General features: G+C 68.9%; 177 protein-coding genes, 2 tRNA genes and 1 pseudogene (1 of these 180 cut by a window edge). 88 read left to right on the top strand and 92 right to left on the bottom strand.

Features of this window, described 5'->3' with window-relative positions; translation table 11 throughout:
• Positions 1-305: 305 nt before the first annotated feature.
• The 6 genes from IEW34_RS03155 to hemC all read right to left on the bottom strand — a co-directional run bounded on the left by IEW34_RS03155 (position 306) and on the right by hemC (position 7,387).
• On the bottom strand, positions 306-1,439 hold the full coding sequence (locus IEW34_RS03155; RefSeq protein WP_188607643.1) for a DKNYY domain-containing protein: 1,134 nt from the start codon (positions 1,437-1,439) through the stop codon (positions 306-308).
• Between the two features lie 170 nt (positions 1,440-1,609).
• Positions 1,610-1,685: transfer RNA gene (locus tag IEW34_RS03150), tRNA-Thr, on the bottom strand.
• Positions 1,686-1,895: 210 nt separating this feature from the next.
• Positions 1,896-3,593: a heme biosynthesis protein HemY gene (locus IEW34_RS03145; RefSeq protein ID WP_188607642.1), complete on the bottom strand. Its 1,698-nt coding sequence runs from the start codon at positions 3,591-3,593 to the stop codon at positions 1,896-1,898.
• Complete coding sequence (locus IEW34_RS03140; RefSeq protein WP_188607641.1) at positions 3,590-5,224, bottom strand: hypothetical protein; 1,635 nt, start codon at positions 5,222-5,224, stop codon at positions 3,590-3,592. Before IEW34_RS03140 ends, IEW34_RS03145 begins: the two co-directional genes overlap by 4 nt.
• Positions 5,225-5,719: 495 nt before the next feature.
• Positions 5,720-6,415 (bottom strand): uroporphyrinogen-III synthase, encoded by a 696-nt coding sequence (locus IEW34_RS03135; RefSeq protein WP_188607640.1) that lies wholly within the window; start codon positions 6,413-6,415, stop codon positions 5,720-5,722.
• Positions 6,416-6,451: 36 nt separating this feature from the next.
• Positions 6,452-7,387, bottom strand: coding sequence for a hydroxymethylbilane synthase (gene hemC / locus IEW34_RS03130; protein WP_188607639.1), 936 nt, complete (start codon positions 7,385-7,387; stop codon positions 6,452-6,454).
• Positions 7,388-7,642: 255 nt separating this feature from the next.
• Between hemC and tsaD the strand changes: the two genes are divergently transcribed.
• Positions 7,643-8,701, top strand: coding sequence for a tRNA (adenosine(37)-N6)-threonylcarbamoyltransferase complex transferase subunit TsaD (gene tsaD / locus IEW34_RS03125; protein WP_188607963.1), 1,059 nt, complete (start codon positions 7,643-7,645; stop codon positions 8,699-8,701).
• Entirely contained in the window at positions 8,698-9,690 is a 993-nt protein-coding gene (locus IEW34_RS03120) for an NAD(P)H-dependent glycerol-3-phosphate dehydrogenase (RefSeq protein ID WP_188607638.1), read from the top strand. The genes tsaD and IEW34_RS03120 overlap by 4 nt, the downstream gene beginning before the upstream one ends.
• 46 nt (positions 9,691-9,736) lie before the next feature.
• On the opposite strand, the gene IEW34_RS31035 is transcribed toward IEW34_RS03120, so the two are convergent.
• Positions 9,737-10,429 (bottom strand): type II toxin-antitoxin system HigB family toxin, encoded by a 693-nt coding sequence (locus IEW34_RS31035; protein WP_308424356.1) that lies wholly within the window; start codon positions 10,427-10,429, stop codon positions 9,737-9,739.
• Positions 10,430-10,501: 72 nt separating this feature from the next.
• On the opposite strand from IEW34_RS31035, the gene IEW34_RS03105 reads away from it, so the two are divergent.
• The 3 genes from IEW34_RS03105 (at position 10,502) to IEW34_RS03095 (ending at position 13,520) form a co-directional block, all read left to right on the top strand.
• A complete protein-coding gene (locus IEW34_RS03105; RefSeq protein WP_188607637.1) occupies positions 10,502-10,921 on the top strand; it encodes an EVE domain-containing protein in 420 nt (139 codons plus the stop codon).
• Between the two features lie 245 nt (positions 10,922-11,166).
• Complete coding sequence (acs, locus tag IEW34_RS03100; protein WP_188607636.1) at positions 11,167-13,119, top strand: acetate--CoA ligase; 1,953 nt, start codon at positions 11,167-11,169, stop codon at positions 13,117-13,119.
• 86 nt (positions 13,120-13,205) lie between these two features.
• Positions 13,206-13,520 carry a DUF4156 domain-containing protein gene (locus IEW34_RS03095; RefSeq protein ID WP_188607635.1) on the top strand — a complete coding sequence of 105 codons (315 nt, stop codon included), beginning with the start codon at positions 13,206-13,208 and terminating at the stop codon, positions 13,518-13,520.
• 107 nt (positions 13,521-13,627) lie between these two features.
• Here IEW34_RS03095 and ftsY read toward each other — a convergent pair whose 3' ends face one another.
• Positions 13,628-14,764: a signal recognition particle-docking protein FtsY gene (gene ftsY, locus IEW34_RS03090; protein WP_188607634.1), complete on the bottom strand. Its 1,137-nt coding sequence runs from the start codon at positions 14,762-14,764 to the stop codon at positions 13,628-13,630.
• Between the two features lie 66 nt (positions 14,765-14,830).
• Here ftsY and IEW34_RS03085 point away from each other — a divergent pair, with 66 nt between their 5' ends.
• The 7 genes from IEW34_RS03085 (at position 14,831) to IEW34_RS03055 (ending at position 20,422) form a co-directional block, all read left to right on the top strand.
• Positions 14,831-15,547: an RluA family pseudouridine synthase gene (locus IEW34_RS03085; protein WP_188607633.1), complete on the top strand. Its 717-nt coding sequence runs from the start codon at positions 14,831-14,833 to the stop codon at positions 15,545-15,547.
• A gap of 205 nt (positions 15,548-15,752) precedes the next feature.
• Positions 15,753-16,043 carry a YggT family protein gene (locus IEW34_RS03080; protein WP_188607632.1) on the top strand — a complete coding sequence of 97 codons (291 nt, stop codon included), beginning with the start codon at positions 15,753-15,755 and terminating at the stop codon, positions 16,041-16,043.
• Positions 16,044-16,053: 10 nt separating this feature from the next.
• On the top strand, positions 16,054-16,380 hold the full coding sequence (locus tag IEW34_RS03075; RefSeq protein ID WP_188607961.1) for a DUF167 family protein: 327 nt from the start codon (positions 16,054-16,056) through the stop codon (positions 16,378-16,380).
• Complete coding sequence (gene folD / locus IEW34_RS03070) at positions 16,377-17,267, top strand: bifunctional methylenetetrahydrofolate dehydrogenase/methenyltetrahydrofolate cyclohydrolase FolD (RefSeq protein ID WP_188607631.1); 891 nt, start codon at positions 16,377-16,379, stop codon at positions 17,265-17,267. The genes IEW34_RS03075 and folD overlap by 4 nt, the downstream gene beginning before the upstream one ends.
• A 309-nt stretch (positions 17,268-17,576) precedes the next feature.
• Positions 17,577-18,392: a phytanoyl-CoA dioxygenase family protein gene (locus tag IEW34_RS03065; protein WP_188607630.1), complete on the top strand. Its 816-nt coding sequence runs from the start codon at positions 17,577-17,579 to the stop codon at positions 18,390-18,392.
• Between the two features lie 194 nt (positions 18,393-18,586).
• Complete coding sequence (gene rlmN / locus IEW34_RS03060) at positions 18,587-19,915, top strand: dual-specificity RNA methyltransferase RlmN (RefSeq protein ID WP_188607629.1); 1,329 nt, start codon at positions 18,587-18,589, stop codon at positions 19,913-19,915.
• 3 nt (positions 19,916-19,918) lie between these two features.
• The gene (locus tag IEW34_RS03055) at positions 19,919-20,422 is read left to right on the top strand and encodes a hypothetical protein (RefSeq protein ID WP_188607628.1); all 504 of its coding nucleotides are present in this window, start codon (positions 19,919-19,921) and stop codon (positions 20,420-20,422) included.
• Here the strand turns inward: IEW34_RS03055 and IEW34_RS03050 are convergent.
• Positions 20,394-21,035: a LysE family translocator gene (locus IEW34_RS03050; RefSeq protein WP_188607627.1), complete on the bottom strand. Its 642-nt coding sequence runs from the start codon at positions 21,033-21,035 to the stop codon at positions 20,394-20,396. The two genes, IEW34_RS03055 and IEW34_RS03050, sit on opposite strands and share 29 nt — an antisense overlap.
• 383 nt (positions 21,036-21,418) lie before the next feature.
• Here IEW34_RS03050 and IEW34_RS03045 point away from each other — a divergent pair, with 383 nt between their 5' ends.
• The 4 genes from IEW34_RS03045 to ggt all read left to right on the top strand — a co-directional run bounded on the left by IEW34_RS03045 (position 21,419) and on the right by ggt (position 25,557).
• Complete coding sequence (locus IEW34_RS03045; protein WP_188607960.1) at positions 21,419-21,976, top strand: LemA family protein; 558 nt, start codon at positions 21,419-21,421, stop codon at positions 21,974-21,976.
• Positions 21,977-22,195: 219 nt separating this feature from the next.
• Complete coding sequence (locus IEW34_RS03040; protein WP_188607626.1) at positions 22,196-23,065, top strand: TPM domain-containing protein; 870 nt, start codon at positions 22,196-22,198, stop codon at positions 23,063-23,065.
• 9 nt (positions 23,066-23,074) lie between these two features.
• Entirely contained in the window at positions 23,075-23,683 is a 609-nt protein-coding gene (locus tag IEW34_RS03035) for a TPM domain-containing protein (protein WP_188607625.1), read from the top strand.
• Positions 23,684-23,751: 68 nt separating this feature from the next.
• Entirely contained in the window at positions 23,752-25,557 is a 1,806-nt protein-coding gene (gene ggt / locus IEW34_RS03030) for a gamma-glutamyltransferase (RefSeq protein ID WP_188607624.1), read from the top strand.
• A 45-nt stretch (positions 25,558-25,602) separates the two neighbouring features.
• Here the strand turns inward: ggt and IEW34_RS03025 are convergent, their stop codons facing one another.
• The 4 genes from IEW34_RS03025 to dapF form a co-directional block, all read right to left on the bottom strand.
• On the bottom strand, positions 25,603-25,959 hold the full coding sequence (locus IEW34_RS03025) for a DUF6481 family protein (protein WP_188607623.1): 357 nt from the start codon (positions 25,957-25,959) through the stop codon (positions 25,603-25,605).
• A 143-nt stretch (positions 25,960-26,102) separates the two neighbouring features.
• Positions 26,103-26,178, bottom strand: a tRNA-Ala gene (locus IEW34_RS03020).
• Between the two features lie 142 nt (positions 26,179-26,320).
• Positions 26,321-27,580 (bottom strand): tRNA (N(6)-L-threonylcarbamoyladenosine(37)-C(2))-methylthiotransferase MtaB, encoded by a 1,260-nt coding sequence (gene mtaB / locus IEW34_RS03015; protein WP_188607622.1) that lies wholly within the window; start codon positions 27,578-27,580, stop codon positions 26,321-26,323.
• Positions 27,577-28,452: a diaminopimelate epimerase gene (dapF, locus tag IEW34_RS03010; RefSeq protein WP_188607621.1), complete on the bottom strand. Its 876-nt coding sequence runs from the start codon at positions 28,450-28,452 to the stop codon at positions 27,577-27,579. The genes mtaB and dapF overlap by 4 nt, the downstream gene beginning before the upstream one ends.
• Positions 28,453-28,661: 209 nt before the next feature.
• Here dapF and IEW34_RS03005 point away from each other — a divergent pair, with 209 nt between their 5' ends.
• Positions 28,662-29,405: a GyrI-like domain-containing protein gene (locus IEW34_RS03005; protein ID WP_188607620.1), complete on the top strand. Its 744-nt coding sequence runs from the start codon at positions 28,662-28,664 to the stop codon at positions 29,403-29,405.
• Positions 29,406-29,499: 94 nt separating this feature from the next.
• Here IEW34_RS03005 and IEW34_RS03000 read toward each other — a convergent pair whose 3' ends face one another.
• Positions 29,500-30,573 carry an MBL fold metallo-hydrolase gene (locus IEW34_RS03000; RefSeq protein WP_244641713.1) on the bottom strand — a complete coding sequence of 358 codons (1,074 nt, stop codon included), beginning with the start codon at positions 30,571-30,573 and terminating at the stop codon, positions 29,500-29,502.
• Positions 30,574-30,721: 148 nt separating this feature from the next.
• Here IEW34_RS03000 and IEW34_RS02995 point away from each other — a divergent pair, with 148 nt between their 5' ends.
• From IEW34_RS02995 to rimM, 7 genes are all read left to right on the top strand, one after another.
• Positions 30,722-31,099, top strand: a complete 378-nt coding sequence (locus IEW34_RS02995) for a DUF488 domain-containing protein (RefSeq protein ID WP_188607619.1) — start codon at positions 30,722-30,724, stop codon at positions 31,097-31,099.
• 38 nt (positions 31,100-31,137) lie between these two features.
• Positions 31,138-31,914, top strand: a complete 777-nt coding sequence (locus tag IEW34_RS02990) for a VOC family protein (RefSeq protein WP_188607618.1) — start codon at positions 31,138-31,140, stop codon at positions 31,912-31,914.
• Positions 31,915-31,923: 9 nt separating this feature from the next.
• Positions 31,924-32,739, top strand: a complete 816-nt coding sequence (locus IEW34_RS02985) for an aminoglycoside phosphotransferase family protein (RefSeq protein WP_188607617.1) — start codon at positions 31,924-31,926, stop codon at positions 32,737-32,739.
• Positions 32,740-33,038: 299 nt separating this feature from the next.
• A complete protein-coding gene (locus tag IEW34_RS02980; protein WP_188607616.1) occupies positions 33,039-33,254 on the top strand; it encodes an eL24 family ribosomal protein in 216 nt (71 codons plus the stop codon).
• Entirely contained in the window at positions 33,254-34,813 is a 1,560-nt protein-coding gene (gene ffh / locus IEW34_RS02975) for a signal recognition particle protein (RefSeq protein ID WP_188607615.1), read from the top strand. Before IEW34_RS02980 ends, ffh begins: the two co-directional genes overlap by 1 nt.
• A gap of 84 nt (positions 34,814-34,897) precedes the next feature.
• Positions 34,898-35,251: a 30S ribosomal protein S16 gene (gene rpsP, locus IEW34_RS02970; protein ID WP_188607614.1), complete on the top strand. Its 354-nt coding sequence runs from the start codon at positions 34,898-34,900 to the stop codon at positions 35,249-35,251.
• Between the two features lie 14 nt (positions 35,252-35,265).
• Complete coding sequence (gene rimM, locus IEW34_RS02965) at positions 35,266-35,928, top strand: ribosome maturation factor RimM (protein ID WP_188607613.1); 663 nt, start codon at positions 35,266-35,268, stop codon at positions 35,926-35,928.
• A gap of 125 nt (positions 35,929-36,053) precedes the next feature.
• Here rimM and IEW34_RS02960 read toward each other — a convergent pair whose 3' ends face one another.
• Positions 36,054-36,686, bottom strand: coding sequence for a TetR/AcrR family transcriptional regulator (locus tag IEW34_RS02960; RefSeq protein ID WP_188607612.1), 633 nt, complete (start codon positions 36,684-36,686; stop codon positions 36,054-36,056).
• A gap of 66 nt (positions 36,687-36,752) precedes the next feature.
• On the opposite strand from IEW34_RS02960, the gene IEW34_RS02955 reads away from it, so the two are divergent.
• The 6 genes from IEW34_RS02955 to IEW34_RS02930 all read left to right on the top strand — a co-directional run bounded on the left by IEW34_RS02955 (position 36,753) and on the right by IEW34_RS02930 (position 43,095).
• On the top strand, positions 36,753-37,367 hold the full coding sequence (locus IEW34_RS02955) for a glutathione binding-like protein (protein ID WP_188607611.1): 615 nt from the start codon (positions 36,753-36,755) through the stop codon (positions 37,365-37,367).
• Between the two features lie 84 nt (positions 37,368-37,451).
• Complete coding sequence (trmD, locus tag IEW34_RS02950) at positions 37,452-38,219, top strand: tRNA (guanosine(37)-N1)-methyltransferase TrmD (RefSeq protein ID WP_188607610.1); 768 nt, start codon at positions 37,452-37,454, stop codon at positions 38,217-38,219.
• A 635-nt stretch (positions 38,220-38,854) separates the two neighbouring features.
• Complete coding sequence (locus tag IEW34_RS02945) at positions 38,855-39,145, top strand: hypothetical protein (RefSeq protein WP_188607609.1); 291 nt, start codon at positions 38,855-38,857, stop codon at positions 39,143-39,145.
• Positions 39,146-39,227: 82 nt separating this feature from the next.
• Positions 39,228-39,974, top strand: coding sequence for a metallophosphoesterase family protein (locus tag IEW34_RS02940; protein ID WP_188607608.1), 747 nt, complete (start codon positions 39,228-39,230; stop codon positions 39,972-39,974).
• Between the two features lie 424 nt (positions 39,975-40,398).
• Positions 40,399-41,796, top strand: a complete 1,398-nt coding sequence (locus IEW34_RS02935) for a sugar porter family MFS transporter (RefSeq protein ID WP_188607607.1) — start codon at positions 40,399-40,401, stop codon at positions 41,794-41,796.
• Positions 41,797-41,814: 18 nt separating this feature from the next.
• Positions 41,815-43,095 (top strand): carbohydrate porin, encoded by a 1,281-nt coding sequence (locus tag IEW34_RS02930; RefSeq protein WP_188607606.1) that lies wholly within the window; start codon positions 41,815-41,817, stop codon positions 43,093-43,095.
• A gap of 412 nt (positions 43,096-43,507) precedes the next feature.
• Here the strand turns inward: IEW34_RS02930 and IEW34_RS02925 are convergent, their stop codons facing one another.
• The 12 genes from IEW34_RS02925 to IEW34_RS02870 all read right to left on the bottom strand — a co-directional run bounded on the left by IEW34_RS02925 (position 43,508) and on the right by IEW34_RS02870 (position 57,884).
• Positions 43,508-45,247 carry an ABC transporter substrate-binding protein gene (locus tag IEW34_RS02925; protein WP_188607605.1) on the bottom strand — a complete coding sequence of 580 codons (1,740 nt, stop codon included), beginning with the start codon at positions 45,245-45,247 and terminating at the stop codon, positions 43,508-43,510.
• Positions 45,248-45,364: 117 nt separating this feature from the next.
• Positions 45,365-45,646, bottom strand: coding sequence for a DUF2160 domain-containing protein (locus tag IEW34_RS02920; protein WP_188607604.1), 282 nt, complete (start codon positions 45,644-45,646; stop codon positions 45,365-45,367).
• Positions 45,646-46,398, bottom strand: a complete 753-nt coding sequence (locus tag IEW34_RS02915) for a carbohydrate ABC transporter permease (RefSeq protein WP_373288182.1) — start codon at positions 46,396-46,398, stop codon at positions 45,646-45,648. The genes IEW34_RS02920 and IEW34_RS02915 overlap by 1 nt, the downstream gene beginning before the upstream one ends.
• Positions 46,399-46,531: 133 nt before the next feature.
• Positions 46,532-47,434, bottom strand: coding sequence for a carbohydrate ABC transporter permease (locus tag IEW34_RS02910; RefSeq protein WP_188607602.1), 903 nt, complete (start codon positions 47,432-47,434; stop codon positions 46,532-46,534).
• The gene (locus IEW34_RS02905) at positions 47,434-48,513 is read right to left on the bottom strand and encodes an ABC transporter ATP-binding protein (RefSeq protein ID WP_188607601.1); all 1,080 of its coding nucleotides are present in this window, start codon (positions 48,511-48,513) and stop codon (positions 47,434-47,436) included. The genes IEW34_RS02910 and IEW34_RS02905 overlap by 1 nt, the downstream gene beginning before the upstream one ends.
• Before the next feature lie 9 nt (positions 48,514-48,522).
• The gene (locus tag IEW34_RS02900; RefSeq protein ID WP_244641708.1) at positions 48,523-49,623 is read right to left on the bottom strand and encodes an ABC transporter ATP-binding protein; all 1,101 of its coding nucleotides are present in this window, start codon (positions 49,621-49,623) and stop codon (positions 48,523-48,525) included.
• A gap of 95 nt (positions 49,624-49,718) precedes the next feature.
• The gene (gene glpD / locus IEW34_RS02895; protein WP_210324432.1) at positions 49,719-51,401 is read right to left on the bottom strand and encodes a glycerol-3-phosphate dehydrogenase; all 1,683 of its coding nucleotides are present in this window, start codon (positions 51,399-51,401) and stop codon (positions 49,719-49,721) included.
• 125 nt (positions 51,402-51,526) lie between these two features.
• Positions 51,527-52,303 (bottom strand): DeoR/GlpR family DNA-binding transcription regulator, encoded by a 777-nt coding sequence (locus IEW34_RS02890; protein WP_188607599.1) that lies wholly within the window; start codon positions 52,301-52,303, stop codon positions 51,527-51,529.
• Positions 52,304-52,470: 167 nt separating this feature from the next.
• Positions 52,471-54,450 (bottom strand): response regulator, encoded by a 1,980-nt coding sequence (locus IEW34_RS02885; protein WP_244641779.1) that lies wholly within the window; start codon positions 54,448-54,450, stop codon positions 52,471-52,473.
• A 7-nt stretch (positions 54,451-54,457) separates the two neighbouring features.
• Positions 54,458-54,901, bottom strand: coding sequence for a response regulator (locus tag IEW34_RS02880; protein WP_188607597.1), 444 nt, complete (start codon positions 54,899-54,901; stop codon positions 54,458-54,460).
• Positions 54,902-54,904: 3 nt separating this feature from the next.
• Complete coding sequence (locus tag IEW34_RS02875) at positions 54,905-57,145, bottom strand: ATP-binding protein (RefSeq protein WP_188607596.1); 2,241 nt, start codon at positions 57,143-57,145, stop codon at positions 54,905-54,907.
• A 190-nt stretch (positions 57,146-57,335) separates the two neighbouring features.
• Positions 57,336-57,884, bottom strand: a complete 549-nt coding sequence (locus IEW34_RS02870) for a biliverdin-producing heme oxygenase (RefSeq protein WP_244641706.1) — start codon at positions 57,882-57,884, stop codon at positions 57,336-57,338.
• Positions 57,885-58,461: 577 nt separating this feature from the next.
• On the opposite strand from IEW34_RS02870, the gene IEW34_RS30435 reads away from it, so the two are divergent.
• Together IEW34_RS30435 and metG are read left to right on the top strand one after the other, a co-directional pair.
• Positions 58,462-59,829, top strand: a complete 1,368-nt coding sequence (locus IEW34_RS30435; RefSeq protein WP_244641705.1) for a Hint domain-containing protein — start codon at positions 58,462-58,464, stop codon at positions 59,827-59,829.
• A gap of 257 nt (positions 59,830-60,086) precedes the next feature.
• On the top strand, positions 60,087-61,769 hold the full coding sequence (gene metG, locus IEW34_RS02860) for a methionine--tRNA ligase (protein ID WP_188607594.1): 1,683 nt from the start codon (positions 60,087-60,089) through the stop codon (positions 61,767-61,769).
• Between the two features lie 70 nt (positions 61,770-61,839).
• Here the strand turns inward: metG and IEW34_RS30430 are convergent, their stop codons facing one another.
• On the bottom strand, positions 61,840-62,901 hold the full coding sequence (locus tag IEW34_RS30430; RefSeq protein WP_244641778.1) for an OmpA family protein: 1,062 nt from the start codon (positions 62,899-62,901) through the stop codon (positions 61,840-61,842).
• Between the two features lie 1,404 nt (positions 62,902-64,305).
• On the opposite strand from IEW34_RS30430, the gene IEW34_RS02850 reads away from it, so the two are divergent.
• The 8 genes from IEW34_RS02850 to IEW34_RS02815 all read left to right on the top strand — a co-directional run bounded on the left by IEW34_RS02850 (position 64,306) and on the right by IEW34_RS02815 (position 71,795).
• Positions 64,306-64,446 (top strand): hypothetical protein, encoded by a 141-nt coding sequence (locus IEW34_RS02850; RefSeq protein ID WP_188607592.1) that lies wholly within the window; start codon positions 64,306-64,308, stop codon positions 64,444-64,446.
• A gap of 204 nt (positions 64,447-64,650) precedes the next feature.
• A complete protein-coding gene (locus IEW34_RS02845) occupies positions 64,651-65,790 on the top strand; it encodes an acyl-CoA dehydrogenase family protein (protein ID WP_188607591.1) in 1,140 nt (379 codons plus the stop codon).
• A 22-nt stretch (positions 65,791-65,812) separates the two neighbouring features.
• Complete coding sequence (locus IEW34_RS02840) at positions 65,813-66,901, top strand: LLM class flavin-dependent oxidoreductase (protein ID WP_188607590.1); 1,089 nt, start codon at positions 65,813-65,815, stop codon at positions 66,899-66,901.
• On the top strand, positions 66,898-67,863 hold the full coding sequence (locus tag IEW34_RS02835) for an ABC transporter substrate-binding protein (protein WP_188607589.1): 966 nt from the start codon (positions 66,898-66,900) through the stop codon (positions 67,861-67,863). The genes IEW34_RS02840 and IEW34_RS02835 overlap by 4 nt, the downstream gene beginning before the upstream one ends.
• Complete coding sequence (locus IEW34_RS02830; RefSeq protein ID WP_188607588.1) at positions 67,860-68,387, top strand: cupin domain-containing protein; 528 nt, start codon at positions 67,860-67,862, stop codon at positions 68,385-68,387. Before IEW34_RS02835 ends, IEW34_RS02830 begins: the two co-directional genes overlap by 4 nt.
• A 260-nt stretch (positions 68,388-68,647) precedes the next feature.
• The gene (locus tag IEW34_RS02825; RefSeq protein ID WP_188607587.1) at positions 68,648-69,751 is read left to right on the top strand and encodes an ABC transporter substrate-binding protein; all 1,104 of its coding nucleotides are present in this window, start codon (positions 68,648-68,650) and stop codon (positions 69,749-69,751) included.
• Between the two features lie 254 nt (positions 69,752-70,005).
• Entirely contained in the window at positions 70,006-71,013 is a 1,008-nt protein-coding gene (locus IEW34_RS02820; RefSeq protein ID WP_373288178.1) for an ABC transporter permease, read from the top strand.
• Positions 71,007-71,795 carry an ABC transporter ATP-binding protein gene (locus IEW34_RS02815; protein WP_188607586.1) on the top strand — a complete coding sequence of 263 codons (789 nt, stop codon included), beginning with the start codon at positions 71,007-71,009 and terminating at the stop codon, positions 71,793-71,795. Before IEW34_RS02820 ends, IEW34_RS02815 begins: the two co-directional genes overlap by 7 nt.
• Positions 71,796-71,893: 98 nt before the next feature.
• Here the strand turns inward: IEW34_RS02815 and IEW34_RS02810 are convergent, their stop codons facing one another.
• Positions 71,894-72,526, bottom strand: a complete 633-nt coding sequence (locus IEW34_RS02810) for a TetR/AcrR family transcriptional regulator (protein ID WP_188607585.1) — start codon at positions 72,524-72,526, stop codon at positions 71,894-71,896.
• 176 nt (positions 72,527-72,702) lie between these two features.
• Between IEW34_RS02810 and IEW34_RS02805 the strand changes: the two genes are divergently transcribed.
• Positions 72,703-73,926, top strand: a complete 1,224-nt coding sequence (locus IEW34_RS02805) for a YbfB/YjiJ family MFS transporter (protein WP_188607584.1) — start codon at positions 72,703-72,705, stop codon at positions 73,924-73,926.
• A 124-nt stretch (positions 73,927-74,050) separates the two neighbouring features.
• Positions 74,051-74,452: a RidA family protein gene (locus IEW34_RS02800; RefSeq protein ID WP_188607583.1), complete on the top strand. Its 402-nt coding sequence runs from the start codon at positions 74,051-74,053 to the stop codon at positions 74,450-74,452.
• A 132-nt stretch (positions 74,453-74,584) separates the two neighbouring features.
• On the opposite strand, the gene IEW34_RS02795 is transcribed toward IEW34_RS02800, so the two are convergent.
• Both IEW34_RS02795 and IEW34_RS02790 read right to left on the bottom strand, forming a co-directional pair.
• Entirely contained in the window at positions 74,585-75,427 is an 843-nt protein-coding gene (locus IEW34_RS02795) for a CmcJ/NvfI family oxidoreductase (protein WP_188607582.1), read from the bottom strand.
• 366 nt (positions 75,428-75,793) lie between these two features.
• Complete coding sequence (locus tag IEW34_RS02790) at positions 75,794-76,621, bottom strand: hypothetical protein (protein WP_188607581.1); 828 nt, start codon at positions 76,619-76,621, stop codon at positions 75,794-75,796.
• A gap of 442 nt (positions 76,622-77,063) precedes the next feature.
• On the opposite strand from IEW34_RS02790, the gene IEW34_RS02785 reads away from it, so the two are divergent.
• Positions 77,064-77,276, top strand: a complete 213-nt coding sequence (locus IEW34_RS02785; RefSeq protein ID WP_188607580.1) for a hypothetical protein — start codon at positions 77,064-77,066, stop codon at positions 77,274-77,276.
• Between the two features lie 74 nt (positions 77,277-77,350).
• Here IEW34_RS02785 and IEW34_RS02780 read toward each other — a convergent pair whose 3' ends face one another.
• From IEW34_RS02780 to IEW34_RS02760, 5 genes are all read right to left on the bottom strand, one after another.
• A complete protein-coding gene (locus tag IEW34_RS02780) occupies positions 77,351-77,743 on the bottom strand; it encodes a Zn-ribbon domain-containing OB-fold protein (protein WP_188607579.1) in 393 nt (130 codons plus the stop codon).
• A gap of 4 nt (positions 77,744-77,747) precedes the next feature.
• Positions 77,748-78,917 carry a thiolase family protein gene (locus IEW34_RS02775; RefSeq protein WP_188607578.1) on the bottom strand — a complete coding sequence of 390 codons (1,170 nt, stop codon included), beginning with the start codon at positions 78,915-78,917 and terminating at the stop codon, positions 77,748-77,750.
• Between the two features lie 220 nt (positions 78,918-79,137).
• Positions 79,138-79,506 carry an endonuclease domain-containing protein gene (locus IEW34_RS02770; RefSeq protein WP_244641704.1) on the bottom strand — a complete coding sequence of 123 codons (369 nt, stop codon included), beginning with the start codon at positions 79,504-79,506 and terminating at the stop codon, positions 79,138-79,140.
• 134 nt (positions 79,507-79,640) lie between these two features.
• A complete protein-coding gene (locus IEW34_RS02765) occupies positions 79,641-81,833 on the bottom strand; it encodes an amylo-alpha-1,6-glucosidase (RefSeq protein ID WP_188607576.1) in 2,193 nt (730 codons plus the stop codon).
• 104 nt (positions 81,834-81,937) lie between these two features.
• Entirely contained in the window at positions 81,938-82,840 is a 903-nt protein-coding gene (locus tag IEW34_RS02760) for an alpha/beta hydrolase (RefSeq protein ID WP_188607575.1), read from the bottom strand.
• A gap of 216 nt (positions 82,841-83,056) precedes the next feature.
• Between IEW34_RS02760 and IEW34_RS02755 the strand changes: the two genes are divergently transcribed.
• Complete coding sequence (locus IEW34_RS02755) at positions 83,057-83,836, top strand: SDR family NAD(P)-dependent oxidoreductase (protein WP_188607574.1); 780 nt, start codon at positions 83,057-83,059, stop codon at positions 83,834-83,836.
• A 33-nt stretch (positions 83,837-83,869) separates the two neighbouring features.
• Here the strand turns inward: IEW34_RS02755 and IEW34_RS02750 are convergent, their stop codons facing one another.
• The 3 genes from IEW34_RS02750 to IEW34_RS02740 all read right to left on the bottom strand — a co-directional run bounded on the left by IEW34_RS02750 (position 83,870) and on the right by IEW34_RS02740 (position 87,602).
• Complete coding sequence (locus IEW34_RS02750; protein ID WP_188607573.1) at positions 83,870-85,969, bottom strand: mechanosensitive ion channel family protein; 2,100 nt, start codon at positions 85,967-85,969, stop codon at positions 83,870-83,872.
• Positions 85,970-86,228: 259 nt separating this feature from the next.
• Entirely contained in the window at positions 86,229-86,609 is a 381-nt protein-coding gene (locus IEW34_RS02745; RefSeq protein WP_188607572.1) for a VOC family protein, read from the bottom strand.
• A 93-nt stretch (positions 86,610-86,702) separates the two neighbouring features.
• A complete protein-coding gene (locus tag IEW34_RS02740; RefSeq protein WP_188607571.1) occupies positions 86,703-87,602 on the bottom strand; it encodes a helix-turn-helix transcriptional regulator in 900 nt (299 codons plus the stop codon).
• Positions 87,603-87,931: 329 nt separating this feature from the next.
• On the opposite strand from IEW34_RS02740, the gene IEW34_RS02735 reads away from it, so the two are divergent.
• The 6 genes from IEW34_RS02735 to boxA all read left to right on the top strand — a co-directional run bounded on the left by IEW34_RS02735 (position 87,932) and on the right by boxA (position 95,477).
• A complete protein-coding gene (locus IEW34_RS02735; RefSeq protein ID WP_188607570.1) occupies positions 87,932-89,488 on the top strand; it encodes a benzoate-CoA ligase family protein in 1,557 nt (518 codons plus the stop codon).
• A 24-nt stretch (positions 89,489-89,512) separates the two neighbouring features.
• Entirely contained in the window at positions 89,513-90,334 is an 822-nt protein-coding gene (locus IEW34_RS02730) for an alpha/beta fold hydrolase (RefSeq protein ID WP_244641701.1), read from the top strand.
• The gene (locus IEW34_RS02725) at positions 90,312-90,851 is read left to right on the top strand and encodes a DUF309 domain-containing protein (protein ID WP_210324431.1); all 540 of its coding nucleotides are present in this window, start codon (positions 90,312-90,314) and stop codon (positions 90,849-90,851) included. The genes IEW34_RS02730 and IEW34_RS02725 overlap by 23 nt, the downstream gene beginning before the upstream one ends.
• A gap of 86 nt (positions 90,852-90,937) precedes the next feature.
• Positions 90,938-92,626: a 2,3-epoxybenzoyl-CoA dihydrolase gene (boxC, locus tag IEW34_RS02720; RefSeq protein ID WP_188607569.1), complete on the top strand. Its 1,689-nt coding sequence runs from the start codon at positions 90,938-90,940 to the stop codon at positions 92,624-92,626.
• A gap of 111 nt (positions 92,627-92,737) precedes the next feature.
• Positions 92,738-94,186, top strand: coding sequence for a benzoyl-CoA 2,3-epoxidase subunit BoxB (gene boxB, locus IEW34_RS02715; protein WP_188607568.1), 1,449 nt, complete (start codon positions 92,738-92,740; stop codon positions 94,184-94,186).
• A gap of 97 nt (positions 94,187-94,283) precedes the next feature.
• Entirely contained in the window at positions 94,284-95,477 is a 1,194-nt protein-coding gene (gene boxA / locus IEW34_RS02710) for a benzoyl-CoA 2,3-epoxidase subunit BoxA (RefSeq protein WP_188607567.1), read from the top strand.
• Positions 95,478-95,599: 122 nt separating this feature from the next.
• On the opposite strand, the gene IEW34_RS02705 is transcribed toward boxA, so the two are convergent.
• The 5 genes from IEW34_RS02705 to IEW34_RS02685 all read right to left on the bottom strand — a co-directional run bounded on the left by IEW34_RS02705 (position 95,600) and on the right by IEW34_RS02685 (position 100,290).
• Complete coding sequence (locus IEW34_RS02705) at positions 95,600-96,310, bottom strand: ABC transporter ATP-binding protein (protein WP_188607566.1); 711 nt, start codon at positions 96,308-96,310, stop codon at positions 95,600-95,602.
• Positions 96,307-97,062, bottom strand: a complete 756-nt coding sequence (locus IEW34_RS02700) for an ABC transporter ATP-binding protein (RefSeq protein ID WP_188607565.1) — start codon at positions 97,060-97,062, stop codon at positions 96,307-96,309. Before IEW34_RS02700 ends, IEW34_RS02705 begins: the two co-directional genes overlap by 4 nt.
• Positions 97,055-98,092 (bottom strand): branched-chain amino acid ABC transporter permease, encoded by a 1,038-nt coding sequence (locus IEW34_RS02695; protein ID WP_188607564.1) that lies wholly within the window; start codon positions 98,090-98,092, stop codon positions 97,055-97,057. The genes IEW34_RS02700 and IEW34_RS02695 overlap by 8 nt, the downstream gene beginning before the upstream one ends.
• Positions 98,092-98,964, bottom strand: a complete 873-nt coding sequence (locus IEW34_RS02690; RefSeq protein WP_188607563.1) for a branched-chain amino acid ABC transporter permease — start codon at positions 98,962-98,964, stop codon at positions 98,092-98,094. Before IEW34_RS02690 ends, IEW34_RS02695 begins: the two co-directional genes overlap by 1 nt.
• Positions 98,965-99,075: 111 nt before the next feature.
• The gene (locus tag IEW34_RS02685) at positions 99,076-100,290 is read right to left on the bottom strand and encodes an ABC transporter substrate-binding protein (protein ID WP_188607562.1); all 1,215 of its coding nucleotides are present in this window, start codon (positions 100,288-100,290) and stop codon (positions 99,076-99,078) included.
• Positions 100,291-100,471: 181 nt separating this feature from the next.
• On the opposite strand from IEW34_RS02685, the gene IEW34_RS02680 reads away from it, so the two are divergent.
• From IEW34_RS02680 to IEW34_RS02665, 4 genes are all read left to right on the top strand, one after another.
• Positions 100,472-102,394: a feruloyl-CoA synthase gene (locus IEW34_RS02680; RefSeq protein ID WP_188607561.1), complete on the top strand. Its 1,923-nt coding sequence runs from the start codon at positions 100,472-100,474 to the stop codon at positions 102,392-102,394.
• A 687-nt stretch (positions 102,395-103,081) separates the two neighbouring features.
• A complete protein-coding gene (locus tag IEW34_RS02675) occupies positions 103,082-103,915 on the top strand; it encodes an EamA family transporter (RefSeq protein WP_188607560.1) in 834 nt (277 codons plus the stop codon).
• Between the two features lie 122 nt (positions 103,916-104,037).
• The gene (locus IEW34_RS02670) at positions 104,038-105,024 is read left to right on the top strand and encodes a helix-turn-helix transcriptional regulator (protein ID WP_188607559.1); all 987 of its coding nucleotides are present in this window, start codon (positions 104,038-104,040) and stop codon (positions 105,022-105,024) included.
• 73 nt (positions 105,025-105,097) lie between these two features.
• Complete coding sequence (locus tag IEW34_RS02665) at positions 105,098-106,522, top strand: amidase (RefSeq protein WP_188607558.1); 1,425 nt, start codon at positions 105,098-105,100, stop codon at positions 106,520-106,522.
• 120 nt (positions 106,523-106,642) lie between these two features.
• Here the strand turns inward: IEW34_RS02665 and IEW34_RS02660 are convergent, their stop codons facing one another.
• The 3 genes from IEW34_RS02660 to IEW34_RS02650 all read right to left on the bottom strand — a co-directional run bounded on the left by IEW34_RS02660 (position 106,643) and on the right by IEW34_RS02650 (position 108,906).
• Positions 106,643-107,008 (bottom strand): chaperone modulator CbpM, encoded by a 366-nt coding sequence (locus IEW34_RS02660; RefSeq protein WP_188607557.1) that lies wholly within the window; start codon positions 107,006-107,008, stop codon positions 106,643-106,645.
• Positions 107,005-107,910, bottom strand: a complete 906-nt coding sequence (locus IEW34_RS02655) for a DnaJ C-terminal domain-containing protein (RefSeq protein ID WP_188607556.1) — start codon at positions 107,908-107,910, stop codon at positions 107,005-107,007. Before IEW34_RS02655 ends, IEW34_RS02660 begins: the two co-directional genes overlap by 4 nt.
• A gap of 93 nt (positions 107,911-108,003) precedes the next feature.
• Complete coding sequence (locus IEW34_RS02650) at positions 108,004-108,906, bottom strand: LysR family transcriptional regulator (protein WP_188607555.1); 903 nt, start codon at positions 108,904-108,906, stop codon at positions 108,004-108,006.
• A 130-nt stretch (positions 108,907-109,036) separates the two neighbouring features.
• Here IEW34_RS02650 and IEW34_RS02645 point away from each other — a divergent pair, with 130 nt between their 5' ends.
• Positions 109,037-110,017 (top strand): NADPH:quinone oxidoreductase family protein, encoded by a 981-nt coding sequence (locus IEW34_RS02645; protein WP_188607554.1) that lies wholly within the window; start codon positions 109,037-109,039, stop codon positions 110,015-110,017.
• A gap of 75 nt (positions 110,018-110,092) precedes the next feature.
• Positions 110,093-111,439 (top strand): oxygenase MpaB family protein, encoded by a 1,347-nt coding sequence (locus IEW34_RS02640; protein WP_188607553.1) that lies wholly within the window; start codon positions 110,093-110,095, stop codon positions 111,437-111,439.
• A 225-nt stretch (positions 111,440-111,664) separates the two neighbouring features.
• On the opposite strand, the gene IEW34_RS02635 is transcribed toward IEW34_RS02640, so the two are convergent.
• From IEW34_RS02635 to IEW34_RS02625, 3 genes are all read right to left on the bottom strand, one after another.
• Entirely contained in the window at positions 111,665-113,161 is a 1,497-nt protein-coding gene (locus IEW34_RS02635; protein ID WP_188607552.1) for an arylsulfatase, read from the bottom strand.
• Between the two features lie 71 nt (positions 113,162-113,232).
• Complete coding sequence (locus IEW34_RS02630) at positions 113,233-113,712, bottom strand: YidH family protein (protein ID WP_188607551.1); 480 nt, start codon at positions 113,710-113,712, stop codon at positions 113,233-113,235.
• 49 nt (positions 113,713-113,761) lie between these two features.
• On the bottom strand, positions 113,762-114,265 hold the full coding sequence (locus IEW34_RS02625) for a hypothetical protein (RefSeq protein WP_188607550.1): 504 nt from the start codon (positions 114,263-114,265) through the stop codon (positions 113,762-113,764).
• Positions 114,266-114,751: 486 nt separating this feature from the next.
• On the opposite strand from IEW34_RS02625, the gene IEW34_RS02620 reads away from it, so the two are divergent.
• Positions 114,752-115,957: a threonine ammonia-lyase gene (locus tag IEW34_RS02620; protein WP_188607549.1), complete on the top strand. Its 1,206-nt coding sequence runs from the start codon at positions 114,752-114,754 to the stop codon at positions 115,955-115,957.
• Positions 115,958-116,135: 178 nt separating this feature from the next.
• Positions 116,136-117,020, top strand: a complete 885-nt coding sequence (locus IEW34_RS02615) for a cupin-like domain-containing protein (RefSeq protein ID WP_188607548.1) — start codon at positions 116,136-116,138, stop codon at positions 117,018-117,020.
• Between the two features lie 10 nt (positions 117,021-117,030).
• On the opposite strand, the gene IEW34_RS02610 is transcribed toward IEW34_RS02615, so the two are convergent.
• Positions 117,031-118,242 carry an ABC transporter substrate-binding protein gene (locus IEW34_RS02610; RefSeq protein ID WP_244641700.1) on the bottom strand — a complete coding sequence of 404 codons (1,212 nt, stop codon included), beginning with the start codon at positions 118,240-118,242 and terminating at the stop codon, positions 117,031-117,033.
• Between the two features lie 233 nt (positions 118,243-118,475).
• Here IEW34_RS02610 and IEW34_RS02605 point away from each other — a divergent pair, with 233 nt between their 5' ends.
• Positions 118,476-120,008 carry a S1 family peptidase gene (locus IEW34_RS02605; protein WP_188607546.1) on the top strand — a complete coding sequence of 511 codons (1,533 nt, stop codon included), beginning with the start codon at positions 118,476-118,478 and terminating at the stop codon, positions 120,006-120,008.
• Between the two features lie 281 nt (positions 120,009-120,289).
• On the top strand, positions 120,290-121,915 hold the full coding sequence (locus IEW34_RS02600) for a thiamine pyrophosphate-binding protein (RefSeq protein ID WP_244641699.1): 1,626 nt from the start codon (positions 120,290-120,292) through the stop codon (positions 121,913-121,915).
• A gap of 233 nt (positions 121,916-122,148) precedes the next feature.
• On the opposite strand, the gene IEW34_RS02595 is transcribed toward IEW34_RS02600, so the two are convergent.
• Positions 122,149-123,174 (bottom strand): fatty acid desaturase family protein, encoded by a 1,026-nt coding sequence (locus IEW34_RS02595; protein WP_188607544.1) that lies wholly within the window; start codon positions 123,172-123,174, stop codon positions 122,149-122,151.
• A gap of 46 nt (positions 123,175-123,220) precedes the next feature.
• Complete coding sequence (locus tag IEW34_RS02590; RefSeq protein ID WP_188607543.1) at positions 123,221-123,895, bottom strand: TetR/AcrR family transcriptional regulator; 675 nt, start codon at positions 123,893-123,895, stop codon at positions 123,221-123,223.
• Between the two features lie 229 nt (positions 123,896-124,124).
• Here IEW34_RS02590 and IEW34_RS02585 point away from each other — a divergent pair, with 229 nt between their 5' ends.
• Entirely contained in the window at positions 124,125-125,024 is a 900-nt protein-coding gene (locus IEW34_RS02585) for an NAD(P)-dependent oxidoreductase (RefSeq protein WP_188607542.1), read from the top strand.
• Positions 125,025-125,033: 9 nt separating this feature from the next.
• Here the strand turns inward: IEW34_RS02585 and IEW34_RS02580 are convergent, their stop codons facing one another.
• The 7 genes from IEW34_RS02580 to IEW34_RS02550 form a co-directional block, all read right to left on the bottom strand.
• A complete protein-coding gene (locus tag IEW34_RS02580) occupies positions 125,034-125,804 on the bottom strand; it encodes a hypothetical protein (protein ID WP_188607541.1) in 771 nt (256 codons plus the stop codon).
• 178 nt (positions 125,805-125,982) lie between these two features.
• The gene (locus IEW34_RS02575; protein ID WP_188607540.1) at positions 125,983-126,696 is read right to left on the bottom strand and encodes a cytochrome c3 family protein; all 714 of its coding nucleotides are present in this window, start codon (positions 126,694-126,696) and stop codon (positions 125,983-125,985) included.
• Positions 126,697-126,707: 11 nt separating this feature from the next.
• Positions 126,708-127,208, bottom strand: a complete 501-nt coding sequence (locus IEW34_RS02570; protein ID WP_188607539.1) for a nitrate reductase cytochrome c-type subunit — start codon at positions 127,206-127,208, stop codon at positions 126,708-126,710.
• A complete protein-coding gene (gene napA / locus IEW34_RS02565; RefSeq protein WP_188607953.1) occupies positions 127,181-129,676 on the bottom strand; it encodes a periplasmic nitrate reductase subunit alpha in 2,496 nt (831 codons plus the stop codon). Before napA ends, IEW34_RS02570 begins: the two co-directional genes overlap by 28 nt.
• Positions 129,676-130,020, bottom strand: coding sequence for a chaperone NapD (locus IEW34_RS02560; RefSeq protein ID WP_188607538.1), 345 nt, complete (start codon positions 130,018-130,020; stop codon positions 129,676-129,678). Before IEW34_RS02560 ends, napA begins: the two co-directional genes overlap by 1 nt.
• Positions 130,021-130,029: 9 nt before the next feature.
• The gene (napE, locus tag IEW34_RS02555) at positions 130,030-130,209 is read right to left on the bottom strand and encodes a periplasmic nitrate reductase, NapE protein (RefSeq protein WP_188607537.1); all 180 of its coding nucleotides are present in this window, start codon (positions 130,207-130,209) and stop codon (positions 130,030-130,032) included.
• Between the two features lie 206 nt (positions 130,210-130,415).
• Positions 130,416-131,480 carry a phenylacetaldoxime dehydratase family protein gene (locus IEW34_RS02550; RefSeq protein ID WP_188607536.1) on the bottom strand — a complete coding sequence of 355 codons (1,065 nt, stop codon included), beginning with the start codon at positions 131,478-131,480 and terminating at the stop codon, positions 130,416-130,418.
• A gap of 312 nt (positions 131,481-131,792) precedes the next feature.
• Between IEW34_RS02550 and IEW34_RS30420 the strand changes: the two genes are divergently transcribed.
• From IEW34_RS30420 to IEW34_RS02535, 3 genes are all read left to right on the top strand, one after another.
• Complete coding sequence (locus IEW34_RS30420) at positions 131,793-132,569, top strand: IclR family transcriptional regulator (RefSeq protein ID WP_188607535.1); 777 nt, start codon at positions 131,793-131,795, stop codon at positions 132,567-132,569.
• A 230-nt stretch (positions 132,570-132,799) separates the two neighbouring features.
• The gene (locus IEW34_RS02540; protein WP_188607534.1) at positions 132,800-133,852 is read left to right on the top strand and encodes an HD domain-containing protein; all 1,053 of its coding nucleotides are present in this window, start codon (positions 132,800-132,802) and stop codon (positions 133,850-133,852) included.
• 23 nt (positions 133,853-133,875) lie between these two features.
• On the top strand, positions 133,876-134,814 hold the full coding sequence (locus IEW34_RS02535; protein ID WP_188607533.1) for a nucleotidyltransferase family protein: 939 nt from the start codon (positions 133,876-133,878) through the stop codon (positions 134,812-134,814).
• A gap of 223 nt (positions 134,815-135,037) precedes the next feature.
• Here IEW34_RS02535 and IEW34_RS02530 read toward each other — a convergent pair whose 3' ends face one another.
• The 9 genes from IEW34_RS02530 to IEW34_RS02490 form a co-directional block, all read right to left on the bottom strand.
• Positions 135,038-136,567: an AlbA family DNA-binding domain-containing protein gene (locus tag IEW34_RS02530; RefSeq protein ID WP_188607532.1), complete on the bottom strand. Its 1,530-nt coding sequence runs from the start codon at positions 136,565-136,567 to the stop codon at positions 135,038-135,040.
• A gap of 284 nt (positions 136,568-136,851) precedes the next feature.
• Entirely contained in the window at positions 136,852-137,325 is a 474-nt protein-coding gene (locus IEW34_RS02525; RefSeq protein ID WP_188607952.1) for a VOC family protein, read from the bottom strand.
• A 229-nt stretch (positions 137,326-137,554) separates the two neighbouring features.
• Positions 137,555-139,030 carry an MFS transporter gene (locus IEW34_RS02520; protein WP_188607531.1) on the bottom strand — a complete coding sequence of 492 codons (1,476 nt, stop codon included), beginning with the start codon at positions 139,028-139,030 and terminating at the stop codon, positions 137,555-137,557.
• A 228-nt stretch (positions 139,031-139,258) separates the two neighbouring features.
• Positions 139,259-140,386, bottom strand: a complete 1,128-nt coding sequence (locus IEW34_RS02515) for an Rv3169 family protein (RefSeq protein ID WP_188607530.1) — start codon at positions 140,384-140,386, stop codon at positions 139,259-139,261.
• 60 nt (positions 140,387-140,446) lie between these two features.
• Positions 140,447-140,797, bottom strand: coding sequence for a hypothetical protein (locus IEW34_RS02510; RefSeq protein WP_210324430.1), 351 nt, complete (start codon positions 140,795-140,797; stop codon positions 140,447-140,449).
• Between the two features lie 98 nt (positions 140,798-140,895).
• Entirely contained in the window at positions 140,896-141,933 is a 1,038-nt protein-coding gene (locus IEW34_RS02505) for a phosphotransferase family protein (RefSeq protein WP_188607528.1), read from the bottom strand.
• A 258-nt stretch (positions 141,934-142,191) separates the two neighbouring features.
• Complete coding sequence (locus tag IEW34_RS02500; RefSeq protein WP_188607527.1) at positions 142,192-142,956, bottom strand: LuxR C-terminal-related transcriptional regulator; 765 nt, start codon at positions 142,954-142,956, stop codon at positions 142,192-142,194.
• A gap of 289 nt (positions 142,957-143,245) precedes the next feature.
• Positions 143,246-145,621 carry a penicillin acylase family protein gene (locus tag IEW34_RS02495; RefSeq protein ID WP_188607526.1) on the bottom strand — a complete coding sequence of 792 codons (2,376 nt, stop codon included), beginning with the start codon at positions 145,619-145,621 and terminating at the stop codon, positions 143,246-143,248.
• 103 nt (positions 145,622-145,724) lie between these two features.
• Positions 145,725-147,989, bottom strand: coding sequence for a heavy metal translocating P-type ATPase (locus IEW34_RS02490; RefSeq protein WP_188607525.1), 2,265 nt, complete (start codon positions 147,987-147,989; stop codon positions 145,725-145,727).
• Between the two features lie 69 nt (positions 147,990-148,058).
• Between IEW34_RS02490 and IEW34_RS02485 the strand changes: the two genes are divergently transcribed.
• The 3 genes from IEW34_RS02485 (at position 148,059) to IEW34_RS02475 (ending at position 150,941) form a co-directional block, all read left to right on the top strand.
• On the top strand, positions 148,059-148,478 hold the full coding sequence (locus IEW34_RS02485) for a MerR family transcriptional regulator (RefSeq protein ID WP_188607524.1): 420 nt from the start codon (positions 148,059-148,061) through the stop codon (positions 148,476-148,478).
• A gap of 195 nt (positions 148,479-148,673) precedes the next feature.
• Complete coding sequence (locus IEW34_RS02480; RefSeq protein ID WP_188607523.1) at positions 148,674-149,747, top strand: tartrate dehydrogenase; 1,074 nt, start codon at positions 148,674-148,676, stop codon at positions 149,745-149,747.
• Between the two features lie 123 nt (positions 149,748-149,870).
• Positions 149,871-150,941, top strand: coding sequence for a hypothetical protein (locus IEW34_RS02475; RefSeq protein ID WP_210324429.1), 1,071 nt, complete (start codon positions 149,871-149,873; stop codon positions 150,939-150,941).
• Between the two features lie 124 nt (positions 150,942-151,065).
• Here IEW34_RS02475 and IEW34_RS02470 read toward each other — a convergent pair whose 3' ends face one another.
• From IEW34_RS02470 to cyoA, 7 genes are all read right to left on the bottom strand, one after another.
• Positions 151,066-151,599 carry a response regulator transcription factor gene (locus IEW34_RS02470; RefSeq protein WP_188607521.1) on the bottom strand — a complete coding sequence of 178 codons (534 nt, stop codon included), beginning with the start codon at positions 151,597-151,599 and terminating at the stop codon, positions 151,066-151,068.
• A complete protein-coding gene (locus tag IEW34_RS02465) occupies positions 151,592-152,824 on the bottom strand; it encodes an ATP-binding protein (protein ID WP_188607951.1) in 1,233 nt (410 codons plus the stop codon). The genes IEW34_RS02470 and IEW34_RS02465 overlap by 8 nt, the downstream gene beginning before the upstream one ends.
• A gap of 196 nt (positions 152,825-153,020) precedes the next feature.
• On the bottom strand, positions 153,021-153,866 hold the full coding sequence (locus tag IEW34_RS02460) for an SURF1 family protein (protein WP_280516251.1): 846 nt from the start codon (positions 153,864-153,866) through the stop codon (positions 153,021-153,023).
• Positions 153,863-154,255, bottom strand: a complete 393-nt coding sequence (gene cyoD, locus IEW34_RS02455) for a cytochrome o ubiquinol oxidase subunit IV (protein ID WP_188607520.1) — start codon at positions 154,253-154,255, stop codon at positions 153,863-153,865. The genes IEW34_RS02460 and cyoD overlap by 4 nt, the downstream gene beginning before the upstream one ends.
• Positions 154,252-154,881 carry a cytochrome o ubiquinol oxidase subunit III gene (gene cyoC / locus IEW34_RS02450; protein WP_210324428.1) on the bottom strand — a complete coding sequence of 210 codons (630 nt, stop codon included), beginning with the start codon at positions 154,879-154,881 and terminating at the stop codon, positions 154,252-154,254. The genes cyoD and cyoC overlap by 4 nt, the downstream gene beginning before the upstream one ends.
• A gap of 2 nt (positions 154,882-154,883) precedes the next feature.
• Complete coding sequence (gene cyoB, locus IEW34_RS02445) at positions 154,884-156,887, bottom strand: cytochrome o ubiquinol oxidase subunit I (RefSeq protein WP_188607519.1); 2,004 nt, start codon at positions 156,885-156,887, stop codon at positions 154,884-154,886.
• A gap of 208 nt (positions 156,888-157,095) precedes the next feature.
• Complete coding sequence (gene cyoA / locus IEW34_RS02440; protein WP_210324427.1) at positions 157,096-158,262, bottom strand: ubiquinol oxidase subunit II; 1,167 nt, start codon at positions 158,260-158,262, stop codon at positions 157,096-157,098.
• 243 nt (positions 158,263-158,505) lie between these two features.
• Between cyoA and IEW34_RS02435 the strand changes: the two genes are divergently transcribed.
• Positions 158,506-159,813, top strand: a complete 1,308-nt coding sequence (locus IEW34_RS02435) for an MFS transporter (protein WP_188607517.1) — start codon at positions 158,506-158,508, stop codon at positions 159,811-159,813.
• Between the two features lie 129 nt (positions 159,814-159,942).
• On the opposite strand, the gene IEW34_RS02430 is transcribed toward IEW34_RS02435, so the two are convergent.
• On the bottom strand, positions 159,943-160,635 hold the full coding sequence (locus IEW34_RS02430; RefSeq protein ID WP_188607516.1) for a DUF4336 domain-containing protein: 693 nt from the start codon (positions 160,633-160,635) through the stop codon (positions 159,943-159,945).
• 89 nt (positions 160,636-160,724) lie between these two features.
• Entirely contained in the window at positions 160,725-162,476 is a 1,752-nt protein-coding gene (locus tag IEW34_RS02425; RefSeq protein ID WP_188607515.1) for an N-acyl-D-amino-acid deacylase family protein, read from the bottom strand.
• A gap of 288 nt (positions 162,477-162,764) precedes the next feature.
• Between IEW34_RS02425 and IEW34_RS02420 the strand changes: the two genes are divergently transcribed.
• Positions 162,765-163,799 carry a lysylphosphatidylglycerol synthase domain-containing protein gene (locus IEW34_RS02420; RefSeq protein WP_210324426.1) on the top strand — a complete coding sequence of 345 codons (1,035 nt, stop codon included), beginning with the start codon at positions 162,765-162,767 and terminating at the stop codon, positions 163,797-163,799.
• Position 163,800: 1 nt separating this feature from the next.
• Positions 163,801-164,928 carry a radical SAM protein gene (locus tag IEW34_RS02415; RefSeq protein ID WP_188607513.1) on the top strand — a complete coding sequence of 376 codons (1,128 nt, stop codon included), beginning with the start codon at positions 163,801-163,803 and terminating at the stop codon, positions 164,926-164,928.
• Between the two features lie 222 nt (positions 164,929-165,150).
• Here the strand turns inward: IEW34_RS02415 and IEW34_RS02410 are convergent, their stop codons facing one another.
• Both IEW34_RS02410 and IEW34_RS02405 read right to left on the bottom strand, forming a co-directional pair.
• A complete protein-coding gene (locus IEW34_RS02410) occupies positions 165,151-165,426 on the bottom strand; it encodes a hypothetical protein (RefSeq protein ID WP_188607512.1) in 276 nt (91 codons plus the stop codon).
• Positions 165,427-165,543: 117 nt separating this feature from the next.
• The gene (locus tag IEW34_RS02405) at positions 165,544-166,515 is read right to left on the bottom strand and encodes a GT-D fold domain-containing protein (protein WP_188607511.1); all 972 of its coding nucleotides are present in this window, start codon (positions 166,513-166,515) and stop codon (positions 165,544-165,546) included.
• 108 nt (positions 166,516-166,623) lie between these two features.
• Here IEW34_RS02405 and IEW34_RS02400 point away from each other — a divergent pair, with 108 nt between their 5' ends.
• The gene (locus IEW34_RS02400) at positions 166,624-167,064 is read left to right on the top strand and encodes a siderophore-interacting protein (RefSeq protein ID WP_188607510.1); all 441 of its coding nucleotides are present in this window, start codon (positions 166,624-166,626) and stop codon (positions 167,062-167,064) included.
• A gap of 103 nt (positions 167,065-167,167) precedes the next feature.
• Here the strand turns inward: IEW34_RS02400 and IEW34_RS02395 are convergent, their stop codons facing one another.
• The 4 genes from IEW34_RS02395 to IEW34_RS02380 are packed head-to-tail and all read right to left on the bottom strand — an operon-like array spanning position 167,168 to position 170,664.
• A complete protein-coding gene (locus tag IEW34_RS02395) occupies positions 167,168-168,025 on the bottom strand; it encodes a TauD/TfdA dioxygenase family protein (RefSeq protein ID WP_188607509.1) in 858 nt (285 codons plus the stop codon).
• Positions 168,026-168,065: 40 nt separating this feature from the next.
• Positions 168,066-169,007: an NAD(P)/FAD-dependent oxidoreductase gene (locus IEW34_RS02390; protein WP_188607508.1), complete on the bottom strand. Its 942-nt coding sequence runs from the start codon at positions 169,005-169,007 to the stop codon at positions 168,066-168,068.
• Positions 169,004-169,582 (bottom strand): UGSC family (seleno)protein, encoded by a 579-nt coding sequence (locus IEW34_RS02385; RefSeq protein ID WP_188607507.1) that lies wholly within the window; start codon positions 169,580-169,582, stop codon positions 169,004-169,006. Before IEW34_RS02385 ends, IEW34_RS02390 begins: the two co-directional genes overlap by 4 nt.
• Positions 169,579-170,664: a hypothetical protein gene (locus tag IEW34_RS02380; protein WP_188607506.1), complete on the bottom strand. Its 1,086-nt coding sequence runs from the start codon at positions 170,662-170,664 to the stop codon at positions 169,579-169,581. The genes IEW34_RS02385 and IEW34_RS02380 overlap by 4 nt, the downstream gene beginning before the upstream one ends.
• Before the next feature lie 904 nt (positions 170,665-171,568).
• Between IEW34_RS02380 and IEW34_RS02375 the strand changes: the two genes are divergently transcribed.
• Complete coding sequence (locus tag IEW34_RS02375) at positions 171,569-173,281, top strand: autotransporter outer membrane beta-barrel domain-containing protein (RefSeq protein WP_188607505.1); 1,713 nt, start codon at positions 171,569-171,571, stop codon at positions 173,279-173,281.
• A 157-nt stretch (positions 173,282-173,438) separates the two neighbouring features.
• Here IEW34_RS02375 and IEW34_RS02370 read toward each other — a convergent pair whose 3' ends face one another.
• Positions 173,439-173,990 carry an STAS domain-containing protein gene (locus IEW34_RS02370; protein WP_188607504.1) on the bottom strand — a complete coding sequence of 184 codons (552 nt, stop codon included), beginning with the start codon at positions 173,988-173,990 and terminating at the stop codon, positions 173,439-173,441.
• Between the two features lie 146 nt (positions 173,991-174,136).
• Between IEW34_RS02370 and IEW34_RS02365 the strand changes: the two genes are divergently transcribed.
• Positions 174,137-175,117, top strand: coding sequence for a patatin-like phospholipase family protein (locus tag IEW34_RS02365; RefSeq protein ID WP_188607503.1), 981 nt, complete (start codon positions 174,137-174,139; stop codon positions 175,115-175,117).
• On the opposite strand, the gene IEW34_RS02360 is transcribed toward IEW34_RS02365, so the two are convergent.
• Complete coding sequence (locus tag IEW34_RS02360) at positions 175,106-176,650, bottom strand: MDR family MFS transporter (RefSeq protein WP_188607502.1); 1,545 nt, start codon at positions 176,648-176,650, stop codon at positions 175,106-175,108. The genes IEW34_RS02365 and IEW34_RS02360 overlap by 12 nt on opposite strands.
• Positions 176,647-177,405: an alpha/beta fold hydrolase gene (locus IEW34_RS02355; RefSeq protein WP_188607501.1), complete on the bottom strand. Its 759-nt coding sequence runs from the start codon at positions 177,403-177,405 to the stop codon at positions 176,647-176,649. Before IEW34_RS02355 ends, IEW34_RS02360 begins: the two co-directional genes overlap by 4 nt.
• A gap of 143 nt (positions 177,406-177,548) precedes the next feature.
• On the opposite strand from IEW34_RS02355, the gene IEW34_RS02350 reads away from it, so the two are divergent.
• Genes IEW34_RS02350 through IEW34_RS02340 form a run of 3 tightly spaced genes read left to right on the top strand, consistent with a single transcriptional unit; the run spans position 177,549 to position 181,199 of the window.
• Positions 177,549-178,817, top strand: coding sequence for a glycosyltransferase (locus IEW34_RS02350; RefSeq protein WP_188607500.1), 1,269 nt, complete (start codon positions 177,549-177,551; stop codon positions 178,815-178,817).
• The gene (locus IEW34_RS02345) at positions 178,796-179,935 is read left to right on the top strand and encodes an NAD-dependent epimerase/dehydratase family protein (protein ID WP_188607499.1); all 1,140 of its coding nucleotides are present in this window, start codon (positions 178,796-178,798) and stop codon (positions 179,933-179,935) included. The genes IEW34_RS02350 and IEW34_RS02345 overlap by 22 nt, the downstream gene beginning before the upstream one ends.
• A gap of 7 nt (positions 179,936-179,942) precedes the next feature.
• Positions 179,943-181,199 carry a glycosyltransferase gene (locus IEW34_RS02340; protein ID WP_188607498.1) on the top strand — a complete coding sequence of 419 codons (1,257 nt, stop codon included), beginning with the start codon at positions 179,943-179,945 and terminating at the stop codon, positions 181,197-181,199.
• Positions 181,200-181,346: 147 nt separating this feature from the next.
• Here the strand turns inward: IEW34_RS02340 and IEW34_RS02335 are convergent, their stop codons facing one another.
• Both IEW34_RS02335 and IEW34_RS02330 read right to left on the bottom strand, forming a co-directional pair.
• Positions 181,347-183,083 (bottom strand): ABC1 kinase family protein, encoded by a 1,737-nt coding sequence (locus IEW34_RS02335; protein WP_188607497.1) that lies wholly within the window; start codon positions 183,081-183,083, stop codon positions 181,347-181,349.
• Positions 183,080-184,615, bottom strand: a complete 1,536-nt coding sequence (locus tag IEW34_RS02330; protein WP_188607496.1) for an HAL/PAL/TAL family ammonia-lyase — start codon at positions 184,613-184,615, stop codon at positions 183,080-183,082. The genes IEW34_RS02335 and IEW34_RS02330 overlap by 4 nt, the downstream gene beginning before the upstream one ends.
• A gap of 218 nt (positions 184,616-184,833) precedes the next feature.
• Between IEW34_RS02330 and IEW34_RS02325 the strand changes: the two genes are divergently transcribed.
• The 8 genes from IEW34_RS02325 (at position 184,834) to IEW34_RS02290 (ending at position 222,225) form a co-directional block, all read left to right on the top strand.
• On the top strand, positions 184,834-185,592 hold the full coding sequence (locus tag IEW34_RS02325) for a thioesterase II family protein (RefSeq protein WP_188607495.1): 759 nt from the start codon (positions 184,834-184,836) through the stop codon (positions 185,590-185,592).
• A gap of 570 nt (positions 185,593-186,162) precedes the next feature.
• On the top strand, positions 186,163-187,923 hold the full coding sequence (locus IEW34_RS02320; protein ID WP_188607494.1) for an AMP-binding protein: 1,761 nt from the start codon (positions 186,163-186,165) through the stop codon (positions 187,921-187,923).
• A 3-nt stretch (positions 187,924-187,926) separates the two neighbouring features.
• Positions 187,927-193,773 (top strand): type I polyketide synthase, encoded by a 5,847-nt coding sequence (locus IEW34_RS02315; protein ID WP_188607493.1) that lies wholly within the window; start codon positions 187,927-187,929, stop codon positions 193,771-193,773.
• An 8-nt stretch (positions 193,774-193,781) separates the two neighbouring features.
• Positions 193,782-199,214 (top strand): type I polyketide synthase, encoded by a 5,433-nt coding sequence (locus tag IEW34_RS02310; protein ID WP_188607492.1) that lies wholly within the window; start codon positions 193,782-193,784, stop codon positions 199,212-199,214.
• Between the two features lies 1 nt (position 199,215).
• Positions 199,216-207,363 (top strand): non-ribosomal peptide synthetase, encoded by an 8,148-nt coding sequence (locus IEW34_RS02305; protein ID WP_188607491.1) that lies wholly within the window; start codon positions 199,216-199,218, stop codon positions 207,361-207,363.
• Positions 207,360-215,123, top strand: a complete 7,764-nt coding sequence (locus IEW34_RS02300; protein WP_188607490.1) for a type I polyketide synthase — start codon at positions 207,360-207,362, stop codon at positions 215,121-215,123. The genes IEW34_RS02305 and IEW34_RS02300 overlap by 4 nt, the downstream gene beginning before the upstream one ends.
• A complete protein-coding gene (locus tag IEW34_RS02295) occupies positions 215,120-220,957 on the top strand; it encodes an SDR family NAD(P)-dependent oxidoreductase (protein WP_188607489.1) in 5,838 nt (1,945 codons plus the stop codon). Before IEW34_RS02300 ends, IEW34_RS02295 begins: the two co-directional genes overlap by 4 nt.
• 272 nt (positions 220,958-221,229) lie before the next feature.
• Positions 221,230-222,225: a patatin-like phospholipase family protein gene (locus tag IEW34_RS02290; protein ID WP_188607488.1), complete on the top strand. Its 996-nt coding sequence runs from the start codon at positions 221,230-221,232 to the stop codon at positions 222,223-222,225.
• An 84-nt stretch (positions 222,226-222,309) separates the two neighbouring features.
• Here IEW34_RS02290 and IEW34_RS02285 read toward each other — a convergent pair whose 3' ends face one another.
• From IEW34_RS02285 to IEW34_RS30415, 3 genes and pseudogenes are all read right to left on the bottom strand, one after another.
• Positions 222,310-225,441: an efflux RND transporter permease subunit gene (locus IEW34_RS02285; RefSeq protein WP_188607487.1), complete on the bottom strand. Its 3,132-nt coding sequence runs from the start codon at positions 225,439-225,441 to the stop codon at positions 222,310-222,312.
• Complete coding sequence (locus tag IEW34_RS02280; protein WP_188607486.1) at positions 225,438-226,658, bottom strand: efflux RND transporter periplasmic adaptor subunit; 1,221 nt, start codon at positions 226,656-226,658, stop codon at positions 225,438-225,440. Before IEW34_RS02280 ends, IEW34_RS02285 begins: the two co-directional genes overlap by 4 nt.
• Positions 226,659-226,940: 282 nt before the next feature.
• Positions 226,941-227,178 (bottom strand): annotated as a pseudogene (locus IEW34_RS30415) (helix-turn-helix domain-containing protein); the annotation flags it as partial.
• Between the two features lie 131 nt (positions 227,179-227,309).
• Between IEW34_RS30415 and IEW34_RS02270 the strand changes: the two are divergent.
• The 4 genes from IEW34_RS02270 to IEW34_RS02255 all read left to right on the top strand — a co-directional run.
• Entirely contained in the window at positions 227,310-227,963 is a 654-nt protein-coding gene (locus IEW34_RS02270) for an isochorismatase family protein (RefSeq protein WP_188607485.1), read from the top strand.
• 32 nt (positions 227,964-227,995) lie between these two features.
• On the top strand, positions 227,996-228,517 hold the full coding sequence (locus tag IEW34_RS02265; protein ID WP_188607484.1) for an alginate export family protein: 522 nt from the start codon (positions 227,996-227,998) through the stop codon (positions 228,515-228,517).
• A 73-nt stretch (positions 228,518-228,590) separates the two neighbouring features.
• Positions 228,591-229,643 (top strand): Atu2307/SP_0267 family LLM class monooxygenase, encoded by a 1,053-nt coding sequence (locus IEW34_RS02260; RefSeq protein WP_188607483.1) that lies wholly within the window; start codon positions 228,591-228,593, stop codon positions 229,641-229,643.
• Positions 229,643-230,686, top strand: partial view of a monovalent cation:proton antiporter-2 (CPA2) family protein gene (locus tag IEW34_RS02255; protein WP_188607482.1) — the 5' portion only. 726 nt of this gene lie beyond the right edge of the window; the window shows 1,044 of its 1,770 coding nt (coding positions 1-1,044); it begins with the start codon at positions 229,643-229,645; its stop codon lies off the right edge, out of view. The genes IEW34_RS02260 and IEW34_RS02255 overlap by 1 nt, the downstream gene beginning before the upstream one ends.

Raw genomic sequence — 230,686 nt, 5'->3', positions numbered from 1 at the left:
GACTAATCGCTTCGGCGAACGCTGTTGCCGGAGCCGTTGGGACCGGGGCGACTCGGCGCGTCCGGGGGCGAGCGCCCCCGCTGTCGCCCTGACCTGTGCGACTTGATCCAGGATGGCGGAAATCCAGCAGCCCCGCTCTGTCAGATCATCGGGTCGCCTCCACGAGGCGGAAGACGGCGTCCGCTGACCCAAAACCGGCATACGCGAGATAGTTCGCTCGACGGCGCTCCCTTCGCGTTGAAGACAGGAACCTCCGCAAAGCGACCAGTTTGGCGGGAACGATCTTCGACCGTTCGGACCCGATCTTAATGCGCCTTCGAAAGCTGATGCCACCACCAGCCGCTGAGATCCGGTCGTGCCGCGAAGAACGGGCGCCAGTCGTCGACCCAATCCGACGGAATGCAGGGCTTGGCGCCGACGTAGGGCCGGTGCCGGTCGGCGGCCCCGTGACCTCCGGAGCGACCGTACACATGCGGCTCGCCCGGACCCGGCACCGTGAAGGTGGCCGCATCGGCGCCTTCGATCAGCCGCTTCTGCTCCAGGAACCAGACCGCTGCGCCGTCGGTGGCATAACCGTGACCGAGATCGCGGAAGCTGTCCGGCCGGGCTCCCTTCAGGCGGGTTCCGTAGAAGTAGACCGCCTCGCGGTCGCGCGCGAGGATGCTGATGTCGCCGAGGAGATCGCAGGTGCCGTCCCGATAGTTCAGCCTCAGCTCCGGCACCACCTCGAACGCGTCCGCGCTCTTGGTGCGGATCGTCTTGCCGGTGATGTAATAGGCGCGCGCCTGGTCGCGTGCGTAACGCAGGTTCAGGGCCTCGAACGTCGCCGGATCGGCGCCGTCGACCGGGTACCAGTAGAACGTCGGCTTCGCTCCGGCCTCGCCCTGCCCATAGATGCGATGCTTGTCGCGCAGCCAGCGCCCGCCGACGGGCGCGAAGCTCTCGGCATCCACCTCGAGCCGCTCGCCCTTGCGGCCGGAGAGCGGCTTGCCGTCGAAATAGACCGTCTGTCCGTCATGCGTATAGCAGCAGAGCGTGGCCTCGGCGTGGGCGGCGATCCAGGTGATCGGCCAGCCGCAACCGGCGAAGGGGCCGATGTGGGGGGTGCGCCGCACGGCTTCGCGAATATGCCAGGTCGCGCGCAGGTCCGGCGCGTCGCTTCCCTTCAGGCTCCAGCGCGGCCCCAGGACGAGGCGGAGGATGGCGCTGTCGTCCAGCCGCCCGAAATAGGCGCGTCTCTGGCTGTCACCGAAATGAGAGGGAAACCAGCGGTAGGCTTCGCGCAGCCGCGCCCATTCGGCGGGGCTCACGCCGATCAGGGGCAGGACCTCGCGGGATGGGCGGCCGGTGGCCAGGAACAGGTTCGCGGCCTCGAAGGTATCGTAGGGGATGATCGGCACGGTGCCGTCACCCGTCGGATGATCAGATCGCTCGGTCATCGGGGGTCGCGCCCTGAGCGCCCATGGCGGATCAATAGACACCCCGGGCTGCGGACGCACGCGGCGGTCCTGCGGGTCGCCGCCGCGATGACGCGCACCGGGCGCGCCCCTCCGCCTCGGCGAGGCACGGGTCCCGAATGAACGGGCTCCGGGAAAGGGACTTTGGGAGGTGGTGCCGCGGAAGGGATTCGAACCCCCGACCTACGCATTACGAATGCGCCGCTCTACCAGCTGAGCTACCGCGGCAGGCGGCGCCTCTTTGCCCCAAACGCGCGGCTTTGGCAAGGTTGGCCGACGATTTTTGACGGGATGGCGGGTGGGGTCAAGCGGCAAGGCGGCGGCCGCCTGCCCTGCGCCTGCGCTTGCCGGAGATCGAGCGCCGGCTGCGCGGACGATCTGGAGCGCGCTCAGCCGGCCCGGTCGGGCCGGCGCGGGCGCGGGCGCCGCAAGGATCCCTCAGCCGTGCATGCGCGGCCGGGGCGGATTGTCCGCCTCCGGGCCCGGGTCGTCGGGCGGGTGCGGCACCGGGAAGATCACCGGCGTGATGGTGCCGGGCTGGGGGCCCACGGCCGCGCGGCCTGCGCCGGCCGCCGTGGCGGGGGCCGCCGTCGTGGCGCCGCTCGGTGCCGGGGCCGCGATGGGCTCGGCCGCCGGCCGGTCCACGCCGTTGCCGGCTGCTGCCGGCGCCGAGGGGGCCGGGTCTGCCGGCGCGGCTTCGGTTGGAGGCGCGGTCGTCGCCGCCGCCTCGATCGTCGATGCAGCCGGCTTCGGCTCGGGCTGGGGTGCCGGCGCCGGCAGCGGCCGCCACGCCGGCGCCTCGTTGCCGTCCGCGAGCACGTCATCGGGGTGATCGGCATCGACCGTGTGGGCGATCAGCTCGGTCGGCGTCGTCCACACGTAGGCATCGAGCCGGCCGGTGACCGGCGACACCGGCGACCAATGGTCGGAGATGACGCCGTCGGCGATCCAGGCCGGGTCGCGCGGTGCGCGCGAGGCGCGCGCCAGCCACTCGCGCACGGCGCCTTCGGCGGCGTGCTCGGCCTCCTCGAGCTCGGCCATCAGCAGGCACACGCGCACGGTCGGCCGGTCGTAGAGCAGGGGGCTCAGCACCCGCCGCGCCGTGCCGAACTCGCGCGCGTCCAGCGCCGCACGGGCGACGGCGATGCGTCCCTCCATCTGGCCCGGGACGAGTCGCAGCAGGGTCTGCGCCCGCTCCAGCCGATCGAGGGCCGAATCGCCGGCGCGCAGGTCGACATAGGCCACGGCGAGGTCCGGGTGCGGCGTCGCCTTCCAGCTCGCCTCCAGCAGCCTGGCGGCCTTGCGCAGGGCCCCCTGGCGCGCCAGCAGGCGGCCGGCCAGCGCCGCGGCGGGCACCAGGTCCGGGGCCAGCTTCACCGCCTGCTGGGCCGCATCAAGCGCCCCGTCGGTGTCCTTGTCCGCGCGGTCGAGGGCATCGGCGGTGAGCAGCACGGCCCGCTGGCGCCGCGCCTCGTCCTTGTCGACGTGCCGGAGCGAGGCCCGCCGCTCCAGGGCACCGAGCGCGCCCTGCCAGTTGTGCTCGGCGCAGAGATACTCGAGCACCGCCTCGTTGGCCCAGCCGACGGTGGGGGCGAGCTGGGCGGCCTTGGCGGCGTGGCCCCGCGCGGCCGTGTCGTCGCCCTTGCGCTTGGCCTCCACATAGAGGCCGCGCAGGCCCAGCACCCGCGTCTCGGGCGATTCGAGCATGGTGTTGAAGGCGGCCTCGGCGCCGGCGCGGTCACCGTCGATCTGGGCCGCCTGGGCTTTGAGCAGCAGCGTCAGCGGCTCGCGGCCGAGCAGTCGCTCGGCGTCTGCCGCATAGCGCCGGGCCGAGGCCGGGTCACCGGCGCCGACCGCCACCATGCCGCGCGACAGGGCGGAGAAGCCCTTGCTGCGCCGCCGGTTGCGCGAGGCGAGCGTCATGACGTCCGGCACCCGGAAGATGAAGCGTGCCAGCGTCCACAGCAGCATCAGCACCACCGCGATCGCCAGCACGGCGACGAAGGCGACGGCGACGGAGGTCTCGATGCGGTAGCCTTGCCAGACGACGGCGACGTCGCCCGGCCGGTCGACGAGCCAGGCCGCGCCGGCGGCGAGGACGGCAAGGGCGGCGAGGAAGGCGAGGACGCGGATCATTGCGAGCGGCCCTCCGTTGCGGGCTTGCCGCCGAGGGAGGCGATCGAGGCGGCGAGCACAGCCCGGGCAGCCCGCTCGGCGCCGACTCGGGCGGCGAGCCGGGTGCCGAAGGCGGACGAGAGCTGGCGGGCCCCCTCGGGCAGCGCCTGCCAGGCGGCCAGGGCCGCCGCCAGATCGCCTTGCGCCAGCGCCGTTTCCACCCGCGCCACGGAGCCGGCCGGGGCGTCGACGGGGTGGCCCTGGCTGTCGACCGGCTGGATGCGGACGATGCGCGCGGCGCTGGCGGCCAGCCGCTCCATGAAGCCATTGTCCCGGACGGCCGCGGCGGAGAGCTTGTCGGAGAGGCCGGCGAAGCTGCGCCGCAGCGCGTCCGTGGTGGCGACGCCCGTCGCCGCCGAGGCCTCGAGGGCCGCCATGTTCACCGCCGGGTCTGCCGGGCCGGCCTGGCCGAGGGCCGCGAGCTCTGCGCCATAGGGGCGCCCCTGTTCGATGGCGCCGATCAGGTCGCGGGCCACCGTGGCGCGCGCCAGCGCCGGCACCCGCGGATCGTTGGGCCGACCTTCGACCGAGCTGATGCGGCGGCCGAGGGCGTCGACCCGTGCCAGCGCCTCGCTCGCGGTCTTGCCGGCTCCCGCGTCGAGGGTCGAGACGGCCGATCGCAGTTGCTGGAGCTGCTGGCCGAGTTCCGGCATGGTGGCGATGCGCCGGTCGAGGGCATCGAGGCGCTCGCGCAGCTGCTCGACGGCCTGGGGATCGACGCCCGGCACCGGGGCGGCCGCGGGCCCGGCAGGCGCTGCCGCCGCGCCGTCCGCGGCGGGCGCCGGGGTCTGGACTTGGCCGAGGGCCTGCACGCGCTCCTGCGCGGTCTTGACGTCATTGCCCAGCCCCGAGACGGTGCCGTCGAGGTCCGCCATCCGGCCGCCGAGGCCGCCGAGCTGCTGGCGCAGCTGGTCGACGTCGCTCTTGGCCGCCGTTCCCGCCAGCCGCTGGCTCACCGTCTCGTTCAGCGCCGCCAGGCGCGCCTCGCCATCCCCCGGCGGCGACAGCGCGAACACCACCGCCAGCGCTCCGGCGACGCCGGCCAGCCCGCCGGCGATGGCCGCGAGCGCCAGCCCGATGACGCCGAGGTGGCTCGGGCGCGCGGGCGGCGGGGGGGCGTCGGTTGCGCGCGGCGGTGCGCCCGCCGCGCCAGCGGGCGGTACGGTCGTCCTCGGCGGCTCGGGCTTTGCCTGCACCGGTTTGCCCTCATCGGCTTTGGCCTGCTCCGGCTTGGCCTGCTCAGCCCTGGCCTGCTCAGCCCTGGCCTGCGGTGATTTGGCGCCCCCGGCGGGCGTCGCGGCTTTCGGGTCGACGCCGCTTGCGGCCGGTCGTGCCTCGGTCACGGTGGGCTTGGTCGGCGCGGACGCCTTCCCGCCGTCAGTCGGTTTGGCCTCGCCCGCGGCGCCCCTGGGCTGGTCTTTGACCTGGCCCGAGGTGCCCTGGGCCGCGCCGCCCGTCGCGGGAACGCCATGGGTTGCCACCGGCGCCGTTTCCTCGACGACCTCGCTGGGCGTCAGGTCGATCGTCGGCGGCTCGCGATAAGGCTTTCCGGGGCGCGGCGGTTGCCCGCCGCCTTTGGTCGTGTCGGCCATTCACCAGTCCTCGCTGAGCGCCTGCGCGCCAATGAACGCAACGGAATGATCGGGCGGCGCTCCGCAGCGGACCATCCTGAGCGCAGTCCCGTCGCACGTGGAGGTCCCACTTTCGTGGGACCCGCGGCTGAGCGCATCGCGCCGATCGAGAGGGGTCGGCCCGATCCGCAGGTGCCTGGAGCATGATCTCAAGGTCGTCATCCCAAGAGCCTTATCCCAAAAGCACCTTCCCAAAAGCACCTTCCCAAGAGCGGACACCGGTCCCTGGACGAGGCCATGCTTAAAGCAAAGACTTGGAGAGGGATGATGGTTCAACGAACGATCACCCGCTCGAGGGCTGTGTACGCCGTCAACCGTGAAGAAGGACTTTGGCCCGGCCGGGACACATCCCCAGTCGTGCTCGCGTCCGACGCACCTCCGTGTAGGCGGACATCACGATACCAGAATGGGCCCCGGTGAAGGGCGGCCCCAGGCGCTGCCGTGGAGCTCCCGGCCTCACGCCCGGGGCAACAGGGCGAGCATGGCATCCTCGCTGGGGTGGCCGGCCACCAGGATGGAGGCGGCGCCGCAAGCTCGCACCGGCTCCGCCGCATCCTCCGAAATGCACACGTGATTCAAGCTGGACAGAACCTGATCCAGGCCCTCCTCGCGCGCCAGCGCGACGCAGATGGAGGCGCTGCGCCGGGAGTAGTGCAGCACGTGGCCGGCGCTGCGATCGGCAATGGCCTGCCGCGCCGCCGCGGGCAACTGCGTCTCGGCCTCGGCCACGTAGGCCGTCCAGACGTGCGCCTCGTGGCCCGCCTCGTGCAGCAGCCTGTCGAGATCCTCCTTGCGGTCGCGGCCGGCGGCGACGAGCAGCCGCTGGTGCGGCGGCAGCGTCTCGCGGGCGAGCAGGGCCAGCGCCTCGCGGTCGCCGGAGGCCGAACGCACGTCCTGGAAGCCGGCCTCCTCCGCCGCCTCGGCCGTGCGGTCGCCGACAGCGAACACGGGCACCAGCGTCGGCGGTTCGGGGAAAGCGATGAGCGCGCTGGCGCTGGTCAGCACGATGGCATCCCATTCGCCCCGCGGCATGGGCTCGCCGCTCGGGGCGATGCGCAGCAGCGGGGCGACGAGCGGCTGGTGGCCTCGCGCGGCGAGCAGGCGCGCGGTGCGGTCGGCGAACGGCTGCGGCCGGGTGACGAGAACACGCATCGTACCGCTCCCATTCTCATGTCATCGGCCCGGTTCTCACTCCGGGGTCATCCACCGGGACAACGCGCCGGCCCGGGCCCTGATCTCGGCCGCCGCATCTTCGCCAAGGCGCGCGGCGTCGGCAACCGCGCCCTCGCGCGCCACTTCGAGCGCGGCGCTGCCATCCGCGGCCACCAGCAGGCCGCGCAAGCGCAGTCGGTCCGCCGGCCCGACCGTCGCCAGCCCCGCGATCGGCGTGCGACACGATCCGTCGAGCCCGTCGAGAAAGGCGCGCTCGGCGGCGAGCGCCGCGCCGGTCGGCGCATGGGCGACGGCCGCCACCGCGGCGCCGACGGCGGCGTCGCCTCGCCGCGCCGTCACGGCGATGGCGCCCTGGCCGACCGCGGGCAGCATGATATCGGTGTCGAGCACGGCGCTCGCCAGGTCCGCGAGGCCGAGGCGCTTGAGGCCGGCCAGCGCCAGCAGGGTGGCGTCGACCTTGCCGTCCTTGACGCGGGCGAGGCGGGTCTCGACGTTGCCGCGCAGCAGGCCGATGGCGAGGTCGGGACGCAGCCGCCTGACCTGCGCCGACCGGCGCAGCGAAGCGCTGCCGACCACGGCGCCCGCCGGCAGGTCCTCCAGGCGCGTGACGCCGCGGCTGATCAGGACATCGCGCACGTCTTCGCGTTCGAGGTAGCCGGCGATGACGAGCTCGTCCGGCAGGCGGGTCGGCAGGTCCTTGGCCGAATGCACCGCGAGATCGATGTGGCCGGCGATGAGCGCCGCATCGAGCTCCTTGGTGAACAGCCCCTTGCCGCCGGCCTGGGCGAGCGCGCGGTCCTGGATCATGTCGCCGGTGGTCTTGATGATCTCCAGGCGCACCGTCGCGGGTTCGATCGCGAGCGCGGCGGCCAGGTGGCGGCGCAGCAGGTCGGCCTGGGCGAGGGCGAGCGGGCTGCCGCGCGTGCCGACGACGAGGCGAGGGATGGTCATGGGCGTGATCCGAAGGGCATGCCTGCGTCTAATCCGTCCGGCGGCGGATGGGAACCGCACGGCCATCTCCATCAGATGGGGACGCGGGACCGGCTCGGCAGGATCCACCGTGTTTCATCGGCGGCATCGCGCCACGAGCGGCCGCGAGGCGGCCGACCGGCCGATGCTTGCGCGGCCGCTATGCCGCTCGCCCGTTGCTTCGGCGCGTGCGGTATGCTCACCCTGCGTCATGATGCAACGGCTTTTGGGACCATGATGCGCGTTCTCGGCATCGAGACGACCTGCGACGAGACGGCGGCGGCGGTGGTGGAGACCGACGAGACCGGCCGGCCCTTCATCCGCTCCAACGAGGTCCTCAGCCAGATCGCTGCGCACGCGGCCTATGGCGGCGTCGTGCCGGAGATCGCCGCCCGTGCCCACGTGGAGGTGGTCGACCGGCTGGTGGCGCGGGCGCTGGAGCAGGCCGGTCTCAAGCTCGCCGACATGGACGGCGTCGCCGCGGCGGCCGGGCCCGGCCTCATCGGCGGCGTCATGATCGGCCTCACCACCGCCAAGGCCCTGGCGCTGGTCGCCGGCAAGTCGCTGATCGCCGTCAACCACCTGGAAGGCCATGCGCTGACGCCGCGGCTGATCGAGCAGGTCAACTTCCCTTACCTGCTGCTGCTCGCCTCCGGCGGTCACACCCAGCTGATTGCCGTGCGCGGTGTCGGCGACTACGTGCGCCTCGGCACCACAGTGGACGATGCCATCGGCGAGGCCTTCGACAAGGTCGCCAAGATGCTGGGCCTGGGCTACCCCGGCGGTCCCAAGGTGGAGGCCGAAGCGGCGGGCGGCGATGCCCTGCGCTTTGCCTTGCCACGGCCGATGCTCGGCCGGCCGGTCGCCGATTTCTCCCTCTCCGGCCTCAAGACGGCGGTGCGGCTGGAGGCCGAGCGCATCGTGCCGCTGCGCCCGCGCGACGTCGCCGACCTCTGCGCCTCGTTCCAGGCAGCCGTCGTCGACGTGGTGGTCGACCGCACGCGCACGGCGCTGCGCAGCTTCCACGAGAAGGCGGGCTATCCGACCGCGCTGGTGGTGGCGGGCGGGGTGGCCGCCAACCAGGCGATCCGCCGCGGGCTGACGCGGCTCGCCGCCGAATCGGGTCTGCGCCTGGTGGCGCCGCCGCTGCCGCTGTGCACCGACAACGGCGCCATCATTGCCTGGGCCGGCCTGGAGCGGCTGCGCCTGGGGCTCGTCGACGACCTCACCGTGGCAGCCCGGCCGCGCTGGCCGCTCGACCAGAGCCGCGATACGGTAGCCGGCGCCAAGGCATGAGCGGGCCCCTCGCCGTCGTCGGCGCCGGCGCCTGGGGCACGGCGCTGGCCAATGCCGCGGCCCGCGCCGGCGGCGGCCGCGTGCTGCTGTGGGGGCGCAATCCTGACGCCATGGCGGTGCTGGCAGCGACCAGGACGAACGAGCGCGCCCTGCCGGGCGTGGAACTCGCCCCGGAGATCGAGCCGACCGCCGATGCGGCGGCCGTGGGGGCGGCCTCCGCGGTGCTGCTGGTCGTGCCGGCGCAGGCCGTGCGCGGCGCGCTCGCCGGGCTCGGCTCCGTGCTGGCTGCGCCGGATCTGCCCATCATCGTCTGCGCCAAGGGCATCGAGCGCGGCAGCGGCGCCTTTCCCTGCGACATCGTCGCCGAGCTGTGCCCCCGCGCGGTGCCCGCCGTGCTCTCGGGGCCGAGCTTTGCCGCCGACGTCGCCCGCGACCTGCCGACGGCAGTGGTGCTGGCATCCGCCAAAGCAGGTCTTGCCCGGAAGCTGGCGGCCAGGCTCTCCGGCCCGGCCCTGCGCGTCTACCACGGTACCGACGTGCGCGGCGTCGAGATCGGCGGCGCGGCCAAGAACGTGCTCGCCATCGCCTGCGGTATCGTGGCCGGCCGCGGCCTCGGCGAGAGCGCCCGGGCCGCGCTGGTGGCGCGCGGCTTCGCCGAACTGGCGCGCTTCGCCCGCGCCCACGGGGCCCGGGCGGAGACGCTGATGGGCCTGTCGGGCCTCGGCGACCTGGTGCTCACCTGCGGCTCGGCTCAGTCGCGCAACTTCGCCTTCGGCGAGGCCCTCGGGCGTGGCGAGGTGCCGGCCACTGCCGCCGCAGGCAAGCTGGTGGAGGGCGCGTTCACCGCCCCGGTGCTGGTCGACAAGGCCGCCCGCGCCGGCGTCGACATGCCGATCGCCCAGGCGGTGGCGGCGATCCTCGACGGCGCCATCACCGTCAACGAGGCGGTCGACATGCTGATGATGCGCCCGCTCAAGGCGGAGGCTTAAGGATCCGCGCCCGGTTGTGGACGACGGGCAAGGGGGCGCCGGACTTTTACGCGACCGATCTGTCCAGTTCATAGGGCTGGATCAGGAGATCTGCCGGGATCTTCCAGGCTTCGACGAGCTTGTGGACCTGGCGCAGGTTCAGCAGCCGCTTGCGAGCGAGAATCTCGGATGCGCGCGAGCGAGAGCCAATGAGCTCGGCGAAATCGGCCTGGGTGTGTCCAGCCATCTCCATATGAGCCTTGATCGTCGCAATGGGATCGAGGCGATCGAAATGGTGGTGCTCGGCCTCATATGCGTCGACGAGCGTCGCAAGGATATCCAGCGTGTCGCCCTGGGGCGAGCCTTTCGGGGCATTCCACAGCCGCTCGATCATCCGAAGTGCCTCGGCATGGTCCTCAACGCTGCGAATCGGGCGAATATCCATCTGCCAATCCTCTAGAACCACGACACGGTGAAGGCAATCGATCCGATCATACTCGGCGTGGCTGCCAATAAATTTAATGAACGCAATTTGATGCTCGAAATTGAAAGCAACGACGAGTCGATAGTTCCCGCCCGCTATCTCAAAGCGAACCCGCTCGGCATTCAACGTCTTTGCCTTTGGGAATACTGACTGAATGTCGCTACACGTTTGCCACTTGGCTGCCTTGGTCACCGCACGCCAGTGCGCCAGTGACGGCGCTGTTTCCGGATGCTGCGGGACGAACTCGATCAGGTTCTTGGCAGCGACAATCCGCATCGACTATCGTATATCACGTTCCATATTTGGGAACAAACGTATCCGTCGTCGCGGCCCTGAGGAGGGGAGGACATGGCGCACTGGCTGTTCAAATCGGAGCCGTCGACCTGGTCGTGGGAGCAGCAGGTGGCGGAGGGCGACAAGGGCACGTTCTGGAACGGCGTGCGCAACCACCAGGCCAAGGCCAACATGAAGGCGATGCAGGTGGGCGACCGCGGCTTCTTCTACCACTCGGGCGAGGGCAAGGAGGTCGTCGGCATCGTCGAGGTGATCAAGCCCTATTACCCCGACCCGAGCGATGCCTCGGGCGCCTTCGGCATGGTCGACATCAAGGCGGTCGAGCCGCTGCCCAAGCCTGTCACCCTCGTCGCGGTCAAGGCCGAGCCCCGGCTCAAGGACATGGTGCTGGGCAACAACTCGCGGCTGTCGGTGCAGCCGGTCAGCGACGGGGAATGGGCGGTGATCCGCGAGATGGGCGGGCTCAAGGGGTAACTCTGGGCAATGCCGCCTCGGACGTCAGGGCCGCCGTCCGCGAAGCGCCTGCGTCACGTTCGACCTTCCCGCCCTCCCTGATTGCGGCCCCGGCGCCGCCGACTTAAGTCGCGCTGCCAAAGTTTAGGCGCCGCCGCCTTGCCTCTGCCGGCCCCGGCTCGATAAGTTGCCGGCGACATCGGCGCCGGCCATGCGGCGGCGCCGGCGTGGGCCGCTCGCCGGCGCGTGTGTGGGAGGACGAGGACATGGATGGGAAAGTCTACGAGGTGCCGAGCGAGTGGGCCTCGCGGGCCTTTGTCGACGCCGCCGGCTACAAGCGGCTCTACCAGGCGTCCGTGGCCGACCCGGCGGCCTTCTGGGCCGAGCACGGCCGGCGCATCCACTGGTTCACGCCCTACGCCAAGGTCAAGAACACCTCGTTCGCCCCCGGCGCGGTGTCGATCCGCTGGTACGAGGACGGCACCACCAACGTCGCCTACAACTGCATCGACCGCCACCTGGACACGCGCGCCGGTCAGGTCGCCATCATCTGGGAGGGTGACGATCCCTCCGAAGCCAAGCACATCACGTATCAGGAGCTGCACGACGAGGTTTGCCGGCTTGCCAACGTGCTGCGCAATCGCGGCGTCGAGAAAGGCGACCGCGTCACCATCTACATGCCGATGATTCCCGAGGCCGCCTACGCCATGCTGGCCTGCGCGCGGCTCGGCGCCGTCCACTCGGTGGTGTTCGGCGGCTTCTCGCCCGATTCGCTGGCCGGCCGTATCGAGGACTGCGGCTCCAAGATGATCATCACCGCCGACGAGGGTCTGCGCGGCGGCCGCAAGGTGCCGCTCAAGGCCAACGTGGACGCGGCGATCGAGCGGCTGGGCGGCGGTGGCGTCGAGCACGTGGTGGTGGTGCGCCGCACCGGCGCCGAGGTCGCCATGGATCCGGTGCGCGACGTCTACTACCACGACGCCCGCGAGATGGTGACGGCCGAATGCCCGTGCGAGGAGATGAACGCGGAGGATCCGTTGTTCATCCTCTATACTTCGGGCTCGACCGGCAAGCCCAAGGGCGTGCTGCACACCACCGGCGGCTACCTCGTCTACACGGCGATGACGCACCAGTACGTCTTCGACTACCACGACGGCGACATCTACTGGTGCACCGCCGACGTCGGCTGGGTCACCGGCCACAGCTACATCCTCTACGGGCCGCTGGCCAACGGCGCCACCACGCTGATGTTCGAAGGGGTGCCGAACTATCCCACCAACTCCCGCTTCTGGGAGGTGATCGACAAGCACAAGGTCAACACCTTCTACACGGCGCCGACGGCGATCCGCGCGCTGATGCAGGCGGGTGAAGGGCCGGTGAAGGCGACGTCACGCGCCTCGCTCCGGCTGCTGGGCTCGGTCGGCGAGCCGATCAATCCGGAGGCCTGGGAGTGGTACCACCGGGTCGTCGGCGACGCCCGCTGCCCGATCGTCGACACCTGGTGGCAGACCGAGACCGGCGGCATCCTGATCACGCCGCTGCCCGGCGCCATCCCACAGAAGCCCGGCTCGGCGACGCTGCCCTTCTTCGGCATCAAGCCCGAGGTGGTCGACGCGGAGGGCAAGGTGCTCGATGGCGCCGCCGAGGGCAACCTGGTGCTCGCCGACAGCTGGCCCGGCCAGATGCGCACCGTCTACGGCGACCACCAGCGCTTCATGGACACCTATTTTTCCGCCTATCCGAACAAGTACTTCACCGGCGACGGCTGCCGCCGGGACGCGGACGGCTATTACTGGATCACCGGGCGCGTCGACGACGTCATCAACGTCTCGGGCCACCGCATGGGCACGGCAGAGGTCGAATCGGCGCTGGTGGCTCACGCCAAGGTCTCGGAAGCCGCCGTGGTCGGTTATCCGCACGACATCAAAGGCCAGGGCATCTACGCCTATGTCACGCTGATGGCCGACGAGCAGCCGTCGGAGGAGCTGCGCAAGGAGCTCGCCGCCTGGGTGCGCCGCGAGATCGGCCCGATCGCCCAGCCCGACCTGATCCAGTTCGCGCCGAGCCTGCCCAAGACGCGCTCCGGCAAGATCATGCGCCGCATCCTGCGCAAGATCGCCGAGGACGAGTTCGGCAATCTCGGCGACACCTCGACCCTGGCCGATCCCGGCGTGGTCAGCGACCTCATCGACAACCGCCAGAACAAGCAGAAGGGGTAGTCCGCGGCTCTGTCACGCTGAACGCGTGACAGAGCCGCGGCGGTCGGCTAACGGTCGCGCTCGCGCTAACGGAGGCGAGGTCGATCGTGTCTTGGAAGGTGGGAGTGGCCGGCGCCGTCGCGTTGCTGTGCGCGGGGTGCAACACGTCGTCGCAAGATGGCGGTCTGAGCGTCGTCAAGCTGACCGACGGCGGTCGGCAGGTGGTCGAGCTCAAGGCGGGGGATGGCCAGCTCGCTGCCTGCCGCAAGCTGGGTGAGGTCAAGGCGTATCCGCCCTACGTGCTGCCGGACGATGGGCGCTTCAATCTGCGCAACGCCGTCGCGCAGCAGGGCGGCAACGTTATGGTCGTCACCAACTACTTCATCGCGCCGGCGACGGCCGACGCGTATCGGTGCGGATGAGACGACGCGCCGCCCACCCGCGCGGCGGCTGTTTCGTGCCGCAGCGCTGGGGCTCACGCTCGCCCTGACGGACTTGCGCAAGTAGGGCGCCTCCCGCCCGTCCGCGCCTAATCCAGCCCGGCGATGGCCCGGGCGAAGTCGGACGCCTTGAACGGCTCCAGGTCGTCGACGCCTTCGCCGACGCCGATGAAGTGGACCGGCAGGCCGCTCTTGGCGGCAATGGCGACGAGGATGCCACCGCGGGCGGTGCCGTCGAGCTTGGTCATCACCAAGCCGGTGACGCCGGCGATCTGGCCGAAGATCTCCACCTGGCTCACCGCGTTCTGGCCGGTGGTGGCGTCGAGCACCAGCAACACCGCATGGGGGGCGGTGTCGTCGAGCTTCTTCAGCACCCGCACGATCTTGTCGAGCTCGGCCATCAGGCCGGCCTTGTTCTGCAGGCGCCCGGCGGTGTCGACCAGCAGCACGTCGGTCGCAGCCTCCCGCGCGGCCTTCAGCGCATCGAACGCCAGCCCCGCAGCGTCCGAACCTTGCGCACCGGCGACCACGGCGGAGCCGGTGCGCTCGCCCCACACCTTGAGCTGCTCGATGGCGGCAGCGCGGAAGGTATCGCCCGCCGCCAGCATCACCGAGCGGCCCTCGTGCCGGAACTTCTGGGCGAGCTTGCCGATGGTGGTGGTCTTGCCGGAGCCGTTGACCCCGACCATGAGCATGACGAACGGCTTCTTCGCCGTATCGACGACGAGCGGCACCGCGACCGGCGTCAGCGTCGCCTCCACCTCGCGCGCCAGCACCGCCTTCACCTCCTCCGGCGCGATCTCCTTGTCGTAGCGGCCGGTCCCGACCGCCTTGACGATGCGCCCGGCAGTTTCCAGGCCGAGGTCGGCCTGGATCAGGATATCCTCCAGATCGTCCAGCGCGGCCGCGTCCAGCTTGCGCTTGGTGAACAGATCGCCGATGCCGGCACCAAGCGAGGACGACGTGCGCGACAGACCGCCCTTGAGCCGCTGCCACCAGCTGGCGCGCGCCGCCGCCTTCGGCGGCTCGGGGGGCACCTCGCTCAAGGCAACTGGTGCGGTCGCGGATTCGCGGGGCTCCACAAGCTCGGCCGGCTCCGCCGGCACTTCCGGTGCGCCTTCGGCGGCGTCGGCCGCAGCCTCGCGGTCCGTCACGTCCTGCGGCTGCGGCTGCGCCTCGCCGCCGAAGAGGCGTGAGAAGAAGCCCTTCTTGTCGCTCGTGCTCATGGCGTCCTCGGGGTCACCGGCGCGGTCCCTTGCGCCGATACCTAAGCCCGGCTAGCAGCAAACGCCATGACCGAGGACGAGTTGCGCACCACCTTGCCCCAGCGGCTGCTGTACCGCGACGGGCTGATGCTCATCGTCGACAAGCCGGCCGGCATCCCGGTGCACCGCGGCCCCAAGGCCGCGGACTGGCAGAACGGGCCGGCGCTCGAGGCGGCCTTCGATGCGCTGCAGTTTGGCCTGCCGCGGCCGCCGGCGCTGGCCCATCGGCTCGACCGCGACACCTCCGGCTGCCTCGTGCTCGGCCGGCATCGCAAGGCGCTGGAGCAGCTGTTCCACCTCTTTCGGCAAGGGCGGGTCGACAAGACCTACTGGGCCGTCGTCGAGGGCATGCCTGACGGCGACGAAGGATTGATCGATCTGCCGCTCGGTCGGCGCGATCCCAGCCGCGGCTGGTGGATGAAGGTCGACGCGGCCGGGCTGCCGGCGCAGACGCGCTGGCGCGTGCGCGGCCATGCCGAGGTCGACGGGGCGCGGCGGGCCTGGCTCGAGCTGATGCCGCTCACCGGCCGCACCCACCAGCTCCGGGTGCATTGCGCGGCCATGGGCTGGCCGATCGTCGGCGACGCCGTCTACGGCACGGCCCCCCGCTTCGGCGGCCCCGGCCTGCACCTGCATGCCCGCGCCATCGCCGTGCCGCTCCAGCCGAGCAAGCCGGCGGTCGCCGTCGAGGCGCCGGCACCCGGCCACATGGCGGAGCGACTGGCGGCGTGCGGCTGGGGCTGAGCCGGGCCGCCGCGCCCCCGTGTCTACACGCATGGCGAGTTTGTCATCGACAAGACTATATTTTAGATTGTATTTATCGGCGATTATTCCGCGCGCGTGGCTTCCGCCGCGGCGATGTGGCGTCGCACGCCCTTGTGGCAGCCGGCCGGCGCAGGTAGATGAGGCTGCAATCCTCGCAGCCTTCACCTTTGCAGCAGGTCGACCGATGCGCGCTCTTCTCGACGTCCTGATGCTGGTTCTGAACCTCTACGTCTATGTGCTGATCGCCTCGGCCATCCTGAGCTGGCTGATCGCCTTCGACGTCATCAACGTTCGCAACGACTTCGTCCGCGGCATCTGGAACTTTCTCGTCCAGATCACCGAGCCGCTCCTGAGACCGATCCGCAACCTGCTGCCGAACCTCGGCGGCGTCGACGTCTCGCCGGTGATCCTGCTGCTGATCATCTTCTTCATCCAGAAGCTCATCAGCTACTACATCTATCCCGCGGTCTGGTGAGGCCGCGCCTCTGACCGGCGATCCCTGGGCCCTCGAACAGGGGCGGTTGCGGCTCCTCGTGCGCCTGACCCCGAAGAGCTCCCGCGACGGCCTTGTCGGCATCGAGCACCTGTCCGACGGGCGCCGGGTGGTGAAGGCGCGGGTGCGCGCCGTGCCCGAGGATGGCGCGGCCAACACGGCGCTGATCAAACTCGTGGCCAAGGCCGCGGGCGTTGCGCCCTCACAGGTGACAATCGCGTCCGGGCCTACCGCACGCCTGAAGACGTTGCTCATCGCGGGCGATCCGCCCGCCATACGGACGGCCCTGTCGGCCGCAGTCGGAGGGACCAGACCATGACCGCCACCATCATCGACGGCAAAGCTTTTGCTGCGGGCCTGCGCCAGCGCATCGCGACCGCGGTGACCGGCATCGGCGGTCGTGGTCTCGTTCCGGGCCTCGCGGTGGTCCTCGTCGGCAGCGATCCGGCGAGCGAGGTCTATGTCGGCAGCAAGGCCAAGATGACCGTGGAAGTCGGCATGCGCTCGTTCAAGCACGTGCTGCCGGCCGACGTGCCGCAGGCCGACCTCATCGCCCTCGTTGCCCGCCTCAATGCCGATCCGGAGGTGGACGGCATCCTGGTGCAGTTGCCCCTGCCGGCCGGGCTCGATCCGGATCCGGTGATCGCCGCGATCGATCCGGACAAGGACGTGGACGGGCTGACCAACACCAATGCCGGGCGCCTCGCCAATGGGCGTCCGGGGCTGGTGCCCTGCACGCCCCTCGGCTCGATGATGCTGATCCGCTCGGTCATCCCGGATCTGGCCGGCGCCGAGGCGGTGGTCGTGGGCCGCTCCAACCTGGTCGGCAAGCCGATCGCTCAGTTGCTGCTGGCCGCCAACGCCACCGTCACGCTCGCCCATTCCCGCACGCGCGATCTCGCCGCCGTCTGCCGCCGCGCCGACATCCTGGTTGCCGCCGTCGGCCGGCCGCAGATGATCGGCGGCGATTACGTCAAGCCCGGCGCCGTGGTCATCGACGTCGGCATCAACCGCATCCCGGCGCCCGAGCGGGGCGAAGGCAAGACGCGGCTCGTCGGCGACGTCGCCTTCGACGAGGCCGCGGCCGTGGCGTCCGCCATCACGCCGGCACCGGGCGGCGTCGGGCCGATGACCATCGCCTGCCTGCTCGCCAACACGCTGACGGCCGCCCACCTGCGCCGCGGCCTGGAGCCACCGGTCGTCTGATGGCCGCGCGTGGGGCGCGTCCCGCACGCCATGGCCGCCTTCGGCCGTCCATGGCGGGTTGACGGCCGGCGACCGATGCCGTGAGATATGCGGGTCCGACGACCGTCGCTCGCCGGTTCCCGCCCAACAGCTTGCGTGGCCATTTGGATGTTCGCTTTCCGTATCGCCTCGGCCTTCTTCCTCGCCTGACGCGCGTTGCCCGCTTCGCGCGGGCGAGAGCCGGGTGGGACCCCACCCGCGTCAGTGGCCGATCGTCAGCCGCGCGCCGGCACGCGTGCGCACGCTGACCCGATATCGAAAGTCATCATCATGCCTCATCAGGGCACAGGCACGCGCGCGCTGACCGCCGCGCAGATCGATCAATTCATCGAAGACGGGTTCGTCAGAATCGACGAGGCCTTTCCGCGCGCGCTCGCCGATGCCGCCCGTGAGATTCTCTGGCGGGACACGGGCTGCGATCCCGACGACCCGGCGACCTGGACGAAGCCGGTCATCAGGCTGTGGGACTACGCGCAGGAGCCGTTTCGGCAGGCGGCCAACACGGCCGTGCTGCACGACGCCTTCGACCAGCTCGTCGGCGCCGGCCGGTGGCTGCCGCGGGGAAGCCTCGGCTCGTTCCCCGTCCGCTTTCCCTCGCCCGACGATCCGGGCGACACCGGCTGGCACATCGACGTGAGCTTCGGGCTCGACAGTCCCGACTTCATGGAGTGGCGGGCTAACGTTAGCTCGCGGGGGCGGGCGCTGCTCATGCTGTTCCTGTTCTCGGACGTGGGCGCGCTCGATGCGCCGACGCGGATCAGGGTCGGATCGCACCGGGATATGGCGCGCCGGCTGGCGCCGGCCGGCGAGGCGGGCTGCGCGCTGCGCGAGCTGGCCGCCACCGACTTCGCCGAGTCCGCTCGTCGGCCGGAGGTGCAGGCGGTGGGCGAGGCGGGAACCGTGTATCTGTGCCATCCCCTCCTTGTCCACGCCGCGCAGCCTCACCGGGGCGTCACGCCACGGTTCATGGCACAGCCTCCGTTGCTGCCCCGGCAGCCGTTGCAGCTCGCCAGGGCGGACGGCGCCTATTCGCCCGTGGAAAGGGCTATCCGGCAGAGCCTTTCGCGATCGGATGGGGCCATCTAATCGCGTGAAATGCGCCGGGCCCTCGGATCTGGAGCGCTTCACCGCGATCGTCTCGCCCAGCCGATCGCGAAGCGCTCCAGGCGTCGAACGGAGCGCTCCGAGCCGCAAAACTGGCAAAGTGGCCACGGCTCACCACATGTCGTAGAATAGCTCATTGACGCGGCCGTTTCGGCCGCGCTTTGCTTTGGATCACCATGACTCTATCGCTCGATCAGGCCCGGCCGCCCCTGGCGGCAGGAGCCCTTCAGGCGCCGGTCCGGCCGGCGGGGCTCGCCGCGGCGCCGTCGCGCCCGTCGCTCGCCGGCATGACGCGCGACGAGATGCGCGCCGCGCTCGAGGCGATCGGCGTGCCCGTGCACGAGCTGCGCATGCGTGTGTCGCAGCTCTGGCACTGGGTCTACCTGCGCGGCGCGACCGACTTCGCCGCCATGACGACGATCGGCAAGGGCCTGCGCGCGACGCTGGCCGCGGCCTTCACGCTCGAGCGGCCGCAGGTGGTGTCCGAGCAGATCTCCAGCGACGGCACGCGCAAATGGCTGCTGCGCATGCCACCGCACGGCGCGCAGGATCGCGGCGCCGAGATCGAATGCGTCTACATCCCCGAGACCGATCGCGGCACCCTGTGCGTGTCGAGCCAGGTCGGCTGCACGCTGACCTGCTCATTCTGCCACACCGGCACGCAGAAACTGGTTCGCAACCTCTCCGCGGCCGAGATCGTCGGCCAGCTGATGGTCGCCCGCGACCGCCTCGGCGACTGGTCGGCGGCGGGGCCCAACAGGGCGGCCGCGCGGCCCGGCACGGCGGGCGACGAGGATGACGGGCCCACGGGCCGGCTCGTCACCAACATCGTGCTCATGGGCATGGGCGAGCCGCTCTACAATTTCGACAACGTCAAGGCGGCTGTCGACGTCATCGCCGACGGCGACGGCATGTCGCTGGGCAAGCGCCGCATCACCCTGTCGACGGCAGGGGTGGTGCCGCGGATCCCCGAGGCCGGCGCCGAGATCGGCACCATGCTGGCGATCTCGCTGCACGCCACGCGCGACGAGGTGCGCGACGTGCTGGTGCCGCTCAACCGGAAGTATCCGATCGCCGAGCTGCTGGCCGCCTGCCGTGCTTATCCCGGCCTCTCCAACGCCAAGCGCATCACCTTCGAATACGTCATGCTGAAGGGCGTCAACGACAGCCCGGCGGAGGCGCGCGAACTGGTGCGGTTGCTCAAGGGCATCCCGGCCAAGATCAATTTGATCCCGTTCAATCCGTGGCCCGGCAGCCGCTACGAGTGCTCGGACTGGGATACCATCGAGACCTTCTCGGAGATCGTCTTCAGGGCGGGCTATGCGAGCCCGGTGCGAACGCCGCGCGGTCGCGACATCCTGGCCGCCTGCGGGCAGCTGAAGAGCGAGACGGAGAAGCTCCGGGCGCGGGCGCGGCTGATGGTCGAGGCGGACGAACCGGCGGCGGAGCCTCGCCCCGGCGCGCCCTCCGATGCGGTGGACGCCGCCTGCCGAGAAATGCCCTAGTCCATGCGGGTGATCGGCCGCGCCTTCGTCATCCTCCTCGGCCTCTGCGTCGCCCTTGCGGCCGGCTCGATAGTCCTGATCGCGGCCATGGTGCTGGAGCCCTCGTTCGCCCGCATCATCGCCTATGTGGCCCAGAGCGGCCTGGCGGCGGCCTTCGATGCGATGTTCCAGGCGGAGACGCCGGACGAGATCATGGGCGTGCTCTTCGCGCTGTGGAGCATGATGGCGACCCTGCTGGCCGGCCCGCCGACGCTGATCGCCCTGATCGGCGAGGTGGCGCGGGTCGGATCGTTCGTCTGGTACGGCGGCGCGACGGGGCTGGCGACGGCGGCGCTGCCGTGGATCCTGCGTGGCGGGGTCGGCGCGGCCTCGCCGGCCGAGATCCGGGTGACGCTCGGCCTGTTCCTGGTGGGCGCCGCCTCGGGCCTTGCCTACTGGCTCGTGGCCGGCCGCTCGGCCGGCGCCCGCCCGGTCCCGATCAGCGGCCCTGCATCGCCAGCACCTTGATGGCGAAGGCGCCGAACAGGCCGGCGAAGAGGTAGTCCAGGGCGCGCACGATCAGCGGCCGGCGCTTGAGCGCGCCGACCACGCGGTGGGCCGCCGCGATCAGAGCGACGCCCAGCGGCAGCGTCAGTCCGACGAAATAGACCCCCAGGAAGGCGAGCTTGGTGGCGGCGTGCGGGTCGTCGGCGCTGACGAACTGCGGCAGGAAGGTCACGAAGAACAGCACGATCTTCGGGTTGGTGAGGTTGATCCCGAGGCCCGTCAGGTAGGATTGCCACAGGGTGGAGCGCCGTCCCGCGGCGTCGCGCACCGTGAGCGCCGAGCCGTGCCGAATGGCGCCGACGGCGAGCCACAGCAGGTAGATGGCGCCGACGACCTTCAGGAAGGTGAAGGCGACGGGCGAGGCGGCCAGCAGCGCCGAGACGCCGACCGCTGCGAGCAGCGTATGCAGCAGGCAGCCGGTCGACGTGCCGAGGCAGGCGGCGACGGCGGCGCGGCGGCCCTCGCCCAGGGTCTTGGCCAGGAACAGGCTCATGTCCGGCCCCGGCGTGATGAACAGCACCAGGCAGGCAAGGGTGTAGGAGGCGAGGACGGCGAAGTCGGGGACGGCGTGCATGGGTTGATCCGGGTCGGGCCCGGTTCCGGGCCGTCATCGGGACGACGGGTTCGACGCCGGGCCTGTCATTCCTACCCGATCTTCGCCCCGGGTTCGACGTCGGCATGGCGAGTCGCATGAGCGGAGCGCATACGGGGGACCTGCACTGCACATCTCCCGGCCCCGGAAAATTGACGACGCGGGTGCCCCGCTGCGCCGTTGCTCAAAAAACTGTCAGCCCAGCCTAGGTTTTCAAGCCTATTTGGGCTATGTCGGACGGGTCCGTCCATCCGGCGGCCCCGAGGTCGCCGCTAGCTGACCAATCTTCGTTCCGATCGTCAATTCGCCGCAGGAGGTAAGCCGTGTTCAAGCTGCCGCGTCTCCAGGTGGTCCTGGCCGCCGTCATGCTGTCGCTGCCGCTGGCCGGCTGCGGCGCGATCAACGCCGTGCCCACGATGGAGCAACAGGCCAAGGCGGCGTGGAGCGAGGTGCAGAACCAGTATCAGCGCCGGGCCGACCTCATCCCCAATCTGGTCGAAACCGTGAAGGGCTATGCCCAGCAGGAGCAGGAGACGCTGACCCAGGTGATCGAGGCGCGCGCCAAGGCCACCCAGGTGCAGGTCGATGCCTCCACCGTCACCGACCCGGCCAAGTTCAAGCAGTTCCAGGATGCGCAGAACAACCTGAGCGGCGCGCTGAGCCGCCTGCTGGTCTCCGTCGAGCGCTATCCCGACCTCAAGTCGAACCAGAACTTCCTGGCCCTGCAGTCGCAGCTCGAGGGCACGGAGAATCGCATTGCCGTGGCCCGGCGCGACTACATCGAGGCGGTCCGCGTCTTCAACACCGAGATCACCACGATCCCCGGCGCCTGGATCGCCAAGATCCTGTATCCCTCCTCCAAGCCGATGGAGACGTTCGCGGCGACGACCGGGTCGGACCGGCCGCCGTCGGTCAAGTTCTAGAGCGTTTCCCGACCAGATGGGTTCATCTGATCGGATAAGAAGTGATCCACCCCCCCTTGAATCTGGACCGCTCCGATCGGAAAGGCCCGATCGGCCGCGCTCCAGGGTATCGCGCGACGGTTCTCGTTCGGGGAGCAGGCTGATGCTCGACCAAGTCGCCGGCCCGGTCGTTCTGACAGCGTCAGAACGCGGGCCCCGCTGATCTCGCCCGGGCGCCCGATGCGCGCCACCCCGCCTCGCGGCCACTCCGGGTCGCCCGCGGCCGGGCTTCTGGCGGCCGCCCGCGTCCTGGTCATCGCCTGGACCGCACTGCTGCTTGCGGCCGCGGCCCAGCCGGCCTGGGCGGCCGATCCGGCTTTTCCGGCGCTGACCGGTCGCGTTGTCGATGCGGCCAACGTCCTCGATCCCGCCGCCCGGCAGAAGATCTCCGACACGCTGGCCGCCTATGAGGCCAAGACCACCGACCAAGTGGTGGTTGCAACCGTGCCGACCCTCGGCGACCTGACGATCGAGGACTATGCCAATCGCCTCTACCGGCACTGGGCGCTCGGCACCAAGGACAAGAACAACGGCGTCCTGTTCGTCGTGGCGCCCAACGAGCGCAAGGTGCGTATCGAGGTGGGCTACGGCCTGGAAGGCGCGCTGACCGACGCCCTGTCCAAGGTGATCATCACCACCGCCGTGGCGCCGCGCTTCAAGCAGGGCGATTTCGCCGGCGGCGTCGAGGCGGGCGTCGGCGCCATCGTCAACATCCTCGACGGGGATGCCGAGGAGTGGCAGCGGCGCGCACCACCGCCGCGCGAGCAGGCGCAGGCCGACGAGCAGTTCATCCATGCCCTCATCTACATCGCCGTCATGCTGGTGATCTTCTGGATCGTCTCGCGCCGCGGCGGGGGCGGCGGCCGCGGCGGCTCCGGCATGCACCGGCGCACCAACGGCAACTGGGGGCCCGTCATCCTCCCGCCCATCGGCGGGGGCTGGGGTGGCGGGGGCGGCGGCTTCGGCGGCGGCGGAGGGTTCGGCGGCGGTGGCGGGTTCTCGGGCGGCGGCGGGTCCTCCGGCGGCGGCGGCGCCTCCGGCGATTGGTGAGGGCGGAGCATGCTGGGCCAGGCTGAGCAGGATCGCATCTCGGACGCCATCGCGGCGGCCGAGCGGACGACCTCGGGCGAGATCGTCTGCGTGATCGCCCACCGGGCGAGCTCCTACCGCAGCTTCGCCGTGGCGCTGCCGGCGGCCATCGGCTTTGCCGTGCCGATCCCCCTGCTGCTGCTCACCAACATGAGCGCGGAGCGGATCTATCTCATCCAGCTCGCCGTTGCCGCGCTGGTCGCCTTCGCCTTGATGTGGATGCCGTTGCGCCTCGCCCTGGTGCCGCGGCCGCTGGGCCGGCTGAGGGCGCGGGAGGCGGCACACCGCCAGTTCGCGGCGCGCGGCCTGGCTCAGACGGAGCACCGTACGGGAGCGCTGATCTTCATCGCCGTTACGGAGCACTACGCCGAGATCATCGCCGACGACGGCATTGCCTCACGGGTCGAGGCGGAGGTCTGGCGGGAGACGCTGACCAAGCTGGTGGAGGACATCCGCTCCAGCCGTGCCGCCGACGGCATGGTGGCCGCCGTGCAGCAGGTGGGGGCCATCCTGGCCCAGCACCACCCGCCGCGCCCCGGCGACAGGAACGAGCTGCCGAACCACGTTATCGTCCTGTGAGCGTAGCGCGCGCCGGCGCGGCGCCATGGCGGGTTGGCGCCAGCGCGCCGACCTGTGAGACTGCCCCTATGCAGCTCCTCAAGAGCATGATCGCGGCGGCCGTCTCGGTCGCCCTCACCATGTCCACGGCGCTGGCGCAGGATGCGGGCCGCGCCCCGGTGCCGGGCGGCCGGGAGGCGCCCCCCGCACGGGCGGCGCAGCCGTCTCAACCGATCCTGTCCCAGGGGCCGCGCTTTCTGCCGGCGCTGGCGAGCCACGGCATGGTGGCGAGCCAGGAAAGCAAGGCGACGCGCATCGGCGTCGATGTGCTGCGTCGCGGCGGCAACGCCGTCGACGCGGCGGTGGCGGTCGCCTTCGCGCTCGCCGTCACCCTGCCGCGGGCCGGCAACCTGGGCGGCGGCGGCTTCATGCTGGTCCACCTGGCCAAGGGCGGCGCCGACGGCCGCGGCGAGACGATCGCCATCGACTACCGGGAGACGGCGCCGGCGGCCGCCACCGCCGCCATGTTCCTCGACGATCGCGGCGAGCCGGTGCCCGAGCGTTCGCGCTTCGGGGGCCTGTCGGTCGGCGTGCCCGGCACCGTCGCCGGCCTCGATCTGGCGCTCGCCCGCTACGGCTCCGGCAAGTTCAGCCGGGCCGCCCTGATCGCGCCGGCCGTTGCCCTCGCCCGCGAGGGCATCGTCGTCGACGAGGATCTCGCCGACACGCTGCCGCGCGCCTCGGCCCGGCTCGGCCGTGATCCGGCCGCGGCGGCCATCTTCCTGAAGGATGGCAAGCCGTTCGCGCGCGGCGAGCGGCTGCTGCAGAGCGATCTGGCGGCGACCTTGGCCGCGATCGCCGCGGGTGGTTCCGACGCCTTCTATAAGGGCGAGATCGCCGAGAAGATCGCGGCCGGCGTGCGGGGCGCCGGCGGGATCATGACCGCCGCCGATCTGGCCGGCTATCGGCCGGTGGTGCGCGAGCCCGTGCACGGCACGTACCGGGGTTACGACATCGTCTCGATGCCGCCGCCGAGTTCGGGCGGCGTGCATCTGATCCAGATCCTGAATGTGCTGGAGACGTTCGACCTGGGCCCGCTGGGCGCCGGCTCGGCCGCCGCGCTGCACCTGATGGCCGAGGCCATGAAGCCCGCCTACGCCGACCGCGCGGCCTGGCTCGGCGACCCGGACCGGGTCAAGGTGCCGGTGGCAGGCCTCACCTCCAAGGCCTACGCCCGGAGCCAGCGCGCCCGCATCGATCCTGCCCGCGCCCGTCCGGCGGAGGAGGTCAGCGCCGGCGATCCGCTGGCCCACGAGCATGACGAGACGACGCATTTCTCGGTGGTCGATGGCGACGGCAACGCCGTTTCCAACACCTACACGCTCAACCTGTCCTACGGCGCCGCCTTCGTCGCCCCCGGCACGGGCGTGCTGATGAACGACGAAATGGATGATTTCGCCGCCCGTCCCGGCGCCCGCAACGCCTTCGGGCTGGTCGGCGGGGTGCAGAACACGGTTGCGCCGGGTGCGCGCCCGCTGTCGTCCATGACGCCGACGATGGTGTTCAAGGACGGACACCTGGTGCTCGTGACCGGCAGCCCCGGGGGCAGCCGCATCATCACCACCGTGCTCCAGGTCATCGTCAATGTGATCGACTTCGGCATGAACATCGCCGAGGCGGTGGCCTTTCCGCGCGTCCACCACCAATGGCAACCGGATGCGTTGTTTGCGGAGACGGGGCTGTCGCCCGACACGCTCCGGCTGCTCGCCGATCGCGGCCACAGGGTGGCGGTCGGCGCGACCTCGGGCTCGGCCAACTCGATCCACATCGCCGACGGGCTGCTCTACGGCGCCGCCGATTCGCGTCAGCGCGGCACACTCGCCGAGGGCCTCTGACCTCGGCGAGCGACCACCGGTCCCCGTCGGGAACCGGCGGACCGCCTACTTGCGGCGCGCCTTGCGCGCGGCGTAGCGGGCGTCGCGGGCGGCCTTGCGCTCGGCCTCGAGCGCAGCCTCGCGCTCCAGCCGCTCCTGGTAAGCGCGTTCCTCGTCATCCTTGCGACGAGCCTCCTCCTCCGCCTCGCGGGCAGCGCGCTCGGCCGCCTCCGTGGCGGCGCGGGCTTCGCGCTCCGCCTCACGGGCGGCGCGGGCCTCGAGGATGGCTTGCCGTTCGGCTTGCCGCGCCAGTATGGCGGGGTCGTCAGCCGTCGGCCGCGCCTTGAAGCGCTCGAGCATCGCCTGCTTGGCGCGCTGGGAATCATCCCGCCTGTCGGTATGCTTGTTCTTGAAGCCGCTCATGGGTCCCGTTGAAATTGCCACGCGTGTCCACCGAAGCTCTGCCGTACGGCGCAGGCCTCAAGGTGTCAGAGCCATGCGCTGCCGCGGCTTGGACTTCGGTGCGATGTCGACACCAGACGCCGTCCTGGCGGACGGCTCAATCCTGGTGGAGCTGAGCGGAATCGAACCGCTGACCTCTGCAGTGCGATTGCAGCGCTCTCCCATCTGAGCTACAGCCCCGTCCAGGGAAGGCGCCTTTTATGCGGGGCTCGCGCCCGTGTCAATCGGGTTTCGCGCCTGAATGCATGTCCTGGCCGTATGACTTGACCGGCCCCTGGACGTCGTCCCGATGTCTTGAATCCGGGGCGCTGCGGGCGAGCCGTCAGGCCGCCGCAAGGGCGCGGCCATCGTGGCCGGCGATGGCGACGTCGATGATGCGGCCGTAGGGCTCCGGCCGGGCCAGCCGCACCGGCGTGAACGCCTCGGTACGCGCCAGCCTGCCCTCGACCAGCACCGCCCGCGTCCGCCCCACCTCGCGATCGAGGTGCCGTCCGAGTGCGTCGGCGCCCGCCTGGCGCAGCCGCTGCGCCCGCTCGCGGATCGCGGTGGACGGCACTTGCGGCATGCGCGCCGCCGGCGTGCCCGGCCGCGGCGAGAATGGGAAGACGTGCAGGTGCGTGAGGCCGCATTCTTCCACCAGCTCGAGCGAACGGCGGAACATGGCCTCCGTCTCGGTCGGGAAGCCGGCGATGACGTCGGCGCCGATCACCAGGTCGGGCCGGAGCGCCCGCAATGCGCCGCACAGGCGGATGGCGTCGGCGCGCCCGTGCCGCCGCTTCATGCGCTTGAGAATGAGATCGTCGCCCGCCTGCAGCGACAGGTGCACGTGCGGCATCAGCCGCGCCTGCGTGGCGAAGGCGTCGAGAAGATCGCCGTCCACCTCGACGGCATCGATCGACGACAGCCGCAGGCGCGGCAATTCGGGCACGTGCCTGAGGACCTGGCGGACTAGCGTGCCGAGGCGCGGCCGGCCCGGCAGGTCGTCGCCGTAGCTGGTGATGTCGACGCCGCTGAGCACGATCTCGGCAGCTCCGGCGGCCGTGAGCCTCCGGATCTCGTCGACCACGGCGCCCATCGGCACCGAACGAGACGGGCCGCGGCCGAATGGGATGATGCAGAAGGTGCAGCGGTGATCGCAGCCGTTCTGCACCTGCACGAACGCGCGCGCCTTGACGGCATGGCCGGCGGCCAGGTGACCCGCCGTCTCGCGCACGGCCATGATGTCGCCGACGATGGTGCGGCCCAGCTCGGCTCCCGCGGGCTGCGCGAGCGCCCGCCACGTCTCCGGCTCGAGCTTCTCGGCGTTGCCCACGACGCGGGCGACCTGCGGCATGGCCGCGAAGGCGTGGGGCTCGATCTGGGCGGCGCAGCCGGTCACGACGATGGTTGCCGCCGGCCGCTCGCGGGCCAGGCGCCGAATCGTCTGGCGCGCCTGCCGCGTCGCCTCGCCGGTCACCGCGCAGGTGTTGACGATCAAGAGCTCGCCGCCGCGGTCGGCCGCAGCCGTCATCGCCTGATGGCGGATCGCCTCCGATTCCGATGCGTTGAGCCGGCAACCGAAGGTGATGACCTCGACGGTCACTCCTCCACGCTCTCGCGCTGGCGCAGCAGCGAGGCCGGCAGCCGCCCCTCCCACTCCAGCTCGACCGGGCCGGTCATCAGCACGTGCCGGTCGCTCTCGCGCCAGAAGATGTCGAGGTCGCCTCCCGGCAGTGTGATCGTCGCCTCGCGCTCGGTCAGCCCACGGCGGGCGGCCGCCACGGCCGTCGCGCAGGCGGCGGTGCCGCAGGCCTTGGTGGGCCCGGCGCCGCGCTCCCACACGCGCAGGTCGACGTGCGTCGGCGACATCACCTCCGCGAACGAGACGTTGACGCGTTCGGGAAATAGGGGATGGCGCTCGAGCAGCGGCCCGAGGGTGTCGAAGTGATAGCTCATCGGGTCGCGGATGAAGAAAATCAGGTGCGGGTTGCCCATGCTGACGGCAGACGCCCGCCCCAGACCCGGCCAGCCGGGCACCTCCAGGTCGAAGAGCGAGGTATCGCCGACGTCGCGAGCCAGGGGAATCTCCCGCCAGTCGAAGCGCGGCTCGCCCATGTCGACGGTGAAGAGCTCGGGCGCGATGCGGCTCGACGCCAAGGCGCCCGAGGCCGTCTCGAGCACGAGCTCGTCCGGCGCCCCCTCGCGGGCCAGCGCCCAGGCGACGCAGCGCGTGCCGTTGCCGCAGGCGGCCGAATCGGAACCGTCGCTGTTGTAGATGCGCATGAAGGCGGCCGCCCGCGACGTCACCGGATCATGCAGGACCATGAGCTGGTCGAAGTGCGAGTCGGACCCGCCGGCTATGGCGCGCGCCTCCGCGGGGGTTACCACGTGCGCCGAGCCACGCAGATCCAGTATGACGATCTCGTTGCCGAGGCCGTTCATCTTCAGGAAGGCGTGGTCGTCGAGAGCGCTCATTGATCTGACATGCAACCGTCTTGCGGGACCTCATAACTATATATGTTCGCAACCGCAAAAAAAGCCCTGCAGGCGAGGCCGCTGCCGGTGGGCGATGGCGTCAACGGAGGCTCGCATCGGCAAGCGATGCGCCATAGATTGGTCCCATCGGCCTGCCGTCACGCCCGGCAGGAAACGGCAGCGCCCATCGATAGAACAGCGGAGTTCGCATGGTACGTCGGCGGCTTTCCAACGGGGCGATCACAGCCCTCGTCGGCTCGGCACTGCTGGTCGGTGCGCTCGCAGGCCCAGGCGGCGCCTCCGCCCAGACCATGCAGCCGGCGCCCACGGCAGGCGAGGGTGCCCCCAAGCCGGCGGACGCGGCTCCTCCCCCAGCCCCTCCGGACACCGGCCAGCCGGCGGCCCCCGCGCCGGCCCCGCCAGCGGCCGGCGGGACACAAGCCGTGGGCGGCCTGCCGACGCTGGTGCCGGGCCCGACCGATTCGGGCAATATCGACGAGGTGGTGTTGCCGGCAAAGCCAGCGGCGGTGCTCTCGGGCAAGACGACCTGGGACGAGGGCTTCAAGACCATCTTCGCCTCCTTCAAGACCATCGAGTCGGAACTCGTCAAGGCTGGCATCAAGCCCGCGGGCCGGCCTCTGACGATCTTCGTCAACACCGACGACACCGGCTTCAGCTTCGAGGCGATGGTGCCGATCGCCGCGGTGCCGGAGGGCAAGAGCGAGCTCACGCCCACCATCAAGTTCGGCCCTACGCCGGCAGGCAAGGCGCTACGCTTCACCCATCGCGCGCCCTACGACGACATCGACAACACTTACGAGGCGATTACCGCCTATCTCGACGCCAAGGACATCGCGGTGAAGGATTCCTTCATCGAGGAGTACGGGACCGATCCCAAGGACCCGAGCGACCCGGACCTCCAGATCAACATCTTCGTCCAGCCGAGCGAGTGAGGCGCTGCGGGCCGCGTCTGGTTGTCGATGGCCGGGTCAGGCCTGGTCAAGCCGGGTCATCGCGGCGCAAGCGAGCGGCACGTGCCTGGCCGCGTCAGGGCCGGGCATGCCCCGGCGATCCATCCTCCAAGGAAGCCGTCCCGTTCTCCAGCGCCGGCACCTCCATGACCTCGCCGGGCCGGAGCGCCCGGAAGCGCTCGGGCGCGATGCCGGCCGCGGGGAGCGCCCGCGCCAGCGCCTGCGGCGGCCGCTCGATGCCCTCGGCGGTCAGGCGGAAAGTGCCCCAATGGTGGCCGGCGGCCGAGGCCGCGCCGCACGCCTGGAAGATCTTGACGGCCTCCGCCGGCTCGACGTGCTGGTCGCGCATGAACCAGCGCGGCTCGTAGGCGCCGATCGGCAGATTGGCGTGGCGGATGGGGCCGAAGCGGCGGCCGACGTCGGCGAAATGGCGGCCGTCGCCGAAGCCGGTGTCGCCGATGTGGTAGATCGCGCCGTCCGGGGTTTCGATCACGAAGGCGGCCCACAGGGCCATGCGCCGGTCGCGGACGCCGCGGGCGGACCAGTGCACCGCGGGCATCAGGGTGACGGCCACGTCGTCCGACAGGGCAACGCGGTCGCCCCAGTCATAGGCCTCGGCCTCGAGCGCGGCGCCGCGCGCCATGATGGTGTCGTTACCGAGCGGCGTCACGATGCGCGGCCGATGGCGCCGGGCGATCTCGGCGAGCGTCGGCAGGTCCAGATGGTCGTAGTGGTTGTGGGTGACGAGCACGACGTCGATCGGTGGCAGCTCGTCCAGGGCGATGCCGGGCGGGTTGACCCGCCGCGGGCCGGCGAAGGGAAACGGCGAGGCGCGCTCCGACCAGACAGGATCGGTCAGGATGTTGAGCCCGCGGGTCTGCAAAAGCAGGGTGGCGTGGCCGACCAGGGCGACCCGCAGCCGTCCGCCGTCGACGCGCGCCGGCGGCCGGTCCCGGAACGGGCTCGGAAACGCCCCCGGCCAGGGTTCCCTGGGCGCCAGGACCAGAGCGCGCATCGCCTGGACGAAGGTTTTGCTCCAGGGCTGCTCGGGGTTGAAGAAGCGCTCCCCGTCGAAGTGGTCCGAGACCGCGCCCCGGTAGTAGGGTGGGACCGGCGCCGCGCGCTGTCCCGACGGATTGCTGTTCTCCAAGTTCCGCCGTCCACTTTCTGGCGTCGTGCTCCAGATACAAAGGCCTGGAGCGGCGTATGAGCGAGAGCCCGCCGGCGCCGGTCAAGCACCGGCCCGTTCCTATAAGGTATGCGGGGGCGCCTCAGGCACAAGACGGGGAGGATCGCCGGTGATCCGCGTGAAGCGTGTCTATGCTCAGGCCGTGCCGGAGGACGGCGCGCGCATCCTCGTCGACCGCTTGTGGCCACGCGGCTTCACCAAGGCATCGGCGCCCTGGGAGCGCTGGATGAAGGAGATCGCGCCCTCAAACACGTTGCGCAGGCGCGTGCATGCGCTCTCCGAAGCCGGACATCAGGAGCAGGCCTGGGCCGAGTTCGTCGCCGCCTACAGCGAGGAGCTGGACGACCTGCCCGCCGCCGTGGAGGAGTTGCGGACGATCGCCGCCGAAGGGCCCGTGACGCTGCTCTATGCGGCCAGGGACGAGGCGCACAACAATGCCGTTGCATTGGCGGCCTATATGAAGCGGAAGGGGGGAGCCAGCGGCTGACCGGCGAGGGCCGGCCCGTCGAACGAGGGAGCAAGCGCATGTCGGACAGCCAAGGCCATTTCGTCTGGTACGAACTGATGACCACCGACCGGGCCGCCGCCGAGGCCTTCTACCGCAAGGTCGTCGGCTGGGACGCGCAGCCGGCGGCCAATTCGGAGGTTCCCTATGGGCTGCTCAAGGTCGCGGACACGCCGGTTGCCGGGGTGATGGACCTGCCGGAGGAGGCCCGCGCCATGGGCACGCCACCCGGCTGGATCGCTTACGTGGGAGCCGACGACGTGGACGCGATGACCGCCAAGGTCGAGCGCTTGGGCGGAACGGTGCACGTGCAGCCGCGTGACATCCCGGGCGTCGGCCGCTTCTCCATGGTGGCCGACCCGCAGGGAGGTGTCCTGGGCCTGTTCAAATGGGCCAGCCCGATGCCGTCGCAGCCGGCTACGGTGGGCACGCCTGGCCAAATCGGCTGGCACGAGCTGATGGCGACCGATTGGCCCAAAGCCCTGGCCTTCTACGGCGAGCTGTTCGGCTGGACCAAGTCGACGCCGGTCGACATGGGGCCCATGGGCACCTACCAGCTGTTCCAGATCGCCGGGGCCGATGCCGGCGGCATGTTCAACATGCCCGAGGGCGTGCCGCGGCCGTTCTGGCTCTACTACTTCAATGTCGACGACGTCGGCGCGGCCGCCGCGCGGGTGACAGACAGCGGCGGCCAGATCGTCAACGGGCCGATGGAGGTGCCCGGGGGCGGCTGGATCCTGCAAGGCAGCGATCCCCAGGGAGCGATGTTCGCGCTGTCCGGGCCCAAGGCGAGCTGAGGCGGCCGCGTGACCGGCGAGGACGACGATGCCTGCGCCCCCTATCTGGCGCGTTGGGGGCTGCGGCCCGACGGGGCTTCGGTCGCGACGGCGAGCAGCCGGCTGCTGCCGGTCACGCGCGACGGCGAGCCGGCCATGCTCAAAGTCGCCGTGGCGGCCGAGGAGCGAGCCGGCAACGCCCTGATGACGTGGTGGAACGGCGCCGGCGCGGCCCACGTGCTCGCCGCAACGGGCGACGCGCTGCTGCTGGAGCGGGCCACCGGCGCTGGCTCGCTCGCCCGCATGGCGCGGGACGGACGGGACGACGAGGCGACGGCCATCATCTGCGCGGTGGCGGCGCAGGTGCATGCGCCGCGACCCGCGCCATGGCCGAGGCTGGTGCCGCTGACCCAATGGTTCCGGGCCCTGGAGCCCGGCGCCAGGCGCCACGGCGGCATCCTGCCACGGTGTGCCGCGGCTGCCGGCGACCTTCTGGCGGCGCCGCGCGAGGTGTGCGTGCTGCACGGCGACATTCACCACGGCAATATCCTCGACTTCGGCCGGCGCGGCTGGCTGGCGATCGATCCCAAGGGGCTCGCGGGCGAGCGCGCCTTCGATTTCGCCAACCTGTTCTGCAACCCCGACCATGCCGTCGCCACCGATCCGCGGCGCCTGCGCCGTCGCCTCGACATCGTCGCGGCCGCCGCCCGGCTCGACCCGTATCGCCTGCTGCAATGGCTGCTCGCCTGGGCGGGCTTGTCGGCGGTGTGGTCCATGGAGGACGGCCTGTCGCCGGCTACCGCTCTCGCCGTAGCCGAACTCGCGGCCGCCGAACTGGCGTGCTGATCACCCTTGAAGTGCAGGCGCTGCTTGACTTTGACAGCGGAGGCCTGCATAGAGCGCGCATATTTGCCCGAACTTGCCGTTCGCGAGCCGCCGACCGGTTTGGCCATAGGCCGACCGGAGGTCAACGTCCGACAGCGCGTTGCGCCCTCGGGCGCGATCGGTGTTTGGGCTGAGCGTGCCCCGATCGGGTGGTTCCAACCCGATCGGCAGCGCTCCATGGCACATGGTTCTCGGCCCGGGCATGCGCGGCCGGTGCCGAGGACCTATATGCCGGTGCGAGAGGTCGGCGAGGCGCCAGCATGGACACGACGTCGGAACTGCGGATCGAGGATGCCGTGAACGAGACCTGTCCGTGGTCGGGTCGCCCGATCGCGGCGGATTCACTCACGCGCTACCGCGGCGCCGTCGTCGGCTTCTGCAATCCAGGCTGCCGCGACAAGTTCGAGGCGGCCGTGCGCCATTTCGAGGACTCGCTGGCCGCGCGCCGGGCCGAGACGGCAGGGAACGCCGAATAATGTTCGAAAGCCTTTCCGAGAAACTGTCGGGCATCTTCGATACGCTGACCCGTCGGGGCGCGCTGACCGAGGACGACGTCAACGCCGCGCTGCGCGAGGTGCGCCGCGCCCTCTTGGAGGCGGACGTCGCGCTCGAGGTCGTGCGCTCGTTCACCGACCGGGTGCGCAGCCGCGCCGTAGGCGCCGAGGTGGTGCGTTCGGTGACGCCCGGGCAGATGGTCGTCAAGATCGTCCACGACGAGCTCGTCGCCATGCTGGGGGCCGACAGCGCCACCATCGACCTGGACGCCGTGCCGCCGGTGCCGATCCTGATGGTCGGCCTGCAGGGCTCGGGCAAGACGACCACCACCGGCAAGATAGCCAAGCGCCTCACCGAACGCGGCAAGCGCAAGGTGCTGCTCGCCTCGCTCGACACCCGCCGCCCGGCCGCCATGGAGCAGCTGGCGGTGCTGGGCAAGCAGGTGGGCGTCGATACCTTGCCGATCGTCGCCGGCCAGTCCGCGGTGCAGATCGCCCGGCGGGCGCTGGAGGCGGCGAAGCTCGGCGGCTACGACGTGGTGATGCTCGACACCGCCGGCCGCGTCACCCTCGACGAGGCCCTGATGGCCGAGGTGGCCGAGGTCAAGGCCGTGACCCAGCCGCACGAGGTGCTGCTGGTCGCCGATGCCCTGACCGGCCAGGACGCCGTCAACACGGCGCGGGCCTTCGAGGACCGTGTCGGCCTCACGGGTATCGTGCTGACCCGCATGGACGGCGACGGCCGCGGCGGCGCCGCACTGTCGATGCGCGCGGTGACCGGCAAGCCGATCAAGCTGGTCGGCACCGGCGAGAAGCTCGACGCGCTGGAGGAGTTCCATCCCTCGCGCGTCGCCAACCGCATCCTGGGCATGGGCGACATCGTCTCGCTCGTGGAGCGGGCGGCGGAGACGATCGACGCCGAAAAAGCCGAGCGCATGGCGCAGAAGATGCGCAAGGGCGCCTTCGACCTGGAGGACATGGCCGAGCAACTGGCGCAGATGGAGCGCGTCGGCGGCATGAAGGGCGTGCTCGGCATGCTGCCCGGCATCGGCAAGATCAAGGGGCAGCTCGACAACGCCAATCTCGACGACCGTCTGTTCAAGCGTCAGCGGGCCATCATCATGTCGATGACGCCCAAGGAGCGGCGCAATCCCGATCTGCTCAAGGCCTCGCGCAAGAAGCGCGTCGCCGCGGGCTCCGGTACCAAGGTCGAAGACGTCAACCGCCTGCTCAAGATGCACCGGCAGATGGCCGACATGATGAAGGCGATGGGCAAGGGGGGGCGCGGCGGCCTGGGCGCGGCGCTCGGCAACATGTTCGGGCTCGGTGGCGGTGGCATGCCGCAGCCGACGCCGGAGATGCTGGAGCAGGCGCAGCGGGCCATGGGCAAGGGCGGGCTCCCCGGCGGCCTGCCGGGCGGCGGCGTCCCGCCGATGCCGCCCGGGTTCGGCGGCAAGGGGCCGGGCCTTCCGGGTCTCCCCGGCCTCGGCAAGGCGGGGCTGCCGGGCCTTGGCGGCTTCCCCTTGGGCAAGAAGAAATAGGCTTTTGGGATCCGCGGCCCGCGTTGCCGCCGACCGTCCATGCAACCTCGAACGCGATTTCCAAAGACACCGAAGGAGTAACCCATGTCCCTGAAGATTCGCTTGGCCCGTGGCGGCGCCAAGAAGCGTCCCTATTACCGCATCGTCATCGCCGACGCCCGTTCGCCCCGTGACGGCCGCTTCATCGACCGCATCGGCGCCTACGATCCGCTCAAGGCCAAGGACGACGCGGCGCGTGTCGTGCTCGATGTCGAGAAGGCCAAGGACTGGCTCGCCAAGGGCGCCCAGCCGACCGACCGCGTCCTGCGCTTCCTCGACGCGGCCGGCCTGCTGAAGCGCCCGGCGCGCAACAATCCCAAGAAGGCCGAGCCCGGCGCCAAGGCCAAGGAGCGCGCCGCTGCGGCCGCCAAGGCGGCCGGCGAGGAAGCCGCGGCCTGATAGCGGCGGCGCTCGTGCGCTCCCGCCGTCCGCCGCCCGGCCCGGCCGGGCGTGCCGCCGCTGACCCGCGGCAGCGGCCGCCCGTGCCGCCGGCGGAGCGCGGCGCCGCAACGCGGCCCGCCATCGACCTCGCCGGCCACGTGGTGGTGGCCGAGTTCGGCCGCCCGCACGGGGTGCGCGGCGAGGTCAGGCTGAAGTCGCATACGGCCGACCCGGCCGCGGTCAGCGGCTACGGCCCGCTGCTCGGGCGGGACGGGCGCAGCTTCGTCCTGAGCGATTGGCGCCCGGCGCCCGGCGGCGACGGCAACATGTTCGTCGTCCGCGTCGACGGCGTCGCCGACCGCACCGCGGCAGAGGCGCTGGCGCGGCTGATGCTGCACCTGCCGCGCCAGCGGCTGCCGGCGCTGGCCGACAGCGACGAGTTCTACCTGGCCGATCTCGTGGGGCTCACGGTCGAGCACGCGGGCATCGCCCTTGGCCGGGTGCTGGCGGTGCACGATTTCGGCGCCGGCGACGTGCTCGAGATCGCCCCCGCCGATGCCGGCGCGGATGCCCGTCAGGCGAGCGTGATGGTGCCCTTCACCAGGGCCGTCGTCCCGTCCGTGGACATCGCGGCCGGCCGCCTGCTGGTGGCGGCGAACCCGTTCGCGGATGCCGAGCCGGCGGAACGCGAGTAGGCCTTTCAAGCGCTCGAGATTCACGAGAGCGTTTCCGCGTGTCTCCTAATCGCGGAAATGCCCTACTTATCTGTTTTGTCGCATTTTTTTCACGCGAACCGGCGTCCACTTCGCTCGAAAATGCTCTAAGCTGGCGCAGAAATGTGCTCGGGGCCGCAGATCAGCGCGATTCCCGTCTCGACGATGGCCTCGAGCTCGGCCCGGCTGTCGCCGGCGCGCGAGCGCACCGCGAGGGTGTGGAGGATGGCGGAGGCGATCCTGGCCAGGCTCGCCGGATCCGCCGTCGCGGCGATCTCCCCCTGTTCCCGCGCCAGCGCCAGCCGCCGCTCGAAGCCACGGTCGAGCTGCCGCAGGGCATCGCGCAGGAACGTGCGCACCTCATCGTGCTGGACCGCCTCCGTCGTCGCCGTGCCGATCATGTAGCAACCCAGAGCCGGGCTGCGGTGAAAGTAGAGGTCGAGCGCGTGCCCATAGACGCGGCGCAGGCCCTCGCGCAGCGGCCGCGCCGGCGCCAACGCGGCGCCCATTCCCACGGCCGCCTGATCACGATAGCGCTCCAGCGTCCTGAGATAGAGCGCGCCCTTGTCGCCGAAGGCGCCGTAGAGGCTCGGCCGGTTCAGCTTCGTCGCGGCGCTGAGATTGTCCAGCGAGGTGGCGCCGTAGCCGCTGCTCCAGAATGCCGCCGTGGCCTCCCCGAGGACGGTGTCGGGGTCGTAGGCCCGGGGCCGGCCGCGGCGGCCTTTCTGATTTTGTACCATATCGCATAAAATCCTTGACCAGCTATTTATGTGCGATACGGTACAAAAATGAAAGAGGAGGATCCCATGGAGCTGTTCTATTCGCCGCTCGCCTGTTCCCTGGCCAGCCGCATCGCGCTCTACGAGGCCGGCGCCCAGCCGACCTTCACTGCGGTGGATCTCGAGGCAAAGCGCACGCGGACGGGCGAGGACTACCTCGCCATCAATCCCATGGGCCAGGTTCCGGCGATCCGTACCGACAGCGGCGAGACCCTCACCGAGAACCCGGTGGTGCTGCAATACGTCGCCGACAGGCATCCGGATGCGCACCTGGCGCCGACCGACCCGGTGGGCCGGGCGCGGCTGCAACAGTGGCTGAGCTTCGTCGGCACCGAGCTGCACAAACTGGTGTTCTCGCCGCTGCTCGATCCGGCGGCGCCGGAGGACGCCAAGCGCTACGCGCGGGCCAAGGCCGGGCCGCGCTTCGCGGTGCTCGACCGGCATCTCGCCGGGCGCGACTATTTGCTCGACCGCTTCAGCGTCGCCGATGCCTATCTCGCCGCGATCCTCAACTGGGCCTCTTTCGTCAAGATCGACTTCGACGAATGGCCGGCTCTCAAGGCCTACCGCGATCGCCTCATGGCGCGCCCGGCGGTCGCCAAGGCCCTGGCCGAAGAATACGAACAGTACAAGGCAGCTTAGGGCGTCTCCCGATCCGAGTGGATGGCGCAGCCGCCGGGTGCGCCGCGGTTTGACCGCGGGCGCCCGGCGCGCCACAACGCGGGCATGAACGGCGACGACATTCCCTCTACCGGCAACGACGCACCGGGCGCGGCCGTGCCCTGGCAGGTCACTGTACTGACCCTGTTCCCCGAGATGTTTCCCGGCCCGCTCGGCCATTCGCTCGCCGGCGACGCGCTCCAGCGCGGCGTCTGGCGGCTGGACGCCCGCAACATCCGCGATCACGGGCTCGGCCGTCACCGCGCCGTCGACGACACGCCTTTCGGCGGCGGCCCCGGAATGGTACTGCGGCCGGACGTGGTGGCGGCGGCGATCGACGCAGCCTGCCCGGAGGGCGATACGCGGCCACGGCTGCTGATGACGCCCCGGGGGCGGCCGCTGACGCAGGCGCGCGTGCGCGAACTCGCCGCCGGGCGGGGCATCGCCATCGTCTGCGGCCGCTTCGAGGGTGTCGACGAGCGCGTGGTCGGCGCCCGCGCGCTCGAGGAGGTGTCGATCGGCGACTATGTGCTTTCGGGCGGCGAGGTCGCGGGGCTCGCCGTGCTCGATGCCTGCGTGCGGTTGCTCCCCGGCGTCATGGGCGCCCGTGCCTCGGGCGCCGAAGAGAGCTTCGAAGGCGGGCTGCTCGAATATCCGCACTACACGCGGCCCCGCGACTGGGACGGACATCCCGTGCCCGAGGTGCTGATGTCCGGCGATCATGGCCGCATCGAGCGCTGGCGGCGGCAGCAGGCCCTGGCGGTCACGCGCGCGCGCCGGCCGGATCTGCTCGCCGGCGAGGGAACTGGCGGGGCCTCGTTCGACGCGCCTTAGCAGGATGTTGAAATAGGTTTTCGAGCCCTGCTGAAACGGCAAACCTGGCGAAAATCCCTCGCCGGCCCTCCGCCGCCGAACTCCCAAACAAGCTCTGAGATCGACCGACCGTTGCGCCGGGAACACGCCGGGCGGGAACCTGGCAGACGGGTTGCGACTGCGCCCGATTATTTACCGATCCGACATTTCTCGGCGCTACACGCCATGGCATTGGACGGGTGCGGACGCTGCCGCGAACGTTCTCCCGAGACAGCGATCTGCCCAACAAGAGAGCGCCTCAATGGCCGTCAACGCCGCCTGCTTTGCCCTGATCACCCTCGTCACCCTCGCCCTGATCCTCGTCCCGCGCCTGCTCCCGGCTCTCGGCTGAGCTGCGCAGTCCCTTCTCTCATCCACACCCCCTCCCGACGCGGGGAAGCGTCCGCCGGTGGCCTGGCCGCCGGGGCGCTGCTCCCGCGCCGCTTAAGCAGCGGCACGCAAAAACCGGGCGCCGGCCTTGCGGTTCGGCCCCCGCACAGCAACATAAGGGCGGCCCGCGAACGCCGTCGGACTGCCTCGCCCCAGGCAGCACGCGAATTCCACCGCGGCGTTTGTTGCAGTGCGGCAATCCGCAAATCCGTGCTATCGTCTGACCCATGAAACAGAACCGCAAGAGCCCCGAAAATCTGCCGCCGATCAAAGTCCGGCACGAGCCCCCCACCATCGAGGAGGCCCTGGCCGCGGCGAGCGATCTGAGCGACGATTTCGAGCAGCGCATCGAGATCGCCGCCGGGCTCATGGGTATCTCGATGGACGATGTCCGTCCCCATGCTGCCGTGCTGAGGCGGCCCAAGGCGCCCACCGTCACCATCGCCCATCGCACCTCGGTTCGGCAGGTGGTGGTGGAGCGCAAGCCCAGCCGCTCGATCGCCTCGCGCCTGCGCTGAGCGCCTCGCGCCTGGCGCGTCCCGCCGGCCCGACCCCACCGGTGGTCTGCGCTCCCGTCCTTCCCGTTGCCAGGAGGGGCCATTGACCGGCCGGACGACAACCACGGCCACGACTGCGGCGGCGCCGCCTGGCCAGCGCATCTATGCCATCGGCGACGTGCACGGCCGCGCCGATCTGCTCGTGCAGATCCTCGGCCTGATCGAGGCCGATCTGCGCCGCGCGGGCAAGCCCGGTCTGATCATCCCGCTCGGCGACTACATCGATCGCGGCCCGGCCTCGGCCGAGGTGCTGCGCCGGGTCGTCGAGGGGGACTTTCCCGCCCCGGTCCATCCCCTGCGCGGCAACCACGAGGAGATGCTCCTCGCCTTCCTGGATGACGCCGCGGTGCTCGACCATTGGGGACGCAACGGCGGGCTCCAGACGCTCACGTCGTTCGGTGTCGACGTCGAGCGCCCATCGCGCGGCACCGGCTACGAGGCCGCCCGCCTGGCGCTGCGCGATCGCCTGGGAGCGTCCGCCATCGCGGTGCTGCAAGGGCTGCCGACGAGCCTCTGGCTCGGCGACTATTTCTTCTGCCACGCGGGCGTCCGGCCCGGGGTGCCGCTGGAGGCCCAGCAAGCGGACGACCTGGTGTGGATCCGGCATGAGTTCCTGCTGTCGACCGAGCCGTTCGGGGCCGTCGTAGTGCATGGCCATACTCCCGCGGCGCGTCCGGAGGTGAGGCCCAACCGCATCAACATCGACACCGGTGCCTTCGCCACCGGGGTCCTGACCGCGCTGGTGCTCGACGGAACGGACCGCGCCTTCCTCTCCACCGCAAATCTGTGAGCCGGCCCCGTGGGGGCACGCGCCAGGAGCGTTTTCGAGCGAAGTGGACGCCGGTTCGCGTAAAGAAAACGCAGCAAATCAAACAGATAGAGCATTCGGCGATTCGAAGAAACGCGGAAATACTCCAGACCGGGCGATCTTCCCCACCTTGAGGTGCGTCGGCGCAGGCCGGCGTCGCTCCCGCCGCCACCGGTACCGACCGGACATGCCGATGCGATGAAGCTCGCGCGTGGCGGATCCCTCCGATCGGTTTCACCCTGCGCGCCGGCGGTTGAATGCCCGCTCAAGCACGACAGATCGATCGACTTACATGCTATGCTTGTGGAGCACCGGCCCGGATGATAGGCGACGCTATACGGTAGCGCTCACGCCTGCGGCCGGCGGTGCCGCCTGGTCAGCGTGGCGAGCGTGGGGAGGGGGCGTCATGGTCTATCTCGTGGCAGCGGTCGCGGGGCTGGCAGGATTCCTGTTCGGCTTCGACGAAGGCATCATTGCCGGCGCGCTCGGACTGCTCCGCGGCCAGTTTGGTATCACGCCCTTCATGGAAGGAATGGTAACGTCGGCCGTCCCCTTCGGCGCCCTGTTCGGGGCGCTGGTGGCGGGCTCTCTCGCCGCCTCCCTCGGCCGCCGCACGTCGCTGCTCATGGCCGGCCTCATCTTCGTCGGCGGCGCCGTGCTGGCCGGCGCCGCGGGCGGCGTCTGGACACTGACCGCCGCGCGCATCATCCTCGGCTTCGCCATCGGCCTGGCGGCGATCGTCGCCCCCCTCTACATTTCCGAGAATGCGCCGGCTAAACACCGTGGCATGCTGGTCTCCATCTACCAGCTTGCCATCACGCTCGGCATTCTCGGCGCGTATCTCGTCGGCTACGCCTTTTCCGAATCTTGGCGCACCATGTTCATGCTCGGCGCCGTGCCGGGGCTGGCGCTGGCGCTCGGCATGTTCGCCATGACCGACACGCCCCGCTGGCTCGCCTCCAAGGGGCGTTTGGGCGAGGCCCGCGCCGTCATCGCCCGTATCCGCGGCAGCGATCCCCGCGACGCTGCCGTCGAGGCGGAGATGAACGCGATCACGCAGACCGTCCAGGCGTCCGCTGCGGAGGGAACGTGGGCGGACCTCTTCGCTCCCGTGGTGCGTCCGGCGCTGGTGGTCGGCATCGGCCTCTTCCTGCTCCAGCAGGTGAGCGGCATCAACGCGGTCATCTACTACGCCCCCACCATCTTTCAGGCGGCCGGCTTCACGTCGAGCTCGTCGCAGCTTCTGGCGACCGTCGGCATCGGCATCGTCAACGTGCTGATGACCTTCGTCGGCATGGCCCTGATCGACCGCGTCGGTCGCCGCCGGCTGCTGTACCTGGGCTTCGCCGGCACCGCCCTCGGGCTGGGCCTGATCGCCGTGGGGGCCCTGACCGACATGCAGGCGCTCGGCCCGCTGGCGCTCGCCGGCCTCGCCCTGTTCATCGGCTCGTTCGCCGCCAGCATCGGCCCGCTGCCCTGGGTGATGATGTCGGAGATCTTCCCGCTCAAGGTCCGCGCGCTCGGCATGAGCGTCGCGTCGCTGGCCAACTGGGGCATGAACTTCGTCATCGTCTTCTCGTTCCCGACCCTGATCGCGACGCTTGGGCTGGGCGGCGTCTTCGCCATCTACGCCGGCGCCTGCGTGCTCGGGCTGATCTTTACCCGGCTGCGGGTGCCGGAGACGAGCGGTGTCACGCTCGAGGCGATCGAAGCGCATCTGCGCTCGGGCCGGCCCTTTCGGGACCTGGGTGCCACACCGCAAGCGCATCCGCCCGGCGGCTCGGCGCTTGCGCCCAGGGCTTGAGCGGCAGAGGAGCCGACGATGCTTCGCCTGATCCTCGCCATCGCGGCTGCCAGCGCCGCGGCGCTCGCCTCCGCGTCCGCGCATGCCGAAAGCCCGACGCAGCTCCTAGGCGACTGGGGCGGCCTGCGCAGTGCCTGGGCGCAGCGCGGCGTCGAGTTCCAGATCGGTTACACGGAGGAAGGGGCCGGCAACGTGAGCGGCGGCGACCACCGCTATGTGCGCGGCGCGGGCCAGCTGGCGCTCGGCACGACGCTCGATTTCGGGCGGCTGTTCGGGATTGCGGGCGGCACGCTGCAGGTGACGTTGACCAACCGCAACGGTCGCAATCTGGCGTCCGACGCGGGCCTCGACACCCTGCAATTGGTGCAGGAGGTCTACGGCCGCGGCAACATCTGGCGCCTCACGCAGATGTGGTACGAGCAGCAGCTCCTGGGCGGCGCCGTATCGTGGAAGCTCGGCCGCATGACCATCGGCGAAGACTTCGCCGCTTTCTCATGCGACTTCCAGAACCTGACGTTTTGCGGCGCGACCCCGGGCAACCTTGTCGGCAATTATTGGTACAACTGGCCGGTCAGCCAGTGGGGAACACGCCTGCGCGTGGGTTCGGCCGAGGCCTATGTGCAGGTCGGCGCCTATCAGGTGGATCCCAAGAACATTGCCGAGGATCATGGCTTCTTCCTGGGCGGCAGCGGCACGACGGGCGCGCTGATGCCGGCGGAGATCGTCTGGCAGCCGACCTTCAACGGCCTGGCCGGCAGCTACAGCGCCACGGTCTGGTACGACAGCTCCCACGCCGACGACGTCTACTACAACCGCGTCGGGCTGCCGCTGGCATTGGCCGGCGGGCCGCCGCTGCTGCGGCAGGGCCGCTACGGCATCAGCTTCCACGTGCTTCAGCAGGTGCTGCGCACCTCGGCCGACGACCCCAAACGCGGCCTCAGCGCCTTCGTCAACTTCACCCAGACCGACCGGCGCACCTCGCAGATCGACAACCAGGTCGCCTTCGGCCTCATCTACACCGGCGTCTTCGACAGCCGGCCGCGGGACGTCATCGCCGTTGCCCTCGGCCGCACGCAGGTCAACAGCCGCTACGCCCAGACCGAGGCCTTCACCAACCTGCGCCAGCCCGGCAGCGTCCAAGTGCAGCGCGCCGAATACGTGCTGGAGGCCTACTACAACGTCGAGGTTACCGGCGGCCTGGAGCTCCGGCCCAACGTGCAGCTCATCCGCTACCCCGGCGGTGTCACCAGCGCCAAGGATGCCGTGGTGCTCGGCATCAAGGCGGTGGTCAATTTGTGAGGGCTTTCGGTCAATAGAGCATTTCCGCGTTTCTTCGATTCCGAAGCGCTCCATCTGTTTGACTTATCGCCTTTTCTTCACGCGAACCGGCGTCCACTTCGCTCGAAACGCTCCAGCAAGGTCGTCGCTGGCCGTCCGGGCCTCGGGCCGGCCGGCCTTGCACCTGGCCTGCCCTCATCTCGGCAAGGCATGTTCTGCTGGCGTTGATCCGGCGAAGCCGACCCCCACCAAGCCCTCCGCCGGCTCTGGCCAGCCTCCCACGAGGGGAAGGCCGATCGGTTGGCCCCTGCCCCAAGGCGCCACGTCTGCACGCGAGGCGCCTCCCTCCCCATGCGGTGGTGGGGAGGGACAGGGGCGGGGGCCGCGTCGTCACGCACTCAGAATGATCTCTGATGCTGAAGACCGGGAGCCGTCAGTTCTTCTTGGGCGGCGTCGCCGGCCACGACTTGATCAGGGTGTCGTAGTCGATCGTCTCGCCCTTCGGTTTCTCGTTGGCCAGCTTGGGCTGAGGCGCGACATTGCCGTCGGCCTTGGACTTGGCGAACCACGCCTCGGCCGTCTGCTTCGGGTTCAGCTTGGGCCCGCACTCGCCCTGCACGCCGGAGCGCTCCAGCCGCTCGAGCACCGAGTCCTGGGCGGCGGCGAGCGAATCCATCGCCGCTTGCGCCGTCTTGGCGCCGGAGGAGGCGTCCCCGATATTCTGCCACCAGAGCTGGGCGAGGCGCGGATAGTCCGGCACGTTGTTGCCGGTCGGCGTCCACTGCACGCGCGCCGGTGAGCGGTAGAACTCGATCAGTCCGCCGAGCTTGGAGGCCCGCTCGGTGAAGCTCTTGTCCCAGATGTCGCTCTCGCGGATGAAGGTGAGGCCCACATGGCTCTTCTTCAGGCTCACCGTCTTGGCGACGATGAACTGCATGTAGAGCCAGGCCGCCTTGCGCTTCTCGACCGGTGTCGAGTTCAGCAGGGTCAGCGAGCCCGCGTCCTGGTAGCCGAGCTTCATCCCGTCTTGCCAATAGGCGCCCTTGGGGGAGGGCGCCATCCGCCATTTCGGCGTGCCGTCGGGGTTCACCACCGGCAGGCCGGGCTTCACCATGTCGGCGGTGAAGGCGGTGTACCAGAAGATCTGCTGGGCGATGTTGCCCTGGGCCGGCACGGGGCCCGATTCCGAGAAGGTCATGCCGCGCGCCTGCGGAGGCGCGTATTTGTTGAGCCAGTCGACATATTTCTGCACGGCATAGACGGACGCGGGCCCGTTGGTGTCGCCGCCGCGCTCGACGGAGGAGCCCACCGGCCGGCAGCCCTCCATGCGGATGCCCCATTCGTCGACGGGCTTTCCGTTGGGAATGCCCTTGTCGCCGTTGCCCGCCATGGAGAGCCAGGCATCGGTGAAGCGCCAACCGAGCGACGGGTCCTTCTTGCCGTAGTCCATGTGGCCGTAGACGCGAACGCCGTCGACCTCCTTGACGTCGTTGCTGAAGAACTCAGCGATGTCTTCGTAGGCCGACCAGTTCACCGGTACGCCGAGTTCATAGCCGTATTTGGCCTTGAACCTCTCCTTCAGGTCGGGCCGCGAGAACCAGTCGTAGCGGAACCAGTAGAGATTGGCGAATTGCTGGTCGGGCAACTGGTAGAGCTTGCCGTCCGGCGCCGTGCCGAACGACTTGCCGATGAAGTCGTCGACGTCGAGCATCGGATTGGTGACGTCCTTGCCCGGACCGGCCATCCAGTCCGTCAGGTTGGTCGTCTGCTTGTAGCGGAAATGGGTGCCGATCAGGTCGGAATCGTTGATCCAGCCGTCGTAGACGTTGCGGCCGGACTGCATCTGCGTTTGCAGCTTCTCGACCACGTCGCCTTCCTGGATCAGATCGTGCTTAAGCTTGATGCCGGTGATCTCGCTGAAGGCCCGGGCCAGGGTGCGGGCCTCGTACTCATGGGTGGTGATCGTCTCGGAGACGACATTGACCTCCATGCCGGCGAAGGGCTTCGCTGCATTGACGAACCACTCCATCTCCTTGAGCTGCTCGTCTTTGGTGAGCGTCGAGGGCTGGAATTCGCCGTCGACCCAGCGCCGCGCCGCCTCCATGTCGGCGAAGGCCGGCGCGGCGCCGAGCACGAGGCACATGGCGGTGGCGGCCAACAGATGCTTCTTCATCGTTTCCTCCAAATGTGTCCAAGTGTGTCGTGTGTCCAAGTGTCATTGTTGTCCTCCAGGCCTTGGCGGCTCTTGTTGCGGAGGGCGGTCGGCTCCCGGCCGCCGTCCGAGATCCCGTCAGACGAAGCGGAAGACCGCCGCGGCGTAGAGAAGCGAGAGGGCTGTCGCCCACCAGAGCGGGCCGCCGGCGAGGCCCAGCCAGGCGAGATGGATGAAGGCCGTGCCGAGCAGGCTCAGGAACAGCCGGTCGCCGCGGGTCGTGGCGATGCCGAGCGCGCCGACGCGCTCCAGCTCGGGCCGCCGCACGGCAAGGGTCGTCATTACCAAGAGCAGGCCGATGATCGTCGCGAAGAACAGGGCTGTCTGCGGCGTCCATGCCATCCAGGTGAGATCGGGCATCATACCCTCCCCAGCGCGAAGCCTTTGGCGATGTAGTTGCGCACGAACCAGATCACGAGGGCGCCGGGGATGAGGGTCAGCACGCCCGCCGCCGCGAGCAGCCCCCAGTCCATGCCGGCGGCCGAGACCGTGCGCGTCATCGTGGCGGCGATCGGCTTGGCGTTGACCGTGGTCAAGGTGCGCGCCAGCAGGAGCTCGACCCAGGAGAACATGAAGCAGAAGAAGGCCGTGACGCCGATGCCGTTGGCGATGATCGGCGTGAAGATCTTCACGAAGAAATGCGGGAAGGAATAGCCGTCGAGATAGGCGGTCTCGTCGATCTCGCGCGGCACGCCCGACATGAAGCCCTCCAGGATCCACACCGCCAGCGGCACGTTGAACAGGCAATGCGCCAGCGCCACCGCCAGCGGCGTGTCGAACAGCCCGATCGCCGAGTAGAGATTGAAGAAGGGCAGAGCGAAGATGGCCGGCGGCGCCATCCGGTTGGAGAGCAGCCAGAAGAACAGGTGCTTGTCGCCGAGGAAACGGTGGCGCGAGAAGGCATAGGCCGCTGGCAGCGCCAGCAGGATCGAGATCGCCGTGTTCATGACCACGTAGGTCAGCGAGTTAATATAACCCGAATACCAGGACGAATCGGTGAAGATCGTCCGGTAGTTGTCGAAGGTGATCTCGCGCGGCCATAAGGTCATGCCGGCATTGATCTCGGCATTGGTCTTCAGGCTCATGATGAACAGCCAATAGATCGGCAGCATCAGGAAGATGAGGTAGAGACCGAGCGTCACGCCTGCGCCCTGGAAGCGGAAGGCGACGCGCGCCTTCCGCATCGCCCCCGTGGCGGGCAGCGGCGCGGTCGCCGGCATGCTCTCCGCGGTCATCGGCGGCTCCTCACCGGTCCGCCGGCAGGCGCCGGCGCTCGACGTCGAGATTGGTCATCACCGTGTAGAAGACCCAGCATACGGCGAGGACGATCAGGTTGTAGACGATCGACATGGCGGCGGCCTTGCCGAGGTCGAACTGGCCGAGCGCCAGCTTCACCAGCTCGATGGAGAGGAAGGTGGTCGAGTTGCCCGGCCCGCCGCCGGTGACGACGAAAGGCTCGGTGTAGATCATGAACGAGTCCATGAAGCGCAGCAGGACGGCGATGATCAACACGCGCCGCATCTTCGGCAGCTGGATGTAGCGGAACACGGCCCAGCGGCTGGCGCCGTCGATGCGTGCGGCCTGGTAGTAGGCGTCCGGGATCGACTTCAGCCCGGCGTAGCACAGCAGCGCCACCAGCGAGGTCCAGTGCCAGACGTCCATCACGATGATGGTGATCCAGGCGTCGAGCGGATCGGCGACATAGTTGTAGTCGATCCCCAGCCGGTTGATCGCATAGCCCAGCAGGCCGATATCGGCGCGGGCGAAGACCTGCCAGATCGTGCCCACCACGTTCCAGGGCACGAGCAGCGGCATCGCCATCAGCACCAGCGTCGCCGCGACCTTCCAGCCGTGGCGTGGCATGGCAAGCGCGACGGCGATGCCGAGCGGTACCTCGATCGCGAGAATGATCGCCGAGAAGGCGAGGTTGCGCCACAAGGAGTCGAAGACGCGCCCGCCCAGGTCGGTCGACGGGTCGAGCAACTCCCGGAACCAGCCGGTGCCGTTCCAGAAGAACTGGTTGTTGCCGAACGTGTCCTGCACCGAATAGTTGACGACCGTCATCAAGGGGATCACCGCCGAGAAGGCGACGATGGCGAGCACCGGCAGGACGAGAAGCCAGGCGCGGTTGTCATACGGCTTGTCCATCACGCCCTCCCCTCCAGGCGTTTGCCGTCGGCATAGACATGGACCTGAGCGCGCTCAAGGACGACGCCCGCGGCCGTGCCGATGTCCGCAAGCGCCTCGGGCACGCTCGCTGCGAAGGGGTGGCCGCCGAGCCTGAGCCGCGCCAGTCGAGCCCGGCCGAGGTCGTCGATGCGCTCGACCGTGGCCGCCAGCCCCTCGCCCGGCGGCGCCAGGCTGGCGAACTCCGGCCTGACGCCGATCTCGATGCGTCTGCCGGAGGGGACGTCGTAGCTGCGGCTGAGCTCGATCGTGCCGCCCCCCACGCGGGCGCGGCTGCCTTCGATCTCGGCCGGCAGCACGTTCATGCCGGGCGAGCCGATGAAGTAGCCGACGAAGGTGTGGTCCGGCCGCTCGAACAGCTCGTCCGGCCGTCCGGCCTGCACCACGCTGCCGTCGTACATCACCATCACCGTGTCGGCGAAGGTCAGTGCTTCGGTCTGGTCGTGGGTCACGTAGATCATCGTGACGTCGAGTGCGCGGTGCAACGCCTTGAGCTTGGAACGGAGCTCCCACTTGAGCTGCGGGTCGATCACCGTCAACGGCTCGTCGAACAGGATCGCCGCCACGTCCGGCCGCACCAGCCCGCGGCCGAGGGAAATCTTCTGCTTGGCGTCCGCGGTCAGCCCGCGCGCCTTGCGGTCGAGCTCTCCGGAGAGGTCGAGAAGTTCGGCGATCTCCCGCACGCGCCGGTCCGCCGCCTTGCCCGCCATGCCGCGGTTGCGCAAGGGGAAGGCGAGGTTCTCGCGGACCGTCATGGTGTCGTAGACGACCGGAAACTGGAAGACCTGCGCGATGTTGCGCTGCTCCGTCGGCAGGCCGGTTACGTCGCGCCCGTCGAACAGCACCTGGCCATGAGATGGTGTCAGCAAGCCGGAGATGATGTTGAGCAGCGTGGTCTTGCCGCAGCCGGAGGGGCCGAGCAGCGCGTAGGCGCCGCCCTGGCGCCAGGTCAGGTTCATCGCTTTCAGCGCGAAATCGCCCGGCTCCGACGCGCCCGGCGTGTAGGAGTGGGCCAGATTGGAGAGCTCGATGCGGGCCATGCTCTCTCCTCAGGCGGCCGTGCGGACGGCGGGCGCGTGGGCAAGCCTGTCGTCGGAGGCGAAGACGAAGACGTGAGCCGGATCGACGTGGACGGTGATCGCCGCGCCGGGCTCGAGCTCCTGCACGCCCGGCACGAGCGCCACCCAGCGCAAGCCAGCGCATTCGACGTGGACATAACTCTCCGACCCGGTGATCTCGGCCACCGTCACCGTGCCGGCGAATGCGAGGCTCGGCGCCGGGCCGGCGCGCAGCGCCAGCTGATGGGCCCGAAAGCCGAGGCGATAGTCCCCGTCGGCCAGCGCGGCCAGCGCTCCGCCCGCGGGGATGCTCGCGCCGCCGGGCAGCTGGATGACGGCTTCGCGCTTGCTCACCGGCAGCAGATTGAGCGGCGGGTCGGAGAAGATCTGTGCCGTGGTCAGGTCCGTGGGGCGGCGGTAGACCTCGGCGCTGGGGCCGTATTGCGTCACGCGGCCCTGCCAGAGCGCGGCCGTGTAGTCGCCGAGCAGCAGCGCCTCCTGCGGCTCCGTCGTGGCGTAGACCACCGTCGCCCGCGAGGCGCGCACGATCTTCGGCAGCTCTTCACGCAGCTCCTCGCGCAGCTTGTAGTCGAGATTGGCGAGCGGCTCGTCGAGCAGCACCAGGTCGGCGCCCCGGATCAGCGCGCGCGCCATGGCCGTGCGCTGCTGCTGGCCGCCCGACAGGCTGAGGGGCGGGCGCTCCAGGAAGGGCTCGAGCTGCATCAGCCGCGCCATGGCACGGACCTTGTCGTCGATCTCGGCTTTGGGCAGACGCTTCACCCGGAGCGGCGAGGCGATGTTTTCGAAGACGCTGAGGTTCGGATAGTTGATGAACTGCTGATAGACCATCGCCACGGAGCGCTCGCGCACGGCAACCCCGGTGACGTCGGTCTCCGACCGGCCGTCGGTGGTGAGGATCCGCCCCGCGGTCGGCCGGTCGAGGCCCGCCATCAGCCGCATCAGCGATGTCTTGCCGGCGAGCGTCGGGCCGAGCAGCACGGTCATCGTGCCCGGCGCAAGGCGCAGGCTGGTCTCGTGAATATACGTCTCGGCGCCGACGTCGCGCCGCACGCGGTCGAGGATCAGGCCCAAGCGAACCTCCCTTGCGCCCTCCATCCCGCCGACAGCAGCCGGATCGAGCGGCGCTCATTCGCCATCGAGCCTGCCTTGGCCCGCAGGAGCGACCGTCACTCCTGCGCGGCAGGCCCTGGCGCACGTCCACGTCGGGCGTGATCCGACGCAATCGAAACGCTCCAACGCCTTGGATCTCCGGGGCCTCTGCCGCGATTGGGCGCCTCCGTCTCCTCCCGCGGGGCTCCAGACGTCCTCGTCCCGTGCGGCCGCGATGCCGTCGCGCCGTCCACTGTCCGCATGAAATCGTCCAGCGCCTCCCGCTGCGCCACCGACAATCGCAATCCGAGCTTGCCGCGACGCCACAGGACGTCGGCCGCCCGGCGCGCGAATTCGGCGCGCATCAGGTATCGAACCTCTGCTTCGTAGAGATCGGCACCGAAGTGCCGTCCGAGCTCCGAAACCGACCGGGCACCGGCGAGCATTTCGTGGGCCTTCGTGCCATAGGCGCGTGCCAGCCGCGCTATCGTGGCGCCTCCCAGCCAGGGCTGCTCGGCGCCGATCGCCGCGGCCAGCGCATCGAGGCCGTCGACCGGGAAATCGCCCCCAGGCAGACACGCCTCCTTTGTCCAGGCCGGCCGTCCGGCCCACGCGGCGTGGGGAGCGAGCTTGTCGATCGCAGCCTCGGCCAGGCGGCGGTAGGTAGTGATCTTGCCGCCGAACACGGAGAGCAGCGGCGGCTCGCCGCCCGGCGCGTCGAGCGTGAGCACGTAGTCGCGCGTCGCCTCCTGAGCCCTCGAGGCGCCGTCGTCATAGAGCGGGCGGACCCCGGAGTAGGTCCAGACTACCTTGTCGCGGGTCACCGGCTCACGGAAATACTCGCTCGCCGCCGAGCAGAGATAGTCGACCTCCGCCGCGCTGATCGCGACCGCCGCCGGATCGTCATGGAAGTCGAGGTCCGTGGTGCCGATCAGCGTGAAGTCATGCTCGTAGGGAATGGCGAAGACGATCCGGCCGTCGGCGTTCTGGAAGATGTAGCAGCGGTCGTGTGCGAAGAGCTTGCGCACGACGATGTGGCTGCCCTTGACCATGCGGACCGACGCCTTGGCGCTCGAATGGACGATGCCGCTCAGCACGCTGCCGACCCAGGGCCCGGCCGCATTGACCAGCACCCTTGCCTCGACGCTGGCGCGCCGGCCGTCCTGCTCGGTCTCGATCCGCCACAGCCCGCCCTTCCGCGCGGCCGAGACCACTTTGGTCTGCGTTCGGATGTCGGCCCCATGCCCCGCCGCATCGGCCCCGTTCAGCACTACGAGGCGCGAATCCTCGACCCAGCAATCGGAGTATTCGAACGCCCTCGCCCGACTGTCCTTCAACGGCTCTCCGGCGGGGTCATGCGCGAGGTCGAGCGAGCGCGTCGGTGGCAGCAACTTGCGGCCCCCGAGATGGTCGTAGAGGAAGAGGCCGAGCCGTAGCAGCCAGGCCGGCCGTAGTCCCTCGTGGTGAGGCAGGACGAAGCGCAGCGGGCGGACGATGTGCGGCGCCATCCGCCACAGCACCTCCCGCTCCGTCAATGCCTCGTGCACCAGACGGAACGCGTATTGTTCGAGATAGCGCAGCCCGCCATGGATCAGCTTGGTGGAGGCGGAGGATGTGGCGCTGGCGAGATCGTCCTGCTCGAACAGGACGACCGAGGCGCCCCGCCCGGCTGCGTCGCGCGCGATGCCGCAACCGTTCACGCCGCCGCCGATGATGCCGAGGTCGAACACGTTGCCGGAATTGCGGGGGGCAGCGTCCACGACCTCTCCTCGGCGGCCCTCAAGCGGCCTGAATTTTCGTTTGATGCGTCAAGATAGAATAAACGAAATGAAACTCGAAAGCAATCGCAGGTCCGGCCAACGCCGCCGGCCTGGCGCGGTCTGGCTCAGTCCCGGCGCCCCACCTCGACGAGCTCCACGGCGTCGGTCCTGCACAGTGTGCGCAAGGCCTGAGAGCGCAGTTCGTCCGTGACGAACACGTCCACCTCGCTGAGATGACCGATGCGGATGGGCGCTGCGCGTTCAAGCTTCATCCGGTCGGCGACGAGCATCACCTTGCGGGCATTGTCGATGATGGCGCGGGACACTCTGACCTCGCGAATGTCGAAATCGAGCAACGCTCCATCCTCGTCGATGGCAGAGGCGCCGATCACGGCGTAGTCCACCTTGAACTGCTTGATGAAGTCGACCGCGCTCGAGCCGATCAGCGCTCCGTCCGACCGCCGAACCGGGCCGCCGGCCAAGACCACCTCGATCTTCGGCTGGCGGTAGAGCAGGGTGGCGACATTGAGGTTGTTGGTGATGACGAGCAGCCCCTCATGCTGAACCAGAGCGCGCGCCACTTCTTCCGTGGTCGTGCCGATGTTGATGAACAGCGAGGCATTGTCTGGTATCAGCCGGGCTGCGGCTTCACCGATGGCCCGTTTCTCCGGCTGGGCGATGAAGCGCCGCGCCTCATAGGCCACATTCTCGACGCCAGAGGCGATCACGGCGCCACCGTGGACGCGCGTCATCAGTCTGCGATCGCATAACTCGTTGAGATCCTTGCGGATCGTCTGCGGCGTGACGTCGAAGCGGGTCGCCAGCTCATCGACGTTGACCTTGCCTTGCGCTCTGGCCGTGGCGAGGATGTCCGCTTGCCGCGGTGTGCTGAAGTCATCCATGATCGCTCACCTCCCTGCGCACGCTTTCGATTTTGTATCAAATTCGGGGCAGGAGTGAATGTGAAATCAAAGCGGTGGTCCGCGCTCGCCCCGATGTAGGGCGCCGGCGGGTCGCGTGCACGCCCTGCGCCAGGGCGGCTGCCTGCGTTCCGCGGCGGCCGGACGGCTCACTCGATCACATGATCCAGGAGCGCCCGCAGCCTCTCGCTTAGCTGCGGCAGGTCGAACGGTTTGACGATCAGGTCGGTGCCGTCGCCCGCCAGATCCGGTCGGTTGGCTGTATCGCCTGCGTAGCCGGTCGCGAACAGGACCCTGAGCTCGGGGTGGAGCATACGCGCTCTCCTCGCCAGCTCGCCGCCGTTCATGCCCGGCAGGCCGACGTCGGTGAGCAGCAGGTCGACCCGCTCCTCCTCGAGCAGGGCCAGAGCGGCGATAGCCCCGTCGGTCGCAAGCACGCGATATCCGGCCTCCCTCAGGTGATCGATGATCAGCATGCGGACGGCCGGTTCGTCCTCGACAAGCAGGATCGAGCCCTTGCCGCTCGTCACGTGTGCCGGTGTCCGCGGCGCCTCATGATCGGTGACGCCGCCCGCCCGCGGCAGCAGCAGCGTGACCGTCGTTCCCTCGCCCAGTTCCGAGGTCAGGCGGATCTGGCCCTCGGTCTGCGCCATGAAGCCGTAGATCATCGACAGGCCCAGCCCGGTGCCCTGGCCGAGGGGCTTGGTCGTGAAGAACGGATCGAACACCTTTGCCTTCACGTCCGCGCTCATGCCGGCGCCGTCGTCCACCACATCGACGGCGACATACTCGCCGGGCTTCAGCCCTGGCGCCGCCTCCGACGGGCCGATCGAGAGGTTGCGCGTCGCGATGACGAGGCGCCCGCCGTCGGGCATCGCGTCGCGCGCGTTGATCGCCAGGTTGAGCAGCGCGCTCTCGAGCTGGTTGGCATCCGTCGAGGCCGGCCACAGGTCGTGGTCGAACGTGATCGTCAGCTGGATCGAGCTGCCGATCGTGCGATGCAGGAGATCCTCGAGCGAGGCCACGAGCGCGTTGATATCGCTGCCGCGCACGTTGAGCGTCTGGCGGCGTGAGAAGGCCAGCAGCCGCTGCGTCAGCCCGGCGGCCCGCTTGGCGGACATAACGACCGCATCGAGGTACCGTTCGCAATCCTCGAAGCGGCCTTCGGCTAGGCGCCGCTGGATCAGCTCCGCGCCGCCGAGAATGCCGGCCAGCATGTTGTTGAAGTCGTGGGCGATGCCGCCGGTCAGCTGGCCGATGGCCTCCATCTTCTGCGACTGCCGAAGCGCCTCGTCCTTGTCGCGCAGCTCTTCGGTCCGCTTCAGGACTTCGACCTCAAGGACGTGCTTGGTGACGCGCGCCTCGGTGATGTCGACGGCGCAGCCGGTGTAGCCGAGAAAGCGCCCGGCATCGTCGTGGCGGGGACTGCTCTGGCATTTCAGCCAGCGTACCTCGCCGCTGGCGCAGCGCACCCGCATCTCGTCGGCGAAGACCTCACGCGCCGCGATGGCGGCCCGGCGCTTTTCCGCAAATGCCGGCCAGTCATCCTCGTGCAGCAGCGCCGCCCAACCCTCCCGCAGCATGCGTGCCGACGGCACGCCGAGCTCGGTCTCGAAGCGCCGGTTGGCAAAGGTCATGGTGCCGTCCGGGCCGACCGACCAGATGAGCGCCGGTGCGCTGTCCGCCATGTTGCGAAAGCGCTCCTCGCTCTCGCGCAGCGCCTGCATGGCCCTTTGGCCCAGCCGTCGCTCGAGCGCCTCGCGCAGCGCGCGCTCGGTCACCATGGGCAGGCGGCCGAGATCGCGCTTGGTCACGTAATCGGTGGCGCCCGCCCGCAGCGCCTCCGTGGCCCGTTCCTCGCCGAGCACACCGGACACGAAGATGAAGGGCACGTCGGGCTGCGCCGCCCGCGCCACCTGGAGCGCTTCGATGCCCGCGAAGTCCGGCAGCGAATAGTCGGAGAGGATCGCATCATAGCGGCGTTGCGCGAGCCGCTGCTGAAACTCGCCGCGCACGGCGGCGCGGTCGACCTCGACGTGGCGGCCGAGCTTGGCCAGCTGATGGGCGATCAGCTCGGCATCGATGTCACTGTCCTCGAGCAGGAGCAGCCCGATGGCATCGCCCGACATGCTCACCTCAGAACCCTCCCGGCAGCGGCTCGTTGATGACGGCCCAGAACACGCCGAGATCGCGGATCGACTCGAAGAAAGCCTTGAAGTCGACGGGCTTCACGACAAAGGAGTTCACCCCGAACTCGTAGCTGCGCACCACATCGCTTTCCTCGCGCGAGGACGTCAGCATCACGATCGGAATAGTGCGGTACTTCGGATGCGCCTTGACGCGCTCCAGCACCTCGAGCCCGTCGACCTTGGGGAGCTTGAGGTCGAGCAGCACGACGGCGGGCGGCCCAGGTTCCCGATCGGCGAAGACGCCTTCCCGGAAAATATAGTCGAGCGCCTCGACGCCGTCGCGCACGACGATGACCGCGTTGGCGAGGTTGGTTTTCTTGAGCGCGGCGAGCGTCAGGTCGATGTCGGCGGGATTGTCCTCGACCAGCAGGATCGGTCTCAGCGTGGCCATGGGCTAGGCCTCGGGCCGCCGGGGAAGCGAAAAGCTGAAGGTGGCGCCCTGACCAACCGTTCCGCGGGCTTCGATCGTGCCGCCGTGGCGCTCGACGATCCGGCGCGTGAGCGCGAGGCCGATTCCCGTGCCTTCGTAATCCTCGGGCCGGTGCAGCCGCTGAAATACCTGGAACAACTTGCTGGCATAGGCCATGTCGAAGCCGATTCCATTGTCTTCCACCGCATACAACACGTCGGCGGATCGTTCGATGCCGGTGATGCGGATGCGGGTCTCCGGCTGTTTTCGGGTGTATTTGACGGCGTTCTCGGCAAGGTTGAACAGGGCTTGACGCACGAGCGACGGGTCCCCCCAGCAGTCCGGCAGGGGGCCGATGTCCCAGGAGATGGGGCGCTCCTGCGATTCCAGGTCGAGGCTTCGCCTCACCTCATCGGCCACCTTGCGCATGTCGATTCGGCTGATGCGCAGATCGGCCCGGCCGAGCTGGGAAAAATGCAGCAGATCGTCCACCAGTTGCCCGGCCGAGAGGGCGGCGTGCGAGATGCCCTTGAGATAATGCCGGGAGATGTGCTTGAGCTCAGGCTCCTCCTCGGCCAGCAATTCGGCGTAGCCGGCGATGTGTCGGAACGGGGCGCGCAGATCGTGGGAGATCGAATAGGAAAACGCCTCGAGTTCTCTGTTCGAGCGCTGGAGCTCCTCGGTCAGTTGCGCGCGCTCTTCGGCCCGCTTCAGCACGAAATCGACGGCGGCGGTGCGGAAATCGACGGCGCTGAGCCGCTCGGCTTCCCGCCACGGCCGCGAGCGGCCTCGCACTTGCTCGGTCCAGCTGGCGAACGAGGCGCGGGGGTGAAGGCGGCCCGTTTCGGCGGACACCTTGGCGGCGGGATCGCCGCCCCAGGTCACGGTCCGGATGATCTCGGGTCTGAACCACATGATGAAGCTCGCGTGGATGCGCGAGATCGGCACGGCGACGACGCCGCTCGCGACGTCAGTGAACGCCGCGCCTTCCGTCCACTGCGCCGACAGGCAGTCGGTGGCATAAAGCTGATCAAGCCGGCGCTCGTGCATCCATTCGGCAAGTCGCAAGATGGCGTCGATCGGCGGCGTCGAGCCGGCAGTCAGCGCGATGCCGTCGGTGATCACGGCGGCCCCGTCCGCGTTCACCAGACCGAGCCAGTGCGAAGCGCGCTCGACGAGGCCGGACTGAAACGTCGGCGCGCGGGCGAGATGCGTGACGAGCTCCGTTTCGACCTGCTTCAGCCGCAGGCGCTCCTTGTCCTCGGCCGCGCGCTCGCGTGCGTCGATCTGCTGGGCGACCAGGCGCCCGAGGAAGTCGCAGGCGGCGCGCAGCTGCGGATCAATATGCCTCTCAGCGGCGTGATGACAGGAGATCAGGCCCCACAACCGGTCGTCGACGACGATCGAGATCGACATCGAGGCCACGGTCCCCATGTTACGCATATATTCGAGATGGACTGGCGAGACGCTGCGCAGAGCGGCGAAGCTCATGTCGAGGGGCGCGCCGTCGACCGGGCAATGCGCGGGCACGATCGGCACCGGCTGGTAGTCCGCCGTCGGGATGAGGCGCAGCCGGTTGAGGCGATAGAGCTCGCGGGCCTGGGCGGGAATGTCGAACGCCGGGAAGCGCAGGTCGAGATAGGTCGGCAGGACGCCGTCGCCACGCTCGGCAATGACGGTGCCGTTCCAGTCCTCGTCGAACCGATACACCATGACGCGATTGAAGCCGGTCAGGCCGGCCACCTGCTCGGCGACGCGGTCGCTGAGTTCCCCGACGTCGGCCAAGCGCTCGGTCCGCTCCAGGAACCGGCGCAGCATGGGATAGAGCGCCGCAGGCGGTGGGACGCGGTCGTCCGCGGGCTCGAACTCGACGACGATGCCCTGTGGCGAGCGATGCGCCGACACGGTGAATGCCTGCTGGCCCAAGCGGTGGCTGCGCAGGTAGAGCGGCTCCGGTCCTTCGCACCACTGGGCAAGCTCGCGGCAGAATGTGTCCGAGCCCCAGCGAAGCTCGGCTATCGGGCGCCCGCAGCTCCCCTCGGCGTCGGGGCCGACGACCACGCCGAAGTTGGCGCTCGCCTGCAGCACACGCAGGTCAGGCCGGGCGAGCAGGATCAGCGCCCCGTGCGGTTGGATCGCGCCGGGAATGCGGATTGGTTCACGCTCGCATGCCGCGAGAAAATCCGCCTGGGCCGCAGCGGGCGTCGATGCCGGTGAGGCCGTCATGCTGCGCCACCTCCTTGCAAGAGATCGACCGCGAGGACCCGGGTTGGCCGGTAATGCTGGCAACGTCTGGGGAGACCGCGGGCGCGGCCGGAGAGCCGCACGCCCCATTTAACGGCACAGTCTCAGCAATGTTCCTCACCGCTGTCGAGCAGGCGGAGGCGAGAATCAGCGGCGTACCGGGGGAGGACGCTTACGCGGCAGCGAGCTCGGTCGCCGTCAGGAAGGTGCGAAAGGCCGCCTCGGCCCCCCCGATCACCTCGTCGTCGGCGATACCGGCGGACGATGCCAGCTCGAGCGCGGCCAGGAACGTCGGCCACAGCCGACGGCCGCGACCGTGACCGAGAAAATGGATCGGCAACTGGCCGCCAGCGTCGCCGATTCCGTGCTCGCGCAACAGCACCTCGGCGCCCAGGCGCGACCCCTCGAGCACATAGAGGGCCCCGAAGACGGCTCCCGCTCCTTGCAAGGACGCGACCGGCACGGGCGGTGGTGACGCCGCACCGAGAGCGGCGAGATCGGCGAGCAGCGCCCGGCTGCGACTTCGCTCGGGCCAATCGTCCACAACGTCCGCGACGCCGGCCTGTTCGAGGCGCTGCTCAAGCGGCAGCAACGCTGCGGCCTGGGCGCGTAGAAACAGGGTGTAGTCGCGGCGATTACCGAGATCGAGCGCGGAGAAACGGCCGTCGAGCTCGGCGTGCAGCGCGGAGGTGGCGTGGCGGAGGGCATGGCGAAGGTTCATGCTGGCCTTCATAGAGCACTTCGCCGTGCCGGGGAAACCGTGGTCGAAGCAACGCGCCGATCCCCCCCGCCGGTCTTATCAGCGGCGCGGTCGGCGAAGAACACGTCCGTCTTCGACCGACCGCGACGATCGCCGACCGAAGAGGATCACAGCAGCCTTCTCCCCTGTGCGGTATAGGCGGCGGCGCGGCGGATCCAGCTCAAGCGATATGGCGGGATCTGAGCTTCATCCGCAAGGCGAGCCGACGAACATTTGCTCGTCTACACAGCAGCTCGTACGTCGCGGCCCGGCGTGCGGCAGACAATCGCCTGAGCCAACTGTTTTGTGACTTGGCGAGCGGACGCCCCGGAGCCTACGCTCTTAGCGCGCAGTTTTCCGGGACGGTTCTTACCGCGCGAGTTCGATACCTTCTGAAGGCGATAGTTGGCAGGAAGCGAGCGAGAGGGTTGAGGGTGTAGCAGTTCGCGCTACCCTGCCTTCCAGCGAGATCGCCTGCCGATGTCGGCCGCGCATCGAACGGCGCGGTTCTGGCCGTGACGAGACCTTCTGCCGATCGCCATCGTAGGAGACCGACAAGATGCCCAACTACAATGCGACAAACAGCAATGGCGTCAATTACGACCTCACCGAAGTCGTCAATACAAGTCCTCTTCCCAATACATACACGCTCGTCATCACTTCTCCCAATGGGATCGAGACCATCTCCGGTATACCACTCGGGAATGTGCTGTTGACCGATGGCGGCACAATGACCGTGGCGTCCGATCCGCTCGCACCCGCCTTCTACGTCGTCCCGCCGGGCATTGAAAATGTCACGCTCAACTATCCGGCAGCGCTAACCAACGACGTGGTGCTCCACATTGGCGGCGAGGCGACTCTGAACGTCGGTGCCAGCGGAGGAAGCGGGCTGACTGCCTATGTCGACGGGGGGCAGCTCGATCTCACCAGCAGCGCTGGAGCCGGGCTCTCCGATGCGGCCGTCAACCTCAACAACGGCGGCGGCCTGCTCGTGGCTGACGCCGATGCGCTGGCCGGGGCCACGGTCGATTTCGGCGACGGCGGCGGACGGTTTTCCGCCGATGCAGCACTGGCCTTCATCGATCTCTCCTCGGTGACCTTCGAGGGCTACGACGCCAAGAAGGATGAGATCGGTTTCTTCAACTTGCCGATGGGCAACCGGCTCGACAAATACTCCATCACCACCAACCCGGACGGCTCACAGACGGTCGTGGGATACGTGAGCGGGCCGCTCAACATGTTCAGTTTCACCGTGGCCGACGGCACCTTTCCGCAGGGCGAGTTCGATCCCGGCCTGCCGCCGGGCCCCATGGGCTTCGTCGGTGGCCTCGACGGCTACTCGATCATCGTCTCAGCGTGTTTTCTCGCGGGCACGATGGTCGCCACGCCGGACGGCCCCGTCGCCATCGAGAAGCTGAAGCCCGGTGACCTCGTGTCGACCTCGGACGGCGCCGTCAAGCCCGTACGGTGGCTGGCCGTCCAGACCGTTTCCAGGCGTTTTCGGGCAGATCCGCTGAAAGTGGTGCCGATCCGTGTCTTGGCGGGCGCCCTCGGCGGCGGTCTTCCGGCGCGTGATCTCTTCGTTTCCCCGGACCATGCGCTGCTGGTCGACGGGTGCCTGGTGCAAGCCGGGGCTCTCGTCAACGGCACGAGCATCACTCGTTACGTGCAGGTACCTCAGACGTTCCTCTATTACCATGTGGAGCTCGACGACCATTCGTTGATCCTCGTCGAGGGGGTGCCGGCGGAAACCTTCGTCGACCACATCAGCCGCCGCGCGTTCGACAACTGGCAGGAGGCACCTCAAGCGCCCATCGCCGAACTGGACAGGCCGCGTGTCAAATCCTGGCGGCAGCTGCCGCAGCCCATCCGTGACCGGCTCACGCAGCGGGCGGCCGCACTCGCAGCGGGCGACAAGGCGGCCTGACCCGCCCAGGGGCGAACCCGGGGCGTGCCGCTCTTGCTTGTGGACGCGCTCCGCATTAACTCTCGGCCATGACCGTGCAGTTCGCCTCCCCTTCGCGAATGACCCGGCCCGACCGCAGGAGGTCCGGCCGGAGAGGGTGACGCGCGTCAGCGCGATCGAGGCGAGAGCGCCGAACCCAGCCCTTCCGTGCCGTGCGGGAGGGCTTTTTCTTTGCAGCGGGTTCGGCGCGCCCACCGTTCAGCACGGGACGCACCCCCATGTCACACCGCATCCTCATCACCAGCGCGCTGCCCTACGTCAACGGCGTCAAGCACCTCGGCAATCTCGTCGGCTCGCTCCTGCCCGCCGACGTGCACGCCCGCTTCCACCGTCAGATCGGCAGCGACGTGCTGTTCATCTGCGCCACGGACGAGCACGGCACGCCGACCGAAATCGCCGCCGCGGCGGCCAGCCAGTCGCCGCACGCCTTCTGCGATGTCCAGCACGCCCGCCAGGCCGACATCTACCGGCGCTTCGGCCTGAGCTTCGACCATTTCGGCCGCTCCTCGGCGCCGTCGAACCGCGCCCTGACCCAGCATCTCTACCGCCGGCTGGATGGCGCCGGCCTCATTGCCGAACGCTCCGTGCCGCAGATCTGGTCGCCGGCGGACGGGCGCTACCTGCCCGACCGCTACGTGCTGGGCACCTGTCCGCACTGCGGCGACACCGGCGCGCGCGGCGACCAGTGCGACGCCTGTGGCCATCTGCTCGATCCGCCGGATCTCATCGCGCCGCGGTCGGCCCTCTCCGGCGACACGCGGCTCGAAATCCGCGAGAGCCGGCACCTCTTCCTCCGCCAATCGGCCCTCCTCGACACCCTGAACGGCTGGCTCGACACCCGCGCCGGCTGGCCCCCCTTCGTGCTCTCCCTGGCGCGGAGCTGGCTCACGGCAGACCTCAAGGACCGCTGCATCACCCGCGACCTGGCCTGGGGCGTGCCGGTGCCGCGGCCGGGCTTTGCGGGCAAGGTCTTCTACGTCTGGTTCGACGCGCCCATCGCCTATATCGCCGCGACCCAGGACTGGGCCGCCGCCCGCCCTGGGCGCGACTGGCGGGCGTGGTGGTGGGGCGCGGCGGCACGCGATACGCAGTATGTCCAGTTCCTCGGCAAGGACAACGTGCCGTTTCATACCGTCAGCTTCCCCGCCACGCTGCTCGGCTCCGGCGAGCCCTGGCACACCGCCGATGTGATCAAGGGCTTTCACTGGCTGACGCACGCGGGCGGCAAGTTCTCGACGAGCCAGGGCCGCGGCATCTTTTGCGACAAGGCGCTCGAGGCGCTGCCGGCCGACCTCTGGCGCTGGTGGCTGATCGCCAATGCGCCCGAGAGCGCCGACACGGACTTCCAGGCCGCGCGCTTCGTCGCCGACGTCAACAAGGATCTGGCCGATGTCTTCGGCAATCTGGTGCAGCGCACGGTGCGCTTTGCCCAGGGCGCCTTCGCGGGCCGGGTGCCGGACGGCGGCGAGATCGGTCCGGCGGAACGGGCGGTGGCCGCGGACGTTGCCGGGCACGTCGCGCGGCTGCGCGCCTGCCACGAGGCCCGTGAGTTCCGGCGCGCCGCGGCGGAGACACGGGCGATCTGGTCCCGGTCCAATGCCTATGTGCAGGAGAGGGCGCCGTGGAGCGTGCTCGGGACGGACCGGGCGCAGGCTGCGCTGGCGACCCGCACGGCGCTCAACCTCGTGCAGCTCGGGGCGACGGTGGCGTGGAGCATCGTGCCGGACGTTGCCGCGCGCGTGCTGGGCGCGTTGAGCGCGGTGCCGGCCAGCGGCATTCCCGCCTGGCCCGAGGATGTCGAGCGGACGATCCTCGACGGTGGCAGGGCGGGCCGCGCCCTGTCCCTGGCCGCGCCTCCCGTCACCAAAGTGGAGCCCCAGCAACTCGCGTTCGCGGGGTAGCTGGGCTGCCGCCATGGCCGGGTCGAGCCCGGCCATGGCGCGGTGGGCGTTGTGCCCGAGGCCGCTCGGTCTATTGCTGCTGCTGGTTCTGCCCCGACAGGAGCGGCGTGATGCGGCGGACGGTGACGCGGCGGTTCGCCTCGGAGGGTCCCTGCGTCGCCACCTTCAGGTTTTGCTCGCCGTAACCCTGTGTCGTCAGGTTCTCCGGCGGGATCTGGAAGTTCTGCGACAGGATCTCCGCCACCGAGGTGGCCCGGCGGTCCGACAGCGACAGATTGTCGACCGGCGGACCAACCGCATCGGTGTGGCCCTCGATCAGGAACACCTCGTTGGCATTGGCCGCCAGCGCGCGGCGGATGCCCTCGGCGATCCCTGCCAGCTGCTGCACCTGGTCGGGCCTCACCGCCCAGGAGCCGCTGTCGAAGCTGATCGAGTTCACGTCGACGCTCGGCATCTGCGCCCGCAGGTTGGGGCTGTAGCGGATCTGGTCGAGGGTGTAGCGCCGGTCGATGCGAGCGACCGGCGGGGCGACCAGCACCTCGTCGATCATCTCCTGCGGCGCGCTGCCGGCATCGACGATGTAGCGCTCGCGCGGCATGCGGACGACCGGCGGGGGCACATCGACGTAGTAGCCGCCCACCGAGCCCACCGGCCGGTCGAACGCATTGTCGATGATCACCACCTCACGGCCGTCCCGGTAGCGCCGCGAGCGCCGCAGCAGATTGCCCTCGGGGCCGATCGTGGTGATGATCTGGGTGCCGTCCGGCCCGTCGTAGACGTTGACGAGGTCGCGCCCCCGCCGTTCGCTCCGGTAAGCGCGGCCGGGCGAACGGAACCGCTCGGTCTCATCGTGGCGGATGATGGTGCGGCCGCCCTCCTCGATGATGACGCGACCAGGCTCCTGGATGACGGTGCGGTCACCCTGCCGGAAGGTGCGGCGGTCACGCTGCACGTCCTCCAGGCGCCGCGCCGGCAAGGGATCCGCCTGTCCGGCCGGCCTCGGCTGGCCCGTGGCGCCGGGCGGCAGGTCCGGCCGCTGGCCGCGCGAGGGCACGCCGGGCGACGACGGTTGTCCGGGTGGGGGGACAACTGGCGGCAGCACGCCCGGCACGCCGGTGCCCGGCGCCGGCATGGCCGGTGGCGCGGCAACCGGCGCCGCGGCGGGAGGCTGTCCGGGCTGGGCAGGGGCGCCCGGCGCAAGCCCGGGCGCGCGTCCTGCCCCCGGAGCCGGTACCGGTGTCGGGGTCCCCGTGCCGGGTGGCGCGGAGGGGGCCGGCGGTGCGGGCGGCTGTCCGGCTGCCGGCGGGGGCACAGGGCGCCGAGGCGCCCCCGGCTCCGGCCGCGGTGCGGGGGCCGCACCGGGCGGTGTTCCCGGCGCGGGCGGGATCGGAGGGCGCGCCGCGGGCGGCGCGGATGGCCGCTCGCGCGGTTCTGCCGGCTGTCCGGCCGCCGCCGGGGGGCGGCGGGGTGTGCCCGGCTCCGGCTGGGGCGCCGGGGCGGTCGCGCCAGGCGGAGCCGCGGGCGCGGGCGGCCGCACTGCAGGGGGCGCGGGAGGCTGGCCGGCTGCAGGCGGAGGCGGCGGGCGCCGGGGCGTGCCCGGCTCGGGCGCCGGGGCAGAGGTGCCGGGCGCCGGTGTCGGCCGCGCCGCCGGCGGCCGCTCGGGCGCTCGCGGCGGGGTGGCGCCGGCGGGCGGCGGGGCTGTCGGCCGCTCCGGCCGGCCTTCGTCCGGCATACGCGGCCGCCGCTCCGACGGTGCGGGCGGGACGGCGGACGGCTCCGGCGGGCGCGGCTGGGCCGCTGCGGGCGGCGGGCGGCGGGGGGCCGGCTCGGCCGCGCCGCCGCGCTCCTGGCCGGGGCCACGCTCCGGCGCCGGCCGGGGGGCGTGCTCGCCGCCGGGCGGTCGCGGTGCGCCGGGCGGGCGCTCCTGCGCCGGTCCACGCTCCTGGCCCGGCGGCCGGCGGCCGGGGCGGGGCTCGCCGTCTCCCGGTTCCTGGGCTGGCGCCTGGGCCAGGCGATACGCGGACGCGGCCGGTGCGCTGCCGTCGATGTCGGCGAGGGGACGGGGCAGAGAGGGCCCATCGGCCATGGCCATCGTCGATGACACCAGGACCGGCAGGACCGTACTGGTGAGCAAGAGCCGCTTGCGCGTCATGATCTCTCCTCTTTGCCCCCGTCGCCCCAGCCCCCCGGAGACCGTCCGGGGGGCGCCGCTTGTTCCCGCCAACATGGTCAGGAAGATGGCGGATCGCCCTTCGCAAAATGCGAAGGCCCGTCGCGATACGGCTTCGCAAGTCGGCGGGCGAGGCGGCAAAGCACGAGGTCGGATTGAATTCGCTGGCCTTTTCAGCGTGCTCGCTTGGCCCCCCGTTTGCATTTGGTGTGGTGACCCGCCGGTACCGCGCCGGGGCACATCCCCAAGGACCACCCTGATGACCGCTCTCCACTCCGCCTTCTCCATCCTCTTCGCCACCCCGATCGGGTGGTCGGCCATGGCCGTCGGCGCACTCGCGCTCACCTCCATTCAGGCCGTGCGGGTGTGACCATGATTTCCGACGACTGGATCGCCGACGCCCGGCGCACGCGCCTCATCCGCTACTATGACAAGGCGGTCGTCGCCGTCGTCATAGTGGCAGCGACCGGGGCGAGCGTCGCTGCCACCCTGCTTCTGGCGAGCTGAGCCCGGCGGCGCCGAGGGGCGCTGGCGATCTCTCGAGAGGGAGCAGGATTTTTCAAGCAGGCGACGGTGAAAGGAATAGAACTCTCGCCAACTTGACCGGGCCTACAAATATGCCGCCCAGCGAAAAATAATCCTCTGGCGTCGCGCGAATACGCAAAGCTGTTCGCCTTGACCTTCCCGGCCGGCCACTCCCATCATCGGCGGATGAACAAGCCTGTGGCCTCTCTCGTGTCGGTCGACGCCCTCGCGGCGGAATTTGCCGGCGCGGCGGCGCAGCACGATCGCGAAGGGTCGTTCCCCATAGGCCATGTCGATCGCCTCTGGGAGGCGGGGCTGCTGACCTTGGCGACGCCCAAGGCGTTCGGCGGCCGCGGCGCCGGCCTGGCCGAGGCGAGCGCGGTCATCGGCCGGATTGCCCGCGGCTGCCCGGCGACGGCGCTGGTGCTGAGCATGCAGTATCTCCAGCATTCGCGGCTGGCGGCGCCCGACTGGCCGCGCCATCTGGCGGTCCGTGTCGCCGGCGATGCCCTCGCCGGGCCGGCGCTCATCAACGCGCTGCGCGTCGAGCCGGAGCTCGGCTCGCCCGCGCGCGGGGGGCTGCCGCAGACCACGGCGCGGCGCGACGGCGAGCGCTGGCTGATCAGCGGCCACAAGATCTACGCGACCGGCATCCCGGTGCTGCGCTGGCTCGCCGTCTGGGCTCGCACCGACGAGGCGGAGCCGCGCGTCGGCACCTTCCTGGTGCCGGCCGATGCGCCGGGTATTCGGACCGTCGAGAGCTGGGACCATCTGGGCCTGCGAGCCAGCGGCAGCCACGATGTCGTGCTGGACGAGGTGGCTGTTCCCCTCGATCACGCGGTGGACGTGCGCCGGCCGCAGGACTGGCTGGCCCCTGAGCCCGAGGCTCAGGCCTGGAGCGCGGCCATGCTGGCCTCGCTCTATGACGGGGTTGCGCTCGCCGCCCGTGATTGGTTCGTGGACTTTGCCAAGACGCGGACGCCGGCCGGGCTCGGCGCGCCGCTCGCCACGCTGCCGCGCTTTCAGGACGCGATCGGCGAGATCGAGCGGCTGCTCGCGGTCAACGAGCGGCTGATCCGCAGCCTGGCCCAGGATGTCGACCGGGGCGCGCGGCTGGCGGGCGTCGACAGCGGCATCGTCAAGATGACCGTCTGCGCCAATGCCATCGCTGCCGTCGAGCAGGCCGTTGTGCTCGCCGGCAACCCGGGGCTCGCCCGCGCCAACCCGCTGGAGCGCCACCTGCGCGACGTGCTGTGCGCCCGCATCCACACCCCTCAGGACGACAGTGTGCGGACCGCCGCCGGCCGCCGCGCGCTCGGCCTCTGACGGGACGCCAAGGGAGATCGCCATGAGCATCGACTTCATCGGCTTCATCGGCTCGCGACACGGCTCGGAGATCCATCCGGCCGAGGGGCCCGTCGTCGACAAGGCCTACATCGGCAAGCTGGCGCAGGCCCACGAGGCCGGCGGCTTCGACCGGGCGCTCATCGCCTTCCACTCGACCAGCCCGGACTCTCTGCTCGTGGCCGCCTACGCCGGTTTCGTCACCGAGCGGCTCGGGCTGATGATCGCGCACCGACCGGGCTTCATCGCGCCGACCGTCGCCGCCCGACAGTTCGCCACCCTGGACCAGCTCACCGACGGCCGCGTGGCCGTGCACGTCATCACCGGCGGGGACGACGCCGAGCTGGCCCAGGACGGCAGCTTCATTGGCAAGGACGAGCGTTACGCCCGCACCGACGAATATCTCGAGGTGCTCAAGCGCGAATGGACGGCGGAGGCGCCGTTCGACCACGCCGGGCGCTTCTACCGCTTCGACAAGGCCTTCTCGAGCGTGAAGAGCGTGCGGCCGCCGCGCATCCCGCTCTACTTCGGCGGCTCGTCCGACGCGGCGCTCGAGGTCGGCGGCAAGCATGCCGACGTCTATGCCCTGTGGGGCGAGACCCACGAGCAAGTGCGCGAGACGGTGGAACGGGTGCGTGCCGCAGCGGCAAGGCACGGTCGCCAGGTCCGCTTCAGCCTCTCCATGCGGCCGATCCTGGCCGATACCGAGGAGCAGGCCTGGGCTCGGGCGCAGTCGATCCTCGAACAGGCGCGGGCGCTGCAGAACGTGACCGGCTATGCCCGGAGCAAGGAGCCCGCGAACGCCGGCTCCCAGCGCCTGCTCGCCGCCGCCGCCCAGGGCGCCCGACTCGACAAGCGGCTGTGGACGGAGCTTGCCGCGCTGACCGGCGCCAAGGGCAACTCGACAGCGCTGGTCGGCACGGCCGAGCAGGTCGCCGAGGCGCTGCGCGATTATTACGACCTCGGCATCACCACCTTCCTGATCCGCGGCTTCGACCCCTACGAGGATACCGTCCAATACGGCCGGGAGCTCTTGCCGGCGACGCGCGAATTGATCGCGCGGACGCGGCCGGCCGATGCGGAGGCGGCATGAGGCGCTTCGCGCTCGCGCTCCTGCTGACGCTGGCGATGGCCGCGCCCGCCGCGGCCGAGACCGTGCTGCGCGTGGGCGACCAGAAGGGGAACGTGCAGGCGGTGATGGCCGCCGCCGGGGTGCTGGACGGTGCGCCCTATCGCATCGAATGGCGCGAGTTCGCCGCGGCCGCGCCCCTGCTCGAAGCCCTGAACGCCGGGGCCATCGAGACCGGCGTGGTGGGCGATGCGCCCTTCACCTTCGCCGCCGCGGCGGGCGTGCCGGTGAAGGCGATCGCGGCCATTCGCTCCAACCAGGCGGGGCTCGCGGTGCTGGTGCGCAAGGACAGCCCCGTCACCACCTTCGCCGACCTCAAAGGCAAGTCCATCGGCACCGGCAAGGGCTCGATCGGCCATCAGCTCGTGCTGGCCTGGCTGGAGAAGGCCGGGCTTGCGCCCGCCGACGTCAAGCTGGTGTTCCTGTCGCCGGCCGATGCCAAGGCCGCCTACTCGACCGGCTCGATCGACGCCTGGTCCACCTGGGAGCCCTACGTCGCCCAGGAGGAGATCCTGTTCGGCGCGCGGCGCATCGCCACCGGCGAGGGGGTGACCCCCGGCCTCGGCTTCCAGGTGGCCCGCGACGACGCGATCGCCAACAAGCGCGAGGCGCTCACCGACTTCATCCACCGCTACGCCGCGGCCCGTGCCTGGTCCGTTGCCAATGTGGAGAGCTACGCGGCCACCTGGGCCAAGCTCATGGGCCTCAAGCCCGAGGTGCCGCTGCTGTGGCTGAGCCGTGCTCGGCCGGTGCTGGCGCCGATCGATGCGAGCGTCGTCGGCGACGAGCAGACCACCATCGACCTCTACGCGCGCAGCGGGCTGATCTCCAAGCCGCTGAAAGCGGCCGACGTGCTTGACAGCTCGTTCAACGGGGCGATCGCTTCGGGGCAGGCCAGCCTCGAAGCGAAGCGAGAAACCCGATGAGCAAGCAGTCCCCCTCCGCCCATGGGCACGATCACGGTCACGACCATGCCCAGGGCGAGCCGCGCTGGAAGCACGACGGCGTGCGCGTGATCCCGGGCGACAAGCTCGACCCCAACACCGCCCAGACACCCGGCATGTTCCGCCAGGCGGCAATCAATCAGGCCCGCGTCGGCGCGCAGAAGATCTGGGCCGGGACCGTATCGATCGACCCCGACGCCAAGACGGGCGTGCACCATCACGGCGAGCTTGAGAGCGTCATCTACGTGGTCAGCGGCAAGGCGCGCATGCGCTGGGGCGACCGGCTGGAGTTCGTCGCGGAGGCCGGGCCAGGCGATTTCATCTTCGTGCCGCCCTTCGTGCCGCACCAGGAGATCAACGCCGACCCGGACCAGCCGCTGCAATGCGTGCTGGTGCGTTCCGACAACGAGGCGGTGGTCGTCAACATCACCGACGTCGACCCGGTGGAGAAGCCGGAGGCCGTCCACTGGGTGGACCCGATTCATCGTCACCCCGGCAAGCCGTAGGCACCGGGGGCGCGAACGTTACCGAGCGTGAGAAGATGAGATCAGAATAGCTCGCCGCGCTCCCCACTACCCGCCGGCCAGCCGCAATGGTCTGATCGGCAGGAAGCTGACGAATACGTTGACGCCGGGGCGTCTCGCTCCGATCGGGTGAAATTCATCTGATCGGCCGGCTTCCCTGTGCCTCGATCAGCACTGTTGAGTTCGAAACCGCGGATCATCGCTTCCGCGAGCGCCCCGTCTTGTCCGCAGGAGTCTATGTCATGTCCAGCGCCGACCCACACCAGCCCGTTCGCCCCTCCTCCGCTCCCGCGATCAGCCGCCGCCACCTCCTGGCCCTCGGGGTCGGCGCGGGCGCGGCACTACCCCTCGGCGCGATCGCCGCGCTGGCCGTCCCCGGCGGTCGGCCGCCGCTCGATTTCCCCATCTGCGACAGCTCGCTCAAGCTCGCGGCGGTGGAAGGGCCGGCGCAGCGCACGGCGTTGACGGTGGCGTGGAACCCGACGGCGATCTGCACGGCGGCGGCGCCGGTCGCCAAGGAGGCCGGCTTCTTCGAGAAGAACAATCTCGACGTCAGCTTCGTCTCCTTCGGCAGCTCCACCGAGCAGCTCCTGGAATCGATCGCCACCGGCAAGGCCGACGCCGGTCTCGGCATGGCGCTGCGGTGGCTGAAGCCGCTGGAGCAGGGCTTCGACGTCAAGATCACCGCCGGCATCCATGGCGGCTGCATGCGGCTGATCGGCTCGCAGCAGGCGGGCACCACGACGCTCCAGTCGCTCAAGGGCAAGGTCATCGCCGTCAGCGACCAGGCCAGCCCCGACAAGAACTTCTTCTCCATCGTGCTGGCCAAGAATGGCATCGACCCGATCAACGACGTGGAGTGGCGCCAGTATCCCCTCGATCTCCTGGCGCTCGCCGTGCAGAAAGGGGAGGCGCAGGCCCTTACCGCCGGCGACCCGCTCGCCTTCCTCTGGCGCAGGGACCCAGGGCTGGTCGAGATCGCCAACAATCTGTCCGGCGAATATGCCCACCGCACCTGCTGCGTCATCGGCATCCGCGGCAGCCTGCTGCGCAGCAACAAGCCCGCCGCCGCGGCGCTGACCCGAGCCTTCCTGGAGGCCGGCAACTTCGTCGCCGAGAAGCCCGACGAGGCGGTCAAGATTTACGCCAAGTACGGCATGAAGGGCTCGCCCGAGGATCTGGCCGCCATGCTGAAGAGCCACACGCACCACGATCATCCGCTCGGCGCCGACCTGAAGGGCCAGATCGCCGACTACGCCAAGGAGCTCAAGACCGTGAACGTGTTCAAGCCGAGCACGGATACGGCTAAGTTCGCCGACCGCGTCTACGCGGACGTGCTGAGCTGAGGGCCCTGGCGGCGGCATCAGAACCGGCATGACCCTGTGCGTGCGCCGGCGGGCGGCCCGGCCACGGGCAACGAGCCACGGCCGTCGCGCGACGCTCCCGCGTCATGGCCGGGCTCGACCCGGCCACCCATCCGCTAAGTAAACGCCGTGTATAGGCGCCTCAGCGGGTCGTTCTTCAAGTTGATGGATGGCCGGGTCGAGCCCGGCCATGACGGCGGGGCCGCAATCCATCGGTCACCACGGAAGGAAGCGAGATGAGTGCGGTCGGAGACGATCACACGGGGAGCCTGACAATGACGGCCGCGCGGCGGCCGTCTTGGCGCCTCGACACCATCGCCCTGATCGCCGGGCTCGGCTGGATCGCCGTCGGCGTCTTCACCCTGCAGTGGCCGGAGGAGGGCGACTTCGCCCGCACGCCGGAGTTCGGCAACGCCGCCATCGGCTTCGGCGCGCTCCTCGCGCTGCTGAGCGTGGCCGCCGGCTGGTCGCCGGTGATCGCGACCCGGCTCAAGGCCGTCTCGCGCTGGCTGGTGGTGCTCGCCGTCTGGTTCGGCGTCTGGGAGGCGGTGACGGCCAAGTACGCGCTGCTGCCGATGCCGTTCTTCCCGCCGCCGCAGGCCATCCTCGAGGTGTTCCTCGACGATTGGCGTCGGCTCGGCGAGAGCGTGTGGCGGTCCTTCGCGCTGCTCGGCGGCGGTTACCTCGTCGGCGCCGCTGTGGGCTTCATCACCGGCGTCGCCATCGGCTGGTCGCGCGCCGTCGGCTATTGGGTGCATCCGCTGCTGCGCTTCGTCGGGCCGCTCCCGGCGACCGCCTGGCTGCCGCTGGCCTTCTTCCTGTTCCCGTCGAGCTGGAGCGCCAGCACCTTCCTGATCGCGCTGGCCACCGGCTTTCCCGTCACGGTGCTCACCTGGTCGGGCATCGCCGGCGTCAGCAAGGCCTACTATGACGTCGCCCGCACGCTCGGCGCCAGCGAACGCTTCCTCATCCTCAAGGTGGCGATCCCGGCGGCCATGCCGCACGTCTTCGTCGGCCTGTTCATGGGGCTCGGCGGCTCGTTCGCCGTGCTGGTCGTGGCCGAGATGCTGGGCGTCAAGGCCGGGCTGGGCTGGTACCTGCAATGGGCGCAAGGGTGGGCCTCCTACGCCAACATGTATGCGGCGCTGGCGGTGATGGCGCTCTCCTGCTCCGGCCTGATCACGCTGCTCTTCAAGCTGCGCGACCGGTTGCTGTCCTGGCAGCGGGGGCTGGTGCAATGGTAGCCTCCGCCCGTGTCCGCGACGCCGGTGGAAGCGCCGGTAGCACGCTCGACGTGCGTCACGTCAGCCACGCCTTCGCGCTCGAAGGCGCGCCGCTGCCGGTGCTCGAGGATGTGAGCTTCACGGTCGAGCCGGGGCAGTTCGTGGCGTTGCTCGGCCCCAGCGGCTGCGGCAAGTCCACCCTGCTGCGCCTGGTCGCCGGCCTGGAGCCGCCCTCGTCCGGTGGCCTTGTCACCGACGGCCGCCCGATCGCCGGGCCGCATCCCTCGCGCGTCGTGGTGTTCCAGGATCCGACGTTGTTCCCCTGGCGGACCGTGAGGGCCAACGTGGCGCTCGGCCTGGAGGCGCAAGGCCTGCTCAAGACCCAGGCGTCGCGGATCGGCGAGGCCCTGGATCTCGTCGGCCTCTCCGGTTTCGAGAACGCCTATCCGCACCAGCTCTCCGGCGGCATGGCCCAGCGCGTGGCGCTGGCCCGCGCGCTGGTCAACGAGCCGAGCCTGCTGATCCTCGACGAGCCTCTGGGCAAGCTCGATTCCCTCACGCGCCTGGCCATGCAGGCGGAGCTGGTGCAGCTCTGGCAGAGGGCCCGCTTCACCGCCCTCCTGGTGACGCACGACGTGGAGGAGGCCCTCATCCTGGCCGAGCGCGTCATCGTCTTCAGCGAGCGGCCGGCCCGCATCAAGGCCGATATCCGCTTCGACCGGCCCTACCCCCGCCATCGCGACGACCCGGCCCTGATCCAGGCCCGGCGTGAGATCCTGGCCCTGCTCGGGGTGCCGGATTAGAGCGCTTTCGAGCGAAGTGGACGCCGGTTCGCGTGACGAAAACGCGACATATCAAACAGATAGAGCATTTCGGCGATTCGAAGAAACGCGGAAATACTCTAGGGCGTGGGCCGCCCCTTTGGGCGGCCGCGACAGGGGCTCCGTTCGCCGAGCACGAGGTCGACCGTGTGCGCGGCGATCCTCCGAAGCTGGGCTTCGTCGGCAAAGGCGCGTTCGACCACGGCCAATCCGCGCGCAACGGTCGCAATGTGGAGCGCGGCGACCTCGGCGGCTCCCTTGAACTCGCCGCGCGCGGTGCCTTGCGACAGGGCGTCCCGGAGCCGCGCGATGATGCGGGTCATCAGCGCCGCGAAGGCCTGCCGGGCGTCCGCGTCGCGGCCTTGACCTTCGGCCGGCGCCAACTCCATCAGGCCCCGCGTGGTGGGGCATCCGCGCGGAGGCGAGCCGGAGCGGAAGTTGCTGATGGTGAGCTCGAAAAAGGCCGTGAGGCGCTCTCGCAGCGTCCCGGAGCCGAGCGCCGCTTCGACAGATCCCAGATACTCGGCGGAATAGCGCTCATAGGCGCAGAGAAACAGGGCCTCCTTGCTGCCAAACGCGTTGTAGAGGCTGCCGCGTTGGACGCCCGCGTCACGCGCGATGTCCGAGAGCGACGATCCGCGGATCCCCTTGCGCCAAAAGTGATCGAACGCGATGCGCAGGACGTCGTCGTGGTCGAACTCTCGCGGTCGCACGGTCCCCCATTCCCTCCTCGGCCGGACCCGCCTCCGGATACGGCGCGAAAAATATTTGACGCTATGTCATTAATATGATTTTAGACGTGATGTCAAGAATTGGCGGAGTTGCCCGTTCATCGCCGCCGTGAGGTGAAGCATGGCCGCATGGCGGCCGCGTCACGAAGGCACCAGCCATGACGATCGACGCCATCCGGAAGCTGAGCGACAGCAGAAGCGATGTCCGTAAAGAGCTGATCACGGCACTGGGGCTGTCCACGGGTGCGGCGGTCGCCCTGGGGTTCTCGCGCTTCGCCTATGGCCTGCTGCTGCCCCCGATGCGCGCCGATCTGGGGTGGACCTATGTGGAAGCCGGCGCGCTGAACACGGCGAACGGAGCCGGCTACATCGTGGGTGCGCTCGCAGCGGCCTGGACAGCCAAGCGCTGGGGCACGGCCCGGGCCTTTCTCGCGGGCTTCGCAGTCAGCGTCCTGGTTCTCCTGCTGACGGCGGCCTCCGCCAGCTTCTCGGTTCTCATCGCGCTGCGGACCGTTGGTGGGATCTCGACCGCGGTCACCTTCATCTTGGGCGCCGGGCTGGTCGCCGCCATCTGCCCCGCGCAGAATCCGCGCCGGCGCGGCACGCTGGTCGGCCTTTATGTTGCCGGCGTCAGCATTGGCCTCCTCCTAGCGGGCGCAGTCGTCCCGATGGTTCTGCAGAACGGGGTGCAGCGGTGGCCCGCGGGATGGATCGTGCTGGGTCTCATGGGCGCCGCGGCGCTGCCGGTTGCCTGGTGGGCCGCGCGCGGCGTGCCCGAGCCGGTGGGCGGCAGCACCGCCGTGCTGAAAATCCGCGAACTTCGTCAGCTGGCGCCCACGTTCCTCGGTTACGGGCTCTTCGGCGCCGGCTACGTCGGCTATATGACGTTCATTATCGCCCTGTTGCAGAACCAGGGCGGCAGCAGTGAACAGACGATCTGGTTCTGGTTCGTCCTCGGGCTCGTCTCGGCCGTCTCGACGCTGCTATGGGGACGCGTTCTCGGATCGTTTCACGGAGGCCGCGGGCCGGCCGTAGTCTTCGCGACGGCCATGCTGGGGGCTCTGCCCGTCCTCGTCCACCCGGGCCCGGCGGCGATGTTCGTGTCCGCGATCCTGTTCGGGGGCAGCTTCCTCGCCGGCCCGACATCGATCACGATCGTCGCGCAGCGCCAGTTGCCGGTCGCGGCGTGGACGGCGGCCATCTCTCTCCTGACGGTGGGGTTCGCATTTGGTCAGACCGTCAGCCCGATTGTGGCGGGCGCGATTTCGGACGCGACGGGCAGCATCGCTGCGGGCTTCTGGGTCTCGCCGGTGCTGCTCGGCATGGCCGCGTGCGTGAACCTGCTGCAACGTCCGCCGCAGCCGGACGTAAGCGTGACGTGAAGTCCAGGCCCGCGCCCGGTGATGGCCGCCTCTTGCCGCGTGCCGCCGAGCGCATAGTCTGCCGTGGCCCGACGCGCGCAACGCCGCGCTCGGCGCGCAATCAGCGCCGGGAGGAGACCGCGCCATGAGCACACTCGAGCATCCCCGCCCCGAAGGGCTGCTGCCCAACCCGGCCTTCTCGCAGGTCGTCGCCGCGTCCGGGTCGCGCACGATCTACACGGCCGGACAGGTCGCCATCGACGAGCACGGCGCGCTCGTCGGCGCGGGCGACCTCGCCGCACAGACCAAGCAGGTGATGCGCAACGTCGGCCTGGCCCTCGCCGCCGCCGGCGCCGGCTACGCCGACGTCGTCAAGATCACCACCTACGTCGTGAACTACAGACCCGAGCACCGGGTCATCGTGGGGCAGGCGCGCGCGCCCTTCTTCGCCGACCGGCCGCCACCGGCGAGCACCCTGGTCGGCGTCAGCGCGCTGGCGCTGCCGGAGTGGCTCGTCGAGATCGAGGCCATCGCCGTCGTGGACTGAGGCCCACCGCCACCATCCGGCTCCGGCCACGAGCGCTTCTCCCCGATCGAGGAGTTCTGCCCGATCGGAGAGACTTGCTTCGGCAATCGATGGCCCGACCCTCCGGTCCGGCCATGCCGTGGGAGCCGGCGCTCAGCCGCCGAAGACCAGCGCCCGGATCTCGATGCTCTCGCGCGGCTTGGCGACGGCCGGGATGTCGGGCGCGATGAACGCCGTGTGCGGGGCGAAGCGCGCGCGTCCGTCGACGGCGCTGTCGTAGCACTTCAGCAGCAGCACCTCGTCGGGCTGCATGGCCGAGACATAGAACCAGGCCTGAGCCGGATTGAACTTGACCGAATAGGTCTCGCCGACGCGGTCGGGATAGATCAGATCGGTGGGCACCAGGTCGTCCGCGGCGACGCTGCGCGCGTCGGCGACGGCGAGCGGCCGATCGAGCACCGGGCCGCGGATCGGCCGCCACAGGTTGACGATGCGGACGCGGCCGCGTGACAGCGCCTGCGCCTCGTCACCCAGATGCAGGAAAACCCGCGCCGCGCCCGACTTGGGCGTCTGGTCGACGTGCACGCGCGTCACCGGCTGGCGCGGCCCGTCGGCCCGCCGATCCGGGCTGCCGGGGATATGCCGGCGGATGGTGTGGTCGAAGATGAAGACGCGATCGGCGCCGGTGGCCGCCCGCAGCAGCGCCTCGCTCTCACCGTAGTACGGCCCGTGGGTCACGCTGTCCTCCGTGAACTCGCGCTCCACGCTGGCGTGCCGCACCACTGCAAAGCCTTCGCGGTCGAGCGTCGGGTCGGTCTCGCGCCCGCGCAGATCGCGGATCTCGACCGCATGGGCTTCGTTCCCATAGTTGGGGCCCGGGTCGCCGCCGGGCGGCTGGAAGGTGTAGTTGCGTGGCTTTTCGCCGGTCGGCTGAATGAAGTTCAGCTCGGCGGTGACCGAGCGCGCCGGCCCGGAACCCACTCCGTCGATATACATGCATGATCCTCCTGCACCGGAGCACGCTCCGATCCGAACGGGATCCGGACGGCCATGCCTCGGCCTCGTGATGTTCAGCTCACGTCCCGACCACTCGGCTGTTGTTTGCGGTGATGTTAGTGGTCTGCCACGCGGTTTCAACGTTCAACGCGACGTGGAAGTACACATTGGAAAATTCATCTCGGCGTGCGCCGGAAATAGAAAAGAATTACTTTAAGTTGATCTCTGGGTGACAATTGAGCGCTGCTTGCTCTTGGCCCCGCATTGCCCGACCCGCTGCTTTCGAGTGGCCAGCCGACGGCAGCCGCCGCCGGCTGCGGGTATCGCGGCCGGCTTCGGAGGGCTTATCCGCCGCCCGCCCGGTTCTCAGAAGTGATAGGCGACGCTCATGAACGGGCCGTGCTCCGTCACTTTGTAAACGAAGCCACCGTCCTTGTAGTCGGTGTAGATGGCGCGGTAGCCGAGCGCCGTCGACAGCTTGGCCGTCCACATGTAGCCGACCGAGCCGAAGCCTTGGGCGGTGAGCCGCGATCCGGCGCCGAAGCCGCCGACGTCGCCGAGCGCGTTGACGAACCAGCGATCATTGATGCGGTAATGGGCGAGCAGGCCGAACACCGGGTCCGCCCATTGCTTGACGCTGCTTCGATCGATCGACAGGGGCAGAAAGCCCGGCTGGATCTTCGTCGTCACGGTGAGCCGCTGGTAGCGCACCCCGGCCGTGAGGCTGAGCTCGAGGTCGGGCGCGCCGATCGGCAGGCGGTAGCCGACGAGCGCGCTGGCGATGAGCTGGCGCATGCCGAGCTCGACACCGGTGCCCCCGCCGGCGTTGATCACCGTCTTGTCGGAGAGCTTGGCCCAGACCGTATCGGTCATCACCGTCCAGGTGCCGTTCGTCGCCCGGAACGACCCCATCAGGCCGCCGTCCAGATGCTTCAGGATCTTGGAGAAGGGCACATCGACCTGCGCCGGCGGCAGGTGCTTCACGCCGACGTCCCCTGTCATCGACGTGGCCCAGCCGTAGCCGGTGAGCTGAAAGCGCCATTCCGGCATCAGCGGCGCGGGGGCCGGCTCGGCGGCCCATGACAGGTCCGCGGCGGTTGCCGCGACGGGCTGCACGGTCCAGGCCAGCATGGCACAGCCGGCAGCGGCCAGCGCTCGTCGTAGGAAGCGCGCAGTCATGCTCTGGTTGTCCATCGGCCCAGCCTCCCTCGCGTATAGGCCCCAACCAATCGCCGGTTACAGACCTCGAATGCGGGCGCGCCGTCTTCGATCTGGTCACCGGCCGGGGAGGAGACCGCCCCAGCCCACAGTACCAGTTGGCCCATCGGGCATTTGAGCAAATGCGCCAAGTTTTCGACATCATCTGCCAGGCGATGCGCGAAAGACACAGGTGCCGACGCGAGGGCGAGCACGCGGGGTGTCGGCTCCGCCCCCGGCACCGTATCGCATTTGGCGCGCGTCTCCGGCGAACGCCGAACAGGGCTCGACAAGCTCATCCATGTGTGGCCTGAGGGACGGGCCATAATGCCCAGCCACAGCTTGGCGTGCGCCGGAACGCGAACGCGGGCCTACGCATCCCCAGCGCTCCACCGCGCTTCAGGCCGAAACGAAGCGCTCCAGGTCCAGGAGGAGTCCCATGATCAAGCGTATCCTGTTCGTCGCCGCCGCGGCCGGCCTCATCGCCGGGTGCCAATCGTCGGGCCAAAGCCGACAGCAGCAACTCGCCGCGCTCTGCGCCGACCCGAGCAACCGCGCGCCGGGCAGCGACTACTTCATGGAATGCCAGTCGCTCTATCCCCTCACCAATGCCCAGCGTGCGAAGCTCTATCAACAGACGGCCCCGCAATAACCGCATGGGTGTCTGTTCCAGTCGGATCAGACGGCCTGGCGGAGGCGGCGCGCGCCTCCGCCCGCCGCCGCCCGTCAACCGGCCGGGGCGAACATGGGCACCGGCTGGCCGTCCTCGCTCGGCTTGAAGACGACGCGCACGCGCTGGCCGATGCGCACCTCGTCGAGCGGGATGTCGACGATGTTGCTCATGATCGTCGGTCCTTCCTCCAGGGTGACGAAGGCGATGGCGTAGGGCGGCGCCGCCTTGCGCGTGATGCTGAAGCTGTAGATGCGGCCGTTGCCGCTCGCCTCCTCCCAGGCGGTCTCGCCGTAGCAGAAGGGGCAGAGCGCGCGGGGGTAGAAGTGGAGCTGGTGGCAGGCGATGCAGCGCTTGAGCAGCAGCCGGCCTTCGCGCGCCGCGTCCCAGTACGGCTTGGTCTCGACGTTCGCCACCGGGGCGGGAATGGTGCGTTGCTGATCGGACATCGGTTCACTCCCGCTCGAGGATGACGGTGGCGGCGCCGTGGCGGGTGCCGAGCGAGCCGCCGGTGCCGTTGGCGAGCGCCAGGTCGCAGTTGCGCACCTGCACGGCGGGGTGGGCCTCGCCGCGCAGCTGGCGCACCGCCTCCAGCACCTTGGTCAGCCCGCCGCGGTTGGCGGGATGGTTGCTGCACAGGCCGCCGCCGTCGGTGTTGAACGGCAGCATGCCGACCCCCGAGATCAGGTTGCCGTCGGCGACGAAGCGGCCGCCGGCGCCCTTGTCGCAGAAGCCGAGGTCCTCGATCTGCAAGAGCACGGATATGGTGAAGCTGTCGTAGATTGAGGCATATTTGATGTCGGCCGGGGTGACGCCCGCTTCCGCAAACGCGATGGGGCCGCTCACCGCCGTGCCGGTGTAGGTCAGGTCGACGCGTCCCCCGTTCAGGTGCTTGGGCGCCTCGCCCGCACCGCGCACCTTCACCAGCGGCCGCTTGAGGCTCTTGGCGATCTCCGGCGTCGTCACCACGATGGCGCCGCCGCCGTCGGTGATGACGCAGCAATCGAGCCGGTGCAGCGGGTCGGCGATCAGGGGCGAGGCCAGCACGTCCTCCACCGTCACCACCTCCCGTCGCAGCGCGTGCGGATTGTGCTGGGCATGGTGCGAGGCCGCCACCTTGATCCAGGCGAGCTGCTCGGACGTGGTGCCGAACTGGTACATGTGGCGCATGGCGCACATGGCGTACATGTTGGCGATGACCGGGCCGTAGGGCGTCTCGAACTGAGCGTCCGGCACCACCGGCGGGAAGGCGAACGGCCGCGTGCCGGTGGCCATGCCCTCGGCCTTGGGCCGTCCGGCAAGCGTGATCAGGGCGACGCTGCACTTGCCGGCGGCGATGGCCTGCGCCGCATGGGACACGTGCACGCCATAGGACGAGCCGCCGGTCTCCGTGGAGTCGACATGACGCAGCTTCAGGCCCAGGTACTCGGCCATGGACAGCGGTCCCAGGCCCGGCGCGTCTCCGGCACAGAAATAACCGTCCACGTCGGCGCGCGTCAGGCCGGCGTCGTCGAGCGCGCCCTTGGCCACTTCGGCATGCAGCTGGGCCACGGTCTTGTCCTGGGCCAAGCGTGTGGGATGCTCGTAGATGCCGGCGATATAGGCCGCTCCGTTGATGCTCAAGCTGTCTCTCCCTGTCGCGCTGCCGTCCGGGGCGGGATGCCCGGCCACTGTTTGGCGGGCCAGCCCCCGGGTCAGCGAGGAGCGCCCCGGCCGGCGGATCTGAACGCGTTCTAGTGAGTCGCACGGCGGCGCGCGAGCGCAAAGCGCTCCCGGCGGCGCTCGGGGGTTAGCTGGCGCCGCCTCGGCGATAGCGGCCGTGCTCCGCGAACCGAATGCGGCGTCACTCGCCCCCGCAACGCTTCGCACGCGAAGCTTCGGTCATCGAGGGCCGCCACGATCGTGTGGAGAACGACTCGATGCCCTGCAACACCTCGCGATTCCAGAATTGCAGCACGCGATAGCCATCCGCTTTCAGGGCCATGGTCCGGCTGACGTCGTGCCCCGCTTGGGCAGCGGTCTCATGATGGCCTCCGTCGAGGTCCACCACGAGTTTCGCTTCGTGGCATACGAAATCGACGACGAAGCGCCCGATCGGCGCCTGGCGGCGAAAATGCGAATGCGCCAAGGGTATGCGCTTAAGATGGTGCCAGAGCTTGCGCTCGGCGGGTGTCATCTGACGGCGCAATGTGCGTGCCCTGGTGACGGGCATGGGCACCATCTACGGATTTCCAAGGAGAGCGTAGGCTTCGGCATACCGCATTTCGTAGCGTCGCAGCAGCTGAAGCGCCCCCCGCCAGTCCCTCCGCGACGCTCCCGGAAGAGTGCGACGTCGACGCAACGACCCTAGCTCGTCGTCAGGACGTGGACGGGGCCGCTGCGGTCGAGGACGTCGACGATCACCTGCGCGCCGGAGCGGCGCAGCTCCACGTCGGCGGTGCCCTCACCGATCGATAGCCGGCGCAGCACGACGCGGTCGAGGAAGGCCGGCAACACCGGCTGGTCGAAGGCGATCCGCCCTGCCTCCGGCGTGAAGCTGAGGCCGAGGCACGATTGCAGCACGGAGAGTGGCGCCACCGCCGCCCAGGCCTGCGGGCTGCAGGCGACCGGATAGAATGTCGGGCCCTGGTTGCGCTGGCGGGGAAAGCCGCACAGCAGCTCCGGCAGACGCCGCAAGTCGATGTAGGTGGAGGCGTCGAACAGCCCTTCGAGAATGCGAGCCGCCTCGCGCCGGAAGCCGTAACGGGCGAAGCCTGCGGCGATGAGGGCGTTGTCGTGCGGCCAGACAGAGCCGTTGTGGTAGCTCATCGGGTTGTAGCGGGCCTCGGTCGCCGCCACCGTGCGCACGCCCCAGCCGCAGAACGAGGACCGCGCCATCAGCGTCTCGACCACCGCCTGGGCGCGCTCGGGCAGGGCGAGCCCGGTGGCGAGCACGTGCCCCGCGTTGGAGGCGCGCACGCGGCACGGCCGCTTGGCGCCGTCGAGGGCGAGCACATAGGTGCCGAGCGCCGGATCGAAGAACCGCGCATCGAACTGCTCGCGCAGCCGGGCCGCCCGCTCGGTAAGGACGGCCGCATAGGCGGCATTGCCGATCTGCGCTGCGATCGACGCCGCCGCCCGCCAGGCGCCGTAGACGTAGGCCTGCACTTCGGCGAGGGCGATCGGCCCCTGCGCCAGCGTGCCGTCGGCATGGAAGACGGAATCGTGGCTGTCCTTCCATCCCTGGTTGATGAGGCCGTCCTCCGTCTGTCGGCCGTATTCGACGAAGCCGTCGCCGTCGCGGTCTCCCGAGGTGTCGATCCAGCCGAGCGCCGCCTCGATGTTCGGCCACAGCTCGCGCACCGCCGCGATGTCGCCGGTGCGATCCAGGTAGGCCCCAGCCAGCAGGATGAACAGCGGCGTCGAATCGATGCTGCCGTAGTAGCGTCGGAACGGCACTTCGCCGAGTTCCGCCATCTCGCCGCGCCGCACCTCGTGCAGGATCTTGCCCGGTTCTGCGTCGGCCGCGGCGTCGAAGGCGGTGGCCTGGTTGGCGGCGAGGTGGCGCAGCACGCCCAGCGCGATCGCCGGGTCGAGCCAGAGCGTCGAGAGGGCGGTGAGCAGTGCGTCGCGCCCGAACACGGTGCTGAACCAGGGAATGCCGGCGTAGGGGTAGGGCCCTTCCGGCGTGTCGGTGATCAGCATGGTGAGGTCGGAGACGCTGCGCCTGAGTGCCTCGTTGAAGATGTCGTTCGAGCTGGTGACGGCGGCGCCGCGCGCGGCCGCGGCGCGCAGGCTGCGGCGGGACTCGCGCAACGCGCTGAAGAAGGCGCGCCGCGGCGGCTGGTTGTCGCCTTCCACGGCGCAATTGGCCTCGACGAACAGCGACACCGGCTCGCCCGGTGCCACGTCCAGCACGAACGTCGCCTCGCTCCCGGTCAGGCGCGATGGGGCCGGATCGAACGCGAGCGTGGTGGCCCGGCGCCTGTCGTCGAGCCCGGTGTAGGCGAGCACCACCCGCTGGGTCTCCACCTCCGGCCGGTGCAGGGTGCCGCGTCGCTCCCGCCGCGCGCCGCGCACCTCGAACAGGTCCGCGAAGTCGGCCGCGAAGGCGATGGTGATCGTCGCTTGCCGCGGCTGCGTATCGAAGTTGCGCACCACCAGGCGCTCGAAGCAGGCCGCCCGCCACAGGAAGCGGGATCGACGCAGATGAATGAGATCGTGCTCGAGCGTGAGCGTGCCGGCGCCGTCCTCGATGTCGGGATTGGTGAGATCGCAGGTGATCGCGGCATTGTCGTCGCGCACGGTGGAGCTGAGCAGCATCGGCCGCGCGCCGTCGAGCGTCAGGTACAGGTGGGAGAGGTGACGCGTATCGAAATGGAAGATGCCTTCGGGGCTGCCCGGCCCCGACAGGGCGTCGCCGTTGTGGTCGAACAGGGCGAAGCTGTCGCCGTGCTTCAGCGTCAGCGGCCGCCGTTCCTGCAGGGAGGTGGAAGCCGGGATGACGAAGGGCGCGGCAGGCGCCGCGTCGAACATGGCATCGGTGCCGGATGGCTGCATCGATCGACCCCCAGGGCTGTCGCGAGGCGCCGAACTTAACGCCGAAGGGTGATTCGCTGTAACCCCGGGGGCGCATCGAGGAGCAATCGCCCCTCGGGCCGTCCTCAGCCGTGCGTTGTCCCGCCGTGGCGGGCGACGAAGGCGGCCACCGCCGCCAGCGCCTCGTCGCCCTTGCGCAGGATCGGCCAGTACAGCTGCCAGACGTGGAACACGCCGTCCCAGACCTCGAGCTCGGTGCTCACGCCCGCCTCGCGCAGGCGCGCGGCAAAATCCTCGACGTCGCCGCGAAAGACCTCGTCGGCGCCCACCTGGATCAGCATGGAGGGCAGGCCCGCGAGCTCGCCGCGCAAGGGCGAGACATAAGGCTCGTCGCGGCGCTCGGCCGGCGCGTAGTGGTCTGCGAAGAAGTCCGCCGTCGCCTTCGACAGCAGCGGGTCGACATGCGCCAGGGTGTCGAAGGTGCGCCCGTCGGAGCGCAGCGTGACCCAGGGGCTGAGGGCGACGACACAGCTCGGCGGCGGCAGCCCGCGGTCGCGCGCCGCCATGGCAAGGGCGAGCGCCAGGCCGCCGCCGGCGGAGTCGCCGGCGACCGCGACCGGGCCGGGAGACTGCGCCGTCAGGGCTTCGTAGGCGGCCAGCGCGTCGTCGAGTGCGGCCGGGTAGGGCGCCTCGGGCGCCAGCCGGTAGCCCAGGTTCCAGACCGTGCCGGTGAGCAGCACGGCGAGCCGTTCGGCCAGGTGGCGGTGCGACTTGGGCGAGCCGATGACGTAGCCGCCGCCGTGCAGATAGAGCACGGTGGCTGCCTCTCCGGCGCTCACGCGTTCCGCCGCGACGCCGCCGAGCGTGGTCTCGCCGATTGCCGCATCGAAGCCGCTCGGAAAGAGCTCGGGGAAGCGGTCCATCCGGCTCCTGAGCTCGGCGAGCGGGGTCGCCTGGGCCGGCGGCCGATTGGCAAAGAGGGCAAGCAGGTCGGCAAGCTCGCGATCTGGCGTCGTCGTCTCGGTCATGGCGTCCCCCGCACGCGGCCGGCGTCGTTCGCGCCGGCGCGCTCCCGCCGTAAGGTAGACGGTCGGAGCGCGAAAGGCCCCCCTCAAGATACGCAGGGGCCGGCCGCATCGCCGCATGGTAGCGGACGGCGCGGCGGCGACGCCCGCCGCCGCGTTCGCGGGCGTTGCCGTCGGATGATGTTCATCCCATTGGCGGCTGGCAGCAGGGAGGAAGCGATGAGCGAAGCCAAGGCGGCCCGCTACACCGAGGGCGCGGCCATCGTCGCCGGCGGATCGGGAGGCATCGGCCGCGCCATCTGCCGGACGTTGGCCGCCGGCGGCGCCGACGTGGTGCTGACCTACAACAGGAATCGAGAGGCCGGCGAAGCGGCAGCCGACGAGGTGCGCGCGCTCGGCCGCCGGGCGCTGGCGCTGCAGCTCGACCTGCGCGACGGGGCGGCCGTGGCGGCGGCGATCGCCGCCGGCGTGGCCGCCATGGGCGGCATCCACACGGCCGTCTATGCGGCCGGGCCCTACATCGACATGCGCCACGTCAGCCGGCTGGAGCCGGCGCTGTTCGAGCGGACGGTGGCGACCGACGTGTTCGGCGCCTACAATTTCATCCATGCCGCGCTGGGCGAGTTGCGCCGCCACAAGGGCACGGCGATCGCCCTGGGCACGCCGGCGATCCGCCGCTATGCGGTGAAGGACGTGCTGTCGGCCGCGCCCAAGGCGGCGATCGAGGCGGTGATCCGCGCCGTGGCGGCGGAGGAGGGGCGCTTCGGCGTGCGCGCCAACTTCGTCGGCGTCGGCGTGATCACCGACGGCATGTACCACCAGCTGGTGGCGACCGGTGATTTCGACGAGGCCTTCTTCGAGGCGACGCGCAAGGCGGTGGCCCTGCGCCGGCTCGGCGCGGCGCAGGACATCGCCAACGCGGTCGACTTCCTCGCCTCGGACGCCGCCGGCTATATCACCGGCCAGAGCCTGATGGTCGACGGCGGCTACGCCCTGTGACGAGGGCATAGCCGATCGCCGACCGCGGCGGCTTCACGCACGGGCCGCTTCGCCGGCGGCGGAGGCAGCCGCTTCCGCCTGGACGCGGCTCAGCATGCTCTGGGCCGCGGCGCCCGCCTGGGCGCCGTTCGGGCCGCCGATGGTGTGCACCGCCACGGTCGCGTTGGCGAATTCGATGCCGCCGGCGGCGAACGCCGTCACCATGCGCCGGACCGCCTGCCGCTGCACGAAGCTCGGCTTGCTCGGCCGCACCGTGAACTTGAAGCGCACGATCAGAGCGTTGTCGGCGATGTCGGCCACGCCCTGCATCTTCAGGGGATCGAGGAACTCGTCCTTCAGCTCCGGATCCTCCAGCATCTCCTGGCCGATCCTCTTGACGAGCTTGCGCAGCTTCTCGAGGTCCGTGTCGCGGGCGAAGCGCAGATTGAATTTCACGGTCGTCCAATCGCGGCTGAAATTGGTGATCTGGCCGAGCTGGCCGAACGGAATGGTATGCACCTGGCCGTTCTGGTGGCGCAGCCGGATCGAGCGCAGCGTGAAGCCCTCGACCGTACCCTTGGCCTTGCCGCAGTCGATGTACTCGCCCACGCGGAAGGCGTCGTCGGCCAGGTAGAAGATGCCCGAAACCACGTCGCGCACCAGGGTCTGGCTGCCGAACGACAGCGCGAGGCCGAACACGGAGGCGCCGGCCAGGAGCGGCGTGATGTTCACGCCGAGATCCGACAGGGCGACGAGCAGCGCGATGGCGGCGATCACGATGGCGACGGCCATGCGCAGCAGCGGCATCATCGTCGCCAGGCGCGAAGCGCTCTTGCCGGCGTCGGCGTCTTCGTCGACAGGCAGGCCGCCGGGCTTGGTCACGTGCTTGTCGGTGAAGAGCTTCACCGCTTCCCAGGCGGCGAGCGCGACCATCAGGATGAGTGCCGCCCGGGACCAGGTGCGGCTTGCCGCCGGCCACTCGGCGGCGGCCACCAGCCCGGCCACGTCGACCAGCCACACATGCGCGAGAATGAACAGGGTGACGAGCAGCATCGCCATGCGAGCCAGGCGGGCCGCAGGCCGCAGCAGCCGGCCGAGCAGGCTGCGCCCGTTCGCTGCCGCCGGATGGCGTGCGACATAACGGACCAGCGTCTCGCCGAGCAGCACGCCCAGCAGCGTCGCGACCGTGGTGATCGTGCCGACGGGGATCTCCGGTCGGCCGGACAGCGCCCCGTAGATGCGCGTCAGGGCGAGGATCGCGATCACCGGCATGGTGATCGCCAGCCAGAGACGCGTGCAGGGCGGCGTTGCGGCGGCCCGCGCCGGGGCGGCGCTCTCGGCGAGACCGGCCAGCCAGGCGCCGAACGCGTGCCGGGCGTGGAGCGCGACCACGGCATAGCATCCGGGCACCACGAAGGCGTTCACCAGGAGGCCGGCCTGGACCACGACGGACGGCACCAGGATGGCAATCCACGCGCGGCTCGCGGTCACCAGCGCGACGGCGAGCACGATGTCGTGGCGCAGGCGCACCGCGTCCGCATCGGACACCGGTGCGATCCGCGCCGCCGGGTCTTGCGGCCGCACGCAGATGGCCAGCAGGCAGATGGTCGATGCGACAATGGCCATCCCGTCGAGCACCAGCACCGCGACCATGGTCTGGGCCCCGGCGCCAGCGAACAGGGCGCCGAGCACGATGTGCGTGACCAGCCAGAACAGGGCCAGAGCCAGCAGATCCAAGGCCGCGAGGAGGGCCACGCGCGCCAGCGGTGCCGGACCTTCGCCAGGCTCCAGCAACTGCCGGCGCATCGATCTGGACCCATGGCGCAGGCCGAGGCCGACGGCCGCCAGACCGCCGCAGGCGACGCCGAGCCAGGCCAGGAACGACACCGCCGAGCGACCGCCGGCGGCCGTACGGTCCAGGCGGTCGAGGATCCGCAGGGTCTGCGCCGGTAGAGCCGGCACGGCGCCGATCACCGCCGGAAGGCGGTTGACCACCTCGGCCGCGCGCTGGGCGACGAGGCGCTCCGTGCCGTCGCCGTGGGCAAGCGCTGTGGCTTCCGGCGGGGCCTTGGGGCCGAAACCGCGCTCAGTCAGCGTGCGCGCGACCGTCTCGCTGACCTCCGCCACCAATTGATCGAACTGCTGACGCGACATTCCTGGCGGCGGCTCGGCGGCGCCAACCGGGACGGAATGGAGCAGAAGCACAAGCAGAAGGACAAACCACGGGCCCGCGGCGGGCCGGCGATGGCTTCGGGGTGCCGCAAGATATCGCCGCGCCGCTGGACCGCTCATCCGCGCCTGATCCCTGGTCCGCCACGCGCTCGCCCCCGGGCGATCGACAACGCGCAACAGCCTCGCTCGTGTTTATGTCACGCCGCCGACCAAGGTAAATAGCTGCTCGTGCGCACCCTCGTCAGCCGCTGCTCGTGGCGATCCACCAGGTGTTGCCGGCGGGATCCTTCACGCCGCCGCGGCGGTCGGGATCGTCCTTCTGCGCCGGCTCCTGCACGGGCTCGGCGCCGGCCGCGAGCGCTGCCCGGAAGGTGGCATCGACATCGGGCACGTAGAGGTGCAGCCAGACCGGGAACGGCGTGTAGGTGTCGTTGCCCTGCGCCACCATCACCACGCTGTCGCCGATGCGGAACTCCGCATGCCGGATCGCCCCGTCGGGGTGCTCGATCCGCATCAGCTCGGTGGCGCCGAACACCTGGGCGGCAAAGGCCAGCACCGCCTTGGCATCGCTGGCGACCATGTAGATCGAAATGTCGGAATGCCCTTCGGGCTTGTAGGTCATGGCAGCTGTCTCCTCCGGTTGCCGCAACTCATGTAGGGCCGCGGCGCACGCCGGCGAAGGGCATTGGTGGCGACATGCGCTGCCGCTGCGGCGTCAGCGTCGCGCCGCGGTGCGGCGGGGCGCGACGCTGCGCTCGACCTGGGCGTTGATGAGGTCCGTAAGCTCTTCCGCGCTCGCCTCGAGCTTGGCGCCCGAGGTGTCGAGCACCGCCCGAGCCCGGGCGTAGAGCGGCTCGCGGCTGGCCAGGATCGCCCGCAGCTCGTCCATGGCGAAACGATCGTTGCCCATCGGCCGGAGGTCGCCCTGCTGGCGCACCCGCCCCATGTGCTCGTCCGGCCTCGCCTTGAGCCAGATGGTGAAGAACGACGACAGGACGAGGTCGAAGGTGAGCGGCTCGGCCACGATGCCGCCGCCGGTGGCGAGCACCATCGGGCCGGTGCGCAGGGTGAGCTTGCGCAGGGCGTCCTGCTCCATGCGCCGGTATCCCTCCTGGCCGTACAGGGCGAAGATCTCTGGCACCGAGAGCCCGTTCTCGCGCTCGATCTCTCGATTGAGCTCGACGAAGGGCCACCCGAGCCGTTCGGCGGCCATGCGCCCGAGCGTCGACTTGCCCGCGCCGCGCAGCCCGATCAGCGCCACCCGCAGCGGCGCGGGCGCCGCCCCCTGCCCGTCGTCCGAGAGGATGCTCTTGATGCGGTCGAGCTGCTCGGACGACGCTTCCCGCAGGCGATCGCGGATGAGCGGCCAGTCGGGCGACACGTCGGCGCTCGGCAGGAGATCCTGGAGCTTGGTGCCGATGGCCATGGCGACGCGGCGCAGGAGAATGATCGAGACATTGCCGTGGCCGCTCTCGAGCTGGGCAATATAGCGCTCCGACAGCCCGGACACCTTCGAGAGCGTCTTGCGGGACATGCCGTGCACGGCCCGCATGTTGCGCACGCGCTGCCCGAGCTCGGCGAGAAATCGCTCCTCCGACTCCTCCGTCTCCGCCATGCCGATCCGGTCTCCGCATCCTGCCCGAGGCACTCCGTCGGCAAAATCGCGAGTCTTGTCCAGCATCGTCTCCTGTCCATCCGTCGATCTGAAACATAATGCAAAACCGGATTGACACAACATCGCCCAATGCCCTTTATATGCATTATAATTCAAGAATGCCGGGAGGATTGGATGAGCCAGCCGAGGTCGCGGCCCAGGGCATTGCCCGGTTGGATGCGGACATCCCGGCGGAACGCGCTCCACTATTTTGGACGTGCACCGCGGCCCGGCGAACGGCTGGTCTTCCCAGCCACGGGCCACCCCGTCCACACCTGCCGGAGCGCGCCATGAGCACCCCGGCCCGCTACAACGCGGTGACCGAGCTGCTCGACCGCAACATCACGCTCGGCCGCGCCGGCAAGATCGCCTTCACCGACCCCGCGCGGCAGCTGAGCTACGGTGCGCTCCAGGGCGACAGCCGGCGGCTGGCGAACCTCCTGGCGCAGCTGGGCGTGCGCCGCGAGGAGCGGGCGGCGCTGGTGATGCTGGATACGGTCGAGTTCCCGATCGTGTTCCTGGGGGCACTGCGCGCCGGCGTCGTGCCCGTGCCGCTCAATACGCTGCTCACACCCGAGCAATACGCCTATGTCCTGGCCGACTCGCGCGCCAAGGTGCTGTTCGTGTCGGCGGCGCTGCTGCCGGCGCTCGAGGCTGTTCTCCCGAGCCTGCCCGAGTTGCGCGACGTGATCGTCGTCGGCGCCGGCGGCGCGACGCACCACCACGATTTCGCCGCCGCTTTGGCCGGCGCGCCGGACGCGTGCGCGACGGCCGACACCCATGCGGACGAGCCCGCCTTCTGGCTCTATTCGTCGGGCTCCACGGGCATGCCCAAGGGCACGCGGCACGTCCACGCCAGCCTGATGGCGACCGCCGACACCTATGCGCGCCAGGTCCTGGGCATCCGGGAGGACGACGTCTGCCTGTCGGCCGCCAAGCTGTTCTTCGCCTATGGGCTGGGCAATTCGCTGACCTTCCCGATGGCCGTCGGCGCCACCACCATCCTCAATCCCGAGCGGCCGACGCCCGCCGCCATCTTCGCCCTGATGCAGCGCTTCGAGCCGTCGATCTTCTACGGCGTGCCGACGCTGTTCGCCGCCATGCTGGCCGACCCGGGCCTCAAGGCGGAGCGCCGCCTGCCCAGCGTCCGCATCTGCACTTCGGCCGGGGAGGCGCTGCCCGAGCCCGTGGGGCTGGCGTGGCGCGAGCGCTTCGGCGTCGACATCCTCGACGGCGTCGGCTCGACCGAGATGCTGCACATCTTCCTGTCGAACGCGCCCGGCGACATCAAATACGGCGCCGCCGGCCGGCCGGTGCCAGGCTACGAGGTGCGCCTCGTGGGCGAGGGCGGCGCGCCCGTGGCGGATGGCGAGGTCGGCGAACTCCTGGTGCACGGTCCCTCGGCGGCCGAGGGCTACTGGAACCAGCGGGAGAAGAGCCGCGATACCTTCGAGGGCTGCTGGACGAGGACCGGCGACAAATACATCCGTGACGCGGAGGGTCGCTTCACCTACTGCGGGCGCGCCGACGACATGTTCAAGGTGTCCGGCATCTGGGTGTCGCCTTTCGAGGTCGAAAGCGCCCTGATCAGCCATCCGGAGATCCTCGAGGCGGCCGTGGTTCCGGCGCTGGACGCCGACGGGCTGACCAAGCCGAAGGCCTATATCGTCCTCAAGGACCAGCCGCACTGCGCCGACCTGAACGGGGCGCTCAAGGAGCACGTCAAGCAGGCGATCGGGCCGTGGAAGTATCCGCGCTGGATCGAGGTGGTCGACAGCCTGCCCAAGACGGCGACGGGCAAGATCCAGCGTTTCAAGCTGCGCGAGCCGGACGGCAAGAGCAACTGATCAAGGGCAGCCGAGGAGACCGTGGTGGCCAAGCTTCAATCATCGGGAATCCTGGAGATCGGCCGAGCCCGGCTCGAATACCGCATGATCGGCCCGCCTCCGAAGGAGGCGCCGACGCTCGTGCTGCTGCACGAAGGGCTCGGCTGCGTCGGCCTGTGGAACAGTTTTCCCGACCGGCTGGCCGCGGCCACGGGCGCCGGGGTCTTCGTCTATTCGCGGGAGGGCTATGGGGCGTCGAGCCCGGCCGCGCTGCCCCGGCCGCTGACCTACATGCACGACGAGGCGCTGCAGGTGCTGCCGCGGGTCCTCGACGCCATCGGCTTCCGGCGCGGCCTGCTGGTCGGCCACTCGGACGGGGCGTCCATCGCTGCCATCTATGCCGGCAGCGTCCAGGACCATCGCATCCGCGGCCTGTCGCTGATCGCCCCGCATTTTTTCGTGGAAGGCGTGACGGCGGCATCGATCGAGGCGGCGCGGGAGGCCTACGAGGGCGGCGGCCTGCGCGGCAGGCTCGCGCGCTGGCACAAGGATGTGGACCTTGCCTTCCGGGGCTGGAACGACGCCTGGCTGCATCCGGGCTTCCGCGCCTGGGACATCTCGGAGGCGCTGGCCTATATCCGCGTGCCCATCCAGATCATCCAGGGTAGCGAGGACCCCTACGGCAGCCGGCGGCAGATCGAGGTGGCCGAGGCGGAGTGCTACTGCCCGGTGGAGGTGAGCCTGCTGCCCGCCGTCGGCCACGCCCCCCACCGCGAGGCGTCGGACGAGACCGTCGCCACCATGGTCGCCTTCGCCGACCGCCTCCTCAAGACCCACGGCGAAGGTGTGTTGTCCCGCGCCGCCTGAGCCCGGCGAGCGGCCGGACGCCTGGCCCCTGCCGCGCTGGGCGCACCTTCCCGGCCGCACGGCGGGGCCCGACCGGGAGCCGCTGGAGCGCGCCAAGCGTGCCTTGCCGGCACGCTTCGCGGCCTTCGTGCCGGCCGACGACGCCGGCCTCCGCTACGGGCTGAGCCTGCACGACGCTGGCTTCTTCTGGGAGGCCCACGAGGTGTGGGAGGCCGTCTGGAAGGCCGCGCCCATGAACGGCCGTGACCGGCTGGCGCTCCGCGCCGCCATCCAGATCGCCAATGGGGGGCTGAAGCGGCGCCTGGGCCGGCCGCGAGCGGTCCGCCGCCTCGTCGCCGAGGCCATGGCGCTGCTCGACGAGCTCCGCCTGAGGGAGCCGGGGGCGGCCCCCGCGAGCTATGCGGACAGGCTCGACGCGGCCAGCCTGTGCCGGGCGCTGGCCGCGTGCGGCGCCGGCTGCGCGCTGGCCGCGGACGCGCCACTGGTGCACCTCGATGCATTCCAGAAACATGCATGAAAATGCATAGTCGCGATGGTTCTGCTGTGGACCCTCGTCATGGAATATGCATTATGTTGCATATAAGCAGACGGAGGACGCCGGCCATGGCAGGAGATGGACCCCAGCTCGCCGACGGCAAGCAGTGGGTGGACTTCGAGACCGACCCGAGCCGCTACCGGCACTGGAAGCTGGCTGCCGACGGCGAGGTCGCCACGCTGACCATGGACGTCGACGAGAACGGCGGCCTGTTCGAGGGCTACCAGCTCAAGCTCAATTCCTATGACCTGGGTGTCGACATCGAGCTTGCCGATGCGGTGCAGCGGCTGCGCTTCGAACATCCCGAGGTCAAGACGGTGGTGATCCGCTCGGGCAAGAACCGGGTGTTCTGCGCCGGCGCCAACATCCGCATGCTGGGCGGCTCCTCGCACGCTCACAAGGTGAATTTCTGCAAGTTCACCAACGAGACGCGCAACGGCATCGAGGATGCAAGCGCCTGGTCGGGCCAACGCTACATCAGCGTCATCGCCGGCACCGCCGCCGGCGGCGGCTACGAACTGGCGCTCGCCACCGATCACATCATCCTGGCGGACGACGGCTCCTCGGCCGTATCCCTGCCGGAGGTGCCGCTGCTCGCCGTGCTGCCGGGCACCGGCGGGCTGACCCGGGTGGTCGACAAGCGCAAGGTGCGGCGCGACCATGCGGATTATTTCTGCACCACCGAGGAGGGCGTCAAGGGACGCCGGGCGGTGCAGTGGCGCCTCGTCGACGAGACGGTGCCGAACTCCCGGCTGGAAGCCCGGGTGGCGCAGCGCGCCCGCGAGTTCGCCGACGCCTCGCAGCGCGCGGCTAGCGGCGCCGGCGTCGCGCTGACGCCGCTCGACCGCCGCTTCGAGGCGGATGGGGTCGGCTATGGCTTCGTCAGCGTCGACATCCAGCGCGCGGAGCGCATCGCAACCGTCACCGTGCGTGCGCCGGAGGCGGGGCCGCCGGCGGACGCGGAGGCCATGGTCGGGCAGGGTGCGGGCTTCTGGCTGCTGCAGGTGGCGCGCGAACTCGACGACGCCATTCTCCACCTGCGCCTCAACGAGACCGGCATCGCCGTCGTGCTGTTCAAGAGCCTGGGCGACATCGCCACGGTGCTCGCCTACGACGACCTTCTCGAAGCCAGCCAGGGCCATTGGCTCGCCAACGAGATCCGCCACTACTGGAAGCGGGTGCTGAAGCGCCTCGACGTCACCTCGCGCACCATCGTCGCCATGGTCGAGCCGGGCTCGTGCTTCGCCGGAACGTTGGCCGAGCTCGTCTTCGCCGCCGACCGCTCCTACATGCTGATCGGCGAGAGGCGCGGTGACAACCGGCCGCCGCCGGCGCTGGCGCTCAACCGGATGAACTTCGACGCCTATCCCATGAGCCAGGGGCTGACCCGGCTCGAGGCGCGGTTCCTGGCCGATCCCGGCGACGTGGACCGGGCGCGCCAGCGCGTCGGCGAGACCCTGGACGGAGCGACGGCGGAAGACCTCGGCCTGGTGACCTTCGCGCTCGATGACATCGACTGGGGCGACGAGGTGCGCGTCTTCCTGGAGGAGCGCGCCAGCTTTTCGCCGGACAGCCTGACGGGCATGGAGGCCAATCTGCGCTTCGTCGGGCCCGAGACCATGGAATCGAAGATCTTTGCCCGGCTCACGGCCTGGCAGAACTGGATCTTCCAACGGCCGAACGCCGTCGGCGAGGAGGGCGCCCTCAAACGCTACGGCACCGGCCAGAAGGCCGCCTTCGACATGCAGCGGGTGTGACGCAAGCGCCCCAGGGCAAGCCGGGCCCCGCGCCGTGGATTGCGCGCTGCGCCCGTGTCGTCACACACGAAGATGAATGGTCATACTACTAGAACAAGGGAGGTTTAAGCCATGATCGACCTCATGAATGTCGACTACACCACAAAGATCCCCAACAACGTCGATCTCGCCTCCGACCGGCAGGTGCTGAAGGCCCTGGAGGGCTGGCATCCCGGCTATCTCGACTGGTGGAACGACATGGGCCCGGAGGGCTTTCAGGAATCCCTCGTCTATCTGCGCACCGCCGTTTCGGTCGATCCCAAGGGCTGGGCCAAGTTCGACTATGTGCGCATGCCCGAATACCGCTGGGGCGTGCTGCTGGCGCCGCAGGAGGAGGGGCGCAAGGTCAATTTCGGCGAGCACCTCGGCGAGCCGGCCTGGCAGGAGGTGCCGGGCGAGTACCGCGCCATGCTGCGCCGGCTGATCGTCATCCAGGGCGACACCGAGCCGGCTTCGGTCGAGCAGCAGCGCCACCTCGGCAAGACGGCGCCGTCGCTCTATGACATGCGCAACCTCTTCCAGGTGAACGTCGAGGAGGGACGGCATCTGTGGGCCATGGTCTATCTCCTGCAGAAATACTTCGGCCGCGACGGTCGCGAGGAGGCCGACGACCTGCTGCGCCGCCGTTCCGGCGACGAGGATGCGCCGCGCATGCTCGGCGCCTTCAACGAGGCGACGCCCGACTGGCTGTCGTTCTTCATGTTCACCTTCTTCACCGACCGGGACGGCAAGATGCAGCTGGAGAGCCTGGCCCAGTCCGGCTTCGACCCGCTGTCGCGCACCTGCCGCTTCATGCTGACGGAGGAGGCGCACCACATGTTCGTCGGCGAGACCGGCGTCGGCCGCACCATCCAGCGCACCTGCGAGGCGATGCTGGCCGCCGGCATCGAGGATCCGTCCGAGACGGCGAAGATCCGGGCGCTGGGCGTCATCGATCTGCCGACGATCCAGAAGAAGATGAACCTGCACTTCTCGCTGTCGCTCGACCTGTTCGGCTCGGAGGTCTCCACCAACGCCGCGAATTTCTACAATGCCGGGATGAAGGGGCGCTTCCAGGAGACCAAGATCGACGACGATCACCGGCTGACCCGCGACACCTATGCGGTCATGAAGATGATCGACGGCCGGCTCCAGCTGGTGCAGGAACCGGCGCTGACGGCGCTCAACATGCGCCTGCGCGACGACTATGTCGTCGATTGCGCCAAGGGCGTGGAGCGCTGGAATAAGATTATCGAGAAGACCGGCGTGCGCTTCCGCCTCGAGCTGCCGCACGTGGCGTTCCATCGCCAGATCGGCGAATTCAAGAACATCAACGCGACACCCAAGGGCGTGCTCGTCGACGACGCCACCTGGCAGAACACGCATGACCAGTACCTGCCGTCGACCGTGGACGGCGACTTCATCGCCGCCCTGATGCAGCCGGTGGCGGAGACCGGCCAGTTCGCCAGCTGGATCGCCGCGCCCAAGGTCGGCATCGACAACAAGCCGGGTGATTTCGAATACGTGAAGATTGCTGCGTGAGAGGGCGAACGGCGCGCCGGGACGGACGACTTGGGCGTGCTTCCCGCGCGCTGCGCGCCATTCCGCAGGTGCTCCGCAAGCCTCGGGAACCGCGTTCATGGCCACTGCCACGCTGATCAAGCAGCACGTCATCGATCCGGAGATCTGCATCCGGTGCAATACCTGCGAGGAGACGTGCCCGATCGATGCCGTGACTCACGACGACAACAACTACGTCGTCAACGCCGAGATCTGTAACTATTGCATGGACTGCATCGCCCCCTGTCCCACCGGCGCCATCGACAACTGGCGTGTGGTGGAGCAGGCCTATACGCTGGACGAGCAGTTCTCCTGGGGCGAACTGCCGGCTCAGGAGGAGCTGGGCGAGCGCGCCGACGGGGCTATCGAGGCGCTGGAGGACGAGGTCAGCGCCCTCCTGGAGGAGGCCCGCCGGGGCCTCGGCGGCAAGCCGGTGGCGCCCTCGTCGGCCAGCAAGCCCACGGTCAACCTCTACAACAGAGGCAAGCCGGCGCGCGCCACGGTGGTCGGCAACTATCGTCTCACGGCTCCCGACGGCGAGACCGACGTGCGCCACATCATCCTCGATCTCGGCCAGCTGCCCTTCGCGGTGCTGGAGGGGCAGAGCATCGGCATCGTGCCCCCCGGTGCGACGGGCGCGGGCGAGCCGCACGCCATCCGCCTCTACTCGATCGCCAGCCCGCGCGACGGCGAGAAGCCGAATGCCAACAACCTGGCACTGACGGTGAAGCGCGAGCCGGGCGGCGTGTGCTCCAACTTTCTCTGCGACCTGCCCAAGGGCGCCGGCGTCGAGGTGACGGGCCCGTTCGGCGCCACCTTCCTGATGCCGAACGACCCAGCGGCCCACATCGTCATGATCTGCACCGGCACAGGCTCGGCGCCGTTCCGCGGCTTCACCGAGCGCCGGCGGCGCGCCATGCCGCAGGCCGCCGGCGAGCTGCTGCTGTTCTTCGGCGCCCGGCGCCCGCAGGAGCTGCCCTATTTCGGCCCGCTGCAGAAGGTGCCGGAGAGCCTGCTCGCCCGCCACCTCTGCTTCTCGCGCATTCCCGGCGAGCCGCGCACCTATGTGCAGGACAAGATCCGCGCCGATGCCGAGCGGATCGCCCGCCTGCTGCGCGATCCGCACACCCACGTCTATCTCTGCGGCCTCAAGGCCATGGAGAGCGGTGTCGACGAGGCGTTCGCCGACGTCTGCCGGGGCGCCGCCCTCGACTGGGCCGTGCTCAAGGCCGACATGCGCGGCGGCGGCCGCTACCACGTGGAGACGTATTAGCTGGCGGTAAAGCCGCGCGGCAAGCCCCTCTCCCCTCCCTCTCCCCGCACGCGGGGCGGGGGTGCGCAACCGCTCTGCCGGCGCCATACCGGCGTCGTCGAGTCCGGCCATGACGGGGCGCCTCAAATGCCGACATAGCGTTCCAGCAGGCCGGGTGTCGCCGCAAGCGCTGCCGGGCGGCCGGCGAGCACGATCTCGCCCTTGGCGAGCACGACGATGCGGTCGGCGAGGCGCGCGATGGCGCGCATGTCCTTGTCGACGACGATCACCGCTGCGCCCTCGCCGCGGATCACGTCGAGGGTGCGCCAAATCTCCTGCGCCACCAGCGGCGCCAGCCCTTCCGTCGCTTCGTCCACGAGGATCAGCTCCGGGTTGGTCATCAGCGCCCGGCCGATGGTCAGCATCTGCTGCTCGCCGCCGGACAATTGCTGGCCGCCGTGGCGGCGGCGCTCGGCGAGGCGGGGGAACAGGGCCAGGACGCGCTCCAGCGTCCAGGTGCGGCGCCCGCCGCAGCCCGGCCGCGCCGCCATCACCAGGTTCTCGATCACCGTGAGCGAGCCGAAGATGCCGCGCCCCTCCGGGACGTAGGCGATGCCGCTGCGGGCGATTGCCTCGGGCGGCGCGCGGGCGATGTCGCGGCCGTCGAGGCGGATCGACCCGCGCCGGTCCGGCACCAGCCCCATGAGCGAGCGCAGCAGGGTGCTCTTGCCCATGCCGTTGCGGCCGACGAGGCCGACGGCCTCGCCGCGCCCGACCTCCAGCTCGATGCCTTTCAGGACCTGGCTCGCGCCGTAGAAGGCCTCGAGCCCCGCGACGGCCAGCAGCGGCGTCATCCCGGATCTCCGTGGCCGAGATAGGCGGTGCGCACGTGCTGATCGCGCCGCACCTCCTGCGGCGAGCCGCTGGCGATCACCCGCCCGTCGGCCATGACCGTCAGCCGGTCGGCCAGCGCGAACACCGCGTCCATGTCGTGCTCCACCAGCAGCACGGCGCGCCCGGCCTTGAGCGAGCGGATCAGCGCGGTGATGGTGCGCGCCTCCTCGGTGCCCATGCCGGCGAGCGGCTCGTCCAGCAGCAGCACGTGGGCGCCGCCGGCAACCACCATGGCGATCTCGAGCTGGCGCTGCTCGCCGTGGCTCAGCCGGTCGGCGCGGATGCCGCCTCGCGCCGCAAGGCCCGCGGCGGCGAGCGCTGCCTCGGCCAGCCCGTCGGTCGCCTGCTCGGCCCGGCGCCGCGGCCACAGGGCAAGCGGTCGGCCGGCGCGGGCCTGGACGGCCAGCCGGGCGTTCTCGAAGGCGCTCGAAGCGCCGAAGATGGTCGTCTTCTGGTAGGCGCGCCCGATGCCCAGCCGCCCACGCCGATCCGGGCCGAGGCGCCGCAGCGAGCGGCCGTCGAGCAGGATGTCGCCGGCGGTGACGGCCAGATCGCCGGACAGCAGGTTGATCAGCGTCGATTTGCCGGCTCCGTTGGGGCCGATGACCGCGTGGATCTCGCCGCGCCGCACGTCGAGGCTGACACCGGCCACGGCGCGCAGGCCACCGAAGCGGCGCTCCAGGTTCTCGGCCCGCAGTGCGATGTCAGGCATGGCGGATGGACCTGTCCGTGGCGGTCGTGTCCTCGGCCGTGCTGCGCGGCGGCGCGGCGAGGTGCTCACCCCCGCTGGCGGATGCGCCGAAGGCGGCCGTGGCGAGCCGGCGCAGCCCGGCCGGGGACACCAGGACGATGCCGATGATCGCCAGCCCCTCCACCAGCTTCCAATGCTCGGTCGCGAGCTTCAGCACCTCTTCCAGCCCCATCAGCGCCGCCGCGCCGAGCAGCGGGCCGGCGACCGTGCGCAGCCCGCCGAGGACGACCATCACCAGGAGGATCGCCGACAGGTGCCATCCCAGCATCTGCGGCGCCACGAAGCCGAATTGCGCGGCGGCGAAGTAGCCGGCCAGCGCCGTGAGCGCGCCCGACAGCACGAAGGCGCCGAGCTGGAGGCGGTAGATCGGAAAGCCGAGCGCGCGGGCACGCCGCTCGTTGTCGCGGGCGGCCCGCAGCGCCCGCCCGAACGGCGCCGCGAGGAGATGGCGGAGCAGGAGGATCACGCCTGCCGCCAGCGCCAGCACCAGCCAGAAGAACTGGGCCGGCGCCTCCAGGTCGACCAGCGTCAGCCCCGCCACGGCGAGCTCGGGCTTGTAGTGGATGAAGGTGCCGTCCGAGCCGCCGGCGAAGCCGGCGTCCTGGAACAGGTAGAACAGCATCTCGCCGAAGGCGAGCGTCACCATGATGAAGTAGAGGCCGCGCGTGCGCAGGGACAGCGCGCCGATGACGAGCGCGACCAGGGCGACGGCGGCGACGGCGAACGGCAGGCTCCACCACAGGGCCGCCGGGTCGTAGCGCGGGGCGGTCAGCGCCAGCACATAGCCGGCGAGACCGAAGAAGGCGCCGTGGCAGAGGCTGACCAGGCCGCCGAAGCCGACGACCAGGTTGAGGGCCATGGCGGCGATGCCCATCAGCAGGATCTTGGTGGCGAACTGCACGTAATAGCCGGGCGCCAGCAGCGGCAGCGCGGCGAGCACCAGCAGCAGCGCGAGGACGAGCCAGGAGTGCCTGTCGGCGGGGGCGGTCATCACGCCTCTCGCCGGCCGAGGATGCCGGTCGGCCGCCAGATCAGGACAAGCGCCATGACCACATAGATCAGCATGCTCGACAGGCTGGGGAAGAACACCTTGCCGAAGGTGTCGGTCAGCCCGACGAGGAGCGCACCGATGGCCGCGCCGGCGACCGAGCCGATGCCGCCGAGCACGACCACGACGAACGACAGGATCAGCATGCCGTCGCCCATGCCGGGGAAGACGGTGGAGATCGGCGCCACCACGAGGCCGGCGAGCGCGGCGAGCGCGATGCCGGCCGCGAAGACGGTGCGGTTCACCGTGTCGAAGGGGATGCCGAGCGCCCGCGTCATCTCGCGGTTCTCGGCGCCCGCCCGCACGATCATGCCGATGCGGGTGCGGTGGATGAGAAGGAACACGCCGACCGCGACCAGCAGGCAGAAGATGCAGACGGCGAGGCGATACACGGGGTAGGTCTGGAGGTCCGTCAGCCGGATGCCGCCGGCGAGCAGCGCCGGCGCGGCCACCGAATGCACGTCCTTGCCGAACAGGATCTGGCGCGCTTCGTCGATGACCAGGATGAGCCCGTAGCTCATCAGCACCTGGGTGAGGTGGTCGCGGCCGTAGAGCCGCCTGACCAGCAGCTGCTCCAGCGCGAGGCCGAGACAGAAGGCGATGGCGACGCCGCCCGCCAGCGCCAGCCAGAAGCTGCCCGTGGCCGCCGTCAGCCAATAGGCGAGGTAGGCGCCCAGCATGTAGAAGGCGCCGTGCGCCAGGTTGATGACGCCCAGGATGCCGAAGATCAGCGTGAGTCCGCTGGCCACCAGAAAGAGCACCAGCCCGTACTGGACGCCGTTCAGCAATTGGACGGCGAAGGTCTGCAAGTCCATGGAACCATGCCCGGGCAGGAGAGGGCGGGGCGTTTCGCGCTGGGGTGGACCGCCCATCGCAAAGACGCGCTCCGGCCGATGACGACAGGGGCCGCTCTGGCGCGCGCCACCTCAGGTGGCGATGCGGCAGCCGCGGGCCGGATCGTCGACGTTGGCCTGGGCGACCGCCACATAGGCGTTGATGCCGTTGCGGACGTCGCGCAGATAGATGTTCTGGATCGGGTTGTGCGCCTTGTTGAAGGTCACCGGACCGCGCGGGCTGTCGAGCCGGGCCGCGCCCATGGCCTTGACCAGGCCATCGCGCTGGCTGAAGTCGCCGCCCACGGCGCCGAGGCCGACCGCCAGCAGGGCGGCCGCGTCGTAGCCCTGCACCGCATAGATGTCGCCGACCTGGCTGGTCTTCTTCGCGAAGGCGGCGAGGAAGGTCTTGTTGGCGGGATTGTCGAGGTCGTCGGCATAGTGGAGCGTGGTGCGGATGCCCTCGGCCGCTTCGCCCTGCGCCTTCAGGGTGCCGTCGGTCAGGAACCCCGGCCCGTAGAGCGGGATCTGCCCCTTGAGCCCGGCCGCTGCATAGTCGCGCACGAACTTCACTGCGCCGCCGCCGGCGAAGAAGGCGTGCACCGCGTCCGGCTTGATGGAGGCGATGCGGGTGAGCAGCGCCTGGAACTCGACTTCCGGGAACGGCAGGGCCAGCTCTTCCACCACCGTGCCGCCCGCTTGGGCGAAGCCTTCCTTGAAGGCGGCCATCATCTCCTGGCCGGCGGTGTAGCGCCAGGTGATGGTGACCACCTTCTTGTGCCCTGCGTCGGCGATCACCTTCCCCATGGGGAAGTTGACCTGCCAGTTGGAGAACGACGTCCTGAAGATGTTGGGCGCGCACAGCGGGCCGGTGGCATCGTTGGCCCCGGCGTTGGGGATCAGCAGCAGGGTCTTGGTGTCCCGCGCTACCTTCACCATGGCCATGGCGACGCCGGAATGGACGGTGCCGACCACCACGTCGACCTTGTCGCGGGAGACCAGCCTGTTCATGTTGTCGGTCGCCGTCTCCGGCTTCGACTCGTCGTCGACCTGCACGAAGCTGATCTCGCGGCCGCCGAGCTTGCCGCCGTTCATCTCGACGAACAGGCGGAAGCCCTGGTCGCAGAACTGGCCGAGCTTGGCATAGGTGCCGGTGTAGGGGAGCATCAGCCCGACGCGCAGGGGAGCGGCCTGGGCCAGGGCCGGCTTGGCGAGCGGCCCCGCCACGCCCAACGCGCCCCACGCCGCGGCGCCCTTCAACAGCCCACGCCTGGTGCTGCGCAGCCGGCAGCCGTCCTCGGCCTTCATGCGATCCTCCCTGGCTTGGTCCGCGCGAGCTTGCCGCCGCGCACGCCTTGGCATGCAGCATAATGCGTATAATTTTTGAATTGCAAGAATTATAATGCATAGTGCGTACAGCCGCGGATGCATTCGCCGCAAAGGCCGAATGGTCGATCGGCGCGCCTGGCGGGCTACCTGGAGGAAACAGATGCAAAGCGAGGGCGCCGCCGTGTCGGTTCCATTGAGCAGCCCGGCTGTGCCTCCCGGCTCGCCGGAGAGCCCGTGGCCCTCCGCCCATTTCGCGCCGGCGCGCGTCGACATCGAGCGCCGGCCCGACGGCGCCCTCGTGCTGCGCTCGCCGCTGCCGCTCAACGCAGGGCCGCGCAGCCTGGGCGGGCTGCTCGACCGGTGGGCGGACGAGGCGTCCGACCGGCCGTTCCTGGCCCAGCGCGCCGGGGCGCGGCCGGGCGAGGACTGGCGCATCCTCACCTACGGCGAGGCGCAGCGGCGGACCCGCGCCGTGGCCCAGGCCCTCCTCGACCGCGGGCTGTCACCGCAGCGGCCGATCCTGATCCTGGCCGAGAACGGCATCGACCATGCCGTGATGATGCTCGCCGCCACCTATGTCGGCATCCCGGTGGCGCCGGTCTCGACCGCCTACGCGCGGCTCAGCCGCGATTTCGCCAAGCTCCGCTACATCGCGGAGTTCGTGGCGCCCCAGCTCGTCTTCGTCGACGACCCCCGGGCCTACGCCGCAGCGCTCGAGGCGGTGAGCTTCGGCGGCGCCGAGACCGTCGTGGCGGCCGGGCCGGCCGCCGGCCCCGCCGGGACGCCATTCGCCGCCCTTTGCGCCACGGCGCCGACGGAGGCGGTGGCCCGCGCGAACGCCGCCGTCGGGCCCGATACGATCGCCAAGATCCTGTTCACCTCCGGCTCCACCGACCTGCCGAAGGGCGTCATCAACACCCAGCGCATGCTCTGCTCCAACCAGGAGAGCACTGCCCAGATCTGGCCGTTCCTGGAACGGGAGCCGCCGGTCATCGTCGACTGGCTGCCCTGGAATCATACCTTCGGCGGCAACTATAATTTCAACCTGGTGCTACGCAACGGCGGCACCTTGTTCATCGACGAGGGCCGGCCGGTGCCGGCGCTGTTCGCCCGCTCGGTGGCCAATCTGAAGGCGGTGGCACCGACCGCCTATTTCAACGTGCCGCGCGGCTATGCCTGCCTGCTCGACGCGCTCGAAGCCGACCCGGCCTTCAACAGGCATTTCTTCAGCCGGCTGAAAATCATTTTCTATGCCGCCGCCGCCCTGCCGCAGCCCCTGTGGCAACGGCTCGAGGCCTGTTCGCGGTTGGCGCGCGGCCATGTCGTGCCGATGCTCTCGGGCTGGGGCATGACAGAGACGGCCCCCTGTGTGACCGGCGGCCATTTCGAGGCCGACCGGGCCGGCATCATCGGGCTGCCGCTGCCCGGGTGCGAGCTGATGCTGGCGCCGTCCGGCGAGCGCCTGGAGATGCGGGTGCGCGGCCCCAACGTCACGCCGGGCTATTGGCGCCGCCCCGACCTGACCGCGGCGGCCTTTGTTGACGGCTGGTTCAAGACCGGCGATGCGGCGCGCTTCGCCGATCCGCAGGTGCCGGCCAAGGGCATCCTGTTCGACGGGCGCGTGGCCGAGAACTTCAAGCTCAGCACCGGCACGTGGGTCAATGTCGGCATGCTGCGCATTGCCGTGCTCGCCGCGGCCGCCCCGTTCCTCGACGACGCCGTCGTCACCGGCCACGACTGCGACGCCATCGGCCTGCTCGCCTTCCCCAACCTCGCCGCCTGCCGGGCGCTCGCCGCCGACCTGGCTGCCGACGCGCCGGCCGAGGCCGTGGTGGCGCATCCGGCGGTGCGCGCCGCGCTCGCCGCCGCGCTCGCGCGCCACAACCGCGTCGCGCCGGCCAGCTCGACGGCGGTGGCGCGCCTCATGTTCACCCTGGAGCCGCCGTCGATCGACGCCAGCGAGATCACCGACAAGGGCTACCTCAACCAGCGGGCGGTGCTGCTCAGGCGCGTCGGGCAGGTGGAGCGGCTGCACGCGGATCCGCCGGACGCCGCGGTGATCGTGCCCGCCCAGGCCGGGTAGGCCGCGCGACCTAGGTTTCCAAGTGGATGGATGGCCGGGTCAAGCCCGGCCATGACGCTGGGATGCCGGCACCTCACGGCCATACCGTCATGCCCGGGCTTGACCCAGGCATCCATCCGCTCGAAGGGTTAGAGGCGACCGTGCTCGCTTGACATCTGCAACAGGAGAACTCAAGGCGTCGCGGACCACGCGGTGGATGCCGTCCGTCAATCATGAAGGCAAGGAATGTCTCTTGGTATATCGACAGATGGATCAGACCAATTCTTAGTGAAGCCGTTACTTTTCGGTATATTGTTGTTTCCAGCCTCGTTCGTCGTCTCCATATTTTTGAACGAACCGCTGGAGGCGCCAGTAATACTTTTGACATACATGTATATCTTAACCGAAGTGGTCGGATTTGTTTTAATTTCAAGAAGACTGTATGTCGTTGGTAAAAGGCGCATGGCATTTTCGTTTGCCGCCGGTCTGGTCATAGCTGGATTGCTCGTGCCGTCTCTGTCCAGGTTGAACGAGCCGGTTGTTTGGGCCGGGCAGTGTATTGGGCAGGTGTTGAAGGCGCGCGACTGCAGTAGCCAGTTGCCGTAGACTGTCGGCGCCAATATGCAATTTGGCTTCCCGGCGGATGGCGGTGTCGGCTGCAGGGCGTTACGGCCGGATGGCCCCGCCGTCCGGAGAATCAATCAGCCCATGTCCGGCAGCGTCTTCGCCATCATCCTGTTCGCGGCCGCCCTGCATGCCACCTGGAACGCCATCGTCAAGGGCGCCGGCGACAAGCTGATGATGACGGTGCTGGTGGCCGGCGCCGCGGCGCTCATGGCCGCTGCGGGATTGCCGCTGCTGCCGGCGCCAGCCGTTGCGAGTTGGCCCTTCATGGCCGCCTCCGCCGTCGTCCAGGTGGGCTATTACCTGCTGGTGGCGCGCGCCTATCACGTCGCCGACATGAGCCAGACCTACCCGCTCATGCGCGGCGCGGCGCCGTTGCTGGTGGCCCTGGTGGGCGTGCTGTGGATCGGGGAGGCGCTGTCGCCGCGGGCCTGGCTCGGCATCGCCGTCACCTGCCTCGGTGTCCTCGCCATGGCGGCGGGCGGCGGTGGCGGCAGCCGGCAGGGCGTCGCCGTCGCGCTCGCCAACGCGGTCGTCATCGCCGCCTACACGCTCATCGATGGCGCGGGGGTGCGGGCCTCGGGCGCGCCGGCCGCCTATACGCTGTGGGTGTTCCTGCTCACCGGCCTGCCGTTGGTGGCGTGGGCGCTGCTGCATCGGCGGCCCGCTCTGGGTGCGGCGATCGCCCGCCGCTGGCGGCTCGGCCTTCTCGGCGGCGCCTGCACGCTGGTCTCTTACGGCCTCGCCCTTTGGGCGATGACGGCGGCGCCGGTCGCCGTCATCGCCGCCTTGCGCGAGACCTCGATCCTGTTCGGCACAGCGATCTCCGCCCTCGTGCTCGGCGAGCGCGTCGGCGCGGCGCGCCTTGCGGCGGTGATGGTGATCGCCGCCGGCGCCGCCGTGCTGCGGCTCGCCTGACGCGCGAGCGCGGGGCTCGCAGCGGTGGCGCGGTTCTTGCCGACAGCCCGGCGGCAGGACTAGCTTGCTCACCCATCTCCAGCGGGCGTCGCGGCATGGCATGTGGCAACGAGGGCGCAGCGTTGAACTCCATCCGCCCGGGTGGGCCTGCGCCGGCGCGGCAGGCGGCGCCCGTCGGCGCCTTCGACGAAGCACTGCTGGCGCTTCACGCGCAGGCGGACATGGCCCTTTCCAACGTCTTCCTCGATGACGCCATCGGCCGCTTGTCCCTGAGCCTCGGCTTCGATGCCGCCTGGCTCGGCCATGCCAGCTTCGACGGCGCGGGGCTGCCGCTGCTGCTCGGCGAATATCGACACAAGCTGCCCAAGGGCTTCGCCCAGGAGTGGCGGCGCATCCGCGACCTCGACCCCCTCGCCGCGGAGTTTGCCCGCCAGCACGACCATGCGGTGGCGCAATTTGGGGAGGAGACGCCGGCCGCGCTCCGCCGCCTGCTCGACCGACACGGCATTTCCGCCGCCGCGTCGGTGACGACGTCGGGCCTGGTGCGGGACGGCTTTCTCTTCCTGTCGCTCTACCGCGGCGGGGCCGGCGCGGCCTTCACTGCCGGGGACGTCGGCCAGGCGCGGCTGTTCCTGCGTCATCTCGCCGTGGCGCTGCGCAACCGGCTGGCGGCGAATGCCTGGGGGGCGGGCCCGTCGACGGCGACGCTCACCCTCGACGGGCGCCTCGAGCACGTGTCGGGCGCTTTCTTGAAGCGGCTGGCGGATGCCGGCATCGATGTGCCGGGCGGCCGCCTGCCGGCCCGGTTGACGCAGATGCTGGTCGCCCGCGGCCGCTACGGCGACGACCAGATCCGGCTGCGGCTACGGGAGCTGTTCGGGCTGGGGCTGCTGGAGATCGACGAGGCGGAGCGCCCCCGGCCTCTGACTCCGCGCGAGCGGCAGGTGGCGCAGGCCTATGCGCGCGGCTTGAGCTTCCGGGACATCGCCCGGGCCCTCGGCGTCTCGCCGCACACGGCGCGCAACCACATCCGGGCGGTCTTCGGCAAGCTGCGCGTCACCAGCAAGCTGGGCCTCGCCGCCACTCTCGCTCTTCGGCCGGATCAATAGCGCAGATGCGCTATCGGGGCCGCATCCCCGTCGATGCAGGCTGATGCCGTCAACGACGAGGGAGCCAGGTCTCATGAAGCTGTCCGAATATGCCGCGCACGATGGCGTTGGCCTGAGCGAGCTGGTGCGCAAGGGCGAGGTCACCGGAGACGAGCTGGCTGCCTGCGCCAACGCGGCCATCGATGCGGTGAACGACCGCCTCAATGTGATGGCGCAGCGGCTTGACCAGCCGCTCGCCGGCGAGGCGGACGGACCATTCGCCGGCGTCCCGTTCCTGGTCAAGGATATCGTCCTGCACCTCGCCGGCGTGCCCCATCGCATGGGCACCCGCCTGCTGGCCGCGGGCCAATACGTGCCCGAACAGAACTCCGAGCTGTTCGCCCGTTTCCGCAAGGCGGGGCTGATCACGGTGGGCGTCACCACGACGCCGGAGTTCGGCTTCAACGCGACAACCGAGTCCCTGCTCTACGGGCCCACCCGCAACCCCTGGGACGTCACGCGCTCGCCCGGCGGCTCGTCGGGCGGCAGCGCCGCCGCCGTGGCCGCCGGGGTGGTGCCGATGGCCCATGCCAACGACGGTGGCGGCTCGATCCGCATCCCCGCCGCGAGCTGCGGCGTCGTCGGGCTCAAGCCGACCCGCGGGCGCACGCCGATCGGCCCGGACTACATGCTGCCGCTGATGGGGATGGGCATCGAATTCGCGGTGACGCGCAGCGTGCGCGACGCTGCCCTCCTGCTCGACTGCGTCGAGGGCCCGGAAATCGGGGCGATGTTCGACATCCCGCGTCCCGCCGAGCGCTACGCCGCGGTCGTCAGCCAGCCGACGCGTAAGCTCAAGCTCGCCCTGGCCGCGCATCTGCCGGGGCTGCCGGAACCCGATCCGCATGTCGCCGAGGCGGTGCGCGCGACGGCCCGGCTGCTGGAAGGGGAGGGACACGTGGTCGTCGAGGCCGCGCCCACCTTCGACCGCGAGGCCTGGCGCCGGGCGACCTATGTCGCCTGGATGGGCTTCCTGGCTTCCGGCGCCTTTGGTCTCGCCGACATGCTGGGCGTCGCGCCGTCAGCCGACAACCTGGAGGCGGCGACGCTTGCCTGCGCGGAGGCCGGCGCCAAACTCACGGCCATGGATTACGAGCTGGCCTTCGTGCAGATGAACGCCGTCAACCGCGCGCTCGGCCAATTCATGGCCGGCTACGACGCACTGCTCATGCCGTGCCTGCGTCATGCGCCGGTGGAGATCGGCTTCCTCGACCAGAACGCGCCGCTCAGCGCCGAAGGCTGGTTCAACCACCTCTTCGACACGGTGCCCTACACGGGCCTGTTCAACATGACCGGACAACCGGCCATCAGCGTGCCGGCCGGATGGCATGCGGGGCTGCCGCTCGCCGTGCAGATTGTCGCGCCCATGGGCGACGAGGCGACGCTGCTGCAGCTCGCCCGCGATCTGGAGGCCGCCCGGCCGTGGGCCCAGGTGCGGCCGCCAGTGTGCGTGGCCTGAGCCGCAAAGCGGTCGCGCTCCGACGCTTCAGCGCATGATCCCCGAAAGTCGGTACGGCTTTGGGGCAAGATCATGCTCAAGGCAAACGCTTGGCTCGGGCTGATTCACGATCATCCCGAACTAACGGGCCGGGTCGGCAGGCCCGTCCTCGCCGGCGTCCGCTCGCGCGAGCCGTTCCGCCTCCGCGCGGATGCTGCGGCGGACCGACACGTGCTGGACGGCGATGGCGGCGCTCACGCCGCGCAGGGCCCGGCGCAGGTCGTGCACCTGGTCGACGAGATCGAGGATCACGCCGATGCCGTCGTCGTTGACGCCAATCGGCCCGGTGAGGTCTCGGATCAGCTGCGCCCGCGCCACGTCGACCCCCGCGTAGCCCGGGCCTCCGGTGGCGCCCGCCGGGCGCACCCAGCCGGTGGCCACCCACACGTCCAGCATCTGGGGTTCGATGCCGGCCTGGCGGCAGAGTTCCTTTGCATCGATGCTCATAGTCCCGTCTCCTCGCGCGGATTGTGGGCCTTGCCAGCCGCCCAGCCTTCGGCGAAGGCCTCGAGCTCGGGATCAGGCGCGTCGGGCAGCATCACCCGCAAGGTCAGGTATTCGTCGCCGCGCCCTGCCACCCCCTTGCCCTTGAGCCGCAGCACCCGCCCGGTGTTCGAGCCCTTGGGGATGGTGACGCTCACTGCGCCGGTGGGCGTCGGCACCGTCACCTTGCCGCCGAGCACGGCCTCCACGAGCGAGATCGGCACCTCCAGGCGGATGTGGTCGCCGTCCCGGGTGAAGCGGGGATGGGGCTTCACCGCGATCTCGATCAGTGCGTCCCCGGCTTCGCCGCCTTCGGGCGCCGGCTCACCCTTGCCCTTGAGGCGGAGCGTCTGTCCATCCTCGCTGCCGCCGGGAATGGTGACGTCCAGCGCCGCGCCGTCGGGCAGCACGATGCGCCGGGTGGCACCGTTCACGGCGTCAAGGAAGTCGACGTCCAGGTGATAGTGCCGGTCACGCCCGCGCATGCGGAAGCCGCGCCGGCCGCCGCCCCGGGCAAAGAACGAGGCGAGGATGTCGTCGGCATCGCCCATGTCGGCATAGCCGGCGCCGCTGCCGTAGGCGCCGGTGGCCTCTCCCGCGTCGGCGAAATCGCGGTAGTAGCGGCGCTGCGGCCGCTCGGCGCCCGAGGCGTCGATCTCGCCCCGGTCGTAGCGGCCGCGCTTGTCCTCGTCGCCGAGGATGTCATAGGCGGCCGCCGCCGCCTGGAACTTGCCCTGAGCGTCCTTGTCCCCGGGATTGAGATCCGGGTGCAGCTTCTTGGCCAACTGGCGGAACGCCTGCTGGATGTCCTTCTGCGAGGCGTCCCTCGCCACGCCAAGCAACTCGTAAGGGTCGGCATCCGCCATTGAATCCGGTCTCCCGCGCACCACGCCCGCCAGCATCGCCCAGGCGGGGCGCGCGATCCAGCCTGGCCGCGCATGGCCGCGACAGGCGGTGCGCTAATCCTCGTCCGCGCCCGAGGCGAGCGCGGCCGTCAGGTGATCGCGCAGGGCACGCACCCGCGGCACCGCCGCCTTGTGCCGCGGCCAGACGAGGTAGATGCGGGCGCGCGGCAGCGTGATGTCGTGGGCTACCGGCCGCAGCCGCTCCGCGCGAAGGTCGTCGTCGATCAGGTAATCGGGAAGGCCGGCCACGCCCAGGCCCGCCAGCGCCATGGCCCGGACGGCCTCCACTTCGCTCAGGATCATCCGCGGCCGGATCTGCAGGCGCCGGGTCACGCCGCCGAAGCGCACCGGCCATATGGTCCGCGGCGCATAGGTGCGCTGCACGATGCAGCGCTCGGCGACGAGATCGTCGGGGCCATGGACCGGATTCTGCGCGAGGTAGGCGGGCGTGGCGCAGATGGCGACGCGCATGCGGCCCACCAGCGTCGCCTCCAGCCCCGATTCGTGCGGCTCGGCCAGCCGCACGGCCAGATCGTAGCCTTCCGACAGCAGGTCGGCGTAGCGATCGGACAGGTCGATGTCGAAGCGCACCAGCGGGTGGCGCGCGCAGAAGGCGGCGATGGCCGGCAGCACCACCAGCCGCCCGAAGCTCGACGGCAGCGTTATGCGCAGCGGCCCCTGGGCTGCGTCATCGTCGTCGTTGAGGTCGGCCTCGGCCGCGGCGAGGCCGGCGACCAGCGCCCGCACCGTCTCGGCGTAGCGCTCGCCCGCCTCGGTGAGCATCAGGCGGCGCGTCGTGCGCTCGAGGAGCCGGCGGCCGAGGCGGCGCTCCAGCTCGGCGACGCGGCGGCTGACCGTCGACTGGGTGATGCCGAGCTCCCGGGCCGCGGCGGTGAACCCGCCGGCCTCGATCACCTTCAGGAAGGCCGCGACGTTCTGGAGGTTGGAGCCATTCATCGACATAGTCGATAAATGAAATCCCGGGCTGTGGGGAAGTCCCTCGCCTACCGAGACCCTAAGTTCGCGCGGCCGGCGGCGCGACGGTTGTTCCCTGAGCCTTGCGCGGCCACCTACCCGGAGCAGCTTCATGAAGACCGTGCGGGCCGAATCCATCGACTCCATCGATGACTATCGCCTGATCGAGGTGGAGACGCCCGCGCCCGCGGCCGGGCAGATCCTCATCGAGGTTCATTCCTGCGGGATGGGCTACGTCGATGCCCTCGTGGCGCTCGGTCGCTATCAGGTGAAGCCGCCGACCCCCTTCACCCCCGGCCTCGAGATCGGCGGCGTCGTCGCGGCCGTCGGCGCCGGCGTCTCGCAGTTCAGGCCGGGCGACCGGGTGATGGCCTCGGCCTTCGGCGGCGGCCTCGCCGAATATGCCGTCGCGGCCGAAGAGACGGTGCGAGGCATTCCCGCCGCCATGAGCTTCGCGCAGGCGGCGGGCTTCCGCACCAACTATGTCACCGCGCTGCACGGCCTCACGGATCGGGCGGCCTTGCAGCCGGGCGAGCGTCTGCTGGTGCTCGGCGCCGCCGGCGGCGTCGGCGTCGCGGCCGTGCAGGTCGGCACGCTGCTGGGCGCCGAGATCATCGCCGCCGCGTCCACGCCGGCCAAGCGCGCCTTCGCCCAGGAGCACGGGGCGCAGCACCTCCTCGACACCGAGCCCGAGGGCTGGCGCGAGCGCCTGAAGGCCGCCTGCGGCGGGGCGGGGCCGGACGTGGTCTTCGACCCGGTGTGCGGGCCGCTGTTCGAGCCGGCCTTCCGCTCGCAGAGCTGGCGCGGCCGCCATCTGGTGGTGGGTTTCGCGGGCGGGCCGATCCCCAAGCTGCCGGTCAACCTGCCGCTCATGAAGGGCGCCGCCCTGGTCGGGGTCGACGTGCGCCAGTTCTTCCTGTTCGAGGCCGAGCACGCCCAGTCCCACCTGGCTCAACTGCTCGCCTGGGTGGAGGACGGCCGGCTGGCGCCGCCCGTCGGCCGCCGCTTTCCGCTCGCCTCCTTCGCCGAGGCGATGGAATTTGCCCTCTCCGGCCAGGGCTGGGGCAAGACCATCATCGACATCGCCGATTGATTGCCGGCGGGCGGCCGATTGACGGCAGGCCCGCAGCTCCGCTGAATGAAGAACGATAACAAGAGGGAACGCAGGATGGGTGTGTCGAACGCGCAATTGATGGCCAAGGTCGCCGAGCAGCGGACCTTGATCCCCGCGCTCTACGGCCAGGTCGACTTCTCCATCACGCCCGAGCGCTACACCGAGGACGAGCACGTCCGCAGCGCCCTGCAGGGCCCGCGCCGCCGGCGACGCAACGCGCTGCTGGCCAATCGCGAGCTGGTCGGCCGCATCCGCGCCTATACGATGCTCGGCGACAACGTGGCCGATGCCTATGCCGCGCTGATGCCGGAGTACGGCTTCCGGCGCCTCGTCGCCATGCTGGCGGAGGCCTGCGAGCGCGGCGTCGACACGGTGGCCGGCGCGCCGCCCGAGCTCGTCGCCTTCATCCGCGACATGGAGCGGATTCCCGCCTGGCTGGACATGCGCCTGGTGGAGGAGGGCGCGCGGGCCCAGCGCAACGCGGCGGCCCACCTGGGCCCCTACATCCTGCGCGGCGCCTTCATCGCCACCTTCATGAACAAATATGCGGCCCTGCCCATGGCGCTGACCGGCACGCTGTCGAACCAGACGGCGGCGCGCCGCGTGCACGAGACCGCGACCTTCTTCACCACCACCGTCATGCCCGGTGCGCTGAGGCGCCATGGCGCCGGCTTCAAGGCCGCGGCCATGGTGCGGTTGATGCATTCGATGGTGCGCTTCAACGCGCTTCGCAAGGGCAGCCGGTGGGACGTTGCGACCTACGGCATCCCGATCCCGCAGGTCGACCAGATGCCGGCCGGCCTGATCGACACCTACCTGCTCGCCGAGAAGGTCCTGGGCGAGGGCCGCACCGTCTTCACGCGGGCCGAGCGGGCCCGCGTCGAGCTCGCCCGCTACCGCTGCTTCCTGCTGGGCCTGCCCGAGGATCTCCTGCCGGCGACGCCGCAGGAGCTGGTCGACGTGCTGGCGACGCGCTCCGCCACTCTGCGCGCCGCCTATGACGACGCCACCTGCGGCGAGCTGCTGCGGGCGACGATGGCGGCCGATCTGGCGCCCGCGCAAACCCTGCGGGAGAAACTCTCCGTGCGCATGGAGCGCGGCATCTCCAAGCTGTTCTTCGTGCGCAACTTCATGGCGGGGGACAAGACGCGCGCGGCCAAGCTGGGCGTGGTGGTCACGCGCGGCGATCTCGTCGCAGCGGCAGCGGCGGGGGCGCTGATCAGCGGGCGGATGAGGGCCTATCGGCTGGCCGCGCGCGTTCCCGGTCTCGACGCGGTGGCTGACCGGTGCCTGGTGGGCAAGCTCACGCGGCTCCTGGCGAGCTACGGGCACGCGGAATTCACCTCCGATGCCGAGTCCTATCGGCCCAAGCACATCAAGCCCGAGGGCACGCAGGCTTGAGCAGGCGCTCCGGGTTCGAAGATCCGTAGCGCTGCCTGACGACCTGGCGGGGCAAGCTTGCTAGCGCAGGATGACTTTCCCTTGAATAATCACCCTGCCCTAGTTTTTTCCTTCTTGATCTTGCCCTGAAACCGGTGGCCCCCTTCTGGGATCATGTACTAGAGCATTTCCGCGTTTCCTCGCGTTTTCTTCGCGCGAATTGGCGTCCACTCGCTTGAAAACGCTCTAGTGATGGCTGCTGCTCGCCGCATCTTGGAGCTGCACCAGCACTGCATCCAGATTGAACGCGGCCGGCTTCTGCCGCGGCGGGAATTTCTCGAACGCCTCGATCTGCTGGGCGACGAGCGCCTGCATGCCGTAGAGCAGATAGGCGTGCGAGATCACCCAGTCCCAATAGGTGTTGGAGTTCTCGTCGGCTCGCTCGAACGGGTCGCGGCGCAGGTTGAACATCTTGGGGGCCCTGAGCTTCACGAAGGGCTCGAACCAGCACATCAGCTGCCTGGCGCGCTGCTCCATCAGCACCAACTTCCAATCGTTGATCCGCAGGCCCAGAATGTCCCCGTCGTCGCTCATATAGAAAAAGAACGTCCGTGGGCCCTCCTTTGTCTCGCCGGTCAGGTAGGGGAGCAGATTATAGCCATCGATGTGAACCTTGTAGGTCCTGTCGCCGATCGTGTGACCCTCCAGGAGCTTCTGGTTGATCTCCGGCTCCCCGGCGGCGGCGAGAAGGGTCGACAGCCAGTCCTGATGCGAGACGATGTCGTTGAAGACCGAGCCCGCCTTGATCCGGCCCGGCCACCGCACAAAGGCGGGCACGCGCCAGCCGCCTTCCCAATTGGTGTTCTTCTCGCTGCGGTAGGGTGTGATGCCGGCGTCCGGCCATGAGTTATAGTGAGGGCCGTTGTCGGTCGAATACATCACGATGGTGTCCTCGGCGATGCCCAGCTCGTCGAGCTTGGCCAGCATCTTGCCGATGTTCTCGTCGTGGGCGACCATGACGTCGTTGTAGTCTCCCTGCCCGCCGCTCTTGCCCTTGTGCTTGTCGGCGCAATGGGTCCTAAAGTGCATGGCCGTCGTGTTGTACCAGAGGAAGAAGGGCTTGCCGTCGGCGTGGCACCTGTCGATGAAGCCGAGCGCGTGGTCGGTCGTCTCGTCGTCGATCGTTTCCATGCGCTTCCTGGTGAGCGCACCGGTGTCCTCGATCTTCTGTCCGCCCTTGCCGTCGGCCCAGCAGTGCAGGACGCCCCGCGGTCCGAACCGCTTCCTGAAGGCCGGGTCCTTGGGATAGTCCGGATCCTCGGGCTCTTCCTCGGCATTGAGATGATAGAGGTTGCCGAAGAACTCGTCAAAGCCGTGCAAGGTCGGCAGGCATTGATCCCGATCGCCCAGATGGTTCTTGCCGAACTGGCCGGTGGCATAGCCCAAAGGCTTCAGCAACGCCGCGATGGTCGGGTCCTCGGCGCGGAGCCCGACATCGGCGCCCGGCATGCCCACCTTGGTCAGGCCGGTGCGGATCGGGTTCTGGCCGGTGATGAAGGCGGCGCGGCCGGCGGTGCAGCTCTGTTGACCGTAATAGTCGGTGAAGGCCGCGCCCTCGTGGGCGATGCGATCGATGTTCGGGGTTCGGTAGCCCATCTGGCCCCGGCTGTTGTAGCTGATGTTCCACCAGCCGATGTCGTCCCCCCACAGTATTAAGATGTTGGGCTTCCCGGATTTGGCCATCTTTCCCTCCCTGAGCTTTGGTCACTTCGGTATTGTTTGGCGCTCCGCAAGGGGCGCGGGGGCTGCGTCGCTCAGACGGCGTTCAGCAACACGGCGCCGAAGGCGAACAGGCCGATGAGGATCAGGAGACTTGCGACCGCCACGATCGGAGTCCGCAGGCCCTCGCGCGTCATCCCGGCGAGGGGCGCGAAGCTCCCGCCCCACAGGTAGCGCACCGTCCACCGATACTGCCACAGCGAGATGACGAGTCCGGCGATGCCGCAGAATATGAGCGACAGGCCGAAGTACCAGGCGGCATCGGGAAACCGCAGCGGCCGCACACCTGTCATCGCCTGCAGATGATCGAAGAACTGAACGATGGTGAAGCCGAACCCGATCAGCGAGACCGAGGTGCGCACCCATGACATCAGCGTGCGCTCGACGGCCAACCGGGTGCGCAGCCACGCGAAGTGGCTATCGGCCGTGACCCGGACCTCGAAGCGCCCGTGGGGGGCGTCGTCCGGTTGCCGGTTGCCGGGCGCTGTGCCCTCCGCGCTCGGGCGAGCGCTCATGGCCGACTCCCTTGCGCAGTATTCCACGGTCGCGGCCGACGCCTGCCGCTCACCGGACTTCGCCCGACGGGTCGCCCCGCCACCGGCGCGCAATGATCGTGGCCGGTCCGCGGATCAGCAGGTATGGAGCGAGACCCAAGAACAGCGCGATGATCGGCGCCTCGGCCGGGTACAGCCTCTTGAGCACCAAGAGTTGATACGCCAGGTCGATGACGATCCCGAGAAGGATGATCCTGGCGGTCGCGGTCAACGCCTCGCGCATCATGAGCGCGCGCTCCCGTCGGTTGACGGCGAATGTCCAGAAGTAGGATCTGTGCGCGGTCCGCTCGTCCTTGACGCCGTCGTGGATCGCGGCGATTGCGGCCATGGTCGGTTGTAGGACGAAGCGGAACGACATCGGCCCGTCCGACCGGGCCACCAGCTGATACCAGACACGCTCGATGACTTCGCCGGACACACCGTATAGAACAACCCCCGTCAAGGTCAACGCGATCGCAAATACGATCACGAGCCTTGGCAATAGGCCGAAGTGTTCGGGCGGGGCGCCGCTCATGGCGGGACTCGCGCGTCCGATCCGCCGGCGCAGAACGGGACGATGCTCATCTCATCACCCCTCGTTGCTGATTTAAGAAAGCTACCGCCGCGGTCCACAGCGTATCGTCGTCCCGACCGAAAGCGACGGCAATCATCACACGGCGTAGAGTTTCGGCTTGCCAGCGCTCGTCGCGGCATAATCCTAAGCGCATCGGCGCCGGGTTGTCCATGGCCCGATGCAGTTCATCGAGAGGGCAATGCCTGCGAACGGGTTTCCGCGGGGTTATGAACATTCCACATTCATTGGAACGTATTCCGCGGTTGCAACACCGGTCGATGCGTTGTTTGGCCGGGATGCAGATCGTTGCGCAAGAGCGGGACCCCTTGTTCCTTGCGGGATGATGACGGTTCGATTCATCCGTCGCCGGCAACTGAAGCTGGTAAGCTGGAGCGCTCCGGGCCGGCGCGATCGTGCCGCGGCCGGGTCGGACCGGGCACGGAAGTCATGATCGAACTTACGGATATCAGGGAGGCCGCCGTCCGCATCGCGGGCCGGGTGGTCCGCACGCCACTGCTGCGCGCCAGCGTGCTGTCGGACATGACCGGCGCCGACGTCTTCATCAAGTTCGAGAATCACCAGTTCACCGCCTCGTTCAAGGAGCGCGGGGCGCTCAACAAGCTACTGACCCTCGATCCGGCGGTGCGGGCGCACGGCGTCGTCGCCATGTCGGCCGGCAACCACGCTCAGGGCGTCGCCTTCCACGCCAGGCGGCTGGGCGTGCCGGCGATCATCGTCATGCCGCGGGCGACACCCCTCACCAAGGTGGAGAACACCCGCACGCATGGCGCCGAGGTGGTGCTGGTGGGCGACAGCCTCGCCGACGCGGCGAGGCGAGCGGCCGAGATCACGGCCGAGCGCGGGCTGACGTTCGTCCACCCCTACGACGACCGCCAGGTGATTGCGGGCGCCGGCACCGTCGGCCTCGAGATGCTTCAGGATCGGCCCGGCCTCGACACGCTGATCGTGCCGATCGGCGGCGGCGGCCTGATCTCCGGCATCGCCACCGCGGCCAAGGCGCTCGACCCCGCGGTCCAGGTGATCGGGGTCCAGGCGGCCCGCTATCCCGCCATGCACTGCGCGTTCAACGGCGCCGCGCTCGCCGGCGGCGGCAGCACCATCGCCGAAGGCATCGCGGTCAAGTATCCGGGCGAGCTCACCCAGGCCATCGTCCGCGCCTGCGTCGACGAGGTGCTGCTCGTCGACGAGCAGGCGTTGGAGGAGGCGGTGGCGCTCTATCTCAACATCGAGAAGACGGTGGCCGAGGGCGCCGGGGCCGCGGCTCTCGCCTGCCTGCTCAGCCACCGCGAGCGCTTTCGAGGCCGCTCCGTGGGCCTGGTCCTGTCCGGTGGCAACATCGATCCGCGCCTGCTGGCCTCGATCCTGGTGCGCGAATTGATGCGCGAGCGCCGCATCGTCAAGCTGCGCATCGCGATCGCCGACCAGCCCGGGCTCCTGGCGCGCATCAGCACGACGCTCGGCGAAGCCGGGGCCAACATCCTCGAGGTGCAGCACCAGCGCAGCCTGCTGGCGCTCTCGGCCCGGGATGCCAACGTGGAGGTGACGTTCGAGGCCATGGACGCCGGCCACGCCGACGTCATCGTCGCCGCCGTGTGCGCCGCCGGTTTCGACGCTGCTGTCGTGTCGTCCTGAGGCGGGCCCGTCGCCCCGCCAGGGAACTTCGGTCCCTCCCGCGCTGCGAGGCGACCTCGCCCGCGGGCGCACATCTCACGCGCATACCTCCCACGGCCGATTCGGCTACCGCAAGTTGTCGACTTGGCGCGAGCGCGGGGTGGCTCGACGATGGATGGGCTGCCGCGTGGAGACGCCGATGCTGACCAAGGCTTCTGCCCTGCCGGGCGACCACTGGGCCACCCTGGAACCGGCCGACGAGTGCCGGCGGAGCCTGCACCGGAAAGCGTTTGCCGTTCGCCATCCGCTCGCCGAGCATCCGCTGTTCACCGTCGAGGCGCTCACCGCCGTGGCCGAGGAGGCTGCGGCGCGCAAGGGCGACATCTATGTCGACGTCGGCGACCTGTCCCTGACCGACAAATGGGGCACCACCCCCAAGCCCGACATGACCATCCCCGAGATCATCGACCGCATCGAGACGGCCGGCGCCTGGCTCGTGATGAAGCATGTGGAGAAGAACCCGGCCTACAAGCGGGTCCTCGACGACTTCGAGGCCTTCATCCGCGATCTCGCCGGGCCCGAAGGATCGAGCCTTCTGAGCAACGCCGAGATGCTGGTGTTCATGACCTCGCCGCGGCGCAAGACCCCCTATCACTTCGACGCGGAGGTCAATGTCCTCGTCCAGATCCACGGTTCCAAGGATCTATGGGTGTGCGACCCTCTCGACCGCAGCATCACCACTGAAGAGGAGATCGAGCGCTACTACGCCGTCGACATCACCGCCGGCACCTACAAGCCGCACGCCGAACGGGCCGCGCAGAAGTTCACGCTTCATCCCGGCGATGCGGTGCATATCCCCACGCACGGCGCTCACTGGGTGCAGAACCACGACGAGGTGTCCATTTCGCTCAGCCTCAATCTGGAGCTGCCGAGCTGGATGCATGCGGACGTCTACCGCGCCAACCACCTCCTGCGCCGGCTCGGCCTCACGCCGCGGCCGCCAGGACGTTCGGTGGTCGCCGACCGGTCCAAGGCGGCGGCAGTCGGCGGCCTGCGGCGGGCGAAGCGCCTGGTCAAAGGCTGATCGTCGCCGCCTACTTCTTGACGAGGGGACAGGCCGAGCTGGCGAGCGATTGGAAGGCCTGATCGCCGGGAACGGTGTCGACGATCTTATAGACGTCCCACTTGCCGCTCGATTCCGCCGGCGACTTCACCTGCACCAGATGCATGTCGTGGATCATCTGGCCGTCGTCGCGGATGTGACCGTTCTTGGCGAAGAGATCGTTGATCGGCGTCTTCTTCATCTCGGCCACGACGGCCTTGGCCTCATCGGTCTTGGCCGCGGTGACCGCCTTGAGGTAGTGGCTCACGGCGGAATAGATGCCCGCCTGCATCATCGTCGGCATGCGCCCGATCTTGTCGTAGAAGCGCTTGGCGAAGGCGCGGGTCTCATCGTCCTTGTCCCAGTAGAAGGCATCGGTGAGCATCATGCCCTGGGCGATGTCGAGGCCGACGCCGGGCACGTCGGTGATGCCGAACAGGAGGCCGATCAGCTTCTGGCCGCCGCTGACCAGGCCGAACTCCGCCGCCTGCTTGATGACGTTCTGGGTGTCCTGGCCGGAATCGGCGAGCGCCACCACTTTGGCCTTCGAGGTCTGCGCCTGAAGGACCTGCGAGGCGAAGTCGGCGTTGTTGAAGGGGTGCTTGGCGCTGCCCAGCACCTTGCCGCCGTTGGCCTCGACCACGGCGGTGGCGTCGCGCTCGAGCTGGTGGCCGAAGGTGTAGTCGGCAGTGATGAAGAACCAGGTGTCGTCACCGCGCTTGGCCAGCGCCTTGCCGGCGACGTTGGCCAGCGCATAGGTGTTGTAGACCCACTGGATGCCGTTGGGCGAGCAGGCCGCGCCGGTCAGCTCCGAGGAGCCGGGGCCGGCCATCAGGAACACCTTGTTCTTGTCGCGGGTGAGCTGCTGCACGCCGAGCGCGATCGACGACACCGGCACGTCGAGGATGACGTCCACCTGCTCCACATCGTACCAGCGCCGCGCCGTGGCGAGGCCAATGTCGGTCTTGCTCTGGTGGTCGGCGAAGGTGAGCTCGACCGGCTTGCCCAGCACCGTGCCGCCGAAATCCTCGATGGCCATCTGCGCCGCCACCACCGAGCCCTTGCCGGTGCCGTCGGCGCTGGGACCGCTGAGATCGGTGAGCACGCCGAACTTGACGACGCCATCGGAGACCTGGGCGGACGCCGGCGCTGCCGCGAGAGCGCAGGCGAGGGCGGCGGCGGCAATGACGATGGCTCTCTTCACGCGGTCGTTCCTTCCCGATCGATGCAGCGCCGCGCCGGCGCGGCCGCCGCGAGTATTTGCGCGGCAGCCTGCGTCGCCGCGCCCGGTTTGCGCAACCCGGCCTTGAGCATGGCCGCCCGCGGTTTTTGCAGCGCTGAAAAGCGTCGCGATCGGCATCAGCCCGTCGCTCGCTTTGGTTGAACCGCGCGGATGAGCGGATAGAGTGACAGCGTGGGCTGTACTAGGTTGGTCGGATGAATACTTCGTCGCTGGTGAGATCCGGGGTGATGGCGGCACTGCTGGCTTTGGCGGGACCGGCCACCGCCGCGCCGGGGCGGGCACCGGCGGGATTCGAGGCAGCCCGGTTCAGCTTCGAGACCCAGCTCACGCTGGCGCAGCGGCTCGATATCCAAGTGCTGCTGATCGCCGCCGGCTATCTCAACGCAGTTCCGATCGAGGGGTTCAGCATGCGCACCTTCGCCGCGCTGCAGCGCGCCGCCGTGACCTACGGCCTGCCGCCGACAGGGGTCGTCACGGCTCAGTTGCTGGCGGGCCTGCGCAGGGCGGCCAACCCCATGTTCGACCTCTGGGGCTTCGAGAGGGTGCGCCATCCCTGGCGCCCGGTATCCATCTGGGTGCCGCTCGGGCTCGGCCTGGAGGTCAACCGGAGCGTGGATGGCGTCGTCTATCATGACCGGCAGAGGCGGCTCATCCTTGGCTTCCTGGCGCTGCGGGCGGGCATCGGGGATGCTTATGCGGCCGCGAACGCGGAGCTGGCCCGCGATGGCGCAACGGTTCACTACAGGGTCTTCAAGGATGGCTGGTATGTGATCTCGGCGACGAGCCGAGGCGGGCTCGACCAGTATCAGCGCTTCCACCAGGACGGGCCCTATGTCACCGGCTTCCGGCTCACCTGGAACAATGCCAACGGCAATGTATCAGGGGAACGGATCGCCATTCTGACCTCGGCGTCGCTGTGGTCGCGCATGACTGGTGCGCCCTTCGTCGAGCCGCCATATCGCCAGCCGCAGATGGTAAGCCGGCCGGAGCCTCCGGCAGTGCCGACGCCGCCGCCCGCTGCGTCATCGCCTGTCGTGCCGCCACCCGCTGCCAGCCCGGCGCCACCGGCTCCATCGGCGGCCGCGACGAAGGAGGTGGAGCGGCTGCAGAGCGGCACGGGCTTCTTCGTCACCGCCGACGGCAGTCTCGTCACCAACGCTCACGTGGTGGAGGGCTGCACAGCGATCCGGGTGCGGACGGACGACGGCGCGGTGCAGGAAGGCCGCTTGATGGCGTTGGACGCGGCCAACGATCTCGCTCTGCTCAAGGTGGCGACGGCGCCACCGGCCAAGGTCGCCTCGCTTCGCGCCGCCGTGCGGCTCGGGGAAGGCGTTGCCGCCTTCGGTTTCCCGCACGCCAATCTGCTCTCCACCTCCGGCAACTTCACCCTGGGCAACGTCACCGCGCTGAGCGGGCTCGCCGACGACATTCGCTTCGTCCAGGTCTCGACGCCGGTGCAGGCCGGCAACTCGGGCGGCCCACTGCTCGACCAGTCCGGCAACGTGGTGGGCGTCGTCACCGCCAAGCTCAACGCGATCAAGGTGGCTCTCGCCAGCGGTGACCTGCCCCAGAACGTGAACTTCGCGCTGAAGGCCTCGATCCTGGGGACTTTCCTCGAAGCCAACCGCGTCGTCTACGACGCTGGCAGCGTGGCGCCCAAAGCGCTCGAACCCGCTGACATCGCTGAACGGGCCCGCGCCATCAGCGCCATGGTGAGCTGCCGCTGAACGAACGGACGTGGGCGCCTTTCACGAGCAATTCGATCGACCGGTTGGCGCGCGGAGGCCGGCCTGAAGCGACGTTTCCATATCGATGGATATCCAGGTTACAGGCCGGCTTGGGCGCTCAGCCTACTGTCCAGATCGCACGGGTGGCAGGCGCCTGCGCCGCGACGCCACGGCGGCGTCGGATCGACGAGGCTGGCGGGAGGCGATAGGCTGAATTCACTCAAGTGCCGCGCTAGATCGGCCCGCGACTATATCTGCTTGCAGCGGCTAGGGAGATGACGATGAAGGTTCACGAAGCTCTAGCCAGGTCTATACTCGACCAAGACGTCGAGGTGATGTTCGGGCTGATCGGCGATGCCAATCTCTACATGGTGGACAGCTTCATCAAGCAGGGGCGGGCCCGCTACGTGGCCGCCGCCAACGAGGCCGGCGCCGTGCTCATGGCCATCGGCTACGCGCACGTGTCCGGCAGGGTCGGGGTGGCGACCGTCACGCACGGACCGGCGGTGACCAACACGCTGACCGCGCTCATCGAGGCCTGCAAGGCCTCGCTCCCCATCGTGCTGCTGGCGGGGGATACGGCGGTCGCCGACCGTTTCCACATCCAGAACGTCGACCAGCGGGAGTTCTTTCTCGCCACGGGCGCCGGCTTCGTGCAGCTGCGCGCACCCGAGACGGTGGCCGAGGACGTCGCCACCGCCTTCCGGCGGGCCCTGGTCGAGCGGCGGCCGGTGGTCCTCAACATGCCGGCCGATTTCCAATGGATGGAGACGGATTACGTCGCGCGCCGCCACTACGCGCCCGACCGGAGCGCGCATATCGTCGACGGGCCGGAGATGGACAACGCCGTCGGCATCATTGCCGCCGCCCGCCGTCCCGTCGTACTCTGCGGCCGCGGCGCCTGCGAGCCGGCGGCACGCGCGCATATCCGCGCCCTGGCCGATCGCATCGGCGCGCCTCTGGCCTCGACGCTGAAGGCCAAGGGCGCCTTCGACGACCACCCCTTCAACCTCGGCATCTTCGGCACCTTCAGCACGCCGGTGGCGCTCGACGCCATCATGAAGAGCGACTGCGTCATCGCCTTCGGCGCCAGTCTCAACCAGTATACGACCGCGCAGGGCAGCCTGCTGAAAGGCAAGCGCCTCATCCACGTCAGCGCCGAGCCGGCTGATCTCGGCCGCCACGTCGCCCCCGATGCCGGCCTGGTGGGCGAGCCCGGGCGCACTGCGCAGCGGATGGTCGAACTCCTGGACGAGGCCGAGATCGCGGCCTCCGGCCACCGCACGGAGGAGTTGCGCGAGGCGATCGCCGGTTTCAGCTTCGGGCCGCTCGCGGTGCCCAAGCCCCGCCCCTCGACCGTCGACATCCGCCAGGCGCTGCGCGCGCTGGATGCCGCGGTCGCCCCCGAGCGCACGCTGGTGACCGATGCCGGCCGCTTCCTGATCGAGGCGTGGCCGCTGATGACCGTTAGGGATCCACGCTCCTTCGTCTATACGGTCAATTTCGGCTCGATCGGCTTCGGCGTGGCGGAAGCGGTGGGCGCCGCGCTCGCCTCGGACGGCCGCCCCACACTGCTGATCACGGGCGACGGCGGCTTCATGCTGGGTGGCCTCACCGAGTTCAACTCGGCCGTGCGGGCGAAGGTCGACCTGGTGGTCGTCGTCTGCAACGACGGCAGCTACGGCGCCGAGCACATCCAGTTTCGCAGCAAGCAGATGGACCCGGAGATCTCGCTGTTCGACTGGCCGGATTTCGCGCCGGTCGCCGAGGCGCTCGGCGGTACCGGTGTGACGGTTCGCTCCGAGGAGGATCTGGCGCGGGCAGTCGAGGCGATCAAGGGCGGAGCGCGGCCGTTGCTGATCGACCTCAAGCTCGACCCCGACAGCATGCCGTCGATCGGGCACTAGTCTAGTCTAACGGGGCGTGGACCCACGACGCGACCGTTGGGTCGCAGCTCACCTCGCCCCACTTGTGGGGAGAGGTCGGATCGCGTGGAACGCGATCCGGGTGAGGGGGCTCGCAGAGAAGGCTCAAGGCGGTCACGGCGCGATACCAAGCCCCCTCACCCCTCCCTCTCACCACTAGTGGGGCGAGGGTGCGCGCTGGCGCCATCCGCCGGTCGGCAAGCTGCCGCCGCCCCTCAAAACCCCGAGGTCACCTGGCTTTCGGTCAGCCCGGCCCCCGCCCGGGCGCTGCGCTCGCCGCTGATGCGGCGGCCCGGCCGGTCCTGGTCGTTGGAGCGGGCGGTGGCGAGGCGCAGCACCGCGGGGTAGCTCGGCTGCACCTCCATGCGGCCGGCGTGCGGGCCCTTCGACAAAATCTCGTGCACCCGCCGCAGGTTATAGCAGGGTACATACATCATCAGATGATGCTCGAGATGGTAGTTCACGTAGTAAGGCGCGATGAACAGCCGCTCGAGGACGTTGGCTCGCGTGGTACGGGTGTTGCGCAGGGGATCGTCGTTGTCGGGCACGACGGCATGCTCGGCGATGTTGCGGATGCGGGTGATGACCATCATCCAGGTGAGCAGCGGCAGGAGCCACAGCAGCGGATAGGCCCACCACACGCCGGCCGCGGAGAAGCCCGCGAGCAGCACCAGGTTCACCACCAGTTGCGGCCCGAGCTTGCCCCAGAAACGGGCGAGTCGCTGCCGCCACGGCATGGCACCCTCGCCCAGCGCGTTCAGGAGCTGCGCCTTGCGCTGGGAGAAGCCGGTCTGCCCGCTGATGTCGCGCCAGAACTTGCGGCGGTAGCTCACGGGCGTGATCGGGAAGGGGGCGGACAGCACCAGGTCCGGATCGTCGTCCTGCTGCGTGCGGGCGTGGTGCTGGAGGTGGTAGGCGCGGTAGGCGCGTGTCTCCGAGAACACGGGATAGGCGCACAGCCACTGGCTGAGCCACAGGTTGAGCCGGGCCCCGTTGGCGAGGCTCCCATGCGCCCCGTCGTGCATGAGGATGGCGAGGCCGAGCTGGCGCGAGCCGATGATGCCGACGGCCACGATGAAGGTCAACGGGTTGGGCCAGAGGGCGACCATGGCGACCGAGCCGAGGATCAGCGCCCAGGCATGCGCGATGAGCGCGGGTCCTTTCCAGCCCGACCGGGTGCGGACTTCGGCGAGCTCCGCCTCGCTCATCAGGTCCTTGGCGCGGATGCGTGGGGTCGTCATGGCGCTTCCTCGATCTTATGGTGTTGTGTCTTCACCCCGCCGAGGCCTACCTGCCGGGACCATCGGCGCGAACCAAACGCAGGCGGCCGTCGCTCGCCTCTCCGGCCATGGGTGCGATCAGGCGCAGCATCTCGATGACGAGGTCGCCGGGCGCGCGCCCCATGGCCTGGCCTTCGACGGTGACACCGACGGCCACCGCCCAGAAGCGGCGGGCCACGGTCTCCGGATCGGCCGGCGCCTGCCAGCCGCGCGCGGCGATCTCGGCGGCATAGGCGCGCAGACCTTCCGCGTGCAGCCGCGCGATGGTGCGCTCGACGAAGGGGGCGAGATCGGGCCTGCGGCGCGTCAATGTCATCGCCTCGACGAAGAAGCCGAGGCCGTCCGCCGCAAGCACGCTTTCCACCAGCGCGCGGGTATAGTCCTGCGCCGAGCGCGCCCGGCCGGCCTGTTCCTCCGCGGCGCGCGCCAGGTGCAGCACGTCGCGGCAGGCGGCCTCGACGAACAGCGCTTCCTTGGTGCGGAAGTAATAGGTGATCTGGCTCGGGAACGCGTCGGCGGCTGCCGCGATGTCGGCGATGGAGGCGCCGGCGAGCCCCCGCCGCTTGAACAGCCCGCTGGCGGCGTCGAGCAGCAGCGAGCGCGTCTGCCGGCCGGCCGCCCGCGTCGCCCGGATGGCGTGCTTGGGATCCGACGGGTTCACGAGGCGGGGGCCACCCTTCATGCCGGGCTCCAGGCGCACGGCCGCAATCTGCGACCTTCTTTGTTTGTATAGCATACAAGAATGACCGTCAACGCCGAGGCGAGGCGACGGCTGCCGCGGACGGCCCGGCCGCCTGCGGGAAAATCGAGCTTGCGGGGGTGCGGCGGCACGGCAGCCTCGCCGCGACCGGCATCGATCGATAATGTAGCCGGGCCCGCCGGTCGCGGCACGGCATGGGAGCGAGACGTCGATGAAGCAACAGATCGGCATGGTGGGCATCGGCCTCATGGGCCACGGCCTCGCCCGCAACATCGCCAGGCACGGCTACCCCCTCACCGTCATGGAGCACCCCGGCAACCGCCCGCTCGACGAGCTGCTGGCGGCGGGCGTGCGCACCGCCGCCGGCCCGGCGGAGGTGGCGCGGAGCGCCGACGTCGTCATCCTCTGCGTCACCGGCACGCCCGAGGTCGAGGCGGTGCTGACCGGGGCCGGCGGCGTGCTCGAGGGGCTGCGCCCCGGCGCCGTCGTCATCGACTGCTCCACGGCGGTGCCGCAGTCGACCCAGCGGATGGCCGCGGCCGTCGAGCGGGCCGGCGGCCGTTTCGTCGACGCGCCGATGACCCGCACCGCCAAGCACGCCCACGAGGGCAAGCTCAACCTTCTGGTCGGCGGCGCCCGCGACACCGTGGAGGAGGTGCGGCCGATCCTCGCCTGCTTCGCCGAGAACATCACCCATGCCGGGGCGGTGGGGGCCGGGCACCAGCTCAAGCTGCTGCACAATTGCGTGTCGCTCGGCTTCGTCGCCCTGCTGGCGGAGGCGGCCGCGTGCTCGGCCCGCGCCGGCATTGCGCCGGAGGTGTTCGTCGAGACGCTCGCCATCGGTGGCGGCGGCGGCGCGGCGCTGGAGCGGGTGAAGCCCTATCTCGCCAGCGGCGACCCCTCCGGTCTCCAGTTCTCGGTGGCCAACGCCTTCAAGGACATGACCTATTACGCCGAGATGGCGCAGGGCCTGGGGGCGGCGCACGCCATTGCCGACGGGGTGGCGGCGACCCTCAAGGGCGTCGTCGAGGGCGGGCACGCCCAGGCGATGATGCCGGAGTTGGTCGGCCTGCTGGGGGCGAAGGCCGGGAACTTGGGCCGCACGGAGTAGCTCCGCCGCCTACATGCTGAGGATATATCTTGCATAGGGCGCCCGCTTCTCCGCTTGCAGCCGGTCGAGGGGGCCGTAGAGCTTGGCGGCACCGTCGCAGACGGCCTTGTCGTCGGTCCGCGCGTTGAGCGCCGTGCGGTCGGCGTCGCCGAAGCCGAGCGCGTCGAGCGCTTGGTCGGCCTCCTGGTCGGTGTCGACGCGCGCCTTGGGCTTGCCCCGGCCGCTCACATAAGCCTGCTCGAGCGCCTCGAGGCTGCCGGCGAACAGCCGCCGTGCCTCGCCGTCGAGGCTGCCCGCGTCCTTGATGCCGGTTAGCCCGAACTCGGCGCAAAGCGACGGATTGGTCTTTTCCAGATAGCCCACGAGGGCGACATGGGCATTCCAGGCGGCCAGGATGGAGCCGTCGTCGGCCGCCTGCAGCGCCGGCGCCACATAGCGCGCCCGCCACTGTGCGATCACGCGGCGGCCATCCTGCCCGCTCTCGACCGCGGTCTTGAGCTCCGTCTCGAGGGCGGGATTGTCCTGCATCACCCGGCCGAACAGCGGCGTCGCCGCAAGCTGGGCGATCGTCTTGTCGAAGCCGTCGGAGGGCGGCTTAGCCGCGCCGCGGTCGTGAAGGGCGAACGCGACGATGCCGGCTGCCAGCGCCCCGCCCAGCACGGCGATCAACGTGGTGAGCTGCCGACGTCCCGGGCTCGCCGCGGGATCGTTGAGGAGAGCGCGCACTCCCATCGCGGCGCCGATGCCGACGAGCACATAGAGCAGGCCGTTCACGAGCATGAGAGACCCCCTGAAGGGGCCGCATAGCACATCGCCCCCCGGGGGCGACAGCTGCCGACCGCCGCTCACGCCGGGGAAGAGTCCTGCTCCGCGGCTCGCTTCCGCATCGGCGTCTCGCCCGAGCCACGCGCATCTGGCTCGGCCGCGTCCGCGGCGGCGGCCTCCGCCCGTGCCGCCATCAGGGCGACCGGATGCTGGCGAGAAAGGCGCGCAGCGCATGCTCGGGATGATACAGCGACGCGCCAGTCTTGCCCTGAAGCTCCGGCGCTCCGTTCCAGCCCGGCTCGATGCCCGTCATGTCCGGCAGGAGGTGGGCGATGCCCTTATGGCAATCGATGCAGGTCTTCTCCTTGGGGATCAGATATCGGCTGTGAATCTCGGCGGCGCGCCGCGTCTGCTTGGTGAAATCCATCGCGGCCGCGGAATGACAGTTGCGGCACTCCAGCGAGTCGTTGGCCTTGAGCCGTGCCCATTCGTGCTTGGCCAGCTCAAGGCGGTGTTCGAGAAATTTTTGACGCGTGGAGATCGTGCCGAAAATCTTGCCCCAGACCTCCTTCGAAGCTTGCATCTTGCGGGCGATCTTGTCGGTCCAGTTGTGCGGCACATGGCAATCGGGGCACGATGCGCGCACCCCGGATCGGTTTGAGAAGTGCACCGTCTGGGTCAGTTCCTGATAGACGTTGTCATGCATCTCGTGACACGAGACGCAGAATTTCTCCGTATTGGTGATCTCCAAAGCCGTGTTGAAGCCACCCCAGAAGAGCACACCGCAAATGAACCCGCCGAGCGTCAGAAAGCCGAGGCTGAGATAGGCGCTGGGCCGGCTGATGATTCGCCAGAACCAGACGGCCCAATTCCAGACCCAAAGGAGCAGAGCCTTGGCTTTTCTCATCGATGCCCCCGCTATCGCTTCCGGCCAAAAGCGTTGGCATCCTGGAAGGTGTTAGGCACCAGGGGGCGCGCATCGGTCTGCTGAACATGGCAAGCGGTGCAGAAATAACGGCGCGGCGTCACGTCCGACAGCACCTGTCCGTCGCGATCCTGAAAATGGGTCACGCTGATCATCGGTGCGCCCGAACCTTCGGTGAACTCTCGCTTGTGGCAATCGAGGCACCGGTTCGTGTTGATGGTGAGCTGATAGCCGTCGATCGCGTGCGGGATGATCGGCGGCTGCTCGGGATAGTTTCGCATGCGCCGGATGTCATCGACGACCGGCCGATCGAGCGGCGGAATCCGGTGATCGGCCATGGGCGGCTCATCGCCCGTCAGCCGTGGAACGATCTTCGGCGATGCGCCATCCTGTGACAGAGCTCCGAAGCTGATGACGACGAGGGCTGCCGCCACGGCTCCGAGGACGGTCGAGCGGCGCGTCGTGTTCAGACCGCCAGGATCTTGACCGCGCATTTCTTGAAGTCCGTCTGCTTGGAGATGGGGTCAGTGGCGTCGAGAGTCGCTTTGTTGATAAGTTGGCTCGCGTCGAACCAGGGAACGAAGACAACGCCTCGCGGCATCCGGTTACGCCCCCGTATCTCGACCCGGGTCAGCAACTCGCCGCGTCTCGACACGAGCCTGATCTCGGCGCCCTGATTGAGCCCGCGGGCACGGGCGTCTTCCGCATGCATGAAGCAGCGCGCACCGGGAAAAGCCTTGTAGAGCTCCGGCACCCGCATGGTCATCGACCCCGAGTGCCAATGCTCCAGTACGCGTCCTGTCACCAGCCACAGATCATACTCCGTGTCGGGGCTCTCGGCGGGTGGTTCGTAGGGAACCGCGATGATGCGGGCCTTGCCGTCCGCATTGCCGTAGAACTCGACGCCTTTACCCGGCTTCACGTAGGGATCGAGACCCTCACGGTAGCGCCACAGCGTCTCCTTGCCGTCGACCACCGGCCAGCGCAGCCCGCGCACCTCGTGATAGGTGTCATAGGGCGCCAGATCGTGCCCATGGCCGCGGCCGAAGGAGGCGTATTCCTCGAATAGCCCCTTCTGCACGTAGAAGCCGAAGTCTTTGGCTTCGGCGTTTTCATAGGCCGGGTTGAGCTCACTCAGGGGAAAACGATCGACATGCCCATTCTTGAACAGCACCTCGAACAGGGTCATGCCGGCATAGTTCGGATTGGCGTCGAGGATCTCGCGCGGCCAAACCTCGTCGGTGGTGAAGTGCTTCGAGAACTGCATCATCTGCCAGAGGTCGGAACGTGCCTCGCCCGGCGCCTTGACGAGCTGGTGCCAGACGTGGGTACGGCGCTCGGCGTTGCCATAGGCGCCCTCCTTCTCCACCCACATGGCGGCAGGCAGGATGAGGTCGGCGGCCATGGCCGTCACCGTGGGATAAGCATCCGAGACGACGATAAAATTGTCCGGATTGCGATAGCCGGGATAGGCCTCCTGGCCACTGTTGGGTGAAGCCTGCAGGTTGTTGTTGACCTGAATCCAATAGAAATTGAGCTTGCCGTCCTTGAGCATCCGGTCCTGCTCGACGGCATGATAGCCGGGCTTGTCGGGAACGATGCCAGCCGGCACACGCCAGATCTCCTCCGCGCGCTCGCGATGCGCCGGGTTGACCACCGTCATGTCGGCCGGCAAACGATGGGCGAAGGTGCCGACCTCGCGCGCCGTGCCGCAAGCCGACGGCTGGCCCGTGAGCGAGAATGGGCTGTTCCCCGGCTCCGATATCTTGCCCGTGAGCAGGTGTAAATTATAGACGAGCTGGTTCGCCCAGACGCCGCGGACATGCTGGTTGAACCCCATGGTCCACAGCGAGACCACCTTCCGCTTCGGATCGGCATAGAGTTCCGCGAGCTGCTCGAGGAAGCCGGGTTCCACCCCCGCGAGAGCGGAGATCTTGTCGAGCGTGTAATCCTTGACGAAGGCGGCATAAGCCTCGAAGTCGATCGGTGACGTTGCGGCCGGATCGGTCGCCTTCCTCGCTGCGAGTTCGCGCGGATCGTCGGGCCGCAGCCCGTAGCCGATATCCGTAGCGCCTTTCACGAAGGTGGTGTGCCTATTGATAAAATCCTTGTTCACCCGACCCGTCGAGATGATGTAGTTAGCAATATAGTTGAGTATCGCAAGGTCTGTTCCAGGCTTGAAGACGATCGGGATGTCGGCGAGGTCGGCGCTGCGGTTGGTGAACGTCGAGAGCACTGCGACCTTGACATGAGGATGCCCCAGCCTGCGGTCGGCGACCCGGGTCCACAGGATCGGGTGCATCTCCGCCATGTTGGAGCCCCAAAGAACGAAGGCGTCCGCGGCCTCGAAGTCGTCGTAGCAGCCCATGGGCTCGTCCATGCCGAACGTGCGCATGAACGCGTATGCCGCGGATGCCATGCAATGGCGGGCGTTGGGGTCGAGATTGTTGGAGCGAAAGCCGGCGCGCATAAGCTTTGTCGCGGCATAGCCTTCAAAGATCGTCCACTGGCCGGAACCGAACATGCCCAGCGCGGTCGGTCCCTTCTCGCGCAGCACCTGCTTGGCCTTCTGCGCCATCACCTCGAACGCCTCCTCCCAGGAGACCGGCGTGAACTCGCCGTCCTTGGCGTAGACGCCGCCCTTCTTGCGCAGCAGCGGCTGAGTCAACCGGTCGGCGCCATACATGATCTTGGAGAGGAAATAGCCTTTCACGCAGTTGAGCCCGCGGTTGACCTCGGCCTTCATGTCGCCGTGGGTCGCGATGACCCGGCCCTCCTTGACCCCGACCATCACGCCGCAGCCGGTGCCGCAGAAGCGGCAGGGCGCTTTCGACCACGTGATCTCGAGCGCATCGACCCCGCCGGCCACCGGTTGCGCGCGGGCCGGCAGGCTCACGTTGGCCGCCAGCGCGGCAATGGCCGCCGCCTGGGTCTTGAGTATCTCGCGGCGGGAGGGTTCCATCATTCAGCTCCCCAGTCGTCGACGGGTTCGATCTGCTCGAACACGAGATTGGCCGAGAAAACCCCATCCATGAGAGCGATCGCCGTGAGCCGGCTGCCTATCTCGCCCGTGTTCCGGCCTTCCATGACGATGACGATCTTCGACCCTTCGATGCCGCTGATCTCCGTTGCCGGAAGCATCGCGATCTGGCGGGCGATATCCGGGCATCGCTCCGGACGGGCGGTCACGACGGCACTGGAGATATGCAGGGATCGCGCAGGCCCGGATTCGCGCCCCTGAGCTTCGGAATGAAACCGCCCTGTCAGGAAGCCGCGTCGGTCGACGTTGCGGTCATTGCTGGACATCATTGCCCCTTACCGCGGTGGCCCGGGAGGCCCGAAGATCACTTGCAGCATCCAGATGATGAAGCCATAACCACCAACCACACCGACCGCGAGAATCGGCCAGATCAGAATGGCGAGTACAAAAAAAGCGAAGATCTCGCCTCTTTTTGTTGCGTCGCTTGCAACGCTCTCACCCGCCTGATCTTGCATGATTGATCCTCCCCAAGCAACGGAGCTAGCCGAAGGGCAGGTTAAGATCCTTGCTTGCGAGGCTAGCGCTTGGCGCACCGGCCGTCCAATTAAAATTGAGAATTGTTCTAACGAAGTTATCACAGGAATTTGATGTGCTCGCCAGCACTGGCTGGCACGCGCGGGCTTGGCGCCGTCGTCCGGCTATCCATCGCCTCGGACAGGTCCTAGCGGGCGGCCTCGAACAGTGAGCAATAGGGCAGCACGCCGGTCCGCGGATGGCAGTTCACATATTCGAAGCTCGCCGCCGCCGGCATGACGAAGAGCTCGTGCCAGGTCACCACCTCGCGCTTCGCCTTGAACTTGCGGTTCATGGCGATGGCGTGGTGGTAGATGTCGAGGTGCGTCTGGTGCGACCTGGCCCAGGCTTCGAGCTGCTCCAGCGCCAGGAAATAGGCCAGCACCGAGGTCTCGGCCCGCCCCGCGCCGTCGGCGTCGATGTTGGTCATGACACGCAGGGCCAGCGTGCCGGTATCGCCCTTGTGGCCCGCCAGGTAGTCCATGCCGCGCATCAGCTTGGGCTCGAGGTTCTCGCGGTAGTCGCCGAGCTGCTCGGGGCCGGCGTCCTCCCAGAACTGGCCCGAGCGCAGCACGCACATGTTGTGCGGCGTGGCAGCGGTGAGCCGCTTGCCGCGGCTCGCCACCGGCCGGGCCTCAGGCGGCGCGGCCGCGAGCGGGCTCTCCAGCGCATCGATGGCCGAGAGCGGGATGCGGTCGCGCGCCGCGCCGAAATAACCGTTGGTGGTCATCGCCACGATGGCCGCGCCCGCCGTCCGCGCCAGCCCGATGCGGTAGCCGGGCGCCGAGTAGATCGTCTCGTGCCGGTCGTAGGGCACGGCGATGGCCTCGCGCCAATAGCCGATCCCCGGCTCGGCCAGCCGCGCATCGTCCGCCAGCCAGCGGGCGACCGTCGAGCCCCGCGACCAGCGGGCGTAGGCGGTGGTGTCCGTCCAATAGCCCACGGCGACGGCGTTGGTCTCCCCCGCCTCGTCGACGAAGCGCATGACTTCGTGCGCCGCCGGCCCGTCGGCCTCGCCGAAGCCCGTGGTCAGCCGCTCCAGGAAGCCGGCCTGCCGCTCGGGCGGCAGCCCGTGCCCCTGCATGGCGAAATAGGCCGAGATCAGTTCGCCCACCGGCTTGTCCCAGCGCAGCGTATAGCGGGGCGCCGCCGGCTGGTGCCCCTCCGGCCGGCGCGCGGGGACAGTGCGCGGATACTCCACATGGAAGGTCATACCGGCTGCTCGCATATTCGATATTTCGAATTAAATTCGATAAGAAGAATAGATGGCAATTGCTCGGAGGGTCAACCCAGCGGGGAGCGCCGGCCTGGCGGCCGCGTTTCCAGGCGGATGGATAGCCGGGTCAAGCCCGGCTATGACGTTGCACATGAGGGCGCCTCGCCCCCCAACCGCGTCGTGGCCGGGCTTGACCCGGCTATCCATCCACTTAGGAATCCGGCGCCCCGCTCCCCGCGCTTGACAGATGGCCCGGTTCCGTCGACTCCACACGCTTCGATATATCGAAGCCCCCGCCCGGAGCCGCCCATGCCCGCACCCCAGGCCAAGGCCAAGAGTGCCCCCGCGCTGGTGCGCGGCCTGCGCGTGCTGGAGATGATCGCCGCGGCGCCCACGCCGCTCAACCTCACCGCCATCGCCGCCGGCCTCGGCGTCGCCATGAGCTCGGCCCATTCGATCTGCGTCACGCTGATCAACGAGGGCTATATCGCGCGCGCCGGCGACGGCCGCTTCGGCCTCACCCTGCGCGTGCTCGATCTCGCCCGCGCCAAGATCGCCAGCTACGAGCCCGCCGACCACTTCCATGCCGCCTGCGACGAGATCCAGCTCATCCGCGAGAACGGCGCCACCATGAGCGTGCTCGACGGGCCGGACGTCTATTTCATCGCCGCCCGCAACAGCCCTCAGCCCCTGGGCGTGACCTTCCGCCCGGGTGCGCGCATGCCCGCCTGCTGCACGGCGAGCGGCCGCGCGCTGCTGGCCGCCCTCACCGACGAGGAGGTGTGCCGCCTCTACCCGCAGGAGGCGCTACCGCAGCTCACCAAGGACCACCCGAAGCACCGCCGCGAGCTCCTCGCCCTCCTCGCCAAGGCGCGCCGCGCCGGCTATTCGACGGAGATCAAGGGCACCCGCCCGCACATGTATTCCTACGGCGCCCTCGTCGCCCCGCCCTCCGGCCGGGCGCAGGCCGGCGTCGCCATCACCATGTACGAGGGCGACATCACGCCCGCGGTGGAGCGGCAGGCGATCGAGGCGATCCGGACGCTGGCGGAGCGGCTGGCGCGGTTTGGGGATCTGGTGGGGTAGGGTGGAGCGTCATGGCGTGGCTCCACAGCGCCATCAACTGACATTGTTGGCCCGGCTGAAGCTGGATGTTGGCGTATTGGTTGGCGGAGCCCCGCGTCCTGCGCGTCACCCCTGGCTTGCGCTTGGAACTCAAGCTAAACTCGTCGCGAGAGACACATCGAACGAATTTGTGGCGACAGCCCAACATGAGCGTTCACCCAACCGAGGGGCCAGACCGTAGGAGCGGCCGCGTGGCTTATGCTTTCGCAGGCGAATTGCTGCCCAGCTCATTGCCGTCGGCCGGCACCCTAAGGTCGGGCGAGCCGCGATTGCTGCATGACGAGTTCATTCGCGAATTGCTCGAAAGCCGTGCAATGCGGCGACTCCTACGCATCGGTTTCCTGGGTGCAATCGACCACGTCAGGAGGGGCTCTGGGCGCGCGCCTCATCGGCGCCGCCATAGCCGACACGAACACAGTGTTGGCGTAGCGGAGCTCGCTGACATGTTCTCCCGCAGAAGTCCGAAGGAACGGATTGACCACAAGCTGCTTCTTGCAGCGGCGCTTCTGCACGATGTTGGCCACGGGCCGCTATCGCACACCCTGGAACCCGTGTTTGAGAGCGAGTTCGGGATCAATCATCACATAGCGACCGAGCTTATGGTCCGCGGAGAGATCCGGCTCGGGCTTGAGATCGCTGCGACGCTTAAGAAGCACACAATCGATCCGAATGAGGTGATTGCGCTGATCAACGGCCGGCACTCCGGTCCGATGAATTTTCTATTCGGCGGCCAAATCAACCTCGACACGCTGGAAGGCATTACGCGAAGCCGAGCATTCTTTAAGAGGACCGCTCCCACGCGCATCCACGAGACCGTTGCCAAGATGGCCGCTAGCGGGCAGTTGCCCACGGCCGAGCTCGACGAGTTTTGGAACACGAAACATCACGTCTACCACTACTTTATCCATGCCAACGATGGTTTGATCCTTGACCAGCTCGCGCAAGCCTACATGCGCGATAACCTGGCCAAGTTCAGCGCCGATGACTTTTTCAGATCGGAAAGGCAGCTGCGAGCCAGGCACCCGTTCCTTTTCACTCTGTTCAACGTTGCGAGGGATGCTCCGGAGAAGCTGAAAGAATATATACCGGCTGCCTGGCTGAATGTCGAAACGGCTGTGAAAAGAAGAGCATTTCATATTGATTGTTCCGTGGCGCTTGATAGCGTGGATGCGATCAATTCTCGGTACTCACAAACGAAGGCCCAGGTCCGGGTTTCGCTCGGAGAGCTTATAATCAAGAAGTAAATTGCTCGTACTGGATGGTTAATATGCGCTTCCAAGACGTAATTAAAGGCGTCCGTGAAAGATCGGAATCGCAGCTGGAGAGTCTCCGAAAGGTTGCGGCAAGCGAGCTTGGCGACCGAAGCGACCTTATCGTCGGCGTCAACGGTAGTCTTGCTAGGCGCGAGCTTACCAGCGGATCGGATATCGACTTGTTTTTCCTAACAACAAATGGAGATATTGAATCCGCTGCCGCTGCTCAGAGATCGTATCGCAGCGCTCTTGAGGCGGTCGGGGTCAAAATGCCAGCGGAAGGCGGAGTCTTCGAGAATCCGCTACCCATCGCGGATCTCGTCAAGGTCATTGGTGGTTCGAAAGATACCAACGAGCTCATCACGAGGCGGATGCTGTTTCTTCTCGAGGGTGAGTGGATCGTGAATGAGGTAGAATTCAGGTGTATTCGCGAGAGACTGATTGATCGCTATGTCGAAGAGGATCTCGACGAGCATAAAATATGCCTCTTCCTCCTCAATGACATCATCCGATATTGGCGCACGATCTGCGTTGACTACGAAAACAAGGTGCAGGGTGGAAAGCCAAAAGCGATCCGTCTGATCAAGCTGCGTTTTTCCCGTATGATGCTGTACTTTGGTGGTGTGGTGGCCGTCGAGGGCACCGGCGAGTTGACGACCGCGCACAAGCGAGCGACGCTAGTATCCAGACTTTCTCTCTCTCCTATTCAACGCATCCAGAATAGGTTTGGGCGGAGGGCGGATGCTGCGCTGACGATCTACGCTGAATTCCTGGAGAAAATCGACAGTGTCTCGACACGCCGGGCGTTGGATCAGCCGGGAGATGTCGGCTTGAACAGCGACGAATTCAAATTTCTTTCCAATAAGGCTCGTCTCTTTAAAGATGAGTTGGCCAAACTTATTCTTGATGATTTTGGTTCGAGCAATCCCGTCGTCAGAGCGATTCTGCTTTAATGCGGAAATATATTCGAGTTATAGAGGATTGCTTCGGCGCTTCGGCTTGTCGATTCCTCGGTAAGAGGTCCTGCTGTCGGTAGCGCCCGTCCGGTCATCGCAGCTAGTTTGGCGGCGACGGCGCGGTGGAATATAGCGACGCGGTTCGGACCGATCGGTCGAGGTAAGTATAGAAAGCCGCGCAACGCCTCCATGGTCGTGGATGTATTAAGAAATATCGAACCTATTCAGGTGATCGACTAAGGTGTTGACGGGCGGGTCTAGACTGAGATGGCCTATGCATCAGCTCATCCACTCGACATGCTGCCCTAAAGATCATGCTGCGCCTACCGCCCTCCGCGGCTGAAGGCCCCATTGACCTATCGATGCAGCTCGCCAGAGCCTCTCTGATAGTGTCCAGATTAGGCGCGCCATCCATCAGTCCCATTACGGCATTTGCGAACCGTGAGATGTCCTGCGCGGTGGTTAGATCGAATGCACCACCTTGCTGCAGCGTCTTGCACAGCTCTGTGGGTCGGCCGGGGTGAATCTTGTATGCCTCATCACCACGCTGCAACCGCTTTACAACCGCATCTCGGCTTGATGGCTGGTTGGCGACTATCTTGATCATATCATTCGTGATCTCCTCCAGGGTCATGCCGGTCTGCTCGACATAGAACCAGAGAGGCATCCAGCGCCGGGGGTAATGCGCCTGCGCGTGGATGTACTGCATGGGGTCCGCAACCCTCTCCTGCCGAAGAAAGTTCCGCAGGATCGCATCCGGCGTGACCGTGTCCCTTATGGTTTTGATTCGCTCTTCCTCTTTCGCATTGACCGGCTTAACTTCACCAATGAGCTTGAGGGCTGGAGCGCCTCTGGTCTCAGAGAACTCGCCCTCCTTTATGAATTGGATGTTGGAGAGCAGATCCCTGTCGATTACAAAGCCGCCGGTTCTGCCAGCGACCTCTCCTGTTTCCAAGTTCAAGGTCGCCGCGGATCCGGCCTGCACCATGTTCATCTGACGTACGAAGGCGCCGACGGCGCGCCGTTCGCGCGCGGCGATGATCTCCCGCAACTCACCTGGCTTGATGGCGCGGGATTCGCCAACATAGCGATAATAGATGTGCCCCTCCTTGACGGAATCGCCAATCATCTTCAATGCCATCACGGGGGCGTACGCGTGCTTCTCGACGTGAAGGACGCCAACGGTGGCCAATCCGACTTGCACAGTAAGCTTCGTGATGATTGGCACCGGATCTAGGGCGCTCGCCAGTAACCTGTTGATTTCCGCCGGGTCCGCTTGTGCGAAAAATTCGGCGGCAAGTCCCTGCGCCGCTAGCGTGGCATTGTGAACGCCGAATAGGAGATAGCCGCCGCTGTGGTTGGCGAAAGCTGCAATCGTCTTAACGGCATCCGCGAAAAGCCGTTCCGGGGACAGCCGGAAAGAAAGTTTGCATTCCGCCCGATGAGTTTCTCCTGCCCGTAACGTCCAGTGAGGGTCACCCCTTTCGAACAGTGCCAGCACCGCATTTGCGTGGTCTGGCGCCACCCTCTCCGTTCCAGAAAGCTGGCGGCGCTCCCACTCCACGATGAATGTATCCAGCTCCGCCGGCGTGGCCTCCGGTACGCTTGCCCCGTATTTTCCTTGTTTGATGTACGTGATGCGGCCGGAGCTAATGAGCCGGTCTGCTCGGTTGAAATAGAAGTGGGCCTGCTCGTTTTTGATGCCGCGAGCGAGCATGGCCTTCACCAAGCCAATCTCCTCATCGGTCATCGAGCGCTCCGACCGCCTCGCCACGTCCCCCCCCCAGAATTGAGGCGTATACCTCTCCATCGATTCTACCATGGCGGGAAATCGGCCGATGCCAGGCTCAGATTTTTTTCCACAGGCAGCTAAGCGGCTTGGATCACTTTCCTCAGCTGGACGCCGCCAACGTCAAGGGGACCAATTCTGGTTGCTTGGCTCGCGACATCGCCGTAGTGCGGCGAGCAGGCTTTCCTGATCTCGGCAATGGGTCAGCACCCGACCTCCCGACGCCTGCCCCGCCCTCGCACCCCTCACCCCCGCCGCGCCGCCTCGATCGCAGCGACATCAATCTTCGTCATCTCCATCATTGCCGCGAAGGCGCGCTTGGCTTCATCGCCGCCCACCGCCAGCGCCTCGGTGAGCACGCGCGGGGTGATCTGCCAGGAGACGCCCCATTTGTCCTTGCACCAGCCGCAGGCGCTTTCCTGGCCGCCGTTGCCGACGATGGCGTTCCAGTAGCGGTCGGTCTCCTGCTGATCGTCGGTGGCGATCTGGAACGAGAAGGCTTCGTCATGCTTGAACGCGGGGCCGCCGTTGAGGCCGAGGCAGGGGATGCCGGCGACCGTGAACTCCACCGTCAGCGCGTCGCCCGCCTGGCCGGCCGGGTAGTCGCCGGGCGCGCGGTGGACGGCACCGACCGTGCTGTCGGGAAACGTCTCGGCGTAGAAGCGCGCCGCGGCCTCGGCGTCCTTGTCGTACCACAGGCAGATCGTGTTCTTGGCAATGGCCATGGCTCGTCCCCTCCCTGGTGAAGCCGGTCCCGACCGATGTTTCACGTGCCCGGCGATGGTTCAAGCCGGCCTGAGGGTAATTGGCCGCGCCATCCGGCATTTCGCCAAATTTCGGCACGGGCGGCCTTGCCGGCCTTCGCCATCCCCCGTCCGTGGTCGCCTCGGTCCGACAGGCCGACCTCATGCAGCGCGCCGGCTCCGCGGGCGCGGCGCGAGAGACCGGCTAATCCACCGCCACCGCGCGCTCCTCCCGCACCCCCAGCATCAGCGCAAAGCCCGCCAGGAGCAGCACGAGGATGCCCGTCATGCCGGCGCGCTGGCTGTGGAACGCCGTGGTCAGGCCGGCGACGACGAAGGGGCCGACGAAGGCGGTCGCCGTGCCCGAGAGCGCATAGAGGCCGAAGAACTCGGTCATGCGGCCGAGCGGCGCGATGCGGGCCAGCATGGTGCGGCTGTTGGCGTAGGCCGCGGTGATGAAGACGGCGACGATGATGGTGAGGCCGAGATAGATCAACTCCGGCCACGAGCGGAAGAAGGGCAGGTCGTGCACCGGCGGGCTCGCCGGATCGTATGGGATGAAGAAGAGGATCGTCGTCGGCGTCATCGACATGGTGAGCAGGAGGCCGAGCGCCGTACCGCCGATCGAGACCAGAATGGCCCGCTTGGAGCCGAGTGCATTGTCGAGCCAGCCGCCGAACACGCCGCCGAAGGTGCCGAAGCAGGACAGGATGATGCCGAAGGCCAGCATGGTCAGCGGCCCCCAGCTGAACACGCCCGCCGCATAGAGGCCGGAGAGCACCAGGGTCGCCGTCTTGCCGTCCGTGTAGATCATGCGCGCCAAGAGGTAGAGCGCGACGTTGCGGTAGCTGCGCAGGCTCATCAGCGTGCGCTTGAGGCCGCCCAGGCCGCGCACCACCGCGTCCCTCGCCGCCAGGCCGGAGCGCACGCGGTCCGGCACGAAGAGAAACAGCGGAAGCGCAAGCAGCACCAGCCAGATGGCGGCGATGGGGCCCGACAGCCGCTCCGGCTCGTGTGCCGCCTGGCTGATGCCGAGCCAGGGGGTGGAGGGAATGAAGCTCCAGGCGACCTGGCCGGGTAGCGTGAAGGCGATCAGGATGAACAGCAGCAACAGGATCGCCGAGAAGTTGCCGAACGCCAGCGCCAGGCCGGAGAGGCCCGCCAGCTGCTTGGGGCCCGCCACCGACGGCAGCATCGCGTTGTGAAAGGTCTCCGTATAGGAGACCATGATCCCGAGAACGATGACGAGGGCGCTCACGGCCGCAAGCGACAGCCCCTGGCCGCCGGGGGCGGCGAGCCACAGCATGGCGCCGGCGATCACCATGACGGCGGTGAAGACACCGAGCCACGGCTTGCGCGCGCCGCCCTGGTCGGCGATGGCGCCGAGCACCGGCGCGGTCACGGCGACGAAGAGGCCGGCCAGGCCGTTGATGGTGCTCCACAGCGCCTGGCCGCGCACCGGATCGCCGACGAGCACGTTGGAGAAATACGGGCCGAAGAGATAGATGGTGATGAGGATCACATAGGGGTCGCGCCCGCCCTCGAAGAGGGCCCAGGACAGCTGGCCGAGCCGCGAGGCGGCGGCGCCGCCTTCCGTGGCGGCTTCCCCGTCCTTCGGTGGGGCGAGCCACCAGGCTCGCATGCGCCCGTTGCCGGCATAGACCGAGGTGCCATCGCTCATCGGAACGTCTCCTCCAAGGCAGGGCGCCAGTTGTGCGCCGTCTTTGTTTGGCCGTCCGGTCGCGCGCTCGCCTCGGGTGGCGGCGCGCGGCACATGTCGTTCGCGGGCGCGCTAGCGCCTCATCCCAAGGCCTCGATGCCGGTGGTCGGACAAGCTCATCCCAAGACAAAGCCCGGAGCAGGTCGATGATCCAAATAAAGATCACCCGGAACCAGAGCATTTCGGCGTCTAGCCCTTGGCGCCGTCGAAATGCGCCGTGAAGCCGGCCGGCGCGTAGGGGCCGATGCAGACCTGCTCCAGCACGCCGATGCCCGCCCTGGCGCCGTCGCCGGCGCGCACCACCTGCTGCACGTGGATGTTCTCCGGCGCGAGCATGTTCAACTCGCGGGGGTCGAACGACTCGTGGCCGATCTCCAGCTCGCCCTTCCACATGCCTTGCGCCCAGGTGGGATGGGCATAGCCCAGTCCCTTCATCTGGAACCTCAGAATGGGCGCGAGCGCGATCGTCCGCGTGCGGCCCTCGTGATCGACGAGGTCGATCTCGGCGGATTGGGCGAGCCGTGTGCCCGGCACGTAGACGACGCGGTGGCGGGCGTCGGCCATGCGCCGGTCCAGGCCGTCTTCCACGCCCGGCACCTCCGCCTCGCTGGCGTAGAGGGGGGCGACGATGCCCTCGCGCACCAGGGCTTCCCCGCGCGGGCCGTCGAAGAAGATGGCGTGGGAGATGTGGTCGTCCCAGACCAGCGGCGCCCACAGGAAGAAGGCCCCGCCGGGCTTGGCGGGGGAGCCGCCCTGTTCGGCCTTCCCCACCCGCCGCACCCCCCAGGAGCGGTCCTTGGTGCCGAGGCAAACCTCATCGTCGACGGCGATGGTCCCGTCGGGATGGCGGATGGCGCCGCGCCAGCGGCCGAACTGGTCGAAGCGGGTGGCGTCCATGGCCCGGCGCCCGCCCGACCACAGGGTCTGCCGCGCCTCCTGGATCGCCGCCGTGCGGGCCGAGAAGGTGAGGTCGCAACCAAGCCCGCTCGCATTGTCGTCGAGCACGACGCGGGCCCGGCGCATGGGCTCGATCACCTCCAGGCGGAACGGGCCCACCTGCATCTCCGTGCGCTCGCTCGGCGCCCGCCGGGAGGCGTAGAAGCAATGCTGGCGGCCGCCCGGCTCGACGACGCTGAAGGCGCAATCCAGGATGCCCCGATGCGGATAGATCGCCATGCCGATGCCGAAGTAATAGGAGCCGTCCCGGGCATAGCCGTTGAACCAGGTCCGGTCGTAGACATTGCGGTCGCTGGTCGCCGGCACCGCAATCGGCTCGGGCGTCTGGTGGACGGGGAAGTCGTCGAGCTTGTTGAGCATGATCGGGCCTCCGAATGCGGTCGACGTGCGGGCTTGGCGAGGCTCAGCGACGGCATGTCGTCATCCGTCCATCTGGTAGGTTCGTCGTGCCACGTAGCGCGCGAGATACGCCCAGATCCTGCCGTTGAGCCGGGCGGCCCAGGGCAGGCCGTGATCCTCGAGGTCCTCAATCGCTGCATGCAGCTCGATCAGCACGCGCAAGGCCGCATCGGTTCGCGTGCTCTGGTCATGGACGCGCAAGCTCGGAGCGTTCAGGCCGACCACCGATTCCATGCGGCTCGCAAGTGCAGCGTCGTCCAGATGCGGCAGCGCTTCGTGAAAGATCTCGCAAATGTCGTTATAGTCCGACACGAGCACATCGGCCACGCGATCATAGTCCTGCGCGACCATGGTGACGAGCAGCGCCATCATGTTAAGATCGGCCGATGTATAGCTGTCACCCGCCCGCGGCGCGATGTCAGCGACCAGGCGCGCGGCCAGATGCCTGATGCCGTCGGCGCCGCGCGGAATCATTTCATCACCTCATGGAAGCGACGCGTCGGGGCGGGCCGGAGGTAGTCGAGCAGGATCTGCTGCTGACGATCGGTCATCAGCCACCCGGCGATGGCAAGAATCGGATCCTTGCTGGCGCCGTTGTGAAAGTCTTCGCTGGACGAGATCCAGATGCCCATCCCCTTCAGCGAGGCGAAGATCCGCCACCAGCGAAAGGCCTCGACATCGAGCTCGATGCCGCTCGCCTCTTCCCAATGGCGGACCGCCTCCGCGTGGGGCAGCAGCCGGCCGGCGAGTTCGGGCTGCTGCCAGTGCCAGAGCGGGTCGAGCGACCAGGCCAGATCCTCCAGCGGGTCGCCGATGTGGGCCATCTCCCAGTCCACGATAGCCTTGATGGTGCCGTCGGGCGTGTAGAGGAAGTTCCCGGTTCGATAGTCGCCGTGCACGAGACTGAGCTTCTGCGGCGGCGGCGGCGGATGCTTCAGCAACCAGCGGACGGCCGCGTCAGCCACGGGATTGGGGTGTAGTTCATCGTCGACGATGACTTTGCGCCAGTACTCCAGCTGTTCCATGGCACAGGTTGCGACGGTCGGCAGGGACATGAAGCGGTCGAGCCCCAGGGCGAGGGGGTCGAGGCGCGCGATCTCGCCCAGCAAGCACCAGAGCTGTCGACCCATCGTCACTCGATGCCCGGCCGGAATGCCCTCGGGGGAGGCCTCGCAACCCGGCACTTCCGCCGAAATGGAGAACGGCCGTCCCAGCCAGCGACTGTCCTCCTCGAGCAGAAGCGGCTCGGCGACGGGTAGCCCCGCCCGGTACATCGCTTCCATCGTCAAGTATTCGGTGCGCCGATCCGTGTCGATCAGGCTGGACAAGGGATCGATCCGGACGATCAATCCGCGGGCGGTGCCAGCGGCCCGCGCCACGCATCTCCATGTCTCGCGCGAGGCACCACCCGGGATGCGGGCCAAATCGGTCACGTCGGTCGGGGACTGCCACGTGTGGTGAAGGTAGTCGCTCAAACAGCGGCTCAAGGTCTGCGCGCGCGTGGTCACGGGAGCCGCCCCACGTCCGCGGCGCAAAGCGCATCGGCCGATGTTCCGCCGTCCGGCCCGGGCGACGGCGTCATCGCCATGAGGTCCGGCGGACTCGCGTCGCCGACGGCCCGGTCATCACCGCTCCGTGCGCCAGATGGTGCAGCAAACGCGCTCCTCCCGCCGCGCCTCCGGTGCGTGCCGGACGCGTCACCTGACCGATACAATCGGCCGAGGGCGCCGCTCAATCCCTACAAAGAGGGGGAGAAGCGCCAGCGGTCATTCGAGACCGATCTCGCCGCGGCGAAAGGCGATCGAGACGAGTTGGGGAAGGTTGCGGGCCTCGAACCGCCGCATGGCGTTGCCCAGGTATTCGCGGACCGTGAAGGGCGACAGCGAGAGGGAGCGCGCCACCTCCTTGACCGTGCAGCCGCTGGCGACGAGGCGCACGCAGTCGCGCTCGCGCGCGCGGAGCCCCGGTCTCCCCTGCGGCTCGCCGCGCGCGGCCTGCATTCGCTCGAGCGCATCGATGAAGGCGTAGGCCACCGCCTGGAGGCCGAAGTGGGCATCGCCGACCAGGGGGGACGAGGCTGTACCGCGGGTCGCGCTGCTCCAGCCCACATAGGCCGTCCCGCCGTCGGGCAGGTGAACCGGCACCCCGATGCACGACGAGATGCCGAGGTCGTGCTGCTGCTCCCGGATGACCTTGTCGCGGGGCGACAGGTCCGCTTCGTCGCCATCCATGAGCCAGCTTCGGAACGGCAGACGTTCGCGCAGGCCGCGCCGCACATCCAGGTGAATGCGGCCGATCTGGTTTGAGTGCCACCAGTCGAGCAATTCTTGCGGTTCGCCCAAGGCGGCGCAGATTCGATCGAGTCGGCGCTCCAGCAGGACATTGTCGACAAGGACGGGGTTCGGCATCCCGATGATCTGCCCCGCGGCCAGAACGGCGTCCGCGGCAGCGTCGAGCGAGGACGCCGAGCGGATATCGCTTGCCAGCCTCACCAACTGTCCGACGACGTCGCTGCCGTTCTCGGACACCATGCAGAGCCTCCTCGAGCGCCGCCGCGCCGGACGTCCCGAGGCCGGCTGACGGTGCTGAACGCGCCTGCTGAACGCGATCTCTTATGGAACCGGGCAAGGCCCAGGCCCAGGCCCTTGATTGATTTGATCATCCTGTTGCGCCCCCCGCGGGCTGTCAATCTGACGCACGGCTGGCCAGCCCCGCGCCACACGCCGGCGCCGAACCGCAACGGCCAGGTGGCGGCCGGCTCCTTCCGGACGTGCGGTGCACCGGGCGCGAGCGGCGCCCGGCCGCCGTGGCGCCGCCGCGTCACCCGTCGGCCGGAACCAGCAGGATCCGCCGCTCCGTCGCCGCCTCCACCGCTGCCGCGGAGTAGAGGAACGGCACGTACTCGCCCCTGGCCCACAGCGCCGAGAGGTCGCGATAGTGAGGCGAGCGGCTGTCGCCGGACTGGCCGGGGGTGTTCACGCAGACACTGGCGTCCCAATTGCCCACGTCGAGCACGAAGCGCACCGAGGCGCCGGTGGTCACACGGAAATCCTGGGGCCGGTAGGCCGCGAGCATGACGGTGGAGCCGCCGCCGCCCTTGGCGAGCGGCCCGACGTCGAGGGCCTGGGCGGCCTTGGCCCCGGCGACGGCGCTCAGCGCGTGCTCGAAATAGCCGTGGTGCAGGGTGCCCCACTGCCAGCGGGCGGGGTCGGCGCCGAGGCGCTGGCGCGCGTCGCGCACGGCGGCGGCCAGTGTCTGCGCCAACAGCCCGTCGCGGGCGGCGGCAGGGTCGGTGCCGAAGTGGTGGTCCGGCTGCTCCAGCGCCTGCAGGATGCCCTCCACGTCCCCCGGCGCCAGCAAGGCGCGCAGTTCGGGGTCGGGCACGAAGCGAGCGAACAGAGCCGGCTTGAGATGGGCGGTGAACCACAGCTCCGATAAGGCCGCTGCGGCCGATTGGGGGTCGAGCGCGTTGTCCCAGCCGAGCAGCAGGGCGCGGCCGGCGGCAAAGTCGGCGTCCCCGCCCGGTGGGATGACCTGGAGCAGCGCCGCCAGCCGACGGGCCGGCACCGACACGGTGTCCGTCTGCAGCGCCGCGGAGGCGGCGACCGAGTGCGTGGCGTCGGCCCCGAGCGCTTCGCGGATGCGCATGGAGCGGCTGGGATCCAGCCACTCGTAGCCGATGCGCGGCTGGTCGGAGGTCCAGCCCGGCGGGATGTTGTACTCGTTGGCGCTGGCGACGAAGCCCTCGGGCGGATTGACCAGGCTCGGCATGGCGTCGAGGGGAACGAAGCCGTCCCACTCGAAGCGGCCGTCGCCGGGCACGGGCAAGAGCCCGTCCCAGTTGCGGCGGATCGGCGTCATGCCGAACGGCAACCAGGCGATGGTGCCGTTCACGTCGGCGTAGACGTGGTTGAGCGAGGGCGTGGCGAAGCGAGCGATGGCGGCGCGGAACTCGTCGAGGGACTTCGCCCGCATGGACGACAGCCCCGCCAGATAGGCGCCGGCGCCCGGCTCGAACCAGGCCGAGCGTATGGCGTAGGCGATCCGGCGCTCGGGGTCGGCGTAGAGCACCGGCCCGTGGCGGGTGAAGCGCAGGGGGCGCATCTGGTCGGCCTCGCCCTTCACCTGGAAGCACTCGTCGCGCACCTCCATGTCGACCCAGCGGCCCTCGTAGCGGTAGCGGTCGGGGTGTCCGGGCTCGGTCTCGTAGACGTAGATGTCCTCCTGGTCCGAGCCGAAGATGGTCTGGGTGAAGGCGATGGTGCCGTTGTGGCCCATGGAGATGCCCGGCATCGACGGTTCGCCCGCCCCGATCACGTCGAACTCGGGCGCGGTGAGATGGACGAGGTAGCGCAGGGACGGCACGCCGTGGGTACGGTGCGGGTCGCCGGCGATGACTGGTCGGCCGGTCGTGGTGCGGCCCGGGCCCACGGCCCAGTTGTTGGAGCCGGTCCAGGCGGCGTCGGCGACCACCTCGGCAAGCGCGTTCACCTGGCGCCAGCGGCCGGCCTCGGCCAGCGGCGCCGCCAGCCGCTCCTTGGAGAAGCCGACGGGGGCGGTCGCCAGCTTGAACAGGTCGAGCACCTCGAGCGGGATCGCCGTGAGGTCGAGGCCGCCGGGGTTGGCCGGGTCGATGCGCGGCGTCAGGTCGGCGCGCAGCAGGTCGGTGGCGGCGTCGGTGCGGGAGGCGAGGCGGGCGCGCAGCACCTCGGAGAGGGCGTTGCGGGTGAGCGCGTGGCTGCGGATGCGCACCACGTCCTCCGGCGCCCAGGTCGCCGGGCGCGTGCCGGTGATGCCGAACTCGACCGGCAGGCGGGCGGGCTCGCGTTCGGTCAGCGCCACATAGGCGTTCACGCCGGCGGCGAAAGCGGTGCAGATGGCGCGCGCGTCCGGCGCGTAGCTCGTCCACTCCCTCTCCATGTCGCCGCGGAACAGGAAGGCGCGGGCGGCGCAGTCCTGGGCGAGATAGCCGGGGCCGAAATCGGCGGCGAGCAGGCCGAGGCCGCGCTTGCGCCACAGGTCGATCTGCCACAGCCGGTCGCGCGCCGCGTTGAAGCCCTGGGCGAAGAACGCGTCGGCAGCGCTAGCCGCCTTGATGTGGCAGATGCCCCAGCGGTCGATGCGGATCTCCGCCGGTGCCGTGAGTCCCTCGAGCGTGATGGTGTCCGTGGCCGAAGCTGCGGCGTCATAGGCCATTGGCTGTCTCCGGGGCGACGAGGAAAGGCGCGCCGCGGCGGTGGGCGCGGGTGAGACGCGTCGGCCATGGATAGCATCGTCTCGCGCCGATCGCTCCGCAGCATTAGTTCAGCCTCACCCGCAGCAGGCGCAGAGCGTTGAGCGTCACCAGCACGGTGGCGCCGGTGTCGGCCAGGATGGCCGGCCACAGGCCGGTCAGGCCCAGGATGGTGGTGACCAGGAAGAGCGCCTTGAGGCCGAGCGCAATGACGATGTTCTGGCGGATATTGGCCATGGTCGCCCGCGACAGGCGCACCATGCGCGCGACGTCCATGACACGGTTGTGCAGCACCGCCGCATCGCCGGTCTCGAGCGCCACGTCGGTGCCGCCGCCCATGGCGATGCCGACGTCGGCGGCGGCGAGCGCCGGGGCGTCGTTGATGCCGTCGCCGACCACGGCGACGACCCGGCCGTCCGCCTGGAGCGTGCGGACGATGGCCTGCTTGTTCTGCGGCAGCAGCTCGGCGTGTGCTTCGATGCCGAGGCCGCGGGCGATCGCCGTTGCCGTGCGCCGGTTGTCGCCCGTCAGCATCACCGCCGACACGCCCGCCGCCTCGAGGGCGGCGAGGCCGGCTGCGGCGTCCTCGCGCGGCTCGTCGCGCAGCGCGATGAGGCCGGCCACATCCCGGCCGGCGACGAGGACGGAGACCGTCTTGCCCTCGTCGTTGAGCGCGGCGATGCGTTCGCTCTGCGCCGCCGTCAGTGCCGCCCGCTCCGCGGCGGCCTGCGGCGAGCCGAGGAACAGGGGCGTCCGGTCGAGCACGCCGCTCACGCCCTTGCCGGGCACCGCCTTGGCGTCGGCCGCGGCGCGCACGGGCGCGCCCATCGCCTCGGCGCGTGCGACGATGGCGCGGGCGAGCGGATGGCCCGAGTCGCGCTCCAGCGCGCCGGCCAGGGCCATCACCTCGGTCTCGGCGCGGGCAAATCCGATGACGTCGGTGACTTCAGGCTTGCCCGCCGTGAGCGTCCCGGTCTTGTCGAAGGCGACGGCCGTCACCTTGCCGACCGTCTCCAGCGCAGCGCCCCCCTTGATCAGCAGGCCGCGGCGAGCGCCCGCGGAGAGCGCCGCGGCGATGGCCGCAGGCGTGGAGATGACGAGCGCGCAGGGGCAGCCGATGAGCAGGATGGCGAGCCCCTTGTAGACCCATTCGCTCCAGCTGGCGCCGGCCAGCAATGGCGGCAGCACGGCGACGAGCACGCCGAGCGCGAGCACGGCCGGTGTGTAGCGGCGCGCGAAGCGGTCGATGAAGCGTTCCGTCGGGGCCTTGCTCTCCTGCGCCTCCTCGACCAGCTGGATGACCCGGGCGATGGTGTTGTCGGCGGCCGCGGCGGCGATGCGGACGCGCAGCACGCCGTCGCCGTTGATGGTGCCGGCGAACACCGCCTCGCCGGCCCCCTTCAGCTTTGGCGTGCTCTCGCCGGTCACCGGCGCCTCGTCGATGGCGCTCTCGCCGTCGACGATCTCACCGTCGCCGGCGATGCGGTCGCCCGGCCGCACGACGATGACGGTGCCGAGAGTGAGGCGGTCGGCCGGGACCTCCTCGGTGCGGTCGCCGCGGTCGACGAGCGCGGTCTTCGGCACGAGGGCGGCCAGCTGCTTGATGCTCGCCCGCGCCCGTCCGGCGGCGACGCCCTCCAGCAACTCGCCGACCAGGAAGAGGAACACGACGGCCGCGGCTTCCTCGGCGGCACCGATGGCCACGGCGCCGACGGCGGCGATGGTCATCAGGGTCTCGATCGAGAGGGGCGAGCCCAGGCGGGCGCCGGCCAGGGCCCGGCGGGCGATCGGCACCAAGCCGGCGAGCATGGCCGCGAGGAAGGCGTAAGGAGCGATCGGCGGCGCGAGGCGGCCGGCCACGTAGGCCAGCACCAGGGCGGCGCCGCAGGCGATCGTGAGGCGGCCCTTGCGGCTGCGCCACCACGGGCCCTCGGCGCCGGCGTCGACGTGCAGGTGGCCATGCAGGTCGGCCTCCGCCGCCGCGTCGTCCGGGTGTGGCGCCGCATGGGCATGGCCGCTGCAGCCGTGATCGTGCGCATGGGCGTGGTCATGGCCATCATCGTCGTGCCGGTGGCCAGGCGCGGACGCGCCGTCATGCCCGGCTGCCGGGCGGGCGGCGGCGATGCCGTAGCCGAGGGGGGCGAGCTGCGCCTCCAGCCGCGCCAGCAGCTCCGGGGTCGGGCGATGGTGCACGGTCATCGTGCCCGCCGTTGCGGAGACGGAGACCTCCTCGATGCCCGGCAACCGGCGCACGGCGGCATCCACCTTGGCGGCGCAGGCGCCGCAATCCATTCCCGTCACGCGATAGCGCGTGCGCACAGCCTCAGCCATGGCCGACCCTTTCCTCTCGTCGGCTCCCGTCCTACATCCTCTAGCGACTAGAGGTTCAAGGGGGATGTGATGGATTTGTCGATTGGCGAGCTGTCGCGCCGCACCAGCGTCAAGGTGCCGACGATCCGCTACTACGAGCAGGTGGGGCTGCTGTCCCCGCCGGCGCGCACGGAGGGCCGGCAGCGGCGCTACGGCGAGGCGGAGGCGGCCCGGCTCAACTTCATCCGCCACGCCCGCGAGCTCGGCTTCGAGCTGGAGGCGATCCGCGAGCTGCTGGAGCTGAGCGGCAGCCCCGACCGCTCCTGCGCCGAGGCCGACGCCATCGCGCGCCGGCAGATGGAGGCGGTCGAGCGCCGCATCGGCCAGCTCACGGCGCTGCGGGGCGAGCTGGAGCGCATGATCACGGAGTGCGGCCACGGCCACGTGTGCGAGTGCCGCGTTATCCAGGTGCTGGCCGACCATGGCCAATGCGCGCACGCTCAGCACTGAGGCGGATGCCGCGCGGGGGAGGAGCGCCGCGGCCCGAGCCATGCGCGGGGCGAGGAGGGGCGTGGAGGCCGGGGTGATCGGCAGCGCGGGCGAGACCGGCTAGAAACGACTGGCGGCTCTCGGCGCGAGGCCGCGCGAGCCCGGTCGTCCGTCCACGGCCGGCGCCGTGCTTTCCGGTCCGCAGGAGATGATCCCATGGCCGACAGACGCTATCGCATCGCCGTCATCCCCGGTGACGGCATCGGCAAGGAGGTGATGCCGGAGGGCATCCGCGTGCTCGAGAAGGCCGCCTCGCTGTATGGCTTTTCGCTCGACCAGAGCTGGCACGACTTCGCCAGCTGCGATTGGTACGCCCGCCACGGCAAGATGTTGCCGGAAGACTGGAAGGAGCGCATCGGCAAGGCCGACGCCATCTTCTTCGGCGCGGTCGGCTGGCCCGACACGGTGCCCGACCACGTCTCGCTGTGGGGCTCGCTGCTGCTGTTCCGGCGCGAGTTCGACCAATACGTCAACCTGCGGCCGGTGCGGCTGATGCCCGGCGTGCCCTCGCCGCTCGCCGGCCGCGTGCCGGGCGACATCGACTTCTGGATCGTCCGCGAGAACACGGAAGGCGAATACACCTCGATCGGCGGCCGCATGTATGGGGGCACGCCGCGCGAAATCGTCATCCAGGAAACCGTCATGTCGCGCCACGGCGTCGACCGCGTCCTGCAATATGCCTTCGAGCTGGCGATGCGGCGGCCGCAGAGGCACCTGACCTCGGCCACCAAGTCGAACGGCGTGGCGATCACCATGCCCTACTGGGACGAGCGGGTCGACGCCATGAAGGCGGCCTACCCGCAGGTGCGGACCGACAAATACCACATCGATATCCTGACGGCGCAGTTCGTGCTCCACCCCGACCGCTTCGACGTGGTGGTCGCCTCCAACCTGTTCGGCGACATTCTGTCCGACCTGGGGCCGGCCTGCACGGGGACGATCGGCATCGCGCCCTCGGGCAACATCAATCCGGACCGGACGCATCCCTCGTTGTTCGAGCCGGTGCACGGCTCGGCGCCGGATATCGCCGGCAAAGGCATCGCCAACCCGGTGGGCCAGATCTGGTCCGCCGCCATGATGCTCGACCACCTGGGCGAGACCGCCGCGGCGGCGGCGATCGTGCGGGCGATCGAACGGGTGCTGGTCGATCCCGCCGGGCGCACCGCGGACATCGGCGGCAGCGCGAACACCGTCGCCTGCGGCAAGGCCATCGCCGCCGCGCTGGAGTGAGGCCACGGGCGATCGAGCCGCGCGGCCGAGACATGGTGGTTGCGGGGACACGACTTGGACTTCGCTCAGACGGATGCCATGGAAGGCGAGAACACCTTCCCCGATTGTCGACCGGGAGCGAAGATGACCCACAACCGGTGGCTGGCTTTCTATGGCGCCATTCGCGGCGAGGCGATCAGCATCGAGGTGGCGGGGCCGCCGCTCGCGCCTGGCGAGGAGCTCGTCCTCGTCGACAGGAAGCCCAGCGGCACGCGTGAGGCAGCGGCTTGCATCCGCCGGATCGAGCAGATCGAGCCCGACGGAGCCGAGCGGGCTCGCCACTACTTCATCGAGCAGCCGCTGGCCGATTTCGCACCGCCCCTGTTCGGCATCGCCGTCGTGGCGCGCTCCTCCGCCGCGGAGGTCGCCGTCGACGCGGGGCCGGGCTACGCGCTGGCCAACCTGTTCCCGACGAGCGAGCACGACTTCATCTCCCGCTACACCTGGGAGCGTCAGCGCATCCCGGACAGCGAAACGCTGGTGTTCGCCTGCCATCAGGTCATCCGCTACTCGGATTTTCCGGCAGCCCGAAAGATCGCCGCCGCGTCCATCATCGCCTATCGGGCGCTGGAGCAGTTCGATCTGCCAAAGTGCGAGATCGCCCTTGGCCTCATCGACGACGCCCTGGCGCGCGTGCCCGAGCTCAAGCCCAGCCGCCACCTTCGCAACGACCGGGCGCACCTGGCCGTCTCGCTCAACATTATTCGCTGGCACCTCTGCCTGATGCTGGGCCGCTTCGATGAGGTCGCGTCGACCTTGGAGACCGGCTTCGCGCTGCTGCTGCCGATCGAGAATGCGGCGTCGATCAGCTACAACGGCGCCAAGACGCTGCTGTTCTGGGGGATGGTGCTGTGGCGCCGGGGCGACCACGTCCGCGCCGCCGAGGTGTTCGACTTTTCCTTCACGTTTTACCAGCGCGCGGCACTGTCGGCCACGATCGACAACCCCACGATGTTCTATGATCAGCGGGTGGCGCACCGCGTCGCCTACCTGTCGGCCTACGCCAAGCGGGCCATCAAGGGCGAATTGAGCGCGCGCGACCTGGAGATCACGCCCCGGGTCGTTGGCGAAGAGATATTCAGGGTACGCAACGCGCGGGCGCAGGCGCGCCTCAAAGCCCGCCTCGACGAGATGATGACGGCGCTGCAGCGCTGAGCCGGCTTGTCGACGAGGCAGCTCGTTGATCGGGTGGAACCACGCGACCAGGAGAATCGCTCCAGATCCAAAGACTTGGAGCGTTTCTAACCGATCGAATGATCCCATCTGATCGAGAAATGCTTTAAGTCACCCGGCGCTTCTCCAGCTTTCGCGCCAGCGTCCGCCGGTGCATGCCGAGGCGTCGGGCGGTTTCGGAGATGTTGAAGTCGGTCTCCACCAGGGTCTCGTGGATGCGTTCCCATTCCAGCGTCTTGATCGATGAACGGCGGGCGGTGAGCGGCACGCTCGCGTCCCCCTCGGCCCGGCCGAAGGCCGCCTCGATGTCGTCGGTGTTGGAGGGCTTGGCAAGGTAGTGGCAGGCGCCGAGCTTGATCGCCTCGACGGCAGTGGCGATGCTGGCAAAGCCGGTGAGCACCACGATCTTCATGCCCGGGTCGTGGTGGTGCAGGGCCTTGACGCATTCGAGGCCGGATTCGCCGGTGAGCTTGAGGTCGACGACGGCATACATGGGCGAGACCGTGCCGAGCAGACCCTGCACGCCGTCCAGGCCCCCACAGACATGGACGTCGTAGTCGCGGCGCTCGAACGAGCGCCGCAACGTGCGTGCAAACGACGGATCGTCCTCGACGATCAGCAGCGAGGGCCTCTCATCCATGCTCGGCCTCCTGGGACAGCGCCGCGAGCGGGAAGGTCAGCGTCACGCGCGCGCCGCGACTCGGGGCGTTGGCCGCCGCGACCGTTCCGCCCAGCTTGCGGACCACGTTGACGACGAGGAACAGGCCGAGCCCGCTGCCGGGCCGGCCCTTGGTCGAGCGGTAGGGCTTGCCCACATGCTCGACGATGTCGGCCGGAAAGCCCGGGCCGCGGTCGTTGACGGTGATAATCAGGCGCCCGCCTTGGCGCTCGACCATGACGCCGACCCAGGCGGGCGAGGCCTCCAGGGCATTGTCGAAGACGTTGAAGATCACCTGCTTGAGGGCGAGGTCGGAGACGATCGCCTCGTCCGGGCTGAAGCGGTTCACGTAGTCGAGCAGCGCCGGATTGCGCAGGGCGCGCCAGTCGGCGACCAACTCGTCGATGAACGCCCTGACGGTGGTCCTGACCGTGCCTTCTCCACGCGCCTCGCCCGACGACAGCAGGATGCCGGTGACGATCGACTTGCAGCGGTTGAGCTGCGTCTTCATCTCGTCCAGGTCGTGCAGGATCTCCGGATCGCCGGCGAGGGCCGGCACGCGGCGCCAGTCGTTGACGATTACTGACAGCGTGGACAGCGGCGTGCCAAGCTCATGCGCCGCCCCGGAGGCGAGGAGGCCCATGCGGACGATGTGGTGCTCCTCGGCCGACTGCTGGCGCAGCTCGGCCAGGCGTAGGTCGCGGGCGCGCAGGTTGCGGTTGATGCGGGTGACGAAGAAGACGAGCAGGCTCGCCGCCAGCACGAAGCAGATGAACATGCCGCGCGTGTGGAGGCTGAAGAGCTCGTCGTCCGCGCCCCGCTGGCCGAGGATGGCGAGGGGGCGGTAGACCACCGTCAGGCCGATGAAGCAGGCGCTCGTCACCAGCAGCAGCGCCCAGGTCGACCAGTCCTCGAGCAGCACCGCCCCGATGATCACCTGCAGCAGGTAGAGCGACACGAAGGGGTTGCTGGCACCGCCGCTCAGGCAGAGCTGGACCGTCAGTGCCGCGACGTCGAGCAGCAACTCGACGAAGAGCTCCACGTTGCCGACGTCCCGTGTGTGACGGAGCCGGATGAGCGTCAGGACGTTGAGACCGACCAGGAAGGCGATGACGCTGGCCATGGCGGGCAGCGGCAGGTCGACGTCGAGCCAGGAATACACGATGGCGATGGTCGCGACCTGGCCGACGACCGCCACCCAGCGCATCTGCACCAGGAGCAGCAGGTTCTTCTTGTTGGCCGTGTCCTGGGCGAAGATCGTCGTTGCTCCTCGGCTGGTCTGCGGGCGCGCCTCGCGGTTGCCGGCCGTCCCCCGTCCGCGACGCGATATAGTCACTCATCTTGCCCGGGAGGGGGCGGGTGCGCCACCGGGCGGTTCCCGTTTGAGGGGACGATGTCCCGGCTCAACGCATCCCGTCGGCGCGGGAGCCGGCCCGGGCGGCGTGGCCCGTCCGCAGCCGCCACTCGCGCCGTCCGACCATGGCGACGCCAGCCAGCGGCAGGACGCTCAGGGCGAACCAGGTGAGCGCGTAGACGAGATGGCTGTTGGCGAAGCGGACCACCGTCAGGCCGCCCACCGGCAGTGTCTGCGGGTCGGCTCCCCGGCCGGCGTCGACGAAATAGGGTGCCGCGTGCGAGAGCCCGCGCCGCTCGGCGATGGCGGCCACGTCGCGCGAATACCAGCGCTCGCCGTCCGGATCGTTGGCGCGCAGGAAGGCGCCGCCAACCTCGCTCATCCGCAGCAGGCCGGTCACCGCGGCCGGGCCGCCGGCGTGCGCCGGCCGATCGGCGGCCGCCTCGCGCGCGCCGGACGGGATGAAGCCGCGATTGACCAGTACGGTGAAACCGCCCGCGGTCTCGAGCGGGGTCAGTATCCAGGAGCCGCTGCCGAGCGCCGTGGAGGCGAACACGCGTGTCTCGCGGTCGTAGAGGTAGTGCCCGGTCAGCCGGACGTGGCGGTATTCGTCGCTCTCCGCGCTGATCGCCGGCCACCGCTCCGGGCCGGGCGCGGGCGCGGGCGGGGCGCCGATGCGTGTCTCGACCCGCTCGATCAGGGCAAGCTTCCAGTGGAGGCGATGCACCTGCCAGACGCCGAGCGCGAGCAGCCCGGCCGCCAGGGCGATGGCCGTGAGGCCGAGGACGAGGAGGGCCCAGGCGGGAAGCGGACGTCCGTCCGAGGGCGCCGCGCCGGCCGAGAGGACGGGACGGGCGCGCGTGGCCCCGCCCGCAAGGCCGCCCGCCGCGATCACTTCATCTGATCCATGACGTGGGGCGGCATCATGTTGGCGTTGAGGTGGTACATCACCCACAGCGAGCCGCTGAGCACGATCACCAGGATGATGATCGTGAAGATGAGGGCCATCATGGTCCACCCCTCGTCCGAGTGCGTGTTCATGTGCAGGAAGTAGACCATGTGGACGACGATCTGCACCGCGGCGAAGCCCATGACGGCGAAACCCGCCACCTGCTTGCTGGCGAACGGCTCGGCCATGACGATCCAGAACGGGATGGCGGTGAGCAGCACCGACAGCCCGAAGCCGATGAGATAGCCCCGCAGCGAGCCGTGCGCGTGATCGCCATGGTGCGCCGCCGCGCCGTCGGCGTGGACCTCCGGTCCCGTGTGCGCTTGTGTGCTCATCGCAGCATTCCCATCAGATAGACGAAGGTGAAGACGCCGATCCAGATCACGTCGAGGAAGTGCCAGAACAGGCTGAGGCACATGAGGCGGCGCCGATTGGCGGGAACCAGGCCGCGCAGCCCCACCTGGACCATCAAGGTCACCAGCCAGATCAGGCCGAAGGTGACGTGCAGCCCGTGCGTGCCGACGAGCGCGAAGAACGACGACAGGAAGGCGCTGCGCTGCGGCGTCGCGCCGATGTGGATCAGGTGTGCGAACTCGTAGAGCTCGATGCCGATGAAGGCGAGGCCGAACAGGCCGGTGACGGCAAGCCAGGCTTGCGTCGCGCCCGCCCGTCCCTTGTCCATCGCCAGCATGGCGAAGCCGTAGGTGATCGAGGACAGGAGCAGCATCGTCGTGTTGAGGGCGACGAGCGGCAGCTCGAACAGGTCCTTGGGCCCGGGCCCGGCGGCGTAACTGGCGCCGAGGACGCCGTAGGTGGCGAACAGGATCGCGAAGATGAGGCAATCGCTCATCAGGTAGATCCAGAAGCCCAGCATGGTGCTGTGGCCCTCCGGATGCTCGTGCTCCTGCGCGAGGTGGAACGTCGGCGCCTCGGCCGGCGCGATTGTCGAGGCCATGGTCATCGCTAGCCCTGCACTGCCAGTTGCCGGGTCCGCGCATCCTCGACCCGCACGACCTCGTCGGCGGAGATGTGGAAGCTGCGGTGGTAGTTGAAGGTGTGGCCGATGGCGACGGTGAGCAGCGCGGCGAAGCTCAGGGCTGCCAGCCACCAGATGTACCAGATCAGCGCGAAGCCCAGCGCGACGCTGATCCCCGCCAGGACGATCCCGGCACCGGTGTTGCGCGGCATGTGGATCGCCCGGTAGCCGGTGAGCGGCCGCTCGTAGCCGCGCGCCTTCATGTCCCACCAGGCATCGCCGTCATGGGCGACCGGCGTGAAAGCGAAGTTGTAGGCGGGCGGCGGCGACGAGGTCGCCCACTCCAGCGTCCGCCCGTGCCAGGGATCGCCCGTGAGGTCGCGCAGGGCCTCGCGCCGGCGGATGCTGACGTAGATCTGCACCAGGAAGGCAGCGATGCCGGCGACGATGAGCGCTGCGCCCAGGCCCGCGATGACGAACCAGATCTGCAAAGACGGGTCGTCGAATACCCGCATGCGCCGCGTCACGCCCATCAGGCCGAGGATGTAGAGCGGCATGAAGGCGAGCCAGAAGCCCACCACCCAGCACCAGAAGCTGATCTTGCCCCACGTCGGGTCGAGGCGGAAGCCGAAGGCCTTGGGGAACCAGTAGGTGATGCCGGCGAAGAGGCCGAACAGCACGCCGCCGATGATGACGTTGTGGAAATGGGCGACGAGGAACAGGCTGTTGTGCAGCACGAAGTCGGCCGGCGGCACCGCCAGCAGCACGCCGGTCATGCCGCCGACGACGAAGGTCAGCATGAACGCCAGGGTCCACATCATCGGCAGCTCGAAGCGGATGCGGCCGCGGTACATGGTGAACAGCCAGTTGAAGATCTTGGCGCCGGTCGGGATCGAGATGATCATGGTGGTGATCCCGAAGAAGGAATTCACGCTGGCGCCCGAGCCCATAGTGAAGAAGTGGTGCAGCCAGACCAGGTAGGACAGCACGGTGATGACCACGGTGGCATAGACCATCGAAGTATAGCCGAACAGGCGCTTGCCCGAGAAGGTCGACGCCACCTCCGAGAAGATGCCGAAGGCCGGCAGGATAAGAATGTAGACCTCGGGGTGACCCCATATCCAGATGAGGTTCACGTACATCATCGGGTTGCCGCCGAAGTCGTTGGTGAAGAAGTTCGTGCCCAGGTAACGGTCGGCCGACAGCAGCGCGAGCACGACGGTCAGCACCGGGAAGGAGGCGACGATGAGCACGTTGGTGCACAGCGACGTCCAGGTGAACACCGGCAGCCGCATCATGGTCATGCCGGGGGCCCGCATCTTGATGATCGTGCAGATCAGGTTGACGCCGGACAACGTCGTGCCGACGCCGGCGACCTGCAGCGCCCAGATGTAGTAGTCCACCCCCACATCGGGGCTGTAGCCGATGCCGGACAGGGGCGGATAGGCGAGCCAGCCGGTGCGCGCGAACTCGCCGACGAACAGCGACATCATCACCAGCACCGCGCCGCCGACGGTCATCCAGAAACTGAAGTTGTTGAGGAACGGAAAGGAGACGTCGCGGGCCCCGATCTGCAATGGCACCACGTAGTTCATCAGCCCCGTGACCAGCGGCATGGCCACGAAGAAGATCATGATGACGCCGTGCACCGTGAACAGCTGATCGTAGTGATGGGCGTTGAGATAGCCTTCGCTGCCGTTGAACGCCATCGCCTGCTGGAGGCGCATCATGACCGCGTCGGAGACGCCGCGGATCAGCATGACCAGCCCCAGCACCATGTACATGATGCCGATGCGCTTGTGGTCGACGCTGGTGAACCACTCGCGCCACAGATAGCCCCACAGGCCGTAACGCGTGACCGCGGCGAAGAGCGCCAGCCCGCCGAGCGCCACGACGGCGAAGGTGACCACGAGGATCGGCTCGTGGATGGGGAACGACTCCAGCGTCAGGCGGCCGAAGATGGCGTGGAGGGCAGGCGAGCCTTCAGACATATGCTCTCACCTTCTGTGGTCCAGGGCGCCGGGCCCGGGAGCGGAGGCGCCCGGGCCGGTGCGGCGCAAACGAGACGTGGAGCGGCGGTCGCGACGTGCCGCCGCGGAGCGCTTGGGGCGGCGGAGGCGACCCGATCGAGAGAAGGGTGCTCCGGATTGATTGGCGGCCCCGTGGGGCCACCGGGCGGGCTCGTTCGACGGGCCCACCCTAGGAATTGCTCGGCTGCCGCACTGGCAAGGTCGACAAACCCTGCTGCGCGTCGCGCGGCTGTTTGCGTGCGGGCCGCGGCAGCCCGGCCCCCTGCACGGGCTCGGCCGCGGCCGGCGGCGCCGAGGCCGTGAGGTTGCGGTTCGCCTCCTCGATGCTGCAGACGCTGGGGAGAAAGGCAGGCGTGGCGCCGAAGACGGCGCCGCGGCGCGCCTGCTTGTCGTAGGTCAGCGGCAGCAGGTTGTTGATGCCGGCCAGGCCCATCCCGCCCTTGGCATCCAGCGCCATCCGCTCGTTCATGCACATCTTGCCGGGCTCGACGCACATGTTGAGGATCGCGCCGAAGAGATGGGCATCGACGCGCGCATAGTGGCGCACCGGCTCGTTCTCGCTCGGCCGCTCCAGCGCCAGATAGCCCTGCCGGTCGAGCTCGCCGCCGCTGGCGCGCACGGTCGCGACCCACTTGTCGAAGTCGGCTCGCGCCATGCCGTGGAAGGCGAAGCGCATGCCGGAGAAGCCGGCGCCACTGTAGTTGGCGGAAAAGCCGCGATAGGTGCCGGGCGTGTTGATCACCGCGTGCAGCTTCGTCTCCATGCCCGGCATGGCATAGATCTGGCCGGCCAGGGCCGGGACGTAGAAGGAGTTCATCACCGCCGATGAGGTGATGCGGAAGTTGATCGGCCTGTCGATGGGAGCCGCCAACTCGTTGACCGTGGCGATGCCGAGCTGCGGATAGATGAACAGCCACTTCCAGTCGAGCGCGACGACGTTCACCTCGATCGGCTGGGCATCCGGTACGATGGGCCGGCTCGCGTCGATGCGGTCCAGCGGCCGGTAGGGATCGAGCAGGTGCGTCGCCATCCAGGTGACGGCACCGAGGCAGATGATGATCGCCAGCGGCGCCGACCAGATGACGAGCTCCAGCCGGGTCGAGTGGTGCCAGTCGGGATCGTAGGTCGCCGCGGTGTTGGAGTGGCGGTAGCGCCATGCGAATAGGATCGTCAGCGCCATCACCGGCACGATGATGATCAGCATCAGCAGCGTCGACACCAAGATCAGGTCGCCCTGCTGGCTGGCGATGTCGCCGGAGGGTTTCAATACAACGAAGTTGCAGCCGCCCAGAATGCTTATAAGCGGCAGCAGGGCAGCAATCCGAAAGCGTCGCACGACACCACCTGGGAATGGGCACTGTTGTTGGGCGCTATGGCTACCCCCAGGAATACGGGACCGGCATTGGACAATTTGCCCAATGCCCAGGCCCGGGCGGACGGCGCAAGAAGGACAGGAGACAGCGGCGCCTGCCGAACGGGGCGGCGGCCGTGCGGAACAATCAAGCCGACAGCGCGTGATCCGACTGCCTGGTCCGGCCGGGCGGCGCGCGCGAGAGGCCCGTTGATCGGTGTAGAGTTGATGGTCCAAACGTCGACGCTGGAGCGGGATGCGGCCAACATCCATGGGGATGAGGAGGTGGACGCCGGCGACATCGCCGTCGGCGTCATCATCGGCCGCACGTCGGAGTATTTCGACTTCTTCGTCTATGCCATCGCGTCGGTGATCGTATTCCCGCGGCTGGTGTTTCCCGAGCACGATGCGCTGACCGGGACGATCTACTCCTTTGCCATCTTTGCGCTGGCCTTCATCGCGCGGCCGTTCGGCACCGTCATCTTCATGGCCATCGACCGGGCCCACGGGCGCAGCGCCAAGCTGACCTCCGCGCTGGTGCTGCTCGGCACGTCGACCGTCGCCATCGCCTTCCTGCCCGGCTACGTGCAGATCGGCGTCGCGTCGGCCTGGTTGCTGGCGCTGGCGCGCATCGGCCAGGGCGTGGCGCTCGGCGGCACCTGGGACGGGCTGGCGTCGCTGCTGGCGCTCAACGCGCCGGCGCGCCGGCGCGGCTGGTATGCGATGATCCCGCAGCTCGGCGCGCCGCTCGGGCTGATCATGGCGAGCGCCCTGTTCGCGTTCTTCGCCGCCAACCTGTCGTCCGACGATTTCTACAGCTGGGGCTGGCGCTATCCGTTCTTCGTCGCCTTCGCGATCAATGTGGTGGCCCTGTTCGCCCGCCTGCGCATGGTGGTGACGCCGCAGTACCAGCAGCTCTTCGCATCGCTCACGCTGCAGCCGGCGCGGGTCGGCGAGACGCTGCGGGCGGAGTGGCGCAACGTGCTCATCGGCGCGTTCACGCCGCTGGCGAGCTTTGCGCTCTTCCACATGGTGACGGTGTTTCCGCTCTCCTGGGTGTTCCTGTTCACGCGTGACGGCCCGGCGCGCTTCCTCGGCATCGAGACCCTTGGCGCGGTCGCCTGCATCATCGCCATGGTCGTCTCCGGCGCCATCGCCGACCGGGTGGGCCGGCGCGCGCTGCTCGGGGGCTCGGCCGCGGCGATCGCCATCTTCAGCGGCTTCGCCCCGCAGCTCCTCGATCTGGGCGTGGGCGGCGAGGCCATCTTCATGGTCCTCGGCTTCATTCTCCTCGGGCTGTCGTTCGGGCAGTCTTCCGGCGCGCTCGCCTCGCGCCTCCCCACCCGCTACCGCTACACCGGGTCGGCCCTGACCTCCGACCTCGCGTGGCTGTTCGGCGCGGGATTCGCGCCGCTGGTGGCGCTGCTGCTCGCCGCCAACTTCGGCCTGATCGCGGCCGGCGCCTACCTGCTGTCCGGCGCCGCCTGCACCCTCGCCGCCCTGTGGCTGAGCCGGCCGCAGGGAGAGGGCGAGTAGCGGGCGGGACGCGGGGCGAGCGGCCTGCCGCCAACCACGGCCCTGCCGCCGCGCGGGAAGGCCGCACGGCGGGCCGGGGATCCCCGGCCGGGCGCCAGGGGCGTTACGCGCCGCGCCCGCCGGCGGTCGTCATGGGATCAACCACCTGAACGCACGCCGGATGAATGCCTGGCCGTCTTCGGTCACCGGCATTCCGTGCGCCATCAGCACCTTCTCGACGGGCCAGGCGCGGATGCGTTCGAGAGCAGCTCGCGCAGCCGCGCGATCGGTGAAGGTTGCGCGAAACTTCCGCGGCACCGACGGCTGAGGCTCGAGCAGCAGGTCCCACTTCGCCACGACGGCCCGCCAGCCGGAGAACCAATCGGCTGGCAGTTGCTGGATGAGATCGGTGAAGATCGCGGTACTGCTGTCCCGATGGAAGAACACCACTTCGCTCGTCAGCGCGTTGCCCCGCACCAAGACCTGGTCGATCTGCGCGGCCCAAGCGCAGACCGGCGCATCTCCCAGATCGCCGTCGAAGGCGATGTCCCTGCGCTTCTCCCGCAGCCCGGGTGCGGCATAGACCTGCGCCGTCGGGTAGGCCCGTTTCCAATCGAGGATGAACATGTGGTGAAGGGAGTTGGGGGCGGCGAGGTAACACACGTCCCCCAGAGCCGCGATCGCGGTTCGCAGATCATCCGTCAAGGCGACCGGCGAGCAGACGAAGAGGCGTCCACCGGACAATCGCATCAGCACCATGCGCGTGGGGTAGTGGAACCCCATCATGGCGACGACTGGGGGTCCGTCCGCCGTCCAGATCCCGGGGCCGAATTGCGTCAACATGGCCGGCCGCCGCCCTCCAAGGCGAGTTGCCGCCAGCGCGGACGGCCGGGCCGACTGCCCCGGCCGCCGCAGGCGGCGCCTGCCGGCACTTACTCCGCCGCGACGCCCTGCGCCAGGGCCGCGGGGGCCGGCTGCGGGCCGCGCACCAGCGCGCCGGGCAGCAGGCCCGTGGCCTCGCCGTTGCGGTAGGTGACCTGGCCGGCCACCACGGTCGCGGTGTAGCCGCGCGCCCGCTGCAGGAAACGGCGACCGCCGGCCGGCAGGTCGGCCCTGATGAACGGCTTCTCGATGGCGAGCCGGTCGAAGTCGATGACGTTCACGTCGGCGCGCAGGCCAACGCGGAGCAGGCCACGGTCGTGCAGGCCCACGGCGTGCGCCGTGTCGCTCGTCAGGCGGCGTACGCATTCCTCGACCGGCAGGCGGCCGGACGGGCGGTCCCGGCCCCACCAGCTCAAGAGATAGCTTTGGAAGCTGCCGTCGCAGATGAACCCCACATGCGCGCCGCCGTCGCCCAGGCCCATGATCGCATTGGCGTCGCTCAGCATCTCCCGGCTCGGCGCCAGGTTGTAGTCGGCGTAGTTCAGGATCGTGAACAGCAGGAAGTCCGTGCCGTCGCCGCCGACGATGAGATCATAGGCGACTTCCGGCGCGCTGCGCCCCTCGCGCGCGGCGATCGCGGCAATGGAATTCTCCTCCGCCGGCTCGTAGTTGGGATTGTCGTCGAGCAGGAACAGACGCTTATAGTTCAGCGCGCGCAGCAGCGGCACGTTGCCCTTGCTCAGATCCTCGCCGAGCACCTTGGCGCGGAACTCGGGATTGCGCATGGTGGCCAGCCGCTCGGCGAAGGGCTTGTCCGCAATCGTCTTGTAGGCCTGCGTGCCCGAGAATGGATTGAGGCTGCTGGTGAGGCCGAACAGGACGCTGATCGGTCGCGGCGGGAACACCGGTCGCATGATGTGACCTTCCCGGCTCGCCTCGCCCGCAAGGGCCAGCAGCTTGCGGAAGTCTTCCGGGCGGTCGTGCTTCTGGAACAGCGAGAACAGGCACGGGCGCCGCGATTTCTCCACCACGCGGCGCAGCATGGCGAACTCGGTTTCCGCGTCGGGCTGGTTGAAGTCCGTGATCAGCTGCAAGTGGCCGCGGCCGGCGTCGGCAAGGCCCATGGCGAGGCCGAGGATCTCGTCCTCCTGCGCCTTGAGCGTCGGCGTGGGATCGCCCGCCAGCGTCTTGTGATTGATCGTGCGCGACGTGCTGACGCCGAAGGCGCCGGCGCGGATCGCCTCCGTCACGATGTGGCGCATGCGGGCGACATCGGTCGGCGTCGCGTTCTCGAGTCGAAGCGCCCGTTCGCCCATGACGTAGACGCGCACCGCCGCGTGGGGTAGCTGCGCGCAGACGTCGATGTCGCGCTGGCGCGCCGCCACCACATCGAGGAAGTCGGCGAAGCTCTCCCAGTTGAAGTCCAGCCCCTCGGCCAGGCAGGGCGCGGGAATATCCTCGACCCCTTCCATGAGCGCGATGAGCTTGTCGCGATCGTTGGGCTTCACCGGCGCGAAGCCGACGCCGCAGTTGCCCATCACCACGGTCGTCGCGCCATGCCAGGCGCTGGGCGCCAGGTGACGATCCCACACCGCCTGGCCGTCATAATGCGTGTGGATGTCGACGAAGCCGGGTGTCACGAGCTGGCCTTTGGCGTCGATCTCCTCCGCGCCGGCGCCGGTCACCCTGCCGACCTCGGCGATGCGGCCGCCGCGGATGGCGACGTCGGCCTCGAAGGCAGGTCCGCCGCTGCCGTCCACCACGGTGCCGTGACGGATCACCAGATCGTAGTCCTTGGCCATGTCTTTCTCCCATGGGCGGCGCAGCGGCCACCTTTTGCTCCATAATCCGTCTTATGGAGTGCATGGGTCAAGTGCTGCCGGCTTTGCAGCCGTGATGTGGCGCTGCCTGTGCACGGATGTTAGCCTGGGCCGACGGGTGCAGGCGCCCGGGACCTCGAGGCAGCCGACAGGTTGGCTCCAGTCCTGCGGCCTGCTAGCGGTTGCTTCCGGTCGGAGGCTGGGGGTCTCAAGCGGAGCCGAAGAGAGCCTTCCCTCTGACGTAGGATGCGAGATTTGGCTGATCGGTCCTTGGGCAGAAAGGACGACGGGAGCGACGCGTTTCCCGGCCTGCGGAGCGGCCTGCGCTATGGCGGGATCCTGCTCCTTCTCCTGTGCCTCGTCTTTGCCGCCTTGGCGCTGCTTATCGGCGGTGACATGGGTGAGATGCGGAGGGTCGTGGCCAGTTTGCCGGCGGCCTTGGCCGTGTCCGCCGGGGTGCATATCCCCCAGATCGTGTTGACGGCCTGCGCCTGGCGCTGCCTCCTGCCGAAAGCCGGTCGGCCCTCCGTTCCAGCCATGACGATGCTGCGCTGGTTTCGGGAGACCGCAAGCACGCTGCTGCCGGCCGGCGCTCTCGTCGGGCAGGTGGCTGCTGCACGGCTGCTGACCCGCTGGGGCGTTCCGGGGAAGCTGAGCGCCGCAACGGCCACCATGGACGTGACGTTGGAATCGGTGTCGCAGGGCCTCTTTACGCTTCTCGGATTGGCGCTGCTTGTCGTGATCAATCGACAGGCCGATCTCCTCGGCGTGGCCGTCGCCGGAGCGGGGCTCGGCGTCGCCGGCATTGTCGCCCTGGTGCTGCTGCAGGGCGGCCGCTCTCTGCGCTGGGCGGAGAACCTGCTGCTGCGTCTTTTTCCCAGATTGAGGCTCGAAGCGTTTCACAGCTTCCGGCTGACGATGGCCGAGGTGCGCAGGGCCCATGGCTCCCTCGCGTGGGCCATGCTCTGGCACAGCATCGCCTGGGTGCTCGGCGCCGTGGAAATCTGTGGCATCCTGGCGCTCCTCGGCCACCCCATCGATCTGAGCCGCGGCCTCATCATCGAAAGTCTCAGCCAGGCCATGCGCATCGCCGGCTTCATGTTGCCCGGTTCCGTCATTATCCAGGAGGGCGCGATCGTGGCCGCGGCGGCCCTTGCCGGTGTGTCGCCGGAGGCGGCGGTCGTCGTCGCGCTGGTGCGACGGGCCCGCGAACTCGCCATATCCCTGCTCGGTCTCGTGGCCTGGGCCGGTGTCGAGCGTGCCGACGCTCGCCAACGGCTCGCCACCCTCTCTCAAGGACGATGACATGCCCGGCCTGTCCGATCTTCTGCGTCTCATCCCGTCAGGCGGTCCGGCGGTCTGCAACATCTCCGTCACCAACGTCTGCAACGCGACCTGCGACTTCTGCAGCTTCGCCCACGACAAGGGGCTGGTCACGCATCGCCGCTGGCTCGACGCGGCGCGCTTCGGCGCGGCGCTCGATCTTCTCCACACGCGCGCCAACGTCAGGTTTCTCACCTTTATGGGGGGTGAGCCGCTGCTGCATCCCAAGATCATCGATATGGCCAGGATGGCCTCCAGCGCGGGCATCCAGGCCACGCTCGTCACCAACGGCTGGAACCTGCTCGACAAGCTCGATGCCATCGCCGACGCGGGTGTCGGGACGATCTTCATCTCCATCGACAGTGCCGATCCCGCCGTCCACGAGAAGAACCGCGGTCTGAAGGGCGTCTGCGCGCGCATCAAGGAGGCCAACGGCCGGATGGCGAAGCGCGGCATGACACCGGTCGCCTCCGTGGTGATGAGCAAGCTGGTCACGGATTATCGCGCGCTTGGCGCCTTTCTCCGGGAGCTGGGGTTCAAGGCGGTCACCTTCTCCTATCCGCGCAAGGCTGCCTATGGCTCCTCCTCGATGGTCTTCTCGGAGGACAGCGATATCGTCGACGTCTCCGCGGAGGAGCTGATCCGCTCCTTCGCTGCGGCGGACGGCATCCGTGACATCATCCCGGTGCAGAACCCGCGCGCCTCGATGGCCGACATGGTCCGCAGGCTGCGCGGCGAGAAGGAGCGGTTCGTCTGTGTCGCCGGCTACAAGTATTTCTATCTCGACTGGAATTACGATCTCTGGCGCTGCGAGGCCTGGGACAAGCCGATGTGCTCGCTGTGGGACTTCGACGGCGCGCAGACGATCCGCGACGGCTGCCAAGCCTGCATGACGGACTGCTATCGCGACGCCAGCGTGATGCTGCACCTGGCGGTCGCGATCGGCGACGCATTCAAGCGCCTTTCGGAGGCACGTCCGCTCGCGGCCGCCGCCGCGCTGGCCAATCGCCAAACCATCGGAGCGCTGGGCGCGGTCGTCGGACAAGGCACGCATCTGCAGGGATTGTCCGGCATCGGGCGCAGCCGCCGGCCGGCCAAGGCCGCTCCGTGATGGCGACCCGGTTCTTGAAGCCCGAGCGCCTCACGCCCGTCGGGTGATTTGATTCCACCTGGTCCGGAGAAGCGCTCTCGAAGCGAGGGTTGATGAGCATCTCTGCGCCATTGGATGATCCCATCCAATGGGAAGGGCGCTAGCCGATGCCCAAAGCGGCTCCGGGCTCAGCACGCGGCTGAGCCGCCGCGCGCTCCGGCTACCCGCCCCGCGGAGCGCGCATCAGAAGTGCCGCTGCCGAAACGCGGCGCGCCCGCCGCCATAATGCCGATGCCCGTAAGCGGCCCTGCCGTAGGCCCGTCCCCGATAGCCGAAGCCCGGCCGTCCGTATACGCCCCTGTTGTAGTAGCGCGCGCCGCGGTAGTAGCCGCCGCCGCGATAGAGGCCGCCACCGCGGTAGTAGCCACCGCCGTAGTAGCCTGCGCCCCCATAGTAGCCGGGTCCCCCGGCATAGTAGGAGCCCGGGCCGGGCGATACGCAGCCGGCCAGGAGGGACATCCCGACCACTGCAACGAGAAGGGAAAGGGTGCGGCGTAGGGTCATTTTACTCGCAACGCTCTTCGTCGCGGGCGGCCGCCCGCATCTCAACAGCAATTAGAGCGCTGGACCGGCGGGTCAATAGCGGGCCCGCTGGCCGCGGCCAAGCCGCGAAGGATCTGGGAGGTCCCCGTGCGAGGACCGGGCAGGGGGTCTTGCGTCCGCCTGCACGCCCGACGCGAAGGTGCCCGGACGGATCGTCCGCATGAAGCTTCGTGTGTCTCGCCCCGCCCAGACATCCATGATGCTGCCGATATCGAGGGCGATGCCGCCCGCCTTCTTGATCGCGGATGCGTAGATCTTGCCGCACGGGCCTGCCCCGACGAAGGTGACGCCTTCGAAGTCGCCCTGCTCGATCAGGTCCATGATGCGATTGAACACGTCCGGAAAGTGAGGCTCGGCATCGTTCCAGCTGTCGCGCACCGGTTCGAATTTGTACTCGGTGGGCACCCGGTACTGGACGATGCGCGTGGTCGGAAACGCCGCTTCGAGCTTCTCCTTGATGTCGTTGCCCGTGATCACGTTCAACCGATCCGCTTCGGCCGCGATGGACTTCAGCAGCCCGGATTCTTCCATCTTGATATGGATGTTCGATGTGGTCCGCAGGCACTGCTCGAGGATCAGCGGCCGTGTGAGGTGGTCCAGCAGACGCCACTCGATCCCGTTGATCTCGACCTTCTGGTCGTCTGTCAGGACCCGGAGAGCGCCCAACCCCAGCGCCGCTTGCCGCGCCCGCTCGATATCGCCGATCTGCTCACGAAAGGTGCCGACCACGTCCGCGCACGATACGGCCCATTCGAGCCACTCCCGCAGCGACCTGAACACCTCCGGACGGTCCGCATGCGGCCCGAAGAAATTCCGCATCCACCCCATGAACCGCGTGTCGTGCACGAACTCGGGGTAGCCGAGCACGACGGATTCGCCGTCGCCGCAGCGGATCAGGCTGAATGCGTCCTTCCGCTCGATGGCCGAGCGCACGATCTGCTCGACGGACGACGGCGCAACGAGGCCGGCGGTTCGTTCAAACTTGAGGGCGTCGTCGTTTGGCATGGTCGCGGCGGCGGAGGCTCGACAGGGGGCAGGCTCGGCATGAGAGGATCTAGCACGCGCCGGCGCGGCTCAATATGACGTCTTCCGCGCAGGGGGACGTCCAGGCACGTGCCGCATGGGGGGCGAGACGGCCGGCCCGTTCCGCAGGCCGACTGGTATCTGCTCGTCGGCGAGACGGCGCTGCCAGCCATCGCGAGAACCCTGGAAGCGCTACCGGCACATGCCAGCGCCACGGCGCTGATCGAGGTCGCGGACACGGGCGAGGAGCAGGCGCTGCACTCGAAGGCGAAGGTCGACCTGCGCTGGCTGCACCGCAACGGTGCCAGCGTCGGCGCGACGTCCTTGCTCCCGGACGCGGTCCGTGAGGTACCGATGCGACCGGCTGACACCCCCATCCACGCCATGGCGGGCGTCGAGTTCACGGCCTTCCAGGCGATTCGCCGCTACTGGCGCGATGAGCTGAGGCTCGACAACAAGGACACGCTCGCCGCCGCTTATTGGCGCAGGGGCCGCGCGGAGGGCAACTTCAATCACTCGGCCGACGACTGAGCGAGGAGTTGAGCGATCACCACGCGTCCCTTAGCCTTGAGGTCTCTGCGCCTGCACAAGGCGACGATGGCCTCTCTGGGACCGGCGAGGAGACCACACCCCACTACGGCACGGCAGCCTCGCTGACGGGGTGCCCGGCAATACGGCTGTGCCACATCACGCGCGGCTCGGCCAAGTTCCACGGCGTGGCGCGGTGCAGGAGGCAGCGATTGTCCCAGATCACGGTGTCGCCCGGTCGCCAGTCATGGTGATAGATGCGCGGCTCCTGGCAGGCGAAAGTGATCAGGTCGGCGAGCAACTGCTCTGACTCGGCGGGATCGAGGCCGGGGATGGCGTGGGCATGGCGGCCGATCAGCAGCGACTTGCGCCCGGTTTCCGGGTGAACCTTCACCAGGGGGCGCAAGGGCACGGGACCGTCGTGGAAGCCGTAGCCGCCGTATTCGTCGCCCTCCTTGTGCTTGTGGTCCAGCTTGGACTGGCTGTAGTGCAGGGAGTGGTAGGCGGACAAGCCCTCAATGCGGTCACGGGTGGCATCGTCGAGCGCATCATAGGCGGCGCGCATGTCGGCGAAGCCGGTATGGCCACCGGTGGTCGGCACGATCTCCGCGCTGAACACGGCCCCCTTTGCCTGCAAAGGCATATAGGTGCTGTCGGCATGCCAGCCCATGTTGCCCTTCAGGATCTTGACGACGCCATCGGTGTCGACATCGCCGCGCACCGTGCCATCGGCCTTCACGTTGCTGATGGGTGCCATGTCGAACTCCAGGTCGCCGAACCTGCGCGCGAAGGCGACCTGCTGGTCGCGGCCGAGGTGCTGCTCCGGAAACACCAGCAGGGCGTAGTTGAGCCAAGCCTCGTACAGTTCGCTCCATTGGGCGTCGTCGATTTCGGCCAGCTTGACGCCGGTGACGGTCGCACCGAACGTGGCGTCGAGGGGTTGAACCCGGATGGTGTTTGTCATTACCGGCCTCCCTGTAGTTCGAAATAAGAGCGAAAGCGCTCTAGACGTGCAAACGAGCTTCCTCTCGTGTTCGTTGCAGCGCGGCGACTGCCGCTACTGCCCCGTCGCTCGCGGCATTGACGACGTAGCCGGCAAAACCCGCTCGAATATCGCCAATCGCAAACAAGCCCGGGATCGTCGTCTCCATGTCGGCCGTGGTCACCACGTGGCCGGTGGATGTCACATCGACCAGAGGCGCGAGCAACTCGGTGTTGGGCTGAAGGCCGACATAGATGAAGACGCCCGACACAGGCAGGTCGAAGGTATTCCCGGCCGAGGCGTCACGCAGACGCAGCGCCGTGACGGCGTTGTTCTGGCCCACGATCTCGACCGGCTCGTGCGCGTTCATGATGCGGATTCGGGAGGCGCCCTGAAGGCGCGCCTGGGTGGAGGCCGCCGCATGGAGCTTCCCCTCGCGCGCGACGATGACGACCTCTGCGGCGGACTTCGCAGCGACCAGGGCGCCATCGGCGGCGGAGTCGCCACTGCCGATGACGGCGACCGTTTCGCCGCGAAAGAACCCGGCATCGCACGAAGCACAATGCGAAACCCCGCGGCCCGCATACTCCTCCTCGCCAGGAATGCGCAATGACGCCGGTGTGGAACCCGTGCCCACGATAACCGAACGCGCTGTCAGCTCTGCGCTATCGCTGCCGACGCGGAAGCGGCCGCCCTCGTGAACGATCGAGGTTGCTCGCTCATAGTTGAATGTCGCTCCAGCGGCGAGCGCCTGTGCTTCGATATTGGCGCACAGATCTACGCCGGAAATGGGAGTGGGCATCCCCGGGTAGTTGATGATCTCTTCGACGTCGAGGACCTGACCGCCAAGGATCATGTCTGTCGCAACGACCGTGCGCAGCCCGTGCTGCGCAGCGAAGAGCGCCGCGGTCAGCGCTCCAACCCCGCCACCTATTACGACGACATCGAAGTCGGATCGCGTCAAGCTGCCCAGCTATCCGCGAGGGCCGCAGCCTCGCTCTTGTTGAGCTCGTCGTCGGCACAGACGATCGAAACGACTTGCGAAACGGCCTCCTTGGCGCGCTCGCGCAGCTCGTCGATCGTCAAGCTCGAGAGCGGATGCTCGATGGTCACGAACCGGAGATTGGGCAAACCCTGACGAGCCGCCATCGCTTGACCGGACTTGAGGAACGGCGTCGTACAGATCGCCACCGCCGGCACGCCGGCGCGTTCGAACTCCGCTGCGACCTGAACGCTGCAGGCGCTGCAGGAGCCGCAATCCCCGAGGCCGACCAGCACCATATCCGCCTTGTCGGCGACGTCCTTCAGCTGCTCCTCCGTCGGCAGGTAGATGCCGGCCGTCTTCACGGGCGGAAGCACCGCCTTCGCATCGTGCTGCTCGCGCAGCAGGTCGCCGATCGCCGACAGGAGTTCCGATCCGTTCTGCTTGATGTTGAACATGATGCCGACGGTGGAACCCTTGACCGACGGCAGGCGTGTCGCCCCCTTGCTTGCCGCCACTTTGTCGGACGGCACAGGGATGATGGTCGTAATGCTCATGCTGCGCTCCTTATCGGTGAAGTCGTGATCGGCTTGATGAGATATTCGCCGAGTGGAATTGGAAATGCCCAATTCGTGATGACAGAGGAGACACCCGCGTTATTTCCGCCGGCGACGACGAGGAGGACATCCTCGGGTCCGCGACTTCCCCTCATCCAGTCCACGCCGTCCTGGCTGAACACCGCGGGCGACTTACGCAGAACCGCTGGATCGAGGCCGACGCGCTCCAGGTCCGCGACGGGGCGCCGCCAGTTCTCGAACAGGAACTGCTTCACGTCGGCTTTCGACCAGCCGCATTTGCCGCCGATGATTCCGGCATGTTCCGGCCCCATCACGACCATTGCCGGCCCGCGTATGCCGAGCATGGCGCCCAGACGCGACATGGTATCGGCAATGGTGATGAGGATTCCTTCGGCCGAGCCCGCCACCCGATTTTCCACCGGCTCCGGCGAGCGCCCGCAAAACACCATGACGGTGCTCTGATCCGGCGCAAAGCCGCGCTCGACATGCAGAGGCGCCCAAGGGCTCTCCTCCTCATTCTCCGCGATGCAATAGCTGAGCTTGCCGGGATGACCCTGGCTTGCGTGATCCTGGAGGCCCGGACGCATGCCGAGGGCGTTGCGAACGATCAGGCGCAGCGCCCGCCCGATCGTGAGATTGGCGACACTCGTGCCTGAATAGACGTTCGCCCGCGAGTTCACGCCGATTTCGTTGCGGATGGGTCCATTCACGAGGGTGAGCTGGGCACCGCCACCCGTGCTGCTGTTGCTCATATAGAAGAACGTCCGGTCGCCATTGCCCCAGCGCGGGTCTGCCCAGCCTTCGATGGCGGCAACGATCACCGGGAAGAATTCGGGCCGGCACCCGGCCATGACCGCATTCACCGCGGCGAGGCCGACCGTCACGTCGCGCTTGTTTTCGGGGACGGAGAGCAGGATTTCATCCGGGTCCCGCCCGGCGACATCGAGAAACGCCTTCACGCGCTCCGCTGTCGGCAATACGACGGGCAGGCCGTCGGTCCACTCCCGGTCCGCATAAGCCGCGGCCGCTTCCGCCTCATCGGCGGACACCATCTCTTCCAAGGACCTACTCCCTACCTTCTTAGATTTTGGGAAACCGTAGGTCTGATCTCCTCCGCAAGTCAATGAACGGGAAGCTGACGCAGCCCTGCTGTGCGCCAGGCGGAAGGGCACAGGTGACGTCGTCATCTTTGAGCACGGCCGTCCGGCGAACGTTGACGGCCGGCGAGTTGAAGGGGTCGCGATCGCCGGGATGTGCGCACGGCGTCGGGACCAAGCGCCGGTCAAGCCCAGCGGGACCGAACCGAAAAAGGTCGAGCCCGACGCCCCTGCAAAAAGGGGGTGGGGTGAGCACGACCCGAGTTATCGCCGAAGCACTACTGATGATTCGCTCGAGGTCTGGAAGCGCGAGCATGAGGAATAGAAGCGTCTGGCCGAGAACGGTTGGTGCGCTACTCAAGAGCGGCCGAGAACGACCGGCCGCGAGGCGGCCCAGTTTACTCACCGTCGAGTTGGCAATCGCTGAGTTTCCCAAGATCATCCGGCGTCGGCACATCTTCTGTTCGCACGGCTCTCGCTGCCGCGCGCTAGCGCGGATCGCCTGTGCGCCATTCGCCGCAGTCGTTCGCGGCGCATGGGCCACGCTCCCGGTGCTCGCCCGCGAAGCTAGCCGGGTATCGTTACGCGTGGAGACAGGAATTCGCCTTTCGTCCGTCGACAGAATCGGCAAAATGGGCCGTATAGTCGGTGTGCGGGGGGCGTCCCGTCGGGTTAGGGGCATGCCCGGGTTTTGCCGATAGGGGGGAGCGAGAACCTGACCGTGGCTGGAGCGGAAGGAGCTCGTGGGCGGAGGAGCCGGATGGTGTGCTCGAAGGTTGCGCAGCGGCGCCAGGGTGCCGCGCGGCAAGGCCGCGCGGGCGCGTTTCGTCTGGCGTGCGCGCTGGCTCCGCTATTCTGGCCGGTCTGCTTGACTGCGGCCTCCGCGCAGACCGTGCCGCTGCCTCCCGGCCAGGTCATCGTCGGGCCGATCGGCAATCCGTCCGGGCCTTCACTGCCTTCGATCACCACAGGGGCTGACGCCAACGTCTACGTCGAGGCGGTCGAGGGCGGCTTCATTCCGACGGCACCCGCCACCGTGGTGCGCACGTCGGTGCCGACACAGTATGTGCGCTTCTTCAACCAGTTCAACGCGGACACGCTCGGACCGGCGAGCGATCCGTGGATCGCGACCACCAACTCCGTGCGTGGCCTCACGGCTGCTCAAGTCAAGAACATCCTGGCCCTGCCGGACCTGCCCAATGCCGTGGCGCTCGTGCAGGTCCCGGCGGGGACCTGCATCCTCGGGGGCCCCGGCAATCCGGCGCTCGGGAATTTTCCCGCAAACCCGCCCGATGTCCCGACAGCCGGTCCCTGGGGCGCGGCCGGTGCGCCCCAGTATTATATCGTCGGCCAGACCGCGACTCCTGACTGCGTCAATCCGCAGTTTCCCGGAGCGAGCACGTTCATCCCCATGAACGGCTTGGGTCCTTACGCGCTCGCGTATCGTCCGAGTGCCGGCGTCGGCAATGCGGCGGCCGTCGCCTACGCGCTCGACCACGCGGCCTTTCCGGCACCGTTCACCCCGATGGACAGCGTCTACAATAGCCTCGACCTGCTCAACTTCACCGACACGCTCGGCCTCAGGGGTGCCTTGGCGCAGCTGAGCGGCGAGGCAAACGCAGACGTCGCTTCAGTCAGTTTGCAGGGGGCATACGGCTTTCTCGACGTGTTGCGCCAACAACTCCATGCCGGCGATTCTGCTTCGGTGATGGCAGGACGCGGCAACAGGGGCGCATTGACGCCCGCGTCGGATGTGAACGTGTGGATGGATACGGGCGGCAGCACGGCCGCCATCGGCGGCAACGGCGACAGCCACGGCCTGCGCAGCAATTTTGCCTCCGTGACGGCCGGCCTCGACTATCGCATCGATCCCACTTTGAAGATCGGTGCCGCGGTCGGCTATTCGCGCGCCTCCTTCTCGGTCAGTGGGCTGACCAGCGGCGGCGATGCCAACAACTACTACGGTGCCGTTTTCGGGCAATTTCAGTCGGGCGCGACATATTTGGACGTTGCCGCGGGCTATGGTTGGTCCACCACAGATCTCAATCGGAGCATCGCGTTCATCGGCCAGCAGGGCGTGACCTTCGCCAACATCGACGGTGGAGCATTCCTGTCGTCGGTCGAGGGCGGATATCGGTTCCAGCTATCACCAACGACCACGATCACACCGAACGTGGGGCTGCAGCTCGTCAGCCTTCGCCAGGACGGATTTGGCGAGGTCGGCGCCGGCCCCCTCGCCCTGAACGTGGCCGGCCGCGACCTGACCTCGCTACGCAGCATCGTCGCTGCGGATCTCAAGCATCAGGTCGATCTGGGCGGGGGGAGCCGCCTCGTGGCGACCCTGCGGGCCGGCTGGTCGCATGAACTGTCCGATCCCGTCCGGTCGGTCGCCGCGTCATTTCAGGAATTGCCGAGCGCCGCGTTCGTGGTGAACGGCGCGCAGCCGGATCGCGATGCGGCCGTCGTGGGGGCCGGCCTGGCATTCGACGGCGCCATCCAGGGCTTCGTCCGCTACGACGGGCTCCTCGGTGCAAACGCGCAGACACACCGCGGCTCGGCCGGCGTCACCATCAAGTTCTAAAGCATTTCCGCGTTTCTTCGAATCGCCGAAATGCTATATCTGTTTGATTTGTCACGATTTATTCACGCGAACCGGTGTCCACTTCGCTCGAAAACGCTCTAACGTGCGGCCGCGAGACAGCAGCGACAGCTCGGCCCGTCCCATCGCAAGGTCGAACTCAGCACCCTGCCGATACGACGGTTTGCTGGCCTGCGATCATCCGTAGTGCCTCGTCGCGATCAGGCGCGAAGGTCAGCGCGCGGGCGCAGCCGCCGACATCGAAGACCTGAAAGATGGGATCGTTCACGGCGGCGAGAACGAGGTGGCCGCCGGCTGCCTTGGCGGCGCTCGCATGATGCATCAGAACTTTGAGGCCGGCGCTGCCGACATAAGTGATGTGGTGCAGGTCGATGATGGTGCTCCGCCCGCCTTGGCTCTGCCAGGCGGTAACGATATTGCCGAGCATCATCGCGCCCTCCGCATTCAATTGGCCACCCAGCGCCAGGGTGAGAATGCCGTGCTCGACGGATTGAGAGATCTGCAACATCGTCTGCGAATCCCGTGCGTAGTACGCTAAGGCCGCCGTCCTATCGCGAATAACGCAAGCGAAGAACGCGGCTCGGCCGTTGATGTGCGGCGGTGGATCGACGCAGGAAGCATGAGCCGAGAGGCTTCTCGCCGCCGTGTCGCCTGCGCGTTCACAGCGCTGCGCGGCCACCGCCTCGAGCATTCCGCATTCCAGCATCCTCCCTTCGGCGAGGCTTGAAGCGCAGCGGCCGGCTCGCGGCGCCCCCATCCCGGCTCTTGCAGGCGGATGGGCTGGACGGCGCGCCCCGGCCATGGTGGAACATTCGGACAGGCAATTTCGACGGCTCCATGGCGACAGTCAAGATTCTCTCCCTAGATGGCGGTACACGTCCGCTGCTCGCCTGCACGTTGGTGAAGCGGTTGCTGGCGGCCGATCCGCATCTGCTGGACGATGTCGACATCTTCGCGGGCACCTCGGCCGGCGCCATCACGGCCGCTTTGATCGCCGCTGCGCCCACGGTTGCCGAGGGCATCGATCGATCGATCGCGCTTTGGCAGACGTGGCGGCCGTTCGACGGGGTCGGTCCGCTCTCGGCGAGGACGCTGCTGGCCCTCTCGGGCGGCTGTGCGTTTCTGACGCACGAGGGCCTCTATGAGGAATTGCGCGAGCTGTTCGGCGAAATGCGCATCAGCGACCTGCGCCGACGGGTCGTCATCCCGATGATGTCGTTGGACAACCAGGTCGTCCTCAAGAAACGCCGGCACTGGTCCATCGAGATTGCGCACAACCTCGAGGAGGAGGAGGGGATGCGCTCGCCGTCGCTGGCGGACGTCGTGCTGCGATCGAGCTCGATCCCAGTCCTGCACCCGGCCTTTCAAGGGCATGTGGACGGGGGGCTGTTCGCCAACAATCCCAGCATGTGCGCGCTTGCGACGGCGCGCGACTTTCTCGGTGCGCGGATCGAGGACATCCTGGTCCTGTCGGTGGGGCAGGGACTGTCGAACAATTACATGGCCCTGAGCAAAGGGGATGTGGGCTACGGCAAATGGCTGCTCGACCCGGACAATCCGATGGCGTTGATCAAGCTCGTCATGGATGCCAACCTGCAGTCGACCAACTACCAGATCAGCCGGATCCTCGAGGATCGGTTTGTGCGGCTCGATCCGCTCCTGAGCGCCGCTCTCGAGCCCAGCCCCGGCCTGGCGCAAGGCGAATTCGATGCCTATCAGGTGGACATGGCAACGGCCGTCGACCTGTCGCCGACCCTCGAGCAACTGGCCGAAATCAACTGGATCCAGGCCGTGCCGCAGCCGGTGTCAGACGTGTAAGGCCGCAGCCTCGCGGTCCTTACCGGCCTTGGTCGACAGGACCTGCTCTTTCAGCATCAGGATCAAGAGCAGGCCGATGGCAGCGACCGCCGCTCCGACCACGAAGCTGATGAAAATGGCGCTCTGGTAGTGACCAACGACCAGCGCCCGGGCGTCCGGCGCCAGGGCGGCGATCTGCTGTAGCCCGAGGCTCGCCATGTTGCCTTCCTGGACGCCGGCGGGTCTCGCTGCGTCCAGCCTCGCCGCGACGATGGCGCCCGCCGCGGCGACGCCGAAGGCGCCGGCGAGCGAGCGGAAAAACCCCGACGTCGCCGTCGCCGTGCCGATGTCGCTCGGCGCCACCGCGTTCTGCAGCGCGACCGTCAGGCCCGGCATCACCAGGCCGAGGCCCACCCCGACGGGAAGCAGCAGGGCGGCCATGGAGCCACCGCCCAGACCGGCATGTGTCGCCCAGGCGAGAGCCACCAGCGACAGGGTGGCAATCGACACGCCCGCCACCGCCAGCGTCTTGTAGCGCCCGGTCTTGGTGATGATCTGCCCGCCCACCAGGAGCGACAGCATCAGGCCGGCTGCCGTGGGAGCCATCACGAGGCCCGACATAGTCGGCGACAGACCGATGACCAGCTGGAGAAACAGCGGCAGGAAAGCAAGCGAGCCGAACACGGCCATCGTCAGGGCGCAGGAGACGAGGGTGGCGATCAGCCAGACCGGATTGCGAACCATGCCGATGGGGATCAACGGCTCCTTCTGGCCGCGTTCCACCGGAAAAATGGCAATGGCGAGCAGGATCGCCACTGCCAACAGGCCGAGCACCGGCAGCGATGTCCATCCGAGCGAGGTGCCGAGGCTGAGCGCGACCAGCAAGCAGGTCGAAACGGCCGAGACCACGAGGATGCCGGCATAGTCGATGCGATGGGTGGAGGACCGCTGCCCCGGCGGCAGCCCGGCCCAGATCAATGCCAGCGCCGCCAAGCCGATGGGTACATTGACGTAGAAGATCCAGCGCCACGACCATAGTTCGGTGATGGCCCCGCCGAGCGGGGCACCGCCCAGATTGGCCAACGTGAATACGGCGCCGAACAGGCCCTGGTAGCTGCCGCGCCGGCGCGGTGAGACGAGATCCGACATGGTGATCTGCGTCAGCGTCATCAGGCCGCCGGCGCCCAGGCCTTGAATAGCGCGGCCCGCCAGGAGTTGCGGCATGGTCTGCGCCAGGCCACAGGCAGCCGAACCCGCCAGAAAGATCAGCACGGCCGTCGTGACCAGCGGCCGCCGGCCATACATGTCGCTCAGCTTGCCATAGACCGGTGTCGCGGCCGTGCTGGCGAGCAGAAACACGGTGAGCACCCACGACAGCTCGCTGAGATGTCCGAGGTCACTCGTGATCCGAGGCAACGCGGGTCCCACGATATTGGCGTCGAGGGCGCTGACCGCCATGACGCACAACAGGCCTGCCAAGGCGACATTGAATTGCCACTTCGGGATCGCGATGGCGGCTTCATCGTCGGCCGGGGCGACGTCCGTCGCGCTCATGCGGGCTGCGCCGCGTGGCGAGCCCCGGGCCGATTGCCGATCCGGCCGGCGGTCGCCGCGAGCAGCGCGGCAACATCCTCCGGCGCGTCGATCATTGCGTCGTGGCCCGAAGCGAGCTCGCTGACGGTAAAGTGACCGTCCTTGGCAAGAAGCGCCGCGATCGACCTGAAATCCGGCGGCTGGAACCGCTGGGTGGCGGCATAGGCAAGCACCGGGATCTGCTGCCAAGCGCCGGTGATCGCGGCCTTCTCCTGGAACGTCTTCAGCGGCTGCGCGACACAGCGGCGATCCACCCAGGCCACGTCGTCGGCCGAGGCGAGCGCGTAGATCACGGCCGGCGCCGGCGGCAGGACCTGCCCCTGGGGCGTATCCAAAGCGCGCGACAGGATGGCGTTGCGGCGCTCCTCGCTGTCGAGATCGAGCAGCGAACGGCCGTCCTGCGGGAGGAGCGCATCGAGCAGCACCAGGGCCGCGATCCTCTCGTGCGCCTGGTCGGCCGCCTGTAGGGCGACCGCACCGCCGTAGCTGTGCGCGCACAGCACCACGTTCGACAGCTCCTCGGTCTCCATGACGGCCAGCACGTCGTTCACGTGCGTCGACAAATCCACATCGGGAGCCAGCAGATGGCGGCGGTCACCGAGGCCTGTCAGCGAGGGCGCGAACACCCGGTCGCCCCGTTCCCACAGCAATTTTGCGACGCGGTCCCAGCACCAACCACCATGCCACGCGCCGTGAATGAGCAAGTAGTCGGTCATCTTGAAACCTGCACAGCTCTGAATGCCCGGTTGTGTGCCGCTGCGTTCGGATTCTCGACCGCATTGTCACGACGATAGCCAGGCGTTACTTCTTGCGCGGCGACGAAGAGGCGTTGGGGGTAAATGTCTAGGTCGGAGTGGCTTTGTCAACGCCTCTAGAGCCGCGCGCCGGCGCGCGGCCGCGGGTCCTGCTTGTCGCGGAAGCGGTGACGCTATCGCATGTGGTGCGCCCCGATTTCTTTGCGCGCGGCCTGCACGCGAGCGGCTACGACGTCGTCCTGGCCTGCGATTCCCGTTACGATCATTTGTTCGAACCGCGGCCCTTTCCAGTGATGCGGCTGCGCTCCTCGATTGCATCCCCATCAGATCCCAGTGCCGCCCGCTCGGGTGTCTCGCCGCTGTTCGATCATGCGACGCTCGAGCGCTATCTGCGCGAGGACGAACGGCTTATCCGGGCCGTCCTGCCCGATGTGGTCGTCGGCGACATGCGCCATTCGCTGCCGCTGGCCGCCCGCAAGCAGGGCATCCGGTCGATTTCCATCCTCGATGCGGCGTTCAGTCCGTTTGCCGCGATCGGTTTGGAAGTTTCGCCTCCGCCCTACCTGCCGCCGGTCGGCGCCGGACTGGGAGCTGCGATCTACAACGCGATCCAGCCGCTAGGACACTTGATCCATACGTTGCCGACCAACGAACTCATGCAGGCGCACGGACAGGATGTTCGGTACCGAACCGTTCAGGAGGTTTTCGCCGCTGGCGACTATGTCGTTCATCCGGATTTTCCTGAGCTCGTGCCCATGAAGGAGCGACGATCGTCGCATCGCTTCGTCGGGCCCGTCCGCTGGTCGGCCAAGGCGAACCTGCCGTTCTGGTGGGATAGCCTTCCCCGCGATCGCCCCGTCGTTTTCCTGAATATCAGCTCGTCCAGTCCCAGCGGCCTGCCGGGGCTTGTTCTGCGGGCCTTGGCATCCATGCCCGTCACCGTCGTGGCCATTGCCGACCCGCGCAGGGTGGTTCACGCAGCCGGCCCGAACGCATTCCTCGCCGAGACCCTTCCAGGGGAGGTGGCGGCGGCGCGCGCCGACCTGACCATCTCCAACGGCGGCAACACATCCGCCCAGCAGAGCCTCGCCGTCGGAACACCCGTTTTGGCGCTGCCGACCTATCCGGAGCAGCTGATGTTCTCCCGCTGCTTGGAGGGTGCAGGCGCCGGGCTCCGGATCGTGCCCGGCGACCAAACCGAAGCCGCCATCGCCGCCGCCGTCGCCAAGATGCTCGCGAATGCGTCATACGCCACCGCCGCCCGGCGATTTGCCGAAGAGGCGGAGCGACTGGACGCGCAGGTTCTGTTCAACGCCGTCGTCGGCGAAGCGCTGGCCGATCAAGGACAGAGATGGCGCCACGCACGGTTCTGATCGTCGGCGGAGCGGGCTTCATCGGCTCGCACACGGCCGATTCGCTCCTGGCGCTCGGACATAACGTGCGGGTGCTCGACTGTCTCGACCCGCAGGTTCACGGCCCGTCGGGCCGATTTCCGGCATATATGGCCTCCTCCATCGACATGCGGCGGGGCGACGTGCGGGACATGGATGCCGTCGTCGGCGCGCTGGAAGGGGTCGACACCGTCTATCATCTGGCCGCCCGCACCAGCACCGCCCGTTCCATGTATCAGATGCGCGACCACGTGGACGTGAACGTGACGGGGACCGCCACACTGTGGGATGCCATCGCCGCGCGGGGCGGTGTGGAGCGGGTGGTGCTGGCGTCCTCCAGGGCCGTCTACGGCGAAGGCGCCTATCGTTGCGAGGCCTGTGGCCCGGTCATGCCCGCCGGGCGCAGCCAGGCGCAGCTGGACGACGGACTCTGGGATCCCAGGTGCCCGCGCTGCGGCGCGTCGGCGACCTGCATCGCGACGGCGGAGCCGCAACCGCCGGCTCCTCAATCCGTCTACGGCGCAACCAAGCTTTACCAGGAACAATTATCGGCCCGCGCGGCTGCAACTCTTGGCGTCGCGCTCGTCGTCCTGCGGTATTTCAACGTCTACGGACCACGCCAGGCCCTGGGAAATGCCTATACCGGCATTGCCAACGTCTTCTGCGCGCGGCGGCTCGACGGCCTTCCGATCGAGCTGTTCGAAGACGGCCAACCGATCAGGGATTTCGTGTCGGTGCACGACGTCGCGCGGGCCAATCTGCTCGCGCTGTCGTCGGCTCCGCCGTCCGGCCCCGTCAACGTCGGCAGCGGGGTGGCGACGACGATCCGCGAGATGGCGCAGGCGATCTGCCGGGGGCTCGGTCTCGACCCGCTGATCGAGGTGACCGGCTGGTCGCGGGTCGGCGACATCCGCAGCTGCTTTGCGGACGCCCGCATGGCCCGGGAGACGCTCGGCTGGCGCACCGAGGTGGAGCTGGATGCCGGCATCGCCGAATTGGTCCGATGGGTGTGTGGTGAGGAACGGCAGGGCGGCGCGTATGCCGCCATGCTCGAGGAAATTCGGGGCAATGGCGTCTTGCGGGTCGCTGCGACATCATGAGGGCGGCATGAAACCGAGCATCCTTCTCATCGGCGAGGCCGTGACCCTCACTCACGTGTTGCGGCCGAAGATCTTTGCCGATGCCTTGCACGCTGCCGGCTATACGGTGACGCTGGCCTGCGACCCACGATTCGAGGCGCTGATGGGCGACAAGCCCTACCGCACGATTCCCATCACGTCGGTGATCGATGCGGACACCAATGCGCAGTTTCTCAAGCGCAATCAGCCGCTGTTCGGACCCGAGACCCTCGCGACTTATGCGAAGGAGGACACGCGCCTGATGCGCCTGGTGCGGCCGCAACTCGTCGTCGGCGACATGCGCCAGTCGCTGTCGATCAGTGCGCGGCGCCTCAACGTACCCTATGTCAACATCATCAATGCGCATTGGAGCCCCTATTCGGACGAGCCGCTCGGCCTCGTCGACAATCCGCTGACGGGCCTCGTGGGGCGGGAGGTGGCGGACCGGATGGCCGAATTCCTCGCGCCCTTCGGCAGCGCCCTGGTGGGTCTGCCGCTGAACATGGCGAGGCTCGGCCACGGTCTTCCGCCGCTCGGCCTGACCTTGAAGGACGCCTTTGCGGACGGCGACTATGTCGTCTATCCTGACGTTCCCGAGATCAATCCGACCCGTGGATTGCCGCCGGAGCACCGTTACGTCGGGCCGGTCCACTGGGTACCGTCCGTTCCAGGCCCCGACTGGTGGGACACCATGCCCGCCGACAAGCCGATCATCTACGTCAACCTCGGCAGCTCCGGCGAAGCGGCTCTGCTGGCCGACATCGCCGCGGCGCTGGCGGATCTCCCGGTCACGGCGGTGGTGGGCACGGCGAACAAGGGCGCGGTCGGCCCGGTCGCGCCCAATGTGCTCGTCGCCAATTTCATTCCCGGCGACGAGGCCACGCGCCGGGCGGCCCTGGTGATCAGCAGCGGCGGCGCGTCGCCGGCTTATCAGGCGCTGGCACAGGGTGCGCCCGTCCTGGGCATTCCCTCCAACACCGATCAACTCGTCTTTGCCCGCATCGTGGAGCGGCTGAGCGCGGGACGGTGCTTGCTCGAGGGCGACGCGACGGTGGCCTCGATTCGCCATGCCGTGACGTCAATTCTGGACGATCCCCGCTACAGGACATCGGCGGGGAAACAGGCTGCGGTCCTGAAGACCTACGATGCCCCTCGCCGCTTCGTGGCCTTCGTCGAAGAGATCCTGAGTACGGCAGGCCGGCGGAGGGCCCCGGCTCGGCACCCCACTACCATCGCCAAATCGTAGAGATTGTAAGGTCGAGACCCGCGAGCGGGATGACGTTTCGAAGCATCGTCCCGCTCTGGTTGACCGGACCGAATGCGCCGACCTCCTGCGCCCAGCCCGATGTGCCTCACGCCGGCCGATACCTGCGTCGGCGCGACGATGCTGCGCTCACCGCCGGCCCCGCAGCAATGCTAACGCGACCACCGCGACGGCAAGCACCGTCAGCCCGGTCGGGGTCGTCAGGATTTCGCCATGGGGCCCGAGTTGCACCGCGCACGCCATCACGCCGGCGGCAATGACGGCCACGCCGATCTGGCTCGCCGCTCGCCCGCGGGAGCGAAGGTTCTCGCGATGGTGATCGGGATCACCGGTGCGCAGAAGCAATTTGCCGCGCTCGATCTGCGTCAGCAGATTGTCGAGACGCGTCGGCAGCCGCAGGCCGAACATGACGAAGCGCTTCAACCGATCGGAATCGAGGCTCAGCTCGTCGGCGACCAATCGTTGGGCGAGGGGGGTGAACCGCTCGGCCGGATCGAACCCGGGATCGATCGCGGCCACCGTACCAGAGCAGATGCCCATCGCGCGAAACACGAAGAGAAGCTCCGCCGGTATCTTCATCGGCGAGTTGTAGAGGAGTGACTGGTATTCGTTGAACATCTGGCCGTATTGCGGCAAGTCGGCCTGCCGAACCTGACCGACGAATGCGTGCGGGAACTTGGCCAGCATCGCCGCCGTCATGCGTTCGAGCTGGTCGACGTCGGTATCGGGCAGAAGCAGGTCGCCCTCTACATAAGACTGCACGATGGTGTAGGCGTCACGCGCCGCAATGCCGACCGCATAGGTCTGCAACGAGCGGCGGGCGTGCTCAGGGATCTCCACGGCCATGCCGAAGTCGATGAAGATCAGGCGGAATGGGCGGTTCGCGGTGTGCGGCAGATTGATCCGATCGGTGGTCGTATAGTCCGTCGACGACCAGCGCGTCGCCGGCTCGCCCTGGATCGGGAGGGGCTGCACGAACAGATTGCCGGGGTGGGGATCGGCATGCACGAATCCCAAGCGGAAGATCTGATCGAGATAGACGTCCATCAGCTTGCCGGCGACCCGGCGGCGATCGACGCCGGTTGCCTCGTAGCCGAGCACATCGCCGATGGGGACGTAGGACACGTCCTCCATCGTCAGAGTTCGTCCGCCGGAGCGCGACCATTCGATCTTCGGAACGTAGACCTCCGGATCGCCGCTGAACTGGCGGGCAAAGCGCTCGCTGCTGCGCCCTTCGGCCAGGAGATCGAGTTCGCGGCGCGTGACGGTGATGAATTCATTGGCCAGGACGTCGAGGTCCACCCGCCGGCGGATGCTGCCGATGCGCTTCATCAGGCGAATGAAGCGCCCGATGATCACCAGGTCGTTTTCGACGATCAGGTCGATGCCGGGGCGCAGCACCTTGACCACGACGCGGCGCCCGTCCGGCAATTCGGCCCGATGCGCCTGGCCGAGGGACGCGGCTCCGATCGGGGCCGGCTCGAACGTTCGGAACAGGTCGCGGAGCGGCAACAGGAAATCGGCTTCCAGCTGGGCGACGATGGCCGGGGCCGGAGCCGGCGGCACGGCATCGTGCAAATCCGCCATGACATCGGTGACCTCCTTTGGCAGGAGGTCGACGCGGGCACCGGCGTACTGTCCGAGCTTGATGAGGACGCCGCCCAGCCGCTCGGCCTGGGCGCGATACTGGCGCGCGAGACGGGCCCACCGTGGCCCTGCCGGCGTGCGCAGGCGTTTCAGCGGTCCCCACGCCAGCACGATGTCCCACCAAAGCACGTGGAGCATGATGCGGGTGAAGATGCGCCGCGCCGCGCGGTTGCGCTCGCGCATGCCGGCCAGGTCGGGCGTCGCAACGGCCCGTATCATGAAAAATCGAGCGGCAGCGTGCGGCGGCGGATCATGTCCTTCACGGCCGCGATGTCGCCGTCCTGCCGCACGTCGCGGTCGTTGAAGGCGACCTCGGCGCGAACCGCGTCGCGCAAGGCGCGGCTTCGGCCATGGCAGCCCTCCCCTTTGCGCAGGTCGACGGCCTGGGCCAGTGCGATAAGGCAAATGGCGGCGACGGTCTCGCTCAGCTCGACCACGCGCAGGCTGTCGCGCGCCGCCACCGTGCTCATGCTGACCTTGTCCTGATTGTGATTTTCGGTGCTGCGGCTGAAGACGCTGGCGGGCATGGTGGCCTTGAGCGCTTCGGCCGTCAGGGCCGAGGCCGCGATCTGCATGGCCTTGAAACCATGGTGAGCCGCGCGGGCGGCCTCGGGGGCACCGACCAGGTTCTCCGGCAGCCCGTTGCTGGTGGACGCCGAGCAGATCAGCGCAAGCTGCCGATCGAGCAGGTCGGCCACATTGGCGACGGCGTTCTTCAGGCCGTCAGCCACGAAGCAGACGTGGCCGCCGTAGAAGTTGCCGCCGAACAGCGGATCGCCCGTCTCGGGGTCAATCAGCGGGTTGTCCGACGCCCCGTTGAGTTCGGTCTCCAGCCATGGTTGCATCCAATCGATGGCATCCAGCAGGACGCCGATGACGTGCGGCCCGCAGCGGATCGAATACCGGTCCTGCAGCCGGCCCGTGCGGGATGTGCCCGGCCGGTACTCGACGTCGTCGGCGATCCACGCGGCGCACTGCCGCTGCCCCGGATGGGGCTTGGCTGCAAAGATGCGCGGATCGAAGTGGGCCGGGTTGCCTCCGGTCACGTCGCTCGCCATCGCCGTGAGGGCGGCCGCCAGCCGTGCCAGCCAGCGCGCCCGCTCGAACGCCAGCGAGGCCAGCGCGGTCGAGACGCTGGAGCCGTTCATGATGGCCAGGCTCTCCTTGGGAGCCAGCGCCACGGGCCGCAAGCCGGCCTCCGCGAGCGCGTGCGCCGCGGGAACGACCTTTGATTGGAAATAGACCTCCCGCTCTCCCATGAGCACGGCCGCCACGTAGGACAGCGGAGTGAGATCGCCGCTGGCGCCGACCGACCCCTCGCAGGGGATCACCGGCAGGACGCGTCGTTGGAGCAACTGCGTCAGCCGCTCCAGGACGGCGAACCGGACGCCTGACCAGCCGGTGGCGAGCGAGGCGGCTCGCGCCATGAGCACGGCGGAGGCCTCCGTCTCGTCGAGTGCGGCGCCCGTCCCCACGCCATGGAAGCGGACGAGGTTGAGGGCCAACTCGTCGGCCAGATGTGCCGGTACCTCGGTGACGACGGATTCGCCGAAGCCGGTCGTCACGCCGTAGATGCGTTCGCCCGCGGCAATCCGGTTGTTGAGCAGGCGCGAGCCCGCCTCGATGCGCGCGTAGAAGGCCTCCGTCGAATCGATCTCGACACGCGAAAAGCCATGGGCACCCGTCCAGATGTCCGACGGGGCAAGCGGCCGCGCGCCGATGACGACGGTGGGGCGACTGTGGAGCGTCATGCAGACCGTCTCGTGCTGGTGGGCGCCGCACAGGCGTCGCCGCGTGTGGAGTGGGCGCGCGAGCGCGCTCGTGAAGGCACCGCAACGCTGACGGCACAGAGGCTTTTCCGGCACTCAACGAATGGGTACAGGTTAAAGAAGGCTCGTGATCGAATGAGGTTGTGCATGTCAGTGTCGGCGCTGGTCATCGTCTTGGCAAGTTGTCGCATCGGTTCGCCATGACCGCCATGACATCGCCGTGGATTCTCGGACCGACAGCCACGCCGGCTCGGCCGGCCCGCCTGTTTTGCCTGCCGTTCGCCGGCGGCAGCGCCGCCGCTTACGTGCCTTGGCGACGCATCGCCGCCGCCGACATCGAGGTCATTCCGGTCCAGTTGCCGGGCCGCGGCGGCCGTATCCGCGAGCGTCCGCTGCGCCATCTCGATGATGTCGTGGCGCAGCTCGCGGCGGCGCTGCGCCCGGCGCTCGACCGGCCTTATGCGATGTTTGGTCACAGCATGGGCGCTTTGCTCGCATTCGAGACCCTGCGCGCACTGCGCGACGACGGTGCGCCGCCGCCCGCCGCGTTGTTCGTCTCGGCGCGGCGTGCGCCGCATCTGCCACCGCACCGTGCGCCGATGCATCTGCTCTCCGACGCGGACCTGCTGGGTGAGCTCAAGGCGTTGAACGGCACGCCGGAGTCGGTGTTCGACGACCAGGAGTTCGTCGATCTGCTGCTGCCCATCTTCAGAGCGGACCTCACGGCGGTGGAGACCCACGTGTACAGGCCAGGCGCTCCGCTCGATTGTCCGATCCATGCCTTTGGGGGCGACACCGATCGCGTCACCGAGGCGGACCTTGCGGCATGGGCCGAGGAGACCCGCGTCTTCTCGGGCGTGACCATGTATTCTGGCCATCACTTCTATCTGAACGACCATCGCGAAGCTCTCATCGGGAAGATCTGCCGGTTGTTCGCGCGTTTCCACGGTGCGCGCTGACCGGCTGCTTGCCGAAGGTGCCGAGCGATGCAGCCGAATCCCAAGTGACGCTCACGGACGGGGCCTCCTATACGACGGAACGCCGGAAGGTCACGAGGCGCTGGCCGCCAGAACCTCCGCCCGACGTGTCGGGCGAGGAGTGGGCGCTGTCGTGCCCTCTTGCACGGCGCTGCCCGAGGCGTGCGGCCAACGGACTGGCCCTCGCCGGAGGCGTTCAGCGGCGCGGCGGAGCCTGCGAGGGGCCCCGACGAAGCCCAGTGGGTTCCAGACGCAGGTCGCTCGCTTGCGACGCCTGGCTAAGGATTATGAGCGCAGGTTCGCAAACCCTCCAGACCTCCAGCCCGTCGCTGTCGTCGGCATCGCGCCGAAAGACGTCGCTCTACTCCCCCAGGTCGATAACAGCCTCTAGCGGCTGCAACTATTGCGCTTGTGCGCCCCCTTCGCCGGGGCGGCTCCAGCCGCGGTGGATTGCCTGAACATTGTTTAACTTGACTGGACGGCTGGTGGTTTGTAGCGTCTGGCCGGGCGGTTGAAGTGGCTGAAAAATAACAGATTTTGGGAGCACGTTCGATGACGACCGATCGCGGCATGAACGTCGCAAACTCTGTCGAATGCGGCCCGCGTGACGGCATTTGCCTCTACTTCGAAGGCGAGGCGATCTCCTATGCAACCGTTGCGGAAACAGCGGCGCGCCTGCGCCGCCTGCTCGCCGACGCCGGTGTCGCCCGCGGCGACCATGTGGCGTTGGCCATGTCGAACAGTCCCGCTTTCGTCGTTGCCTATCTTGCAATTCTTGGCCTCGGTTGCGTCGCGGTCTGCATCAGTCCGGCGCTAGCGGCGGATGAGATCGATTTCATCCTCGACGACAGCGGTTGCAAGGCGGCGTTCGCCGACGCGAATCTGGACGAGCGTTTTGCGCGGCGCGGTATCCGGCGCCTCGAGGTGGATGCGCCTGTCGCGGGCCATCCCCCGCTTCCAACCGTCGGCGTCGGCCCCGACCATCCTGCCGTCATCGTCTATTCGTCCGGCACCACGGGCCGTCCCAAGGGCGTCGTGCTGTCCCATGGCAACGTCGACTTCACGGCGCGCTCCAAGGTGCGCTACATGGGCGTTCGCCCCGACGACCGCCTGCTCCTGTTCCTGCCGCTGCACCATTGTTTTGGCCAGAACGCTATCATGAACGCCGCGTTCTGCGCGGGGGCGTCGGTCGTGCTTCAACGGCGCTTCGATCGGGAGGCGGTGATCGGGTCGCTTCGGGCCGACGGCGTGACGATGGTATTCGGCGTGCCGACGACCTTCCTCTCGCTCGAGGAACACTTGACCGATCTCGATATCGCCGGCGTCCGATATTGGTTTTCCGCTGCGGCACCTCTCCCGCTGGAGGTGGAGCAGCGCTGGGCCAAGCGTATGGGACGGCCGATCTACCAGGGCTACGGCCAGACCGAATGTTCGCCGTTCGCGACCTACAACCACTTGATCGCGATCCGCGAGGGCTGCGTCGGCACGCCCATCGAGCAAGTCGAACTGCGCGTGGTCGACCCGCAGGATGATCGGGATGTAGCCCCCGGCGAGGCGGGCGAGATCCTGCTGCGAGGGCCTAACGTCATGAGCGGGTACTGGAACCGCGCCGAAGAGACCGCGCGGGCGCTTCGCGGCGGCTGGCTCCACACCGGCGATATCGGACGCCTCGATGCCGATGGCTATCTGAGCATCGAAGATCGGCTGACCGACCTGATCATCGTCGGCGGCCGCAATGTCTACCCGGCCGAAGTGGAAAACGTGCTCTACGGCCATCCCGGCGTCGCGGAAGCCGCCGTTTTTGGCGTGCCGGATCCTTTCCTCGGCGAGGAGGTCTGGGCGACGGTCGTTCTTCACCCCAGCCATCCTCAAGCCCCGGAGGAGCTCGAGGCCCTGTGCCGGGCTTCAATCGCTGCCTACAAGGTGCCGAGCGTCATTGCCTTCGCCGACCGTTTGCCGCGCAATCCCACAGGCAAGATCCTGAAGCGCGAGCTGCGGGCGGCGGCGCATCGTCCGGTCGCGCGGCCTGTGACGACGGCGCCGACGGCGGCCGAGACGCAGGCGTGGGTCGCGCGGTGGCTCGAACGCCGTTTGAATCTGGGGGCGGGGACCGTCGAGGGGGGCCGCTCCTTTGCGGAGTACGGGCTCGATTCGATCCTCGGCGTCGCCTTGGCACGCGAACTGGGTGATCATCTCCGGTGCGGCCTCGAGCCCACACTGGTGTGGGAGACCGCGACGCTTGCCGCGCTGGTGCAGCACCTGACCGCGATCGGCGCCGTCGAGCGCGATCGGGCGACGCCCGTGGCGGCGTAATCCATGCCCGCGGCGATCCCTCAGGTCCCGCACGTGAGCGGCCATCCGGATATCCGGGCTGGCGGGCCCATCGCCATAGTCGGCGTCGGCTGCCGCTTTCCGGGCGGGGTCGAGGATGCCCAGAGCTACTGGCGGTTCCTGCGCCAAGGCGGCGACGCCGTCGGACCGATTCCGGTGGCCCGGTGGTCGCAGGCGGACCCGGGCGGCGCATCCGGTGCCGGGCAGGCCTACAGCCGCGACATGGGCGCGCTGCGCGACATCGATCGCTTCGATGCAAGCTTCTTCGGCATCTCGCGACGCGAGGCCGCGTCCATGGATCCGCAGCATCGCCTCCTGATGGAGGTGGCGTGGCAGGCCGTCGAAAACGCGGCATGGGCTCCCCCGTCGCTGGCGGGGACGCGGACGGGCGTCTTCGTCGGCATCTATTCCGACGACTATTCGCAGGAGCGACTCTATCGTCGCCCGGCCGCCGAGATCGACGGCCACGCGGGCCTGGGGTTGATGCGAAGCCTGGCAGCCGGCCGCATCGCCTATCACCTCGACTTGCACGGGCCGGTCATCACCCTCGACACGGCCTGCTCGTCGTCGCTGCTCGCCGTTCATCTGGCGTGCCGGAGCTTGCGCGACGGCGATTGCGACCGGGCGCTCGCGGGGGGCGTCAATCTGGTCCTCGCGCCGGAAATCACCCTCGCGCTCTGTCGGATGCAGGCCCTGTCGAGGAGCGGCCGCTGCCGGACGTTCAGCGCCGACGCCGATGGCTTTGTTCGCGGCGAGGGGTGCGGCGTCGTCGCCTTGCGGCGCTTGAGCGACGCGCTCGCAAGCGGCGATCCGGTCATTGCCGTGATCCTCGGTTCCGCCGTCAATCATGACGGCCGCAGCAATGGCATTTCGGCGCCGAACGGCGTCGCCCAGCGCGACGTCATTCGTGCTGCGCTGGCCGATGCGGGCGTGGGTGGGCGGTCGATCGGCTATGTCGAGGCGCACGGCACGGGAACGGCGCTCGGCGATCCGATCGAACTGCGCGCGCTCGGCGATGCTTATGGCACGGACCGGGAGCAGCCACTGCTCGTCGGCTCCGCCAAGACCAATTTCGGTCACCTGGAAGCCGCGGCCGGCATCGCCGGGTTGATCAAGGCGGCTCTCGCCGCGCACCACGGCGAGGTGCCGGCCAACCTCCATTTCCGCACGCCCAATCCCCTGATCCCATGGGACCGGATCAACATGGCGGTGGCCGTGGAACCGGTGCCGTGGACAGGGCCGGATCCCCGGCGCGCCGCGGTCAGTGCCTTCGGCATGAGCGGCACCAACGTTCACATGATCCTGGAGGCGCCGCCCCTTCGGGTGGTCACGGCGAGCGCCCCTCGGACCGAAGTGTTGACGCTGTCCGCTCATACGGCGTCGGCCCTGGCCGCAGCGGCCCATCGCCTGGCCGACGCCCTCGCGGCCGCGCCGGCGGTGGACGGGGCGGCCGTCGCGCTGACCATGAACGGCGGGCGCGCGCGGCTTGGCGAGAGGGCGGCTTTCGTCTTCGAGACCGTGCCCGCGCTCATCGCGCAACTTCGTGATTTCACACCGCCGGCGACGACCGGCGTGCGTTCACGGTCTGTCGCATTTCGGTTTTCATCGAGCCGTCCGCTGCCGGACGCGGCAGACGATGCCGTCGCTGCGATGGCGCCCGGATTGGCGCAGCTCGAGGAAGGGCTCGCGGCCGCCGGCCCGGACATCGCTGTGACGTTGGCAGGCGATCCTGCATTCGCGATCTTCCGCACGGCCTATGCCGCCGCGACGGCGTTTCGGCGCTGGGGCGTGGTGCCCGACCAATTGATCGGCCATGGCTTAGGCGAGATCGTCGCGGCCTGCCAGGCCGGCGTCTTCAGCCTCGAGGACGCGCTGCGCCTGCTGGCTGCCCGAAGCCAGGTTCTGGCGTTGGCGGACGGCGAGAGCGGCCGCTTCGCCTTCCTTCGCACCGTGCGCGGACTGACGCTGTCGCCGCCCAATCGTCCCCTGGTCTCGAGCCTGCTCGGCCGCGCCGCCGGCGCGGAGGTCACGAGCCCCGCCTTTTGGTGGGAGCTGGTGATCCGCGATGATACGCCCGCCGCTCTACCGGTGGGTGAGGACATCATCGTGCTCGACGTCGTCGCCCTCGCCGGATCACGAACGGATAGATGTCGATGCTGGGCGGACCTGCATCTGGCAGGCCTGGCGCCCGATTGGACATCCATCGACGACCAGCGCCAGCCCCCTCGGATCGCGCTGCCGGGCTATCCGTTCGAAGGGGAGCGGCACTTCATCGAGCGGCCGCGAGGCCTCGCCGTCGCGGAGGCCTCGCCCGGCGGACTGGCCGGCCGTCCGCTCCCTCTGGCGGCAACCGACGAGCGGCGATTCGGCCTGACCATCGGCGGCCGCGCGCATGCCTTTCTGCAGGACCACCGTGTCTCCGGCCAGGCCATTTTGCCGATGACGGCGTTGGTCGAGATCGCAATCCAAAACGCCCGAGCGGCCGGCCGTGGCGCGATCGAGCAATTGCTGGCGGTGCGCCCGCTGCGGCTGCCGGCGGACGGGACCGTCGAGGTCCAGACCGTCGTCGCGCCCGATGGTGCCTGGCGGTTGTATGCGCAGACCGAGAACGCAGGCTCGGACGCCGCATGGACGCTGTACGCGACCGCGCGCCTGACCGACACCGTCGGCGCCGGGGCCTCCGACGCCGAGCCGCTCGCCGAGGGGCCGGCCGCGCTCGAGACCATCCCGGGCAGCGATATCTACGCCGATCTGGCAGTCCACGGGGTCGAGGCCCGGCCGGCGTTCCGTTCATTGCTCACCGTCGAGCGAAGCGGCCTGCTCGCCACCGCGCGCGTGCAACTGCCGGACTGCGCCGGCGCGGCCGACCCCTTCGCGATCCATCCGGCGCTCCTCGACGGCTGCCTGGTGGCGGCCAGCTGCATCCTGCCCAGCCTTCCCGCGGAAGAGACCTGGCTGCCGACCGGCATCGACCGCGTCGTCGTGCAGGCGGCGGGTGCCACGTCGGCCCGCACGGTGCTGCGCCTTCGCGGCGCCGCGACGGCCCAGCGATGCCAGATCGACGTGCGCCTGATGGAGGGCGACCAGGTTCTGGCGATCCTCGACGGCGTGACGTTCCGGTCGATCCGCCAGGCCGACCATCTGGCCGCGGCGAGCTCCGGCCCGATGCCGATCCGGCGCATCGTATGGCGGCCCGACGTGGTGGAGGACATGCACGTCCAGCCACAGCGGATTCTGCTGATCGGCGACGATGAAGCCGTGGCATCGGCGGCCCGGACGGAGCTCATGGAGCGCGGCCATGGAGTGAGCCTGGCGCCTTTCGACGTATCGGGCGATGCGCCCGCGCTGGCGCGGTGGCTCGCGGCGTCCCGGCCGGCCGTCGGCGCCTGCACGATCGTCGACCTCGCGCTCCAGGCGGCCGATTGCGCGGCCGGGGTGCCACGATCCTACCGTCGCCATCTCGGCCTGGTGCAGGCCGTCGGCCGCATTGCGGACCGCAGGGACCTGCGCATCGCGCTGGTGACGCGGGGCAGCCAGCGCGTCACCACCGAGGACGTGACGGCGGTGGCCGAAGCCGGTCTTTGGGGCCTGTCCCGCGTCGCGGCAGCCGAATATCCCGACTTGCGGCTGATTCGGATCGACCTTGATGCCAGGGGCGGCCTTTCGAACGTCGACCTGGCGCGCGAACTGGCTCCCCTTCTCCTGCGTGGGGCCGGCGCCACGGAGGTGGCGGTCCGCAATGGGCAGGTCTTCGCTGCTACCGCATCGGAGCGCGAAGCGCCGGTCAGGACCGTGGTGCGACCGCGGTTCGACGGCGGAGCTCCCGGGACCGGCGAGGTCGTCGTCACGCCGGTCGCGAGCGGCCTCAACTTCCGTGACGTGCTTCACGGCATGGGCCTCTTGCCCACGTCGGCCGAGCATATGCCCTACGGCCTGGAGTGTGCCGGTATCGTCACGGCCGTCGGCGCCGGGGTGCAGGGATTGCGGCCGGGCATGCCGATCATCGCCGGCCTGACGGTCGGAAGCCTGGCTGACCGCGTGCGGGTGCCGGCGGCGTTCGTGGTGGCCAAGCCCGATCACCTCTCGTTCCGCGACGCGGCGACGCTGCCGCTCGCCTTTCTCACGGCTCACTACGGGCTGGATCGGCTGGCCAAGCTCAAGCGCGGTGAGCGGGTCTTGATCCATGCGGCGGCCGGCGGCGTCGGCCAGGCGGCAATCCAGGTGGCGCGCCGCGCCGGGGCGGAAATCTTCGCCACCGCGAGTCCTGGAAAATGGGCGCGCCTGCGGCGCCAAGGCATCGACCACGTCTACAATTCGCGCAGCCTCGCGTTCGCCGACGAGATCCGCCGGGCGACAGGCGGCCGCGGCGTCGATGTGGTGCTGAACAGCCTGAGCGGCGATGCGATCGGCGCCAGCTTCGCAGCGCTCGCCGATGGAGGCCGGTTCGTCGAAATCGGCAAGCTGGACGTCTGGACCGCGGAGCAAGTCACAGCACTCGGCCGAAACATCGCGTACCACCCGTTCGACCTGTGGGACGTGAAGCAGGATCACGCACTCGTGGCCGACATGATGGGCGAGTTGCTCGCGCGGCTCGAGGACGGAACCCTGCGCCCCTTGCCGGCCGAGGTCTTCTCGATCGACGACGCCGCGGCCGCCTTTCAGCACATGGCACGTGCCCATCACATCGGGAAGATCGTGCTCTGGCAGGCGCCTCCGGGCCAGGGCGGCCTCGTCGGTCCGCGCGGCACGTATCTCGTCACCGGAGGCCTCGGCGCACTGGGTTTGCACGCCGCCCATTGGCTGGTCTCTCGCGGGGCGCGCCGGATCGTGCTTGCAGGGCGAAGCGAGCCGACCGCGACGGCGCGCGGCGCGATCGATCATTTGCGCGCCGCAGGCGCGGACGTGCGTGTCGTGCCATGCGACGTGTCGATCCCGGGCGATGTCGCGCGGCTTTTGGCAGCGTGCGCCGATCTGACCGGCATCATCCATGCGGCCGGCGTTCTCGATGACGCACTGATCGTGCACCAGGACGAAGCGCGCATGGGGCGGGCGCTCGCGCCCAAGCTGACCGGCGGGTGGCTGTTGCACGAGGCCGTGGGCGACAGGCCGCTCGACTTCTTCCTCCTCTACGCCTCGGCGGCGGGGGTGGTCGGACTCCCCGGGCAGGCCAACTATGCGGCGGCCAACGCGGCCCTGGACGCGCTGGCCGACCACCGCGCGGCACTCGGCCTGCCGGGCCTTGCCGTCGACTGGGGACCGTGGGCCGGCGCCGGAATGGCCGAAACCATCGATCGCAGTTCCATTGCCTGCATCGAGCCCGCTGCGGCCGAGGCAATCCTCGATCGACTGCTGCTGGAGCGTCCGGGGCGCGTCGTGGTCGCTGCGGCGCAACTGCTGTCGGCACCTGCTGATGCGCCGCGGACGATCGCGCAGGGGCCGGCCGCACCGCGCCCGGCGCTGCTTGACGAACTCGACCGATCGAGCCCGGCCGACCGTGTTCGTCTGCTGCGCAATCACGTCACGCAGCTGGTGGCCGCGTCGCTGGAGTTGCCGCGCACCCACGCCGTCGACCCCAGCCGCCCTCTGGAGGAACTCGGGTTCGATTCGCTGATGAACCTGGAGCTGAAGGCCTCGCTGGACAAGGATCTCGGGGTGACGCTGCGGCCGACGCTCGCCTACGACTTTCCTTCGATCGATGCGCTCGTTGCCCACCTCGCCGATGACGCGGTGCAATGGGCTTCGCTCCCGCCCGCTCCGAGATCGGTCGGATCCAGCGGTCCGTCCCCCCTCGAGGACGAGCTCCTGGCCGAGCTCCGTGCCCTGAACTATTGAGATCAGCCATGTCTGACGTCGCTTCTGACGCCAACACGATGGAGCGAGCGCTGCGGGCCATTCGCGACCTGCGCGGCAAGGTGGCGAGCCTGGAGCAACGGCAGGACGAGCTTATTGCCATCGTCGGCATGGGCTGTCGTTTCCCCGGCGCGAGCAATCTCGCGGCGTTCTGGAAACTTCTCGTCGAGGGCCGCGATCCACTCGGCCCGGTGCCCTCCGACCGCTGGGATATCGACGCCCTCTACAGCAGCGATCCCCTGGCGCCGGGCAAGACGGTGAGCCGGGAGGGGGGCTATCTTCCGGGCCTGGACACGTTCGACGCAGCCTTTTTCGGCATCTCGCCGCGCGAGGCACCCTTCGTCGATCCCCGCCAGCGCCTGATCCTGGAGACGGCCTGGGAGGCGTTGGAGGACGCCGGGATTGCGACGGATAGCCTGGCCCGCTCGCGGACATCGGTGGTCATCGGCACCCTGACGAACGACTACAATCAGCTCATCACCGCCGACAACCGCTGGGTCTCCGCGAGCACCGGGACCGGCACCTCCACCAGCATCATCGCCAACCGCGTGTCCTATCTGCTCGATCTGCGCGGCCCGAGCCTCACGGTGGATACGGCCTGTTCCGGCTCCCTGATGGCCCTGCATCTGGCCGCACAGACCCTGCGCAACGGCGAAGCGTCGCTCGCGCTCTGCGGCGGCGTCGCGGTCAATCTGGTACCCGCGCCGGACATCTGCTTTTCGCGGATGGGCGCGCTGTCGCCCCGCGGCCGCTGCCGGACGTTCGACGCCGGCTCCGACGGCATGACCCGGTCGGAAGGCGCCGGTATCGTCGTGCTCAAGCGCCTCGCCGAGGCCGAGGCCGACGGTGACCGGATCTATGCCGTCATCCGCGCCAGCGCCGTCAATCACGACGGCCGCAGCAACGGCATCGCCGCGCCGAACGGGCAGGCGCAGGAGCGCCTGCTTCACGACGCGTACGCCAAGGCGGGCCTGTCGGCGGGCCAGATCCAGTATGTCGAGGCGCACGGCACCGGTACGGTGGTGGGAGACCGCATCGAATTGCAGGCCCTGGCGGCGGTCCTGGGCGAGGGCCGCGCGCCGGAGCGGACGTGCGTCGTCGGTTCCGTCAAGAGCAACATCGGGCACACGGAGTCGGCGGCGGGCATCGCCGGCGTGATCAAGACGGCGCTCGCGCTGAAGCATCGCGTGCTGCCGGGCAACCTTCATTTCGAGGAGCCGCATCCGGCGTTGGCCGAGGCGCCGTTTCCGATGCAGGTCCGGACCACCGCCGGGCCCTTCCCATTCCCGGGCGAGACCATCGTCGCCGGTGTGAGCGCGTTCTCCTTCGGCGGCGCCAATGCTCACGTCGTGCTGCAGGAACCGCCGGCGGCGCGGCCCGAGCCTGCGCGAACCGAGGCGCCGCTCGTCCTGCCGCTGTCGGCGGGGTCGCACGCCGCCTTGCGGGCCTTGGCCGCAGCCTATGTCGCGGCCTTGCGGGCGCCGGATGCGCCGGCCCTTGCCGACATCTGCATGACGGCGGCGGTGCGGCGACGGCACCATGACGTGCGCCTGGCCGTCGTCGGCCATACGGCCGAGCAGATGGCGGGCCGGCTCGAAGCCTTCCTGGACGGGCAGGACTATCCGCACGTGGTGAGTGGCGAGGCAACGGCGTCGGGCAACGGCAAACTGGCCTTTGCCTTCTCCGGGCAAGGGTCGCACTGGCTCGGCATGGGCCGCGATCTCTACGCCCTCGAGCCCGCGTTCAGAGATGTCATCGACGGCTGCGACGCCGTGCTTGCCTCGGCCGCCGGCTGGTCGCTGCGCGAACAATTGCACGCCGATCCCGACGCTTCCCGGCTCGACGAGATCGATGTGGTGCAACCTGCGATCTTCGCCGTCCAGGCCGCGCTGGCGGCACTGATCAAGACATGGGGTGTCGTTCCCGACGTGGTGTTCGGCCAGAGCATGGGCGAGATTGCAGCCGCACATACGGCGGGCATCCTCCAGCTCGACGATGCAACGCGCATCGTCCTGGAGCGCAGCCGCCTGTTGCGGACGAAGCGAGGCAGCGGTGCCACGGCCGTGATCGGCCTGCCGCTCGGCGAACTCGTCGGCAGGCTGTCGGGCCGCCTCCAAAGTATCGGCGTGGCGGGGATGACGAGCTTCACCTCCACGCTCGTCGCCGGCGATACGCCGACCCTGCGCAGCCTGATCGGCGAGCTCGAGGCCGAGGGCGTCTTCTGCCGCCTGATCGACAATATCGACGTTCCGGCCCACAGCCCCGCCATGGACAGCCTGCAGCCGCAACTGGTGGCGGCCTTGGATGGGCTCGAGCCGAGCCTGGCGTCGGCGAGCCGGTTCTTGTCTACCGTCACATTGGACTACGAAGACGGGCCGGAACTGCGCGCGCCCTACTGGGGCCGCAATCTGCGCGAGCCATTCCGCGTCGCCGAGGCCATCGCGCAACTGGCGCGGGACGGCGTCGGGTACTTTCTCGAGATCAGCCCGCACCCGGTCCTGATCGGCGCCGTGCGCCAGAGCCTTCAGCACACCGAGGCCGACGGGGTCGCCGTGGCCTCGCTCGTGCGCGACGAGGACGGCCCTTCGTCGTTGCGCGCCAGCCTGGCCGCGCTGTGGGCGAACGGCTACCCGCTCGCGTTCGGCCCGCTGATGCCGGCGGGCGCCCGTTGCGTGTCGCTACCGTCCTATCCCTGGCAGCGTGAGCATTTCTGGGTCGATCAGGTCGCCGCGGTGGCGGGCGGGGGGCTCACGCCGCGCAGCCGGACCGGCTCGTCGTTGCTGGGCGCGCATTTCGCTCCGGCGCACGGCGGCGCGCACTTCTGGGAAGGCGAGATCGACGGTTGGACGCTGCCCTGGCTCAAGGACCATGCCATCCGCGGCGTGCCGGTGCTGCCCGCGACGGCCTATCTCGAGATGATGATGGCGGCCGGGCAGCAAGCGCTGGGCCGGGATGTCGTCGAGGTCGCCGACGCGCGCTTCGACAGGATGCTCCTGCTCGCCGATGGCGAGCCGCGGCAATGCCAGGTGGCGCTGCTGCGCGAGGCGGACGGCGGTGCGCGGGTCGATGTTCTCAGCCGCGCCGCCGGCGGCGATGGCGACTGGATTCTCCATGCGACGGCATCGCTGAAGGCCGGCGCGGCCGCTGGTGTAAGCGGCGCCCCAGCCGCGGCGCCGCAGCATCGCGAAGCCGAGATGTCGGTCGACGACTTCTACGCCCGCTTCCGCGCCGGTGGGCTGGAATACGGCCGGGCATTTCAGGGCGTCCGCGCGTTGGCTGCGGCTGGGCGCAGCGCATGGGCCGAGGTGCGCCTGCCGGAGGGACCGGATGCAAGCGCCGCCGGCGTGCATCCGGCGGTTCTCGACGCGGCCTTTCAGACCATTGCGGCGATCGCGCCGGAGCGGGCAGATGAGCCGCGGCCGGTCTACCTGCCGCGCGGCGTCGCTCGCATGGCTGTATCCGGGAGACTGACCGGCACGGTCCGCGTGCTGGCCGTGCTGTCGGAGGCGTCGCGACCTGGCGATGCCGAAATCGAAGCCGACGTCACGCTGTTCGATGCGGGGGGGGCTGCCCGCGTCCGGGTCGAGCGACTGCGACTGGCGCGCGTCGACGAACTCGCGGCGACCGAACCGTCCGTTGCGGACAGCCTTCATGCGCTCGTGTGGGAGGCCATGCCGCGCACGGCGCCCACGCCCACGCGTCCGACGGGCCCTTGGCTCATCATGGGGCGCAGCATGGAGGCACAGGCGCTCGCTGCCCGGCTTCGGCAGCAGGCCTGCGAGGCGCGCGCGGTCGCGTCCGAGGATCTGGTCCACGCCGTCCAGAGCGCCGGGGCGTCGCTGGCGGGCGTCGTCCACGTCGGGGCATCGCCCGGGGTCGATCTGCCCGCGTCGGTTCGGCATGGCGTGGTGGACGAGGCCCTCACCGCCGTGCGCGTCCTCAGCGCCGCCGGCGCGTCGGCGCGGCTATGGTTCGTCACCCGGGACGCGATGGGCGGCGGCGGCAAGGATGAGAGCAACCTGGCCGATGCGGCCTTGTGGGGCTTCGGCCGTGTCGTCGCCATCGAGCATCCCGAGATCTGGGGGGGGCTCTGCGACGTCGGCAGCCTGCCGGATTGGGAGGCGGTCGCGGCCGAGTTGCTCGCTCCCGACGAGGACCGCGAGATTCGGCTGGACGGCGGCCGGCGGTACGTGGCGCGGCTGGATCGCCTGGGGGGGCCGGCTGCCGCGCCGGAGCCTGTTTCGCTGCGTGCCGACGCCGGCTATCTCATCACCGGCGGCTTCACCGGGCTGGGTCTGGCCACCGCACACTGGATGGCCGAACGAGGCGCCCGGCGGCTGGTCTTGTTCGGTCGGACGGCGCTGCCGCACAGGCGGCTGTGGGCCGGCATCGACCCGTCGAGCGCGCAAGGCCAGCGTATCGTCGCCATTCGCGCCCTCGAAGCCCGGGGGGTCAGCGTCCACGCGGCCGCCATCGACATCGCGGACGAGGCAGAGCTCACCGCATGGCTTCGCGCCTACGACGATGAAGCGTTCCCGCCGATCCGCGGCATCGTGCATGCGGCGGGCGTCGTACAGGATGCGTTGCTGCTGCGCATGACCGACGCCGATGCCGATGCGGTGCTGCAGCCAAAGGTCGCCGGCAGCTGGGCGCTCCACCGCGCCGCCGCATCCATGCCGCTGGATTTCTTCGTATTCTACTCGTCGGCGACGGCGGTGATGGGACAGATCGGCCAGGCCGCCTATGCCGCCGCGAACGCGTTCGAGGACGCCTTGGCGGCGCGGCGCCGCGCCAGCGGGCTGCCGGCGACGTCCATCAACTGGGGGCCATGGGCATCGATCGGCCTGTTTGCCCAACGCGGGCTCGAGGAACATGCCGGACTGGACGGGGTGGTGCCCTTGTCGCCGGCACAGGGGTTCAAGGTGCTGGGCCGGCTCCTTGCGCTGGATGTCGGCCAGAGCATGGTCTTGAACGTCGATTGGGCGAGGCAGCCCCGCGCATCGCGATTGAGGCGCCTGCAGGCGCAGGCGGCGCCCCCCGCGGCCGGTGCCGGCGAACTGGATCTGGTCAGCCTGGTGCTGATGGATGCGCCGGAGCGCAAGCTCGAGCTCCACAAGATCGTCGGCGGGATCGTCGCCGCGGTCCTGCGCTTCGACGCCGACAAGCTCGATCACAAGCGGGCGCTGACCGCCCTCGGAATGGACTCCATCATGGCGGTGGAAATCCGCAATCGGATCCGGCGCCGCTTCGACATCATGCCGACGATGGTGGAGCTGTTCACCGGCTCGGTGGACCGGCTGGCCGATACGCTCGAGCAGGCGCTGGCGCAGGACGAGCGGGTCGCGGCCCTGCTCGACGAGATCGAGAGCCTGCCGCCGGACGAGGTCGAGGCGCTTCTGGCGCCGAACGAGGCGGCGGCCTGACATGAATCTCGACGATCGCCTCGCACGACTTTCTCCGCAACGGCGCGCCCTGCTGGCGCGGCGGCTCGAACAGCTCGCGCCGTCGGGCGCCCCGGTGTCCCAGATTCCGAGCCAGCCCCGCGACGGTCGGCGGTTTCCCTTGTCGTTCGCGCAGGAGCGTCTGTATTTCGAGCATCAGCTCGCCCCGGGCGATTCGTCCTACAATGAGGCCGTCGTCCTGCGCGTCCGTGGCAGGCTCGACGTCGACTGGATCGAGCAGTCGCTTGCCGACCTCGTCCGCCGCCATGAGAGCTTGCGCACAGCGATCGTCGACACGGCGGAGGGACCCCGCCAAGCGATCGCGGACGATTGCCGCGTGCCCGTCGAGCGGCGGGCGCTCGACGGATCCGATCCGGCCGTCATCCATGCGGCCGTCGCGGCCGAGATCCGCCGACCGTTCGATCTGGCACAGCCGCCGCTGTTGCGCATGTCAGCCCTGCGGGTTGCGCCGAACGATCATGTCCTCGTCCTCGTCGTCCATCATATCGTGCTTGACGGCTGGTCCGCGGCAGCCGTGTTCCGCGATATATTCGCCGACTACAGATCGAGGCAGGGCACGCAGCAGCCCGTGCAGGTCCCGGTTCCGGTTCCGGTTCACTACGTCGACTTCGCCGCATGGGAACGTCAGCGGCTGGAGGGCGGCGCGCTCGACGGTGAACTGGCATTCTGGAGCCGGGTGCTGGCGGATGCACCGCCGCCCCCGTTCCTGCCGTTCGACCGGCCACGGGCGGCCGTGCGCAGCTCAGCCGGCGGCCGTGTCGCGTTCCGCTGCGAGGGCGCGCTGAGCGCGGCATTGCGGGATCTCGCCCAACGCCGCGAGACGACGGTGTTCGCGGTGCTTGCCGCAGCCTATGGCCTTCTCCTCGCCCGCTTCGGGGGTGAGCCGGAGGTGGTGCTTGCCGTTCCCACGACCGTGCGCGACTTGCCCGAACTCGAAAGCGCCGTCGGATTGTTCATCAATACGCTCGTGCTGCGCTTGCCCGTGCCGCGGGATGCCACGTTCGAGGCGTATCTCACCGATGTGCAGGCACGGGCGATGGCTGTGCAGGCGCACCGGCTCTATCCGCATGATCGATTGATCGCCGAGCTGCGCCAGCAGAGGGACATGGGACCGGTGCCGTGGACGGCGCTGATGTTCGATGTTCAGCGCCTACCTGTCGGCATCGCCCCCGAGGGGCTGTCGATCGACTACCTGGATGTCGACCCCGGCACCTGCAAGTTCGACCTCGGCCTTTCGTTCAAGGACGACGGCGAGGCGCTTACAGGAACGTTCGAGTACGCGAGCGATCTGTTCGACCGCGCCACCATCGAGGCTATGGCGCGCGCATTGCTCGCCCTGCTCGCCGACGCGGTGGCGAGGCCCCAGGCGAACGTGTGCGAGCTGGCCCTGCTCAGCGGCGCCGACCACGATCGGCAGCTCGCCGCGAGCCGGGGCCCGATCAGGGACTACGCGCTCGACGCGACGGTCGGCGCCGCCTTCGAGGCCGTTGCTGCCGAGCGGCCCGACGCCTTGGCCGTGATCTCGGGAGATCGGACGGCGAGCTTTCACGAGCTGTCCGTTGCCAGCAACAGACTGGCCCACCGCTTGATCGGGCTCGGCGTCGAGCCCGGCGCACCGGTCGCCGTCACGGGCGAGCGCTCGCTCGAGCTCATCGTCGCCATCCTGGGCGTCCTGAAGGCCGGCGCCTTTTACGTTCCTCTCGATACGGCTTGGCCCTTCGAACGCCAGGCCGAGATCGTGGCGGACATCGGCGCCCGTGTCGTGGTGTCGGGAATCGCGGCGCCGTGGCCGCAGGGCGTCATCGTCTGCGAGCCTGCCGCGGCCGGCGGCGAACCGGATACCGGGCCCTCCGTCCGCGTCACCGCCGATGATCTGGCCTACGCGATCTACACGTCGGGATCGACCGGCCGGCCGCGGGGCGTGGCGGTCCGGCACGCATCGGTCATGAACCTGTTCGGCGCCCTCGGGGACGCGGTCTATGGGGGGCTTCCCGGGCGGCAGCTTCGCATCGGACTGAACGGGCCGACGGCGTTCGACACGTCCGTCAAGCAGATCATCCAGCTTCTGGCTGGCCATGCATTGGACGTCGTGCCGGCCGAGGCCCGCGCCGATCCGACCGCCCTGGTGCGTTACGTGCAACGGCACGCGATCGACGTGCTCGACGTCACGCCGACACATCTTCGCATGCTCCTGGATGCGGGCCTCGACGAGGCGGCGGGGCCTGTGCCGCTGGCCGTGCTCGTCGGCGGCGAAGCGATCGACGAGGCATTGTGGCGGCGGCTGGCGCGGTCGTCATCGACGCTGTTCTTCAACCTTTACGGTCCAACCGAATGCACCGTCGATACGACCGTCGCCGCCATCGGTGACGGCGCTCCGACGATCGGGCTGCCGCTGGCGAATACGCAAGCCCTGGTGCTCGACGACATCGGGCGGCCGGTCCCGATCGGCGCCATCGGAGAGCTTTACATCGGCGGCGCCGGCGTGGCGCGCGGATATACGGGGGACGAGCGTCTGACGCGCGAACGGTTCCTCACGCTGCCGTTCGATCCGGAGCCGGTCTATCGGACCGGTGACCGGGTCCGTCGGCGGCACGACGGCGCGCTCGTCTTCCATGGGCGTTCAGACGATCAGGTCAAGCTGCGCGGCTACCGGATCGAACCCGGTGAAATCGCCGCGGCGCTCGAGCGCTGCGACGGCGTGCGCGACGCCGCCGTGGTGCTGCAAGGGGAGGGCGCTCACCAGCGGCTCGTCGCCTATGCCGTGGTCGACGCGGCCCGCGCCCCGCTCGTTGCGGGGCGGCCCCGGCGCGAGTTGCCGAATGGGCTTGCGGTCGTCGAGCTCAACCGCAACGAGACAGACTTCCTCTACGAGGAGATGTTCGAGCGAAATGCCTATCTGCGCCACGGCTTGGCGCTGAGTGCGGGGGACGTCGTCTTCGACGTGGGGGCCAACATCGGCCTCTTCTCTTTGTCGGCGCATGTCGCTGCGCCCGGGCTCAAGCTGCACGCGTTCGAACCCAATCCGGAGGTGTACGCGCTGCTCGACGCCAATCTGCACCTCTATGGGGCGGATGCGGTTGCGCATCCGATCGGCCTGGGCGCCGCGACCGGCGCCGGCGAGTTCTCGTTCTATCCCGGCTTCAGCATTCTCTCCGGCCTGCATGCCGACGGGAATGCCGAAGCGGCCGTCGTGCGCTCCTTCGTGCGCAAGCACGAGCGGGACGAGCGGGCCTATGATGGCGAAGGGCTCGATGAGCTGATCGGCGAGCGCCTGCGGGTCCGCACCTTCGCGGTCGAACTCGACACGCTGTCGGCCGTCATGGCGCGAAGCGGGGTCGAGCGCATCGACCTGTTGAAGATCAACGTGGAGAAGGCAGAGCTCGAGGTCCTGGCCGGTATCGACGACGCCGATTGGCCCAGGATCCGGCAGGTGGCGCTCGAGGTCCACGACATCGACGGCCGGCTCGCGCAGGTTCAGGCGCTGTTGCAGCGACATGGCTTCACCGTGGCGGTCGATCGCGACTGGCGCCTGGAGGACGAGGCCGGAACCAATTTCTACGTCTACGCCCACCGCGGCGAGCGGAAGAGTCCGCCGCCGCCCACCGCGTCCGCGCTCGTGCCGATGCTGACGCCGGAGCGGTTGCGCGAGGCGCTGCGGCGCCAGCTGCCCGACTACATGTTGCCGAGCGATGTCGTCATGCTCGACGCGCTGCCGATGACGACCAACGGCAAGCTCGACCGATCGCGATTGCCGGACCCTCAGTCCGAATCCGCAGCAGCGTCCCGGGCGCCTGCGACGGAGACGGAACGGCGCGTGGCGGCGATCTGGTGCGAGGTGTTGAAGCGCGATGCGATCGGCGCCGACGACGATTTCTTCCGCATCGGCGGACACTCGCTCCTGGCGACCCTGCTGGTTGCCGAGCTGCGCAATTCCCTCGGCGTCCACCTGCCGCTGCGCACCCTGTTCGAGGCGCCGACCGTCGCGCGCCTCGCCTCCCGCATCGATGCAGCCGAGGGTGGATCGGGCAGACCCGGCACAGAGGCGTCGCTTCCCCTGGTCGAGCCGGACCCGGCCTCGTGGCACGAGCCCTTTCCGCTCACCCCCATCCAGGAGGCCTACTGGATGGGCCGCAATGCCGCGTTCGAGCTCGGCGACGCGGCGACCCAGATCTACCTGGAGCTGGAGCAGCCGGGCTGGGACCTGGGGAGGATCGAAGCGGTCTGGAACCGGCTGGTGAAGCGCCACGACATGCTGCGCGCGGTGATCCTGTCGGAGCAGCGCCAGCAGGTGCTCGCCGAGGTGCCCCACTATGCGATCGAGGCGGACGATCTGCGCGGCCTGCCCGGCCCCGTCGTCAAGGAGCGGCTGGAGGCGAAGCGGTGCGCCATGACGGGCCAGTCGCTCAGTCTCGACCGATGGCCGCTGTTCTGCGTCAAGGCCAGCCTGCTCGATGGCGGCGTCGTGCGCCTGCACGTGGCCGTCGATGCGCTCATCGCCGACGCGGCGAGCCTGTTTCTACTGTTCGACGAATGGAAGCGGGGATACGAGACGAACGAGACGCCTCCGCCCCTGGCGATCGGCTTCCGCGACTACGTCCTGGCAGAGCGCGAGCTCGCGGGCGGCGAGCTCCATCGCGCCTCGCGCGACTACTGGTTCGACCGGCTCGATACCTTGCCGCCGGCGCCCGACCTTCCGGTCGACCGCGGGCTCGCAGCCCAGAGCAGGCCCGCCTTCACCCGGCGCTCGCGACGGCTGGATGCGGCGCGCTGGAGCGCTCTCAAGGCGCGGGCGGCCAATGCGGGCCTGACCCCGTCGCTGGTGCTGATCGCGGCCTACGCCGAGATCCTGGCGCGGTGGAGCGGCAGCGCGCGCTTCACCCTCAACCTCACCACCTTTAACCGGCTGCCCTTGCATGCCGACGTCGCCGGGTTGATGGGGGATTTCACCACGCTGACCCTGCTCGAGGTCGCCCCCTCCGCGGCGACCCCGTTCACGGATCGGGCCCGGGCGCTGCAGGCGAGGCTGTGGGACGACCTGGAGCATCGCTACATCAGCGGTATCGAGGTCCTGAGGGGCCTGGCGCAGCGCCGCCGCAGCGGCGCGACGGCCCTGATGCCGGTGGTCTTCACCAGCGCGCTCGACATTGATCCGGCAGGCCAGAAGGCGCAGCGCTTCGGCGAGGTGATCGAGAGCGTGTCGCAGACCCCGCAAGTTTGGCTCGATCACCAGGTCATGGAGTGGAACGGCTCGCTGGTCCTGAATTGGGATGCGGTGGAGGGGCTCTTTCCCGCCGGCTTCCTCGACGACATGGCAAGCGCCCATGGCGATCTGATCGAGCGACTCGCCACCTCGGACGACAGCTGGGCGGAGCCGCTGGGTGACCTCTTGCCGCCGGCCCAGGCGGCGCGGCGCGGCGCTGTCAACGACACCGCCGAAGCGTTTCCCGCGCTTCGGCTCGAGCAGCGCTTCATCGAGTGGGCCCGCAGAAGCCCGGCGGCGCCGGCCATCGTGACGAGCGGCCGCGAGCTCTCCTATGGCGAACTTCACGCACGCGCGGCGGAGATCGCGGGCTTGCTGGACGCCCGCGGCCAGGGCCCCGGATGCCTGGTCGCCATCGTTATGCGCAAAGGCTGGGAGCAGATCGCCGCGGTGCTCGGCGTGCTGATGGCGGGGGCGGCCTACGTGCCGGTCGACGCGGACTTGCCCCAGGAGCGGCAGCACTACCTGCTCGGCCATTGCGACGTCGCCGTCGCGCTGACGCAAGCCGAGGTCGGCCGGGTGACCACATGGCCCGACGGCGTCACCGCCATCGCGGTCGACGGCCTGGCCGGGTCATCGGGGGGGCCGCAGAGCACGGCCGCCGACGGCGAAGCCCTCGCCTATGTGCTGTTCACGTCGGGCTCGACCGGCGTCCCCAAGGGCGTGATGATCGGCCATCGGGCGATCTGCAACACCATCTGCGACTTCGGCCGGCGCTACGACTTGCGCCCGCATGATCGCACACTGGCGCTCTCGGCCCTCAGTTTCGACTTGTCCCTGTTCGACATGTTCGGCCCGCTGTCGGCCGGCGGCGCGGTGGTGGTGCCGGATGCCGACAAGCTGCGCGATACGAGCCACATGGCGGAGCTGGCCCGCAGGCATGGCGTGACGGTGTGGCAATCCGTGCCGTTGCTGATGCAGATGCTGGTCGAGGCGCTGGAGGAACAGGGCGTGGCCGGCGGCCAGGGATGGCCGGCGACATTGCGCACCGTCATCATGAGCGGAGACTGGATCCCCGTTTCGCTGCCCGACCGGATCAGAGCCCTGGCAGGGCCGATCGCCGTGCATGGGCAGGGCGGGGCGACCGAGACTTCGATCAACGCCGTGGTCTATCCGATTGGCGAGGTGGACCCGGCCTGGCGCAGCATTCCCTATGGGAAGCCCTTCGCCAACCAGACCGCGCATGTCCTCGACGGGGAGCTGCAAGCGGCCCCGGACTGGGTGCCCGGCGAACTCTACATCGGCGGCATCGGCCTCGCCGACGGCTATTGGAAGGATCCCGAGAAGACGGCGGCTGCCTTCGTGCGTCACCCCCGAACAGGGGAGCGGCTTTACCGGACTGGCGACTACGGACGCTATCTGCCGGATGGAAACATCGAATTCCTGGGGCGCCGCGACGGCCAGGTGAAGATCAACGGGTATCGCATCGAGCTGGGCGAAGTCGAGGCGGTGCTGCGCCAGCACGCCGACGTGATGGACGTGGTGGTCACTGCGCCGGCCGACACAGCCGGGCGCCGGACGCTTGCGGCCTATCTGACGCGGCGGTCGGAGGAGGGGCCGGACGTCGGCGCCGAGCTCAGCACGGCGGGTGTCCTGCTCGATCCGATCGAACGGCTGACGTTCAAGCTCGGCCGTCGTGGGTTGCGCGAGACGCCCGCGGGAGCCGGTGCGATCCCATTGCCCGGGGCCGCCTTCGCGGACGAGCGGTCGGCCACCTGGCTCCGGCGCCAGAGCATCAGGCATTTCCAGCCGGAGCCGATATTGCTCGACCGCTTCGCCGCCTGGCTCGGCGTGCTGCAGCCGATGCCGGTCGTCGGCTCCGCCTTGCCGAAGATGCTCTATCCCTCGGCGGGCTCGCTCTACCCCGTGCAGGCCTATGTTGCCGTGAAGGCGGGGGCCGTGGCCGGGTTGGCGGGCGGAACCTACTATTACGATCCGCCCGGCCATCGCCTCGTCGCCGTCGGCGCCGCCGCCGACCTGTCGGCCCACTATCCGCGAGCCAACCGGGGCATCGTGACGACCGCGGCCTTCACGATCGTGCTCGTCGGCAAGCGCAGCGCCGTGGAGCCGCTCTATGGCCCGCTGTGGCGCGATTTCTGTCTGCTGGAGGCGGGTTACATCGGGCAGCTTCTGGCGGGAGCAGCGGCCGATGCAGGGATCGGGCTTTGCCCGCTCGGCTTCGTCGACGAGGCTACAACGCTGACGGCCTTCGGGCTCGACGAGGGCCACGCGGTGCTCCACAGCATGGCTGGCGGGGCGATCGCGGCCGATCAACTGTCGAGCTGGTCGCCGGAGGAGGCACCGCAGGCGGGGGCCAACGCCGAGGCGATGCGGGCGTGGATGGGCCGTAAGCTGCCGGACTACATGGTCCCGTCCGCCTTCGTGTTCCTCGACCACCTGCCGCGCACGGCTAACGGCAAGGTCGATCGCGAGGCGCTGCCAAAGCTGGGAGCGACGGTGGCCGCGGACGCCGGCGCGCCGCCCCGGACCGAGCTGGAAAAGACGATTGCCGCAGCGGTCGAGGCTGTGCTCGGCGAAGGGGGGGCCGGCCACCAGGGGCCGCGAGGTGTCGGGATCGATGCCAATTTCTTCGACCTCGGCGCCAATTCGATCCATCTGGTGCAGATGCATCGCCAGCTGCAATCCGCGCTCGATCGCAGCTTTCCACTCGTGGATATCTTCCAGAACCCATCGATCCGCCGCCTCTCGGCCTTTCTCGACGGTCAGGGGGCAGAGCTCGACGCCGCCGACATTCGGGCGCGGGTCGAGCGCGCGCGCAGCGAGCGCACCAAGCGCCTTGCGCGCCGTCGGAGCGCGGCCGACGTCAATCGATCGGACATCGCGTCATGAGCGTCGACACGGACGACTGCATCGCCATCGTCGGGATGAGCGGACGCTTTCCCGGCAGTCCCGACATCCCCAGCTTCTGGCGCTCGCTCGTCGATGGCCGGGAGAGCATCACGCAATTCACGGACGAGGAGCTGCTTGCGGCGGGCATTCCCGCCGAGGTCCTGCGTCACCCGAATTATGTGAAGGCGGGCTCCTACCTTGAGGATGTGGAGCTGTTCGACGCCGCCTTCTTCGGCGTCAGTCCGCGCGAGGCGGAGCTGATGGATCCGCAGCAGCGGCTCTTTCTCGAGCACGCCTGGCTGGCGCTGGAAGATGCCGGGATCGCTCCGGCGCGCTTCCTCGGTCAGATCGCGGTGTTCGGCGGGGCCAGCTTCTCGACCTACGGTCTGCTCAATCTGCGCAGCGAGATCGGATCGACCGGGGCGCTCGAGACCGTCCTGGGCAACGACAAGGACTACCTGGCGACGCGCGTTTCCTACAAGCTGGGTCTTCGCGGCCCCAGCGTCAGCGTCCAGACGGCCTGCTCGACGTCGCTCACGGCCGTGGCCATGGCCTGCGACAGCCTGCTCAACCTCCAGGCCGACGTCGCTCTCGCCGGAGGCGTCACGGTCAAGCTGCCGCTCAAGACCGGCTATCTCTACGAGGAGGGCAGCATCCTGTCGCCCGACGGTCACTGCCGCACCTTCGATGCCAAGGCGCAAGGCACGATCTTCGGCAGCGGGGTGGGCATCGTGGCGCTGAAGCGCCTTGCGGACGCCCTCGCCGATGGCGATCCGATTCATGCGGTCATCCGCGGCTGGAGCGTGAACAACGACGGAGACGACAAGGTCGGCTTCACCGCCCCGAGCGTCGACGGTCAGGCCCGCGTCATCGCCAGCGCGCTGGCGCAGGCCGGCGTGGCGCCGGAGACGATCGGCTATGTCGAGGCGCATGGGACCGCGACGCCCATCGGCGATCCGATTGAAGTGAGGGCGTTGACCCAGGCCTACGGCGACGGCAGCGGCCGCGCCCAGCCATGTGGCATCGGCTCGGTCAAGACCAACGTCGGCCACCTGGAATCGGCGGCCGGCGTGACGGGGCTGATCAAGGCGGCTCTGGCCGTGAAGCTGGGTGTCGTGCCCGCGAGCCTCCATTTCGAAACGCCCAATCCCGAGATCGACTTCGGCCGCACACCGTTTCGTGTCGTCGACCGGCTGACGCCCTGGTCGGATGACGAAGGGCCGCGCCGGGCCGCGGTGAACTCGTTCGGCATGGGCGGCACCAACGTCCATGTGATCGTGGAGCAGCCGCCTGCAGGTCGACCGCGGCAGGGGGGCGAGAGCGCGGCAGTCGATCGCACGCACCACCTGGTACCGCTGTCATCGCGGAGCGAAGCGGGGCTGCGCGAGGCGGCCCTCAAGCTTGCCGAGAGGCTGAATGAGGACGACGCAGCAGCGCCCGGCGACGTCGCCTACACGATGGCGGCGCGGCAGCCCTTTCCGACGCGGCTGGCCGTGCAGGGGCGCACGGTGCCGGACATCGCCGCGGCTTTGCAGGCCTTTGCCGAAGGCGGCGACGAGGCGCTCCGCGGCGACGTTCGTGAGGGCCCGCCCGACACGGTCTTCCTGTTCACCGGACAGGGTGCCCAGTACGCGCGGATGGGGCGGAATCTCTACGACACCTCGCCGCGCTTTCGCGCCACCCTGGATCGCTGCGATGCGCTGCTGCGCCCCCACCTCGATCGGCCGCTGCTCCAGGTGATGTTCCCGGCGGCGGGAGAGGACAGCCTGGTCGACGAGACCGCCTATACGCAGCCGGCCCTGTTCAGCCTGTCGTTCGCCCTGGCGGACCTGTGGCGCGCCTGGGGGCTGCAGCCGACCATGCTGCTCGGCCACAGCGTCGGCGAGTTCGCCGCGGCCGCCGTTGCCGGGGTGTTCTCGCTGGAGGACGGCCTGGCCCTGATCGCGGCGCGCGGGCGCCTCATGCAGGCGCTGCCCCGCGACGGCTTGATGATGACCGTCTTCGCGGCGGAGGACGCCGTTCGCGCCGCAGTCGAGCCGCATGCGGCATCGGTGTCGGTCGCAGCGGTGAACGGCGATGCCAGCACGGTCATCTCCGGCAGCCGGGCCGAGGTCGAAGCGATCGCCGCGGCCTTCGAGCGGCGGGGCGTCAGGGCGCGGGCGCTCACGACGTCCCACGCGTTTCACTCGCCCCTGATGCGGCCGGTCGTGGGCCCGTTCCGCGCCATCGCCGCGCGCGTCCAGTACCGCATGCCGGACCTGCCGATCCTCTCCAATGTCACCGGCAGGCTCGAGCGCGAGGCGCTCGCCGGCGCCGACTATTGGTGCGAGCACATTCTGGCCCCCGTGCGCTTTCGCGACGGCATTCGTGCCGCCGTCGCCGCCGGCGCCAACGCCTTCGTGGAGATGGGACCTCGCCCTGTCCTGTGCGGCCTGGGCCGCGAAGCCGTCGATGGCGGCGCGCCGAGCGCGCTCCATTGGTTGCCCAGCCTGACGCGGGCCGGGAAGGACTGGCCATCCATGCTCGACACCCTCGGCCGGCTCTATTGCGCGGGGGCACCGATCGATTGGGCCGCGTTCGACGCCGGGCACGCCCGCACGCGTTTGCGCCTGCCCGGTTATGCGTTCCAGCGCCGCCGGTTCTGGAGCGCGCCGAAGGCGACCGGCGACGGGCCGGTCCGCGGCGTCGGCACCGGCGAGACCCACCCGTTGCTCGGCCAGAGGCTTCGCCAGGCGGGCACCAGGAACGTCCGCTACGAGGCAATCGTGGGGAGCGGCAACCCGGCTTATCTCGGCGATCACCGGGTGTTCAATGCGGCCGTCCTGCCCGCGGCCGCCTACCTGGAAATGGCCCTCGCGGGCGGCGCGCGGCTGCTGTCCGCCCAACTGCTGACGCTCGAAAACGTTCAGTTCAAGCAGGCCATGACGCTGCCCGAAGAGGGCGACCGCATCGTCCAGACGCTGTTCTCGCCGGCCGGGCCGCGGGAACTCGGTTTTCAGATCTTCAGCGGAACCGAAGACGGGGACGATTGGACGCTTCATTGCAGCGGGACCGTGAGGCCGGCGCCGATCGAGAGCCCGGTCGAGGACCTCGACGATGCGCAGGCGCGCTGCGAAGAGCCGCTCCCGGTCGACCTTGTCTATGCCAATTATCGCTCGCGCGGATTGGACTACGGGCCGGCGTTTCGTGGCATTCGGGCCTTGCGCGCCGGCGCGGGAGAGACGCTGGCCCACATCGTGCTACCGGCCGCGGCCGGTAGCGCAAACGCCTATCACTTGCATCCCGCGCTCTCCGACGCCTGCTTTCAGGCCCTGGGCGCCGCCTTCGGCGCGCGCGACGACCGCGATACGTTTTTGCCGGTCACCCTGCGGCGGCTGACGCTTCACGCGCCGGCGCCCGACACGTTCTGGTGCCACGCGCAACTGCTGGGCCGTAGCGAGGGCCCGGATCCGCAGGCCCCCGGCGACCAGGAATCGCGCCTGCGCCTGTTCGACGGCGAGGGCCGCCTGGCCGTCGAGATCGACGGGCTGCAGTCGCGGCGCGTGACGCGAGACGTCGTTCTGCAATCGGCTGCCGATGCCGTGGACAATTGGCTCTACGACGTCGTGTGGGAGCCCGCCGAAACCGCCGCGACCACCGTTCCGTTCGGGCGCGGACGATGGGTCGTCGTCGACGGCGGCACGGGCGCTGCCGCGCCGGTTGCCGCTGCCATCACCGAGCGCGGCGGTCGGGCCGTAGCGGTGTCCGGCGAGGATCTTGGGCAGGCGTTGGCCGCGGGCCCGATTGCCGGCGTGGCCGACCTGCGCGCCGTACAGCCCTCCGGTCAATCGATGGCCGAGGGCGCCGAGCAGGCGGCCGGAGATCTGCTCGAGCTGGTGCAGGCGATGGCCGCCGCGGATCTGACGCGTGGCGTGCCGCTCGCCGTCGTCACCTGTGGCGCGCAGGGCGGCATCGATGCGCAGACCGGTGTGCGCGATCTGGCGGCGGCTTCGCTGTGGGGTCTCGTGCGGACCGTCTGGCACGAGTTTCCGGAGATGCCATGTCTGTCGCTCGATCTTGATCCGGCCGCGCCGCTCGATGTCGCCGCCATCGTGGACGAACTGGCATCGATCGGATCGGAGCAGCAGGTCGCGCATCGCGACGGTGGGCGCCTCGTGACGCGGCTGCGGCGGCACGAGGCCGATCGCGGGCGCATTGACCTGCCGTCGACACCCTACCGCATCGACAAGGCACCCGAGCACGGACTGGATCGGCTGGCGGTGCTGCCGCTCGAGCGTCGCAGGCCCGCCGCGGGCGAAGTCGAGCTCGAAGTGGTGGGCATGGGGCTCAATTTTCGCGACGTGCTCAACGCCATGGGTCTCTACCCCGGCGAGGCCGGACCGTTCGGCGGCGAGTGCTCCGGGCGTGTCGTGCGGGTCGGACCGGGCGTCGCCGACCTGCGGCCCGGCGACGAGGTCGTGGCGCTCCACTACGGAACCTTCGCCAGCCATGTGACGCTGCCCGCGGCGGTGGTCTTCAAGGCGCCTGCGAACATGCCGCTGGTGGAGGCGGCCGGCTTGCCGATCGTCTATCTGACGGCCTGGTACGGCCTGCACCATCTCGCCGGGATCAAAACCGGCGACAAGGTGCTGATCCACTCCGCAACCGGCGGGGTGGGCCTCGCCGCGATCCGTATCGCCCAAATGGCGGGCGCCGAGATCTATGCCACCGCGAGCCCGCAGAAGCACGACCTGCTGCGCTCGCTGGGCATTCGCCATGTCATGAACTCGCGCACCGTCGACTTTGCGGCCGACATCATGGCGGCCACCGCCGGACAAGGCGTCGACATCGTGCTCAACAGCCTTGGCGGCGACGCGATCCCGGCGAGCCTCTCGGTCGTGAAGCCCGGCGGCCATTTCGTCGAGATCGGCAAGCGCGACATCTGGACGGTCGAGGCGGCCAGGGCGGAGCGCCCGGACATCGCCTACGCCATCGTCAATTTCGACGAGACGGCCGTGGAGGAGCCGCAGCTGGTGCGATCGCTGCTGGCGGGGGCGCTCAAGCATATCGACGCGGGCGATCTCGGCCGTCCGATCACCTCGGTCTACCCGGCGCGCGAGGCGCTCGACGCCATGCGCCTGATGCAGAAGGCGCGGCATATCGGCAAGCTCGTGCTGGCGGCCCCGCAGCCGGGCGAACGCGGCCAGGACATCCGGTCGGACGCGACCTATCTGGTGACGGGAGCCTTCGGCGGTATCGGGCGGCTGATCGCACCGTGGCTGGCGCAGCGCGGCGCACGCCACTTCGCCTTGGTCGGGCGCCGGACGCCCGACGCCGACATCGAGCAGGACTTGGCGGTTCTGCGCGCCGCGGGCGCGGACGTGCGCACCTTCGCGGCCGACATCGCCGATCGCTCGCAAGTCGATCAGCTGCTGCAAACGATCGCGGCCGCCATGCCGCCGCTGCGCGGCATCATCCACGCTGCCGGTGTGCTCGATGACGGCGTGGTGACGGCGCTCGATCGGCAGCGCATCGCGCGTGCGTTCTCCGGCAAGGTTCGCGGCGCCTGGCATCTGCACGAGGCAACGCGAGATCGCGAGATCGACCTCTTCGTCATGTTTTCGTCGCTCGGCTCGCTGCTGGGCGCGCCCGGACAGGCGAACTACGCGGCAGCCAACGCCTGTCTCGACGCGCTGGCGCATCTGCGCCTGTCGCAGGGGCTCAAGGCCCTCACCGTCAATTGGGGCGGCTGGGCCGAGACCGGTATGGCGACGGGCCGCGCCGTGGCGGCTCAGCTCTCCCATGGCGGCAGCATTCCGCCGGAGACCGGTTTGCGAATCCTCGGCGATCTCCTGCGCGACGGCTCGCCAGAAGTGGGGGTGGTGCCGTTCCCCTGGGCTCTCTACTTCGAAGGGCTTCCGCGCCGCCTGTCGCTGCTCGCGGACGTCGAGCGCGACCTGGCGCAACGGGCGGCCGATGCGGCGAAATTCGCGAGCCTGCGCGTCGCCCTTCGCTCCGGCGACGATGCCGTGCGCAAGACGAACCTGCTCGCCTATCTCGAGGGCGTCGTCGCGCGCCTGCTGCGGCTCGATGCGGGTGAAGCGATCGCCCAGGCTCAGCCGCTGGTCGAGCTCGGCCTCGACTCGCTCGTCACCATCCAGTTGAGGAACCGGCTGCGGACGGACCTGGAGATCGATCTGCCGGTGTCCGAGATGATCCAGGCAGGAAGCCTGGACCAACTCGTCGAGGTGATCGGCACGCGGCTCGGGTCGGGCGAAAGCGCGTCTGCCGCCGCCCGCATCGCGCCCCTGGGCCTCGCCGAGGCGCCGCTCTCGTTTGCCCAGCACCGCCTGTGGTTCCTGGCGCAGCTCGATCCGACATCCGCGTTCTACACCGTCACGTTCTCGCTCTATCTCGAAGGTTCGCTCGATCGCGGTGCCTTCGAGGCGTCCTTCGCCGAGATCGTGCGTCGCCACGGCTCGTTGCGGACGCGTATCGTCGTCGTCGACGGCGAACCGGTGCAACGGATCGCAGCGGAGGCCGCCTCTCCGATCGCGTTCGAGGATCTGGAAGGTCTTCCCGAGGCCGAGCGGACGGCGCGGGTGGACGAGGTCGTAGCGGGGGAGGCCGGACGCGCCTTCGCTCTCGATCAACCGTCGCTGCTGCGCGTGACGCTGCTCAGGCTGGGGCCGCAACTGCACCGCGCCATCGTCGCCATGCATCACATCATCACGGACGGCTGGTCGGCCGTGGTGCTGATGCAGGAGTTCGGCGCCAGCTATCGCGCGCTCGTCGCCGGCGACCGGCCCGCGCTGCCGCCGCTCCCCGTTCAGTATGCCGATTTCGCCGTATGGCAGCGCGACTGGTTGACCAGCGAGCGAGCATCCGAAGAGCTCGACTATTGGTCGGCAAATCTTTCCGCGCCCCTGCCGGTTCTCGATCTGCCGACCGATCGTCCCCGAACGGCGACCGCCATGCATCGCGGCGGCGCCTTCAGCGTCATGCTGCCGCCAGCGCTGGCGGATGGGCTCAAAGGGCTTGGCCGCTCGGCGGGGACAAGCCTGTTCGCCGCCCTGATGACCGGGTTCAAGATCCTGCTGCACCGGCTGACTGGCGCGACCGACCTGATCGTCGGGTCCCTGGTCGCCAATCGCGATCGTCCGGAGATCGAGGGACTGATCGGCTTCTTCTCGAACATGGTGGTGTTTCGCAGCGACCTGTCGGGCGACCTCTCCGTGCGCGAGCAACTGGCCCGTGAGGCCATCTGCGTCGGGCAGGGCCTCGCGCACCAGGACCTGCCGTTCGATCGGCTGGTCGAGGACTTGCAGCCACCGCGCGTGGCCGGGCGAAATCCTCTCTGCGACGTCATTCTCGTGCTGCAGCGAGGGGTCCCGGCGGACGATCTGGAAGCCGGCGGCCTGCGCATTGGGCCGATGTGGGACCTCGACAACGGCACGGTGCGCTTCGACCTCGAGATCCACGTCTGGGATACCGATCGCGGCCTGTCCGTTTCGTTCATCTACAACAAGGATCTGTTCGATAGCGCCACCGTCGCCCACATCGAGACGCAGTTCGCCAGCGTCCTGCGTGCGATGGTCGCCGACCCCGATATCGCCCTCTCGCGCGTGCCGCTGTCCGAACCCGACGGCCCCAGGCCTTGGGCGCCGAGCCCGGAGCCCGGCCTTGCCGATGCGCTGAAGCGCATCGAGAGCCTGAGTGACGAGGAAGTCGAAGCCCTGCTTCGGGAGATGGGCGAAGAGGGGGCCGAGAGCACGCCATGACCACCGTCGGCACCACCCCCGATCCATCGTCGGCCCAGAAGCGTGCCCTGCTGGCGCGCTTGCTGGCCGAAGGGCGGGGGCGGGCCGACGCGGACGACTTCGTGGCCTTGTTCGATCGCCAAGCGCGGCTGACCCCCGATGTCACGGCGGTCACCGACGGCATCGTGGCGCTGACTTACGCCGAGCTCGCCGAGCAGGCATCCGCTCGGGCGCATGTGTTGCGTGAACGCGGCGTCGGTCCCGGCGCGTGCGTCGGCTTGGCGGTGAGGCGCTCACCGTCGGCCCTCGCGGCGCTGATCGGGGTTGCCAAGGCCGGCGCAGCATGGTGTCCGCTCGAAGCCGAGGACGCGCCGCTTCGGCTGGATCGCATGCGTGAGGGCTTGGCCTGCACCATCACCGACGACGGCCTCGAAGCCGCCCCAGGCTGCCGCGAGATGGCGGGCGCCGCGGCGGGAGCGTTCGCGGTGATCTGGCCGGATGTGTCGCCGGTGTCCGTGCCGGCACGCGCCGTCGCCGAACGGCTGGCATGGCTCCGAACGGTCCGGCCGCTGGCGGGCACGAGCAGGTCCCGGTTCGCCGGCTCCTGGCACGACACGGCTTTCGTGACCTCGCTGCTCTATCCGCTGACGCGCGGCGCGACCGTCGACGTCGAACCCGGCGCCACGGGAGCGGCCGGCGCCTTGACGGACACGGCACCGGCTTCAGCCGATGTGTTCTGGCATGTGCCCGAGGCCGGCGGCCCCATCCTCCTGCAGCCAGGCGATGACGGCCCCTCCATTCCCGGCGCCGAAGTGCAGATCCTCGACGGCAGGGGGCAGCCGGTACCCACAGGCGCCGTTGGTGACCTGTATGTGCGCCGCCCTGGCGGCGAAGCGCTTCATCCCGTCGGAGAGCGCGCGCGGCGGCGCGCGGACGGCCGGATCGAGCGCCGCGCGGGCGGCGTGCGACGGGCGGGGGAGGGCGGCCTGCGCATCAGCCTGCGCGCGATCGAGGAGACGCTCGCCGGCCTGCCCGGCATCGCCGCCTGCCGCGTGCTGGCGCGGCGTGACGATCAAGGCCGCGAGCGGCTGGTGGCCTACGTGGTCGGGAGCGGGGAGCCGGCGCTCGAAGCCTGGCGCGCCGGCGCGGACGAGCACCTGGCGCCCTGGCAGAGACCGCACGACTGGGTTGGCGTCACCAACCTGGCGCTGACGCAGGCGGGCACGGTCGACGAAGCGGCGCTGGCCGAGCTTCCCGTGGTCGACGAGGATCTCGCGCGCCGCTGCGAGGCGGCCCTCTCGGCGGCTGCCGGTGTAGCGGGAGCGGCTGTTCTGCTGCGCCCGATGACGTGGCCGGAGCGAAATCCGGTCACGGTGCCGCTCCTGCCGCCGCGGCGCGATATGCCCGACCGTCAAGCACCGCCGCGCGACAGGGGCCGCCCGGCCGCGCTCGCCGACGGCGGCCCGCTGACGATCGCGACGGATGCCCCGCGGTCGATGACGGAGGCGCTGCTGCGGACCGTCGAGCGGTACCCGGCGCGCGGTGTGCTGTTCGTTGCCGCAGACGGCACCGAAACCCGGTTGAGCAACGCGGACCTGCTGCGGGAAGCGACCGGTATCGGCGCCGGATTGGCCGCGGCGGGCCTGCGGCCGGGCGACAGGGCCATTCTCCAACTGGCCGACGTGCGCCGCCACCTTCCGGCATTCTGGGGCTGTGTGCTCGCCGGGGTGCAGCCGGTCACGGTCGCCGTCAGCCCCACCTTCGGCGAGCGCACGGCGCTCGTCGCCAAACTGCTCGCCGCGTGGGAGCTGCTGGCGCGGCCGCCGATCATCGCGCCTGTGGATATCGCTGCGGCGTTGCACGGGCTCGATCGCTATGGCGATGCCGCCCCACATGTGCTGGCGTTCGAGGGTCTGGCCTGCGCGGAGCGCCTGGCCGCGCCGCAGTTGGCCACGCCGCACCTGGCCGAGCCGGACGACATCCTGTTCCTGCAGCTAAGCTCGGGGAGCACCGGCACGCCCAAGTGCATTCCCATCACCCACCGCGGGGTCGTCGCCCACATCCAGGGGTCCCGCGAGGTGGCCGGCTACAGCGCCGCCGACGTTTCGCTGAACTGGCTGCCGATGGACCACGTCGTGCCGATGCTGACGTGGCATCTGCGCGATGTCTATCTGGGCTGCGAACAGGTGCAGGCGTCGACTGCCGATGTGCTGGCCGACCCCTTGCGCTGGCTCGACCTCATCGAGCGCTACCAGGTCACGCGCAGCTGGGCGCCGAATTTCGGCTTCAAGCTGGTGGCCACTGCGCTGCGGCGCGCGCCGGAGCGCCGCTGGAACCTCGCGTCCCTGAAGAGCCTGATGAACGCGGGCGAGCAGGTCACGCTGGCTGTCTGCCGGGAGTTTCTGCACGCCACCGCTCCGTTCGGGGTGCGTGCGCAGGTGATGCAGCCCGCGTTCGGCATGGCCGAGGCGTGCACCTGCATGACCTACGAGGCGGACTTCGATCCGGCGCACTCGGTCGTCTGGGTCGACAAGCACACGCTCGAACGCGATCTCGATGTCGTGGCCGGCGACGCGCGGGACGCGGTCGCGTTCGTGCGGCTGGGGCCGCCGATGCCCGGCGTCGCCATCCGCATCGCCGACGAGGACGGCGCCGTGCTGCCCGAGCGCAGGATCGGCCGCTTCCAGATCAAGGGCAGCGTCATCACGCCGGGATACCTCGAAAACGCGGAAGCCAATCGGGAGGCGTTCGCCGGCGGGGGATGGTTCAATAGCGGCGATCTCGGTTTCATCCTCGACGGCCGGCTGGTGCTGACCGGCCGCACGAAGGAAATGATCGTCGTCAACGGCGCGAACTTCTATTGCTTCGAGATCGAAGACATCGTGAATACGGTGGATGGTGTCCGCCCGACGTTTTCGGCGGCTTGCAGCGTTCCCGACGCCGCGACCGGCAGCGAGGCGCTGGCCGTCTTTTTCGTGCCGCGCGAAGGCACCGACGCCGCCATCGTCGCCGATGCCATCCGGACGGCGGTTGCGGCGCGGTCAGGGCTTGCCCCGGCCCACGTGCTGCCCCTGGCGCCGGAGGCCTTCCCCAAGACGACCAGCGGCAAAATCCAGCGTACCCAGCTGCGCAATGCTCTGGCCGCACGACTTGAAACGGAAGCAGGCGCTCCCACGCTTCCGGCCTGGTTTCATCACGAGTTATGGGTGCCGTCGCAAGCCGAACGGCCCGAGACAATGCCGCGCGGCGTCCTCCTCTTCGCGAGCGACCGAGCCGCCGCCGCCGTCGAGCAACTGCTGACGGCGAGGGGCGTTCCCGTCTGGCGCGTGACAGGGGGCCCCCGGTTTGCGCGGCTCGGCCCACGCCGCTATGCCCTCGATCCGGGTTCGCAGACCGACCACGCGGCCCTGTTCGCCGACGCGGGCGGGCCCGGCGGAGCGGTCGATCGCATCGTCGATCTCCGCTGGTTGGCGACGAGCACGGCCGACGCCGATGCCGACGCTCTCGGCCGCCGGGCGGTCTCCACTTTCGGCGCGGTGCTGGCGCTGCTCCAGGCGTCGGCGGCGTGCCGGCGAGACCTGGACATCGTCGTGGCGACGCGCCGGGGCCTTGCCGTCGCGGAGGACGCGGTGGATCCGGTTGCGGCCGGCCTGCGCGGCCTGTTGCGGACGGCGGCGTCCGAGCATCCGCTGCTGTCGTGCCGCCAGATCGATATCGACTCGGCGGCGAGCGAAGAAGGCGGCTGGACCTGGATCGCGGACGAGATCGTGGGCAGCCGCAGCGAGGCCGAATGCGCCTGGCGGCAGGGACGGCGTGTCGTCCCGCGCCTTGAATCCATCGACGCGGCTGTGACGGGGGACGATGCCGTCCGGCTGCGCTGGAACGGACGCTACCTCGTCACCGGCGGTCATGGCGCAGTCGGCCGCCAGGTGGTGCGGCACCTGCTGGCGCGCTGCCGGGCCCACATCCTCATCGTCGGCCGCGAGCCTTGTCCTGCCGATTTTGCATCCCTCTGGCCGCCGGAGACGGCGACCCAGGTCCTCTATCGTCAGGCCGATGTGGCTGATGACATGGCCATGGCCCAAGCCGTTGCGGCCGCGGAAGAGCTGTTGGGCGGGCCGATCGAGGGCGCATTCCATCTCGCCGGGACGAGTGCTGCGCGATCCCTGGCCGAGGAGACGGCGGCCGGCTTGATGGAGGCATTTCGCCCCAAGGCCGTCGGCGCGCGCGTCCTGAACGATCTCATGGGCCGCCGGCCGGGGAGCTTTGTCGTCAATTGGTCCTCGGTCAACGCGCTGTTCGGCGCGACGGGCGCGGGCGCCTATGCCCTCGGCAACGCGGCGCTCGGCGAGCGGAGCGCGGGGGTCCGCTCGTTCACCATCCATTGGAGCCGATGGCGCGATCTCGGCATGAGCGCTGCGATGGGGCAGGACGAGTTCGCGGCGGCTCGCGGCTATCGAGCGCTATCCGTCGCCGAGGCCCTGGCCTCCTTGGATGGGGCGCTCGCCATGGGCATGCCGGCCGTGTCGATCGGGTTGGACGAGGCAAGACCGATGATCCGATCGCGATCGAACACGCCGCCCCGCGCCCTGAGCGAACTCGCCGGCTTTGCCGCCCTGCGCCCCGGCGGGCGCGGGGCGGCGGGCGCTTCGGTTCGCGATGCCTTTGGCGTCGAGACCTCCTGCCGGCTCACCGTGCTCGATGTCCTGCCGCGAACGGCCGACGGAAGCGTCGACCGAGATGCCCTGGCCGGCCTGGTGGGCGCCGCCGATGCCGCCGGCGGGGCGAGCGACACGACGGACAGGTTGCGGGCCGTCTGGGGCGACCTGCTCGATCGCCGCGGCCTCAAGCCATCCGACAATTTTTTTGCGGTGGGTGGCCACTCGCTCGCTGCGGCCCGGCTGGTCCACAAGGTACGGGAGACCTTCGGCGTGGACCTGCCCCTGCGGATTCTGTTCGAGAAGCCGACGTTGGCGGGCATGGCCGGCTGGATCGACGCGCAGGCGCCCGGCGACCATGCTCAGCTTCCCGAGTGTTTGGTGGCGATCCAGCCGGAGGGGCGGAGCGCGCCGCTTTTCTGCGTCCATCCGGCGGGCGGCAGTCCGTGGTGCTATTTCCATCTGGCCGGACACCTGGGGTTCGACCAGCCGCTGTATGGCTTCCAAGCGCCGGGTCTGCTCGACGCGAGCGAGCCGGTCGGGACCGTCGAGGAACTGGCGACCCTCTACGTTGCCGCCATGCGGGCTGTGCAGCCAATCGGCCCTTATCGGATCGGCGCCTGGTCGTCCGGCGGTCCGGTCGCCTTCGAAATGGCGTGCCAGCTGGAAGCCGCCGGGCAGTCTGTGGCGCTGGTCGCCTTTTTTGATTGCGCCGTGATGGAAACCGACAATCCGATGCGAACGCGCAATCCCGCCAATTACGCGAAGGGCCTGTGGCGCATCGGCGGCTACCTCGCCAGCGTTCGTGTTCCGCGTTCCTATGCCGAGCTCGCGGCCCTCGCGCGGCTCATCGGCATCGAGCTGCCGGCGGAGCCGCGCAAGCTGCGCTTGGGGCCGACGTTCTGGCGGAACGTCGGTCGCGCGCTCCGCCTGTTCAACCGCAATACGGTGATGGGCTATCGCTACCGACCGACGATGATGGCGTCACCGGCGGTGCTGTTTCGGGCCGGCGCAAGCGGCGCCTCCGACGCGCTGCACAGCGAGCTCGACCGGTACACCTCGCAACCCGTGACGCGGGTCGATCTGGAGGGAAATCACATGTCCATCCTGCTGGATCCAGAGGGGGCAAGGCGCCTGGCGCAGCAACTGGCGCCTTATCTTGCGGATGAGCCGGGGCGCACGCGTGATGCGGCGTGAGCGGCTTCATACGAGTTCAGTACCGGCCCATACGAAGACAAGCGCGCCAGGTTCAAAGACTTGGAGTATTCCTAACCGAAATGCTCCAGGGCAATTCACACGGCTCGGTTGGGCGCGAAAATGATCCAGCCGACGATGTGACGAAAGAAGAGGGGCAACGCATAGCGGTCATCGATCTTGAGTAGAGGTTACTTCCTATCATTCGCCAACGACGGGCCGAGCCGGAGCGCGGCCTCCAGCCGATTCTGATCGACGAAAGAGGAACCACGCTTATGACATATCGAATTTTGTCTTTGGATGGTGGCAACGGCGAGAAGGCCGGCGTGTTCCTGTCCACACTGGAGCGTCGGACCGAAGCCACGGGCTACAGTTTCGTTCGCGACGTCGACCTGTTCGTGGGCACCGGAAGCGGCGCCGTGAATGCCCTGTTGCTGGCCTGGTTCGATGATCCGATCCGCGCCTTCGAGGCCATGCTGCGTTTCGACGACGAGGCGCGCGAGGGGCAGACGCCCTGGTCGATGGCCGGCACGGTGCTGGGCAGCAACGCCGCGCTGTCGGCCAAATCGCTCGTCGCATTCTGCGATGAGGTGTTCGGGGCGGGCACCACGCTTGCCGATATCAAGCGGCCCGTCCTCGTCTCGACGGTCCAGCTCGACGACGAGCTCGACATCGACAACCGCCGGTGGAAGCCTCGCACGTTCAGCAATGCCGCCGGCGACGTCGGACGGGTGGAATTGATCGTCGACGTCGTCCTGCGCACGATGGCGATGCCCTTGCAATATCCGGCCTACCAGGGCGGCGCGGGCACCGGGCCGGTCTATGTGGACGGCGCGGTCGTTGCCAACAACCCGGCTATGCTGGCGTTGACGGCCGCGCTCGCCGACAAGAAGAAGCTTCCCGACATCAGCGTGCTCTCCGTCGGCACACCGCGCAATCTTGCCGGCACGGCGCGCCATCTTGCGCCCGCCCTCGCGGACGGCATGGCGAACTGGGGCTACCGGCAGTGGATGCTGGATCCCTTCAACCCGCTCGTCCTGATCGATCTTTTCCTTCAGGCTGGCGCGCAGGCGGTCAGTGACCAGTGTGAACAACTCCTGGGCGACCGTTTCCTGCGCGTCGATCCGCCCGTGTTCGTCGGACCCGCTTGGGATGCGCCCGACGGCAATGTCGCGGTCGACCTCACGATGGAATGGCTGGAGAAGAACGGCTGGAAGCCGGCCAAGCCGCCCGCGGCCAAGGCACCGGCCGCCGCCCCGGCGGCGACCTGAAGCCCTGACGCACGCCCCCGGTCGGACATGCGTCCGGCCGATCGGGGCGGGCCGCCGGCCGGCATCCGGGCCAGCCGACCGGGTTCACGCATCCGCTGGCGCCCCTTCGCGCCGGCGCAGCAGCCCGTCCTCAATGCGTTGAAACAGCACGTAGAGACTGGGCACGAGCAGGATGCCGAAGAAGGTCGCGGCCAACATGCCGCCGAGAACGGCGAAGCCGAGGTGGATGCGGCTGACGGCGCCGGCCCCCGTCGACAGCACCAGGGGCAGCAACCCGATGATGAAGGCCAGCGCGGTCATCAGGACCGCGCGGAAGCGCTTGTGCATGGCGTCGACCGCCGCATCGTAGCGGCTCCGGCCGGCGGCCCGCTCGTCGCGCGCGAACTCGACGATGAGGATCGCGTTCTTGGCGGCAAGGCCGATGAGCAGCAATAGCCCGATCTGCGTGTAGATATCATTGCCCAGCTTGAGCAGACTGACCGTCAGAACGGCGCCGAGCGCGGCGATCGCCACCGAGGCGATGACGGCGAAGGGCACCAGCCAACTCTCATACAGGCCGACCAGGAAGAGATAGCCGAACACCATGGACAGCCCGAGGATGAAGAGGACGGTGCCCGGTGTCTGGCTGGCCTCCTGGAACGACAGGCTCGACCATTCGAAATTATAGCCGGTCGGTAGAACCTTGTTGAAGGCCCCGGCCATGGCGGCCATCGCCTCGCCGGATGATGCGGTGGCCGCCGCGTCGCCGGAAATCTGCGCCGACGGATACTGATTGTACTGGTAGATCAAATCGGCACCCACGCGTTCGCGCGGGACGGCAAGCGTGCTGATCGGCACCATGTCGCCGACGGCGTTGCGCACGTACAGCCGCGAGATATCGTTGATCTTGGCCCGATACTTCGCGTCCGCCTGGATATTCACTTGGAACGATCGGCCGAGATAGTTGAACTGATTGATGTAGAGCGAGCCCAGCATCGCCTGCATCGTCGTGAAGACGTCGGAGACCGAGACGCCGAGGCTTTCGGTCTTGCTGCGGTCGATGTCCATGAAGATGCGCGGCACCGACGCCGAATAGGTGGAGTAGGCGCGGCTGATGCGCGGATCCTGGTTCGCCGCGATCACGAGGGAGCGAGTCGCGGTCGCGAGTTCCTCGGGCGATTGTCCCTCCAGCGCCTCGAGCCTGAAGTCGAAGCCCCCCGTCGTGCCGAGGCCCGGAATCGCCGGCGGCGGAAACGGCAGGACGTTCGCCCCCGCGAGGGCTGCGTATTCACCGTGCAGCCTCTCGTAGATCCCGAACATGCTCGTCGCGAGCGTTCGCCGTTCGGACCAGGGTTTCAGCACCACGACGGCAAGCCCGCTGTTGGAGGCGGGTGAGCCGGTGAGCAGGCTGAATCCGGACACGGTGATCACGTCGGCCACGCCGGGAACGTCGCGGGCGATGCGGTCGACCTCGGCCAGGACCTTGTCGGTGCGTGGCAGGGCGGCCGCATCGGGCAGTTCCACGTCGACGAACAGGACGCCCTGGTCTTCCGTCGGCAGGAACGACGTCGGCAGCTTCCCGAACATGTAGGCGGTCGCGCCGCCGGCCGCCACGATGATGAGAGCGCCGACGAGCGAGCGGCGCGCCAGCGCCCCCGAGACCCGGGTATAGCCGGAGCGGGTGTGCTCGAGGCCGCGGTTGAACCAGGCCAGCGGGCCGCGGTGCGGCTTGAGCGGCCGTAGCACCAGCGCGCAGAGCGCAGGCGACAGGGTCAGCGCGTTGATCGCCGAAATCGCCACTGCCGCGGTGATGGTGACGGCGAACTGGCGATACAGCTCGCCGACGATACCGGGAAAGAACGCCACGGGCGCGAAAATGGCGAAGAGGACGAGGGTGGTCGAGACGATCGGCCCCGTCACCTGCCCCATCGCCTTGAGGGTGGCCGCGCGTGCCGGCAGGCCCTCCTGCTCGATGATGCGTTGCACGTTCTCGACGACGACGATGGCGTCATCGACGACGAGACCGATGGCGAGCACCAGGGCGAACAGGCTGATCGTGTTGGCGGAGAATCCGCTTGCCTGGTAGACGATGAAGACGCCGATCAGCGACACCGGGATGGTCACCGCGGGCACGATGGTGGCGCGCAGATCCTGGAGAAACAGGAAGACGACCAGCAGCACGATGACGGCCGTGATGGCCAGCGTCTTGACGATCTCGTTCACCGAGGCCGACACGAACAAGGTGGAATCGTAGACCACGCGAGCCTTGAGCCCGTGCGGGAACCGCGGTTCGAGCTCCTTCAGCCGCTGCTCGACACCCTGCATCACCTGCAGCGCGTTGGCGTTGGGAAGCTGGTAGACGGCCAAACAGATGGCGGGCCTGCCGTTGAGCAAGGACGACTGGGCATACGACTGGGCGCCGAGCTCGACGCGCGCGACGTCCCGGATGCGCAGGATCGCGCCGTCGGCGCCGGTCCGGAGGATGATGTTGCTGAAATCGTCGGGCGTGATCAGCCGGCCCTTCGTCTCGATCGTATATTGCATCACCTGGGTGTCGGCGATCGGCGGCGCGCCGATCTGGCCCAGGGACGCCTGAATGTTCTGGTTCTGGATGGCGTTCGAGATGTCGATGGGCGTCAACGACAGGGCCGCCATGCGGTCCGCGTCCAGCCAGACCCGCATGGAATAGTTGAGGGCGCCGAACAAGGTCGCGGCGCCGACGCCGGGAACGCGTGAGACGGCCGGCTGCAAGTTGATGCTGGTGTAGTTGGAAATGAAAACCGGATCCTGCTTGGGATCGTCGGAGTAGATGGCGATCACCCCTAGCATGCTCGTCGACTGCTGTTGAACCTGGACGCCCAGTGCATTGACGATGCTGGGTAACTGCGACGTGGCGAGCGCCACCCGGTTCTGCGTGTTGACCTGGGCGATGTCGGGATCGGTACCGACGGCGAAGGTCACCGCGAGCGTGTAGACGCCGGCCGACGAACTCGTCGACGACATGTACATCATGCCCTCGACGCCGTTGACCTGCTGCTCGATCGGCGCGCCGACTGTTTGCGCGATGGTCGACGCGTCCGCACCCGGGTAGCTCGCCGTAACCTGAACGACGGGGGGCGTGATGGCCGGGTATTGCGCGACGGGTATGACGAGGAGGCAGAGCAGGCCGGCGATGGTGATCACCACCGACATCACGATGGCGAGCTGGGGCCGCGCGATGAAGAAGCTGGAGATCATCGAGCCGATCCCGAGGGCGCGGGGGCAGTGGTGGCGTGGACCACGGCCCCGGGCCGCACCTTCTGGACGCCGTCGACGATGACCTGCTCTCCCTCCTGGAGCCCGGAGGTGACGACGAAGCCGGAGGGGGCCGTTTCGCCGAGCACGATGGGGCGCACCTGCACGCGGCTGTCCTTGTCCACCAGCAGGACGTAGGCGCCCGCGGCATTCCTCTGCACGGCGACCTGGGGCACGATCACGGCGCGAGCCTTTTGGCCTGTCTGCACCGTCACCGAGACATACTGGCCCGGAAGCAACAGGCGCTCGGGATTGTCGAAGACGGCGCGGACGGCCACGGTGCCGGTGGACGCATCGATCTGGTTGTTGATGAACTCGATCCTGCCGCTTTCGCCGTAGGTCGATCCGTCGGGAAGGATCAGCTGCGGCTTGAACAGGTCATCCATGCCGGGGGCCGATTTAGCCGCCGGCGTCGCCAGGAACCTCATGATGGTGACGTAGTCGCGCTCGGGGATGGCGAACACGACGCGGATCGGCGACATCTGAACCACGGTCGCGAGGACGCCGGTAGCGGGCGACACCAGATTGCCCTGCGTGATCGCGGTCTTGCCGATACGACCGGCGATCGGCGTCGCGATGTTCGTATATGACAGATTGAGGTTCGCGGTGGCGAGCGCGGCGTTGGCCGAAGCGATCTGGGCCTTGGCCTGCTCCACGGCCGCGGCGGCCTGATCGCGGGCGGCGAGGGCCTCGTCGAGGGCGGCCTGGGAGGCGAACTGCTGCGTCGCGAGCCGCGACTGGCGACCGTACGTCGCCTGCTTGTCCTTCAGGCTCGCCTCGGCCGAGGCGAGCTGCGCGTCACCCTCCGCCAACGTAGCCTTGGCCTGGTTCACGGCATCGATGTAGGGCGCTTGTTCGATGACGTACGCTGGAGCATTGGCCGGCAGCGTTGCGCCCTCCTGAAATGCGACCTTGTCGAGAAAGCCCTCGACGCGGGCACGAAGGTCGACCTTCTGCATCGCCTCGATGCTGCCGATGAAGTTGACCCGGTTCGTCACGTCCTGCGAGCGGATTGTGGCGACGGTGACGGCGGGCGGTGCTACGGGGGCTTGTGCCGCGGCGCCGGCTGCGAGGGTGACTTGGCAGAGTGCGACTAGGCAGAGTGCGACTAGGCCGCGCGCGAAGACCGACGCGCGCTTGGAACGACGTGCTTGCCTCATGCTCGATTGCCGCCCCCCGGCGAAGCCTCAACAGGCCGTTTGCTATATCAAGAAGCTATAGAACGATGCAGGTGGATCGCTTCACCGTCGGTATTGTGACGGCAGGCGACCGCACGTGCAACCCAGCCGACTTCGGGGATTCGTCACCCCAACCTTGGCAAGGCTATGCACGCGCGCGGCTCGGCAAACCCGCTCCGCCGCCCCTTCGCTAAAGCGAGGATCTTGTTCGAATAACTCGATCAGCAGCTCGGTGAGGACCCGAATCTTCCTTTCGGGATGCTGGATCTCGATGCAAGCTCCGGCTGCACAGTCTCGGAACAGCGCCCCGGCTTCCGTCAGCGCGGCGCCGCGGGTGGTTGGCGCGACAAGCTGAACAGCGGCATCTGCTTCGAGGCGGATCAGACTTCGGCTGACGATCGATTTGGACATGCCAAGCCGATGCGGCAGCCGAAGCGCCCCCGGCATCCGCAACCTCGACGAATGTCTGCTGATCCTCGCTCTCCACGTTAGCGTTCCCCATTGTGCGACACAGCTTCGCGCGCCGTGGCGCTAGCGTTACGCTTGAGGGAACGGCAAGACAAGGCGGCGTGCCCGGCGAATCGTCTCGGAACACACTGACGTGCACTGACAAGATCAGAAGAAGGATTGAAAATGACCTTTCGCAATGGCTTGAAGTCGCTTCTGCGCCCGGAAGACTCGGTCCTCGTTCTGATCGACCACCAGCCATTCCAGCTCGCCAACCTGAACAGCCACACTCCGCATACGGTGGTCAACAATGCGACGGCTCTGGCGAAGGCCGCCAAAGCCTACCGCGTCCCGACCATTCTCACGAGCGTGATCGCCGAGCGAGGCGGTGTCATCTTCCCGCAGATTACCGATGTCTTCCCGGGCCAGGAGGTGATCGACCGGACGTTCATCAACACCTGGGAGGACCGGAAGGTTGTGGATGCCGTCAAGGAGACCGGCCGCAAGCAGCTGATCATCGCAGGCCTGTACACGGAGATCTGCGTCGCAATGCCGGTGATTCAAGCCCTCGGCGAGGGTTGGGATGTGACGGTGATCACCGATGCCTGCGGAGCCGTTTCGGTGGAGGCCCATCACGTGGCGATCCAGCGCATGATCGCGGCCGGCGCCAACGTGATGACCTGGCTCGCCCTGGCGTCCGAATGGCAGCGCGACCACGCGCGGACCGAGCATGCCGCTGAGTTCATCGACATACTCAAGCAGCATGCGGCCGGCAGTGGCATCGCGTTCGTGTGGGAGCAGCAGTTGCTCAACACGCCGGTGCCGAGCGCCGCTGCCTGACCAAGCCGGATGGCGAGTAGCGGCGAGATGCGTTGCGAGACGGCGGACCTGGTGTCGCGGCTCGCCATCCCCCTCTACCAGGTGCCAAGAAGGTTCGGCGATCTCGCCCGTGTTTTCGCGGGCGCCTGCAACAGCTCTGGGGAGACGACGACCCGGACGATCCAGAGCTTGGAACGCTCAATCCCCTCTTTCGCAGGGGCAAGTACTTTGTGTCTCAGTCGCCGATCGGACCGCGCAATCTGATCCATGTTCGGCCGTCCATCACGATCCGTCCGCACAAGGACGTCGAGCTCTCGCTGTCGGGTTCGGCCTATTGGCGACAGAGCACCGACGACGGCATCTACGCGATCTCGGGTACCCTCGTGCGCAGCGGCAGGGACAGCGATGCGCGCTTCATCGGAACGCAGGCGGAGATCGCCGTCGCCTGGCAGGCGACACCGGACCTCAACCTGTCGGCCTCGGTCGGCGTCTTCGACCCAGGCACGTTCATTCGAGAGACGGGTCCCGCACAGGTCATAGCCCTGGTCGGCGTCATGGCAAACTACCGGTTCTGACCATGCCTCCGCCCGCCGCTCCCGGACCCGTGTCCTCAATCAGCGCCACCAAATGAGCTTACAAGGATCATCGATGGAAATCGGTATCGACAGTTTCGCAGCGATCCTCCCCGATCCGGCGACAGGCAAGCTTCCTTCCGCGACCGATCGCATGGCCGATCTGCTCGACGAGGTCGAGGTCGCCGACCGGGTCGGGCTCGACGTCTTCGGCGTCGGCGAGCACCATCGCGCCGAGTTTCTCGATTCCGCGCCGGCGGTCATCCTGGCCGCAGCGGCGGCCCGCACCCGTCGGATCCGGCTGACCAGCGCGGTGACGGTGCTGAGTGCCGCCGACCCGGTACGGATCTTTCAGGAGTTCGCGACCCTCGACCTGATCGCCAGGGGGCGGGCCGAGATCATCGTCGGCCGAGGCTCGTTCGGCGAGGCTTACCCGCTGTTCGGCATGGACCCTCGAGATTATGACGAGCTCTTCGCGGAGAAGCTCGATCTGCTCGTGCAGCTCAACGGGAGGACCTATCCGATCTGGAAGGGTCGCTTCCGCGCGGCGCTGGAAGGTCAGGGCGTCTACCCGCGCCCCCATCAGCCGCGGCTGCCGGTCTGGATCGGCGTCGGCGGCACGCCGCAATCCTTCGCTCGCGCCGGCACGCTCGGCCTGCCGCTGATGGTCGCGATCATCGGTGGCACCTTCGAGCGCTTCCGCCCGCTCGTCGATCTCTATCGCGAATCCGGGTTGAATGCCGGGCATAGTCCCGAGGCGCTCAAGGTCGGCGTCCACGCGATGGGCTTCGTCGGCGAGACCGACACGGCCGCGAGACAGGCGTTCTTTCCCGGCTGGGCGCATCTGACGGGAAAGATCGGCCGCGAACGCGGCTGGCCGCCGCCGTCGCGCCAGCAGTTCGACGCCATGGCGAGCCCCGAGGGCGCGTTCCTGATCGGCGATCCAAAGACGGTCGCAGCCAAGATGCTTCATGCCGGCGAGGTGCTCGGCGGCGTCTCGCGCATCACCTTCCAGATGAGCACCGCTTCGCTCGAGACGGCCGCCATGAAGCGGTCGATCGAGCTCCTCGGCACCGAGGTTGCGCCGATCATCCGGGCGGCCACCCACGCAACCAAAAAGACGTACTGATGGCGGGGGTGAGCTTAGGGCAGACGATCGCTCCTGCGGTTGTGCTGATGGGAGCGGCCGTCGTCGCCGTGCCGCTGTTCCGGCGGCTCGGCCTCGGTTCGGTCCTTGGCTACTTCGCTGCCGGCGTGCTGGTGGGGCCATCGGTGCTGGGGCTGTTCACCGACGCCCAGTCCATCCTGCATTTCTCGGAGCTCGGGGTGGTGATGTTCCTGTTCGTGATCGGACTGGAACTGCGGCCGCCCAAGCTCTGGGCCATGCGTGGCCAGATCTTCGGACTGGGCCTTGCCCAGGTTGCCGCAGCGATCGCGGCCCTCGCGCTGACAGGCGCGGTGGTGTTCGGCCTGTCGGGTCCGGTCGCCTTCATCGCCGGGGCGGGCTTCGTCCTGTCCTCGACCGCCGTCATCATGTCGGTGCTGCAGGACCGCGGCGAGATGTCGAGCGCGGAGGGACAGAAGTCGGTCGCGATCCTGCTGTTCGAGGACCTGATGATCGTGCCGCTTCTGGCGGTCGTGGCCTTTCTGTCGCCGCTGTCGCAGGGGCAGACGGGATGGACAGGCATCGTGGTAGCGGTCGCAGCGCTGTCTGGGCTCCTGGCGGTGTCGCGCTGGGGTCTGAACCCGTTCTTCGCCCTGCTGGCGCGGGCGCGGACGCGCGAGGTGCTGACGGCGGGCGCGCTGCTGGTGGTCCTCGGCGCGGCTCTGCTCATGGAGGTCGCGGGGCTGTCGATGGCGATGGGCGCATTCCTCGCCGGGGTAATGCTGTCGAGCTCGAGCTACAGGCACCAGATCGAAAGCGACATCGAGCCGTTTCGCGGCCTGCTCATGGGGCTGTTCTTCCTGGCCGTCGGTATGTCGCTCGACCTCGCCGTCGTCGCCGCCGAATGGCGGCTTCTGCTGGCGATGCTGGCCGCCTTCACGGTCGCAAAGGGCGTCGTGGTCTATGCGGTCGCTCGGCTGCTCGGTGGCTCCAATCACCAGGCCTTGCACCGCACCTCCATGTTCCTGCAGGGCGGCGAGTTCGCCTTCGTGCTCTATGCGGCAGCG

This window comes from Chelatococcus reniformis (genome assembly GCF_014640075.1).
GTDB classification, from domain to species: domain Bacteria; phylum Pseudomonadota; class Alphaproteobacteria; order Rhizobiales; family Beijerinckiaceae; genus Camelimonas; species Camelimonas reniformis.
Note: the sequence above shows the minus strand (reverse complement) of the source record. Positions and strands in the feature narration are given on the sequence as shown.

Excerpts from the sequence above, each read along its gene's own strand:
- IEW34_RS03155 (WP_188607643.1), bottom strand. The coding sequence starts at position 1,439 with ATGACCGAGCGATCTGATCATCCGACGGGTGACGGCACCGTGCCGATC.
- IEW34_RS03145 (WP_188607642.1), bottom strand. The coding sequence starts at position 3,593 with ATGATCCGCGTCCTCGCCTTCCTCGCCGCCCTTGCCGTCCTCGCCGCC.
- IEW34_RS03140 (WP_188607641.1), bottom strand. The coding sequence starts at position 5,224 with ATGGCCGACACGACCAAAGGCGGCGGGCAACCGCCGCGCCCCGGAAAG.
- IEW34_RS03135 (WP_188607640.1), bottom strand. The coding sequence starts at position 6,415 with ATGCGTGTTCTCGTCACCCGGCCGCAGCCGTTCGCCGACCGCACCGCG.
- hemC (WP_188607639.1), bottom strand. The coding sequence starts at position 7,387 with ATGACCATCCCTCGCCTCGTCGTCGGCACGCGCGGCAGCCCGCTCGCC.
- tsaD (WP_188607963.1), top strand. The coding sequence starts at position 7,643 with ATGCGCGTTCTCGGCATCGAGACGACCTGCGACGAGACGGCGGCGGCG.
- IEW34_RS03120 (WP_188607638.1), top strand. The coding sequence starts at position 8,698 with ATGAGCGGGCCCCTCGCCGTCGTCGGCGCCGGCGCCTGGGGCACGGCG.
- IEW34_RS31035 (WP_308424356.1), bottom strand. The coding sequence starts at position 10,429 with ATGCGGATTGTCGCTGCCAAGAACCTGATCGAGTTCGTCCCGCAGCAT.
- IEW34_RS03105 (WP_188607637.1), top strand. The coding sequence starts at position 10,502 with ATGGCGCACTGGCTGTTCAAATCGGAGCCGTCGACCTGGTCGTGGGAG.
- acs (WP_188607636.1), top strand. The coding sequence starts at position 11,167 with ATGGATGGGAAAGTCTACGAGGTGCCGAGCGAGTGGGCCTCGCGGGCC.
- ftsY (WP_188607634.1), bottom strand. The coding sequence starts at position 14,764 with ATGAGCACGAGCGACAAGAAGGGCTTCTTCTCACGCCTCTTCGGCGGC.
- IEW34_RS03085 (WP_188607633.1), top strand. The coding sequence starts at position 14,831 with ATGACCGAGGACGAGTTGCGCACCACCTTGCCCCAGCGGCTGCTGTAC.
- IEW34_RS03080 (WP_188607632.1), top strand. The coding sequence starts at position 15,753 with ATGCGCGCTCTTCTCGACGTCCTGATGCTGGTTCTGAACCTCTACGTC.
- folD (WP_188607631.1), top strand. The coding sequence starts at position 16,377 with ATGACCGCCACCATCATCGACGGCAAAGCTTTTGCTGCGGGCCTGCGC.
- IEW34_RS03065 (WP_188607630.1), top strand. The coding sequence starts at position 17,577 with ATGCCTCATCAGGGCACAGGCACGCGCGCGCTGACCGCCGCGCAGATC.
- rlmN (WP_188607629.1), top strand. The coding sequence starts at position 18,587 with ATGACTCTATCGCTCGATCAGGCCCGGCCGCCCCTGGCGGCAGGAGCC.
- IEW34_RS03055 (WP_188607628.1), top strand. The coding sequence starts at position 19,919 with ATGCGGGTGATCGGCCGCGCCTTCGTCATCCTCCTCGGCCTCTGCGTC.
- IEW34_RS03050 (WP_188607627.1), bottom strand. The coding sequence starts at position 21,035 with ATGCACGCCGTCCCCGACTTCGCCGTCCTCGCCTCCTACACCCTTGCC.
- IEW34_RS03045 (WP_188607960.1), top strand. The coding sequence starts at position 21,419 with ATGCTGTCGCTGCCGCTGGCCGGCTGCGGCGCGATCAACGCCGTGCCC.
- IEW34_RS03040 (WP_188607626.1), top strand. The coding sequence starts at position 22,196 with ATGCGCGCCACCCCGCCTCGCGGCCACTCCGGGTCGCCCGCGGCCGGG.
- IEW34_RS03035 (WP_188607625.1), top strand. The coding sequence starts at position 23,075 with ATGCTGGGCCAGGCTGAGCAGGATCGCATCTCGGACGCCATCGCGGCG.
- ggt (WP_188607624.1), top strand. The coding sequence starts at position 23,752 with ATGCAGCTCCTCAAGAGCATGATCGCGGCGGCCGTCTCGGTCGCCCTC.
- IEW34_RS03025 (WP_188607623.1), bottom strand. The coding sequence starts at position 25,959 with ATGAGCGGCTTCAAGAACAAGCATACCGACAGGCGGGATGATTCCCAG.
- dapF (WP_188607621.1), bottom strand. The coding sequence starts at position 28,452 with ATGAGCGCTCTCGACGACCACGCCTTCCTGAAGATGAACGGCCTCGGC.
- IEW34_RS03005 (WP_188607620.1), top strand. The coding sequence starts at position 28,662 with ATGGTACGTCGGCGGCTTTCCAACGGGGCGATCACAGCCCTCGTCGGC.
- IEW34_RS02990 (WP_188607618.1), top strand. The coding sequence starts at position 31,138 with ATGTCGGACAGCCAAGGCCATTTCGTCTGGTACGAACTGATGACCACC.
- IEW34_RS02980 (WP_188607616.1), top strand. The coding sequence starts at position 33,039 with ATGGACACGACGTCGGAACTGCGGATCGAGGATGCCGTGAACGAGACC.
- ffh (WP_188607615.1), top strand. The coding sequence starts at position 33,254 with ATGTTCGAAAGCCTTTCCGAGAAACTGTCGGGCATCTTCGATACGCTG.
- rpsP (WP_188607614.1), top strand. The coding sequence starts at position 34,898 with ATGTCCCTGAAGATTCGCTTGGCCCGTGGCGGCGCCAAGAAGCGTCCC.
- IEW34_RS02960 (WP_188607612.1), bottom strand. The coding sequence starts at position 36,686 with ATGGTACAAAATCAGAAAGGCCGCCGCGGCCGGCCCCGGGCCTACGAC.
- IEW34_RS02955 (WP_188607611.1), top strand. The coding sequence starts at position 36,753 with ATGGAGCTGTTCTATTCGCCGCTCGCCTGTTCCCTGGCCAGCCGCATC.
- trmD (WP_188607610.1), top strand. The coding sequence starts at position 37,452 with ATGAACGGCGACGACATTCCCTCTACCGGCAACGACGCACCGGGCGCG.
- IEW34_RS02945 (WP_188607609.1), top strand. The coding sequence starts at position 38,855 with ATGAAACAGAACCGCAAGAGCCCCGAAAATCTGCCGCCGATCAAAGTC.
- IEW34_RS02935 (WP_188607607.1), top strand. The coding sequence starts at position 40,399 with ATGGTCTATCTCGTGGCAGCGGTCGCGGGGCTGGCAGGATTCCTGTTC.
- IEW34_RS02930 (WP_188607606.1), top strand. The coding sequence starts at position 41,815 with ATGCTTCGCCTGATCCTCGCCATCGCGGCTGCCAGCGCCGCGGCGCTC.
- IEW34_RS02925 (WP_188607605.1), bottom strand. The coding sequence starts at position 45,247 with ATGAAGAAGCATCTGTTGGCCGCCACCGCCATGTGCCTCGTGCTCGGC.
- IEW34_RS02920 (WP_188607604.1), bottom strand. The coding sequence starts at position 45,646 with ATGCCCGATCTCACCTGGATGGCATGGACGCCGCAGACAGCCCTGTTC.
- IEW34_RS02915 (WP_373288182.1), bottom strand. The coding sequence starts at position 46,398 with ATGCTGCCGATCTATTGGCTGTTCATCATGAGCCTGAAGACCAATGCC.
- IEW34_RS02910 (WP_188607602.1), bottom strand. The coding sequence starts at position 47,434 with ATGGACAAGCCGTATGACAACCGCGCCTGGCTTCTCGTCCTGCCGGTG.
- IEW34_RS02905 (WP_188607601.1), bottom strand. The coding sequence starts at position 48,513 with ATGGCCCGCATCGAGCTCTCCAATCTGGCCCACTCCTACACGCCGGGC.
- IEW34_RS02890 (WP_188607599.1), bottom strand. The coding sequence starts at position 52,303 with ATGGATGACTTCAGCACACCGCGGCAAGCGGACATCCTCGCCACGGCC.
- IEW34_RS02885 (WP_244641779.1), bottom strand. The coding sequence starts at position 54,450 with ATGTCGGGCGATGCCATCGGGCTGCTCCTGCTCGAGGACAGTGACATC.
- IEW34_RS02880 (WP_188607597.1), bottom strand. The coding sequence starts at position 54,901 with ATGGCCACGCTGAGACCGATCCTGCTGGTCGAGGACAATCCCGCCGAC.
- IEW34_RS02875 (WP_188607596.1), bottom strand. The coding sequence starts at position 57,145 with ATGACGGCCTCACCGGCATCGACGCCCGCTGCGGCCCAGGCGGATTTT.
- IEW34_RS02870 (WP_244641706.1), bottom strand. The coding sequence starts at position 57,884 with ATGAACCTTCGCCATGCCCTCCGCCACGCCACCTCCGCGCTGCACGCC.
- IEW34_RS30435 (WP_244641705.1), top strand. The coding sequence starts at position 58,462 with ATGCCCAACTACAATGCGACAAACAGCAATGGCGTCAATTACGACCTC.
- metG (WP_188607594.1), top strand. The coding sequence starts at position 60,087 with ATGTCACACCGCATCCTCATCACCAGCGCGCTGCCCTACGTCAACGGC.
- IEW34_RS30430 (WP_244641778.1), bottom strand. The coding sequence starts at position 62,901 with ATGCCGGCGCCGGGCACCGGCGTGCCGGGCGTGCTGCCGCCAGTTGTC.
- IEW34_RS02845 (WP_188607591.1), top strand. The coding sequence starts at position 64,651 with ATGAACAAGCCTGTGGCCTCTCTCGTGTCGGTCGACGCCCTCGCGGCG.
- IEW34_RS02840 (WP_188607590.1), top strand. The coding sequence starts at position 65,813 with ATGAGCATCGACTTCATCGGCTTCATCGGCTCGCGACACGGCTCGGAG.
- IEW34_RS02835 (WP_188607589.1), top strand. The coding sequence starts at position 66,898 with ATGAGGCGCTTCGCGCTCGCGCTCCTGCTGACGCTGGCGATGGCCGCG.
- IEW34_RS02830 (WP_188607588.1), top strand. The coding sequence starts at position 67,860 with ATGAGCAAGCAGTCCCCCTCCGCCCATGGGCACGATCACGGTCACGAC.
- IEW34_RS02825 (WP_188607587.1), top strand. The coding sequence starts at position 68,648 with ATGTCCAGCGCCGACCCACACCAGCCCGTTCGCCCCTCCTCCGCTCCC.
- IEW34_RS02820 (WP_373288178.1), top strand. The coding sequence starts at position 70,006 with ATGAGTGCGGTCGGAGACGATCACACGGGGAGCCTGACAATGACGGCC.
- IEW34_RS02815 (WP_188607586.1), top strand. The coding sequence starts at position 71,007 with ATGGTAGCCTCCGCCCGTGTCCGCGACGCCGGTGGAAGCGCCGGTAGC.
- IEW34_RS02805 (WP_188607584.1), top strand. The coding sequence starts at position 72,703 with ATGACGATCGACGCCATCCGGAAGCTGAGCGACAGCAGAAGCGATGTC.
- IEW34_RS02800 (WP_188607583.1), top strand. The coding sequence starts at position 74,051 with ATGAGCACACTCGAGCATCCCCGCCCCGAAGGGCTGCTGCCCAACCCG.
- IEW34_RS02795 (WP_188607582.1), bottom strand. The coding sequence starts at position 75,427 with ATGTATATCGACGGAGTGGGTTCCGGGCCGGCGCGCTCGGTCACCGCC.
- IEW34_RS02790 (WP_188607581.1), bottom strand. The coding sequence starts at position 76,621 with ATGGACAACCAGAGCATGACTGCGCGCTTCCTACGACGAGCGCTGGCC.
- IEW34_RS02785 (WP_188607580.1), top strand. The coding sequence starts at position 77,064 with ATGATCAAGCGTATCCTGTTCGTCGCCGCCGCGGCCGGCCTCATCGCC.
- IEW34_RS02780 (WP_188607579.1), bottom strand. The coding sequence starts at position 77,743 with ATGTCCGATCAGCAACGCACCATTCCCGCCCCGGTGGCGAACGTCGAG.
- IEW34_RS02770 (WP_244641704.1), bottom strand. The coding sequence starts at position 79,506 with ATGCCCGTCACCAGGGCACGCACATTGCGCCGTCAGATGACACCCGCC.
- IEW34_RS02765 (WP_188607576.1), bottom strand. The coding sequence starts at position 81,833 with ATGCAGCCATCCGGCACCGATGCCATGTTCGACGCGGCGCCTGCCGCG.
- IEW34_RS02760 (WP_188607575.1), bottom strand. The coding sequence starts at position 82,840 with ATGACCGAGACGACGACGCCAGATCGCGAGCTTGCCGACCTGCTTGCC.
- IEW34_RS02755 (WP_188607574.1), top strand. The coding sequence starts at position 83,057 with ATGAGCGAAGCCAAGGCGGCCCGCTACACCGAGGGCGCGGCCATCGTC.
- IEW34_RS02750 (WP_188607573.1), bottom strand. The coding sequence starts at position 85,969 with ATGTCGCGTCAGCAGTTCGATCAATTGGTGGCGGAGGTCAGCGAGACG.
- IEW34_RS02745 (WP_188607572.1), bottom strand. The coding sequence starts at position 86,609 with ATGACCTACAAGCCCGAAGGGCATTCCGACATTTCGATCTACATGGTC.
- IEW34_RS02740 (WP_188607571.1), bottom strand. The coding sequence starts at position 87,602 with ATGGCGGAGACGGAGGAGTCGGAGGAGCGATTTCTCGCCGAGCTCGGG.
- IEW34_RS02735 (WP_188607570.1), top strand. The coding sequence starts at position 87,932 with ATGAGCACCCCGGCCCGCTACAACGCGGTGACCGAGCTGCTCGACCGC.
- boxC (WP_188607569.1), top strand. The coding sequence starts at position 90,938 with ATGGCAGGAGATGGACCCCAGCTCGCCGACGGCAAGCAGTGGGTGGAC.
- boxB (WP_188607568.1), top strand. The coding sequence starts at position 92,738 with ATGATCGACCTCATGAATGTCGACTACACCACAAAGATCCCCAACAAC.
- boxA (WP_188607567.1), top strand. The coding sequence starts at position 94,284 with ATGGCCACTGCCACGCTGATCAAGCAGCACGTCATCGATCCGGAGATC.
- IEW34_RS02705 (WP_188607566.1), bottom strand. The coding sequence starts at position 96,310 with ATGACGCCGCTGCTGGCCGTCGCGGGGCTCGAGGCCTTCTACGGCGCG.
- IEW34_RS02700 (WP_188607565.1), bottom strand. The coding sequence starts at position 97,062 with ATGCCTGACATCGCACTGCGGGCCGAGAACCTGGAGCGCCGCTTCGGT.
- IEW34_RS02695 (WP_188607564.1), bottom strand. The coding sequence starts at position 98,092 with ATGACCGCCCCCGCCGACAGGCACTCCTGGCTCGTCCTCGCGCTGCTG.
- IEW34_RS02690 (WP_188607563.1), bottom strand. The coding sequence starts at position 98,964 with ATGGACTTGCAGACCTTCGCCGTCCAATTGCTGAACGGCGTCCAGTAC.
- IEW34_RS02685 (WP_188607562.1), bottom strand. The coding sequence starts at position 100,290 with ATGAAGGCCGAGGACGGCTGCCGGCTGCGCAGCACCAGGCGTGGGCTG.
- IEW34_RS02680 (WP_188607561.1), top strand. The coding sequence starts at position 100,472 with ATGCAAAGCGAGGGCGCCGCCGTGTCGGTTCCATTGAGCAGCCCGGCT.
- IEW34_RS02675 (WP_188607560.1), top strand. The coding sequence starts at position 103,082 with ATGTCCGGCAGCGTCTTCGCCATCATCCTGTTCGCGGCCGCCCTGCAT.
- IEW34_RS02665 (WP_188607558.1), top strand. The coding sequence starts at position 105,098 with ATGAAGCTGTCCGAATATGCCGCGCACGATGGCGTTGGCCTGAGCGAG.
- IEW34_RS02660 (WP_188607557.1), bottom strand. The coding sequence starts at position 107,008 with ATGAGCATCGATGCAAAGGAACTCTGCCGCCAGGCCGGCATCGAACCC.
- IEW34_RS02655 (WP_188607556.1), bottom strand. The coding sequence starts at position 107,910 with ATGGCGGATGCCGACCCTTACGAGTTGCTTGGCGTGGCGAGGGACGCC.
- IEW34_RS02650 (WP_188607555.1), bottom strand. The coding sequence starts at position 108,906 with ATGAATGGCTCCAACCTCCAGAACGTCGCGGCCTTCCTGAAGGTGATC.
- IEW34_RS02645 (WP_188607554.1), top strand. The coding sequence starts at position 109,037 with ATGAAGACCGTGCGGGCCGAATCCATCGACTCCATCGATGACTATCGC.
- IEW34_RS02640 (WP_188607553.1), top strand. The coding sequence starts at position 110,093 with ATGGGTGTGTCGAACGCGCAATTGATGGCCAAGGTCGCCGAGCAGCGG.
- IEW34_RS02635 (WP_188607552.1), bottom strand. The coding sequence starts at position 113,161 with ATGGCCAAATCCGGGAAGCCCAACATCTTAATACTGTGGGGGGACGAC.
- IEW34_RS02630 (WP_188607551.1), bottom strand. The coding sequence starts at position 113,712 with ATGAGCGCTCGCCCGAGCGCGGAGGGCACAGCGCCCGGCAACCGGCAA.
- IEW34_RS02625 (WP_188607550.1), bottom strand. The coding sequence starts at position 114,265 with ATGAGCGGCGCCCCGCCCGAACACTTCGGCCTATTGCCAAGGCTCGTG.
- IEW34_RS02620 (WP_188607549.1), top strand. The coding sequence starts at position 114,752 with ATGATCGAACTTACGGATATCAGGGAGGCCGCCGTCCGCATCGCGGGC.
- IEW34_RS02615 (WP_188607548.1), top strand. The coding sequence starts at position 116,136 with ATGCTGACCAAGGCTTCTGCCCTGCCGGGCGACCACTGGGCCACCCTG.
- IEW34_RS02605 (WP_188607546.1), top strand. The coding sequence starts at position 118,476 with ATGAATACTTCGTCGCTGGTGAGATCCGGGGTGATGGCGGCACTGCTG.
- IEW34_RS02600 (WP_244641699.1), top strand. The coding sequence starts at position 120,290 with ATGAAGGTTCACGAAGCTCTAGCCAGGTCTATACTCGACCAAGACGTC.
- IEW34_RS02595 (WP_188607544.1), bottom strand. The coding sequence starts at position 123,174 with ATGACGACCCCACGCATCCGCGCCAAGGACCTGATGAGCGAGGCGGAG.
- IEW34_RS02590 (WP_188607543.1), bottom strand. The coding sequence starts at position 123,895 with ATGAAGGGTGGCCCCCGCCTCGTGAACCCGTCGGATCCCAAGCACGCC.
- IEW34_RS02585 (WP_188607542.1), top strand. The coding sequence starts at position 124,125 with ATGAAGCAACAGATCGGCATGGTGGGCATCGGCCTCATGGGCCACGGC.
- IEW34_RS02580 (WP_188607541.1), bottom strand. The coding sequence starts at position 125,804 with ATGCTCGTGAACGGCCTGCTCTATGTGCTCGTCGGCATCGGCGCCGCG.
- IEW34_RS02575 (WP_188607540.1), bottom strand. The coding sequence starts at position 126,696 with ATGAGAAAAGCCAAGGCTCTGCTCCTTTGGGTCTGGAATTGGGCCGTC.
- IEW34_RS02570 (WP_188607539.1), bottom strand. The coding sequence starts at position 127,208 with ATGCGCGGTCAAGATCCTGGCGGTCTGAACACGACGCGCCGCTCGACC.
- napA (WP_188607953.1), bottom strand. The coding sequence starts at position 129,676 with ATGGAACCCTCCCGCCGCGAGATACTCAAGACCCAGGCGGCGGCCATT.
- IEW34_RS02560 (WP_188607538.1), bottom strand. The coding sequence starts at position 130,020 with ATGTCCAGCAATGACCGCAACGTCGACCGACGCGGCTTCCTGACAGGG.
- napE (WP_188607537.1), bottom strand. The coding sequence starts at position 130,209 with ATGCAAGATCAGGCGGGTGAGAGCGTTGCAAGCGACGCAACAAAAAGA.
- IEW34_RS02550 (WP_188607536.1), bottom strand. The coding sequence starts at position 131,480 with ATGACCTTCCATGTGGAGTATCCGCGCACTGTCCCCGCGCGCCGGCCG.
- IEW34_RS30420 (WP_188607535.1), top strand. The coding sequence starts at position 131,793 with ATGCCCGCACCCCAGGCCAAGGCCAAGAGTGCCCCCGCGCTGGTGCGC.
- IEW34_RS02535 (WP_188607533.1), top strand. The coding sequence starts at position 133,876 with ATGCGCTTCCAAGACGTAATTAAAGGCGTCCGTGAAAGATCGGAATCG.
- IEW34_RS02530 (WP_188607532.1), bottom strand. The coding sequence starts at position 136,567 with ATGACCGATGAGGAGATTGGCTTGGTGAAGGCCATGCTCGCTCGCGGC.
- IEW34_RS02520 (WP_188607531.1), bottom strand. The coding sequence starts at position 139,030 with ATGAGCGATGGCACCTCGGTCTATGCCGGCAACGGGCGCATGCGAGCC.
- IEW34_RS02515 (WP_188607530.1), bottom strand. The coding sequence starts at position 140,386 with ATGCTCAACAAGCTCGACGACTTCCCCGTCCACCAGACGCCCGAGCCG.
- IEW34_RS02510 (WP_210324430.1), bottom strand. The coding sequence starts at position 140,797 with ATGATGGCGCTGCTCGTCACCATGGTCGCGCAGGACTATGATCGCGTG.
- IEW34_RS02500 (WP_188607527.1), bottom strand. The coding sequence starts at position 142,956 with ATGGTGTCCGAGAACGGCAGCGACGTCGTCGGACAGTTGGTGAGGCTG.
- IEW34_RS02495 (WP_188607526.1), bottom strand. The coding sequence starts at position 145,621 with ATGGCCTATGACGCCGCAGCTTCGGCCACGGACACCATCACGCTCGAG.
- IEW34_RS02490 (WP_188607525.1), bottom strand. The coding sequence starts at position 147,989 with ATGGCTGAGGCTGTGCGCACGCGCTATCGCGTGACGGGAATGGATTGC.
- IEW34_RS02485 (WP_188607524.1), top strand. The coding sequence starts at position 148,059 with ATGGATTTGTCGATTGGCGAGCTGTCGCGCCGCACCAGCGTCAAGGTG.
- IEW34_RS02480 (WP_188607523.1), top strand. The coding sequence starts at position 148,674 with ATGGCCGACAGACGCTATCGCATCGCCGTCATCCCCGGTGACGGCATC.
- IEW34_RS02475 (WP_210324429.1), top strand. The coding sequence starts at position 149,871 with ATGACCCACAACCGGTGGCTGGCTTTCTATGGCGCCATTCGCGGCGAG.
- IEW34_RS02470 (WP_188607521.1), bottom strand. The coding sequence starts at position 151,599 with ATGGATGAGAGGCCCTCGCTGCTGATCGTCGAGGACGATCCGTCGTTT.
- IEW34_RS02465 (WP_188607951.1), bottom strand. The coding sequence starts at position 152,824 with ATGCGCTGGGTGGCGGTCGTCGGCCAGGTCGCGACCATCGCCATCGTG.
- cyoD (WP_188607520.1), bottom strand. The coding sequence starts at position 154,255 with ATGAGCACACAAGCGCACACGGGACCGGAGGTCCACGCCGACGGCGCG.
- cyoC (WP_210324428.1), bottom strand. The coding sequence starts at position 154,881 with ATGACCATGGCCTCGACAATCGCGCCGGCCGAGGCGCCGACGTTCCAC.
- cyoB (WP_188607519.1), bottom strand. The coding sequence starts at position 156,887 with ATGTCTGAAGGCTCGCCTGCCCTCCACGCCATCTTCGGCCGCCTGACG.
- IEW34_RS02435 (WP_188607517.1), top strand. The coding sequence starts at position 158,506 with ATGGTCCAAACGTCGACGCTGGAGCGGGATGCGGCCAACATCCATGGG.
- IEW34_RS02430 (WP_188607516.1), bottom strand. The coding sequence starts at position 160,635 with ATGTTGACGCAATTCGGCCCCGGGATCTGGACGGCGGACGGACCCCCA.
- IEW34_RS02425 (WP_188607515.1), bottom strand. The coding sequence starts at position 162,476 with ATGGCCAAGGACTACGATCTGGTGATCCGTCACGGCACCGTGGTGGAC.
- IEW34_RS02415 (WP_188607513.1), top strand. The coding sequence starts at position 163,801 with ATGCCCGGCCTGTCCGATCTTCTGCGTCTCATCCCGTCAGGCGGTCCG.
- IEW34_RS02410 (WP_188607512.1), bottom strand. The coding sequence starts at position 165,426 with ATGTCCCTCCTGGCCGGCTGCGTATCGCCCGGCCCGGGCTCCTACTAT.
- IEW34_RS02405 (WP_188607511.1), bottom strand. The coding sequence starts at position 166,515 with ATGCCAAACGACGACGCCCTCAAGTTTGAACGAACCGCCGGCCTCGTT.
- IEW34_RS02395 (WP_188607509.1), bottom strand. The coding sequence starts at position 168,025 with ATGACAAACACCATCCGGGTTCAACCCCTCGACGCCACGTTCGGTGCG.
- IEW34_RS02385 (WP_188607507.1), bottom strand. The coding sequence starts at position 169,582 with ATGAGCATTACGACCATCATCCCTGTGCCGTCCGACAAAGTGGCGGCA.
- IEW34_RS02370 (WP_188607504.1), bottom strand. The coding sequence starts at position 173,990 with ATGCTCGAGGCGGTGGCCGCGCAGCGCTGTGAACGCGCAGGCGACACG.
- IEW34_RS02365 (WP_188607503.1), top strand. The coding sequence starts at position 174,137 with ATGGCGACAGTCAAGATTCTCTCCCTAGATGGCGGTACACGTCCGCTG.
- IEW34_RS02360 (WP_188607502.1), bottom strand. The coding sequence starts at position 176,650 with ATGAGCGCGACGGACGTCGCCCCGGCCGACGATGAAGCCGCCATCGCG.
- IEW34_RS02355 (WP_188607501.1), bottom strand. The coding sequence starts at position 177,405 with ATGACCGACTACTTGCTCATTCACGGCGCGTGGCATGGTGGTTGGTGC.
- IEW34_RS02345 (WP_188607499.1), top strand. The coding sequence starts at position 178,796 with ATGGCGCCACGCACGGTTCTGATCGTCGGCGGAGCGGGCTTCATCGGC.
- IEW34_RS02340 (WP_188607498.1), top strand. The coding sequence starts at position 179,943 with ATGAAACCGAGCATCCTTCTCATCGGCGAGGCCGTGACCCTCACTCAC.
- IEW34_RS02335 (WP_188607497.1), bottom strand. The coding sequence starts at position 183,083 with ATGATACGGGCCGTTGCGACGCCCGACCTGGCCGGCATGCGCGAGCGC.
- IEW34_RS02330 (WP_188607496.1), bottom strand. The coding sequence starts at position 184,615 with ATGACGCTCCACAGTCGCCCCACCGTCGTCATCGGCGCGCGGCCGCTT.
- IEW34_RS02325 (WP_188607495.1), top strand. The coding sequence starts at position 184,834 with ATGACCGCCATGACATCGCCGTGGATTCTCGGACCGACAGCCACGCCG.
- IEW34_RS02320 (WP_188607494.1), top strand. The coding sequence starts at position 186,163 with ATGACGACCGATCGCGGCATGAACGTCGCAAACTCTGTCGAATGCGGC.
- IEW34_RS02315 (WP_188607493.1), top strand. The coding sequence starts at position 187,927 with ATGCCCGCGGCGATCCCTCAGGTCCCGCACGTGAGCGGCCATCCGGAT.
- IEW34_RS02310 (WP_188607492.1), top strand. The coding sequence starts at position 193,782 with ATGTCTGACGTCGCTTCTGACGCCAACACGATGGAGCGAGCGCTGCGG.
- IEW34_RS02305 (WP_188607491.1), top strand. The coding sequence starts at position 199,216 with ATGAATCTCGACGATCGCCTCGCACGACTTTCTCCGCAACGGCGCGCC.
- IEW34_RS02300 (WP_188607490.1), top strand. The coding sequence starts at position 207,360 with ATGAGCGTCGACACGGACGACTGCATCGCCATCGTCGGGATGAGCGGA.
- IEW34_RS02295 (WP_188607489.1), top strand. The coding sequence starts at position 215,120 with ATGACCACCGTCGGCACCACCCCCGATCCATCGTCGGCCCAGAAGCGT.
- IEW34_RS02290 (WP_188607488.1), top strand. The coding sequence starts at position 221,230 with ATGACATATCGAATTTTGTCTTTGGATGGTGGCAACGGCGAGAAGGCC.
- IEW34_RS02285 (WP_188607487.1), bottom strand. The coding sequence starts at position 225,441 with ATGATCTCCAGCTTCTTCATCGCGCGGCCCCAGCTCGCCATCGTGATG.
- IEW34_RS02280 (WP_188607486.1), bottom strand. The coding sequence starts at position 226,658 with ATGAGGCAAGCACGTCGTTCCAAGCGCGCGTCGGTCTTCGCGCGCGGC.
- IEW34_RS02270 (WP_188607485.1), top strand. The coding sequence starts at position 227,310 with ATGACCTTTCGCAATGGCTTGAAGTCGCTTCTGCGCCCGGAAGACTCG.
- IEW34_RS02260 (WP_188607483.1), top strand. The coding sequence starts at position 228,591 with ATGGAAATCGGTATCGACAGTTTCGCAGCGATCCTCCCCGATCCGGCG.